At 36.1% G+C, this 230,686-nt stretch carries 206 protein-coding genes, 3 tRNA genes, 2 pseudogenes, 1 riboswitch and 2 other annotated features (2 of these 214 cut by a window edge); of the genes and pseudogenes, 36 read left to right on the forward strand and 175 right to left on the reverse strand.

Annotated features, from left to right (window positions below; all coding sequences use genetic code 11):
* The 12 genes from hisS to C8269_RS05920 form a co-directional block, all read right to left on the reverse strand.
* Positions 1 to 606, reverse strand: partial view of a histidine--tRNA ligase gene (hisS, locus tag C8269_RS05865; protein ID WP_106460790.1) — the 5' end (the start) only. 684 nt of this gene lie to the left of the window's left edge; the window shows 606 of its 1,290 coding nt (coding positions 1–606); it begins with the start codon at positions 604 to 606; the stop codon falls past the left edge of the window.
* 57 nt (positions 607 to 663) lie between these two features.
* Positions 664 to 1,338, reverse strand: a complete 675-nt coding sequence (locus C8269_RS05870; RefSeq protein WP_106460791.1) for a DUF6873 family GME fold protein — start codon at positions 1,336 to 1,338, stop codon at positions 664 to 666.
* 43 nt (positions 1,339 to 1,381) lie between these two features.
* Positions 1,382 to 1,455 (reverse strand) — tRNA-Cys (locus C8269_RS05875).
* Between the two features lie 11 nt (positions 1,456 to 1,466).
* A tRNA-Gly gene (locus tag C8269_RS05880) sits at positions 1,467 to 1,541 on the reverse strand.
* 186 nt (positions 1,542 to 1,727) lie between these two features.
* The gene (locus C8269_RS05885; RefSeq protein WP_106460792.1) at positions 1,728 to 3,071 is read right to left on the reverse strand and encodes an MATE family efflux transporter; all 1,344 of its coding nucleotides are present in this window, start codon (positions 3,069 to 3,071) and stop codon (positions 1,728 to 1,730) included.
* Between the two features lie 106 nt (positions 3,072 to 3,177).
* Entirely contained in the window at positions 3,178 to 5,100 is a 1,923-nt protein-coding gene (locus C8269_RS05890; protein WP_106460793.1) for an FtsX-like permease family protein, read from the reverse strand.
* Complete coding sequence (locus C8269_RS05895) at positions 5,087 to 5,845, reverse strand: ABC transporter ATP-binding protein (protein WP_234025839.1); 759 nt, start codon at positions 5,843 to 5,845, stop codon at positions 5,087 to 5,089. Before C8269_RS05895 ends, C8269_RS05890 begins: the two co-directional genes overlap by 14 nt.
* 80 nt (positions 5,846 to 5,925) lie before the next feature.
* A complete protein-coding gene (locus tag C8269_RS05900; protein WP_106460795.1) occupies positions 5,926 to 6,873 on the reverse strand; it encodes a sensor histidine kinase in 948 nt (315 codons plus the stop codon).
* On the reverse strand, positions 6,866 to 7,534 hold the full coding sequence (locus C8269_RS05905) for a response regulator transcription factor (RefSeq protein ID WP_106460796.1): 669 nt from the start codon (positions 7,532 to 7,534) through the stop codon (positions 6,866 to 6,868). Before C8269_RS05905 ends, C8269_RS05900 begins: the two co-directional genes overlap by 8 nt.
* 63 nt (positions 7,535 to 7,597) lie before the next feature.
* Positions 7,598 to 9,466, reverse strand: coding sequence for an ABC transporter ATP-binding protein (locus C8269_RS05910; protein ID WP_106460797.1), 1,869 nt, complete (start codon positions 9,464 to 9,466; stop codon positions 7,598 to 7,600).
* Positions 9,459 to 11,222 carry an ABC transporter ATP-binding protein gene (locus C8269_RS05915; protein WP_106460798.1) on the reverse strand — a complete coding sequence of 588 codons (1,764 nt, stop codon included), beginning with the start codon at positions 11,220 to 11,222 and terminating at the stop codon, positions 9,459 to 9,461. The genes C8269_RS05910 and C8269_RS05915 overlap by 8 nt, the downstream gene beginning before the upstream one ends.
* A complete protein-coding gene (locus tag C8269_RS05920) occupies positions 11,222 to 11,662 on the reverse strand; it encodes a MarR family winged helix-turn-helix transcriptional regulator (RefSeq protein WP_106460799.1) in 441 nt (146 codons plus the stop codon). The genes C8269_RS05915 and C8269_RS05920 overlap by 1 nt, the downstream gene beginning before the upstream one ends.
* Before the next feature lie 130 nt (positions 11,663 to 11,792).
* Here C8269_RS05920 and C8269_RS05925 point away from each other — a divergent pair, with 130 nt between their 5' ends.
* Positions 11,793 to 12,698, forward strand: coding sequence for an AAA family ATPase (locus C8269_RS05925; protein ID WP_106460800.1), 906 nt, complete (start codon positions 11,793 to 11,795; stop codon positions 12,696 to 12,698).
* Positions 12,691 to 14,421, forward strand: coding sequence for a hypothetical protein (locus C8269_RS05930; protein WP_106460801.1), 1,731 nt, complete (start codon positions 12,691 to 12,693; stop codon positions 14,419 to 14,421). The genes C8269_RS05925 and C8269_RS05930 overlap by 8 nt, the downstream gene beginning before the upstream one ends.
* A gap of 62 nt (positions 14,422 to 14,483) precedes the next feature.
* Here the strand turns inward: C8269_RS05930 and murJ (C8269_RS05935) are convergent, their stop codons facing one another.
* The 13 genes from murJ (C8269_RS05935) to C8269_RS05995 all read right to left on the reverse strand — a co-directional run bounded on the left by murJ (C8269_RS05935) (position 14,484) and on the right by C8269_RS05995 (position 29,246).
* Positions 14,484 to 16,055 (reverse strand): murein biosynthesis integral membrane protein MurJ, encoded by a 1,572-nt coding sequence (gene murJ / locus C8269_RS05935; RefSeq protein ID WP_106460802.1) that lies wholly within the window; start codon positions 16,053 to 16,055, stop codon positions 14,484 to 14,486.
* Between the two features lie 64 nt (positions 16,056 to 16,119).
* Positions 16,120 to 17,778: an amino acid ABC transporter ATP-binding/permease protein gene (locus C8269_RS05940; protein ID WP_106460803.1), complete on the reverse strand. Its 1,659-nt coding sequence runs from the start codon at positions 17,776 to 17,778 to the stop codon at positions 16,120 to 16,122.
* The gene (locus tag C8269_RS05945; RefSeq protein ID WP_106460804.1) at positions 17,768 to 19,510 is read right to left on the reverse strand and encodes an ABC transporter ATP-binding protein/permease; all 1,743 of its coding nucleotides are present in this window, start codon (positions 19,508 to 19,510) and stop codon (positions 17,768 to 17,770) included. Before C8269_RS05945 ends, C8269_RS05940 begins: the two co-directional genes overlap by 11 nt.
* Positions 19,511 to 19,695: 185 nt before the next feature.
* Positions 19,696 to 21,234, reverse strand: a complete 1,539-nt coding sequence (locus C8269_RS05950; RefSeq protein WP_106460805.1) for a 4Fe-4S dicluster domain-containing protein — start codon at positions 21,232 to 21,234, stop codon at positions 19,696 to 19,698.
* Positions 21,235 to 21,256: 22 nt separating this feature from the next.
* Positions 21,257 to 21,565 carry a hypothetical protein gene (locus tag C8269_RS05955; protein WP_106460806.1) on the reverse strand — a complete coding sequence of 103 codons (309 nt, stop codon included), beginning with the start codon at positions 21,563 to 21,565 and terminating at the stop codon, positions 21,257 to 21,259.
* Between the two features lie 75 nt (positions 21,566 to 21,640).
* Positions 21,641 to 22,945 carry a sensor histidine kinase gene (locus tag C8269_RS05960; protein WP_106460807.1) on the reverse strand — a complete coding sequence of 435 codons (1,305 nt, stop codon included), beginning with the start codon at positions 22,943 to 22,945 and terminating at the stop codon, positions 21,641 to 21,643.
* Positions 22,942 to 23,601, reverse strand: coding sequence for a response regulator transcription factor (locus C8269_RS05965; protein ID WP_106460808.1), 660 nt, complete (start codon positions 23,599 to 23,601; stop codon positions 22,942 to 22,944). Before C8269_RS05965 ends, C8269_RS05960 begins: the two co-directional genes overlap by 4 nt.
* Positions 23,602 to 24,219, reverse strand: a complete 618-nt coding sequence (locus tag C8269_RS05970) for a PhoU domain-containing protein (RefSeq protein WP_106461137.1) — start codon at positions 24,217 to 24,219, stop codon at positions 23,602 to 23,604. It abuts the gene before it with no gap.
* Positions 24,220 to 24,223: 4 nt separating this feature from the next.
* On the reverse strand, positions 24,224 to 24,979 hold the full coding sequence (gene pstB / locus C8269_RS05975) for a phosphate ABC transporter ATP-binding protein PstB (RefSeq protein ID WP_234025861.1): 756 nt from the start codon (positions 24,977 to 24,979) through the stop codon (positions 24,224 to 24,226).
* Between the two features lie 113 nt (positions 24,980 to 25,092).
* A complete protein-coding gene (gene pstA / locus C8269_RS05980) occupies positions 25,093 to 25,908 on the reverse strand; it encodes a phosphate ABC transporter permease PstA (RefSeq protein WP_106460810.1) in 816 nt (271 codons plus the stop codon).
* Between the two features lie 8 nt (positions 25,909 to 25,916).
* Positions 25,917 to 26,780 carry a phosphate ABC transporter permease subunit PstC gene (gene pstC, locus C8269_RS05985; protein ID WP_106460811.1) on the reverse strand — a complete coding sequence of 288 codons (864 nt, stop codon included), beginning with the start codon at positions 26,778 to 26,780 and terminating at the stop codon, positions 25,917 to 25,919.
* Between the two features lies 1 nt (position 26,781).
* Positions 26,782 to 27,720 (reverse strand): substrate-binding domain-containing protein, encoded by a 939-nt coding sequence (locus tag C8269_RS05990; protein ID WP_106460812.1) that lies wholly within the window; start codon positions 27,718 to 27,720, stop codon positions 26,782 to 26,784.
* Between the two features lie 140 nt (positions 27,721 to 27,860).
* Positions 27,861 to 29,246 carry a uracil-xanthine permease family protein gene (locus C8269_RS05995; protein ID WP_106460813.1) on the reverse strand — a complete coding sequence of 462 codons (1,386 nt, stop codon included), beginning with the start codon at positions 29,244 to 29,246 and terminating at the stop codon, positions 27,861 to 27,863.
* Between the two features lie 295 nt (positions 29,247 to 29,541).
* On the opposite strand from C8269_RS05995, the gene asnA reads away from it, so the two are divergent.
* The gene (gene asnA, locus C8269_RS06000; protein WP_158698386.1) at positions 29,542 to 30,549 is read left to right on the forward strand and encodes an aspartate--ammonia ligase; all 1,008 of its coding nucleotides are present in this window, start codon (positions 29,542 to 29,544) and stop codon (positions 30,547 to 30,549) included.
* A 38-nt stretch (positions 30,550 to 30,587) separates the two neighbouring features.
* Here asnA and recQ read toward each other — a convergent pair whose 3' ends face one another.
* The 11 genes from recQ to C8269_RS06055 all read right to left on the reverse strand — a co-directional run bounded on the left by recQ (position 30,588) and on the right by C8269_RS06055 (position 42,015).
* Positions 30,588 to 32,390: a DNA helicase RecQ gene (gene recQ, locus C8269_RS06005; RefSeq protein WP_106460815.1), complete on the reverse strand. Its 1,803-nt coding sequence runs from the start codon at positions 32,388 to 32,390 to the stop codon at positions 30,588 to 30,590.
* Positions 32,391 to 32,424: 34 nt separating this feature from the next.
* A complete protein-coding gene (locus C8269_RS06010) occupies positions 32,425 to 33,615 on the reverse strand; it encodes a DUF4097 family beta strand repeat-containing protein (protein ID WP_106460816.1) in 1,191 nt (396 codons plus the stop codon).
* Complete coding sequence (locus C8269_RS06015; protein ID WP_106460817.1) at positions 33,605 to 33,997, reverse strand: hypothetical protein; 393 nt, start codon at positions 33,995 to 33,997, stop codon at positions 33,605 to 33,607. The genes C8269_RS06010 and C8269_RS06015 overlap by 11 nt, the downstream gene beginning before the upstream one ends.
* On the reverse strand, positions 33,994 to 34,734 hold the full coding sequence (truA, locus tag C8269_RS06020; RefSeq protein ID WP_106460818.1) for a tRNA pseudouridine(38-40) synthase TruA: 741 nt from the start codon (positions 34,732 to 34,734) through the stop codon (positions 33,994 to 33,996). The genes C8269_RS06015 and truA overlap by 4 nt, the downstream gene beginning before the upstream one ends.
* Positions 34,728 to 35,525 (reverse strand): energy-coupling factor transporter transmembrane component T family protein, encoded by a 798-nt coding sequence (locus C8269_RS06025; RefSeq protein WP_106460819.1) that lies wholly within the window; start codon positions 35,523 to 35,525, stop codon positions 34,728 to 34,730. The genes truA and C8269_RS06025 overlap by 7 nt, the downstream gene beginning before the upstream one ends.
* Positions 35,518 to 36,375, reverse strand: a complete 858-nt coding sequence (locus C8269_RS06030; protein ID WP_106460820.1) for an energy-coupling factor transporter ATPase — start codon at positions 36,373 to 36,375, stop codon at positions 35,518 to 35,520. Before C8269_RS06030 ends, C8269_RS06025 begins: the two co-directional genes overlap by 8 nt.
* Positions 36,372 to 37,193 carry an energy-coupling factor transporter ATPase gene (locus tag C8269_RS06035; protein WP_106460821.1) on the reverse strand — a complete coding sequence of 274 codons (822 nt, stop codon included), beginning with the start codon at positions 37,191 to 37,193 and terminating at the stop codon, positions 36,372 to 36,374. Before C8269_RS06035 ends, C8269_RS06030 begins: the two co-directional genes overlap by 4 nt.
* Positions 37,194 to 37,201: 8 nt before the next feature.
* On the reverse strand, positions 37,202 to 38,617 hold the full coding sequence (locus C8269_RS06040; RefSeq protein ID WP_234025840.1) for a L,D-transpeptidase family protein: 1,416 nt from the start codon (positions 38,615 to 38,617) through the stop codon (positions 37,202 to 37,204).
* Complete coding sequence (locus C8269_RS06045; protein ID WP_106460822.1) at positions 38,614 to 39,747, reverse strand: THUMP domain-containing class I SAM-dependent RNA methyltransferase; 1,134 nt, start codon at positions 39,745 to 39,747, stop codon at positions 38,614 to 38,616. The genes C8269_RS06040 and C8269_RS06045 overlap by 4 nt, the downstream gene beginning before the upstream one ends.
* Before the next feature lie 73 nt (positions 39,748 to 39,820).
* On the reverse strand, positions 39,821 to 40,645 hold the full coding sequence (locus C8269_RS06050; protein ID WP_106460823.1) for an alpha/beta hydrolase: 825 nt from the start codon (positions 40,643 to 40,645) through the stop codon (positions 39,821 to 39,823).
* A complete protein-coding gene (locus tag C8269_RS06055) occupies positions 40,645 to 42,015 on the reverse strand; it encodes an NAD(P)/FAD-dependent oxidoreductase (protein WP_106460824.1) in 1,371 nt (456 codons plus the stop codon). Before C8269_RS06055 ends, C8269_RS06050 begins: the two co-directional genes overlap by 1 nt.
* A gap of 200 nt (positions 42,016 to 42,215) precedes the next feature.
* Between C8269_RS06055 and C8269_RS06060 the strand changes: the two genes are divergently transcribed.
* The 3 genes from C8269_RS06060 to C8269_RS06070 are packed head-to-tail and all read left to right on the forward strand — an operon-like array spanning position 42,216 to position 45,000.
* The gene (locus C8269_RS06060; RefSeq protein ID WP_106460825.1) at positions 42,216 to 42,899 is read left to right on the forward strand and encodes an AzlC family ABC transporter permease; all 684 of its coding nucleotides are present in this window, start codon (positions 42,216 to 42,218) and stop codon (positions 42,897 to 42,899) included.
* Positions 42,892 to 43,212 carry a branched-chain amino acid transporter permease gene (locus C8269_RS06065; protein WP_106460826.1) on the forward strand — a complete coding sequence of 107 codons (321 nt, stop codon included), beginning with the start codon at positions 42,892 to 42,894 and terminating at the stop codon, positions 43,210 to 43,212. Before C8269_RS06060 ends, C8269_RS06065 begins: the two co-directional genes overlap by 8 nt.
* 51 nt (positions 43,213 to 43,263) lie before the next feature.
* Positions 43,264 to 45,000, forward strand: coding sequence for a phosphoenolpyruvate carboxykinase (locus tag C8269_RS06070; protein ID WP_106460827.1), 1,737 nt, complete (start codon positions 43,264 to 43,266; stop codon positions 44,998 to 45,000).
* A gap of 127 nt (positions 45,001 to 45,127) precedes the next feature.
* On the opposite strand, the gene C8269_RS06075 is transcribed toward C8269_RS06070, so the two are convergent.
* On the reverse strand, positions 45,128 to 46,033 hold the full coding sequence (locus tag C8269_RS06075; protein WP_106460828.1) for a DNA-3-methyladenine glycosylase family protein: 906 nt from the start codon (positions 46,031 to 46,033) through the stop codon (positions 45,128 to 45,130).
* Positions 46,030 to 46,812 (reverse strand): class B sortase, encoded by a 783-nt coding sequence (gene srtB, locus C8269_RS06080; protein WP_106460829.1) that lies wholly within the window; start codon positions 46,810 to 46,812, stop codon positions 46,030 to 46,032. Before srtB ends, C8269_RS06075 begins: the two co-directional genes overlap by 4 nt.
* Positions 46,813 to 46,899: 87 nt before the next feature.
* On the opposite strand from srtB, the gene C8269_RS06085 reads away from it, so the two are divergent.
* Both C8269_RS06085 and C8269_RS06090 read left to right on the forward strand, forming a co-directional pair.
* Positions 46,900 to 47,139 (forward strand): glutaredoxin family protein, encoded by a 240-nt coding sequence (locus C8269_RS06085; RefSeq protein ID WP_106460830.1) that lies wholly within the window; start codon positions 46,900 to 46,902, stop codon positions 47,137 to 47,139.
* 4 nt (positions 47,140 to 47,143) lie between these two features.
* Complete coding sequence (locus C8269_RS06090; protein WP_106461139.1) at positions 47,144 to 47,950, forward strand: Cof-type HAD-IIB family hydrolase; 807 nt, start codon at positions 47,144 to 47,146, stop codon at positions 47,948 to 47,950.
* Between the two features lie 46 nt (positions 47,951 to 47,996).
* Here C8269_RS06090 and C8269_RS06095 read toward each other — a convergent pair whose 3' ends face one another.
* The 14 genes from C8269_RS06095 to C8269_RS06160 form a co-directional block, all read right to left on the reverse strand.
* On the reverse strand, positions 47,997 to 48,227 hold the full coding sequence (locus C8269_RS06095) for a hypothetical protein (protein ID WP_106460831.1): 231 nt from the start codon (positions 48,225 to 48,227) through the stop codon (positions 47,997 to 47,999).
* Between the two features lie 117 nt (positions 48,228 to 48,344).
* Entirely contained in the window at positions 48,345 to 48,824 is a 480-nt protein-coding gene (locus C8269_RS06100) for a ferritin (RefSeq protein WP_106460832.1), read from the reverse strand.
* A complete protein-coding gene (locus C8269_RS06105; protein WP_106460833.1) occupies positions 48,817 to 49,122 on the reverse strand; it encodes a hypothetical protein in 306 nt (101 codons plus the stop codon). Before C8269_RS06105 ends, C8269_RS06100 begins: the two co-directional genes overlap by 8 nt.
* A 40-nt stretch (positions 49,123 to 49,162) precedes the next feature.
* On the reverse strand, positions 49,163 to 49,792 hold the full coding sequence (locus C8269_RS06110) for an epoxyqueuosine reductase QueH (RefSeq protein ID WP_106460834.1): 630 nt from the start codon (positions 49,790 to 49,792) through the stop codon (positions 49,163 to 49,165).
* A 112-nt stretch (positions 49,793 to 49,904) separates the two neighbouring features.
* Complete coding sequence (gene rpsI / locus C8269_RS06115) at positions 49,905 to 50,297, reverse strand: 30S ribosomal protein S9 (RefSeq protein ID WP_106460835.1); 393 nt, start codon at positions 50,295 to 50,297, stop codon at positions 49,905 to 49,907.
* Positions 50,298 to 50,307: 10 nt separating this feature from the next.
* Positions 50,308 to 50,748, reverse strand: a complete 441-nt coding sequence (gene rplM / locus C8269_RS06120; protein WP_106460836.1) for a 50S ribosomal protein L13 — start codon at positions 50,746 to 50,748, stop codon at positions 50,308 to 50,310.
* Positions 50,749 to 50,925: 177 nt separating this feature from the next.
* Positions 50,926 to 52,386 carry a TrkH family potassium uptake protein gene (locus tag C8269_RS06125; RefSeq protein WP_106460837.1) on the reverse strand — a complete coding sequence of 487 codons (1,461 nt, stop codon included), beginning with the start codon at positions 52,384 to 52,386 and terminating at the stop codon, positions 50,926 to 50,928.
* Positions 52,383 to 53,756 carry a Trk system potassium transporter TrkA gene (trkA, locus tag C8269_RS06130; protein WP_106460838.1) on the reverse strand — a complete coding sequence of 458 codons (1,374 nt, stop codon included), beginning with the start codon at positions 53,754 to 53,756 and terminating at the stop codon, positions 52,383 to 52,385. Before trkA ends, C8269_RS06125 begins: the two co-directional genes overlap by 4 nt.
* Positions 53,757 to 53,837: 81 nt before the next feature.
* Positions 53,838 to 55,031, reverse strand: coding sequence for a M20 metallopeptidase family protein (locus C8269_RS06135; protein ID WP_106460839.1), 1,194 nt, complete (start codon positions 55,029 to 55,031; stop codon positions 53,838 to 53,840).
* Between the two features lie 77 nt (positions 55,032 to 55,108).
* Positions 55,109 to 56,188, reverse strand: coding sequence for an ABC transporter substrate-binding protein (locus tag C8269_RS06140; protein WP_106460840.1), 1,080 nt, complete (start codon positions 56,186 to 56,188; stop codon positions 55,109 to 55,111).
* Complete coding sequence (locus C8269_RS06145; protein ID WP_106460841.1) at positions 56,181 to 56,981, reverse strand: ABC transporter permease; 801 nt, start codon at positions 56,979 to 56,981, stop codon at positions 56,181 to 56,183. The genes C8269_RS06140 and C8269_RS06145 overlap by 8 nt, the downstream gene beginning before the upstream one ends.
* On the reverse strand, positions 56,971 to 57,768 hold the full coding sequence (locus C8269_RS06150; protein WP_106460842.1) for an ABC transporter permease: 798 nt from the start codon (positions 57,766 to 57,768) through the stop codon (positions 56,971 to 56,973). The genes C8269_RS06145 and C8269_RS06150 overlap by 11 nt, the downstream gene beginning before the upstream one ends.
* Positions 57,761 to 58,873 (reverse strand): ABC transporter ATP-binding protein, encoded by a 1,113-nt coding sequence (locus tag C8269_RS06155; RefSeq protein ID WP_106460843.1) that lies wholly within the window; start codon positions 58,871 to 58,873, stop codon positions 57,761 to 57,763. The genes C8269_RS06150 and C8269_RS06155 overlap by 8 nt, the downstream gene beginning before the upstream one ends.
* A 94-nt stretch (positions 58,874 to 58,967) precedes the next feature.
* Positions 58,968 to 59,705, reverse strand: a complete 738-nt coding sequence (locus C8269_RS06160; protein WP_106460844.1) for a hypothetical protein — start codon at positions 59,703 to 59,705, stop codon at positions 58,968 to 58,970.
* A gap of 108 nt (positions 59,706 to 59,813) precedes the next feature.
* On the opposite strand from C8269_RS06160, the gene C8269_RS06165 reads away from it, so the two are divergent.
* Entirely contained in the window at positions 59,814 to 60,098 is a 285-nt protein-coding gene (locus C8269_RS06165) for a GNAT family N-acetyltransferase (RefSeq protein ID WP_234025841.1), read from the forward strand.
* 103 nt (positions 60,099 to 60,201) lie between these two features.
* Positions 60,202 to 61,356 carry an MFS transporter gene (locus tag C8269_RS06170; RefSeq protein ID WP_106460845.1) on the forward strand — a complete coding sequence of 385 codons (1,155 nt, stop codon included), beginning with the start codon at positions 60,202 to 60,204 and terminating at the stop codon, positions 61,354 to 61,356.
* Positions 61,357 to 61,486: 130 nt separating this feature from the next.
* On the opposite strand, the gene C8269_RS06175 is transcribed toward C8269_RS06170, so the two are convergent.
* The 13 genes and pseudogenes from C8269_RS06175 to glsA all read right to left on the reverse strand — a co-directional run bounded on the left by C8269_RS06175 (position 61,487) and on the right by glsA (position 73,920).
* Positions 61,487 to 61,777 carry a hypothetical protein gene (locus C8269_RS06175; RefSeq protein WP_106460846.1) on the reverse strand — a complete coding sequence of 97 codons (291 nt, stop codon included), beginning with the start codon at positions 61,775 to 61,777 and terminating at the stop codon, positions 61,487 to 61,489.
* A 2-nt stretch (positions 61,778 to 61,779) separates the two neighbouring features.
* Positions 61,780 to 62,403 carry a hypothetical protein gene (locus C8269_RS06180; RefSeq protein ID WP_106460847.1) on the reverse strand — a complete coding sequence of 208 codons (624 nt, stop codon included), beginning with the start codon at positions 62,401 to 62,403 and terminating at the stop codon, positions 61,780 to 61,782.
* Between the two features lie 703 nt (positions 62,404 to 63,106).
* Entirely contained in the window at positions 63,107 to 63,994 is an 888-nt protein-coding gene (locus C8269_RS06185) for a helix-turn-helix domain-containing protein (RefSeq protein WP_106460848.1), read from the reverse strand.
* A 93-nt stretch (positions 63,995 to 64,087) separates the two neighbouring features.
* Positions 64,088 to 64,438: a hypothetical protein gene (locus C8269_RS06190; protein ID WP_106460849.1), complete on the reverse strand. Its 351-nt coding sequence runs from the start codon at positions 64,436 to 64,438 to the stop codon at positions 64,088 to 64,090.
* Between the two features lie 9 nt (positions 64,439 to 64,447).
* Complete coding sequence (locus C8269_RS06195) at positions 64,448 to 64,660, reverse strand: glutaminase (RefSeq protein WP_106460850.1); 213 nt, start codon at positions 64,658 to 64,660, stop codon at positions 64,448 to 64,450.
* 52 nt (positions 64,661 to 64,712) lie between these two features.
* A pseudogene (locus C8269_RS06200) lies at positions 64,713 to 65,582 on the reverse strand (IS3 family transposase); the annotation flags it as partial.
* Positions 65,570 to 66,109 (reverse strand): helix-turn-helix domain-containing protein, encoded by a 540-nt coding sequence (locus C8269_RS06205; protein WP_106460852.1) that lies wholly within the window; start codon positions 66,107 to 66,109, stop codon positions 65,570 to 65,572. The gene C8269_RS06205 and the pseudogene C8269_RS06200, both read right to left, overlap by 13 nt.
* 265 nt (positions 66,110 to 66,374) lie before the next feature.
* On the reverse strand, positions 66,375 to 68,132 hold the full coding sequence (locus C8269_RS06210; protein WP_106460853.1) for a YcaO-like family protein: 1,758 nt from the start codon (positions 68,130 to 68,132) through the stop codon (positions 66,375 to 66,377).
* Positions 68,125 to 69,714: an ATP-binding cassette domain-containing protein gene (locus C8269_RS06215; RefSeq protein ID WP_106460854.1), complete on the reverse strand. Its 1,590-nt coding sequence runs from the start codon at positions 69,712 to 69,714 to the stop codon at positions 68,125 to 68,127. The genes C8269_RS06210 and C8269_RS06215 overlap by 8 nt, the downstream gene beginning before the upstream one ends.
* Positions 69,715 to 69,729: 15 nt before the next feature.
* Positions 69,730 to 70,791, reverse strand: coding sequence for a radical SAM protein (locus C8269_RS06220; RefSeq protein ID WP_106460855.1), 1,062 nt, complete (start codon positions 70,789 to 70,791; stop codon positions 69,730 to 69,732).
* Between the two features lie 861 nt (positions 70,792 to 71,652).
* Entirely contained in the window at positions 71,653 to 72,537 is an 885-nt protein-coding gene (locus tag C8269_RS06225; protein ID WP_106460856.1) for a helix-turn-helix domain-containing protein, read from the reverse strand.
* 99 nt (positions 72,538 to 72,636) lie between these two features.
* Positions 72,637 to 72,978 (reverse strand): hypothetical protein, encoded by a 342-nt coding sequence (locus tag C8269_RS06230; protein ID WP_106460857.1) that lies wholly within the window; start codon positions 72,976 to 72,978, stop codon positions 72,637 to 72,639.
* A gap of 9 nt (positions 72,979 to 72,987) precedes the next feature.
* A complete protein-coding gene (glsA, locus tag C8269_RS06235) occupies positions 72,988 to 73,920 on the reverse strand; it encodes a glutaminase A (protein WP_106461141.1) in 933 nt (310 codons plus the stop codon).
* A gap of 148 nt (positions 73,921 to 74,068) precedes the next feature.
* Here glsA and C8269_RS06240 point away from each other — a divergent pair, with 148 nt between their 5' ends.
* Positions 74,069 to 74,668: a hypothetical protein gene (locus tag C8269_RS06240; protein ID WP_106460858.1), complete on the forward strand. Its 600-nt coding sequence runs from the start codon at positions 74,069 to 74,071 to the stop codon at positions 74,666 to 74,668.
* A gap of 46 nt (positions 74,669 to 74,714) precedes the next feature.
* Positions 74,715 to 75,881 (forward strand): C40 family peptidase, encoded by a 1,167-nt coding sequence (locus C8269_RS06245; RefSeq protein ID WP_234025842.1) that lies wholly within the window; start codon positions 74,715 to 74,717, stop codon positions 75,879 to 75,881.
* 47 nt (positions 75,882 to 75,928) lie between these two features.
* Here C8269_RS06245 and C8269_RS06250 read toward each other — a convergent pair whose 3' ends face one another.
* Positions 75,929 to 76,930, reverse strand: a complete 1,002-nt coding sequence (locus tag C8269_RS06250; protein ID WP_106460859.1) for a DUF1002 domain-containing protein — start codon at positions 76,928 to 76,930, stop codon at positions 75,929 to 75,931.
* Between the two features lie 2 nt (positions 76,931 to 76,932).
* Positions 76,933 to 77,721, reverse strand: a complete 789-nt coding sequence (locus C8269_RS06255) for an Mrp/NBP35 family ATP-binding protein (protein ID WP_106460860.1) — start codon at positions 77,719 to 77,721, stop codon at positions 76,933 to 76,935.
* Between the two features lie 137 nt (positions 77,722 to 77,858).
* Positions 77,859 to 78,086: a binding site (T-box leader), on the forward strand.
* 62 nt (positions 78,087 to 78,148) lie between these two features.
* On the opposite strand from C8269_RS06255, the gene C8269_RS06260 reads away from it, so the two are divergent.
* From C8269_RS06260 to murJ (C8269_RS06270), 3 genes are all read left to right on the forward strand, one after another.
* Positions 78,149 to 79,723: an ABC transporter substrate-binding protein/permease gene (locus C8269_RS06260; RefSeq protein ID WP_106461143.1), complete on the forward strand. Its 1,575-nt coding sequence runs from the start codon at positions 78,149 to 78,151 to the stop codon at positions 79,721 to 79,723.
* A complete protein-coding gene (locus C8269_RS06265) occupies positions 79,701 to 80,435 on the forward strand; it encodes an amino acid ABC transporter ATP-binding protein (RefSeq protein WP_106460861.1) in 735 nt (244 codons plus the stop codon). The genes C8269_RS06260 and C8269_RS06265 overlap by 23 nt, the downstream gene beginning before the upstream one ends.
* A 79-nt stretch (positions 80,436 to 80,514) precedes the next feature.
* Positions 80,515 to 82,020, forward strand: coding sequence for a murein biosynthesis integral membrane protein MurJ (murJ, locus tag C8269_RS06270; RefSeq protein ID WP_106460862.1), 1,506 nt, complete (start codon positions 80,515 to 80,517; stop codon positions 82,018 to 82,020).
* A 694-nt stretch (positions 82,021 to 82,714) separates the two neighbouring features.
* On the opposite strand, the gene C8269_RS06275 is transcribed toward murJ (C8269_RS06270), so the two are convergent.
* From C8269_RS06275 to C8269_RS06385, 22 genes are all read right to left on the reverse strand, one after another.
* On the reverse strand, positions 82,715 to 82,999 hold the full coding sequence (locus tag C8269_RS06275) for a GIY-YIG nuclease family protein (protein WP_106460863.1): 285 nt from the start codon (positions 82,997 to 82,999) through the stop codon (positions 82,715 to 82,717).
* A 432-nt stretch (positions 83,000 to 83,431) separates the two neighbouring features.
* On the reverse strand, positions 83,432 to 98,269 hold the full coding sequence (locus C8269_RS06280) for a SpaA isopeptide-forming pilin-related protein (protein WP_234025843.1): 14,838 nt from the start codon (positions 98,267 to 98,269) through the stop codon (positions 83,432 to 83,434).
* A gap of 528 nt (positions 98,270 to 98,797) precedes the next feature.
* Complete coding sequence (locus C8269_RS06285; protein ID WP_106460864.1) at positions 98,798 to 99,496, reverse strand: N-acetylmannosamine-6-phosphate 2-epimerase; 699 nt, start codon at positions 99,494 to 99,496, stop codon at positions 98,798 to 98,800.
* Positions 99,486 to 100,319 (reverse strand): MurR/RpiR family transcriptional regulator, encoded by an 834-nt coding sequence (locus C8269_RS06290; protein WP_106460865.1) that lies wholly within the window; start codon positions 100,317 to 100,319, stop codon positions 99,486 to 99,488. The genes C8269_RS06285 and C8269_RS06290 overlap by 11 nt, the downstream gene beginning before the upstream one ends.
* Entirely contained in the window at positions 100,312 to 101,187 is an 876-nt protein-coding gene (locus C8269_RS06295) for an ROK family protein (RefSeq protein ID WP_106460866.1), read from the reverse strand. The genes C8269_RS06290 and C8269_RS06295 overlap by 8 nt, the downstream gene beginning before the upstream one ends.
* A gap of 1 nt (position 101,188) precedes the next feature.
* Positions 101,189 to 102,130: a dihydrodipicolinate synthase family protein gene (locus C8269_RS06300; RefSeq protein WP_106460867.1), complete on the reverse strand. Its 942-nt coding sequence runs from the start codon at positions 102,128 to 102,130 to the stop codon at positions 101,189 to 101,191.
* A gap of 11 nt (positions 102,131 to 102,141) precedes the next feature.
* Complete coding sequence (locus tag C8269_RS06305) at positions 102,142 to 103,194, reverse strand: ABC transporter ATP-binding protein (protein WP_106460868.1); 1,053 nt, start codon at positions 103,192 to 103,194, stop codon at positions 102,142 to 102,144.
* Positions 103,181 to 104,197: an ABC transporter ATP-binding protein gene (locus C8269_RS06310; protein ID WP_106460869.1), complete on the reverse strand. Its 1,017-nt coding sequence runs from the start codon at positions 104,195 to 104,197 to the stop codon at positions 103,181 to 103,183. The genes C8269_RS06305 and C8269_RS06310 overlap by 14 nt, the downstream gene beginning before the upstream one ends.
* A 7-nt stretch (positions 104,198 to 104,204) precedes the next feature.
* The gene (locus tag C8269_RS06315; RefSeq protein ID WP_106460870.1) at positions 104,205 to 105,083 is read right to left on the reverse strand and encodes an ABC transporter permease; all 879 of its coding nucleotides are present in this window, start codon (positions 105,081 to 105,083) and stop codon (positions 104,205 to 104,207) included.
* Between the two features lie 8 nt (positions 105,084 to 105,091).
* Positions 105,092 to 106,057, reverse strand: a complete 966-nt coding sequence (locus tag C8269_RS06320; protein ID WP_199792162.1) for an ABC transporter permease — start codon at positions 106,055 to 106,057, stop codon at positions 105,092 to 105,094.
* Positions 106,058 to 106,125: 68 nt separating this feature from the next.
* Positions 106,126 to 107,805, reverse strand: a complete 1,680-nt coding sequence (locus C8269_RS06325; protein ID WP_106460871.1) for an ABC transporter substrate-binding protein — start codon at positions 107,803 to 107,805, stop codon at positions 106,126 to 106,128.
* A 202-nt stretch (positions 107,806 to 108,007) separates the two neighbouring features.
* Positions 108,008 to 109,387 (reverse strand): sialidase family protein, encoded by a 1,380-nt coding sequence (locus C8269_RS06330; RefSeq protein ID WP_158698387.1) that lies wholly within the window; start codon positions 109,385 to 109,387, stop codon positions 108,008 to 108,010.
* Positions 109,388 to 109,537: 150 nt separating this feature from the next.
* The gene (gene pepT / locus C8269_RS06335; RefSeq protein ID WP_106460873.1) at positions 109,538 to 110,773 is read right to left on the reverse strand and encodes a peptidase T; all 1,236 of its coding nucleotides are present in this window, start codon (positions 110,771 to 110,773) and stop codon (positions 109,538 to 109,540) included.
* 68 nt (positions 110,774 to 110,841) lie between these two features.
* Positions 110,842 to 111,897 (reverse strand): hypothetical protein, encoded by a 1,056-nt coding sequence (locus C8269_RS06340; protein WP_106460874.1) that lies wholly within the window; start codon positions 111,895 to 111,897, stop codon positions 110,842 to 110,844.
* Positions 111,897 to 113,264 carry an ABC transporter permease gene (locus tag C8269_RS06345; RefSeq protein ID WP_106460875.1) on the reverse strand — a complete coding sequence of 456 codons (1,368 nt, stop codon included), beginning with the start codon at positions 113,262 to 113,264 and terminating at the stop codon, positions 111,897 to 111,899. The genes C8269_RS06340 and C8269_RS06345 overlap by 1 nt, the downstream gene beginning before the upstream one ends.
* Positions 113,254 to 114,231, reverse strand: coding sequence for a COG1361 S-layer family protein (locus tag C8269_RS06350; protein WP_106460876.1), 978 nt, complete (start codon positions 114,229 to 114,231; stop codon positions 113,254 to 113,256). Before C8269_RS06350 ends, C8269_RS06345 begins: the two co-directional genes overlap by 11 nt.
* On the reverse strand, positions 114,224 to 114,937 hold the full coding sequence (locus C8269_RS06355; protein WP_106460877.1) for an ABC transporter ATP-binding protein: 714 nt from the start codon (positions 114,935 to 114,937) through the stop codon (positions 114,224 to 114,226). Before C8269_RS06355 ends, C8269_RS06350 begins: the two co-directional genes overlap by 8 nt.
* Positions 114,909 to 115,949 (reverse strand): lipid II:glycine glycyltransferase FemX, encoded by a 1,041-nt coding sequence (locus C8269_RS06360; protein WP_106460878.1) that lies wholly within the window; start codon positions 115,947 to 115,949, stop codon positions 114,909 to 114,911. Before C8269_RS06360 ends, C8269_RS06355 begins: the two co-directional genes overlap by 29 nt.
* Before the next feature lie 157 nt (positions 115,950 to 116,106).
* Positions 116,107 to 116,556 (reverse strand): 8-oxo-dGTP diphosphatase, encoded by a 450-nt coding sequence (locus tag C8269_RS06365; protein WP_106460879.1) that lies wholly within the window; start codon positions 116,554 to 116,556, stop codon positions 116,107 to 116,109.
* 67 nt (positions 116,557 to 116,623) lie between these two features.
* Positions 116,624 to 119,743 (reverse strand): isoleucine--tRNA ligase, encoded by a 3,120-nt coding sequence (gene ileS / locus C8269_RS06370; RefSeq protein ID WP_106460880.1) that lies wholly within the window; start codon positions 119,741 to 119,743, stop codon positions 116,624 to 116,626.
* Positions 119,744 to 120,010: 267 nt separating this feature from the next.
* On the reverse strand, positions 120,011 to 120,502 hold the full coding sequence (locus tag C8269_RS06380; RefSeq protein ID WP_106460882.1) for an AMMECR1 domain-containing protein: 492 nt from the start codon (positions 120,500 to 120,502) through the stop codon (positions 120,011 to 120,013).
* Positions 120,495 to 120,977 carry a glutathione peroxidase gene (locus C8269_RS06385; RefSeq protein ID WP_106460883.1) on the reverse strand — a complete coding sequence of 161 codons (483 nt, stop codon included), beginning with the start codon at positions 120,975 to 120,977 and terminating at the stop codon, positions 120,495 to 120,497. The genes C8269_RS06380 and C8269_RS06385 overlap by 8 nt, the downstream gene beginning before the upstream one ends.
* A gap of 396 nt (positions 120,978 to 121,373) precedes the next feature.
* On the opposite strand from C8269_RS06385, the gene C8269_RS06390 reads away from it, so the two are divergent.
* Positions 121,374 to 122,666: an O-acetylhomoserine aminocarboxypropyltransferase/cysteine synthase family protein gene (locus C8269_RS06390; RefSeq protein WP_106461146.1), complete on the forward strand. Its 1,293-nt coding sequence runs from the start codon at positions 121,374 to 121,376 to the stop codon at positions 122,664 to 122,666.
* Between the two features lie 41 nt (positions 122,667 to 122,707).
* Here the strand turns inward: C8269_RS06390 and C8269_RS06395 are convergent, their stop codons facing one another.
* From C8269_RS06395 to C8269_RS06435, 9 genes are all read right to left on the reverse strand, one after another.
* Entirely contained in the window at positions 122,708 to 125,683 is a 2,976-nt protein-coding gene (locus C8269_RS06395) for a hypothetical protein (RefSeq protein ID WP_106460884.1), read from the reverse strand.
* 167 nt (positions 125,684 to 125,850) lie between these two features.
* Positions 125,851 to 126,720: a MetQ/NlpA family ABC transporter substrate-binding protein gene (locus C8269_RS06400; protein ID WP_106460885.1), complete on the reverse strand. Its 870-nt coding sequence runs from the start codon at positions 126,718 to 126,720 to the stop codon at positions 125,851 to 125,853.
* 67 nt (positions 126,721 to 126,787) lie between these two features.
* Positions 126,788 to 127,453, reverse strand: a complete 666-nt coding sequence (locus C8269_RS06405) for a methionine ABC transporter permease (protein ID WP_106460886.1) — start codon at positions 127,451 to 127,453, stop codon at positions 126,788 to 126,790.
* Positions 127,440 to 128,471, reverse strand: coding sequence for a methionine ABC transporter ATP-binding protein (locus C8269_RS06410; protein WP_106460887.1), 1,032 nt, complete (start codon positions 128,469 to 128,471; stop codon positions 127,440 to 127,442). The genes C8269_RS06405 and C8269_RS06410 overlap by 14 nt, the downstream gene beginning before the upstream one ends.
* A 62-nt stretch (positions 128,472 to 128,533) precedes the next feature.
* Positions 128,534 to 128,765: a binding site (T-box leader), on the reverse strand.
* A 77-nt stretch (positions 128,766 to 128,842) separates the two neighbouring features.
* Positions 128,843 to 129,994 carry a [FeFe] hydrogenase H-cluster maturation GTPase HydF gene (hydF, locus tag C8269_RS06415; protein WP_106460888.1) on the reverse strand — a complete coding sequence of 384 codons (1,152 nt, stop codon included), beginning with the start codon at positions 129,992 to 129,994 and terminating at the stop codon, positions 128,843 to 128,845.
* A complete protein-coding gene (gene hydG / locus C8269_RS06420; protein WP_106460889.1) occupies positions 129,978 to 131,396 on the reverse strand; it encodes a [FeFe] hydrogenase H-cluster radical SAM maturase HydG in 1,419 nt (472 codons plus the stop codon). Before hydG ends, hydF begins: the two co-directional genes overlap by 17 nt.
* Positions 131,397 to 131,560: 164 nt before the next feature.
* Positions 131,561 to 131,881, reverse strand: coding sequence for a type II toxin-antitoxin system RelE family toxin (locus tag C8269_RS06425; protein ID WP_106460890.1), 321 nt, complete (start codon positions 131,879 to 131,881; stop codon positions 131,561 to 131,563).
* Positions 131,878 to 132,201: a type II toxin-antitoxin system Phd/YefM family antitoxin gene (locus tag C8269_RS06430; protein WP_106460891.1), complete on the reverse strand. Its 324-nt coding sequence runs from the start codon at positions 132,199 to 132,201 to the stop codon at positions 131,878 to 131,880. The genes C8269_RS06425 and C8269_RS06430 overlap by 4 nt, the downstream gene beginning before the upstream one ends.
* A 102-nt stretch (positions 132,202 to 132,303) precedes the next feature.
* Complete coding sequence (locus tag C8269_RS06435) at positions 132,304 to 132,531, reverse strand: glutaredoxin family protein (RefSeq protein WP_106460892.1); 228 nt, start codon at positions 132,529 to 132,531, stop codon at positions 132,304 to 132,306.
* A 127-nt stretch (positions 132,532 to 132,658) separates the two neighbouring features.
* On the opposite strand from C8269_RS06435, the gene C8269_RS06440 reads away from it, so the two are divergent.
* Entirely contained in the window at positions 132,659 to 132,946 is a 288-nt protein-coding gene (locus tag C8269_RS06440) for a hypothetical protein (protein ID WP_106460893.1), read from the forward strand.
* On the opposite strand, the gene rsmA is transcribed toward C8269_RS06440, so the two are convergent.
* From rsmA to C8269_RS06465, 5 genes are all read right to left on the reverse strand, one after another.
* The gene (gene rsmA / locus C8269_RS06445) at positions 132,932 to 133,774 is read right to left on the reverse strand and encodes a 16S rRNA (adenine(1518)-N(6)/adenine(1519)-N(6))-dimethyltransferase RsmA (RefSeq protein WP_106460894.1); all 843 of its coding nucleotides are present in this window, start codon (positions 133,772 to 133,774) and stop codon (positions 132,932 to 132,934) included. The genes C8269_RS06440 and rsmA overlap by 15 nt on opposite strands.
* Complete coding sequence (gene rnmV, locus C8269_RS06450) at positions 133,771 to 134,301, reverse strand: ribonuclease M5 (RefSeq protein ID WP_106460895.1); 531 nt, start codon at positions 134,299 to 134,301, stop codon at positions 133,771 to 133,773. Before rnmV ends, rsmA begins: the two co-directional genes overlap by 4 nt.
* Positions 134,298 to 135,056, reverse strand: coding sequence for a TatD family hydrolase (locus tag C8269_RS06455; protein WP_106460896.1), 759 nt, complete (start codon positions 135,054 to 135,056; stop codon positions 134,298 to 134,300). The genes rnmV and C8269_RS06455 overlap by 4 nt, the downstream gene beginning before the upstream one ends.
* On the reverse strand, positions 135,056 to 137,002 hold the full coding sequence (metG, locus tag C8269_RS06460) for a methionine--tRNA ligase (protein ID WP_106460897.1): 1,947 nt from the start codon (positions 137,000 to 137,002) through the stop codon (positions 135,056 to 135,058). Before metG ends, C8269_RS06455 begins: the two co-directional genes overlap by 1 nt.
* A 249-nt stretch (positions 137,003 to 137,251) precedes the next feature.
* On the reverse strand, positions 137,252 to 138,283 hold the full coding sequence (locus C8269_RS06465; RefSeq protein WP_106460898.1) for a hypothetical protein: 1,032 nt from the start codon (positions 138,281 to 138,283) through the stop codon (positions 137,252 to 137,254).
* Positions 138,284 to 138,551: 268 nt separating this feature from the next.
* On the opposite strand from C8269_RS06465, the gene C8269_RS06470 reads away from it, so the two are divergent.
* A complete protein-coding gene (locus C8269_RS06470; protein WP_106460899.1) occupies positions 138,552 to 139,442 on the forward strand; it encodes a helix-turn-helix domain-containing protein in 891 nt (296 codons plus the stop codon).
* 67 nt (positions 139,443 to 139,509) lie between these two features.
* On the opposite strand, the gene C8269_RS06475 is transcribed toward C8269_RS06470, so the two are convergent.
* The 9 genes from C8269_RS06475 to C8269_RS06515 all read right to left on the reverse strand — a co-directional run bounded on the left by C8269_RS06475 (position 139,510) and on the right by C8269_RS06515 (position 146,783).
* On the reverse strand, positions 139,510 to 140,391 hold the full coding sequence (locus tag C8269_RS06475) for an N-acetylglucosamine kinase (RefSeq protein ID WP_158698388.1): 882 nt from the start codon (positions 140,389 to 140,391) through the stop codon (positions 139,510 to 139,512).
* A 2-nt stretch (positions 140,392 to 140,393) separates the two neighbouring features.
* The gene (locus tag C8269_RS06480; protein WP_106460901.1) at positions 140,394 to 141,488 is read right to left on the reverse strand and encodes a DUF871 domain-containing protein; all 1,095 of its coding nucleotides are present in this window, start codon (positions 141,486 to 141,488) and stop codon (positions 140,394 to 140,396) included.
* A gap of 44 nt (positions 141,489 to 141,532) precedes the next feature.
* On the reverse strand, positions 141,533 to 142,879 hold the full coding sequence (locus C8269_RS06485) for a PTS sugar transporter subunit IIC (protein WP_199792163.1): 1,347 nt from the start codon (positions 142,877 to 142,879) through the stop codon (positions 141,533 to 141,535).
* 16 nt (positions 142,880 to 142,895) lie between these two features.
* Positions 142,896 to 143,210, reverse strand: coding sequence for a PTS sugar transporter subunit IIB (locus tag C8269_RS06490; RefSeq protein ID WP_106460903.1), 315 nt, complete (start codon positions 143,208 to 143,210; stop codon positions 142,896 to 142,898).
* A 13-nt stretch (positions 143,211 to 143,223) separates the two neighbouring features.
* Positions 143,224 to 143,511 (reverse strand): hypothetical protein, encoded by a 288-nt coding sequence (locus tag C8269_RS06495; RefSeq protein ID WP_106460904.1) that lies wholly within the window; start codon positions 143,509 to 143,511, stop codon positions 143,224 to 143,226.
* Positions 143,498 to 143,815, reverse strand: a complete 318-nt coding sequence (locus C8269_RS06500; RefSeq protein ID WP_106460905.1) for a PTS lactose/cellobiose transporter subunit IIA — start codon at positions 143,813 to 143,815, stop codon at positions 143,498 to 143,500. The genes C8269_RS06495 and C8269_RS06500 overlap by 14 nt, the downstream gene beginning before the upstream one ends.
* A 1-nt stretch (position 143,816) precedes the next feature.
* Positions 143,817 to 144,725 carry an N-acetylmuramic acid 6-phosphate etherase gene (gene murQ / locus C8269_RS06505; protein WP_106460906.1) on the reverse strand — a complete coding sequence of 303 codons (909 nt, stop codon included), beginning with the start codon at positions 144,723 to 144,725 and terminating at the stop codon, positions 143,817 to 143,819.
* The gene (locus C8269_RS06510) at positions 144,706 to 145,569 is read right to left on the reverse strand and encodes a MurR/RpiR family transcriptional regulator (protein ID WP_106460907.1); all 864 of its coding nucleotides are present in this window, start codon (positions 145,567 to 145,569) and stop codon (positions 144,706 to 144,708) included. The genes murQ and C8269_RS06510 overlap by 20 nt, the downstream gene beginning before the upstream one ends.
* 170 nt (positions 145,570 to 145,739) lie before the next feature.
* Positions 145,740 to 146,783 (reverse strand): hypothetical protein, encoded by a 1,044-nt coding sequence (locus tag C8269_RS06515; RefSeq protein ID WP_106460908.1) that lies wholly within the window; start codon positions 146,781 to 146,783, stop codon positions 145,740 to 145,742.
* A gap of 314 nt (positions 146,784 to 147,097) precedes the next feature.
* Here C8269_RS06515 and tyrS point away from each other — a divergent pair, with 314 nt between their 5' ends.
* The 3 genes from tyrS (at position 147,098) to C8269_RS06530 (ending at position 149,580) form a co-directional block, all read left to right on the forward strand.
* Positions 147,098 to 148,348 carry a tyrosine--tRNA ligase gene (gene tyrS / locus C8269_RS06520; protein ID WP_106460909.1) on the forward strand — a complete coding sequence of 417 codons (1,251 nt, stop codon included), beginning with the start codon at positions 147,098 to 147,100 and terminating at the stop codon, positions 148,346 to 148,348.
* A 67-nt stretch (positions 148,349 to 148,415) separates the two neighbouring features.
* On the forward strand, positions 148,416 to 148,997 hold the full coding sequence (fic, locus tag C8269_RS06525) for a protein adenylyltransferase Fic (protein WP_106460910.1): 582 nt from the start codon (positions 148,416 to 148,418) through the stop codon (positions 148,995 to 148,997).
* A complete protein-coding gene (locus tag C8269_RS06530) occupies positions 148,990 to 149,580 on the forward strand; it encodes a sugar O-acetyltransferase (protein WP_106460911.1) in 591 nt (196 codons plus the stop codon). The genes fic and C8269_RS06530 overlap by 8 nt, the downstream gene beginning before the upstream one ends.
* Before the next feature lie 89 nt (positions 149,581 to 149,669).
* Here C8269_RS06530 and cytX read toward each other — a convergent pair whose 3' ends face one another.
* Positions 149,670 to 150,830, reverse strand: coding sequence for a putative hydroxymethylpyrimidine transporter CytX (cytX, locus tag C8269_RS06535; protein ID WP_106460912.1), 1,161 nt, complete (start codon positions 150,828 to 150,830; stop codon positions 149,670 to 149,672).
* Complete coding sequence (gene thiD / locus C8269_RS06540; RefSeq protein ID WP_106461147.1) at positions 150,814 to 151,632, reverse strand: bifunctional hydroxymethylpyrimidine kinase/phosphomethylpyrimidine kinase; 819 nt, start codon at positions 151,630 to 151,632, stop codon at positions 150,814 to 150,816. The genes cytX and thiD overlap by 17 nt, the downstream gene beginning before the upstream one ends.
* Before the next feature lie 183 nt (positions 151,633 to 151,815).
* Positions 151,816 to 151,920: riboswitch (TPP riboswitch) on the reverse strand.
* Positions 151,921 to 152,089: 169 nt separating this feature from the next.
* Between thiD and C8269_RS06545 the strand changes: the two genes are divergently transcribed.
* The 3 genes from C8269_RS06545 to C8269_RS06555 are packed head-to-tail and all read left to right on the forward strand — an operon-like array spanning position 152,090 to position 156,897.
* Positions 152,090 to 153,289 carry an ArsR/SmtB family transcription factor gene (locus C8269_RS06545; protein ID WP_106460913.1) on the forward strand — a complete coding sequence of 400 codons (1,200 nt, stop codon included), beginning with the start codon at positions 152,090 to 152,092 and terminating at the stop codon, positions 153,287 to 153,289.
* On the forward strand, positions 153,273 to 155,141 hold the full coding sequence (locus tag C8269_RS06550) for an ABC transporter ATP-binding protein (protein WP_106460914.1): 1,869 nt from the start codon (positions 153,273 to 153,275) through the stop codon (positions 155,139 to 155,141). Before C8269_RS06545 ends, C8269_RS06550 begins: the two co-directional genes overlap by 17 nt.
* Complete coding sequence (locus tag C8269_RS06555) at positions 155,131 to 156,897, forward strand: ABC transporter ATP-binding protein (protein WP_106460915.1); 1,767 nt, start codon at positions 155,131 to 155,133, stop codon at positions 156,895 to 156,897. Before C8269_RS06550 ends, C8269_RS06555 begins: the two co-directional genes overlap by 11 nt.
* 76 nt (positions 156,898 to 156,973) lie before the next feature.
* Here C8269_RS06555 and C8269_RS06560 read toward each other — a convergent pair whose 3' ends face one another.
* The 6 genes from C8269_RS06560 to C8269_RS06585 all read right to left on the reverse strand — a co-directional run bounded on the left by C8269_RS06560 (position 156,974) and on the right by C8269_RS06585 (position 161,314).
* Positions 156,974 to 157,519 carry a DUF3793 family protein gene (locus tag C8269_RS06560; protein WP_106460916.1) on the reverse strand — a complete coding sequence of 182 codons (546 nt, stop codon included), beginning with the start codon at positions 157,517 to 157,519 and terminating at the stop codon, positions 156,974 to 156,976.
* Positions 157,520 to 157,522: 3 nt separating this feature from the next.
* On the reverse strand, positions 157,523 to 157,954 hold the full coding sequence (locus C8269_RS06565; RefSeq protein ID WP_106460917.1) for a flavodoxin: 432 nt from the start codon (positions 157,952 to 157,954) through the stop codon (positions 157,523 to 157,525).
* Between the two features lie 480 nt (positions 157,955 to 158,434).
* Positions 158,435 to 158,599: a FeoB-associated Cys-rich membrane protein gene (locus tag C8269_RS06570; RefSeq protein ID WP_234025844.1), complete on the reverse strand. Its 165-nt coding sequence runs from the start codon at positions 158,597 to 158,599 to the stop codon at positions 158,435 to 158,437.
* 113 nt (positions 158,600 to 158,712) lie between these two features.
* Positions 158,713 to 160,866 carry a ferrous iron transport protein B gene (gene feoB, locus C8269_RS06575; RefSeq protein WP_106460919.1) on the reverse strand — a complete coding sequence of 718 codons (2,154 nt, stop codon included), beginning with the start codon at positions 160,864 to 160,866 and terminating at the stop codon, positions 158,713 to 158,715.
* Positions 160,863 to 161,090 (reverse strand): FeoA family protein, encoded by a 228-nt coding sequence (locus tag C8269_RS06580; protein WP_106460920.1) that lies wholly within the window; start codon positions 161,088 to 161,090, stop codon positions 160,863 to 160,865. The genes feoB and C8269_RS06580 overlap by 4 nt, the downstream gene beginning before the upstream one ends.
* On the reverse strand, positions 161,090 to 161,314 hold the full coding sequence (locus C8269_RS06585; protein ID WP_106460921.1) for a FeoA family protein: 225 nt from the start codon (positions 161,312 to 161,314) through the stop codon (positions 161,090 to 161,092). Before C8269_RS06585 ends, C8269_RS06580 begins: the two co-directional genes overlap by 1 nt.
* A 250-nt stretch (positions 161,315 to 161,564) precedes the next feature.
* Between C8269_RS06585 and C8269_RS06590 the strand changes: the two genes are divergently transcribed.
* Complete coding sequence (locus C8269_RS06590; RefSeq protein ID WP_106460922.1) at positions 161,565 to 162,578, forward strand: threonine aldolase family protein; 1,014 nt, start codon at positions 161,565 to 161,567, stop codon at positions 162,576 to 162,578.
* A 53-nt stretch (positions 162,579 to 162,631) separates the two neighbouring features.
* Here the strand turns inward: C8269_RS06590 and hydE are convergent, their stop codons facing one another.
* The 14 genes from hydE to C8269_RS06660 all read right to left on the reverse strand — a co-directional run bounded on the left by hydE (position 162,632) and on the right by C8269_RS06660 (position 179,499).
* Positions 162,632 to 163,654 (reverse strand): [FeFe] hydrogenase H-cluster radical SAM maturase HydE, encoded by a 1,023-nt coding sequence (hydE, locus tag C8269_RS06595; RefSeq protein WP_106460923.1) that lies wholly within the window; start codon positions 163,652 to 163,654, stop codon positions 162,632 to 162,634.
* A 97-nt stretch (positions 163,655 to 163,751) separates the two neighbouring features.
* The gene (locus C8269_RS06600; protein ID WP_106460924.1) at positions 163,752 to 164,375 is read right to left on the reverse strand and encodes a phosphohydrolase; all 624 of its coding nucleotides are present in this window, start codon (positions 164,373 to 164,375) and stop codon (positions 163,752 to 163,754) included.
* Positions 164,368 to 165,057 (reverse strand): acyl-[acyl-carrier-protein] thioesterase, encoded by a 690-nt coding sequence (locus C8269_RS06605; protein WP_106460925.1) that lies wholly within the window; start codon positions 165,055 to 165,057, stop codon positions 164,368 to 164,370. Before C8269_RS06605 ends, C8269_RS06600 begins: the two co-directional genes overlap by 8 nt.
* Before the next feature lie 34 nt (positions 165,058 to 165,091).
* A complete protein-coding gene (locus C8269_RS06610; RefSeq protein ID WP_106460926.1) occupies positions 165,092 to 166,303 on the reverse strand; it encodes a S41 family peptidase in 1,212 nt (403 codons plus the stop codon).
* 120 nt (positions 166,304 to 166,423) lie between these two features.
* Positions 166,424 to 167,836 carry an alanine/glycine:cation symporter family protein gene (locus tag C8269_RS06615; protein WP_199792164.1) on the reverse strand — a complete coding sequence of 471 codons (1,413 nt, stop codon included), beginning with the start codon at positions 167,834 to 167,836 and terminating at the stop codon, positions 166,424 to 166,426.
* 293 nt (positions 167,837 to 168,129) lie between these two features.
* Positions 168,130 to 169,011 carry a class C sortase gene (locus C8269_RS06620; protein WP_106460927.1) on the reverse strand — a complete coding sequence of 294 codons (882 nt, stop codon included), beginning with the start codon at positions 169,009 to 169,011 and terminating at the stop codon, positions 168,130 to 168,132.
* A complete protein-coding gene (locus C8269_RS06625; protein WP_106460928.1) occupies positions 168,986 to 169,864 on the reverse strand; it encodes a class C sortase in 879 nt (292 codons plus the stop codon). Before C8269_RS06625 ends, C8269_RS06620 begins: the two co-directional genes overlap by 26 nt.
* Positions 169,857 to 170,837 carry a class C sortase gene (locus C8269_RS06630; protein ID WP_106460929.1) on the reverse strand — a complete coding sequence of 327 codons (981 nt, stop codon included), beginning with the start codon at positions 170,835 to 170,837 and terminating at the stop codon, positions 169,857 to 169,859. The genes C8269_RS06625 and C8269_RS06630 overlap by 8 nt, the downstream gene beginning before the upstream one ends.
* A gap of 90 nt (positions 170,838 to 170,927) precedes the next feature.
* Entirely contained in the window at positions 170,928 to 172,727 is a 1,800-nt protein-coding gene (locus C8269_RS06635; protein ID WP_106460930.1) for an MSCRAMM family protein, read from the reverse strand.
* 284 nt (positions 172,728 to 173,011) lie between these two features.
* On the reverse strand, positions 173,012 to 173,806 hold the full coding sequence (locus C8269_RS06640) for a ZIP family metal transporter (protein ID WP_106460931.1): 795 nt from the start codon (positions 173,804 to 173,806) through the stop codon (positions 173,012 to 173,014).
* Between the two features lie 4 nt (positions 173,807 to 173,810).
* On the reverse strand, positions 173,811 to 176,186 hold the full coding sequence (locus tag C8269_RS06645) for a glycogen/starch/alpha-glucan phosphorylase (RefSeq protein ID WP_106460932.1): 2,376 nt from the start codon (positions 176,184 to 176,186) through the stop codon (positions 173,811 to 173,813).
* Positions 176,186 to 177,700, reverse strand: coding sequence for a 4-alpha-glucanotransferase (gene malQ, locus C8269_RS06650; RefSeq protein ID WP_106460933.1), 1,515 nt, complete (start codon positions 177,698 to 177,700; stop codon positions 176,186 to 176,188). Before malQ ends, C8269_RS06645 begins: the two co-directional genes overlap by 1 nt.
* Entirely contained in the window at positions 177,693 to 178,301 is a 609-nt protein-coding gene (locus C8269_RS06655) for a hypothetical protein (RefSeq protein WP_106460934.1), read from the reverse strand. Before C8269_RS06655 ends, malQ begins: the two co-directional genes overlap by 8 nt.
* A complete protein-coding gene (locus tag C8269_RS06660; protein ID WP_106460935.1) occupies positions 178,291 to 179,499 on the reverse strand; it encodes an AI-2E family transporter in 1,209 nt (402 codons plus the stop codon). Before C8269_RS06660 ends, C8269_RS06655 begins: the two co-directional genes overlap by 11 nt.
* Positions 179,500 to 179,592: 93 nt before the next feature.
* Here C8269_RS06660 and C8269_RS06665 point away from each other — a divergent pair, with 93 nt between their 5' ends.
* Complete coding sequence (locus C8269_RS06665) at positions 179,593 to 180,207, forward strand: thiamine diphosphokinase (RefSeq protein ID WP_106460936.1); 615 nt, start codon at positions 179,593 to 179,595, stop codon at positions 180,205 to 180,207.
* A gap of 32 nt (positions 180,208 to 180,239) precedes the next feature.
* Here C8269_RS06665 and C8269_RS06670 read toward each other — a convergent pair whose 3' ends face one another.
* From C8269_RS06670 to C8269_RS06710, 9 genes are all read right to left on the reverse strand, one after another.
* Positions 180,240 to 181,463, reverse strand: coding sequence for an AI-2E family transporter (locus C8269_RS06670; protein ID WP_106460937.1), 1,224 nt, complete (start codon positions 181,461 to 181,463; stop codon positions 180,240 to 180,242).
* Positions 181,464 to 181,506: 43 nt separating this feature from the next.
* On the reverse strand, positions 181,507 to 181,962 hold the full coding sequence (locus C8269_RS06675) for an Asp23/Gls24 family envelope stress response protein (RefSeq protein WP_106460938.1): 456 nt from the start codon (positions 181,960 to 181,962) through the stop codon (positions 181,507 to 181,509).
* A gap of 9 nt (positions 181,963 to 181,971) precedes the next feature.
* Positions 181,972 to 182,256: a DUF2273 domain-containing protein gene (locus C8269_RS06680; protein WP_106460939.1), complete on the reverse strand. Its 285-nt coding sequence runs from the start codon at positions 182,254 to 182,256 to the stop codon at positions 181,972 to 181,974.
* The gene (gene amaP / locus C8269_RS06685) at positions 182,243 to 182,812 is read right to left on the reverse strand and encodes an alkaline shock response membrane anchor protein AmaP (RefSeq protein ID WP_106460940.1); all 570 of its coding nucleotides are present in this window, start codon (positions 182,810 to 182,812) and stop codon (positions 182,243 to 182,245) included. Before amaP ends, C8269_RS06680 begins: the two co-directional genes overlap by 14 nt.
* 41 nt (positions 182,813 to 182,853) lie before the next feature.
* Complete coding sequence (gene abc-f, locus C8269_RS06690) at positions 182,854 to 184,782, reverse strand: ribosomal protection-like ABC-F family protein (RefSeq protein ID WP_106460941.1); 1,929 nt, start codon at positions 184,780 to 184,782, stop codon at positions 182,854 to 182,856.
* Positions 184,783 to 185,412 carry a redox-sensing transcriptional repressor Rex gene (locus C8269_RS06695; RefSeq protein ID WP_106460942.1) on the reverse strand — a complete coding sequence of 210 codons (630 nt, stop codon included), beginning with the start codon at positions 185,410 to 185,412 and terminating at the stop codon, positions 184,783 to 184,785.
* The gene (locus C8269_RS06700) at positions 185,409 to 186,014 is read right to left on the reverse strand and encodes a hypothetical protein (RefSeq protein WP_106460943.1); all 606 of its coding nucleotides are present in this window, start codon (positions 186,012 to 186,014) and stop codon (positions 185,409 to 185,411) included. The genes C8269_RS06695 and C8269_RS06700 overlap by 4 nt, the downstream gene beginning before the upstream one ends.
* Before the next feature lie 10 nt (positions 186,015 to 186,024).
* Entirely contained in the window at positions 186,025 to 187,842 is a 1,818-nt protein-coding gene (gene typA / locus C8269_RS06705) for a translational GTPase TypA (protein ID WP_106460944.1), read from the reverse strand.
* 111 nt (positions 187,843 to 187,953) lie between these two features.
* Complete coding sequence (locus C8269_RS06710) at positions 187,954 to 188,328, reverse strand: ATP-binding protein (RefSeq protein WP_106460945.1); 375 nt, start codon at positions 188,326 to 188,328, stop codon at positions 187,954 to 187,956.
* Between the two features lie 161 nt (positions 188,329 to 188,489).
* Between C8269_RS06710 and rd the strand changes: the two genes are divergently transcribed.
* Positions 188,490 to 188,648 carry a rubredoxin gene (rd, locus tag C8269_RS06715; RefSeq protein ID WP_004833839.1) on the forward strand — a complete coding sequence of 53 codons (159 nt, stop codon included), beginning with the start codon at positions 188,490 to 188,492 and terminating at the stop codon, positions 188,646 to 188,648.
* A 34-nt stretch (positions 188,649 to 188,682) separates the two neighbouring features.
* Here the strand turns inward: rd and C8269_RS10890 are convergent, their stop codons facing one another.
* The 5 genes from C8269_RS10890 to C8269_RS06740 form a co-directional block, all read right to left on the reverse strand.
* Positions 188,683 to 189,558: a hypothetical protein gene (locus C8269_RS10890; protein WP_106460946.1), complete on the reverse strand. Its 876-nt coding sequence runs from the start codon at positions 189,556 to 189,558 to the stop codon at positions 188,683 to 188,685.
* A 22-nt stretch (positions 189,559 to 189,580) separates the two neighbouring features.
* On the reverse strand, positions 189,581 to 190,516 hold the full coding sequence (locus C8269_RS06725; RefSeq protein ID WP_399525096.1) for a YitT family protein: 936 nt from the start codon (positions 190,514 to 190,516) through the stop codon (positions 189,581 to 189,583).
* A gap of 118 nt (positions 190,517 to 190,634) precedes the next feature.
* The gene (locus C8269_RS06730) at positions 190,635 to 191,807 is read right to left on the reverse strand and encodes a coenzyme F420-0:L-glutamate ligase (protein WP_106460947.1); all 1,173 of its coding nucleotides are present in this window, start codon (positions 191,805 to 191,807) and stop codon (positions 190,635 to 190,637) included.
* Between the two features lie 115 nt (positions 191,808 to 191,922).
* A complete protein-coding gene (locus C8269_RS06735) occupies positions 191,923 to 192,288 on the reverse strand; it encodes a hypothetical protein (RefSeq protein WP_106460948.1) in 366 nt (121 codons plus the stop codon).
* Positions 192,289 to 193,020 (reverse strand): NAD-dependent protein deacylase, encoded by a 732-nt coding sequence (locus C8269_RS06740; RefSeq protein ID WP_106460949.1) that lies wholly within the window; start codon positions 193,018 to 193,020, stop codon positions 192,289 to 192,291.
* A 208-nt stretch (positions 193,021 to 193,228) separates the two neighbouring features.
* Between C8269_RS06740 and C8269_RS06745 the strand changes: the two genes are divergently transcribed.
* Both C8269_RS06745 and C8269_RS06750 read left to right on the forward strand, forming a co-directional pair.
* Positions 193,229 to 193,305: transfer RNA gene (locus C8269_RS06745), tRNA-Pro, on the forward strand.
* A 354-nt stretch (positions 193,306 to 193,659) separates the two neighbouring features.
* Positions 193,660 to 194,025, forward strand: a complete 366-nt coding sequence (locus C8269_RS06750; protein WP_106460950.1) for a membrane lipoprotein lipid attachment site-containing protein — start codon at positions 193,660 to 193,662, stop codon at positions 194,023 to 194,025.
* A gap of 80 nt (positions 194,026 to 194,105) precedes the next feature.
* Here C8269_RS06750 and C8269_RS06755 read toward each other — a convergent pair whose 3' ends face one another.
* Entirely contained in the window at positions 194,106 to 195,437 is a 1,332-nt protein-coding gene (locus C8269_RS06755) for an alpha-amylase family glycosyl hydrolase (protein WP_106460951.1), read from the reverse strand.
* A gap of 64 nt (positions 195,438 to 195,501) precedes the next feature.
* Positions 195,502 to 197,730: a zinc ribbon domain-containing protein gene (locus C8269_RS06760; protein WP_106460952.1), complete on the reverse strand. Its 2,229-nt coding sequence runs from the start codon at positions 197,728 to 197,730 to the stop codon at positions 195,502 to 195,504.
* A gap of 131 nt (positions 197,731 to 197,861) precedes the next feature.
* On the opposite strand from C8269_RS06760, the gene C8269_RS06765 reads away from it, so the two are divergent.
* Positions 197,862 to 198,179 (forward strand): putative quinol monooxygenase, encoded by a 318-nt coding sequence (locus tag C8269_RS06765; protein WP_106460953.1) that lies wholly within the window; start codon positions 197,862 to 197,864, stop codon positions 198,177 to 198,179.
* A gap of 162 nt (positions 198,180 to 198,341) precedes the next feature.
* A complete protein-coding gene (locus C8269_RS06770) occupies positions 198,342 to 199,814 on the forward strand; it encodes an NAD(P)/FAD-dependent oxidoreductase (protein WP_106460954.1) in 1,473 nt (490 codons plus the stop codon).
* Positions 199,815 to 199,905: 91 nt separating this feature from the next.
* On the opposite strand, the gene C8269_RS06775 is transcribed toward C8269_RS06770, so the two are convergent.
* From C8269_RS06775 to C8269_RS06810, 9 genes are all read right to left on the reverse strand, one after another.
* Positions 199,906 to 200,262 carry a DUF1667 domain-containing protein gene (locus C8269_RS06775; RefSeq protein ID WP_106460955.1) on the reverse strand — a complete coding sequence of 119 codons (357 nt, stop codon included), beginning with the start codon at positions 200,260 to 200,262 and terminating at the stop codon, positions 199,906 to 199,908.
* Positions 200,259 to 201,518 (reverse strand): NAD(P)/FAD-dependent oxidoreductase, encoded by a 1,260-nt coding sequence (locus tag C8269_RS06780; RefSeq protein ID WP_106460956.1) that lies wholly within the window; start codon positions 201,516 to 201,518, stop codon positions 200,259 to 200,261. The genes C8269_RS06775 and C8269_RS06780 overlap by 4 nt, the downstream gene beginning before the upstream one ends.
* A gap of 9 nt (positions 201,519 to 201,527) precedes the next feature.
* Complete coding sequence (locus C8269_RS06785) at positions 201,528 to 202,949, reverse strand: NAD(P)/FAD-dependent oxidoreductase (RefSeq protein WP_106460957.1); 1,422 nt, start codon at positions 202,947 to 202,949, stop codon at positions 201,528 to 201,530.
* Positions 202,950 to 203,067: 118 nt separating this feature from the next.
* Complete coding sequence (gene glpK, locus C8269_RS06790; RefSeq protein ID WP_199792166.1) at positions 203,068 to 204,573, reverse strand: glycerol kinase GlpK; 1,506 nt, start codon at positions 204,571 to 204,573, stop codon at positions 203,068 to 203,070.
* Positions 204,574 to 204,582: 9 nt separating this feature from the next.
* Entirely contained in the window at positions 204,583 to 205,155 is a 573-nt protein-coding gene (locus C8269_RS10895) for a glycerol-3-phosphate responsive antiterminator (protein WP_199792167.1), read from the reverse strand.
* Positions 205,156 to 205,282: 127 nt separating this feature from the next.
* Entirely contained in the window at positions 205,283 to 205,978 is a 696-nt protein-coding gene (locus C8269_RS06795) for a 16S rRNA pseudouridine(516) synthase (protein WP_106460958.1), read from the reverse strand.
* Positions 205,975 to 206,301 carry a PadR family transcriptional regulator gene (locus C8269_RS06800; protein WP_199792168.1) on the reverse strand — a complete coding sequence of 109 codons (327 nt, stop codon included), beginning with the start codon at positions 206,299 to 206,301 and terminating at the stop codon, positions 205,975 to 205,977. Before C8269_RS06800 ends, C8269_RS06795 begins: the two co-directional genes overlap by 4 nt.
* A 40-nt stretch (positions 206,302 to 206,341) precedes the next feature.
* On the reverse strand, positions 206,342 to 208,903 hold the full coding sequence (locus tag C8269_RS06805) for an ATP-dependent DNA helicase (RefSeq protein WP_106460959.1): 2,562 nt from the start codon (positions 208,901 to 208,903) through the stop codon (positions 206,342 to 206,344).
* The gene (locus C8269_RS06810; RefSeq protein WP_106460960.1) at positions 208,900 to 209,400 is read right to left on the reverse strand and encodes a GNAT family N-acetyltransferase; all 501 of its coding nucleotides are present in this window, start codon (positions 209,398 to 209,400) and stop codon (positions 208,900 to 208,902) included. Before C8269_RS06810 ends, C8269_RS06805 begins: the two co-directional genes overlap by 4 nt.
* Positions 209,401 to 209,494: 94 nt before the next feature.
* Between C8269_RS06810 and C8269_RS06815 the strand changes: the two genes are divergently transcribed.
* Positions 209,495 to 210,676: an NAD(P)/FAD-dependent oxidoreductase gene (locus C8269_RS06815; protein ID WP_106460961.1), complete on the forward strand. Its 1,182-nt coding sequence runs from the start codon at positions 209,495 to 209,497 to the stop codon at positions 210,674 to 210,676.
* Between the two features lie 55 nt (positions 210,677 to 210,731).
* On the opposite strand, the gene uraA is transcribed toward C8269_RS06815, so the two are convergent.
* The 13 genes from uraA to C8269_RS06880 all read right to left on the reverse strand — a co-directional run bounded on the left by uraA (position 210,732) and on the right by C8269_RS06880 (position 222,810).
* Positions 210,732 to 211,997, reverse strand: coding sequence for a uracil permease (gene uraA / locus C8269_RS06820; RefSeq protein ID WP_106460962.1), 1,266 nt, complete (start codon positions 211,995 to 211,997; stop codon positions 210,732 to 210,734).
* A gap of 463 nt (positions 211,998 to 212,460) precedes the next feature.
* Positions 212,461 to 212,772, reverse strand: a complete 312-nt coding sequence (locus C8269_RS06825) for a hypothetical protein (RefSeq protein ID WP_106460963.1) — start codon at positions 212,770 to 212,772, stop codon at positions 212,461 to 212,463.
* 56 nt (positions 212,773 to 212,828) lie between these two features.
* On the reverse strand, positions 212,829 to 214,040 hold the full coding sequence (locus tag C8269_RS06830; protein ID WP_106460964.1) for an arginine deiminase: 1,212 nt from the start codon (positions 214,038 to 214,040) through the stop codon (positions 212,829 to 212,831).
* A gap of 198 nt (positions 214,041 to 214,238) precedes the next feature.
* Entirely contained in the window at positions 214,239 to 215,546 is a 1,308-nt protein-coding gene (locus C8269_RS06835; protein WP_106460965.1) for an ABC transporter substrate-binding protein, read from the reverse strand.
* Between the two features lie 99 nt (positions 215,547 to 215,645).
* Positions 215,646 to 216,464 carry a carbohydrate ABC transporter permease gene (locus C8269_RS06840; protein WP_106460966.1) on the reverse strand — a complete coding sequence of 273 codons (819 nt, stop codon included), beginning with the start codon at positions 216,462 to 216,464 and terminating at the stop codon, positions 215,646 to 215,648.
* A gap of 6 nt (positions 216,465 to 216,470) precedes the next feature.
* A complete protein-coding gene (locus C8269_RS06845) occupies positions 216,471 to 217,355 on the reverse strand; it encodes a carbohydrate ABC transporter permease (RefSeq protein ID WP_106460967.1) in 885 nt (294 codons plus the stop codon).
* On the reverse strand, positions 217,355 to 218,425 hold the full coding sequence (locus C8269_RS06850) for an ABC transporter ATP-binding protein (protein ID WP_106460968.1): 1,071 nt from the start codon (positions 218,423 to 218,425) through the stop codon (positions 217,355 to 217,357). The genes C8269_RS06845 and C8269_RS06850 overlap by 1 nt, the downstream gene beginning before the upstream one ends.
* A gap of 11 nt (positions 218,426 to 218,436) precedes the next feature.
* Entirely contained in the window at positions 218,437 to 218,760 is a 324-nt protein-coding gene (locus tag C8269_RS06855; protein WP_234025845.1) for a hypothetical protein, read from the reverse strand.
* Between the two features lie 183 nt (positions 218,761 to 218,943).
* A complete protein-coding gene (locus C8269_RS06860; RefSeq protein ID WP_106460969.1) occupies positions 218,944 to 219,336 on the reverse strand; it encodes an SH3 domain-containing protein in 393 nt (130 codons plus the stop codon).
* A complete protein-coding gene (locus C8269_RS06865; RefSeq protein ID WP_106460970.1) occupies positions 219,336 to 219,992 on the reverse strand; it encodes a protein tyrosine kinase in 657 nt (218 codons plus the stop codon). The genes C8269_RS06860 and C8269_RS06865 overlap by 1 nt, the downstream gene beginning before the upstream one ends.
* Positions 219,985 to 220,881: a chain-length determining protein gene (locus C8269_RS06870; RefSeq protein WP_106460971.1), complete on the reverse strand. Its 897-nt coding sequence runs from the start codon at positions 220,879 to 220,881 to the stop codon at positions 219,985 to 219,987. Before C8269_RS06870 ends, C8269_RS06865 begins: the two co-directional genes overlap by 8 nt.
* Positions 220,871 to 221,662 (reverse strand): glycosyltransferase, encoded by a 792-nt coding sequence (locus C8269_RS06875; RefSeq protein WP_106460972.1) that lies wholly within the window; start codon positions 221,660 to 221,662, stop codon positions 220,871 to 220,873. Before C8269_RS06875 ends, C8269_RS06870 begins: the two co-directional genes overlap by 11 nt.
* Positions 221,662 to 222,810, reverse strand: coding sequence for a glycosyltransferase (locus C8269_RS06880; RefSeq protein ID WP_106460973.1), 1,149 nt, complete (start codon positions 222,808 to 222,810; stop codon positions 221,662 to 221,664). The genes C8269_RS06875 and C8269_RS06880 overlap by 1 nt, the downstream gene beginning before the upstream one ends.
* A 309-nt stretch (positions 222,811 to 223,119) precedes the next feature.
* Between C8269_RS06880 and gltS the strand changes: the two genes are divergently transcribed.
* Positions 223,120 to 224,298, forward strand: a complete 1,179-nt coding sequence (gene gltS / locus C8269_RS06885; RefSeq protein WP_106460974.1) for a sodium/glutamate symporter — start codon at positions 223,120 to 223,122, stop codon at positions 224,296 to 224,298.
* An 823-nt stretch (positions 224,299 to 225,121) separates the two neighbouring features.
* On the opposite strand, the gene C8269_RS06895 is transcribed toward gltS, so the two are convergent.
* A complete protein-coding gene (locus tag C8269_RS06895; RefSeq protein WP_106460976.1) occupies positions 225,122 to 226,363 on the reverse strand; it encodes a DNA polymerase Y family protein in 1,242 nt (413 codons plus the stop codon).
* A 141-nt stretch (positions 226,364 to 226,504) separates the two neighbouring features.
* Here C8269_RS06895 and C8269_RS06900 point away from each other — a divergent pair, with 141 nt between their 5' ends.
* Genes C8269_RS06900 through C8269_RS06910 form a run of 3 tightly spaced genes read left to right on the forward strand, consistent with a single transcriptional unit; the run spans position 226,505 to position 228,002 of the window.
* Positions 226,505 to 226,906 (forward strand): helix-turn-helix domain-containing protein, encoded by a 402-nt coding sequence (locus tag C8269_RS06900; RefSeq protein WP_106460977.1) that lies wholly within the window; start codon positions 226,505 to 226,507, stop codon positions 226,904 to 226,906.
* Positions 226,906 to 227,457, forward strand: coding sequence for an ImmA/IrrE family metallo-endopeptidase (locus C8269_RS06905; protein ID WP_106460978.1), 552 nt, complete (start codon positions 226,906 to 226,908; stop codon positions 227,455 to 227,457). Before C8269_RS06900 ends, C8269_RS06905 begins: the two co-directional genes overlap by 1 nt.
* On the forward strand, positions 227,457 to 228,002 hold the full coding sequence (locus C8269_RS06910) for a tRNA (mnm(5)s(2)U34)-methyltransferase (RefSeq protein WP_106460979.1): 546 nt from the start codon (positions 227,457 to 227,459) through the stop codon (positions 228,000 to 228,002). Before C8269_RS06905 ends, C8269_RS06910 begins: the two co-directional genes overlap by 1 nt.
* A gap of 677 nt (positions 228,003 to 228,679) precedes the next feature.
* Here C8269_RS06910 and C8269_RS06915 read toward each other — a convergent pair.
* Positions 228,680 to 229,809 (reverse strand): IS3 family transposase gene (locus tag C8269_RS06915; protein WP_199792160.1). Its coding sequence is split into 2 segments (ribosomal slippage): positions 228,680 to 229,542 and positions 229,542 to 229,809, totalling 1,131 coding nucleotides; the frame shifts between segments, so codons are not numbered across the junction.
* 738 nt (positions 229,810 to 230,547) lie between these two features.
* Positions 230,548 to 230,686, reverse strand: a pseudogene (locus C8269_RS06920) (FIVAR domain-containing protein) (its annotated part continues 1,037 nt past the right edge of the window); the annotation flags it as partial.

Below are 230,686 nucleotides of genomic sequence, written 5' to 3' on the forward strand. Positions count from 1 at the left end.
GTCTTCTTTCATATTTTCAAGACCCATCTTATCTTTCTTATCTATCAGCCTTAAAACTTCTGTTGTATCCTCAATTCCTAAAGATTCAAAAAATCCATTCAATAACTTCCTATTATTGATCCTAAAGCTAACATCAGGTGTATCAAGCTTTTTAAAAATTTCATAGATTACCCTTGGTGGGATGGCGTCATTTTCTATGGCGAGCTTGTTGTGGCCAATTATATCTATATCGCATTGGTAAAATTCTCTATAGCGGCCCTTTTGGTTACGCTCTCCCCTATAAACTTTGCCTATGTGGTAACGCTTGAATGGGAAATTTAAGTCCGAAAAGTGCTCTGCCACATATCTAGCAAGGGGTACTGTAAGGTCGAACCTAAGGCTCATATCACGTGTATCTGAGGCTATTTCATAGATTTGCTTTTCAGTTTCTCCTCCACCTTTGGCAAATAAAATTTCATTTTTTTCTATGACAGGTGTATCTATTGGTAAAAATTGATATTTTTTGTAAGTTTCTTCGATAATATTTTTCATCTTGTCAAAAACTAACTGGTCTTCTGGCAAAAGCTCCATAACACCAGCTATGGTAGATGGTCTAACTATATTCATAAATCCCTCTCTTTGTCTTGTTACTACAATACATTATACGATTAATAAGATTTTCTGCTATAGGCAAATTAATGACCCATAGTCTATCAAATCAAGCTTTGGATAGATGATCTTTATATTTTGATTTTCACAAATAGATTCTAGTTTAGAAAAAGCCTTATGCTTACTAATATCTCCTGTAAAAATCAAATTATCTCTTACAAGGCCACAGCATCCTCCCAAAAATCCTTGATCAAATCCATCTAAGGCAATTTCATCCCGTTCTACCAGGTCAATCTTTATTTTATCCTTTAAGGCCTTATAAATCCCAAAATCAGCTGTGATTAGAAAATCCTTTAGAGGAATGATTGAACATCTACTATAGCCTTGCTTTACTTTTAGATGCTTTATCTTATTATCTTTGAAATATTTCTGAATGTGGCCTTCCGTAAAATCATTGTGAATATAAAAATCTTTAAAGCTAACAACATTATAAATTGCGTCATAAGGAAATTTTTCTGATGGATCCACTCCTTTGATTATCTCATATCCCTTAAGCTTATCCTTATAATAATCATAAACCGCTTCTGCTGCTACGATTATATTATCATCTAGCTTAAATAGGGATAGGTCTGGGTGATCATCTATCCTTGGATCTAATTTAGGATTTGGAGTGGTTAAAATAAATTCTATCTCATTTTCTTTTAAAAATCTCTTAAATTCTTCGCTTGCCTTATAGGAAATAATTAACATAATAATCCTTTCAATAAAAAAATCCCCATTGCTGGGGATGATTTGGAGGCGCCACCCAGATTTGAACTGGGGGTAAAGGTGTTGCAGACCTCTGCCTTACCACTTGGCTATGGCGCCATAATAAAAAATGGAGCGGATGACGAGATTCGAACTCGCGACCCTCGCCTTGGCAAGGCGATGCTCTACCACTGAGCCACATCCGCATACAAATATTATAACATAAATTTTTAATTTGTAAAGAATTTTTTAAAAAAAATCTTTATTTTTCAACTAATCGCTTCTAATCTTCAGCGACTACTCTTATATTATAAGATAATTTTTGTTCCTTGTCAAGTAATAATAAAAATTTTTTTGCTGCAAGTTTCCAAGAGAAAAGACTAGGAGAATTCCTATTTTAGTCTCCTAGCCTTTTCGCTTAATTTTTTTAATTCTTTTAACTCAAGCCTTGTCAAGAAATACCCGATAATTAATGTTAGAAAATCAGAAATTGTTATGGTTGACCAGATGTATTCTTTTGGCATGAAGTTAGTTATTATAAAGCTAACAGCCAAAACTAGGGCGTATCCCCTTAAGATTGTAATAATAAATTCAAATCTTGGCTTAGCTACAGCTGTGAGATAGCCACCATTTGTTATATTAAATCCTAGGATTAAGAAAGATATAGAAAATATCCTAAGAGCCCTGCTGGCAAAGGCCATAAATTCGCTTGTTACATCTGTCAAAAATACATTTACAAAAAATTCCGGCCAAATTTCGATTGCTAAAACCATAATAAGTGACAAACTCGCCACAGATATTAATATATATTTCCTAAGTACAGGTATTTTTTCAAATTCCCTTGCCCCATAGTAGTATCCGATAAGTGGTTGGCTTGATTGGTTTATGGCAAGCATGGTATTTACTACAAAAATCATAACATAGGCAATTACTGAAAAGGCTGCAAGACCTTCTTCCCCGTAGAGCCTTCCTACAGCTAGATTTAATACTAGGGTGCAAAAACCTGACGAGAGCTCTGACAAAGATGCTGGAAAACCATAAGAAAAAATCTCCTTGACCATGAAGGCCTTTAATTTAAACTTTTTAAATTTAAGATATGACATAGGTGATAAAAAGTAAATCAAATAGCCAATAGTAGGGATAGTTTGGGCAAGACCTGTCGCTACAGCAGCTCCCATAAGTCCCCAATGAAATTTAAAAATAAATATATAATCAAGGCTGATATTGGTTAAGGCTGACATAAGCATAAGAATCGTGGTAATTGATGGTCTGCCATCAGCCTTTACCATTATCTCAAAGACATAGGAAGTCAGATAAAAGGGCAAGAAATAAATGATAATTGATAGATATTCCTTGACCATATAAACCATATGACCGCTTGCTCCTAGGGCCCTTACCAGTGGATTTATAAAAATAAGACCTACTAGAGATAAGGAAATGGCAAATATTACAGAAATTGCCATACCAAGGCTAAAAAATTCATCAGCCCCCTTTTTATTGTTCCTGCCCTTTTCATGGGCGATCAAATTTAAAGATCCGATTGATATTAAAATTGCAAAGGCAAAGGCCAAGGTCACAAAGGGCATGGCAATATTTACAGCTGCCAAGCCCTCGCTTCCAACACCCCTACCAACAAAAATACCATCCACCATAGTGTAGGTTGAAAACAAGGTCATGGTCGTGATGGTCGGGATTAAATATTTTAAATAACTCTTTAATAACGATTTTTCTTTCATTTATACTCCTTAAGATACATATAATATAACTCTAAGCTCCTCTTTGGTCAAGAAAACACTTAAAATAAAGATTCAAATAAAAAATCGACTCGAAAGAGCCGAAATTTTATGAGATTAACTTGTAGTATTCCCTGCTGCTGAATTTGTAATAAATGAGATACAAAAAAGCAAATATTACAAAACCTATTATAAAGGAAGTAATTTTTATAGATTCATTGACAGATCCTAGCATGACAAATATTTTTGAAATCATCCTAAAGGCAAAAGCTACATGGACGCCTGCTACTATTAGCGGTAGGAAGAAAAATACCAGAACTTGCTTATCTATAGTTTTCTTAATTTTTCCTTCGCCAATGCCAAGTTTTCTTAGGCTTTGATATTTATTCTTGTCAGCAAAGCCCTCTTGGATTTGTTTGTAGTAAATTATAAGGCCAGTTGCAACCATAAAAATCAATCCCAAAAATATACCTACAAAAAATATTGCCCCGTAGAGTTTGTAGCCTTCCAAGACAAAATCATCATGAAAGCCTATGCCAAATTCATTTTGGACATCCTTAGTTTTTTTCTTAAAAATCGCCATATCCTCATCGCTTAGGTCAAAATTATAGACATGGACTATTTTATTTTCATCTATGCTTAAATTTTTGTCTAAATTTTTAACTATTAAATAATAAAAATCAAACATATAGGACACTATTGAAGTATTTCCAGAATTTTTATATGGGAAATCTTTAATATCTGACTTTTTCCTTAATTTTTGGCCATTTATATCAAGTTTTGAAAGATTAGCCAACTTAGGAGCTTTATAGAGTAAAAACTCTCCATCTTTTAAAGAAGATGCTTCTGGTATTGATTCGTCTAAGACTTCTACCAGTATTCCCATAGCCTTATCATCCATTGCATTTGGGTTTGCAAAGGCATAGCCTTCTCTCCTGGCCTTAAAGGTATCTCCATCTTTTTCAAAGGTAAGAGGCATATTTTTGTAATCTTGAATATTTCTTGCCTCTAGATTATTGTCTCTGATAATTTTTTTAACCTGGTCTATAGAATACTCATCTACAGAAGCAAGTCCCACATCTCTAGGATATTGCCTAGATCCCACATCCTCAACACTCCTATAAAGAGCTATGGCTGAGGATAATAAAATAATAGCAGCTGTGGACATGATTGTAATTGATCCAAGGCCCTTGGCATTTGACCTTAATCTAAAAATAAGGCTTGAAACTGAGATGAATTTTTCAGTCTTGTAATAAGATTTGGAAGCCTTCATCAATTTTAATATCACTATAGAAAGTGAAGAAAAAAGGAAAAATGTTCCTATCATTACAAGGACAACTGCCAAGAAAAAGTAGGCAAGAGCCTTTAAAGGATTATTTATAGTTTGGGCTATAAAATATCCCGAACCAAGCAAAACCATTGCGACAATTGCACTTAGGACCATACCCCTTGGTCTCTTGAAGGTCTTTTCTTCCTTAAATAAGTCTAGGATTGATTTTCTTTTTATTTTTATAATCCTGGTCAATAAAATTAGTAGGGAGATCCCTGCAAAAACCAAAAAACTAATTATATAGGCATCTTTTGCAAAACTTAGGTAGAAATTCCCTTCCATTAGCATAAGCTTCAAAAAAATTGTTTCTAGCAATTTATATATGACTGTAGCAGATATTATACCAATTAAATATCCCAAGGCTGATATGATCAAGGATTCTAAAGCCAAAATTTTTGAAAGATGTTTTTTATCAAGGCCTAAAATCGCATAGAGGGAGATTTCCTTAAGTCTTTTATTTAATAAAAATCCATCTGAATAATATAAAAATATCAGAGAAAAAATCCCCATTACATAAATAGCAATTTTCAATATATAATAAATGCTAGACATGGCGTAAAAATCTTTTAAAGTATCGGCATTCATTAAAAGCAAAATCGAAGTCATTGAAAACACCATAAAGGCATAAATCAAAATATATGGAAGATAGACTTCTCTATTTTTTCTAATCCCATCTAGGGCAAGGCGCTTAGTGAGTTTCATTTTTGGCCGCCCTTAAAAAGTTTAATGAATCTGAAATCCTCTTATAAAACTTATCTCTGCTGTCATCTGCATTATAAATTTCATTAAAAATCTTCCCATCCCTTATAAATAAAACTCTTTTGGCAAAGGATGCCGCAATATTTGAGTGGGTCACCATGAGAATTGTATTTCCCTCAGCATTTATTTTTTCAAAATATTTGAGCAAGTCTTCGCTAGAAGATGAATCTAATTGACCAGTAGGCTCATCTGCTAGAATTATCTTAGGATTGATAATTAAGGCCCTCGCCACAGCCACCCTTTGCTTTTGTCCGCCAGATATTTCTGCTGGATACTTATTTAAAAGGTCAGCAATTCCCAGCTTACTTACAATAGGCTTAAGCTTATGATCAAAATTATCTGGATTTTCTTCCCTTAACACAAGGGGCAAGAGGATATTTTCCCTCACATCAAAATTATCTAAAAGATTAAAATCTTGAAAGATATAGCCAAAATTATCCCTCCTAAAATCAGACTTTTCTTTATCAGATAAGGATAGAATTTCCTTGTCATCAAGGAAAATTTGTCCGCTCGTTTCCTTATCAATAAGGGAAATGATATTTAAAAGTGTGGTCTTACCTGATCCAGACTCGCCCATGATGGCTAGGAAGTCACCATCTTCGACTTTCAAATTCACATCCTTTAGGGCAGTCACTGCATTTGCTGAATTTTCCTTATAAATTTTTCTTAAGTTTTTTATTTCTAACATATTTTCACCTCTCATAATATAATTATAAAGGCTAGATAAAAATAAGTCCCTTTGTTTATCTTACAAAGAGACCTTTTATCTTACAATTTTGTAAGCTTATCAAATTTTATGGCAATTTTTGTATAAGAGCCCTCCTTGGAATCTATACTTACGGATAGGTTTAAATCCTTGCCAATTGATTTTACTAGATAAAGGCCAAGGCCAGTTGACGAACCAAAGGCCCTGCCATTTTCGCCAGTATAACCCATTTCAAAGACCCTTGCCAAGTCGCTCTTCTTGATGCCAATCCCATTGTCCTCTATGATTAAGCTATCATCTTCAAAATATATTTTAATCTTACCAGCATCCCTGGAGTATTTGAGGGAATTATTTATAAGCTGGCTTATGATAAAACTAAGCCACTTGCCATCTGTAATGGTCTTATAGGATAAATCTCCCAAGTCAAGGCTAATATTTTTGCTGATAAAGTAATAAGACTTATCCTTTATAATATTTTTAACCAAGGGTTCGATAAGAACTTCCTTAAAGATATAGTCATTTGTCTTTGAAGAAAATCTCACAAATCCCAAAAGTATATCAAGATAGGCTTCCATCCTCTTATTATTTTTAATAAGCAGGTCAATATCAGGATTATCCTCGGCTAGGATTAACCTATTCTCAGCCAGGGGTGTTTTTATTTCATGAATCCAAAGGGAGTAGAAATTTTTAGTTGCTTCTTCCATATCCTTATAATCGATTAAGAGGTCCTTGTATTTTTCATCCAGAAATCTGTACTCATCTGCAATTAGCTGGACCTTGTGATCCAAATTTTTAGACTTTAGAATTTTTCCAAAATTATTTTCCTTTTCTCTTTGACTATCATATAAAAGAAAAAGCAAAAGGATGAAAATATTTATTATTAACCCATAAATAATTACAAATCTTTCTAAGCCAAAGGCTAAAAATATTAGGCTGTAGATGAAAGTTATAATTGCAAAAAATATCAAAAGCCTTTTATTTTCTCTAATCGCACACTTAAAATTAAACATAATAACCCTTACCAACCTTGGTTTTTATAAAATCTTTGACCCCCAGGCTTTCTAAGGATTTTCTAAGCCTTGAGATATTTACCGTTAGGGTGTTGTCATCTATAAATATATCTGTAGACCAAAGGGCTGTCATTAGCTTATCCCTGGATATGACCTTGCCATCATTTACCATGAGGGTCTCGAGGATTTTGAATTCATTTTTGGATAGGTCGATAGACTTGCCTTCAAAGCTTGCCTGCATGGATTTTATATCTAAGATAAGGCCGTCTTTTTCAGATTTATCAGATTCTTGCTTATAATCATAGGTCCTTCTTAAGAGGGCCTTGACCTTGGCTGTCAAAAGTTCTACTTCAAAGGGTTTGGTCACAAAATCATCTGCCCCCATCTCCATTGCCATAATTTTATTCATGGTATCTTCCTTTGAGGATAAGAAAATTATTGGGACATTGGATATATCTCTGATTTTCCTGGTCCAATGGTAGCCATCAAAATATGGCAAGCCTATGTCCATGACTACAAGGGAAGGATTCTCTTCCTTAAAAAGATCAAAGACCCTTTCAAAATCTTCTACCAAGACCACCTCATAGCCCCATTTTTCAAAGTCTTTTTTTAAAGAGCTTGCTATTATCTGGCTGTCATCTACTATTAATATCTTAAACATAGGCCCTCCTTTATTTTATTATAACACAAAACCTCCCAATCTGAGATTGAGAGGCCTATATTTTTAGTCAAGTTCTAGCCTACCTGTGTATAATTGCCAGTAGGTTCCCTTTTCTTTTATTAACTTGTCGTGGTTGCCACGTTCTATTATCCTACCTGAATCCATTACCATGATTACATCAGAGTTTTGGATGGTGGATAGCCTGTGGGCTATGACTATGGAGGTTGATCCTGTCATAAGATTATCCATGGCTTCTGTTACATCCCTTTCTGTGGATGTATCAATTGATGAGGTCGCCTCATCTAAAATTAGCATTGGTGGTTCTGCAAGGGCTGCCCTTGAGATTGATATTAATTGGTTTTGACCATCTGAAAGTGATGAACCGTCGCCATTTATCTCTGCCTGGTACCTATCAGGAAGTCTCTTGATGAAGGAATCTGCACCTGAAAGCTTGGCTGATAATTTTATGTCACTTTCACTTGCATCTAGCCTTCCATATCTGATATTTTTCTCAATTGTATCTGTAAAGAGGTTTACATCTTGAAGAACCATTCCAAAGGCACGCCTTAAGTGGTCTTTTTTGATATCTCTAGTATCTATCCCATCTACTTCTATAGAGCCATTGTCTATTTCATAAAATCTGGTGATGACATTGGTTATGGTTGTCTTACCAGCACCGGTTGAGCCTACAAAGGCAATTTTTTCACCTGGATCTGCGTAGAAGGAAATGTCCTTTAGGATTTGGTTTTTACCATCATAGGAGAAGTCTACATTTTTAAATTCTAGCCTACCCTCAAGCATCTTGTAGTGTTTCTTCTCTCCATCATCCCACATCCAGGCATAGCGACCTGTTAGCTTATCAGATTCTTCTATTGAACCATCTGCCTTTTGATAGGCATTGACTAGCTCTATAAAGCCAGTGTCTTTTTCTATTGGCATGTCAATTATTTCAAAAATTCTATCAGCACCTGCCATGGCTTGGAAGACCATGTTGGCCTGTTGGCTGACATTTACTATTGGGTTTTGGATTTGTCTGATATTTGATAAAAATGCTGCAAGAACACCTACTGTGAGGTCTCCCTGAATAGTGAAATATACACCCAGAACAGTAATTGCCGCATAGAGGATATTTACCATATTTATCAAAAATGGCATCATCCTACCTGCATAGGTATTGGCCCTGGCAAAGGCTGACCTTACATTTTCACTTTTATCATAAAAATCATCAAAGGCCTTCTCTTCCCTAGAAAATACCTTTACTACCTTTTGACCAGATAGGGTTTCTTCTGAAAAACCGTGTAAAGTAGACACATTCGCCTGGCCCTCGCCGAAGCTTTTGGCTGACTTAAGAACTATCTTTGATAGGATTGGTATCATTACCAAAAGGCCTAAAAATAGGGTAAAGGTCAAGCCAAAGCTTAGTTTAAACATGACAAGTATTGTACCTGTAAACATGATTGTAGCCCTAACTATGGTTGGAACTGTATTTGCAAGTGCCTGGCTTAGAACATCTGTGTCGTTGGTAAATCTTGACATAATCTCGCCGTGTTGGTTGGAGTCAAAGAAATTTATTGGCATTTTTTGAATTTTTTCAAATAATTCTTCCCTTATATTTCTTATTGACCTTTCCCCTATCCTTACCATAAGTCGTGAATAGATAAAGGATGTGGCTGCTGATACAAAATAAATTGCACCCATTTGTAGGCAGGCTATCTTTAGCCCATCTAAATCTGCCTTTAAGATGTAAGAGTCAATGATTGGCTGGAGCATATTTACTCCCCAAATTTGAGTAAGGGCTGATACTATTACGCAGACTACTATCAAAAACATCTGCCACTTGTATTCAAAAAGGTAGGATAAAAGTCTAGCTATTGATGAAAACGAAATATTTCTTCTATATGATTTGCCATTCATCTTGTGACTATTATTCATTAGCTCCACCTCCTTGTTGTTGGATATCATAGGTATCCCTATAGGTCTTGTTATTTGCGTAAAGCTCTTCGTGGCTGCCTATAGCTTCAATCTTTCCTTCATTCATCACTATAATCCTATCAACATATTTAAAGGAAGATACCCTTTGAGATATGATAAGCTTTGTAAGATCCTTGTTAAACTTGTTGATCCCATCGATGATCGCTGACTCTGTCTTGGTATCTACTGCTGATGTAGAGTTATCAAGGATTAGAATCTTAGGATTTTTAAGAAGGGCTCTGGCTATGGTTAGCCTTTGTCTTTGGCCACCAGATACACCGACTCCTCCTTGGCCTAGAACCGAATCATAGCCATCGTGACGTTCTTTGACAAAGCCATCAGCCTGGGCAATCTTGCTTGCCTCAATAATCTCTCCTAGGTTTGCTGACTCATCTCCCCATCTTAGGTTATCTGCAATAGTTCCTGAAAATAGGGTGTTTTTCTGGAGAACTATTGCTACATCATCCCTTAAGGTTTTGAGGTCATAATCTTTAACATCATGGCCACCTACCTTAAGCGATCCGCAAGAAATATCATAAAGCCTAGGTATAAGCTGAACTAGGGTTGATTTTGATGAACCGGTTGATCCCAAAATCCCTACAGACTCACCACTTTTTATGTGAAGATTTACATCTTCTAATTGGTATTGGTCTGAATCTTTTTCATATTTAAAGCATACATCTGTAAAGTCAATTGACCCATCTTCTAGTTTTAGGCCTTCGATTTTTTGACTATTATCCATTGAAGGCTTCCTGTCAATAACTTCTACAACCCTAGTAATGCCAGGAGAAGCTCCCATGAAGGTAGTAAGAACCATGGACATGCCTATAAAGGCGCCTAGAAGCATTGTCGCATACATATTAAAGGAAACCAAGTCGCCTACCCCAAGTCTGCCTTCTATAATCTCAATTCCTCCAAAGTAGGTAATGGCTACGAAGGTTGCAAATAAGATTACATTGGCAATTGGAAATAGATATGACATTGGTCCTTGAGATCCATCTGCGTATTCAAACATCTTTTCATTTTGGATCATGAACTTGTCAATTTCGTATCTTTTCCTCACAAAGGCCTTGATAACCCTAGAGTTGTTAAGATTTTCTTCTATGACTAAGTTTAATTTATCATATTGGAATCTTGCCTTCCTAAACTTAGGTATAGCAAAGCTTGCAAGGCCCATAAGCATGGCAAATAAAATTGGCACAGCCACTAAAAATATCAAAGATAATTTAAGCGATGCATTTAGGGCCAAAACAAAAGAAACTACCGCCATTGCCACAGTCTTAATGACAAATCTTGTCGACATAAACATGGACATGGCTATTTGTTGAACATCTGATGATAGTCTTGTAAGTAGGGATGGGACCCCAAAATAATCTATATCCTCAAAAGAAAATCTTTGGATATTTTCAAATTGAGCCAGACGGGCATTGTGACCCATGCCTGATGATGAAATTCCGGCGTTTTTTGTAGCCTTCATACCAAAAAACATTGTCAAAAGAGCTGCTATGACCATCAAGATTCCATACTTAATAGCCATTCCCAAGTCCTTGCCCTGAACAGCATTATTAAGGGTAAGGGCCATAAGGTATGGAATAAGTAGCTCAAGTATAGTCTCTAAAATTGTAAAAATCCTAGAAAGATTTCGATTTTTCTTGTACTCTCCCAGGTATTTCTTGATATAAGAAAAGGACCTGTTAAATTCTTTTATAGATTCCATTAATCCTCCTTTTTAAAATCTTCCTTGATTGTGCTAATCAAAAGCTTAAGAGCATCTTTTATCTCTCTAACCTTCTCATCGCCCAATCTCTGTTTCATTCTAACATTTGATTCATTGATCGGTTTTAATCTCTCATCCCTATTTTTCTTGCCCTTTTCAGTAAGCCTTAGGATTCTGATTCTCTTGTCAACTTCATCCGGGATTAGGTCTATTAGACCGTCCTCCCTTAGATTTTTGATGATATTGTTGACTGTTTGCTTGGGAGCACTCAGCCTTTCAGATATATCCTTTTGGGTAGGATTTTCCATAAAGCCTATGTGGATTAGGACGATAGTCTCAAGGTCATTTAAGCCATAGACCTTTGCCCTCTCCTTATTTAGGCCATTGGCACATCTTAGCAAAGAAAAAATATAGAATATGGGTTCTTTTTCAAAATTCATACTCCCTCTTTCTCTAAAGTAAATAAACAATTTTAATTTATCTATATTTATTATAGTACTATTTGGGACTAAGTCAAGAAGATAAGTCGAAAATTAAATTTTTTTATGTATAATATTTTAGAGGTGTAAAATGATAGATTATTTAAAAGACCAGGGCATAAATGATAACTTAATTGCCCAATTAGAAAAATATAGAAAAGAAAATGGCCTTGATGATTCTGATAGGGTCATTAAGCCAGAATATAAATATTATGGAAAAGAAGTCTTAGAAGAGGCAATTGCAGCCCTTCTTGCAGGCAAAAATATCCTCCTTACAGGAGCTAAGGCTACAGGAAAAAATGTCCTTGCGGCCAACCTTTCCTATTTATTTAAAAGGCCAGCCTATGATATTTCCTTCCACGTCAATACAGACTTTGCTTCCCTTATCGGGGCTGATACCTTTAAGGATGGTGAGGTCAAATTTAGGAAGGGTCCTATCTTTGAGGCAGCCCTAAATGGTGGTTTTGCAATATTAGATGAGATTAATATGGCTAAAAACGAGGCCATTTCAGTCCTCCACGCAAGTCTTGACCACAGGAGGATTATCGAAATTTCTGGTTTTGATAAGATAAAGCTTGATCCAAATACCAGATTTATAGGGACAATGAACTACGGCTATGTAGGCACTCGTGAATTAAATGAAGCCCTTGCTTCTAGGTTTATGATTATAAATGTGCCAAACATCAGCGAGTCTAACCTTGATAAGCTCCTTACAGATAATTTCCCAAAATTAAAAGAAAAATACCGCAAGGCCTTTATTGATGTCTTTATATCTTTACAAACAAAGAGCGAAAATAACGAGATATCAACCAAGCCAGTCGACCTAAGAGGACTAATCGGAGCAATCGAGATAATGAGAGTGGGACTCAATCCATATAAGGCGATCATGATGGGTCTTGTAAATAAGTCCTTTGATGCCTTTGAAAGGGAGATAGTCCTTGATGCTATCAAAACAAAAATACCTGAATCAATAGATGAGAGTGTCTTTGATGAATGAAAATTATGAAAAAATAAGAGAGTACAACATAATATGGGACTTTGCGGATGATTACAAATTCATCCCCAAAAAATCCTATCCTATGGATCAAGTCTATAAAAATATGACAACAGGCTTTATCATAAAGACCTTTGATTTTGATATGCTTGATTCTTTCTTTGCTTATTTAAGAGATGAAAATCCCTTCTATGAGGAATTTTCCTATATAACAAATCTCTTACTTGAGGATATAGCCTTTAAAAGTCTTAAAGATTCTAATTTAGTAATAGAAAAGTTCAGAAAAACCTACGCAAGTAAAATCCTACGCAAATACCGCTACCATGAGGCAGATGACCTAAAAGAACAAATTGAAAAGGCCTACTATGGCAAGGTCCTAGGCAAGCCAATCACAGAAGGATCCCTTTTTAGAAATATTTACAATGAGATTTTTAAAATCTATACACTAGATACGGCAGACCTTATTGATAAATTAAATAAGGTCTTTAAGACATATTTTGCCTTTGAAAGATCAGAAGAAAACCAGGCCCTCCTTAATGAAATGATCAAGGATAAGGAGCCTAAGGATTTTAAATCTTCTAAAAAGGATGAAGAAAAGGCAGATTTTTCTGATGAATTTATCAAGGATCAATTTAACATAGGTTCTGCAGAATTTACAGGCAATATCTACCTGGAAGATAAGAAAAAGGACAATGACAGGCACCTTATCCTCTTAAATGCTGATAAGGAAGGCTACCACACAAGTGATGAATTTATAGAAGACTTCTACGGCAAAAGCATCTACCCAGAAGCTAAGGTCAGAGCCCTAGAAGAAAAAGTAGCCAAGGGAGTCCATGCTGGCAAGAGCCTTTATTTTACAAAAGGAATCTACAAGGATAGCCCAAATGCCAGGTTTTATAAGAAAAATAGGGATGAAGTTTACGAAAAAAACAAGGCATATATAGAAAAAAACCTAGCAATTAACAACCGTTCGATTAAGGAACTTGCCCAGACTATAAAAAATTCTATAGCTAATTATGAAGATTTTTCAGAAATTTCTAAATCCTACGGCATGGTTGATTCTACCAAGGCCTGGAGGGCATCCGTCCTAAAGGATTTTAATATCTTTGACAATATGGAAAATGACGATGTATCCAGTTTTAAGGTGGATTTGCTCCTAGATTCATCGGCCAGTCAAAATAAAAGACAAGAGATAATAGCCAACCAAGCCTACATCATAGAAAATGCCATGGATGAGGTAGGAATTCCAATTAGGGTCATGTCTTATTCGACCCTAAGAGATCACACAGTCTTTAATATTTTTAGGGACTATAATGAAAAACACAAAAACAATGAGATTTATAAATACTTTGCCTCAGGATCAAATAGGGATGGCCTAGCCTTTAAGCTTTTAAATGAGCTAATAGATAAGACTAAGGACAATGAAAAGCACATCCTAATAATCCTTTCAGATGGCAAACCAAACGATGAAAAGGCAAATATAAATACAGTTAAGCTCCTTCAAAAAAACCAATATGTGGGAGAACTTGCCGTAAATGACACAGCCAAGGAGATTAGAAATATCAAAAACGATGAAGTATCAGTCCTTGGAGTCTTTACCGGCGAAGATGAAGATTTAGAAAATGCCAAGCTAATCTATGGGGCAGATTTTTGCAAGATAAGTAGCCTAGAAAACTTCTCTAAGGTCGTATCAATCTTTATAAAAAATACAATAATGAAAATGTAAAAAGAGCTAGGGCCTAGCTTTCCAAGAGTTAATCTCAGGAAAGCTAAGGCTTTAGCTCTTTTTTAATATCTTTGTTTTCTTTTTTTCTTTGCTACTCTTTTTTCTTTTTCCCTTCTTCCAAATATCTTATGATAAATGTGATTTACAAGGTCCATAACTTCAGGAATCCTAGCAAGTAATATAAGCAAAACATAAACAAATCCTGCCACAATAATTGCCCCAAAAAGAGCTATTATATGGCTTATTTTGCCTGCAAGTCCTGAATAGGTAAGCATGGCAAGAGATGCCATTATGCATGTAGCAAGGATAATCTTACCTAAAGATATGGCAGCCTGTCTAAAGTTAAAGGCCCCAAAATTGTCCCTAAACTTATAAAGCATAAAGGCTGATCCTATGGCAGTTGATAAAACTGTGGCATAGGCAAGTCCCTCTAGATCAAAAAACTTAATTAGTATAAAGTTTAGGATAATATTTAAAAATTGTTGCATAACTACAATTATAACCGGTGTCTTACTATCGCCAACCGCATAAAATCCTCTATCCACCACATCTGACAAAGATTGGAAAATTATATAAGGTGAGTAGGCTGTAAGCAAACTTGCAACTATGGCTGTATCATCGCTTGTAAAGGCATTTCTTTCAAAAACAAGCTCTATTATTGGTCTAGATAGAACCATCATCCCGATTGTAGCAGGTATTACTAGACTCATAGTAGTGACAACTGCAGATGATATTTCCCCCTTCATCTGCTCAAACTCACCAGCTTGGCCAAGGCTTGCAATCTTTGGAAAGATAGCTGTAGTTACAGAAACTGTAATTACACCTGTAATTAGGGTAAGCATGGTCTTTGAGTAAAATAGCTTTGATATGGCAGCCTTGCCAAAAAAGGCTGAAGCCATTGAGTTATCTGCAATTATAGAAAGCTCGCCTGCCGCAGATGATATTATAATCGGAATTGATATGAGCATTAAGCTTCTTACATATTTATTATGAATATCAAATGTTCTCTTATGCTCATAACCTGCATCTTTCGCAGCCTTTGGAAATAGGATATACTGGAGGACATTTCCCAAAAGCGCCCCTATAATCAAAAGGTAAGGATTGCCAGTAATACCGGTTAGGATGGTGAAAATTATTATAATCACATTCATCAATATACCGGTTATGGCTGGGTCAAAGAAATTACCCTTTAGGTTCAGATATCCCCTAAAGACTGCTGAATAAAGGTAAGCAAAGACTGCAAACATCATTATCCTGGTGTAATTTGTGGCAAGATCTAGCCACTCTCCCTCTAGGGATGGGCTTAAAATTTTTGAAAATGGTCTTGCAAAAATTATACCAAGGACTACTGCAACAAGGCCAAATCTCATCAAAATATTGAAAATATTTGATGTAAATTCCTCAGCGGCCGCTTCGCCCTCCTCATTTTTTGCCTTGTTATATATTGGTATGAAACCTGAAATAATACCGACTGCCACAAAGTTTGCTGCAACTACTGGCAGGGTATTGGCTGTTGTGTAAATGCTTTTTAGATCACTGGCTCCGATAAAGGATGCCATTACAGCCTCTCTAACAAAGCCAAAGACTTTGGAGACTATAGTTATGATCATAAGCATGAGTGTTGTTTGTCCCATAAGAACCTCTCTTTATATCATATGTGTTATTATATCATTTAAGCTTATAAAGGACAAATATATGCTAAGATTTCCTCATTGACTCTATTTTTATTTTTTCATCTGCAATTGATAAGCTAGATAGGTTATGGCTTACCAGAAGGATGGTCTTATTCTTACTAGCCTTTTTGATTGACTTAAGTATTGTCGCCTCGTTTAAGATATCAAGATTAGATGTCGGTTCGTCAAAGAGCATAAGGTCTGCATCATGGAGAAAGGCCCTAGCTATGCCAATTCTTTGCCTTTCTCCAGCTGAAAAGCTATCTCCAAGCTCTCCTGCCAAACTGTCATAGCCATCAGGGAGAGATTCTATAAATTCATGGATTGAGGCTTTTTTAGCAGCTTGTATAATCTCTTCATCACTTGCCCCAATTTTTCCAATTCTTATATTATCTTTAAGGCTGATATTGAATATATAAGTATCTTGACCCAAGAGAGCTTGCATTTGCCTTAAGTTTTTGCTTGGGATATTTTGTATATTTTCTTCATTTATTTCTATCTTTCCAGAATCAACATCCCAAAATCTCATCAATAACCTAAGTAGAGTTGACTTACCTGAGCCGCTTTTACCATATATAGCCAAAATTTTATTTTTAGGTATATCCAAAGATAAGCCTTCTATAATTTTTTCATCCTTGTAAGCAAAGGAAATATCAGAAATACTTGCGCTTTCAAATTTTTCCATGTCTAAATATCCTTCGACTTCTTTTACAAGGGGCTCTTCTTCTAAGAGGTCTAAAATCCTATCACCACTAGCAAGGGTGTGGGATAAGATATTGCCTAGATTTGATAGGGCTACAAAAGGTCCAAAGCTTGAAAACATAGCAAGGACTGGAATAACAACTCCCTTTATGTCTATGATTTTATTTTGAAATAGGTAGACTGATAAAATTAACATCAAAAAGCTAAAAACTAAGATCAAAGCCCCTATCATAGCTTCTGATTTTGATTTTAATATATCGAGTTTGTTGGCAGTTTTTCTTAGAGACCTGGATTTATTTCTTAGGGTCTTTAGCTTAGAATCCCTAAGGTCAAATTGCTTTACTTCGTCTATATTTCTAATTGTTTCAAGAACAAAGGAATTTAAGTCTCCATTTTTATTTCTTAGATTAAGCCCTAGTTCAGAATTTTTTCTACTAATAAAATATGGACAAAGAACGCCAAGACTTAGGTAGGCCATTAAGGCAAGGAGGGCTTGGTAGATTGAAAAGCTCCCTATAAATATTTCCATAAATATCATATACAAAATCGCTATGGCTATTGGGGAAATGGTGTGGGCATAGAATACCTCCAAAAGCTCTATATCTGATGTAATTAGGCTTATAAGATTGCCCCTATCCTTGCCTGATAGTTTTGCAGGCGCCAGGCTTCTCATTTTCTTAAAAACTAAGTGCCTTATCTTTGCCAAAATTTTAAAGGCCAGGTAATGGTTGGCGTATTGCTCTATATAGTGGAAAATCCCCCTTAAGATTGCTATGGCAAACATTAGCTTGATAAAGAAAATATTCCTACCATCATTATTTATATTAGCTAAAAGACCGTAGCCTGCAAAAATCGTGATAAAACTTGCACACAAATGACCAAGCGTTCCAATAAAGGCTGCTATAAGCATATATATTTTTAGGTCCCCTACAAGGCCAATCATATTTTTCATGACCACAAGGCCGTTTCTTCTATTTTTCATTTCCTACCCCCATAGCGTAAGAGCAAAGCTCTTCTTGCTTATCAAAGATATTTTTATAAGGCTCACAAGACCTATAAAGACTTTCATGGTCACCACTTGCCTTAATTTCTCCATCTTCGAGAAAATAAATTATATCGCTATCTACAAGATTTATAAGCTTGTGTGAGATGATAAGGACTGATTTTTCCTCGGCAAGCTTTCTTATCACTTTCATTATCTCTCTTTCATTTTCCCCATCTATATTGCTTGTTGCCTCATCAAAGATATATAACTTAGCCTTAAAAAGTAGAGCCCTAGCAAGGGCTAGTCTTTGCCTTTGACCTCCTGATAGGTTTGAAGCTTCTTCTAAAATAGGAGTATCAAGACCTGAAAGGCCTTCAAAAAATTCATACAGGTTTACTTTTTTAAGAGCACCTATCATATCTTCATCACTTAAAGCAGAATTCGCTATAGATAAATTTTCCCTGACACTTCCCTTAAAAAGTCTTGCATTAAAGTCTATATTTACAATGTTTTTATTGAGATCTCCAGGAAAATAGGAAGTTTTTTCTATATCATTTAGTAGAATTTCCCCACTATAAGTAAGCTTTGAATCTTTTATTAGCCTAGCTATGGTAGATTTTCCAGAACCACTTACTCCAACTAGACTTGTTAGCTGATTTGGCCTTATATCAAAACTTACATCATCCAAAATTCTCCTCTTATCATCATAAGAAAAACTCACATTTTTAAAAGATATACCAAGCTTTTCTTCCTTTATTATTTCTTTGCCAACTTCCTCGCTATCGCTATCTATAAGGGCCATCAGCTTATTAGAAGCTGCTATACCATTCATAGCTATATGGAAAAATGACCCTAACAACCTAAGAGGTAGGAAAAATTCTGCCGCTAGTAGGATTATAAAAGTAAGACCAAATATATTTATAGAATTTTTTGAAAATTCCAAGATAGCAATGCCAATGCCTGCAGCTGTCCCACCATATGCTATTATATCCATTATGGATGTGGAATTAAGCTGCATGAGTAGGACTTTCATGGTAGCCTTCCTAAATTTTTCTGCAAAGTCATCCATCAAATTTTGTCTAGACTCATCTGCATCATAGATTTTTAATTCGGTAAGGCCTTCTAGGTTTTCTAGAAAAATATCGGCTAAGTTGGTATAAGATGTCCAGTAAGAACCTAATAATTTTTTGGCTATCTTTTGTACCAGAATTATTGATACGGGAATAAGTGGCAGGCACAAAATCATGCAAATAGCTGCATCTATGCTTATGTATCCTATAAATATAAAGATAATAAAAGCAGCTAGGAAGCTATAATAAAGTTGAGGTAAGTAGGATGTAAAATATATTTCTAGCTGGTCTACTCCCTCTACAGATAATTGTAAAAGCGATGATGTTGATAGTTTATCCCTATAATTTATCCTATCATACATCATTTTCTCAAAAATTATCTTTCTCATCTTCTCTTTTATGGCCTTAGTAGAAATAAAGGCTATGCGGCTTGCCATATATTGACTAAAAAGTTTTATAGATATGAGCAAAAATCCAAATAAAACTATTTGCCAAAGAGATATTTCTTCTAGACTGTTTCTTAAAAGACAGGAAAGAGTCTGGCTAAAGATTGAGACTATTCCGATTTGCATAAGCAAGGACAAGATTCTAAAAAATAAATTCCAATAGAGGTATTTTTTTGATCCTTGCAAGATTTTCATAAGTTTTTTATTGATCATATGCTTTCCTTTATATATTGAATTACAAGGTTCTTTAAATATCGAACATTGTTCATTTTTATTTTATCATATTTTTTGAAAGCCTGCAATTGATTTTCACTATCAGATTTTTTAACGAATTTTAAATCTTACCAATAAAAAAGACAAGCAAAGTTAATGTCTTTGCCTGTCATTTATAATAATTTTTAGTCTTCTTTTGTTACTTGTAGTTTGCTATCATCTGGCCTATCTTCAGCTGGGATATTGGTATTGTCTGCTGGAGATTTGAAGATTGATTCTTTAGAGAAGGCTAAAACTGCCTTGCCGCTCTTTCTATCGTCAACTACTGTACCAGGACCGCCTACACAGCCTCCCATACAAGCCATTCCTTCGATTAGCTTGCCATTCATCTTGCCAAGTTTAGCCATTCTTGCCAGTTTGACACAGTCAGCCAGACCTTCTGCATTTTCCATTTCTACTTTTACATCAGGATCTATTTCGTGGATTCTTTTTTCAACTGCCTTAGCTACTCCACCGCTTACTGCGTAGTATCTACCTGTTTCTGAAGCATCCATGATTTCATCTTCTACTTCTATCTCAGCTGGCTCAATACCTTTAGCAAGGAGCATTCCTAGAAGCTCTTCGTAGGTTATTACAAAGTCTATTACCTCAGCTACTTCTGGTTCTAGGGCTTCAAGCTTTTTAGAAATACATGGTCCTATGAATACTACTTCACAGTTTGGATCACGTTTTTTCATTTGCTTACCTGAGTAGATCATTGGTGTTGATGATTCTGAAATCTTGTCGTTAATGTCTGGGAAGTTCTTCCTTACCATAAGTTTCCAAGAGAAGCAGCATGATGTACCCATAAATGGAATCTTGCCTGTTGGTACAGATTCTAAGAATTCGTGTGCTTCGTTCATGGTTGTAAGGTCAGCACCAAGTCCTACTTCTATCATATCATCAAAGCCTAGCATTTTAACAGCTTCTCTAATTTGTTTTGGGCTTACATTTGCTCCAAATTGGCCAACAAAGGAAGGAGCTACTATAGCATATACTTTTCTATCTGATTGGAGAGATTTTATTAATTGGTAAATTTCTCCCTTATCTGAGATGGCACCAAATGGGCAGGTTATGATACATCTACCACAAGCTACACACTTATCTTCATCTATTGATGCACGGCCTAGTTCGTCTGATTTGATTGCCTTAACACCACAAGATTCTGCACAAGGTCTCTTTTGGTGGTTGATTGCATTATATGGACAAGCATCCACGCACTTGCCGCATTTGATACACTTATCTTGGTCAATTACAGCACCCTTTGCTGAATAGCTGACTGCGTTTTTAGGGCAGACATTTACACATGGGTGGCCTATACAAGCGTGGCATTGGTCTGTAACTGTTACCTTATTTTCTGGACAAGCTTCGCAGGCGATTTTGATAACTTGTACTAAAGGTGGGTGGTAGATTCTTCTGTCGACATCCATTCCATCTAGGCCTGCTGTTATGGCTTCTGTCTTGTCAGCTGTTCTTGCATCAAGACCTATACACATCCTTAGTCTCTCGCCCATTACAGCTCTTTCTCTAAAGATATTTTCCCTGTAAGATGCTTCCTCACCTGGAAGTATGTTATAAACTTCTAGTCCAATATCTGTTAATGGCCTATTTTCGTAGGCAATTTTTGCAACTGCCTCAAAAGCCATCCTTCTTATGTTTAATATATCTATGTACGATTCTTTCATTATTACCTCAACTACTTATTTTTTACTTATTCTTTGCTTTTTTCTTAGCCTGCCTATCAACATTGATAGTGCTATACATCTTATCCATCAATACTTCTGGTTTTGCTTTTGTTATGTATTCGTCATCAATTTTGACAATTGGTGATAGTCTTTTTGAATCTTCAACTTCATCCATTATGTTTGCGTAGATTATTTCAATCTCTGGAGCATTACCTAGATCATCTACTTCGTAAGCAACTTCCACATCCCTTTTTACTATTTCAGCTGAATCATGTAAATATTCATTGCCGTGGGCAGTACACCTAGCACATGAGCATATAGTTACCTTCATTTTATTCTCCTTTTTTATATAGTCCTACTATGATTGTAACAAATTTAACATAATATTTCAATATGGATTTGCATTTTATTCTAAATTTATATTGATGATAAAGATAGAACCCTCTCCCAGAGTGCTTTCTAGACTTATATCCATTTCTAAATAATCTGCTATATGTTTGACTATAGATAGGCCAAGGCCAGTTGATTTTACCTTCCTATCCCTAGACTTATCTACCACATAAAATCTTTCAAAGACTCTTTTGATGTCAGAATTTGCAATCCCTATTCCTGTGTCCCTTATACAAAGCTTTATAGAGCTTGCTTCAAGAAGAGAATATATTTCTATTTCTCCGCCTTCCTTATTATATTTGATGGCATTTTCGTAAATATTTGATAAAAGGTCGACAAATAGAGATTTCTGGCTATAAATTTTAAAATTATCTAGGCGGTTTATTACTTTTATGCCCTTTTTATCAGATGCATGGGCAAATTTTTTGATTATTGTATCCATTTCATCTTTTAAATCTATCGGACTCTTGCTTAGTTCAAAATCTCTCTCATCTAGCCTTGATATTTTTAGGATATCATCAATTATTTCTAAGAGTCTATTGCCTTCTTCATAAATAATCTGAGCAAATTCTCTTATGTCTTTATCCTTGGCTAGGCCTGTAGCAATTAGCTCTGCGTAGCCATTTATTGATGTAAGTGGGCTTTTTAGTTCGTGGGTGACATTGCCAGAAAATTCCCTTCTCATTAGCTCTGCCTTCCTAGTTTCCGAATAATCTATGACTATTACTACAAAGCCCATCTTCCAGTCCTCGTTTATCGGGTCTATAAATAATTTTAGATGGTAATTATTTACGTCTATAGATAGGGATCTGGACTTAGATGTAAGCTTTACTTCCCTTACGGCAAGGAGGTATTCTTTTTTGTTGATTAGATTTTCTAGATGGACACTCTCATCCTTATTTAGGAAGGTTTTGGCAGATTCATTCATCATATCTACCTTGCCCTTGCTATCAAAAATGATAAATCCTTCTTCCATGTTTGATGTCATAGCCTTAAGCTGGTCAATCTTTCTTTCTAGCATGGAAACTCTTTTTTCTAGTCTAACATTTTTATTTAATAAATTTCTATAAATCTTGCCCACATCTTCAAAATCATCGCCTATGTCTTTGAAATCGTAATATTTATTGAAATCACTGACCTTGCTTGCATAGCTATCAAGTTTTTTATCTATAAAGAGGTGCGAACTAATTAAAATTGCAAGACTTCCTAGATAAAATATTAAGATATTTATGTAATCTTTGCTATATAAAGCTACAACCACAGCTAGGATGCTAGCTATGGTTGCTGATGTGATTAGGGATTTTTTAGTTAACTTTTTCATATTTCTCCAAATTTATAACCGAGATTTCTTACTGTCTTTATATATTTTCCCGCATCCTTTAGCTTGCTTCTTAAGCTTGCTATATGGACATCTACGGTTCTTGTTTCTCCTTGATAGTCATAGCCCCAGATTTTTATTAGAAAATCATCCCTGGTTATGACATTACTTAAGTTGTTCATAAATAAATTTAGCATTTCAAATTCTTTGTAGGTTAGGTCAATTTTTTCCCCATCGACCTTGACCGTACGTTTTTTTGTGTTAATGCTTATGTTTTTGTAGTTGATATGGTCGGTATCTTTCTTGTTTGACCTTCTTAGGACTGCCTTGACCCTACTTAAAAGTTCTAGGATTGAAAAAGGCTTACTTATATAGTCATCTGCCCCACTTTCTAGGCCTAGGACCTTGTCAAATTCATCGGTCTTGGCTGTAAGGATTATTACTGGCAGGTCAGAAAATTCTCTTATTTCCTTTAAAATTTCTATCCCGTCCTTGCCTGGCAGCATTAGGTCAAGAAGTAATAAATCGCAAGGCTTATCCCTTATGATATCTACTATATCGATTCCATCCTCAAAGGTCTTTAGCTCATAGCCCTTCTCGCCCAGGGCGTAGGCTACTAAATTTCTTATTGCCTTGTCATCTTCAACTACATATATCATTTATAACCTCGTTGCTAATTCTGCTACTCTTCTTAGCCTATCTCCTAATCTTTCAAAGTATTTGAATAAGAGGATTTTATTTGATAATTCCACCGCTCCTATCTTATCGTCTTTGTTTAGTTTTGCTGTATAATTTATAGCATCTACAAATAATTTGTTGTTTATTTGGTCTTTTTCTATGGTTTTATGGGCTAGGTCCTTATCATCATTTACAAAAGCATTCATAGAATCAAGAGCCATTTTCTTTTCATTGGCTATGAATTCTTTTAAAAAGTTTGCCTCTTGATCTGTTAGGTCGTATTCTTTCAGGATGGTAGCTGCCGATGTGAGATGGCTTGCTATTCTTTTTTGACTTGAGGCAAGTTTTATCTCCATTTGCAAAAACCTTAAATCGCTTGCTACCGGTTGCTGGAGGGCAAGGAGCTCAAAGCAGAAATTTTCTACCCCGCTTGCTCCCCTTCTAATATCATCGTAAAGCTCTATTACATGGTCTAAATTTTCTTTATTCTTGCTTTCCAAATATAGGTCAAATCTATCATAGGATATTAATATTAGCTGGTTGACCTTGCTTGACATTTCCTTGATTGAGTCTAGGTCATTTATAAATCTGCTTCTCATCATATCATCCAAACCTTCCTGTGATATAATCTTCGGTCCTCTTATCAGATGGGTTTTCAAAGATTTTTTTGGTATCATCCATCTCTATGACTTCTCCTGTTAGGAAGAAGGCTGTTTGGTCAGAAATCCTTGCTGCCTGCTGCATGTTGTGAGTTACTATTACTATAGTGTACTTTTCTTTTAGCTGATCCATCAGCTCTTCTATAGCTGCTGTTGATATAGGATCTAGGGCACTTGTTGGCTCATCCATTAGGATTATTTCAGGATTTACTGATAGGGTTCTTGCTATACATATCCTTTGCTGTTGTCCACCTGACAGTGATAGGGCATTTTGCTTAAGCTTATCCTTTACCTCATCCCAAATTGCTGCAGACTTTAGAGATTTTTCTACGATTTCATCAAGACTGTCCTTATCCCTGATTCCACTTATTTTTGGCCCGTATGTTATATTGTCATAGATTGATTTTGAAAAAGGGTTTGGTGATTGGAAGACCATTCCTACATTTCTACGAAGGGAGACAACATCCACATCTTTTTTGTAAATATCCTGCCCCTCTATTTCTATTAAACCTTCTATTTTACACGAATCAACAAGGTCATTCATCCTATTAAAGCATTTTAGGGTTGTAGACTTGCCACAGCCAGAGGGGCCTATAAAGGCTGTTACCTTGCCTTTTTTGATATCCATATTTATATTTTTTAAGGCCATGAAGTCGTCATACCATAGCTTTAGGTCCTTTACAAGGATTGATGTGCTCATGTCCTCGACTACTCTTTCCTTAAAGATTTTTTTGTTTGATTTTTTTATATCTTTTAGCTCTTGGTCTATATTTTTTTCAAGAGACTTTTCTTTTTTATTCTCCATTTTTTCTCCTAAGCTTTGACTATTTTCTTGCTTATTTTTGCAGATAGGAAGTTTATTATCACTACAAAAACAAGTAGTAGGACCGCTGTGGCATAGGCTTCTTTTACATGAAATCCCTCACTTGATAGGACATACATGTGCACTGCCATAGTTCTTGCTGAGTCAAATAAACTTTTTGGTATTTCTGGGTGGGTTCCCATGGTATAGATTAGGGCTGCAGATTCTCCTACTATTCTTCCTGTGGATAGGAAGATTCCCCCTAGGATTCCGTCCATGGCATCTGGAAGTGTTACCTTAAAGATGGTCTGAATTTTTGTCGCTCCTAGAGCTAGGGATGCGTGGGCCTTTTGAGGGTTTACTGTAAGAATTGCCTCTTCTGTGGTCCTTATGATTGTAGGTAGGACCATGATGGCTACTGTCAAACATCCTGCAAGGAGAGAATATTTCATTCCAAGTCCAAGTCCTGTTCTTGTTACAAAAAATAGGTAGCCAAACAAGCCATAGACTATAGATGGGATTGATGATAGGATTTCTGTTGAAAACCTAACTGCCTTTATTAAAAATTTGTTTTTTGCGTAATTTGATAGGTAGATGGCTGTAAAAATTCCTACTGGTAGGGATACGATTAGGGTTAGAAGGATTGTCATCAGGGTTGCTATCAAGGAAGGCATGATTGAGACATTTTCTGATGTGTATTTCAGAGAGAAAAGTCCCGGCGATATATTAGGTATGCCTTCAAATAGGATATAGGCGATGATGATTCCCGATACAGCATAGCCTATGGTTGTTAGGGTCATGATTAGACCTTTAAATAATTTACTCATCTTAGCTCCTAAAATTTGCTTTCTGTTTTATTTCTTATGATATTAAAAAGTATGTTTATGATCAGGATAAAGCAGAAGAGGACCATTCCTGTAGCTATTAGGGCCTGCCTATGCATTCCTGATGCATAACCCATCTCTAGTACTATGTTTGTTGTTAGAGTTCTTGCTCCCTTTAGGAGAGATGTTGGCATCATCGGTTGGTTGCCTATGACTAGGTAGACTGCCATGGTTTCCCCTATAGCCCTGCCTATGGCAAGGATTATGGATGAAAATATTCCTGATTTGGCATATGGCACTAGGACCTTGGCAATGGTCTCTTCCTTGCTTGCTCCAAGGGCAAGGGATCCTGTCATAAAGGTCTTTGGCACCTGCCTTAGAGAGTTTTCTGAGATATTTACCATAGTCGGTAAGACCATGATGGCAAGGAGGAGGGATGCTGTGAGCATGTTCATACCACTTTTTACTCCAAATATATCCTTAACTAAAGGCACTAGGACCATCATTGCAAAGAAACCATATACTACTGATGGGATTGCTGCCATGAGGTTGATGAGTGACTTGAGCGAGCCGTATGATTTTTTGGCATAATAGGCCATAAAGATTGATATGGCTAGGCCAAAGGGTACTGCTATTAATGTTGATACTAAGGTTACGATAAGAGATCCTACTATCATTGGTTTTATACCAAATTTTGGATTGCCTGCAGTTGGTTTCCAAGTTGAGCCTGTGATGAATTTTAAAAGTCCGTATTCATTTACAAACTTCATACCCTCAGAAAATATGAAGAATATGATAAGTAAGATAAGAAATACGGACATTACTGCAGACAAGAGGAAAATTATCTCGCCGATTTTTTCCCTTATCTTTTCCATTTTACTTTCCTAATTCGCTTGTATTTGTGATTTCGCCCTTAAAGATTTGCTTTAATTGGTCTATGGTCAAATCTTCAAGCTTACTGTCTTTATTTACTATTACGGCTATACCATCTGTGGCTATTACCTCCACGGCTAGCTTGTCTTTTTCTTCATCTTTTAGTTCACGAGATGCCATTGCTATGTCAGCTGCCCCATCTATTACTGCTTCGATTCCTGCAGATGATCCAGTTGATTGGATTTCGATGTTGGCTTCTGGATTTAGTTCCTTATATTTTTCTACCATTTTTTCCATAAGTGGGGTTACTGAGGTAGAACCTGCTACTGTGAGTGTTCCCTTAGAACCACTTGCCTGGTATTTTTCAGAATCCTTAAGTGGGACATAGCCTTCTTCTAGGCTTAGGGCTTGGGCATCTTCGCTTATTACAAATTTAAGGAAGTCTTTGGCAAGGTCTGATAATTCAGCTTCTTTGTAGGCAAGGTTAAATGGTCTAGAAATCTTATATTCGCCAGAAGCTATGTTTTCTTCTGTAGCCTCGACTCCTTCTACCATAACAGCCTTAACTGTATCATTTAGAGAACCTAATGAGATATAGCCAATTGCTCCTTCATCGCCAGCTACTGTTTGCATAACAGCATTGGTAGAGTTTTGAACTACTGCGGCTTGGGTTGTCATGTCTTCTTTCTCGCCGTCTACTTCTTCTTCAAGGCCGACTAGCTCTATGAAGGCACCCCTTGTACCTGAACCATCTTCTCTAGAAACTACAGTAAATTCATAATCAGCTGCATCTGTCTTGCTTGCTGCTTCTTCCTTTGCTGGTTTCTCTGTAGCTGTTTCTGTTTTTGTTTCTTCTTTTGCCTGATCACCATTTCCGCATCCTGCAAGGATAAGACCTAGTGAAAGTGTTGCTGCTAAAATTTTTTTATTTGTAATTTTCATTTTTAACTCCTTAAAAGTTTTTCTTTCGATATCTATAATACTAGGCCAATACTAAATCCGTTTTAAGGTTATGTAAAATCTATGTAAAATCTAAAAATCCCCACAAAAAAAGACCATTTTACTGGTCTCTTTTAAAAAATTTAGCCTTCTAAGACTTCTTCAAGAGTTGATCCTTGCTTCTTATCTTCTTCCTTTTCTGGAATCATTACATTCATCAAAATAGCAGTAAGGGCTGCAAGGACAACTGGTGATACCCCTATGGCATTTTTAAGGGCTTCTGGCATGAAGCTTACACCTGCCTGGTCAGCTGTTGTAACTATAGTTGTAAAACCAAATCCAATTGCAATTGCAATACCTACTATAGAAGTATTTCTAACTGTAAGTGGTTGTTCAGTTATCATCCTGATACCATTCATAGTAATGGCAGCAAAGACTGAAAGTGTTGCACCGCCTACTACTGGGGCTGGAATTGTTGTAAGTAGGGATGATATTTTTGGCATAAAGCCTGCTATAAGTATTATTAGGCCTGCTTGGAAAAATACCTTCCTATTTATAACCTTGTTTACTGAAACAATACCAGCATTTTGTGAAAATGTAGCTGTTGGAAGACATCCTATAAAGGCACCTATAACATTTGCCACACCAAAACCTACAATTCCTCCCCTAAGCTCATCATCTGTTGGGTTTCTATCCATTCCTCCGATGGTGGTTGATGACATATCTCCAATTCCTTCTATACATGTAACCATAAAGATGATTACAAAGGAAATTATGGCTGATGGTTCAAATTTTATGCCAAAGTGAAGTGGTGCTGCTACTGATAACCAACCTGCTTCCCTAACTGGTGATAGGTCTACCATATCAAAGAAAAATGCTATGATATAGCCAACAACCATGGCAAATAGTACTGAAGCAAGTTTAGTAATGCCCTTGCCAAAGTGGTTAAGACCAACATTTACAAGAAGGGTGATTATACCAACAAGCCAATATTGCCATGCTCCCCAACCTGGGGCCATAACTGATCCTGCTCCACCCATATTTGTAATAGCAACTGGATATAGGGTAAGGCCTATAGCCAAAACTACAGTTCCTGATACAAGAGGTGGGAAAAATGGTGTTATATATTTGAGGGCAAGACCGAACACTATAGAAACAATAGCTCCTATTAATTGACTTCCTAAAACTACGGCCACAATTCCTTCTGGACCTAGTGATTCAAATTGACCACAAAGGGCAATCATGGTTGGTACATATGGGAAGGCTACACCATAAATCATAGGTAATTTACTACCCAAAATCCCTATTGGATAAAGCATCAAAAATGAAGTGAGGGCTGATCCTATAAGGGCCATCTGTACAAGTATAATGCTATCAGCGTGACTTAGGCCTGCTGCATCAGCAAAGATCAAAGCAGGTGCTACACAACCTGCAATCATTGCGATTACGTGTTGTAAAGCTAGTGGGAAGGCTTCTTTGAAAGAAACTTTGCCTTCAAATTGAAACAATTCTTTAAATTTACTTTCCATTTTCTCTCCTATTTTATTTTGGACAAAGAAAAAGCCACCTACAGGTGACAAGCTTATTCATTTATCCTAGTTCTTTTTTTGAAATGGCTAGTATAAGTATGTATAAATCAAAAAATTTATTTCTACCATTTCTAGATAAGTTATACAGTTAAAATCCCTTAAGTCAAGTTATTTATAAACCTTATTTTTTATAGTAATTTCGAAAGAAAATTTTAGTTTTGTACAATTTTTATTTTCCTATAAAAGAAGTAAAATAGAAGAATAATAGCGAAAAATAGAAGATGGAGAATTAATAATGAAATTAGTAATACCAGAAGCCTACAAGTCAAACGAGGACCTTTACAGGACTCAAGTTTTAATAAAGGAAATAAAAGATTATTTTCAAATCAACCTAGCCAATAACCTAAATTTAAAAAGGGTATCGGCTCCCCTATTTGTATCAAGCAAATCAGGCCTAAATGACAACCTAAATGGCGTAGAAAAACCAGTATCATTTAACTTGCCAGAGGCTGATAACGAAGAAATGGAAATTGTCCATTCCCTAGCCAAATGGAAAAGATACGCCCTCATGGAATATAAATTTAAAACCCACGAAGGCCTCTACACAGACATGAACGCCATTAGAGCATGCGAAGAGCCTGATAATACCCATTCCTTTTATGTAGACCAATGGGATTGGGAAAAAATAATTAATAAAGAAGATAGGAATGAAGAATATTTAAAACAAACAGTAGAAATCATTTACAGGACCATGAAAAGTCTAGATGAATACCTATGCGGTCTTCTTCCAACAAGGCAAAAACTTCTTAAAGATCAAATAAGATTTTTAACAAGCCAGGAACTTCTAGCCATGTATCCAGATAAGGATAGCAAGGAAAGAGAAAGGCTTGCTGCCAAGGAATTTGGGGCAATATTCCTATCACAAATTGGTACAATTTTAACAAATGGAGAAAAGCATGACAACCGTGCCCCAGACTATGATGATTGGCTCCTAAATGGAGATATAATCGTCTATAACCCAGTCCTTGACGATGCCCTAGAGCTATCATCCATGGGAATCAGGGTAGATAGCCACAGACTAAATGAACAGCTAAAACAATCAGGAAACCTTGATAGGCTCAAATACGACTATCACAGACTCCTACTTGATGATAAGCTTCCACAAACAATCGGTGGAGGTATCGGTCAATCAAGGCTATGTATGTTCTTCTTACAAAAGGCCCACATAGGAGAAGTCCAAGTATCCTACTGGCCAGACAGTCAAAGAAGGACACTCGCCAACAAGGGAATACAATTATTATAAAAAAATCGCTTAAAAGGCTCTTGCCTTCTAAGCGATTTTTAATTGTCTCGCAAATATTCTTTAATTTCTGTTATAAAAAGGTCGCCGTATTGGATTAGTTTTTTCTCCCCAACTCCCTTTATCCTTAAAAATTCTTCTTCTGTTTTTGGCTTATTTATTGCCATGTCCTTTAGGGATTGGTCGGAAAATATTATAAATGGTGGGATTTTTCTTTGTTTTGAAAGCTCTAATCTTAGGCTTCTGAGCCTTTCAAATAGGTCTTCTTGGTCGACATTTGCCAAATCCATCGACTTGTGCTTTTTGCTGGTGGATTTTTCTTCTTCTCTTTTTCTGATAAAAAACTTATCTTTGGAAAATAAGATATCCTTTGATTTTTCTGTCAGGGCAAGGATTGGATAATCAAGACCATTGACCTTGATGTAGCCATCTGCTAAAAGGGCTGCGATCATATCCTTGATTTCCTTTTGGCTGGTCTTGGCCATGATGCCAAAGGTTGAAATATTTTCTAAATTTTTCTCCCTTGAGTTTTTATTCTTAGACCCCCTAAGGCAATCGACGACTGTATTTATCCCATATCTCTGGTCAAGCCTGTAAATACAGGATAGGATCTTCTGGGCGTCAACCGTCTTATCGATTTTCTCGCTGGTCTCCAGGCAATTTGAGCAAAATCCACAGTCATTAATCGCATCTTGGCCAAAATATTCAAGTATATAAGATCTTAGGCACTTACTCGTATTTACATAATTTATGATGGTTTGGAGTTTTTCAAGCTGGATCCTCCTATAAGCCATATTATCAGTTTGGTTTATTAGGTGCTTATTTATGATTATATCTTGGGCTGAGTAAAGGAGGATACAGTCAGAGTTTTCCCCATCACGACCTGCCCTACCTGCCTCTTGGTAGTAGGATTCCATATCCTTTGGCATATTGTAATGAATTACAAAACGGACATTGGACTTATCTATCCCCATGCCAAAGGCATTTGTCGCTACGATTATATCTTTTTTATCAAAGAGGAAGTCTTCCTGAGCCTTTTTTCTATCAAGCTCAGTCAGTCCTGCATGGTATTTGGTGGATTTTATGCCAAGGGCCTTTAAGTTCCTATCTATATCATCAACTCTTTTTCTGGTAGATGCGTAGATTATGCTCGATTCATTTTCGTGATCTTTGAGATAGTCTCTCAAAAATTTGAGCTTTTCCTTGGGTTTTTTGATTTCAAACTTAAGGTTGGGCCTATCAAAACCTGTAATTTTGACAAAGGGATCCTTAAGCCTTAGATTTGCTATTATATCTTCCCTTACCTCTCTTGTAGCTGTTGCTGTGAAGGCTAGGATTTGTAGGTCATCACCTAGAATTTCGTAAAGCTCTGGTATTAACTTATAAGAAGGCCTAAAGTCATGGCCCCATTGGGATATGCAGTGGGCTTCATCAACTGCCACAAAACTTATGTCAATATCTTTTAAAAAATCTCTAAAAAACTCATTTTCTAGCCTTTCTGGCGACACATATAATAGCTTTATTTCCCCATTTCTTACTTCTTTTAGTGTGTTAACATAAGTCTCATAGTCCTGGCTTGAGTTTATAAAACACGCCCTTATCCCATCTTCCCTCAGGGCATCAACTTGGTCTTTCATTAAAGAAATTAAGGGAGAGATAACAATAGCTGTCCCATTCTTTATTAGTGCTGGCAACTGGTAGCAAATTGATTTACCTCCACCGGTAGGTAGGACTCCGAGCACATCCCTTCCTTCTAGGATATTATTTATCAAATCCTCCTGGCCTGCCCTAAAGGAGTCATAGCCAAAGTATTTTTTTAGTTTGTTTAATATTTTTCCTGTCATATTTATCCTTAAAAAAATAATTAAGCCCTAGGACTTAATTATTTTCTTCATCACTATTTTCAATATTTGTATCATTTTGGTCTTCTGAGTCTGTTTGATCAGAATCTTCTTCAGATTCTTCTCTTTCTTTGTTTTCTCTTTCAGTCCTGTCGATGTTTTTTTCTAAGGCGTTGTCTTTTGTTTTTTTAATCTTAGATTCATTTGTTAGGTACTCTTCATGTTCTAGCTTGGCTCCCTCGCCCCTATTAAAGACGATGTCACCAATTTTTGTTCTAAGGGTTACCTTATTTTTGCCCTTATTTTCTGACTGGTAGCCATCTTTTATATTTCTATATGAAATATTGCCAAGAACGAAGTTACCCACTTCAAGATTTGCTGTAAGATCGTAGTTATCAATCTTATCCCTAGCATCTACTAAGATATCTCCTGTTTGAGTTTCAAAGTCTAGTCTGTTACCTAACTTGCTGTCAGTTATCTTTATATCACCTGTAGTAGTCTTAAGGATTGTGTTTGATATTTCGCTCTTATCTAGGGAAATAGATCCTGACTCATTTGTGATAGATCCTTGGAAAAAGCCATTGTTTAAGCTAATATTTCCACTTCTTATCTTTAGGTCAAAGTTTTTAACTTCTAGGTCATCAATCTTTACATCACCTGCTCCAATTGAGCCCTTAATCTCTTCGATACCGCCTTCTGATGGCAAGAAAATCCTTACTATTGGAATTTTATCCTTCATGTAAAGATTTTTGCCCTCGATTTTGGACTTAAGTTTTAAAACTCCGCCCTCAAAGCTTACATCAAGCTTATAGGCATCATCTTCTCCCCTATATAATTGGGTGTATTCTATATAAGGATTTGTTGGTGACCTTTGGATTCTAACATCTGATGAACCAAGGTCAAAATCTATAGATTTGATTTGGTTTAAGTCAACCCTCATAATTCTTGATTGGTTGTAGGAATTTTCATCTATTTGACTGCTTGTAGAAGCATTTTTGATAGATGCATTCTTCCTTGAACTAATCATAAATATTACAAGGCCTATAAGGATTACTGCAATTATCCCAAAAACTAAAGACCTCTTGTTAAGCTCTTTTATACTCTTTAGAGGGTTAGGCAATTGAAATTCTGTATTGAATCTATTTTCCTTGTCTTTTTTACTTTCGAACTCTACTTTTTTCTTATCTTCTATTAAATCTTCATCTATCTTTATCTTCTTATCGTCCACTGTCACCACCGCCTATATTTTGATTTACTAATATGCCAAAAGTCATTACAAATAGCCATCCCACGTAATAAAGGCTATTTGCTTTAACCATAAAATTTGCAAAAACTAATTCTAGTAGTTTTGAATTTATTTCTCCTCTTAGTAAATATTGTATCACAAAAACAAGAGAAAATACATTTATTAATGATATAAAAATCAAAAAAAATTGCTTTGTAACTACTAATTCATTTATTTTTATATAAAAATTTAAGATTAGGGTGAATATACTTATGAGGATTAGGTAGGCAAGAAATAATTCTTCCCTTACAAAAAATATAGAAGAGCCTATAAATATAAGGATTAGAAGAGCTTTTAACTCTTTAAATACATCTATTTTTATCAATATCTTACCTCCCATAAATAAAGCCCTGCTGGAGAAAGGGCTGGATTTGCTCTTTTTTTATTTTCTTTGTCAAAAAAGGCCCTAAATTCATCAAGACTTAACTTGCCTCTGGCAAGTTCTACTAGGCTACCTGACATTATCCTAACTTGGTTATGAAGAAATGAATTTGCCCTAAAAAATAAATTTAGCCTAGGACCATCTTGACTAAAATAACAATCATCGATTGTCCTTATAGTATTTATCTTAAGGTCTGTATCTTCCTTCATAAAGAGCCTAAAATCATGGGTTCCTTTTAGGACATCAAGCCCCTCTTTTAACTTATCTAAATCAAGCCTATATGTTATATTTTCCATATAAAACCTGTATACTGGATGCATAAGCCTATCTTGATAGATTACATACTTGTAGGTCTTATCTAGGCAAGAAAATCTAGCGTGGAAATTAAGGTCTACTTCCTTTGAAGAAAGGGCTAAAATATCATCAGGCAGATGAGCTTGGATATGGTAGGAAAAGGCCTTGGGATTTATATCAGATGCAGTTAGGAAATTAAAATAAAAACTCCTAGCATGTACTCCCCTATCTGTCCTTCCGCAAGCTATTATCCTGTTTTCTTCCCCACTTACCTTATTGACTGCCTTTTTTATTTCTTCTTCGATGGTTCTTACATCCTTTTGGTATTGAACTCCAGAAAAGCCTGACCCATCAAAGGCTACTTCCATCAGTACATTTTTTACCATACAAAATACATTACTATTATGATTATACAAAAGATTGTAAAGCCAATTAGGCTTATCCAATCGATCTTTTTCATATGAATTTCATTTAATCTTGTGCGCTCTTCGCCTATCCTATAAAGCCTAGCTTCCATAGCTGTTGCAAGATCTCCTGATCTTTTTAGGGCATTTATAAACAAAGGCACAAGTAGTGGAACCATTGACACGGCCCTATCTATGATATTTCCACTTTCAAAGTCAGCTCCTCTTGCCATCTGGGCCATCTTTATCTTATTTGCTTCATCAAAGAGTGTTGGGATAAACCTTAGTGATATTGATATCATCATAGCAAGCTCTCCTGCTGGAAAACCAATCTTTTTAAGTGGTGAAAATAGCTTTTCTAGACCATAGGTTAATTCCATTGGACTTGTTGTGTAAGTTAGGACTGATGTTGATAAGATTATTAGGATTAGCCTTAAAATTGTAAAGGCAGTCCTATAGAGTCCTTCTTCAGTAAATTTAAGAGGTCCGACTGTAAAGATTACCTTGCCTGGTGTGGTTACAAGGTTAATTAGACCTGTTAGTACTATTATGAAAATTAAGGGCTTAAGGGACCTAAGGATTGACTTAAATGGTATCTTTGCAACTGCAAGCATAGCTATTAAAAGAATTACAAAGGGAATATAAGTGTAAAAGTCCTTAACAAAAAATATTGTAATTATATATAAAAATACCCCCACAATCTTAACTCTTGGGTCAAGCCTGTGGATGAAGGTATCAAAAGGTAGGTATTGTCCTATTGTAATATTAGCCATTCTTAGCTCCTAAGTGCTTGTAAAGTTCTTCTATCGCCTTATCAACTGTGTAAATTTTATCATCTACATCTGGATTTTTCTTCTTGTAGGCCCTCATAAATTTTGTAATTTGAGGTACATCAAGTCCGATTGATTCTAGGTCTACTTGGGTGAAGGTCTCAAAAGTTGACTTATCTGAGTAAACTTCTCCCTTGTTCATAACAATTACCCTATCAACATATTCTGCCACATCTTCCATAGAATGGCTAACTAATACTATCGAAAGCTCATCGTCATTATTGTATATATCTAGGATTTCAGAAAATATCTCATCTCGTCCTATAGGGTCAAGTCCTGCTGTAAGCTCATCTAAAACCAAAACCTTTGGATTCATCGAAAGGATTCCTGCAACGGCAACCCTTCTTTGCTGACCACCTGATATTTCAAAAGGTGATACATCCTTATAGGTCTCATAATCAAGGCCTACCTTGGCCATGGCAGATCTAACTCTCTTGTCAATCTCATCTTCCTTAAGGCCCATATTTTTAGGACCAAAGGCAATATCTTTGGCTATGGTTTCTTCAAATAGCTGGTTTTCTGGATATTGGAAGACTAGGCCAACCTTAAATCTGGCAGCCTTTCTCTTTGCCTTTTCCTTAGAATTTATTCCATCTATTATGACATCTCCATGACTTGGGATCAAAAGACCATTTAAAAGTTGGACTAGGGTTGACTTACCTGAGCCCGTTTGGCCTATAAGGCCTATTATTTCTTTGCTATTTATCTCTAGGTTGATATCTTTTAGGGCATATACCTCATTTGGCAGGCCCTCGTTGTAGATATAATCAACATCCTTTATTTCTATTTTCATATGCTTTCCAAAAACTCCTCAGCTGTAAGGGGTAGTCTATCAAATTCGACCCCTTTTTTTGAAAGTCCGTAAGCTACTTCTGTCACTTGTGGCACTGCTAGGCCTAGCTCTTTCATCTTATCTACTTGGGAGAAGACTTCTCTGCTTGTGCCCTCTAGGGCCTTTTTGCCCGAATCTAGGACTACTATCTTATCGGCAAGGACAGCCTCTTCCATGTAGTGGGTAACGTAGATTATTGTTTTCTTGTAATCTTTATTTAAGCTTTGGATTAACTCAATTACATCCTTACGACCTTGGGGATCAAGCATGGCTGTTGGTTCATCAAAGATTATATAATCTGATAGCATGGCAATAACACCCGCAATTGATACCCTCTGCTTTTGGCCACCTGAGAGGTTAGATGGGTTTCTTTTCTTAAAGGCACTCATACCAACTAGGTCGATGGCCTTATCTACCCTTTCCCTAAGTTCAGGATGCTCTACCCTTAGATTTTCTGGCCCAAAGGCAACTTCTTCTTCGACAGTTGTGGCAACCATTTGGTTATCAGGATTTTGAAATACCATTGAGCATTTTTTTCTTATCTCCCACTGGTTTTCTTCATTACTGACTATCCCATCTATACTTATTGTGCCTGCACTTGGCGAAATTTGAGCATTCAAGAGCTTGCCAAGGGTGGACTTGCCTGAGCCGTTGTGGCCCAAAATTGCTACAAAGTCCCCCTTTTCTATATCAATGGATATATTATCCAAAGCTGTCTTTCCTTCTGTTTCTTCGTCTATACCTGGGTAGGTATAGGTCACATTTTCAATTTTTATCATCTTTCTTCCTAATAAGACATAGCTGGACTGTTGCTTGTGCTTGATTCATATACAACTACCGGTAGGCCAAATGGTACCATTTCAAATAGCTTGGCTGCCATTGCTGGTGGCATATTTAGACAACCGTGGCTACCGTTTGAGAAATATATTCCTCCGCCAAAGCCGCCTCTCCATGGAGCATCGTGGAAGCCTTCTCCATCCCATCCTATTGGCATCCAATAAGATACTGGGGTTGCATACCTTCCACCATTCATATCTGCACCCTTGAGGGTTGTATTTCTTTGTTTAGATTGGATTGAGCCTACACCTACGTTGCTTGCCCAGGTAGTGGATGTAGGTAGACCTGATACTATTGATGTTTCTAAAACTATGTTTCCATCTTGATAATACCACATATATTGTCTTGATAGGTCTACTTCTATATAGCTATCACCTAAATCCCCACCATCTTCATATCTAGCATAACCAGCCCTTTGATAAACTGGTTCTATATCTCCGGATTTTCTAGTGTTGATTAGTTCATATACCTTATCTATTGTTGCTGCTTGGTCTAAGATAAAACCGTAAACTCCTGGATTTACAGTAATCTTTCCTATGCCAGTTGCAGAAAATGTTCTGTTTTTGCCATAGGTATTGGTTTTATCAGCTACTTCTTCAATAAATTTAGCAAGTCTATCATAGTTTAATTCAAAGCTTGTTCCATTTGTATCAAACATATCGACAAGTTCTTGTCCTTCAAGCTTTATGTCAAATCCATTGAAGTTGAATTTTACTTTTAAACCCTCTATTGTCTTTCCATCTGCTAATAATTTTTCTAATTCTTTTGAATTATTTTTAACTTGAGGATTGATATAATCACTATCATCTAGGACTATTTCTTCCTTGTGAGAATAAATAGCATCCTTTATTTTTGCATCAAGTTTGTTAGGGTCGATCATATTTCCCATTACTTCTGGTATTATTGTAAAGGCCCCGTCGTTGTATTTTAAACTTGCATTTTCTGGCTTTGTAACATTTATCATAAGGGCAGATGTACTTACGAGTTTTTCTAATTTTTTCTCATCATATTTTATATTATAATCAAAAGTAAATTCATCATTCGCCACATTTGCAAAGGCTAGTGGCCATTTGAATGGGTTTTGGTCAATAGATGCTGATTCTGGGATTGATGCCTTATAATCTACATCTTTAAGGTTGATTGTTGTAGCTCTTTCATCCCTGCCTTTGATATTTATAGAAAAGCTTTCAGCTGGCTTCTTAAATGCCTCTTCTTTAGATGCATATGATATGTCCTTACCATTTACAAAGGTATTTGGAAGGGCTATAAAAGCAAAGACCACTGTTACTATTAAATATAATCCTATTATTACAAGTAAGCCTATTAAAAGTCCTCTAGACTTCTTGTTGTTTCTTTCGTCTGTCAAAAGTCCTCCTTGCTTGGTTTTTTGCCATAATATTGGTAGAAATCTACCTTTTGGCCACCATTATATAACTTTCTTTTTCTAGATAATTTCCTCTTAAATTTCCTATCAAACTTATCATCTGCGCTTATAAAATATAAAGACCAGGTGTCAAGCCTTGCTAGCTTGTTGTTTATCTTTTTATAAATTTCGTCCATATTTATGTCAGATAGCCTAAGTCCGTAGGGTGGATTGGATATAAATATACCGTAATCATCCTTAAGTGCCACAGATGAAATATCTCTTGTTATAAAAGATATATCTTCTTCTACACCGGCATTTATGGCATTTTGCTTGGCAAGACTTATGGCCCTGCCTGATATGTCTGAGCCTAAGATATTTAGCTTTTTAGAATAATCTATCCTTGCTAAGGCTTCTTTTTTAGCATCTTGATAAACTTCAGGCCCTATAAATTTAAATTTATTAAAGTCAAAGTCCCTATCTATGCCAGGGGCTATATTTCTAGCTATCCTTGCAGCTTCTATAAGGATTGTCCCCGACCCACAAAAGCCATCGAATAAAAATCTTTCTGGCTTATAAAAAGATAGGTCTACAAGGGCTGCCGCAATATTTTCCCTGAGGGGTGCCTTTACAGAATCCTCCCTATAGCCTCTCTTATGAAGACCCTCTCCAGATGTATCAAGGCAGATACTTGCCCTATCCCTATCTAGCATTATCTCGATTTTGACTCTTTCGGCTGATTTTTCAAAATGTTTGACCTTATAAAAGGCCCTTAACTTATCTATTATGGCCTTTTCGCTTATAGATTGGATTGACCTTAAAGAAAATAGCATAGACTTGTAGGTCCTTGCATTTACTATAAAATTGCTGTCCTTATTTAAGATATTTTGCCAAGAAATTTTATTTACTCCCTCAAAGAGTTCCTCAAAATCTCTTGCCATAAAAGATCCTATTTCTAGGAAGATCCTATCTGCATGCCTTAAATTTATATTTAATTTTCCTAAGTCGCTAATCTTGCCATTTAAGACAATCATCCCATCACTTACTTCAAAATCTTCATAGCCTAAATCTCTTAGTTGAAATTTGACTAGGCTTTCAAGGCCGAAGCTTGTGGTAATTAGTATTTTTTCCATAGTTTTATTATAACAGTTTTTTAAAGCTTTTCATCTTTTTTGGCACAAGAAAAGCCACAAAAGTGGCTGATTTCTAAATTAAATTTTTCAAAAACTCATAAGTCTTGGAAAAGACGATGTTTCTCACATCTTCATTGGTAAAGGAGTGGTCTGCTTGGTCGATTTCTTCATAGGTCGCATATTTGAAAGCTTTTTGCAATTTCTCATTTGCATCCCTAAATACCAAGGCATCCTTATTTCCTCTTAGGATTTGTACCTTGCCTTCATATTCTTTGGCCTTGCCATAGATATCCTTTAGTATAAAGTCCAAGAGGAAATTGATATGGAGTCTCTTTCCTCCAATATCAGCATCCCTAATGCTTGCTACAAGCTCATCGAAAGATTGGCCAGCCTTTATCTTGCTCTGACTTAGGGCTTCTCCCTCAAACACTGTCTTTGCCATGACCTTTAGATAGTCCTTATCGTTCATATCGCTTGCTGGAGCTAAAAGTACTATGGCCTTAGGCTTTAGTTTATAGGCTAGAAGTGTTGATATTACTCCACCTAGGGAATGACCTATCCAGAAAATCTTATCCTTGTCAACGAAATATTTAAGCCTTGCAAAGTCATTTATCATTTCTGCTTCTTCAAGCTCTCTTGATACGGTCATATCATAAAAGCTTCCGTCTGATTCACCAGAACCTGAAAAATCAAATCTGATTGTGACAAAGCCTCTATCTGTAAGATATTTTGAATGTTGGATTCTAAAATCTGTTGACCCATTCCTATCACCCCCAAAACCGTGAAAGAAGATGGCTGTTGGGTATTTCTTGTTGGCATCAAAATCATCAGGGGTGTTTATCACACCCCTTAAAATTATGCCATCTGCTTTTCTTATCTCTTGGTAGATGTATTTCATTAGGCTAAAACTCTTGCAACTTCTATTCCACAAGCTGATGCTTGGGATAGAGAGTGGGTTGCTCCTGAACCATCACCTATACAATATAGGCCTTTTTGGGTTGATTCAAATTTATCATCTACTTCTACTTCTGAGTTGTAGAATTTAACTTCGATTCCATATAATAAGGTATCATCATTTGCCATACCTGGTGCTATCTTATCTAGCTGGTAGATCATCTCGATTATATCATCAAGCTGTCTCTTTGGCATTACTAGAGATAAATCTCCTGGTGTTGCCTGCATGGTTGGCTTGGTAAAGGACTTGGCCATTCTTCTTTCTGATGAACGACGACCCTTGATTAGGTCTCCAAATCTTTGCATCAAAACTCCCCCACCTAGCATATTTGAAAGCCTAGCTATTGATTCACCATATTCATTTGAGTCTTCAAATGGCTCTGTAAACCTATTTGTAACCAGAAGGGCAAAGTTTGTGTTTGCTGATTGTAACTTAGAATCTGTAAAGGAGTGGCCATTTACAGTTAGGATTCCATTAGTGTTTTCTGTTACAACATGACCGTAAGGGTTCATACAAAATGTCCTTACAACGTCATTATATTGCTTGGTTTGATACATTATCTTTGCTTCATAAACATCATCTGTTATATGCTTAAAGACTTCTGCTGGCACTTCTATCCTAAGGCCTATATCAACCCTATTTCTCTTAGATTTGATATTGAATTTATCACAAACCTCACCTATCCACTTAGATCCAGACCTACCTGCAGCAAGAACTATATCATCAGCCCTGAAAGTTTCTCCCTTATTAGTTTTAACTATATATTTTTCATCTTCATAGTCTACATCGGTGACCATGGTTGAAAATTCAAAGTCTATCTTATCTTTTACATAGTCAAAGATTCTTTGAAGGATTAGCTTGTTTCTATCCGTACCAAAGTGGCGAACCTTGGCATCTAATAAGTGAAGGTCATGTCTTAGGCATATTGTCTTAAGGTTGTTTTTGTCTGTGGAATATAACTCAAGGTCATCTCCTCCGTCAAAATCCATTAGGACACTATCTACATATTCCATAAGCTCCATGGCCTTTTTTTCTCCAACATACCTATGTAAATCTCCACCAAAATTGGTTGTTATGTTGTATTTGCCGTCAGATAGGGTGCCTGCACCACCAAAACCATACATGATGTTACATGGCTTACATCCTATGCAGTGGTCAACCTTGCCATCTGTAATCGGACAAGACCTGTTTTCTACTTTTCTACCACCATCGATTATGAGGACCTTTTTCTTTGTATCAAGCTTAGTTAATTCATAAGCCAAAAAAGCTCCTGCTGCTCCTGCACCTACTACAATAATGTCATAGTCTTTCATGATTTCTCCTCTTCTTAGAATTCTACTTAACCTGCTATATTATACGATTTATAAGCTTTTTAGCAAACATTTTTATATTTTTTCGGATAAAGTGTTAAATTTTATGTAAACTATTGAGAATTTGTTAAGAATTAAGTAAAATACCTGTAATGATATTTATAATTTTTAGGTAATAAAGATTTTATTAGAAAGGAATTTTTATGAAAAAAGCTTTTGAAAGGGCCTTGCCCTATACAGTACCAGTTATAATCGGCTATATGTTTTTAGGTATAACCTTTGGTATTATGGTCAGTCAAGAGGGTTACAACCCACTTTTCGCACCATTTTTATCACTAACAATCTATGCTGGTAGCATGCAATTTATAATACTACCCCTCCTTAAGACTGATATTTCTATCATAGCAATTATTATCCTAACCCTATCAGTCAACATAAGGATGATGTTTTATGGGGTAAGCATGATCAAAGAATACAAGAGTTCAAGGAGCAAGTTTCTCTTTATATTAACACTTTCAGATGAAACCTTCGCCCTTGATACTTCTATTAAGCCACCAGCAGATGTCAAAAAAAGTGATTTTTTCTTGGCAATTGGCCTTATAAATTATTTGGTATGGGCTATCGCTACTTACATAGGCGCCCTACTTGGCAATCTAATTAGCTTTAATACCATGGGGATGGACTTTGTCCTAACCGCACTTTTCCTAGTGCTCTTGGTTGAGCAATATTTTGCAACTAAAAACCACAAGCCACTAAAGATTGGCCTAGCCCTATCTATAGTAGCACTTTTGATATTTAAGCCAGATAATTTTATGATACCAGCACTACTTTTAATTGTTTTAAGCCTATATGGCCTCAGGGAAAGAATCGAGGAAAAAAATGTCTAGAATACTAATGATAGTCTTTGCATCAGCCCTAACTACTTTTTTAATCAGGTCAACACCTTTTTTCTTCTTTTCAAAAAAAGACCTGCCTGATTTAATTAAATATTTTGGCAAGTACTTACCCTTTGCCCTTATGCCCCTACTTGTAGTTTTTGCCTTAAGAAATATAAATGTTTTGGCCTACCCTTATGGACTGCCTGAAATAATAGCATCAGCTACAGTAATTATTCTCCATGCTAAATTTAAAAAGCTCTTTATTTCAATATCTGTAGGCACTTTTGTCTATATGGTATTAATTCAATTAGTTTTTCTTTAAATTAGTAGTAAAATAAAGTCTAAGAAAAGAAATAAGTTTAGAGGAGAAACCATGAGAAAAGAAATAAATATATCTAACAACAAGGCCGTAATTAACTTTTCAAAGGCCTATTTCAACAACTCCGATGACTTGCTAAAAAGCGAGGGCTTCTTTGAAGTCATTTGCTCTTTTGTAAATCACCACAAAGAAAACAGGACAAGAATCTATACCTACCTAGAAAAATTTTTTAGGTCATCAGATATAGAGGCTCTTGCAAGCGAAATTAGGGACATAACAAAGATTCTTACAGTTATGAGCCTTGATGAAATCAGCGAAAAAATCAACAAGTACCACGACCTAAACAAGGAAAGAGAAGCCCTAACAAGAATCGTAGAAGATGTCTACGACTATTGGAGAAAGCTAGAAAGATACTCAATTATCGAACAATCTGACTATGATAGGGGCTTAGAAGTAGAAAACTTCCTATCTTCAAATATCAGATTTAAGGACCTTATCCTTGAAATCTACAGAAAGGTAGAAGTATCAGTTACAGGCAAAAGTCCAAAGGTATTTAGACAAGTACCAGCCGGTGCCAATGCTTCAATGATAGTCAAAAATTTTGAGATAGCCTATCCAAAAGATTATGCCTACCTAAATGAAATTCCTTTCATAACCAAGGTAATGATCGAAACCCCTTATATAACCTATACAAAATCAAATAAGAGGGACGGTTTCTTTGAAGAAGTAGAAAATAACCCTATCACCCATCTTGACATAGATACAGACGAATTTTTATGCTATCCAGCAAGAGTTGGAGATAATTTAATCTACATCTACTTCCACCAAAACCTCATCACCCATGGCATATCAGCATCAAACCTTTTTGACCTAGCCGATGAAGAGGAAATTCAAAATAACAGACCAGATGCTATCTATGTATTTGGCGGAGAAAATTCTAAAGACCAAAACGTCTTCTACGAAGATAAGTCAGGCCTTTTAATAGGTTATGTAAATTATTCAGACAAGAAAGATTACTTCGGTTATCTTAAGAAAATGTGTCTAACCCTATCAAATATCATCTCAATGAAAAAATCCTATCTCCCAATCCACGGTGCAGGTGTAAATGTAGTTTTACAAAATGGCAAGAGTGCCAATGTTGTAATCCTAGGCGATAGCGGAGCTGGAAAGAGCGAATCAATCGAAGCCTTCAGAACCCTTGCCAAGGACTATATAAAGGATATGACAGTAATCTTTGATGATATGGGCACATTCAGAATTAAAGATGACAAGGTCAAGGCCTACGGTACAGAAATCGGTGCCTTCGTAAGGCTAGATGACCTAGATTCTGGCTATGCCTTCAAGCAAATAGATAGGTCAATCTTCATGAACCCAGATAAGATAAATGCAAGACTAATCATGCCGGTAGCCGATTATTCACAAATCATGGCAGGCTATGAAGTAAACTTCTTCCTCTACGCAAATAACTATGACAAGATAAAAGAAGATGATAAGTCAATCGAATTTTTCGATAACAAAGAAGATGCAATCAAGGTATTTAAACGTGGAGCAAGGTTTGCTAAGGGAACAACTACAGAGACAGGACTTGTAGAATCCTACTTCGCAAACCCATTTGGCCCTTACCAAAAACAAAAAGTTTGCGACCAACTAATCGAAGGCTATTTCTCAAAGCTATTTATGGATAAGACAAAAGTTGGAGTCATAAGAACCCAACTAGGTGTAGAAGGCATGGAAACAGATGGTCCACTAAAATCAGCTAGAGAACTTTTTGAAATAATAAAGACTTTATAAATTATCAATAAAAAAGAGTTGAAATTCACCAAAGAATTCAACTCTTTTTTCATTTTCAATATTAAAGCCTTAGGATTTTTATAAAATCAAACAACTATAATTTTCCAAAATCACTTGAAGTTTATTTTCATTTGCCTATAGCATTTTCTCTGCCATAGTAAAATAAATATTGTTGGGCATAGCCTGCAAGATTTCCAAAGATTTCCCTAGCATAGTTATCGACTTGCTTTTTAGGCACTTCCTTGCCGATGTAAAGTGTTTCCATGACTCTTTTAATCCACACATCTACAGGGAAGGTCTCCCTCCTGTGGTAGGCAAAGAGCATTATACAATCAGCAACCTTTGGACCTATGCCTGGCAGCTCATTTAACCTCTTGTGAAGGTCTAAATCTGTAAGATTTTTCTCATCTTCAAAATTTAAAAAGCCATCCACAAAGGCCTTAGCTGTTTCAACTATCCTTACATCACGAAAGCCTACTCTAGCGTGTTCTCTAAGCTCTAGTGGATCAACCTTGGCCAAGACTTCTGGTCTTGGGAAGGAATAATAAGAAGATTCCATATAATCACCAAGATAGTCTCCATATCTTTCAGAAATTATCCTAACTGCCTTTTTAATCCTTGGTATTTGGTTATTAGCAGAAATTATAAAAGAAATTGTTGTTTCAAATAATTCTTGATTTAAAATCCTGATACCATAACCATAGTCGCACGCATCCCTTAGGGTATCATCTTTTGAAAGAAAATCCCTAATAGATCCATAATCTGTTCCAAAATCAAAGTAATCATAAAAAATATCATAAAATTCATCAAGGCTCACATTTCTTATAAGTGTGTAGCCATCACATTCTAGTAAATTTATGATTTTCCCTAAAAAAACAGCCGTATAAGACCCGTCTTCTTCAAGCTTGAAGTTAAAACATTGACCACACTCAAAAATATGGGTCGGATTAAAAGAATCTTCCCTAAGTTTTAAGCCCAGGGAAGTTTCTTCGATATTTAATTCTCTTTTATCTTTTGTTTCAAATCTCATTATCTAATCCTAAGCGCATGCAATGCTAGCCTTTGATCTGCATAATCATATTGGCATGTTGAAAGAGTAATAATTGTATCATCTTCCTTAAATGCTCTGGTATCAAGGCTTACCTCAGAGTTTGACCTTAATTTATTATAATATGGTACCTTATCCCCTGTATAGGTGAAATCTAAAGTCCTATAGTCATAATCTGATGGGATTCCATAGGCAGAAAATATCAAATATTCACGAAGACCATCTTCTGTTGTAAGATATATTGTCCTGTGCTTTTCTGCAAATTCTTGCTTTCTATATTGGTCAAGAGGTGTAAACATAGAGTCAATCTCAAGATGGTGACCATAGATAACAGAGTTATCATCTGTAATATCACTTGAATTATAAACATCCATAAAAATTGATCCAGCTATATCATACTCCTTATTTAGGCCCTTTCTTAGATAGAAATCATTGTCAGGTCCTTGAAGGATCGGATATTTTATGCCTGTACCAGGAATTTCTATAACAGCAATAACATCTGAATTTTGCTCTTTTAATTTCTTAAGTAGGCTTAGGTGAACTTTTTCAAGTCTAGCAAGAGGGTCACTTTCTTTGCCATCTTTGCTGCTTTGTCCTTCATCTCTAGCTACGTCTTCTTCTGCTTCTTTAGATAAGTTTTCTATATATCTATTATTTTTCATATTAGTCCAGTAATCTAGACCTCTTTTTCCTAAAATTGCTATGCAGGCTAATATTATCAAAATTAGGATAAACCTAATAAGCGCCATTATTTTTGATTTCATTTTACCACCTTTAAAACGTTCTTTTTACTAGTATAATATACCATAAGAGATGATAATTAAAAGTTTTTTATCAAAAAAGGAGTAAACATGAAAGATTATAAATTATATGTAGGAACTGTGTGCAGATATTGCAAAAAAGTTGAAGATTTCATGAAAGAAAATAATATAGAAATTCCCCTAGTGAATATAAATGAAGATGGAGATGCCATGATCAAGCTAATAGACGAAGGTGGAAAAAGACAAGTACCTTGCCTCTATCACGATGGCAAATATCTCTATGAATCTGACGACATAATAACCTATCTTAAGGAAAAATTTCTTGGATAAAACTATGATTAAGTTAATAGCATCTGATATTGATGAAACAATAATAGATCATAACCGCCTCGTACCAAAAAGAAACAAAAAGGCTATCAAAGCTGCCCAAGATAAGGGAGTAATAGTCATGCTTGCAACTGGAAGGGGCCCTTATGAAATATTTGATATACCAGACCAAGCCGGAGTAATAGCAGATGACCGCTTTGTCATATGCTGTAACGGCGCTGTAATCATGAATGTGAAGACCAAAGAAATTATAGATGTCCTAGCTATGGACTTCTCCTACGCTAAAAAGATTTTTGAATACGCTTATAAAAATAAGCTAACCTTCTATCTTTATACCCTAGATAAAAAATATGGTATAAACCTAAGTGATGAAACACTCATTGCTGAAAGCCACATAAACCTTATAGAGGGTGATAATATAGACTTTCTAGAAGGCCAAACAGTTCTAAAAACAATAATAAAGAATTCAAATATGAACCAGCTACAAGCCTTAGAGGTTGACATAGCAAGGATAACAGACTATGACCTTGAGATAAGCTATTCATCAAATATGTATATGGAGATAAATGCTAAGGGTGTAAATAAGGCAATAGCTCTTAAAAAAATCGCTGACCATTATGGTATAGATATGAAAAATGTAATGGCAATCGGTGATAATTACAACGACGTAGCCATGCTAGAAGAGGCTGGAACTGCTATAGCAGTAAGAAATGCAAGATTACAAGTAAAACAAAGCGCAGACTATGTAACCCAGGCAGATAATAGCAAGGGAGCTGTAGGCGAAGCAATTGAAAACTTTGTATTAAATTTATAAAATTAAGTAATTTAAAAGAGTTTGGAAATAAATCCAAACTCTTTTCTTATTCGTAAATTGATCTTTTTTCCATATACACTCTATACAAGTATACCAAGCCTCCTATAAGCAGGATAGGCAAAATCAATGACAAGACTTCTGCAAAGATCTTTATTATTAAAATAAATATTCCAATAACAAGACCTATCAATAAAATAGGTAGGCCTAGGAATAATCCTATTGTACAAAATGCAAGAGTTAATATTATACTTAAAATTATTAAAGTTGCGCTTAACATACATTTCTCCTTTTGAATATATTATACACAATCTTAATTTTAATTTCAAGATTCTTAAATTTAAAATTTCCTAAATAAAAACAGGACAAGCTAATCTTGCCCTGCTTATAATTACTATTAACCTCTAGCAAACATTTGACCATCAAGGATGTATAGAGCTCCCCAATTGTCTTTTGCTCTTTCAAGTTTTGTAACGATCTTAGAAACAGAATCTTCTTCTTCAACTTGTTCATCGATGAAGGCTTGGATGAAAGAGAATACTCTTAGATCTTCTTCTTTACTTACTTCAGCTATTTCATGAATTCTTCTTGTAACTTCTTTTTCGTGAGCTAGAGCTGCTTTAAATACGTCAAGTAAGCTTTCATAATCATATTGTGGTTCTGGTATAGCTTTGTATCTAACATCGTAACCTACTTCTTGTAGGAAGTGTTTCATTTTTTCACCGTGTTCGATTTCTTCAGCTACTTGGTGATCAAACCAATGTGTGAATCCATCCATTTCAAGTCTATCTGTATATGCAGCCATTGCCTTATATACATATGCTGACTCATACTCAAAGTTCATTTGTTCATTTAATAATTCTAGTGCTTTACTCATTTATTCTTCCTTTCTCTAGATAATCTTCATAAGATATATATACCCCATATATCTTAAAATCCTTATCTAAAATCTCCTTTATTACTTTTGTTGTGTCTTTGGAGTAAATTTCAACTGTGAAGGTCTTATCTTTAACCATAAATTCATCGCTTGGTAAAATTCCTTTATTTTTAAGCGCACTTAAAATATCCATCGCATCCTTCCTGGTAAATAGCTCATCAAGTTGGAAACTATATGGATAAATCGTATCTGTATCAGTATTTGGATTTATTTTTTTGATTAATAATAAGTCATCCATAGCTTTCTCCTATTTTATATTTACCCCAAATACTATAAAGTTAACAAGAGTTTAATTTTTCTTCTGCTTCCCTTTTAGAAAATATACAACCACAATATTCTTGCCTATAAATATCATATTCTTTTGAAAGCTCTATAGACTTCTTATAGCCATCTTTCTTCTTAAAATCAGCATAGAGATATTTAATGCCAAGATCTTCTTCAAGCCTTGCCCCAATCTCATTAAGCCACTGGGCATTCTTATAAGGAGAAATAGAAAGGCTAGTTGTAAAATACTCATAGCCCATATCCTTTGCATAGCGGGCAGTCTTATCAAGCCTAAGTTCATAACAATCATAGCAAGCATTTCCAAACTCTCTATCACCCTTTCTCTTTTCTGCCACAAACTTAAAGTCTTCCATATCATTAGCAGGGATAATAACTTGTCCATCAAAGTGAGATTTCTCAGCCACCTTCTCCAAATTCTCCGCCCTCTTATCAAGCTCAGCCCTTGGATAGATCATTGGATTATAAAAATAAAGATCCATATCAAAATGATCCCTAAGCCTTTCAATAACTTGGGTAGAACAAGGCCCACAACAAACCTGAAGCAAAAGCCTAGGCCTTCTTCCTTCTTCATCAATTTTTTTAATTATATCCTCCATGACCCTGTCATAGTTTATTTTGTTCATAAATTACACCTCTATTTTTAAGTAAAAATTTTATTACTCATTAATTAATTGTACTAAATTTTGGGCAAATAAAAAGCCCAAGAAAAATTTCTTGAGCTTGTATATAAAATTCTTATCTCTTTGAGAATTGTGAAGATTTTCTTGCCTTTTTAAGACCAGCTTTCTTTCTTTCTTTCTTACGTGAATCACGTGTTAAGAAGCCTGCTCTTTTTAGGGCTATTCTATAGTCAGGATTTGCTTCAAGAAGTGCTCTTGCTATAGCATGTCTTATAGCTCCTGCTTGACCATTGTATCCACCACCATTTACATTAACTCTTATATCATAGCTTGTAAGATTTTCTGTTAATGCAAGTGGAGATCTTGCTATAATTCTTAGAGATTCAAAGTTGAAATATTCGTCTAAGTCTCTGCCGTTTACTAGGATGTTACCAGAACCTGGTACCATTGTTACTCTTGCAACAGAGGTTTTTCTTCTACCTGTTGATTGAATTATATTTTCTGCCATATTTTACTCCTTACTTTAGATCCAAAGTTTCTGGGAATTGTGCTTCGTGACCATGTTCGCTTCCTGCATATACTCTTAGTTTCTTAGCCATTGCACGACCAAGTTTGTTGTGTGGAAGCATGCCTACGATTGCGTGTTCTACAATTCTTTCTGGGTAAGTATTCTTCATGTCTTTGAATTTTGTAATTTTAAGACCTGATGAATATCCAGAATATCTCTTGTATTCTTTTTGATCTTCTTTGTTTCCTGTAAGAACTACCTTGTCTGCGTTTATTACGATTACGTAATCTCCAGTATCAAAGTGTGGAGTAAAGGTTGGTTTGTTCTTTCCTCTTAGTATTGCTGCAACTTGGCTAGCTAATCTACCTAGCACCATGCCTTCAGCATCAACAACATACCATTTTCTTTCGATGTTTGATGGGCTTGCAGTCCATGTCTTTTGATATTTCATTCATTCCTCCTGTGTATTTTTCGGCTACTTGCATTTAGACACCGCCCAAATAGCTAGCGGCTGTACTCGTCCTGGCATTTGTCTATCGCTTCCAGGATAAGCGACTTACTCGAACTTCAAAGAGGTCTGAGTCGACTGATATATAATACTCTTTTACTGCTATTTTGTCAACATCTTTTACTTGTTTCTGATATTTTTATAGGTAAAAGGTGAAAATATTATTAGCATTGGATAAATCTCAAGCCTTCCAAATAGCATGGCAATGGTTAGGGTTATCTTTGATAAATCGCTCATTGCCGCAAAAGATGTGATTGGTCCAAAGTCCCTAAGACCTGGGCCTACGTTGTTAAAGGTTGTAGCTACCGCAGCAAAGGCTGCTTCAAAATCTTCTATTTCTATACTTATTATAAACATAAAAAGGACAAACAAAAGAATATAGATTACCAAATACTTATTTATAGATTCCTCTAGGTCCTCATCAATTTTCTTGCCATCCATCTTATTCACTATGACCCTCCTAGGGTTGATTACCTTTCTTACTTGGTTGATGGATGATTTTACAAGGATTACAAGTCTTGATACCTTAAAGCCACCAGCAGTTGATCCTGCAGATGCTCCTATTAGCATTAATAAGACTATCAAGTTTCTTGAAAAAAATGGCCAGGACCCATAGTCTACCGACACATAACCTGTCGTTGTTATTATCGACGATACGGTAAAGATGGATTGGACGCCAGAATAAACTGGGTCACCGTAAAGGTCTTTTATATTTATAAATATAAGTCCTGTAGCCACTGCAATTATTCCCAAATACCAGTAGAGCTCTTCTGATTTGAAACTATCTCTTGCTGACCTTATCAAGGCGAAATAATATAAGTTGAAATTCACCCCAAACAAAATCATAGCAATGGTTAGGACAATTTCTATATATCTTGAATCATAGTAGCCTATTGATAGGCCCTTATTGCCAAAGCCACCAGTTCCAGCAGCTCCCATGGCATAGATTAAAGAATCAAATAAATTCATACCACCAAAGAGCAAAAATATTACTGTCACACCTGTCATGGCCAAATAAATTATATAGAGGACCCTAGCTGTTTGGCTTAGCTTAGGTGTAATCTTACCAAAGGATGGTCCTGGCATCTCTTGCCTTAAAAGTGATGCTGATTCTGTATTAGTCTTAGGTAAAATCGCAAGAGTAAAGACAAGTATTCCCATACCTCCAATAAGATGGGATAGGCTTCGCCAAAATATTATAGAATGGGGAAGTCTTTCTACATCTAGGGCTACGGATGCCCCGCAGGTTGTAAAACCACTTGCCATTTCAAAGATGGCATCTATTATTGAATGATAATTTGTAGGTGTGAGATAAAGAGGAATTGATCCGATTACCGAAAATATTATCCAACAAAAGGCTGTTATAAACATGGCCTCTCTTGTATAGATATGGCCCTTATCATCTCCTAATTTTACAAGGATAGATCCTGTTAGTAAGGAAAATATAATAGGTATTATGAAATTAAGTTTATCTCTTAGGCTCTCGTTGTAGATAAAGGCTACTAATAAGGGAACGGCCATCAAAAAGGCCAAGACCTGGAGGAGCCTGCCTAGAAGGTGGTTTATTATCTTAAGATTCATTTCTCCTCCAATATATCATCTAAGACCTTGAAATCATGGCTGGTTGTTGCCACAAGGACTGAATCTCCCAGGCTTATCTTAGAAGAACCATTTGGTACTTCTATTTCCCCATCTCTTTCCCTATGCTCTATAGCAAGAACTAGGCTGTCATCTCTGATTTTTAAATCCTTAAGACTTACATCAAGGATTTTGGAATGCTCAATAGCCTTAAATTCTATAACTTCAACTTTTTCATCTTCTAGCCTATAAAGAGAAGAAATAGATTGACCTCTGGCATTACCCTTACTTCTTACAAACCTATTTATAACATCACTTGCAGCCATCTTTGGAGCAAAGGTAGTGTCTATATCAAGGATTCCTGTCATCTTTAAAAGCTTGGTCCTATTGACCTTGGCAATTACCTTATCAAGACCATATCTTTGGGCTAAAAGTGAAATCAATATATTTTCCTCATCTATTCCAGTTAGGGCAATGAGGGCATCGTAGTCATTTATCCTTAGCTCTTCAAGAAGCTCTGGCGATGATCCGTCGGCATTTATTACTACAGCACCTGAATGCATCTGGCTAATCTCTTCAGCCTTTTTCCTATCAATTTCAACTACACTTACCTTAAAACCTCTTTGTAGCAAAAGGCCAACTAGATATTTTGAAACATTTCCAGCACCTATGACCATAACATTTTTTATATCGTAGGCTCCCTTTTGTTCGTGCCTATAAAAGCTATCTACCGCCTGCTTTTCGCCAATTACATAAATCTTGTCATTGGCCTTTAGAATGTCATCACCGTGAGGTATTCTTACATCCCCATCTGAATTTATTATTCCTATCAGGGTGTGGTAATTTTCCGAATAGGATATAAGGTCTGATATTTTTCTCCCATCAAGGTCTGAACCCTCATCTATAACTAGCTCCATCATTAAGGCCCTGTCTTTAAAGAAGCCTTCAACGTTTAGGGCGTGGGAATATTTAAGGGTTCTTTGTATATCCTTAGCTGCTATGTATTCAGGATTTATGATTGATTTGGCATCTGTCATCTGGGCAATCATCTTTTTATGCTTAACATATTGGGTTTCTCTTAGCCTTATTATTATGTTTTTGGCGCCAAGCTTTTTGGCAAGGGTTGAAGCAATTAAGTTTACATCATCAGATAGGGTTATGGCTATAAAGAGGTCACAATCCTTAACGCCTGCCTCAATTAAGATATCAACATCCCTACCATCTCCTAAAAGACCCATAACATCATTTGTTGCCAAAAGGTCATCCAGGACAGCCTTGTCATTATCTATTACTACTATATCATGGCCTTCGCTTGAAAGGTCACTGGTTACAAAAGAGCCGACTTTGCCGGCTCCTAATATTACAATCTTCATCATTTCTCCTTAGAAATCGCAAAATAAATCAAATTCTTATCTTTTACTTATTATTTTAACATTTCTAATATATAAAATCTATTATTTATTTAAATATTCATAGGCATATCTTGCTAAAAGCTCTGCCCCATATTTCATGGCCCTTTCATCCGGATTGAAATCTTGGGCGTGGTTTTGTGGGTGGGTTTTTGAATTTTCTGGGTCCCTTCCCCCTATAAACATATAAGTTCCGTCAACTCCCGGCACATCCTTATAGCCTGATAGGTAAAAACCAAAGTCTTCGCTACCTGATAATTTTAGGTCGGTTGAAACATTGTCTTCGCCAAAGATATCTTTTGCAATCTCTACAGAAAGGTCTGTGGATTTTTCTTCATTTATGACTGCTCCTGCTCCCATATTATAAGAAAATTCAGCACTTCCATCATAAAGCTCTGCTGATAGCCTTGCTGCCTTTTCTAATTCTTTAACCATAAAATCTACTGCCTTATTAGAAAATGACCTAAAGGATCCCTCGACTCTTATGTCAGCAGGAACTGCATTTGCTGCAGATCCTCCTTCAACTACTCCTAGGTTTAGGACAACTGGGTCAAAGACATTATCAATCTTTCTTGCAGAGATTCCATAGGCTGCGTTTATGAAATTTGCAAGCATCATCATGGCATCATTGCCTTGGTGAGGGGTTGATGAATGGGCGGACTTGCCCTTAAATTCGACATTAAAGAAGGTGTTATTGGCCATGACTTCCCCATAGCCTGTTGCTGCCTTGCCCAAATCCCAGCCAGTGTGGATATGGATTGCAAAGGCAGAATCTACATCTTTTGTAAGGCCCTGGCTTACTACAGCCCTGCCGCCCTCTCCAGTTTCTTCGCCTGGTTGGAAAATTATCCTTACCCTGCCCTTTAGGTCATCTTTCACCTTAACTAGGGCTTTTAGAGCATTTAAAAGCATGGCTGCGTGGATATCGTGACCACAGGCATGGCTTACACCTGGGTTTTGACTCTTATATTCAAAGTCATTGGTTTCTGCAATAGGAAGAGCATCTATATCAGCCCTTAAAAGGACAGTTTTACCAGTGCTTTCTGGATTTATCTCTACCATAAGTCCTGTAGGTTCGATTGCCACAGGGTCAAAACCAAGAGCCTCAAGTTCTTTTCTAATAAACTTAGTTGTCTCTGTCTCCTTCATTGATAATTCAGGATGAGCGTGCATATATCTTCTATCTTCAATCATTTTTTCTTCATTAGTTAAGATTTCATCTCTAATTATATTTGTCATTTCAAATCCTTTCTTATTTCTCTAACATTATACCCAAAAGCCACTTATAAATAGCAAAACTCCCGCAAAGGGAGTTTCTAATCTGCTTGTGGAGCTATTTTTAAGTCTAAATATAGGTCATTATAAAGAATGGTCATCTCCTTGCCTAGATCCTTAAAGATTTCAAGCTTTTCTATGTCTTCATCGCTTGGATAGAGAGTTGTATTTGCCCTTAATTCAGAATCGAGTAAGTCTAAGGCTTTTTTATTTGGTGTAGCATAAGAAACATATTCAGCATTTCTTGCCGCAACATCCGGCCTTAAAAGATAGGAAATCAAGGCGTAGGCACCTTCAGTATTTTTGCTTGTCTTTGGTATAACAATAGTATCAAACCATATGTTAGAGCCTTCTTTTGGGATTATATAAGATAGGTTTGGGTTTGCCTCTTGGGCAATTTCAGCCTCTCCAGAGAAAGTAATGCCTATATCAGCCTCTTCTAGGGCCAAGTACATCCTTATCTCATCAGCAAGGATAGCCTTAACATTAGCCATAAAATCTACTAGTTCATTCTTGGTTTTTCTTAAGACTGTTTCATCAGTGGTATTGGCTGAAAGTCCATCTTTCCAAAGGCCAATTCCAAGAGTCTCCCTTGCTCCATCAAAGGATAGGATTTCTCCTTCAAACTTAGGGTCAAATAGCTTGGCCCAAGAGTCGACATCCTCTGCCTGGTATTTTTTATTATTATAAACTATACCAAAAGATCCCCAAAAATATGGTATAGAATACTCATTATTTGGGTCATAATCTAAGTTTAAAAATCTCTCATCTATATTATCAAGACCCTTAATTTTGCTATGATCAAGCTTTTTTAAAAGGCCCTTGGCCTTCATCATCTCCACAGTGTATTCTGATGGAAAGGCCAGGTCGTAAGAAGTCTTGCCCTGTTCAATTTTCGCCATCATAGCCTCATTTGAGTCAAAAGTTTCATAGATTATGCGATAGCCTGTTTCTTCTTCAAAATCTCTTAGGACTTGTGGGTCTACATAACCACCCCAGTTGTAAAAATATATATTTTTAGAATCTGAACCGTGGCTATTGGCATTTAGCCTTTTTTGTCCGATAAATAAGGCCAGGCACATGGCAAGGACTGCCAATATCAATCTATATACCTTATTCATAAGCACCCGCCTTTCTTTCTCTACTTTGTATTACATAGTAGCCTATGACCATTAAAAGTGATATGACAAAGATAAGGGCTGATAGAGCATTAATCTCAAGCGAAATACCAGTCCTTACCCTAGAATAGATCTCTACAGAAAGAGTCGTAAAGCCAGATCCAGTCACGAAAAATGTCACTGCAAAGTCATCCAGCGAATAGGTAAGGGCCATAAAAAACCCTGCAAATACACCACTTGCTATATTTGGTAGAATTATCTTATTTAAGATAATCATATCATTTGCCCCCAAGTCTTCTGCAGCCCTCATCATGTCGGCATTTAGGTTATATAGCCTTGGCAAAACCATAAGGACTACGATTGGTATAGAAAAGGCAATGTGGGATAGAAGCACCGAATAAAAACCCATAGGGATTTTTAAAAGAAAGCTAAATAGGATTAGGAAACTTGCCCCCATCATTACATCAGGAAAAACCATGAGTACTGAGTTAAGGCCCAAAACCCTCTGCTTAAGCTTCTTGCTTCTCATATAATAAATAGAAATAGCTCCCAAGGTTCCAATCACAGTTGCAATAACAGATGATAGGAGGGCAAGGATTATGGTATTTAAGACAATATTTATAAGTCTCTTATCCTCAAAAACCGCCAGGTAATGCTCTATTGTAAAACCCTCAAAGCTATTCATATTTCCCCCACTATTGAAGGAATAAAAAATTAAATAGGCTAGGGGCAGATACATTATTATGAAAATAAATATCAAATAAATATTTGCCAAAGAAAACTTCTTATTTTTCATAATCTCCCCCCTTCTTATTTAGAAAGCTAATTACTAAAAACATCATAACAATCAAGACCAGGCCAATGGTAGAACCCATCCCCCAGTTTTGGGTAACTAGGTAGTGTTGTTCGACAGCCGTACCTAGGGTTATAATCTTATTTCCTCCAATTATCCTTGTTATCAAAAATAGGGATAAAGATGGGATAAAAACTGCTTGGACACCTGATAAGACCCCATCCATTGATAGGGGTAAGATTATCCTCCTAAAGGTTTGAAACTTGCTGGCCCCCAAATCTTCGCTAGCAATGACATATTCTTTTGGAATAGAGTCAATTGACCTAAAGATAGGAAGAATCATAAAAGGAAGCTCTACGTATGATGCAACCAAGATAAAGGCAGGATTTGTAAATAAAATACCCTCGCTTGCAAGCCCCAAAAATCCTGCTATAGCCCCATTTTTGTTAAAAAGACCTATAAAGGCATAGGCCTTTAGGACTAGGTTAATCCAGGTTGGTAGGATTACCAAAAGCAGAATTAAATCCTTATGCTTGGCCTTTGATAAAAAATATGAAAAAGGATAGGCCCACAAAAGTGTGAAGGCTGTTATCAAAAAGGCCGTCAAAAAGGAATTTAGGGTCATTATTATATAATTTTTGTTAGAAAAATAAGCTATATAGTTATCAAAGGTAAAATTGCCATATATATCAAAAAATGATTGGTAAAAAAGCAATAGGATTGGCGCAATGATAAAAATCAAAATCCACAAATAGTAGATAAAGCTTAGCTTTTGGTATTTTTTAGCCATCTACATCTCCTATCGAAAATTCTTCCATCCTCTTATCAAAGTCATCCTCGCTCTCGTTATAACGCATAACATGGATATTTTCTGGATCAATCGCTATTCCGATATCATCGCCCTCTTCAAAGACCTTGGTTGAGTGGATTTTCCACCTAAACTCATCCTTATCAAAGCAGATAAGCTCGTTGAAAACACCCCTAAAGAGGATATTATCAATATTTACCCTTATATCAGCTTCATCGATATCAACCACCCTTATATCTTCAGGCCTAATAACTACTTCAACAGCCTCTCCTTTAGGGATTCCGGCATCAGAACAATCAAAAACCTTGCCAGCAAATTCCACCTTATAATCATCGATCATCTTAGCTTTAAGGATATTTGATTCTCCGATAAATTGGGCTACATAGCGGTTGATTGGCTCATCATATATGTCTGTAGGAGGGCCTTGTTGGACAATTTTGCCCTTATCCATGACAAAAATCCAATCGCTCATAGCTAGGGCCTCTTCCTGGTCGTGGGTTACAAAAACAAAGGTAATACCCAGCTCCCACTGGATATCACGAAGAAGGACCTGCATAGATTTTCTAAGCTTCATATCAAGGGCTGATAAGGGCTCATCTAACAAGAGCACATCAGGCTTATTGACAAGGGCACGAGCAATAGCCACCCTCTGCTTTTGACCACCAGACATCTGGCTTACCTCACGTTTTTCAAAACCAGCAAGCTCAACCATCTCGAGTGCCTTTTTTACCTCTTCTTTGATTACATTCTTATCAGTCTTTTTAATCTCAAGGCCAAAGGCCACATTGTCAAAAACATTCATATGAGGAAAGAGAGAATAATTTTGAAAAACTGTATTAACAGTCCTCTTGCTTGCAGGCACATCGCCCACATCCTGGCCATTGATATATACCTTGCCCGAATTAGGCTCAATAAATCCAGCTATCAAATTTAAAATAGTAGTCTTGCCGCAACCAGATGGGCCAAGCAGGGTATAGAACTTGCCCTTTTTAAGCTCAAGGTCGACAGACTTTAAAATCTCTTCATCATTATAAAACTTACTGACCCCATCCAAAACGACAGAGTACTTATCAAAATTATTTTCCATCATTCACCTCACAATTTCCTTTATAAAAAGTATACCACAAATAGCCTTGAATTTGGAATATAAAAAAAGCTGCTACAAAAGTAACAGCCAAAATTTAATTAATTTCATCTTTATAATCCAAATAAGCATCTGAAAATCTCACATCGCATAAAATCATAGCTATTACCATCCAAATGATAAATATAACAAGACCGATGCCAAAAATTACGATTGAACCACTAAGACCCAGAGATGCAAAGGTAAATGCTGTAAATAAAACAGAAGGACCTATTATAAAAATTGCATAAATTACTAGGGACCTAGCCATGAGTTTCTTGCCAATGACAAAAATATTTTTAATCGATGTAAAGACTGACTCATCTAAATCATAATTATCAGCCAGATAAAGATTTGAATAGGCTGTCAAAAGTCCAAGAATTGCAATAATTACTATGACAACAAAGGGTAATAGGAAGGCCCCTATGGTAAATACAGCATTATTTGATGGATTCACCAAGGCTTGTCCTATAAGAGTTCCACCAGTGTATTGGATCAAAAAATTTAAAATACTACTTGCCAGCGCAATAATAAAGGCAACAGTTATCACCCTGAAATTTATGTAATTTATCTGATTTAGATAATCACCCACCTTGCCCATCCTATTTCTAAGAAGGCCACCTGCTATGGCAAAGCTAAAGGCAAAGCCAAAAATAGACATGATTATGTTCATTAATAAAGCTAAAACTGGTTTATCAGCAAGGATTGTGCCAAAAATAGCCGCAATTGGGCCCAAAGCTAGCACGGATATAAGTCTAACTAAAAATATAGACGAAAATTTATATTCTCTCTTCATAAAATCTCCAATCTGCAAAATAAATCTGCTTACTAATAATTTACCACTTTTAACAATAATTTACCATAATATAATGACAAATGGGTATAAGTAAAGCGAGGTGATGATATGGATAAAATAAAATACACATTAAACGAAAAAGAATCTAGGTCAGAAGTCTATGATGGAGATAAGCTAATTGGCAAATGCGATTACAAGATAGAAGCAAATAAGCTTGATATCTACCACACCGAAGTGGATGCAGCCTATGGCGGTCGTGGTCTTGCCGGCAAATTAGTCGACCTTGTAGTAGCTTATGCCAGAGATGAAAATTTAAAAATAATTCCAACCTGTCCTTATGTGGCAAAGAAATTTGATAAAGACCAGTCATATAAGGATGTGGATGCTAGATAAAAATTTGAGGGCCTTGCCCTCTTTTTTTAGCTAATGTATTAGCCTTTACCTTTTTTAAAATACTTGGTATGATTAAGATGATTTCTTATCTTTGAGGTGAATGATGAATACAAATAGAAAAGATATTTTTAGGAAGACTGGGATTTTATCATTAGCCCTTTTTATATCTGTAAATAGCGTAATAAGCGGCTCGCTCATCAAATTATCTGATGATCTAGCCATCCCCCTTACATCTGCAGAGTTTCTAGTAACTCTAGCATCCTTTTCTACAATAATACTAATTTTATTAAATGAAAAAATAACAAGGAAAATCGGGATGAAAAGAGCCGTCCAAGTCGGCCTTTTCTTTGTGAGTATATCTGGCCTAATTCCCCTATTTTTCAAATCCTATGCTGGAGTCTTTGCCTCAAGGCTAATCCTAGGAATGGGAGTGGGCTTTTATAATGGCCACTCACCCAACCTCATCAATGCCTTTTATGAAGGAGATGAAGCAGCTAGCCTTCACGGCATCAGAAACTCCTTTGAATACATAGGCCAGATGATCCTAGTCTTTATAGCGGGAATTTGGGGAGCTAAGTCTTGGACCTATGCCTTTTTAACCTACAGCTTGGCCTTTCTTATTCTAGGATTTTTCTCCCAAACAGTAGAAGAAGTGGACCTAGAAGAATCAGATGAAAAACTCCATATCAATGCCCAGATGATTTTTTATATAATCTTTGCAGGCATCATGATAATGAATACAACAGCAGTATCAATTAGATTTGCCAAGGTGGCAAGCCTAAGCCTAAGTCCTGATGCAAACCTAAATATGTATATGCTAATCTTACCCATAGCAGGCATGATCTCAGGCTTTCTCTTTGGCTATATAAATAGAAAACTCAGGTCCAAAACCCTGCTTCTAGGCCTAGTAATCTACATCCTAACTAACATAAGCCTAGGCTCTTTTGGAGAAAATCTCCTAGTCTACCTAGCAGGCATGGCCCTCTTAGCCTTCTGCCAAAGCCTCTGCACCCCATATATCCTAGCAGAAGTATCAAGATTTGTAAGAGGCTCATCAGCAAGGCTTATAAATAATTTCATCTTTGTAGGAGTAAACCTAGGAGGATTTTTATCAAGTATCTACCTAAACCTAATCACAAAGATATTTGGCTTAAAAAGCCCCACCAGCCCCTTCCTATCCTTCATAGGATTTTATATAATCTTATTTGCAATATTTTTCTATGAATACCTAAGTGTAAGGTCTTTTAGGAGAGTATAAATAAAAATCTCGGAATTTAAATTTTCCGAGATTTTTTTATCTATGCTCTTTTTCGAATTTTTAAGATATTCTTTGTATAATTTTTTATAAACTTCTGAATCTTTTAAAAGTATAGATTGGTTTTGTAATATTATTTTATTATATAAAGAATGAACAAAATAATACCACCTAATACTAAAGTTATACCTACAGATAAAATAACAGTTTCCAAGCCATCTTCATATGTTATTGGTTTAAAGCTATTATTACCCTTTTTATAAAAGATTATAGTATCAATAGCAGATATTACCAACACTATCGCAAGAATATACCAAATATTTAAAGAGGCCTGTAGTATATTTATTGAGATGGCAAAACCAATAAATAATATAAAGTTGTAGATATAAAGTTGTGATATTGATATATTTTTTGGCTTTTTCATAATTATTTACCACACTGTTCACTTACCCAAGTCCAGCCTACACTATTTACGCCAGCTACTATAGCGAATGCAACAGGACCGCCTACCATTCCGGCAATTGCCGTGTATAAACTACCTATACTAGTTCCTATTAAACCCATTACATAAGGACACCAAGCGGCGGGACCCGTTTTATAAGTACTTATATCTGGAGATACATATAAAATTTTATTAAATTCACCGTTATTATCTTTGCCTACAATCATTTTAGAACCGTTTTCTTTAATAAATTCCATAGTTTCTGGATTATTATTTATTGAATGCACTCTAATCTCAGAATTAAGATCTTTATTTACTTGAATTAATCCTGTAGTAGATTCATCTTTACTATGATAATAAATGAAATCTAAATCTTTAAATGATCTTACATTTGGATCTATAATAAATCCATTTTTCTCCAACTCTTTAATTTTATTATTTAAAAAATCACTTTCATTTGTTAATTCTGATAAGTAAGTTTCTTTATGTAATACTACTTCATTTTTAAACTCTTTAGCTTTAGATGCATAAGCTATGTTTGAAAAAATTGGCAAGCATAATGCGAGTGATAAAAATATTGATACCATCTTCTTTGAAGTCTTGTTCATATAAATCTCCTTTTCTTTTATAAATTTTTATTTGATTTTTTATATTCCATTACACAATATTGACAAACTATTAGGTTAATATATTATCACACAATTTTCATTATTTCAATATTCTGTTACATCAGTCAATTCAATAATGCTGTGTAAAATTTACTAGCACAATATTTACTATTTAGAAGATGTATTGTACTAGTTAGGGTTTCAAATGACCTTTTTTATACAATTATACAAGCTCTATCTAAAAATCCCCTCTAGATCTAAAAAATAATTTTAATAAAACTAACGAGAGATCTCTAGTAATGACTTATATGGTTACATAATTGATAATGGCCAACTATCAGATGAACCACAACCCGTATAATTACAAGATAACTCTATTTTGTTACCTGCAAAAATTGACTTTAACTTTTTGATTAATCAATGGGTTAAACATAATATTCCCTACTTACGTAACAAAGTAAGCATTAAATCGATTTATATCTATATTATAAAGTTTAGATGTAAATTTGTACAGGACACATGTGTCCTGTACAAATCATCTATAAAATTATATAATTTTAATAAAATATTAAGAAAGGTTTTAACTATGACTAAAAAACTCAAATTTTTAAGCATTATAATATTGTCAGTTGCATTGATTTTACCATATAGCTCACCAGATGGCAGGGAAGATGATATTATAGATTTCTATTCAATTAATGATTTATTTTAGTATTAAGCTATTGTGTTTTCGTTCAATAGTTTCATTTAATCTTACAAGTCCAGATAATTTAGCACACATTTTAGAATAGTTTATTGACTTACTATAAGTTTCATATCCTAAGTCAAGTTCACATATGAATTTATCATAATATAACATAGATAGAGCTTCTAGATCTTTATTTGTAGTCGCTTCATTTATAGCTTTTGTAATTAATTTTATAGCGTCTTTGCTTCTAGAGTCTATATAGAGTCTATTTATAATGGAATTGTATATCAGCATCTTTACAACACTATTATTACACTTTTGGGATAATTTATCTAGTATTTCATAATTGTTAAATGATTTATATTCTTTAAAATCATTACATATATTTACTAATATCCTCATTTCTATGGTGGAATACTTCCTATCAATAATATTAGAATTATTGTATATTGTTGATGTAATCTCTTCATATCTTTCTTTAAAATCGAATTTATCAAATTTCTTATTCAGTATCCTATCCATAAATAGTCTTAAAAGTTTTATGTTTTTTTCTTTTCCCATCATTAACTTATTATCATTTTCAACTGTAGAAAGTTTCTTTGATAGGATTTCTGCTTCGTTTTTTTCGATAAAGATGCTTGCTACTCCCAATTTATTTAATATTTCTTCATAAAGGTAGTCTGTTTCAAAAAGATTTTTATAATATATATCAAGTAAATCTTCTTCATAAGCTTGTGAAAGTAGGATAAGGGAATCTGCTCCTAGGCTCTTTATATTACTATTTTCAAGTCTAGATAGGCTTCTTACGCTTATGCCTGTAAGATATTCTACATCCTCTTGCCTTAATCTTTTTCCTATCCTGATATCTTTTAAAATCTTTCCAAAGTCTTGGCTTTTAGTCATAACTTGCTCCTTGGATATAATTATACTTTAGATTTTAATTTTAAAGGAAAAAATCCCGGAATTATCCCGAGATTCTTATTTTTTATTAACAAATTATTTGAGATATTCATTAGTAAGCTTCCTTGCTTCTAGGAAGTTTACTATAGAATAGATACCTATACCGTTGTAGATTATCTTTATTAGGCTACTTATATCGGCGTTTGGATCTACTATATTTAGCTTAGTTCTTATGAAGTATAAGATTAATATTGTCACTCCATAGATTGCTGCTCCTATTAGGGTTAATTTTAAATCTAGGGCCTTGGCCTTGGCCTTTCTTTCTGGCTTAACTAGGGTTAGGCCAAAAACTGCTATGGCAAGTATTATTAATACATAAGCTGGAATTTTTACAAAATATAGGGCGATGAGTCCTATTAAATAAAGTGCTAGTGAAAGTATTGGCATTTTTTCCTCCTATTTTACAAATATATTTAAATTTAGTTCGTAGGATAAGATTTTTAATAATTCCTTATCAGCCTCTCCATAGTAGTAGGTATCTCCAGTTGTAGATGTGATAGCAAGGACAAAGGTCTCAGAATCTACATTTAATAATTCTGGTATGTATGAAGCAACCTCTCCCTTTCCTATAAATCTTTCACTTTTTACTATCGATTTTATTTCTATCAAAAAACATAATGTCTGACCTGAACCCGTAAACACGGAATAATTTAATAATATTTTAAGCGGAATGTAATCTGTACATAACAGGGGACATTCCGTTTAATTTTGTTTTAATCCTATCCTCATTGTACCATTTTATATATTTTTCAATCTCATTTCTTAAATGATCATAGCTTTTAAAATCTTCTCCATAATACATTTCCTGTTTCAATATTCCAAAGAAGTTCTCCATTGGAGAATTGTCTAGACAATTCCCTTTTCTTGACATACTTTGCCTTATATCCATCTTTTCTAGTTTTTTAGTCCAAGTACTATGTTGGTAATGAAATCCTTGGTCTGAGTGTATAATTAAATCTTTAATGTCTTTATTTTCTTCTAATGCTTTTTCTAGCATAGTATTAGTTAATTCTATTGTTGGGTGATTACTTAGTGTATAGCTGATTATTTCACTGTTGTATAGGTCTAATATTGGTGATAGGTATAGTTTCTTTTCTTGTCCTTTAATTCTAAATTCTGTTACATCTGTTAGCCATAATTGATTTGGTTTAGTAGCTTTAAACTGTCTTTTTACAACATTATCTGCTACTTTACCTATTTGTCCCTTGTATGATGAGTATTTTCTTGATCTAGTTTTAAATTTAGAGCATAGCAAGGATTCTTCTCTCATTATTCTTAAGACTTTTTTATGATTAATATTAAAGCCTTTATTTTTTAATACCATAGTTACTCTTCTATAGCCATATCTACCTTTTGATGCTTCTACTATGGTTGTTATTTCTTTTCTAATTTCTTTATCTTTATCTACTGGACTTTCTAATTTTATCTTCCATTCATAGTATGATGATTTTGGTAATTTAGCTATTTCTAGCCATTTACTTACTTTACTTTGTGGATATATTTTTAGAAGTTTGAGGATTATCTGTGTCTTTTCCTTGCTTCTGCTTCCTCTTCCAGTAGCAAGGCTTGTAGCTTTTTTTCGTAGATTATCTTCATTTTTAGAAGTCTATTTTCTTCTCTTAATCTTATTAACTCTTCTCTTTCACTTTCATTTATTGGAGTATTAAGTTTAGACTTTTTATTTGATTTGGTCATATTTTTTCTAGGCCTTCCTCTGTTATCCTCTAGTCCAGATAAACCACGCTGTCTATATGCTCTCTCCCGATTACATATTATTGATTTATTGCTTATATTAAAGTGCTCTGCGGTTTGTCTGAATGAGATATTATTGATTTGCCTATATTGTATTACAGATAGCTTAAATTCACTAGTGAATTTATCTTTATTTTGCTTTTTTGATAAGTTATCAAATCCACCTGATTGATATTTGATTATCCAGTTTTGTAATGTACCTTCGGGTATATCATATTTTTTAGCAACCATCGGACTGCCTCCAGATTCCCCTGATAAATATTCCGTTACTAGTTTGATTTTAAATTCTTTTGTGTATTTTGGCATACAAAAACCCCTCCATCCGTATTCCGGATTTTGGGGTTCAGGTCAGTCACTCTCCTGTTTTTTTATCTAATACTATTAATGTACTTTATTAGGATAGGAGCTACATTTTTTATTTTATATTGTTTTATTAATTACAATGCCTACATATAGAATTGTCTTATAATTCTAAATAATATTTCTATATATAGTTTTACAAATTAATTATGCTATCATTGTAAGACTGATAAACAGCAGATAAAATATATTTTTCGAGAATAAACATTTATCAATAAGAATTAATTTTTACATACACATCTATATAATTTTTAATATTGCATTCTTCATATAAATGACACCCGGTATCACAAGTATATAAAGATATACATGGAATATAAGGTATATTTAAAAACAATTTATCCTTACTTAAATCATTAATTACTTCCTTAATTTCTTCTATAGTATAAAAATTTTTCAAAATATTTGTAATTTCAATATCATTATAACTCTGGCTTCGAAGATTGTATATATTAATAGCTATATCATAATAATTTAGTATATGCATATCATAACAATATTTTTTAATTTCCTCATAATATAATTTTAAAAAATCTCTAGCTTTTACATAGTTTTCTTTATATGAATAACAAATTGATAATAATAAATCAATATTTATCCCATCAAGGCTTGTCATTCTACTATTTTCTATAGGTAATATAATAAATTCGCTTAACACATAATCTTTCTTAAATTTATATTTTGTAAAATAGGATATTAAAATTTCGACCTGATTATCATCTATTTTATTTTTATTTTTACATAAAAGTTTTTTCACTTTTATAGTATCATTAAAGTCTTTTATAAATTCATAGTTCGTATAATGAGTAACTTCGCTCATTTTCGGTACAATTATTTGATAAGTAAAAAATCCTGTTTTAGAATGATTAGCTACCATAATTTCATATCCTCGTTTATATAGGATATTACTAATAAATTCCCATATACATTTATTAGATCTTAAATTAGACAATTCATCCCATACAACCCCAGGATAAGTATTCATTGACTCAAAATCAAATAAAATATGAGGGTATGCTCCTTCACCATTTATAAATATAGAATTATAATTTTCTTCGAATTTATCATTTACACTAGCATTTAAATTTGTCATAGTTGATTTTAAATCATCTATCGTCCTACCTTGAAAAATTTCAGTAACTGATCTTTCTATTGCAATTTTTAAATTTGCGTGACATCCACAACTTGCAAAGTATCTTTTTTTATGCTTGTCTATTAATAGAACAATTATTGTTGGTAAGCCATATTCAAAACTAGTATCTATGATTTTAATGCTTAAACCATATTCTTCTAAGTCTGAAATTTTAAAACTTAAATCATTATAATTATCTCTTATAAATTCAGTAATATCTGAAAATTTTGTTATTTCACGATTCAATATTTTTTTGATAGTATATCTTTCGATCATTTCGAAAATAGCTTGGTTTAGGCATTCGTATTTTGTATTTCCTGCAGCTATACCATTAGATCCATAAAATGTATCAACAAATAGTCCTGGTAATTCTATATTCCTTCCTTCAAAAGTTTTGTAGCTTATAATTTCTTGTACAGGCATTTGATATATTAGTTTCATAAAATCGTTTAAAAATATTTCTATTTCTGATTCAGATAAAATATCATAATTATATAAATAACTTGATATATAATCTTGAATTACTTTTTCATCATCTATTATCGCTGTATTAACATTTACTTTTTTAAATATGTTAAAACTATCTAGGAGTCTAAAAGGTATACCCTCTTGAACTCTCTCAAGCATTTCAGCATAAGCACTAGCCTGTGCTAAATCTGGATTTATACCTTTACCATTAGAAACTAAATTTGTACCTATAACCCTAAGATTTAATGAATACACACCATCAATAGGATTCAACCAATTTTCTTCAAGTTCAATATTTAACTTTTTGAATATCATATTAATATCTTTAATGGTATCAATAGGATTCTTATCTTTTAAATTCTCATACATCACACAATCCTTTGTTCATGTCTATAACTAAATCAAATCTGTCAATATAATCGTCTATATCGTGGCTTACATAGATAAAAGTCAAATTTTTATCATTTAGTAATACCTCCAATATTTCATTTCTTAATTCTTTCTGCACTTGATTAAGCCCTTCATCTACAATCAAAACATCTTTATTCCTTATAATCGCTCTTAATAATGCTATTCTTTGTTTTTCTCCTCCTGAAAGAGATTGAGAAGTTGGATCTTTTTTTGATATTTTATCATATTGAAATAAATCAAATACATTTCTAAAATCATTAAAATCTATTGACGAATAAAGAGCTATGTTATTATCTACACTAGTATTAAATATATACTGAAATTGAGGTATAATTGAAAAATATTGATTTATATAAGTATTATCTAATTCTTTTAAATTATGTCCGTTTATATATATATCCCCATTATAATTTTTGATTTTCCCAGTAATAATTCTTAAAATCGTTGATTTTCCAGAACCACTATTTCCTTTAATCAATATTTTATCGGATTTATTAATTATAATATTACTTAAATTTACATTTAAACTATCATAATATGAAAACTTAAGATTATTTATTTCAATATTATTGAAATCATGGTCGTGATATGATTTTTTTAAAATTGGTTCTTTTATTGCTTTTTCACAATATCTTTTTTCTAAAGTTTTATATGATGCTCTACCTGAACTAAGTATATTTATAGAGGTAATTAATCTAATTAAAGGGGAAATTATTATATCCGAAAATTGTATTGCTGCTATAAATGCACCTAAAGTCATACTCCTATAATATATAGATACGGAGCCATAGCAAATTAGTACAAATAGACCTAAATAAGAGATACACCCAATCAATATCTCCAAGCTACCTTCTAAATATCCAAATTTACTTTCAGCATATAAATTGTCGTGCATATTCTTGTTTACCACTTTTTTAAATTCAAAAGTAGCTAGCATATTTCTAATTACATTTATCCCCAAAATATAATCTAAAATAATACTATTAAAAAGTTTATTTTTTTCTATATTATCATTTTTGTATAGTTCAACTCTAGACTTAAAGATATAAGGTATACTCAAAGTTAATATATTTGGGATTAATATAAGCACTATTAGTATAAAGTCTAAATTTATTATTGCAAAGCTATAGATAAGCATATTAAATAAAAGAATTATTATATCTAACTTAGTAATATAATAATCTTGAATAAAATCTTCAACATTATTATTAATATCCACATTTATATCGGCGACATAATCATTATTTTTAAATAGAGTTTCGTCCTGTTCTACAAAGCCAATAATTTGTAATATCATAATTCTTTTCATGTTAACTGTTAATTTTATCAATAATATCTTTGTAATATATTCAAATATAATAATTCCTAATATAGACACGCCATATTTTAAAATGTTAATTTTAGTTATAGATATATTTCTATAATTATCTATTATATTTTTTAGTATATATGGTTGTACAGAAATTAAAATAGCTAGTAATATAGATATGAATATATATATAAGCGAGATAATTTTAATATTTTTATTTTTATATTTCATAATTTCCCCAGTGAATTAATTTAAAATTGCATAAGGATTATTTTCTAGACCCTTACAAAATATATTCTCAAAATAGACATTATCTAAATAATTAAATATATTATTTTCAAAAAAGTTATCATAATCTAAAATATTTAAGCTACTCTTTCGGTTACTTAGAATACAAGGATAAATAAACCCGTTGGAATCTATATCTAACTTTGATATTCCCGCACCACAGTATACTGAAATAGAGTTCGTGAAGCACCCTTCATCATATATAATATTTATATAATTTCTATATTTAGACTTTAAATTAAATATAACTCTAGGTTCTAATTTTTTAAAGCATAATTTATTTTCATTGATTTTTGCTCTACCCATCTTAAATAATTCACCAAATTGTATTTTCTTTACACCATTATCAATAGCCAATTTTACTATATCTTCTAATTTATCAGGATCGTTATTCATACTTGAAATCGTTATATTAGCATTTGTAGACGATAACTTTTTTATATTTTTCCAGACTCGATCAAACGCCCCAACATTTTTAGTAAAATAATCATGAGATAACCTGTCATTTCCATATATAGATATCTGTATTTCATTAAAATTTTCTAATGATTTTACAATATCTTTATTTGACACATTAAGAGACGTAACTACTGATTTATAATCGAAACCATTTATACTATCTACAATCTTTAAAAAATCTTTATGTATTAAAGGCTCACCACCAGTTAAAGTAATTTGTGGTGTTTTCATATTTATCATATTGATTATTCTTATAACATCTTCATATTCCATCTCATTAGAATTCATGTTAGAATCATTAAAACAATGAATGCAATTTTGAGGGCATTTATTAGTAATAAATAGATTTACTAATTCAGGATAGAAAAATCCCTGTTTTCCACTTACTTCAATATTCTCTGTAATTAATATTGACTTACCGTTAGCGTTTATATTTTCTCTATTCAATGATCTATATTTTTTTATTTTATTATTAATAGCGTTTAACTCATTTTTACTGACATATATCTTTTTATTATTGTCAAATAAAAGAGCGCCTTCTCCAAAATAGTGTATATGCATATTTTCTTACAGAGAATTGACATTATTTATTAATTTCTTATTGTATATGATTATACATTTCTATTTTAATAATATGTCAATTCTCTATTTTTTTACATTAAAGTTGTTTTAGTTTGCTGTGTTCTTTTAGTACCGCAACTTTTAATAGTTATAGTACCTTGTCTTAGACCTTTAAATAAAATCTTCATGTAAAATTTTCCTTTCTTTAAATTAAAACTTCAATTTTAGATATTGTATTATTCATTACAATATTCTGTTACATCAGTCAATTCAATAATGTTGTGTAAAATTTACTAGTACAATATTTACTATTTAGAAGATGTATTGTACTAGTTAGGGTTTCAAATGACCTTTTTTATACAATTATACAAGCTCTATCTAAAAATCCCCTCTAGATCTAAAAAATAATTTTAATAAAACTAACGAAAGAGCTCTAGTAATGACTTATATGGTTACATAATTGATAATGGCCAACTATCAGATGAACCACAACCCGTATAATTACAAGATAACTCTATTTTTTTACCTACAAAAATTGACTTTAACTTTTTGATTAATCAATGTGTTAAACATAATATTCCCTACTTACGTAACAAAGTAAGTAATAAATCGATTTATAAATAGATAATAACTGTAAATTAAAAATTTGTACAGGACACATGTGTCCTGTACAAAAATAACATCTAGATATATACTTTATATGAAATAATAAATAAAAAGAAAGATAAAATGAAAAAAATAATAATTTTAATTATAACATCAATGTTTATAATCCACTCAATTAATTACACTTATGCTAATGAAGACGAAGAGAATTATACAATATATCCTCTCACTGATATTAAAAATTTAGATTCATAATTAATTATTAGTAATAAATGTTTGTAAATATGAATCAATATATATACTAAAGTTCTTTCTCCTACTCAATTTTGATAATTGTAAAGAAATTATTCCATACATTCGGTCATTTCCACCTGAGATAAAATATTCACATAAAAACATCAGATAATAGAGTAGTGAGAGGTTTTCCACTGTCTTCATACTATTAGAACTATATAGTAATTCAATTAGACCTTGTTTTGATTCTTCATATCTTTTTTGGTCAAATAATTTATTTACATAGTAATACTTGCTCATAAATTTAACAATTTCAGACTTGGTTGTCTTATTTAGTAAATTAAAAAAATCTAAAACTTCATAATTCTTATATCCATTGAAATCATTACAAATATGGGCAAGTATCCTAGCTTCTATATTATTTATATCATCAAAATTTATATCTTTTTTTATTATTAAGGTTGTAATATCCTCATATCTATCCCTATATTCGTTTTTATCTATAGCTCGATTGTTCAACCTATCAACAAATAATCTAAGTAATTTTATATTTTTTTCGTTCTTTTTAGGATTATTATAATTTTCTATGTACTCTAATTTTTTTGATATAAGATAAAGTTCGTGATGATCCATAAACATAGATGAAATATCTAAAGAGTTTATTATTTCGTGATAAATATTATCAAATTCATAAAAAATCCTATAATAAATATCAAATAAATCTTCATCATAAACCTGCGAAAGTAGGATAAGGGAATCTGCTCCTAGGCTCTTTATATTACCATTTTCAAGTCTAGATAGGCTTCTTACGCTTATGCCTGTAAGATATTCTACATCCTCTTGCCTTAATCTTTTTCCTATCCTGATATCTTTTAAAAGCTTTCCAAAGTCTTGGTTTTTAGTCATAACTTGCTCCTTGGATATAATTATACTTTAGATTTTAATTTTAAAGGAAAGAATCCCGGAATTAACCCGAGATTCTTAATTTTTATTATCTAAATTATTCTATTTTTCAAAAAGCTTCCTAGCTTCAAGGAAATTTACTATAGAATAGATACCTATACCGTTAAAGATTATCTTTATTAGGCTACTTATGTCTGCGTTTGGGTCTACTATATTTAGCTTAGTTCTAACAAAATATAAGATTAATATTGTCACTCCATAGATTGCTGCTCCTATTAGGGTTAATTTTAAATCTAGGACCTTACCCTTGGCCTTTCTTTCTGGCTTAACTAGGGTTAGGGCGAAGACTGCTATGGCAAGTATTATTAATACATAGGCTGGCAATTTTACAAAATATAGGGCGATGAGTCCTATTAGATAAAGTGCTAGTGAAAGTGTTGGCATTTTTTCCTCCTATTTTACAAAAATATTTAAGTTTAGTTCGTAGGACAAGATTTTTAATAATTCCTTACCCCTTACTGAATTGCCTGTCTTATCAAGTCTTGGTGAGTAGACTGCTATGCCGCAAACTCCTGGGACTATGCCAAGGATTGCCCCACTTACACCTGATTTTGATGGAATGCCTACATTCATAAGGTAGGATCCAGAATTTTCATACATACCGCAGGATGCCATTTGGCTTACAATGATTGATACTATTGATTCTGGAATTAGGTCTTGGATTTTATCTATCCCATAGCCCCTATTGGCAAGAACTGCCCCAAAGTGGGAGAGGCTTTCTATGTCTGTACCTATGGAGCAAGACCTGATATAAAGGTCTAGGACCTCACTTGGGTCAGCATCAAAAATTCCCTTACTCTTTAGGTAGTAGCTTATGGCCTTGTTCCTGTCAGATGTTTCCATTTCTGATTCATAGACATCCTTTAAAAATACCGATGTATCTGAGCCTGCTATCATATTATAAAAGTCCATCAATCTTTTAAATCTCTCATCTATATTATTTCCCATTATCATGGATGTAGTTGTGATGGCCCCTGCATTTATGAAGGGGTTGGCTGGTTTGTCTGTAATTGGCACTAGGGAATTAAATTCATACCTGGTTGGCTCGCTGCCTACCTTATTATAAACATCTTCTAATTTATTGTCATGAAGAGCTACCAAAAGGTCCAGGATTTTGGATATAGATTGGAGGGAAAATATCTTATCAACCTCTCCATAAAGGAAGGTATCTCCTGTTATGGATGTGATGGCTAGGGCGAAGCTATCAGGGTCAACATTTGCTAGCTCTGGTATGTATGTTGCAACCTCTCCTTGGCCTATAAATCTCTCGCTTTTTATGATTGCTCTTCTGATTCTTACATCTATTTCATTTCTATCAAAAAACATAAGACCTCCTACAAATCTTATTGTAATTTTCCTTACTCTTATATTTATACCCCTTTCAAACTTTTTATAAAATCCACCCATATTTCGCCTTAAAAGACGTAAAATTGGGTATAAAGATATAACAGAATATAAAATAAAGGAGCCTCTTATGCGAATTATAGATATATTAGAAAATGAAGAATGGATTAGAGCCTATGATTTCTATGATGATTTCATAAATTCTTCTTATTTTGACATGCTTAAAGATAGCTATGACAGGTTAAATTACGATATACTTTTTAAATCCCACATCCACGGCAGAGACCACATCGAAAGGGTAATACTCTTTGTCCATATTTTGGGCTTCCACTATGGACTTGATTCTGCTGATATGGATGTTTTAAGAAATGCAGCCAGCCTTCACGATACAAAGAGAGTAAACGACGGTTGGGATACTGAACATGGCGATAGGGCCGCCAAGGATTCTATAAAATATTCATATGCAGATCCAAAAGATGAAAGAATCCTCCAAGCTGTAATTGCAGCCCATGCCAAGGATGACAAGATAATAGATGAAGTCATAGAAAGCTTCATAAATGAGGATGATGACTTTGATAGGGCCCTTAAACTTGCCAAATTATTTAAAGATTCTGATGGCCTAGACAGGGTTAGGATCAACCACCTAGATCCAGCTTATCTTAGAAATGATTATTCTAAATACCTGGTAGACTTTGCCTACGAGCTTTTTGACCGCTTTAAGCTTGACTAATTCCTAAATATTATATAAAATTATAGTAGATTAGACTGGAGTAAAAATGATTAGAAATAAAAAGTTTACTCTCCTAGGCCTAGGAATCCTAGCTTCTATCGCCTTTATAAGGCCAGCCTATGCAGATAGTGTCATGCTTAACAAAGAAGTAGGCTCATCTGCATCATTTTATGAAGATAAAAATGGAAGTCTCAGCCCGACTGAGACAATCGAAGCTACAGATATCCACAACATGCTTAGCGAGGATGATAATTACTATAAAATAGAATATAAGGGCAAGACAGGTTTTGTAAATAAAAATAATTTTTATAAACTAAACCACACTTCCCTAATAAATGATGCTGAGATTAAAAAAGACCCTAAGGATGATTCAGAAAACCTCACATCCTACACCCTAAAAGCAGGAAGCAAGGTTACAATCCTTGAATTTGTAAATATTGGAGACTATGTAAAAGTCTCTTATGAGCAAGGCCGCTTTGACAATGAATTCCTAAATGTAGAAAGGAAAAATGACAAGGACCTGCTTTATAGGATGCTTACAGGATCAGCCAATAATATCGATGTACCTGTCGAAACAATCGGCAAGAACGCAAGCCCAGAGCTTGTCACAGTCGGTGATGGCGAGGCAAATGCTGGCGAGAAAATCGGCTACATGCACTTTAAAGACCTAGCCCTATCCTTTAGGAGCCAGGAGATAATAGATGAGCTTTATAATTATTATTACAAGCTCAACCACTCCAAAACCTACACCGAAGCCCCAATCTTTAGCCAAGGCCCTGTTTATAGCCTAGCTAATAACGAAAGCTACCAGGCTACAGAAAACCTTCCTCAGGTTACAGTCCATATGCAAGGAAGCCAAACAGGTATAGACCTATATTCATACGGAGTCAAATTCTTAGGCAACCCTTATGTATTTGGAGGAAGTGACCTCAACAATGGTATAGACTGCTCAGGTTTTACAAAGAGAATCTATGAAACAATAGGTATTAGCCTACCACACTTTGCCCAAAGCCAGCAAAGATACGGTGTGGAAATACCATTTGGAGAAGAAAAGGCAGGAGATTTGGTCTTCTTTGGAACAAGCCTAAATAATATCACCCACGTGGGTATTGCAGATGGCTACGGCAACATGGTCCATGCCTCATCTCCAAAATACGGCATAATCATAAGCCCAATAAGAAACCCAATTTCTATCAGAAGAATAGTAGAATAAAGATAAAAACAGACTTTTGAATTAACAAAAGTCTGTTTTTTAAGTGCTTAATTATTTGATTGTTCTTGTGAATCTCCGCCCATGATTGAATTTATAATATCCCTAATAAAGGCTATTATCTTATCAAGGAGGCCTGAGTCTTTGGCGTCTTTGGCGATTTTTTCTATGTTTTCTTTATTGTCTTTTGCAAACTTATCTATGGTGTCTTTGTTATCAGTGTAGAATTTGCTTGCCTTAGATCCTAAGTCCTTGCCTAGTTTTAGAAGATTATCCCTTACTTCCTTACTATCTATGGCAGAAGTAGATTGGTAGTTATTAAAATAATTTACCAAAAGATTGATATTATTATTTGATAATATATCTCCCATATTTACATTATTTAGGGCATCCTTGATAAAGATTGCAATCTGATCATTTGAAGCTGTCTCGCCATTTTTTTCCTTATAGTCGGCTAGCCTTTGTTTTACTTCAATTACTGCCTTATCTAGGTCCTTGGAATCAAAGCCATCCTTGCCCTCATTTTCCTTGGCCACTTCTATTACAGTCGCTAGCTCTTCTTGGGCAGTCTTTGTTCTTTCCACATCAATTTCTTGACCGTGATATTCTTCGGACTTATAGACCCCAACTAGGGCTGATTCTCCTGTGACAGGCTTTGGGCTTGCCACGTTTATTTCTGCATCTGTTATGCCTGCTGTGATGGCAGCATTGGTGTATTGGGCCTCTGTGATTTGAGAAATATTGCCTGGAGTTTTGATATTTACCTTAATACCTGATCCTTTAGGAAGTCTTTTGACTGTAACTGATGAAATCATGTTTGAATCTGCCGTCCCATAACCTAGGTATTTTTTAAGGTCAGCTCCATTTACAGTTCCCACATTGTAATCATCTGTATTTATTCCGATAGCATTGTCTACGATTTTTCTTTGTTGGTCATTTAGGGCCACACCGTAGATGATGTCGTCATTTGACTTATTAAAACTTGTCGCAAAGGCAGTGCTTGTCAAAAATATAGAACAGGCTGCCACAAGGCTTAAAATTTTCTTTTTCATAATTAAAGCGCCTCGATTTTTTCTATAATTGGGTTAAGAAGGGTATTTTCAATCTCTGTTGCCATACCTTGGTCAATTTTTTCTGCAATAGATGGGTCAATTGGTAGCTTGACTAGGGTGTCTATGTCATATTTTTGGGCTACTTCTTCGATATTTGACTTGCCAAAGATGGCATGGTTGCTTCCGCAATCAGGGCATTTGAAATAGGACATATTTTCTACGATTCCTAGGATATTTTTACCCATCATCTTTGCCATCTTAATTGATTTTTCAACAACCATTTCCACAAGACCCTGAGGAGTTGCAACAGCTACTACCCCATCAATTGGCAAGGATTGGAAGACTGTAAGTGGGACATCGCCTGTTCCTGGTGGCATATCTACTATTAGATAGTCAATCTCTCCCCAATTTACATCAGTATAAAATTGTTTCAAAACATTTGTTAAAATTGAAGAGCGCCACACAACTGGGTCTGTCTTATTTGCCAAGATCATGTTGGTAGAAATGAGCTTAATCCCATTATCTGCCTTGGCAGGACTCATAATCCCTTCCTTAGTTCCTCTAGCTGGCTCATTTATACCAAAGGCCTCTGCTATGGATGGGCCTGTGATATCGGCATCAAGGATGCCTACCTTATGGCCCTTGTTTTGTAAAAGTGTGGCTAATTGGCTAGAAATAGATGATTTACCTACTCCTCCCTTACCACTCATAACAGCAATTATCTTTTTAATCTCAGTACCTGGCTGAGTTTGTATTCTAAACTTATCAAAGTTCATTTTTCTATTTGTCATAAAATTTCCTTTCTTAAACGCAAAAAGCTTATAGCTTCACAAGTAATTATATTATATCCTCCATTAATTTCCATTAAAATTTTTGTAAGTCTTTATAAAGTGTCCTTGACATTTATATGGATTTAATGTAATATAGTGTAAAGACTTTGAAAAGACGAGTAGTAAGAGAGGAAGATTTAAGAGAGCCCTGCAAGCTGGGAAGGGGTATCGGATGCTTTTATGAATAAAAACTTGGAGTCTTCTTGGGGATTGTGATCCAGGAACGAGTTTTGCACGTTATAGCAAAGGAGTATGTTTGTACTTTCAGAGGTGTATTTTGTGAAAAATACATAAATTAAGGTGGTAACGCGATTTTCGCCCTTATTATCCAAGACGGATAATAGGGGCTTTTTTGATGGTACAAAAAATTATTATGAAAGGATTTATTATGAAGAGATTTTTCTTATCCTTGCTAGCTGCCATCCTACTTATACCTGTAGGAAATGCTCATGCAAGTGAAGATGTGCTAAGAGTTGGCATGGAGGTAAACTATGCCCCATACAACTTTTCAGAAACTAATGACGAAAATGGCGGCTATCCAGTAGCAAATTCGCCTGGAGAATACGCCAACGGCTACGATGTGAGATTTGCAGAAAAAATTGCAGAACACTTGGGCAAGAAGCTTGAGATTTACAAAATCGAATGGGACGGTCTAATTCCAGCCCTAACCAGCGGTAAAATCGACGCAATCCTTGCTGGTATGAGCCCAACAGATGAAAGACGCAAGCAAATCGACTTCTCTCTACCTTACTATAGGGCTAAGATGGTAGTCGTAGTGCCAAAAGATTCAAAATACAAGGATGCTAAGTCTATAAATGACTTTAAAGGAGCTAAGATTACAGGCCAGCTTGGCACCTTCCATGCCGACGTAGTCGACCAGATGGAGGGAGTTGATAAGCAAGAGCCAATGGATTCCTTCCCTACAATGATAGCTGCAACCAATGCCGGCACCCTTGATGGCTATGTATCAGAAGAAGCCGGTGCCCAATCAGCTATTTCATCCAATCCAAAGCTTACCTATATCAAATTTGACGATGATAAAAACTTCAAGACATCAGATGATGACACAACAGTTGCAGTAGGCCTTGCCAAGGGCTCTCCAATGACAGAAGAAGTCAATGCCTACCTCAAGGACCTAGATATAGACAAGGTCCAAGATGAAATCATGACCGAAATGGTAAAAATTACAACAGCAGAAGAAGTCCACAAGACCTTCTTTGAGGAAGTGAAGGATATTTGGAACCAATATAAGGACCTCTTCCTAAAGGGTGTTGTAAATACCCTCCTAATCGCTATAATTTCAACAATACTTGGCTTTATCATAGGCTTAGTAGTGGCTGTAATAAGAAGAATAGATGTAAATAAAAAGACAAATCCAATCGGCTATTATTTCCACAAATTCATCAATGCCCTACTTTCAATCTATGTAGAAGTCTTTAGAGGCACACCAATGATGGTTCAATCTGTAATCATCTTCTACGGTCTAAAACAATATTTTGATATAGACCTATCGACCATGTTTGCAGCCATCCTCATAGTATCAATCAATACAGGGGCCTACCTATCAGAGGTAGTTCGTGGTGGAATAAATGCGGTAAATGCTGGCCAATTTGAAGCCTGCAAGGCAATAGGCATGAGCAATTCTCAGGCCATGGTCCACATAATCTTGCCACAGACAATCAAGACAATCTTGCCATCTCTTGGTAATGAATTTGTTATTAACATCAAGGATACTTCAGTCCTAAATGTAATATCAGTGACAGAATTATTCTTCATGTCAAAATCTGTAGCTGGATCAACCTACCAATACTTCCCAACCTACCTCATAACAGCGGTAATTTACCTAGTACTAACCTTTACAATCACAAGAATCCTCCTTCTAATAGAAAGAAGATTTAACGATAGGGACTTTATCCTAGAATCATCAACAGGAGCAACAAATGTCAATAATTCAAGTAAATAATTTAGAGAAAAAATTTGGTGACAACCTAGTCCTAAAGGATATCAACCTAGAAGTCAAAAAGGGCGAGGTTGTGACAATAATCGGCTCATCAGGATCTGGTAAGTCCACCCTCCTAAGGTGCTTAAACCTCCTAGAAGAGCCTACAAGCGGAGAGATTATCTATGAAGGTTCTAACATCCTCGACCACTCCTTTGACAGGAGAAAGTACAGAAGCCAGGTGGGTATGGTATTTCAAAACTTCAACCTCTTTGCCAACAAAAATATCCTAGAAAATTGCATGATAGGCCAGGAAAAGGTCCTAAAAATCGACAAAGACCAGGCAAGGGCAACAGCCATGAAATACCTAGCATCTGTAGGCATGGATAAGTATATAAATGCCAAACCAAGCCAGATATCAGGTGGCCAGCAGCAAAGAGTAGCCATAGCCCGTGCCCTCTGTATGAATCCAGAAATCCTACTCTTCGATGAGCCAACCAGTGCTCTAGACCCAGAAACTGTAGGAGAAGTATTAGATGTAATGACAAGTCTTGCAAAAAGTGGTATGACTATGGTAGTAGTAACTCACGAGATGGATTTTGCAAGAGATGTATCAGACAGGGTTCTCTTTATGGATAAGGGAATCATCCTAGAAGAAGCAAGTGCAAAAGAAATCTTCGAAAATCCTAAAAACGAAAGGACAAAGGAATTCTTGAAGAGATTCTTGGATAATTAGATGAAAAAAATAAGACAAAGATTGATAGATAAGCAGGGATTTGCTTATCTATCTTTTACTAAAAAAAGAAGGGGGAAATATGAATAATACACTAATACTTATGGTCCTAAACCTAGTGGGCAAGCTATTTTCCTTCGTCAGGGAAATGATCTTCTCCTTCTTTTATGGGACAAGCGCCATAACAGATGCCTTCAATACATCAACAACGGCAGCAACCCTCATATTTTCAGTCATAACCTACGCCCTATCCAAAACCTATATCCCGACCTATTCCAGGGTCAGCAAGGAAAGAGGAGATTCGGCTGGAGATGAATTTACCAATGACCTATTAAATTTCTCCCTATTTTTGTGCACAGTCATCACCATCCTTGGCCTAGTCTTTGCACCCTACGTGGTCAAAATCTTTGCCATAGGCTATGATGGGGACAAATTAAAGATAGCAAGCCTTTTTATGAGGGCAGTAATACTTACCATGTACCCAAATATCTATGCAGCCATCTTCTCATCATATTTACAAGTCAAGGGAGACTTCATAACCCCAGCCCTCCCCCTCCTCATCCTCAATGTGATCCTAGCCATCACAGTGGCTCTGTCAAAGGGAAATATTTATATAATGGCAGTAGGCATATTTTTAGCCTACTTCCTCCAATTTATAATCTTTCCAGCAAGGATAAAGGCGGTAGGCTTTAAAAGAACCAGGGTGAAATTTGAAATATCAGAAGATGTAAAAAGGCTCATAGTTCTATCCATACCTACGATTTTTTCAATGGCAGCAGTCTACATCTCAACCATAGTAGACCAGTCCTTTGCATCTATCGTAGCAAACGACGGTGGTGTGTCAGTTATAAACTACGCTCTTAAAATCCTAAGGATAGTCTCATCGACCTTCATCGTACCCTTCCAAATCACAGCTTATCCAATTGTGGGAAGACTGGCTGCAAATAAGGACCTGGATGGCATGAAAGATATAACATCAAAGACCATGGTCAAAATTATGATCCTTTTCATCCCATCCTTGGTAGGCCTTATGGTCTTATCTAGGCCAATAATCTCCTTCGTCTACATGAGAGGGGCTTTCTCCTATGGGGATATGATAAGAACAGCAGACGTCCTCTTTGCCTACACGATTTACCTGATAGGACCAGCCATAGCAGATCTCTTGTACCTATCATTTTTCTCCATGCAAAACACCAAAATCCCAACCATAATCTCCTTCTGCCAGCTAATCTGCAATGTAATCCTAGATTATGTCCTAGGAATGAGATATGGCCTAATGGGACTAGCAATGGCCACAACCTTCAGCCAATTTGTCCTAGTAGGCCTGGCAAGTCTCATGTATGTCAAATACTTTGGCAGGCTTGATATGAGATATATAATGAAAAATATAGGCAAGATATCTATCGCAGGAGTAGTGCTTGGAATATTTGCTAATTTCTTCTACAAAATAAGACCAGACAATCTCTGGCTCATGGTTACTATAGCCCTAGCAGGAGCTATTTACCTAGCCATAATACTCGCCCTAAGAGTCGATGGAGTAGATGAAATAAAGGAAAAATTTTTGAAGAAAGTAAAGAAAAATAAATAGAAATTTAAAAGCCGCCAGGAAGCGTAATTGATCCTGGCGGCTTTTTTGTGTTTGTAAAGTAATTAAGGATAAAGATGGCCCGATGTATTGACTAATCCCTATATATACAAATCCATGAGACCCCTCGTCACAAGCTCTGCCGGGGTGGGGAGAAATGTAGTTCGTAGTTATACTCCAGTTCCTAGTATTCCTTATACATAAACTAAATTAATATCTATTCTAAGAAAAAGTAAGTGACCAGCACCAACTCCCATTTCGAACGTATGTGAGAAATCTCATGGTTCTTTTTATTGGGTAGTTATGTAAGTACATCGGTGATCCGTTTATACTTAATGAAGTACTTACATGGCCCGATGTAAATGCTAATCCCTATATTAACTTTACTGATGAGACCCCTCCTCACTATGTTCGTTCGGGGTGGGGAGTTCCTTGGGTCCGTAGGGGTTTATGGTCCGTGGTTGGCTAAATTCCTAATAGTTTTGTGAGGGTAGCGTTATACTTAAGAAATTAAAATCACCTGTGGCGCCAGCACCCCTTCCATTTCGAGTGTAACGAGAAATCTCATGGTTTTCTTTATTAAGGGTTCTGTGATTACATCGATGATTGGTCTATACTTAATAAAGTACTTACATGGCACGATGTATTGACAAATTCCTATATATACAAATCCACGAGACCCATCCCCTTTTAAAACTCAAAACAAATCATAATATAATTCCCTAAAATAAGGATTCTTGGATTCTATAAGGGCAAATTTCTTCTTACGTCCGTAGCCTTTTATCTGATCTTCCCTAGTCCTTGTGGCATAAAAGTCTTCTCCGTATTCGTAATATACTAATTTTGTAATATTATATCTCGCTGTATAAGAATTTGGATCTACGTGATTTTTATGTTCCCATACTCTTTTTGCTAGGTCGTGGGTATGGCCGACATAGGTTCTGTAATTATCTTTGTTTATTAGGATATAGACGTAGTACATGATATTTAAACTCCTTTTCTTTTATTATATTATATTTATCTGATAAGGGGAAGTTTTTTATTTAGATTAAGTACTTACATGGCCCGGTGTAGGTACTAATCCCTATATATAATAAACTATGGAGACCCCTCGTCGCAAGCTCTATCGGGGTGGGGTAACTGTTTAGCCCGAAAGAATTTTTGTATAATGCTAGGCTTAGATTCTTAAGGATTTTTAAAGGAAAATATCATACCATGGAATTAAAATAAAATTAGGAAACAGCACCCCTCCCATTTCGAACGTATGTGAGAAATCTCTTGGTTCTTTTTATCATAGGTTATATGCTTACATCGATGATAGCTGTATCCATTGATCAAATCCCCAACAAAAAACTGACCCCTTCTGGCAGGCACCAGACTGGGGTCAGTAAAAATATTTTTTTATTTCAGACTATCAATTGTTTCCAATTTCTAATCCTTTGTTTTTCTTCCTAGAGTAGTAATAGCCTCCAAGAACCATGAAGAACAATCCGATAGCTGTGAAAATTGCTGTTCCCACACTCTTTGTGAATGGGTATTCTGCTTTTTTATTTTCTACTTGGATTGGATTTTTTGTATCATGGTCTGCATAAATTGGTTTATTCTCAGCTAGAGCTTTGACATCTAGCTTATCATTAACACTATCATCTGTAGATGAGTCAAAGACTAATTCAAATAGCTGATCTGCTATGCCTGTTTCATTATTGTCATCAAGCTTACCAGTAAATTCCATTACAATAGCATCTGTTGTTGTAATAGCTTTATCTGTCGTATCTGTTGTACCAAGCATATCCTTTAGTCCATACCTTGAACCTGTGATATTGCCTGCAGTTGTAAAGGAAATTGCATCGACTTTCTTGTAGTCATTTTCTTCTAAGTTAGCAAGAGTTTTATTTCCGCCTTTCTTAAGAATAGCTACATTGACTAATCCACCTATACCAACTTGCTTATTTAGAGCGTCTTTGTATTTAGGTGTTATCTTCCAGTCATTTTCCTTAATACGGATATAAGAGTTATAAGATGGGATAGTCATTGATTCATGTTTAGGGTTAATGATTATCCTTTGCTTGAATGTCTTCTTATCCTTTTCTACTGATAAAATTTCACTTGTAAATTGTCCCTTAGTAGATGTCTTATGACTTGCCTTTATTGGGTCTTTTTCAAGAGTTTGAACCTTGCCATTTTCAAGCCTAAATTCCCTAATATTGCCTGGTATCTTAGAATAACCATCTGGTGCCTTTGTTTCTACTAATGCATAGTAACCATCTTTGGATATTGGAAGTTTGAACTTACCATCTTTTCCAGATGTTACATTGATTGGTTTATCAACTTCTTTTCCTTCTTCTGTTACTTTCTTAGTAAGGGCAGCGTACTTGCCATCCTTCTTATCCTTGTAATGGATTTCGAAAGTTGCACCTTCAAGCTTCTTAGACTTATCATTGGCATCAACCTTTTCGAACTCAATTTCCTTGTAGTTGATTACATTTATTGGCTCTTTACTTACAGGTTCTATCACTGTTTCAGTATTCGCATCTCCTGTTATAGCACTTGCTACCGAGCCTACCATTACTCCTATTGATGCTACTAATGATTGTGGCTTTTCTACTGGCTTTTCCTTGACAACTTGTCTTGTGATTACACCATCTTCGCCTACAGTAAATTCTTGGATATGTCCTTCTATCTTAGCGTAGCCTTCAGGGGCTTCGGTTTCTATTAGGGCATATTTACCTGGTTCTAATTTTTCATAATGAACTAGACCTTTATCGTCAGAAGCATTTTCTGAACCAGTAACTTCAATCCATTTATTTTGCTTTTCATAGAACTTAGTTAACTTGAACTTAGCTCCTGGTAGAATCTTACCTTCTTGGTCAATCTTCTTGAAGATTATTTCATTCTTAGGGTTGATTGCTTCTATTTCAAGCTTAGCACTCGCTGTGGTCTTATTTTCAAATATACGAACTCCGTTTGTTCTTTCTACAAATGGTTGCTCATACACATTTGTAACATTGCCATAGTAGTCACGAATGTAAACTTTATTAAATAGTTTTGCATAGGTATCGTAAGATGAAATATCTTTCTTATCTACCTGGCCTGTCACCTTGAGTATCAAGGAATCATATTGTTTATATGGTCCTAGGGTTATATCGACATTTTCATCAGCTTTTGGTTGGTAATAACCGTACCAGCTGTGCCAGTTAAGATTGTCACCTGATTCATTTACTCCAAATGATTCTGGCATATCTCGATTTACAAAATCATTAATTGTTTCTCTCTGACGAGAATTGTAATCGTAGTAGTTATAACCATTTTGTTTTAGGTTTATAACATCTACCCTTAGGTTTTTCACATCTTCACTTGGCTTGTACCTAAATGTTACAGGGTCAGATGATTGATTCATCTTCCTATTGATATAGAAGTATTGAACAAATTCTCCACTTTCCCTATCAAAGCTTACTATCTTTGATGTCATATTTAGGCCATAAATCTCTGCCATATTTAGTTCATAGTCTACTGCAATTTTATTTTTAGTAAATTCTGTATCCTTTATTCCCATGCCAACTTGTACATTAGCTGTTGAGTTTTGTACCTTATATAGGTTGATATGGGCTGTTATGGTGTTTGCAAAATCTGTCTTATTATACTGGTCGGCATAAGATGTGAAGACATATGTTAGTGTGCCCGCTTCTTTATCATACTTAGCCTTGGCTATTGTACCTACTCCATCTGCGAATAAGTCGAGGTTTTGTGATTTTTCTCTCATTATTCCTTCAAGGTCGATGTTGTCAGTTAACTTAATTGTAAAGTAGTCACCAGCTTTTATTGATGTGTCATCTTTTATCTTGAAAGAATTTTTAAATTCAAGTGCGTGTCCCTTGTGTGGGTGAATCTTTGAATTTCCTTCATTTTCTGTTCCATCATTTCCATCTGGTCTTAGGACTGACATATCAGATTTCATTTCAATACTATTAGAAATATCTCTAAGACCAACGTCACTGTCATTGATGTATGGGTCTAGTCCCACACCACCGACTGTGAATCTCCATTTTTTACCCTTGTTTTGGTAGCCTGATGGAGCCTTGGTCTCTTCTAGTTCGTATTGACCGATTGGAAGTTGGTCAAAGACTATTTTTCCATCTTTACCAGAAGTTTTTGTTTGACTTCCGTCATTTTGATTTGGATCTTCGTCTTTTTTAATATCTCTACTAATTCTAGTTAACTTGAACTCTGCACCTTCAAGGGCTTGGTTATTACCGTCTTTCTTGATAAGAGTTACCTCACCTTTTCCTGGGACTTCGTTGATAATCTTACCCATGTTCTTGGCGGTAGCACTTGTTACATAGTCGACTAGCTTACCTTCTTCTGGAGTAATTGGCTTTCCATCAGGACCTTTTTTATCAGGTGCATATTGGAAGATACCATTACCTTCGTTGTACTCAAGAGTTACTACACCTCTACCTGGTGTTATCTGACCAGTTTTTCCATCAACGATTTTACCTTGATAGGCAACTGTGAAGTGAAGTACAGGGTCTTTGATTGGTTTGTAGCCTTCTGGAGCCTTTACTTCCATTAGTCTGTAACGACCTGGCTTTAGTCCCCTAAATCCGAAGTAACCATTGAAGGCTGATGCTACAGTTGTGCCTGGTATATCTTCATAGGTACCACCTGGTCCACGAACTTGGAGCTTAAAGACTGCCCCTTCTAGCCTATTATTTGTTACCTTTTCGCTGTTTATGTCGTCATTTGAATCCTTACGACCGTGCTTAGAGAAGGTAATATTGAAGGTTTCTTCTTCATTTATAAACTCAAGACCTTCCCTTGGTATTTCTTTGTGGCTCTTGGAGTTATAAAGTGGATTCAAGTCAACTCTTGTGTCTGCATGAACTTTTTGTGTTCCAAGATCTGGATCTATAATACCAGTCTTGTACTTAGTACCCTTTAATTCGACTTCTTTGCCAACAAAGTTAGCATATTTTTTTCCTTCTGGATGCTCTCCAGCCCAAGCATCTGCAATTTTCTTAGCATCTTCTTTTGAGTAACCAGCTGCGACGAGTTTATCTTCATATCTTTGTCTTAGAGCTTCGGCACCACCTTGGTAGGAAGCACCCTTAAAGGCTTTGTAGACAAACTTATTTTGATCTTTATCAAATACTAATTGCTTAAAGTGTCTTTCTCCCTCATAGAAATCTACGTGAAGGTCAAGCTTACCTAAGTCTTCTTGTGGGATATTATACTTATCATCCTTATCAGACTTGCCTGTAATTATAACATCATCATAGAATCCTTCTACGTCTACTATATAGACACCTTTTTCTAGGTTTAGTTGATCTTCGTCAAATCCCCAGTCAAATGGTCTCCACCTAGCTGTCTTTATCATAGATAAGTCTGGATTTGAAAGGTCGTAAGTTCTTAAAATCTTATCAAGAGCAGGGTCATTCATACTATTGAAATCACTTGGATTTGATAATTTATAAGCTGTGAAATAAGCTGTCTTTACACCATCTTTTATAGTTTCTGGGTGTTGTCCTGCAGCATCTTTTTCTTCTCTCTTATACTTCGGTGTGATTTGAAGATTTAGAGGAGTTGTTCCAGAGTATGCCCTTGTATCTATATAGATTCTTTGGATATAGGTCTTAGCTTCTGTATCTATAAAGGTTAGCCTTGACTTATACTTGATACCAGCATTATCAGCAGAATATCCTGCATTGGACTTATCATTATCATTTATAAAGCTTGATGGACTTGCTTCTGGTCCTTGGTATTCGGCATACATTCTGCCGCCATCATCCTTGACCTCAATCTTCCAATCAGCTGTACTTTTCTTATAGCCTGTTGGGGCCTCGGTTTCTTTTAGAACGTAGTAGCCTTTTTGAAGCTTAACTTCATTACCAGCTTGGTCTTTGAAAGTTACATCACCCTTTTCATCAGATGTTGCTGTTAGGACTCCAAAGCCTGTATCTTCTTTCTGATAGGTACTATCAGTCATCTTATGAAGTGTGAAAGTCGCACCTTTAAGTTTGTCACCACCTGGAGATCTTTTTAAAATCTTAGGAATAATACCAGCTTTTTTGTTGGTAATCTTAACAAGCTCTTGAGCTTTATCAGGTTCTTTGATTAGCTTATCATTTGGACCTGGTTCAAACTTGTCTATTGGATCATCTGACTTACCAACACGGACTATTTCTGTAGTTGGCTCTGTTTTTGAAACTTCTGTTTTAGTGTAAGCAGTGATTCTTTCGCCTTGTTGTCTACCTGCCTTTAAAGCTTGTAGAACATCTGCTGGCCAATCTGTTGGGTCAGCTGCATCTGAAGTTTGTCCACCAGTTTTTATTTTTTCAAAAGTTATTGTGTAATTATAAGTTACGCTTCCATCTTTACCTGGTTTGTCTACCACTCTGTCCCCAGGGTTAAGACTTTCATCAACTGTTACATCAGAAGTGTATTTAAGAGTTTCTGTTTTTTCTTGACTAGCTGTTCTTTCGTTCGCTTCTTCATATTGACCACGAACTGTTACAGCTATGTCCGGCATTGTGAATGATCCCATGCCAGTATTAGGGTCGAAGTTTACATCAGTTAATACAACACTATTGCTTTGTCTTACTTCAACGCCTGTTACCTTATAGCCATCATTGGCTTTTACGTTAAAGTTAACTGTTTCTCCCTTTTCAGCATATCTAGTCCCTGCCTTAGTAGGACTTATAGTAACAACTCCACTAGTTGAGGTTTCTGTACCCACAAAGTAAGTCTTTGTCTTATAGATTACGCTAACTGTAACATTTGATTCTGGCATTAGGAAAGAGTAGTTTGTTGGGTTTAAATATACTGTCTCCCCGCTATCAGCAGTGATTACTATCTTATCAAATTCATACTTTGTATCAGTTGGTTTGATATCAAGGTAAACTCTATCGCCTTTTTTAAGGCCAGTAGTTTTGCCGCCCCTTACACTAATACTACCATTTTGACTTTGACCGTATTTTACTTCATAAGTCTTTTGCCTAAATGTTGCAGATACGTTTTTATCTTTATCAATATTAGCAATGGTATAGGTATTATTTGAAACCTGTGAAGTTACATCGGTGCCATCAACAAACAATTTATCTAGTTCATACCCAGTGTTAGGATTTACTGTTAATGTAACAGACTTCCCTTGAGGTATTGGATTAGTTTTATCAGCTGATACGCTACCATTTACCATCCTATTAAAGCTGATGTTAAATTCTTTTTTAACATCAATATTTACATACTTAGCATCTGTAAATCTTTGTGATGCATATATTAGAGACTTAGATGAATAAGGTCTAAATTCCATACCCATACCAGCCTGGCCAGTTTGAGGATAAGTGTATTCTACTTCTATACGAACTTTACCATCTTGGTAGCCATCTAGTTTGATTTGGTAGCCTGTAAGGGTCTTGCCACCATTATTATAGTCAAAGAACTTGGCATCTTTCCAAGTTGTATTAACTCCACCGACTGTTACACTATTAACTTTAAAGTCAAAAGTTTTATTTGTGTTTCGAGTACCACCAACTATAGTTCCTTCATAAGGCTCTGTACGGAAGAAAAACACTGGTGAGGATGTACCTGTATTTACTTCAAATATTTGCCTAAACTTACTTTGAGATTTATTTACTTCACTTATCCAAGTATTAACCCAATAAGGATCACCAGTTCTTGTGTAGTACTGACCCCTTGATTTATTTAGGTCAACTGGCTCCCAACCATCTTCTGCTCCTACTCGGTCTCCTATTATTTCATCACCAATTTCTAAGCCATCTTCTGAAGATATTGGCATTGAATTAACTGTTATAGCATTTCTTAGGTCAGAAGCCCTTGTGTCTGGACTTGCTAGTCTATTAAAGGCTAGGGCTCTTTCCATTAGTCCTCTATTTGAATATAGGACTGGTTTTGATGTAGGATTTGCATACATTACTGTTTGTCTTCCTGAGGCATCTGTATTTCCTACATAGGTTCTGGTGTTTTTGTCTGTAGAGCTTGATGTTGGATTTTCTAGCTTAATAGCGTCTAAGGAATCATACCACTCTGCTCCCCAATAACCGTTATTAGCTCCATTGTACTTATTAAAGAAGTCCATACCTGTTCCTACTCCACCAGAGTTTGGGATATTGGATTCTATGGTCACTGCGTAAGTTTTATTTTGACCATATGGAATTTCAGGTGTTATCTTTAACCTCTTGTAGCCATTTTTCTCAATTACTTCAGGATTATATTTTATAGGATTACCATTTGTTGGTAGCTTATCTATATTTGATTTATATGGCACTTCTGTAATGGATAGGATTTTAGTGTTATCTAAGTCAAGATTTCTATTTTCTGGTTGGGCGTGGATTTCTATGTGTGACCCACCTAGGTATTCAGGTTGGTTATTAACTAAGAAAGTTTGCCTAAACCTGCCTGTTGCCTTATTGACTTCAGTAATCCTGCTTGCTACTTTGCTAGGATTATTGCTAGAGTTTCTATTAGGCTGGTCTGCTGATAGTTTTTGCCACTTAGCTCCTTGGTCAGGAACTGTTGATCCTGGGTTATTATCCCTGATATAGATTTTTCCATCTTTGGTTACTGTTACTGTCCAATCGGTGTTGGATTTCTCATAACCTTGTGGGGCTCCTGATTCTGTTAGTTTGTAGATACCTGGTACTAGGTTGTCAAATTTGACTGTACCGTCTGTGCCAGACTTCTTCCAAACTTCCTTGCCTGGGTCATCATCTGACTTCTTAGGTCCCTTTAGACTAAAGGTTGCACCTGTTATAGCATCTGTTTGGTTTCCACCGTCGTCTACCTTTGTGAAGGAGAATTCTTGAACAATCTTTTCGTTATTAACATCAAGTGAACCTTCTGAAACATAAGCTCCCTTGATGTTTCCACCTTCACCTTTTGTTACGACAGGGTCTCCTTCTACAATTTGGTTTGCCATATCGTAGTAGTCAGATTTCCAATATGAACCCTTATTTGTATATAGGTCCATTCCTGTACCTACACCACCCTCTTCTGATGTGTATGGTATTTTTACATCTATTACTATAGGTTTTGTTGTCTGTCTTTTATTGAAATCTAGGTATAGTCTGTCATCGCCTGATATGACTGCTTTTCTAGCTGAAACACTATTTGTGATATCTTGTAGGTTGTAATTTTCAAGTCTGATATCTTCTACATTTCCATCAACTGCCTTATCAAGTTCGAAAATCTTGTAAGATTCATTTCCCTTGTACCATTCCATGTTTGAAAACCATGGTTTTTCTCTGTGGATGGATGCGTTATTTAAAGTTACTGTATCTGCTTCTGGGTTTATTACATATCTTTGGATAACATATTTATCTTTGGTATTTTTACCAACAATTCTTGTACCAAGTTTGAATGGTTGTGGCCAGTTGTTGTAGTAACCTGTTTGTCTGTTATCTCCTAAGACCCAACCTGTAAGAGGTCTTTTTGCAACTTCTACCCATTTAGTTCCTTCTACTCCTAGGATAGACTTATTTACATTTGCATCAGTTCCTGTTTCAGGTCCCTCTATATAGTTATAAACTCTTGCTTTGTTATCAGAACCTATTTCTATTACCCACTTCTTGTCAAGTTTCTTGAAACCAGCTGGGGCAGCTTCTTCTTCTAATAGATAAGTTCCTTTTTCAAGTTTTTTACCAAATGAAACTAGACCGTTTTTATCAGATGTACCTGTGGTCACTTCTTTGCCATCAGTTGTGGTAATCTTAAACTTAGCTCCTTGGAGTGGAACATTTTCATTGTCTTTCTTATAGACTGTAAATTTTGTAGCTACTGGTTTGTTTGTAACTGGTAATTCTATAGTGTCTTTTCCAACTAGGGTATCTCCTGTTGAGCCTAGACCTATTTCTATTATTGTTACATAACCGTCGTTACCTACGTTTACTCTCCAAGTCTTGTCAGATTTGATATGTTCAGCTGGCGCTTTTTCTTCTCTTAGTGTGTAGATGCCTGGTTTTAGGTTGTTAAAGTTTACAATACCGTCAACGTCTGATGACCTGTAGATTGTATTCTTGTTTTTATCTGTCAAGCTAAAGGTTGCGCCTTGTAGAGTCTTGGTCCTATCAGATTCATCAAGTTTTTTGATCTTAAATGATCCTGGCACATACTTTTTATTTATAAGTGCTACCTTTTGACTATAGAATTTTGGTATCTCGCCACCTGCCTGGTCACCTGTTGCCTTGTTGTAGTTGGCTCTGGTGATGAAAGATGACTTAAAGTCATTATTTGTCATACAGAAGACTCTCCATAGGTTGTTGAACTTATGAAGGTCATCAATCTTGAAAGTCTGCTCTATGATATAACCATCCTTGCTCTTATCGTCAATTGCTGGCATCTTGATTTTTAGTGGAGCATTTTTTGTGATTACTCCCCATTCTTGGATTTGGCCTGGGTCGTAGTTTAGGGTGATTGATCCTTGTCTATCATTATTTACAGCATATCTTGGGTCAATTGCCTTTGAATATACCAAGTTGTACTTGGCAGGGTCTTGACTTGGCCTTACACCGTAGGATAGAGGCATATTTAGGTTGACTTTTTTATCAAAATTACCTGCCTTTATGGTCGTCATATATGGTGATGTACGATAAATCTTAACATCTCTTAGGGAGAAGGCTGGTTTGTTACCATTACCTTCCCATGTAAAGAAGTTCTTAGTTGCTCCCTGGTAGTTGGTTGATAGCCAGTTAAATTTAAGCTCTTTTTGGCCTGTTGTTCTAACATGAACTGGGTTGTAGTAGGCGAGTACTGCTACATACCAGTCTCCCTTATCATCTTGGTATACATCCCTAAAGTAGTAGGATTGTGGTACTTGGGCATTTTTACCATCGTAGTCGTATTGCTCGTAGTCTGCTGGTATATCCACTTTTATTTTTTGTTGACCAGTAATTCCTGTTTGACCTGGTGCTACAGTTACTGTAAATGGATAGGTTCCATCATTTTGAGCATAGTATTTAGATGGGATAATACCCTTAAGTTCAATTTTTGCCTGTGTCTTTCCTCCTATTGACTTATCGTTAAATACATAGGTCAATTTGTTGGTTGTGTAGTCAAAGTATGGATCTGCTACATCGACTCCACCTATATTTAGTTTTGGAAATTCTCCAAAGTATTGGGTAAAGTCTAAGTTTTTATCAAATTGGATAGAAAATCTTTGGCCTGGTGATGACTGTTCAAGGTCTATTGTAGCATTATACTTAAGAGACTCTAGCCTATAGGCTTCCCATACTTGTGGCCTAACACCTATATCTCCTGAGTCACCTTCGTTTATAACTAAAGATTGTTTTACAACATTTATCTTAGCAGTAGCTTCTTCTTGGGCTTGCTCTTCGTCTGTTATCAAGTAGTCTTCACCATTTACTGGAGAGCCTTGTCCGTCTTTAAATTTAGGCTTGTAGGTTACTTGCTTAGAATCATCTACTGTCACTTCAAATATAACGTCAGATTTGACATAGCCATCTGGTGCAGAAATTTCTTCTATGGTGTATTTTCCTTCTGGAAGTTTTCCAAAGGATGCGAGACCTGCGTTTTGGCCTTTCTCATCAGCAGCTTGTGATGTTACTGTAGAAATCACTTCGCCGTTTTCATCTTTTATTTCAAAGGTTGCTCCGACAATTGGATTATCTTTTTTGTCAATTTTTCTGATTTCTACTGGACGAGTTTCAAAGGCTTCATTTTTTACTGTAATAGTTGTACCCTTTGATGCTTGTGCTGTTGATGTTGGCATAACAGTTTGGTTTTGTAGCTTAGCGTTGTTTCCAGTCTCTTTACTAGTTAGCCAGTCATAGGTTAGGGTATTTGCACCGCCACCTAAAGGTTTTGATTTTGCTACAACCAAGAATCCCCAATCATTTGCAAATCTTTCCTTAGGTAAGGTAATCTCGTAACCAATTTGTCCTGTATAAGGATCTTTAATATTTTGGGTGCCCCTGATTACTCTATTGTTATTAGGTGCGTTTAAGACACTTGATCCAAGCTGATTTATAAAGTTTTGATCAACTGTCTGTTGGGTCATAGCTGTTCTTAAAGGATCCCTATAATAGTCAGGGATTACGTCATAGACCTTTACATCATCAAGATTTTGTATTTCTCCGCCGTTTACCCTTAGGCTAAGTCTGGTGTCCTTATTTGTTCCCTCTCCAGATCTAGCAGGATTTGCCTTTAGGAAGATGTAGGTTGTAACATTGCCATCAGCATCTTTAGTAGCATATTGCATGGCATTCATATAGTCAGGCCAATTTGGATCTGCTACTGTTACCGTTGGATTATTTCCTACTGACAATTCGGCATTGGAACCGCTTGTAGATATCCTTCCATCATTATCTACGCTTACAGTAGTTCTTTCTTGATTAAGTTTGTAGCCTTTTGGAGCCTTGGTTTCCATAAGGGTGTAGGTTCCAGGGGAAATGTTCGAAAATTGTGCCTTACCATCCTTATCTGTCACAACTTCTGCCTCACCTTGACCTAGAAGCTTAAAGGATGCTCCTGGTAGTGGCTCTCCTTTTTCATCCTTTTTTATAAGGGTGAAGTTTGCAAATTTTGGTATTTTTTGAACTGTCGCCTTGTTGTGGATGTAATATCCTTTTTTGTTAAAGTCATAAAAATTATTATTTTCATAATAATTTATTGTGTCTCCGTTATAAGTATTTCCAGTTGGAAATTCTTGTTTGATTTTTATATCATTTTTAGAAAACTTACCACCATTCTCAATATTCCATACTTTTACATCTGGAATTATTACATTTCTAGTAGCTGGGTCTGGGTTAGCTTTTTCAGATTCTCCAACTGTAGTTTTTCCGATTTCATCCCCTGATCCGTTCACTGCCTTTAATGTCATTCCTGGCATTTTTAGACCATTATCAAGGTTCCAGTTTTGTTCTACGTTTACATCTTGATATTTTGAAATGGCAACTCCAGATAGGCTTATAGTTTTGTCTTTTGATTCATTTGTAGATGTATTAAACTCATAGACTGCTATGGTTCCGACAGGTTGGTTGTTTTCTGGTCTTGTCTTTGCATCAGGTATGCTGTTAGTTTCTGATTCTCGTATCCTCTCAACCATCATACCTTCATCATTTATTTTATAGACTGCCATGTTACCTGAAGTGAATTCTTGATTAGCGCTTAATTTCCTTATTTCAAGAGGTAGGCCTTGACTTTCATCACCAGTTGATAATGCATCTGTCACAGTCCATTTTGCAGAATTTTCTGAAGAAAACTCGCCTAGGATGGTTGTTCTGTTGTTGATACCAGCTCTTGTTGGTGTTGCTTCTTTGACCTTGTTGTGTGGCCAGCCGTCTTCTATAACAATTCTCTTGGCACCAACTTTATTTTGTTTAGTAAGCACGATGGAAATATCCATCATGTACTTTTCTTGCTTGTTTGTTGTTGGTGTGTAGAGATTATAAATGATATCTTTTAGACCAGAGCTTGGTGTATGGTTTTTAGAATCAACAATGCCGAGTTTTCCTTTTATAGGGTTATCTGTTAAACCCTTAGATTGATCAGCAGTTTCTCCATTGATTTTTATATTTTGAACTTCTCCAAGACCTGATCCTTTGACTGTTGTAAAGTTGGCCTTGTAGCCAAGTTTGTCTAGGTCTGTGTCTGATGACACTCTGATTGTCCAATTGTAACCTATCAGTTCGCCATCCTTTATTACAGGATTTGCTACAGCATCTGTTGATATCTTGTAGTTTGCATCATCTGGCTCTATGATTTGGGTTACATCATTTCTACCTGGTTCTATGATTGAACCAGCTGGATTTCCATTTGCATCTACCTTTTGTGGCACGAGGTCTTTTGGTGGATTTGTAATTCCTAGGCCTGATACCTTGTTTATAACTGTAAAGGTCCCATCATCATCGAGCTTTATCTTTGATGGGTTGTAGTCAACTGGGATATCTAGTGGAATCTTTAAATCATCGACAATATCATTTATAATTTCATACTTGATAGTATTGTTAGTCCTATCATATTTAGGTCTTGCTATCACAGTAGAGCCATTGTAGATTGGCTTTAATTCATTTTCGTTATTAACCATTAATTCATCATCAAGATGGATATTAAAAAATTGTCCTTTTCTAATAGGTCCATTTTTATTTGATGTATCAAATCGAGTTAATATATGGTATTTTTTGCCATCTAGGTTTAGATTTTGACCATTAACCATAAATATATGAGGTCTGAAGTTGTTGTTTCTATCTTTTTCTACTAGGGCTTCTATGGCGGCGTTGTTCTTTTCCATCAATCTTGCTTGGTCGGCTCTTGAGAGTTTGTATTTTTTCTCAAAGCTATTTAGGAGATTTTGGATTTCTTCTATGCCATTTTTATCATCGGCGAGTGCCGCCTTTAATTCCTTGTCTGCCTTGGCTAGGTCACTTTGGCCGAATAGGCCCTTGATGCCTTCGATTAGGCTGGCTTTTGTCTCTTCATTTTTGACAGCTTCTTTTAGCTTGGCTAGGTCTTTTTTGTAGGCCTTTAGTGCTTGGTCTTTGTTTGTTGTTTCTTTTGATGGTTTAGAAGATGTATTGTCTGTAGGTACTTGTTTTGGTGTTTCTTTTGTTTGATCCTTAGCATCTTTTTTAGGCTCTACTTTTTGGTTTTCTAGCTTATTTTCTACTGGGGCCTTTTGTTTTGTTGCTTTATCTACTGACTCTTTTTTACTTGCTTCTTTATTTTCTGGATAGGCATAGGTGATTATTTCATCGTAGTTTAGGTTGGCTGCCTTATTTTTTTCTTTGTTTACTCCAGATAGGATTGATTCAAGGTAAATTCTTAGGTCAGATTTTTCGATATTATATTTTTCTGCTAGGGCCTTGGTGTAGTCTTTTAGCTCTCTGTCTGTAATCTTTCCATCATTGTATAAGTCAAGATCACTAGCAAGTTTTTCTATTGCAGTTTCTAATTCTTGTGTGAGTTTGCCTTGGCCAGATAGTCTAGTGATTAGGCTGTCTTTGTTTAGGGCTAGGGCTGAAATTTTCTTCTCGTCTTTTTTGTCTTTTTCTATCACTTGGATATCATTACCAGATGAATCCTTAGCTGTGATTTGTGTTTGAGTTTTATTTTCTTCTTTTTTCTCTACTTGTTTTTTATTGTCGTCTTCATTTTTTGTTGTGACCTTTGCATCTTTGTTGGTGTGGTCATCTAACTTATCTTCCCCGCCTTCTTCATCATCGTCGTTAGAAGTTTCTTTATTTCCTTCTATATATATAGGGTTTTTGACTTGTCTATTATTTAGGCTGTAATATTTTGTTTTTGTGTTTTTCTTGTCCACCCTTGTTGTTAGGCTTAGCTTGGCTATGTAGCCAGCTGGAATTTCAAATTCTATCTTATTTGAATAGTCTATTGCCTGTGAGAATTCCTTTTTTAAGATGAATCCATCTTTGCTATTTTCAAAGTAGTCTAGGGTGATTTTGGTATTTTTAGTATCTTGCTTGTCATCTAGCTTTAGGTCATAGGCAATCTTTTCAGATTCTCTCTTGCTATTTACTAGATAGTCTGTCCAGACAATGGCATCTGTACTTTGCAAGAAACTTAAGAATTCGCCAGATTTGATTTCTCCCCTTAGGTTCCCGCTAGGGTCTTTGTTTAAATCTAGGCTTATGACTTCTTTGTCTTGATTTTCTTCTCTTACAGTCTCTTTGTTTGTGATGAGTCTGTAGTTTAAGTCTAGCTTATTTTCTCCATCATCTAGGCCGATTAAGGTCTCATAGGTCCTGGCATCTTTTGCCTTTCTAACATTTGCTTCCACTTCCATGATTATTTCGTCATAGGCTTTAGTGTCCACTATTAGGCTTGATATCTCGCCTTTGTTAGACCTTTCTTTGATGTCAATATCAGCTAGCTTATTTTCAATCTTGGCCTTGACTGATTTGACTCTAATATCTGTGATATTTGAGTTTGGATTTGGGGTAAATTTTAGGCTTAGGTCCTTATCACTTGTATCTTTGTGCTTGTTTGAGATTGTAACCTGATAGGATATCTTTTCTAAGTCATCAGCTAAGCTTGCTCTAGCTTGCAATATGTAAGCATCAGTTTCTAGCTTGTCCGTGTTGTCTGACTGTCCTGTCTGGTGTATTTCTTCATTAGGTTTTTCATTTAGGCCCATTATTGACGTGGCCTTGTCGTAGGTCTTCGTTTCTTCGCCTGCTGCTATAACCCCTGTCGGAAATGACATGGATATGGCTATGACTAGGGCGAAGGTTTTTCTAGCAAATGTGCTAAGCTTTCCTTTCATAAAACCCTCCCTTCCTTGATAAGACTTCTTGTCTATAAAAATAATTTCTAATAAATTGTTCTTTGAGTTTTATCACAAAACACTCCTTTTACATCTATATATATTCCTTATATTTAAAATCATATTATCTTACACTTATTATATAATTTTTAGGCTCTTTAATCAAGGGAAAAGCGTTTATTTCAACATCTTTCACATGCCTTATTAGTTTGGTATCAGCCTAAATTTTATTGACTTTTATCTAAGTGTTTTTTACAAGACAAAGCTAGGGATCCTCGTAAGCTACTTACTTACGAACATCCCTAGGCATAAATCTAGCTAAATTTATTTAAAAACCTGCTTGATAGAATCCATGTCTTCTTCATTTTTAAATATTTCTTAACTTATATTTTATCACATCTTAGGTGTAAAACAAAACGTATTTTATTATTATTTATTAAATAACCAATAAACATAAATTTATTTTATCATTTTTTTACAATTGACAAAGAAAAAACGGCCTTCATTTTTGAAAACCGTTTTTAAATCTTATTTATCTTTTAGGGAGTGTATGCAGTCGACAAATTTTTTGGCTATATTTTGTGGCCTGGTTATGGCTCCACCTACCACTACTGTGAGGGCTCCTAATTCTAAAACTCTCTTGGCCTTTTCCGGTGTGTCGATGTTACCTTCTGCTATTACCGGATGGTCGCAAGCCTTGATGATTTCCCTTAGGATCTTAAAGTCATCTGCTTCTATCTTATGGCCCTTTGATTGTGGGGTGTAGCCTACCATGGTGGTGCCTATATAGTCAAAACCAAGTGAATCTGCGTGGATTGCTTCTTCGATGGTTGAGCAGTCTGCCATTAGCCTTATATTTGGGTATTTGGCTCTTATTTCCTTATAGAAAGCATCTAAGCCATCGTGGTTTGGTCTTTTGGCATTGCTGGCATCTGTAGCTATAATTTCTACACCAGAAGCCACAAGCTTGTCTATTTCATCCATGGTTGGTGTTATATAAATCTCGCTGTTGTCATAATCTTTTTTGATTATACCAATTATTGGTAGGTCGACATTTTTCCTGATTTCTGCTATGTCTTCTACAGTATTGGCCCTTATACCACAGGCTCCTGCCATTTTTGCTGCTAGGGCCATCCTGCCCATTATAAATGAAGAGTGGAGGGGTTCATCTTCTAGGGCCTGGCAGGATACTATTAGACCATTTTTTAATCTATCATTAATTTCCATCGTCCTTCTCCTTTATTAGTTTTAACATTTCATTAACTGATTGCATGTAGACCTCTCCTGAGGTGAGACGTCTGTCGTAGAGTTTTTTAAAGAGTATATCTAGCATGATCATGGTAGGAAATTGGGGTGAGATTATGTTTGAATATTCTAGGTTTTGTTTGTGGGCTACTAGGATTACAAAATCAAAATACTGGTCCCATTTTTCACTATCATTTGCTACAAAAAGTACTGTTTTGCACCCTTTCTCTCCCGCCTTTTTAAGGCCATCTATTACCTCTATGGACTTGCCTGAATAGGAGATGCCCATGACTAGAGAGTCTCTTTTTAGCCTTACTGAATTTAATAAGAGCATATGGGTATCTGTGATAGCTTCTGCATCTAGACCCAACCTTATGAGTCTTTGGGCAAATTCTGTGGCCAAATAGCCTGATGAGCCTACACCGTAGATGTAGATTCTGTCGACATTTAGCATGGCTTCGGCTAGCTTTTCGTAGTCTTTGTAATTGTAGAGGTTGTAGGATTTAAGCAAGATTTCCCTGTAGGAATCAAATACAGGAAGACCTATGTCCTTTTTCCTCTTAAAATTGCTCTGTCTAGATGACTGATACTTATAGACAAACTCCCTATAGCCAGAAAGGTTGAGCTTTTTGGCAAAACGGGTGAGGGCTGCCTCAGAGATAAAAAGCTTGTTTGAGACTGTCTTGCTTGTTAAGTCTGTGTCTTCTGTTTCTAGGAAATATTCTGCTATTATCTTTTCTACTTCAGTTAATTCTTCATACTTTGATTCAATTAGAGGGAGTATTGATTCATAATTTTCATTCATTTGATTTTTCAAATAGGCTGTAGGCCCCGTAAAGTCCTGACTTATTGCCTAGGGCTGTAGCCTTTATTTCTGTGGAAGCGGAGATATTTTCTGGCACAAGGGCCCTTATCTTTTCAATAATTGGGTCGAGGAATTTCTCTTTTTGCTCGCTTATTCCTCCTCCAATTATAATCACTTCTGGGTTTACTATGAGCATGATATTTGCAATACCCCTTGCGAGTATTTTTGTCATGTCATCGACTAATTTTATTGCATCAGGGTCAGACTTATCTAAGGCATGAAATATTTCCTTACCATTGTTTAGGTTTTTGTCTGGGTAAAGGGTCTTTGCCTTTTTAACTAGGGCGCTAGTTGATGCTAGGGCTTCGAACTTGTCAGTTTCAAATGGCATGTAGCCAATTTCTCCTGCATGACCACTTGCACCCCTGTGGATTTTTCCATCTAGGATTAGGGCGCCTCCTATGCCTGTTCCTACTGTAAGAACGAAAGCTGAATTATAGCCCTTGCCAGCTCCATAGGATAGCTCGCCCATAGCTGCTGCCTTTACATCATTTTCTACTACAGCCGGGATGTTTAGAGCATCTCTTAGCTCCTTTTTCCAATCAAAACCTTTGTAGTTTTTGAAGGTTGGGCCGTGGCCTGCTATGATTCCTGTCTTGTAGTCAACCATGCCTGCTGTAGAAATGGCAACCCCTTCTACCTTGTATTCTGGATTTAGGTCTTTAATGAGTTTTAGGACATCTTCTTTGATATCAGGGGCATTTGTGCCTGCCTTTGATGGGAAATTTGGAAGGTCTTTTTCAAAACCTTCCCCCTTAAGCATGGCCTTGATCTCTGTGCCCCCTATGTCTAGGCAAAGTACTGGCATCTTAATATTTCTCTCTTAGCTTATCTATTACATAGATATCTTTCATCTCGTATTTGTTAGCCAATTCTACTAGACCCTTGGCAAGTTTTACCTGGTCATCCCCGTAGAAGTTAATGAATGGTCTTCTAGCATATCCTGCATTTATACCTGCTTCTCTTAGGACAGCCTTGATACCTGCTACCATGTTACCACCTGCTACTAGGTAGTTTATTATCCTTACGGCATTTTTCTGAAGGTCGTAAGCCTTTTTGACTTCGTTATTAGCTATAGCCTCATTTATTTGGATGAATAAATCTGGGATTAGGTTATAAAATGATCCTACTATACCATCTACACCTATTAGTAGGTTTGAGCTTGCTAGCTCATCTGCTCCACCATAGACCATGAAGTCTTCTCCACAAGCTTCCTTGATAGCTGGGATTTGGTAAATGTCTGAATTTGTGTATTTTACACCCTTGATATTTTCTATTTGGGATAGGTCTTTGATCATGTCTGCACTCATCATGCCTGCTAGTGGGACATTGTAGATTACCATTGGAATATCAACAGCTTCTGCTATATCCTTGTAGTAGTTATAGATTTGCTCGCTATTAAATCTCCAATAAAATGGTGGGACTGATGAAACGGCTGTAGCTCCAGCTTCTTCGGCTGCTTTTGCTAGGTCGATTGATTTTTTAGTTCCTATATCGCCTATATGAACTACAACTGGCACCTTTCCTTTTGCTACTTCTATTACAGCTTGAGATGATTTTTCCCTTTCTTCAGCACTCATCAAGAAGCCTTCTCCGGTTGATCCTGTTAAATATAGGCCGCCTATGTCAAATTTTAAAAGAAATTCTGTAAATTCTTTTGTAGCTTCTAGGTCTAGGTTTTCATTTTCATCAAATATTGATAGGGAAGCTGGTATTACTCCCCTGAAGTCTTTTAGTGTAAATTCGCTCATAATTTTCTCCTCTAATTTTTCTTGCTATAAAGGTGGCAAGCTACCTCGTGGTCTTCGTCTATTAGGACTCTTTCTGGGATTTCACTCTTACAAATATCCATGCACTTGCTGCATCTATTGTGGAATGGGCAGCCAGCTGGCTTATGGATTGGACTTGGCACATCCCCTTCTAGGACAATCCTTTTTGAATCAGCTCCCACTACTGGTATTGGGACAGCTGATAGGAGGGCCTGGGTATAAGGATGGGCTGGGTTTTTGTTAATCTTCTCGCTGGTAGATATTTCCATGATATTGCCTAGGTACATTACTATTATTCTATCAGAAATATATTCTACTACCGAAAGGTCATGGGCTATGAAAATATAGGTTAGGTCAAGCTCTTTTTGGATGCCTTGGAGTAGGTTTATTACCTGGGCCTGGATTGATACGTCTAGGGCTGATACCGGCTCATCCAGGATTACTACTTCTGGGGACACGCAGAGGGCCCTGGCTATACATAGCCTTTGCCTTTGACCACCTGAAAACTCGTGTGGATAGCGGTACATATAATCAGGTCTTAGGTTTACTCTCTTTAGCCTATCTTCTATGACCATGTCTATGTCCTTTTTCTGGTTGACCCCGTGGGCAACTAGGGGTGCCTTGAAGGAATCATAGATTTTTTTCATTGGGTTAAGGGCTGAATATGGGTCTTGGAAGACCATTTGTACTTCTTTTCTAAAATCAAAGAGCTCTTCTTTATTAAATTTGGTTACATCTGTCATCCTGCCGTGAAGATTGTATAAGACTTCTCCACCGGTTGGATTTTCTAGTCTCATTATAGACTTGCCTAGGGTTGTCTTTCCGCAACCAGACTCACCTACAACACCGACTGTCTCTCCACGTCTGACTTTAAATGATACCCCATCAACCGCCTTGACAGCTCCTGTTTGCTTTTTGAAAAAAGTGCCTTCATAGATTGGAAAATGGGTCTGTAGGTTTTTGACATCAAAGACAATTGTATCTTTTATTTCGTTTCTTACTAATAGGTCGTCATTTTTTTCTATAACTTTCTCATCTACCTTCATCTACGACCTCCTTTTCTCCCTCTAAGAGGAGACATCTAGCTGTGTGGTTACCTTCTACTCTGAAAAGTGGAATGTCTCTTTTTAGACATTCTTCTGTAGCATAGGCACACCTATTTGCAAACTCGCAACCCTTTACATAATTGGCTGGGTCTGGGGTTTCGCCTGGAATGGTTGATAGCTTCTTATTCCTATCCATCCCTGGTACTGGAACAGATTTTAATAAAAGCTTGGTGTAAGGATGGGTAGGGCTATTAAAAACATCTGCCACTTCCCCATATTCTATAACTCTTCCCATATACATGACTGCAACCTGGTTGGCAACTTCTGCTACAAGGCCCATGTTGTGGGTTATAAGGATTACTGACTTGCCTTCCTTATCTCTTAAGTCCTTCATAAGATCCATAATTTGGGCTTGGATTGTAACATCAAGGGCTGTGGTTGGTTCATCGGCTATTAAAAGATTTGGGTTATTTACCATGGCTATCGCAATCATTACCCTTTGTTTCATACCACCAGAAAATTGGTGAGGGTAATTATCAAATCTTGATTCTGCTTCAGGTATGCCAAGCTTTTTAAGCATTTCTATGCCGATTTGTCTAGCTTCTTTTTTGGAAATCTTCCTATGTTCTAGGATATTTTCTAGGATTTGGTCGCCTACCGTGTAGACTGGGTTTAGGGATTGCATTGGGTCTTGAAAAATCATTCCGATTTCCTTACCCCTAAGCTCTCTCATCTTTTTGCCGTAGGCTTTTTCCTTTAATATATCGACAGTCTTACCATCTTCCTTAAAAAATTCTGAGCTTCCTGAGCTTATCCTTGCCGTCTTTGGCAAGAGTTTGACCATGGAATTGACTGTGACTGATTTGCCGCAGCCAGATTCGCCTACTATTGATAAAATCTGACCCTTTTTAACATCTAGGCTTACGTTTTTTACTATTCTGTTGTATCTCTTTCCTACCTTAAATTCTGTGGATAGGTTTCTTAATTTGATTATATTGTCCATATTTCACCTAATTTCTTGGGTCTAGAGCATCTCTTAGGCCATCGCCCAAAAAGTTGATACTCATTACAAATAGGGATATAAAGAGGCCTGGTATTATCCATTGCCACTTATACATTTGGATGACTGTTATTGACTTGGCCGCATTTATTATCGTTCCCCAAGTTGGTACATTGGTTGGAACACCTAGTCCTAGGAAGGATAGGCCTGTTTCTTGGAGAATAAAATAGGCTATATTTATTGTTGTTGCTACAATTATTGGGCTTAGGGTGTTTGGTAAGATATCCTTAAACATTATAGCAAAGTCTGATATACCAAAGGCCTTGTTTACATCTACATAGGTTTCTTCTCTTAGCCTTAAAACTTCATTTCTTACTATCCTAAAGACTGTCATCCAGCCTATTAGGGTGAAAACTAAGATCATATTTGATACTGAAGGGCCAAGGATAGTTACAAGGACCATGACAAGGATTATCATAGGAAATGATTGTAAGACTTCTGATATTCTTATGAGGATGACATCTATTAGACCGCCAAAATATCCGGCTATTAGGCCAAATATTGTGCCAATGATGGATGTGGTAAGGGCTGATGATATACCAATTAGGATTGAAATCCTTCCCCCATAAAGAAGCCTTGAATATAGGTCACGACCTGTTGAGTCTGTTCCAAATAAGTGGCCGTTGCCTGGGGCTTGGTTTAGTTTTCCCATGTCTATTTGATTTGGATCATGGCTTGCAAGTAGGGGTGCAAAGATTGCTGATAGAATCATTAGCAAAACTATTACAAGTCCTACTATTGCCAATTTATTTGATAAAAACTTTTGCAAAGACCTCTTTGCCAAAGATGACTTTTTTTCTTTTTTCTCTACTAGATTTATTTCCGTCATAATTTCACCTACAATCTTATTCTTGGGTCAAGAATCGCACTTAGGACATCTACCATGAAGGAGATTACAAGCATAACTGTGGCTATGAGTAAGGTTGTGACCATTATTATCGGATAGTCACCGCTCGTTACAGCTCCCATGAGGGTTGAGCCTATGCCTGGCCAGTTAAATACTGATTCTATTACTACAGAACCTCCTATAAGACCTGGAATCCTGAGCATGATTGTGACTAGGATTGGTCCCATTGAGTTTCTGAAGGCGTGTTTCAAATAAACCTTCCATTCAGGTATGCCCTTGCTTCTGGCTGTTTTAATATATTCTTGATTCATTACTCCAAGCATGGAGTTTCTAGTGTACCTTAATACTGTTGCAATCATGGCTATGGATAGGGCTAGGGCTGGTAGGACTAAGTTTTTGCTCTTATCCCAAAAGCTTGTCATACCAAATATATTTCTTCCCCCAACTGGGAACCATCCGAGTGATAGGGCAAAGACAGATATGAGAACTATACCAAATAAAAATTCTGGTATGGATTGGCCGATTACACCTATAACCCTTGCTATATAGTCAATTGGGCCATTTTGGTTGACTGCTGATAGGATTCCTAAAACTATACCTAGGATTGATGATATGATTAGGGCTGCTAGGGCAAGCTCTACTGTCGCTGGTAGTTTTTGGGCTAGTATATCTTTTATTGGTTGTCCATTTATTATAGAATAGCCAAAGTCCCCCTTAACTACCTGGCCAATCCACCTGCCATATTGGATTAGGATTGGATCATCTAGGCCATATCTTGCTCTTAGTTCTGCTATCATCTGTGGGTCTCTAGCTGAGCCTGGTGGCAAGAGGTAGTTGATTGGGTCTATTGGCATAGCCTGGAGGGCAACAAATATTAGAAAAGAAATTACTACAAGCATTGGTATCATTTGTATTAATTTCTTTAGTATGTATTTAAAAATATTGCCATTTTTCATTTATTTTCTCCTTAAAGCGCAATTTTTCAAAATTTTAGGGGCAACAGTTGTCGCCCCTAATTGAATAACTATTTAAGCTCCCAATTTTCAAATCCGATGTCTGCTGCAAACCATGGATTTGTAAACTTAGCTCCGTTAGTATTTACATTGTCTGTATTTACTAATATTTCATTTTTAAGCATGAAGACTACTTCTTTTGATAGGTCTTCTGATTCGATTTTTTGAAGTTCTTTTAGGATTTCCGCTCTCTTTGTCTTGTCAGTTTCTTGAAGGAGGTCAGAATATAGACCTTCGTATTTTTTACCAACTTCTTCGCCAAATACTCTTACTAGGTTGTTATTGGCTGGAACATATTCTCCATACCATTCTTCATAGCCAAATGCTGATAGGCCTTTGAGGGCTATGTCATAGTTTCTTAGTTCCATAAGTTCTTGAGTAGCATCGCCTGCAAATTTTTGTACGTTTACTGGGATTCCAACATCTTGTAGGTTTTGAGCTATAGAGTTATAGAGGTCTACTGATGATTGGTCAGCCATGTAGTATCTAAATTCTAGTGGTTGATCTGCTTTGTAGCCGATTTCTTTTAGAAGCTCTTTAGCTTTTTCTGGATTGTAAGCGTATTTTTCAGCTTCTTCGTTTTTGTTATCAGCATCTTTTGCTGGTACACCGAAGGTTGATACTTCTGCAAGACCTGGGAAGAGGCTCTTGGTTAGGTTTTCTCTATCTATAGCGTAATATATTGCTTGTCTAAACTTAGGATTTTTGATCCATTCGCTAGCTGGTCTTTGGTCATTGCCTGTTTGGTTAAATACTAGGTAGTAGTAGAAAAGTGTGTCTACAGTTTGGCCTTCCCAGTTTTCTTTTTCAGAAACCGCTTGGATTTCTGTAGGTACCTTAGAATTAAATACGTCTGCTTGATCACCTAATACTGCATTTAATTTAGCATCAGATGGTACTATATTTACTACTACTGATTTGATTTTTGGTGCTTGACCTTCGTAATTTTCGTTTGGCTCAAGGGCTAGGTAAGAATCTGTTGCAACTTCTTTAACCTTGTACATACCATTTGTGATTGGGTTTTTCCAGAAGTCTGCTGTGTGATATTCTGTCATATCTACGCCTTCAAAGCCTGCCTTTGGAAGGATTGCAAATTGTGATAGGATTGGAATCATGTTACCAACAGATTTGTCCATTTCCATTGTTAGCTTGTTGCCTTCTACCTTTAGACCAGCAACTTCTTCTGCCTTGCCTTCTTTGTAGTCTTCTGCTCCCTTGATTGATGAGAAGGCTGATTTGTAAATTGAGTTAACCTTAGCTGCCTTTAGGGCACCTTCGATTGAGAATTTTACATCTTCTGCTGTAAGATCAGAGCCGTCTGACCATTTTAGGCCATCTTTAATGTTGAATTCATAGCTCATGCCATCTTCTGCCATTGTGTAAGAATCTAGAAGATCTTCTTTAAATTCTGTTAGTTCTGGATTTGCCTTAAATAGAGATCTGAAGGTTATAACCTTGTAGATATCTCCACGGTTCCACCAAGGTGTATCGAAGTTTGTACCTTCACCTTGTTTGTCAAATAGCATCCTTAGAGATTTTTCGCTAGACTCGTCTGTCTTTGCTGTCTCTTCTACCTTTGTTTCTTGCTTAGCATCTCCTGCTTCCTTGTTTTCTGGTGCCTTTGCGCCACCACAAGATGTTAGTAGCATGATAGCTGATAGGGCTAGGCCTAAAACGTAATTCTTTTTCATGTTCCCTCCTTGAAATTCGATTTCGTGATAAGGTTTTTTAAGTATATATGTAAGATTGAAGTTATAAGCTTATATACCTAAAAAACATTTTCCTAACTATCTACATTATAGGACATATTAAAAATAATTTCAAATTTTTTATTAATTTTGAAAGTACTTTTAGATGCTCTCTTATTTTTTATATTTTTTGCTAAAGATTCTTCTAATTCATCAGATATTCAAAGTCAAATTCTATATATTTTAAAAACTCTTTCTCTTCTAAACCATCCTTTTGTCTTTGTTCAAAAAGAAGGGCGAAGATATCGTCTTTTCCTGTATATTCTAGGCAGGAATAGGTGAAGTTTGTATCTGTGATTTGCTTTTGTCTAATGGTTCTTAGTTTATTTCCCTCGCCTACTTCCATGACCCTGATATAGCCATTGTTTCTTCCTGGCCCTTTGGGATTTGCCACTAGGATATATTCCTTGCCATCCTTGTCATATTTTAGGACTGATACCATGCAGAAGGCTTCTGAATCAAAATCTGTCTGACAAAGGGCTTTTTCAAAAGTCTCTCCATCATCGTATGAATATGAATACAGAATCCTATCCGATGTTGTCCTCGAAAATAGGATTAGTGTCCCATCATTTAGGCTTACTAGCTGGCTTTCACTTGTATTTGTGAGAGTTTTTCCATCTAGGGCAGAGTAGCCCTCTCCATCATTTACAGATTTTGACCTTGACCAGGTCTTGCCAAAGTCATCTGAATAAATAAGACAGGCATGTTCCCTTAAGTCATAGATATCATCCTTATTTTCTGTTGTGTAATAAAGAGGGATTAGGAGCCTGCCGCTTGGTAATTGGAGGCCTCTTCCCGGGCAGACTCCCATAAAGATCATCCTATCATCTGCTACAAAGTGGGATATATCAACAGGACTTGCCCATGTCTTGCCCCCATCTTCTGATTGGGTAAACCATAGGTAGGGTGTTTGGTGGACTCTAAGGATGGATGTCTCTGAATAAATATTTCCTACTAGCTTGTCACCCTCATAAATATTGCCCAGCTTATCAAAGGGATAGGAATCCTCCATACAAACCCTGTATGGACTTGGGGTATGGTCCATCCCATAGACTTTGCCATTTTTTATGTAGAACCTAGACTGGGCCTTTTCAAAAAGGAGGGTATTTCCGCTGTTATAGAATAAAATCGGATATTTTTCACCGCCAAATTCTACATAGCCTGTGCCTTTTTTGGATGTAAGGTAGTTGCCGCTTGACCTAAACTTATCAATTACCATGTAGACCTTATTGCCTGGTTCATAATAGGCTGGAGTTAGGTTGGTGTCTATGGTGTAGGTGGGATTGGCGTCTTTAAATCTTGGCTCCATAAAGGCTTTGAAGAGGCCTGAAAAATCATCATCACCCTTCTTTTTGATCCTTAGGGCTGGCTCTATCAGACCTCCCCAGTCGCTTTCACTTTCTAATCTTTGATCAGCTGCAGCCAAGAGGTCACCATTTTTAAGGAGAGCAAGGCTTGGTATCCTATAATATGGCGATTCCTCAAGGCCTGGATAAAATAAATCTATTGTCTGGCTTTTATACATAATACCTCCTTGGTAAAACATTTTCCTAATTTAATTATAGACTCTTGCAATTTATTTTCAATGACTAAAGGGTTTTTGAAAATACTTTTGCTTTCTTTAAAGACTTTGAAGAAAATCTCAAAGAAAAAAGCCCGCCTTGGGCTTTTGTTTTTAAAAATCATCTTGCATTAAATTTAAGGTTACTAGGAAGGACTTGTAGAAGCTGTCTATTGGCAAGAATTCCTTGTTTGAGTGGAAGTTGTGGGCTCCTGTGAAATAATTTGGGGTAAAGATTCCCTTTCTTGATAGGAAGGACCCGTCAGTTCCTCCTCGCATTGGGATTATTTTTTCTTCTATCTCTAGGCTTTTAAAGACCTCCCTAAGCCTTTCTACAGCGATTTTGTTTTCATCATTCATAGAGTCAGCTATATTGTCATAAACATCTGAAATTTCAATCTCTATCTGAGCTTTCTTGTATCTTTCTTTTAATAGGTCAGCTATTTTATAGAGATAAGCCTTGCTAGCCTCAAATTTTTCCCTATCGTGGTTTCTTATATTAAAGTCAAGCCTTAGATTAAGGACATCTGACTTTATATCTGTCATCCAAATATATCCTTCCCTATTTTCGGTATTTTCAGGCATCTTGGCTCTATCTAGCATAGAAATAAAATCGTGGGCTATCATGATTGGGTTTACTAGATTGTCCTTGGCTGACATTGGGTGGGCTGATACTCCTTTTATTTTGAGGGTCCCGCTTGCTGCATTGAAGGTCTCATAGACAAGTTCTCCAAGGGCGCAACAATCTATGGTGTAGGCATAGTCGACATTGAACTTATCAAAATCAATTTTTCTTGATCCCCTAAGTCCTATCTCCTCATCTGGGACAAAGGCTATGAAAATCTCACAGTGGTCAATCTCTGGATTTTCTTTTAAAAACCATAGGGCTGTCATAATATTGGCAATAGCCGCCTTGTTATCTGCCCCTAGGACTGACCTTCCATCTGTGAAAATTATATCATCACCAATATAATCTAGGATTTCGGGATTGTCCTTGACATAAAAGGTGATTTCTTCGTTTAATTTTATATCCTTGCCATCATAAGCTTTGATAAGCTGAGGGTGAATCTTATCTGATAAGCCCACATCGACCGTATCAAGATGGGCAACCCAGCCAATAGACCTGGATCTATCTCCCCTCCTAGGAAGCCTTGCCTGAACGACTCCAAAATCATTTACCTTTATATCTACTAGGCCCACGTCCTCTAAATCAGCCGCTAAGACCTTGGCCATCTCCCACTGACCAGGGCTTGATGGGACTTCTTCATTTTTATCATCAGACTGGCTAGGGATTGCCAGGTATTTTAGGAAATTTTCTACTAATTTATCTTTTATTATCTTTTCATTCATTATCTTCTCTTTTCTTTATTAGAGAAAAAACCACAGGCTGGCTGTGATTTCCTCTAAAGCCTAAAATCTTACTTGTTAAGGTCTAGGTTCTTTATATTTTTGTCATGGTCAATATAGTAAAGCTTGCCATCATGGGCTCTGTAGCCGTAGGATTCTAGGTCTTTTTCTATGGTCTCTCCTGTGAGATAATTTATTATATCCATCTTGAATAAATAAGCAGATTCATCTGAATTTACTGGATTTTGGATGATCATGTATTTGCCTATGAAATTGAGGGTTGATGAGTCTTCCAAGCTGTATTTTTCATCTTTTATGGTAAATTCATTTCCTTCTGATTTGAATATCTCATAGATAGGCTTACCCTTATCAAGGTATTTAGCCCCCATTACATATTGGACCTGGGTATCTTTTTCGATTAAATCTGGTTCTTGGTCAAAAGCCTTTTCTAGGTCAATCCTATAAAGATTTACAGTCGAATCCTTTTCAAGTTTTGAAAAAACTGCTTCCTTATCAGTGACTCCTAGGCCTATTATACTTTCCCAACCTATTGATCTTGTTCCTGTGTAGAGGTTTATCTTTCCACTGGCTAGGTTTACTTGGGCAAGACCTGACTTTTCGCTATTAAGCTTGTTATAATCATCACCGTCGTAGTAAGAATACATGCCATAGATCTTATCACCTATCATTGCCTTTGGCAAAAAGGCCTCGTTTTCCTTAAATTGATAAAGGGTGGTAATGTCCTTGCCGGCTATCTTTCTTATGGAAAAATCATGCTTAGGATAAGATCCTAGGACAAAGAGGTCACCTGAATAAGGAATATAGCTTGCTGAGTATTCCTTTTCGTAAGAAAGATCTTTTGTATTAAAGCCTAAATCCTTGAGGACATCTATCACCTGACCATCCTTGATGCTTACTAAGTCGTAGTAGGAGAAGAAATAATCATCCTCTCCTAGGGCCTTAGCATCTTGATTCTCATTTGAATTTTCTAAAGATCCTTCTGGCTTATTTTCAACTTGGTTTTCTATTTTTTCTTCAGACTTATTAGCTTGGTTGACACTCTGGTCTTTTTGGCCGCATGCTACTAGGCCTAGGGCAAGAATTGTAATAAGAATTTGCTTTTTCATCAGTTACTCCTTAAGGCTTCTATAGCTGATAATTTGGTAGCACGTCTAGCTGGAATATAGCCTGCCATGACCCCTACTAGGGCAGAAAATCCTACTCCCACTAGGGCAAGACCTGGGCTTATGGAGATGATTTCTCCCCCATCACCACCGAAGAATCCTCCCCCTTGGGTTAGATTATTTATGACCGATCCTGCTCCAAAGGAGATCATAAGGCCAATCACTCCTCCAAAAAATCCTATAAAGCCTGATTCTATCAGAAACATGGACCTTATGTCAGCTATTGATGCTCCGATTACCTTCATGACGCCGATTTCTTTTTGTCTTTCATAGATTGACATGAGCATGGTGTTTATGATGCCTATGGCTGACACTATGAAGGCCACAGATCCGATTCCACCTAGGATTAGGGTGACTTGCATGGTTTGCTTTTTGATCTCTTCTGCAGAGCCTGCCTCTGATTGGGTCTTAAAGCCTGCCTTTTTTATGTTATTTTCAATTGTTTCTAGATTATCTACATCATCTACTATGACCCTTAGCTTTTCATAGGTTACCTTATCTGACTTATCGATTATGGTTTGGCCGGTTTTTTCATCAAATGATCCCATCTGTGGGGATTCTAGCTTGGCATCTTCTTTTTTAAGCTTTTTATAAAGGCTTTCGTTGATGTAGGATGTCCATCCCTTGAGCAGGGAGGCATTATTTAGCTTGCCAGCAATTTTTACCGGCACATCTACATAGGTTGGCTTTGAGCTTTCCTGATTTTCTTCATCATTGCCAAAGTGGACCCCATCATCTTCTTGGTCCATATAGCCAAGTCTAATGCTAAATTTGTGGTCATTGAAATTAAAATCATCTGCACTTCCGGTAGATGACCAGCCCCCACCAGGCATTACTTCTATTTTATCAACCCTGGCCTGCTGGCTAAGTATTAGCTTGTCAGAATCTGATGGACTTAGGCTCTTACCCCATTCAAACATATCAGGGCTAAGCATGGCAAAGATTTCATCAGGTATGACTTCAAAACCGCTTGATAGGGCGTAGGACTTGCCATCATCTATGACTAGGTCTGACCAAAATTCTTTGGATGGGACTACAGCCCTTACTCCCTTGATTTTTTTAAGTTTATTAATATCTGCTTCCTTGACTTCGATCCTGTCATCTTGCTGGTCATTTACTATAGATATGCTAGTTAGACCGCCAAATGATTCTATCATCTGCTTTTGAGAATTTGAAATGCCGCTGGCGAAGGCTAGCATGAGTATGATTGATGTTGCCCCTATGACTACTGAAAGGACTGTAAGGATTGTCCTTGACTTTCTCCTGGAGAGATTTCTTAGAGCCATTAGGAGCCTGTCACTAATCTTCATCGTCTATTAGAAGCTCCTCATCTTCTTTTTTGTGTTTTCTCTTCCTATAAAGTACTACTGATAATACTATTATGGCTATGAGGCCTATCCATATAAATGGGGATGTAAGTAAAGATCCTCCGCCTTGATCCATACCCTGGTCCATGGATGGGTCATAGGCTCCCATTTCTCCATTTTCTCCTGGCATAGCCTCTTCTCCCATGCCAGCTCCTACTTCTTTGTTGAAGTCTAGGGTTTGAGTGTGGAGCTTGCCTGTGGAGTCCTCGTAGGAGAGCATGATTTGGCCTTCTATTTCGCCCTCCCTAAGAGGGGTGGCTGTGAAAGAAAATGTCTCTTGGGTTCCTGTCTTAAAATTACCTATGAATTTCCTGTCATTGTCTATCTTTATACCCTTGCCTATGACATCGCACATGAAGGTGGATAGGTTATCCTTGCCGGTGTTATAGATATTTACAGACATTTCTGTAGGTTGGCCGACAGCTAGGTCTTCTGATTTAACATTGCCCATGGTCACCCCAGCCCTTTGGACAACTGGAATTCCTATTGCTTCAGTACTCTTGTATTGGTTGCCGTCAGCATCTTCATATTCTATGGTCATATTTATGACGTAATTTCCTGCTACAGCATTTGGAAGGACATTCATCCTTATCTGCCTGTGGGCGGTATTCCATGGATAGAGGGCTGCTACATAGAATGAATTTGATTGGTTAACTGGCGAAAATACAGACCCATCTGAGACCATGGAGGAATTTTCACCTGTGTTTTGAGGTTGAGCTCCTAGGTTTTGCTCAATGGTGGCCTTTAGGTTGTAGATGGTGTTTTTGGAATTGGTATTGTATAGGTCAAAATATAGGTCAAAGGACTTGCCAGCCTCGGCTATTTTTGGCTCTAGCCTATAGGCTGATATCATTATCTTTGGTTGGTTTTTGACATTTACGGTCATTTGTTCATTTGTATTTTCACTCATTTGTAAGTACCTCATCAATTGTTAGTTTTTCGTGAATTTTATCTAGCTTGCCATCTCTCATGAAAAGGGTCTTGTCGGCAAATTCTGTCATTTCATCATCATGGGTTACCATAATAAAGGTTTGTTTGTTTTTCCTTGTGATATCTTTTATAAGCTGCATTATCTCAAAGCTTGTCTTGGTGTCAAGGTTGCCTGTAGGCTCATCGGCAAATATTATAGGAGGTGCTCCTACAAAGGCTCGGGCAATGGATACCCTCTGCTGCTGGCCGCCTGAAAGCTCATTTGGCTTATTATAAATCCTGTGCTCAAGGCCTACTGCCTTTAAGATTTTAATAGCTTCTTTTTTCCTCTCCTTAGCATCTAGGCCCTTAAAGGTAAGGGGCAAGGCCACATTTTCCCAGGCTGACAAATAAGGAAGTAGGTTGTAGGATTGGAAGACAAAGCCTATGTTTAGGTTTCTAAATTTGGTTATTTGGTCTTCTGTCAGTTTTGTAAGGTCAATCTTACCATATTCAATAGAGCCTTTTGTCGGCCTTTCAAGACCTGCCAACATGTTTAAAAGAGTGGATTTTCCTGATCCAGATGTACCAAGAAGGGCAACAAATTCTCCCTTTTCTATGTCTAGGTTTATCCCGTCCAGGGCCTTTATAATAGACCCTCCGACCTTATAATATTTTTTAAGATTTCTTATCTTTATTAAGCTCATCATCTTTCCTTTGGTAGTGGGGATTTAGGTCTGTCATGTAAAGGTCGTAGGCTGGCTTATCTATGATAATATCAATCTCCCCAATGGATTTTCTTACATTATCTTCGGTGAATTTCTTCTTAAAATCATAGAGTCCATCGGTCCCATCAGTCTCAAAAATCCCACCCATGTCGTAGTAATTTACACCATTTTCTATGCAATATTTAATCTCTTCAAAATTTATCTGATAATTTTGGCTCATGTCCTTATGCTTATCAGATGATCCCCCATAAAGGGAAGTAGCCCAAGTGCCATATTTTATCAGAAGAGATGAGCAAACCGGCTCATCTTCATAAAAGCAAACAGAAAGCCTTGATTCATCTTCATAGAGGTCGTAGAGGTCTTTCATATAATCAAGAGGCCTATGGCCAATCCCTGCCCTTTCTGACGTTTCTACAATTTGTTCATAGAGGATATTTATCTCTTCTTTTGGCAGAATTTTCGTAACAATTCCATCCCTATATGATTTTCTGATATGTTTTCTAGTATTTTTGGAAAAGGTCGCCATTATTTCATCTTCACTTCTTCCCTTTACGTCTAGGACCATATTTAGAAGGGGTTGGCTTGATTTTTCCTTATCAAAACGGACCTTTAAGCCATTTTCCTCATATAGCTTTACTAGATTTTCATCATAGACATAATATGGGTCTAGCCTTAGCAAAAACCCGTCATTGGCCTTTGCAAAATCGCTCGCCTCACCTATTAGACTTTTGATAGATTCTATATCATAAGGATCACAAACAGGACCCCTTGGACCATAGAAGAAATTCTTGCCTGTTTTTTTATCCCTTATATATATGACAGATAAGGCTGCCTTTATCTTACAGTCTTCTTCTATATAAAAATATACACTCTCCCAAGTCTTTTTAAGCCTTGCCCAACGCATATCTTGTTGGAAATGGCCATAGGGAGATGTTTTTATAAAGTTGTTATATTTTGTAATTTTATCTTTATCTTTTAAATCAAGTATCATTTTTTACCTCAATTCTTAATGTTTGGTCTATAGTAATACACTTACGATAATTGTATCACAGTAAAGGTACATAGGCAAGGACTTAATCTAAATAATATTGATATTTATATGCAATAACCCTTAAATTTTTTGTAAGAAAAAAGTCCTATCTCTAGGACTAAAAATAATTTATCTCTTCTTTTCCAGCTCTAAAATCCCAAAAGACCTCCCTGCATTCTCCCTCATAGATTTTTAGGATATGGTTCATGGACATGGATTTGGGATTGATCTTTTTGAAGTCTTCATAATCTTGCCAAAAAAGCTTGCCTTCCCTATTATCTGTGATAAGGTCTCCTTCAAAATCGCTTGTTTCATAAAGAAGGCCCACATCCTTTCTCTCATCAGTGATCCAAGTGATGATGCCGACAAGCTTTGGATTTTTGATATCTAGGTTGGTTTCTTCTTTGGCCTCCCTTATGGCTGCATCTTCAAAGGATTCTCCCTCTTCAACCTTGCCTCCAGGAAAAGTGAGTCCCTCCCAGCCATATTTTTTGACCTTGTCTAATACCAGGACCTCGCCTGTGTCTTTATTATAAATTTTTATCATGTTCATTAGTAATACTTGCATTTTTATACCTCTCTTAGAGATTATACAGACTTAAAAAGAGGCTAGCAAATGCCAGCCCCTCATTAGTCTATAATCTTTCTAGACTTATTTTAACTTTCTTATCGTTTAATTCTAGATCTTCACCATCAAGTTCTGCTTTTGATAGATTTTCTGCTAGGGTTTCTTTTTTGATTACTTCCGCAAACTTTTCAAGAGAGCCTGCAAGGTCAGGATCAGCATCAAAAGCAATATTTATCCTATCTGTAACCTCAAAACCAGAGTCTTTTCTTAGGTTTTGAATTTTTGAGATAAATTCTCTAGCATAACCTTCATCTCTTAAATCTTCTGTGATTTCTGTATCTAGGATTACAAAGACATTGCCATCTATTTCCACATCAAAGCCTTCCTTGGCTGAGATTCTGATGTCTAGATAGTCCTTACTTACTTCGAATTCTTCACCGCCTAGTTCTACCTTTACTGGGCCTTCTTCGACCTTTTCTATAAAATCTTTGGCATTTGTTGTTGCAAGGTATTTAGCAAAGTCGTTTACCTTGGATTGGAAAATCCTACCCACTACCCTAAAATCTGGTTTTAGGAAGTAGTTCATAAATTCTGATAGGTCATCTTCAAAGTCGACTTCCTTGATATTTAGCTCTTCTTTTATAAGTGGAAGGAGATTGTCTAATCTTTCCTTATAAGATCCATCTACTACAATCTTTGATAGAGGTTGACGAACCTTGATTGCTTCTTTTTCTCTTGAAGCACGGCCTAGGTTTACAATCTTTCTTACAAGGTCCATGTCAGCTTCGATTTTTTCATCGATTAGGCTTTCGTTTGCTTCTGGCAAGATTTGGGTATGAACTGTTTCTTCGCCTGTTAGCTTCTTAAAGACTTCCTCTGCTAAGAATGGTGTGATTGGCGCTATTAGCTTGGCTAGGGTCACTAGGACATCGTAAGTTGTCTTATAAACTGCCTTTTTAGAATCAGTCATATCTTGAGACCAGAATCTCTTCCTATTTCGTCTGATATACCAATTTGATAAATCTTCTACTACAAAGTCATTTATCTCGTGAACTACCTTATTGAAATCAAAGCTATCCATATAAGAATCGTAGTCTTTGATTAGGCTGTTAAGTCTTGAATATAGCCATTTGTCTATATTGTCAAGTTTTACATCAGAAAATCCTTTGATATCCTCTAGGCTTAGGCCATCTGTTCCTGCATAAAGGGCAAAGAAATTGTAGACATTTTCAAAAGTTCTGAAGAAGTTGTTTTTAACTTCTACTAGGCCTTTTTCGTCAAATTTGGTTTGCATCCAAGCTGGTGATACGTATAGGGAGTAGAATCTTACCGCATCTGCCCCATATTTATCAAAGAGGGCGAATGGGTCTAGGGTGTTGCCCAAAGATTTTGACATCTTTCTGCCGTTTTTATCTACTACTAGGTCATTTACAAGGACATTTTTAAATGGAGCCTTGCCAGTGGTTATTGTTGAAATAGCCATTAGTGAGTAGAACCAGCCCCTTGTTTGGTCGATTCCCTCGCAGATAAAGTCTGCTGGGTAGTAGTCATTCTCAAATAATTCTTTGTTTTCAAATGGGTAGTGGAGTTGGGCAAATGGCATGGATCCTGAGTCAAACCAAACATCCATTACGTCTGGAACCCTAGACATGGTGCCCCCGCACTTGTCACACTTGATATGGACATCATCTACATATGGTCTGTGTAGCTCTATATCTTCTGAAATATCCTCTATTGCACGCTCTTTTAGCTCAGCACGACTGCCTACTGTATCTGTGTGGCCGCACTCACATCTCCAGATATTAAGTGGTGTACCCCAATATCTAGACCTAGATATTGCCCAATCCTTGACATTGGCTAGCCAATTGCCAAATCTCTTCTCACCTATTGTTTGTGGGAACCAGTTTACTCCATCATTATTTTCTACCATCTTATCTGAGAACTTGCTCATTTCGATATACCAAGATGGTCTTGCATAATAGATTAGTGGTGTGTGGCATCTCCAGCAGTGTGGATAGTTATGCTCCATTGTTTCCTTGGCAAATACTTTGCCTTCTTCTTGTAAATGTCTCCAGATTTTCTCGTTGGTATCGAAAACAAATTCACCCTTCCAAGGGGTTGTGGTAAATTTACCTTCTAAATCAACTGGTTGGACGAAGTCTAGGTCATATTTTCTACAAGCTTGGTAGTCGTCCTCACCAAAGGCTGGTGCTATGTGGACAATACCAGTACCATCTTCTGCTGATACATAGTCAGCTAGGATGACCTTAAAGGCCTTGCCTGGTTGGGTCTTAACATATGGCATCAATTGCTCATATTCTAAAAGCTCAAGGTCAGTACCTTTCATTTCCTCGACAAGTTCATAATCTCTCTTATCCATAAGTTTTCCCATCAGAGATTTGGCCATGTAATAATAGCAATCATCTTCTTTATCAAAAACTTTTACATAAGTTAATTCAGGATTTACAGCAAGGGCAAGGTTTGATGGCAAGGTCCATGGAGTTGTGGTCCATGCTAAGAAATATTCATTGTCAGCATCTTTCTTTTTGAACCTAACTGTAAGGGTGATGGTCTTTTCAAATTCATAGCCTTGGGCTACCTCGTGGCTGGCAAGACCTGTACCACATCTTGGACAATAAGGCATAACCTTGGCACCTTCATAGATTAAACCTTCCTTGAAGGCCTTATCTAGAAGCCACCACTCACTTTCAATGTAGTCATTGTTCATGGTTACATATGGGTGGTCCATGTCGTAAAGATATCCCATCCTATCTGACATGTCTCTCCACATATCAGAATATTTCCAAACAGATTCCTTACATAATTTGTTAAATTTCTCTATGCCGTATTCTTCTATGTCGTTTTTATCATGAAAGCCAAGTTGCTTTTCTACTTCGATTTCAACCGGAAGACCGTGTGTATCCCAGCCGGCCTTTTTAAGGACTCTGTAGCCTCTCATGTTCTTATAGCGGCTTGTCATATCCTTTAGGGTTCTGGCTATAACGTGGTGGATGCCTGGCTTACCATTTGCTGTTGGAGGGCCGTCATAGATTACATAATCTTTCCCGTCTTTTCTTGTTTCAAACGTCTTATCAAGAAGGTCAATATCTTCCCAAAACTTTTGGATATGGGCTTCTCTTTCTCTGACATTTTTACTGTTAATTTCTTCAAAATGATGATTGCACATATGATTTCCTTTCTAATAAAAAAGGACCGTCCATACAGACGGTCCACTTATTTCCTGATTTGCTCTTAAGGATTGGCATTCCTACTAGGCTACTTATTTCACCTAATAAACAATAAAGATGATCTTCACTCATATCTCCCCTAGCATTCTCACCAACCATGCCTCTCTGAAGCTTTGATATAAGTTACTCTTCTTTATATAGTCTAATCTATATACTTTCTCAAATAGTGTACTATTTTACTTGCTTTTGTCAAATTTTAAAGCGACCTAGATATGTCTTTTTATTTTAAATTTCTCCATGCTAAATATGTCGTAGGCATCGACATTGGCCCTTTTCTTGGCATCTTCAAACATCTGAAAGTCTGTCTCATAATCTTCCCTAAAGACTAGGGCTGGATTATTTGAGTAATTTAAAAGTAGGCCTGAGTAAACGCCAAAGTCTTCAAGCTTTTCCATTGCTTTTACCTTTGTTACCTCCAAAACTTGGATATAGATATCGTCTAATTCATCAAGTCTTAGGGCAAAGGCATTGTCAAATACGCCTAGATTTACTGCTTCATAGATTATATCTAAGGCTATATTTGACCTGGTTGGGTAGATTGAGCCAGACCTTTCTGTCCTATCACCCTTGGTAATTTGGATTAGGACACCGTTGTGGTTGTTTTTTAATTCCTCGTCATATTTTTCTAAATACTTGCCATTTTCAAGATAATATCTTATAGATTCGAAGGCAAGTTCTACTAGCTTATCCTTATGCATTTAATTCTTCCTCTATGTCCTTTGCTATATTTTTTGGCTTTTTGGCTGAGCCGTATCTTTTAACAACATTTCCATTTTTATCTATCAAAAACTTGGTGAAATTCCACTTTATGGCAGGGCCTGCTAGTCCGCTCTTTTGGCTTTTTAGGAAGGTGTAGAGTGGGTCTTCATTGTCTCCATTTACATCTATCTTATCAAACCTATCAAAGCTTGTTCCAAAATTAAGCTCGCAAAAGCCATTAATTTCTTCTATATCTCCAGGTGCCTGAGCTCCAAATTGATTTGATGGGAAGTCTAGAATTTCAAATCCCCTATCCTTGTATTTTTCATAAAGTTCTTCTAAGCCTTCATATTGTGGGGTAAAACCACATTTTGTAGCAGTATTTACTATAAGTAGGACCTTGCCCTTATATTTTTCAAGAGAAACCATTTCTCCTTGATCATTTTTTACCTTAAAATCATAAACTGTAGTCATTTTAATCTCCTTATCACGATTAACTTATCTCCTATATTATACGACTTTTCCAGATAAATTCAGTTGACAAAAGATTTAAGTAGCATATATTATAAGCATATCATAAACTTTATATGAGAAAGAGTAGTGCAGATAATCAAGCAAAGAGAGCTTCGTTGTGGTGAAAGAAGTGGAGAGAGTTTGTATGAAGATGGTTCTCATTTAGGATTTCCCGATATTAGGGATTTACGTCAGCTTACGTTACAGAGCGAGAGTATGTTAGTACTCGGTGAGATTATATGAGTGATTATATAATAATTTAAGGTGGTACCGCGATTTTACGCCCTTGTTATTCCTATAGGAATAATGAGGGCTTTTTTTAAGCTTATGATAAATATTATAAAAGAGGTAAGAAAAATGACAGATAAAAGAAAAGAAAACATCGACACCCTTTGCCTAAGAGCAGGCTATGAAATTGAAAATGGTGGAGCGAACATCCCACCAATCTCCCAATCTACAACCTTTAAATACAATTCTACCAAGGAAGTTGCAGACCTATTTGACCTAAAAGAAGCAGGATTTTTCTATACCAGGCTGGGCAATCCTACAGTAGATGCCCTAGAAAAAAGACTAGCCGCCCTTGATGGAGGCGTAGCAGCAGTAGCCACAGGCAGCGGCCAGGCTGCAAATCTTCTTGCAATAACAAATATAGCAGGAGCAGGAGACCATGTCATAGCCCTAAATAACATCTATGGAGGAACCTACAACCTCATAGGCACCACCCTTAAAAATTTTGGCATAGAAGCTACTTTTGTTCCTTGTAATGACATAGATGCCCTAAAGGCAGCCATCAAGGATAATACCAAGCTAATTTTTGGAGAATCCCTCACAAATCCAAAGGCAGATGTCCTAGACATTGAAAAATACGCAAAAGTAGCCCACGAGAATAATATCCCACTAATCTTAGACAACACTCTAGCAACCCCAGCTCTCCTCCGTCCAATAGAGCACGGTTGTGATATAGTAACCTACTCATCAAGCAAATACCTAGATGGTCATGCAGCAGCCATGGGTGGAATCATAGTAGATAGCGGAAATTTCGACTGGAAAAAGGGAGATTTCAAAGTCCTCACAGAAAAGGATGAATCCTACCACGGCCTAGTCTTTGCAGACCATTTCGGAAAGGCAGCCTATGCAGCAAGACTCCGTACAGTAGGCCTACGTGACCTAGGCACAATCCAATCACCATTTAACGCCTACCTCACCCTCCTAGGCCTAGACACCCTAGCCCTAAGAATGGAAAGACACAGCCAAAACGCCCTAGCCGTAGCAGAATTCTTAGAAGATAACCCATATGTAGATAGGGTATCCTACCCATTTTTAAAATCATCTGCCTCTTACGACCTAGCCCAAAAATACCTAAGCGGAGGAGCAGGGGTCCTATCCTTTGAGATAAAAGGCGGAAAAGATGCAGCAGTCAAATTCATAGACTCCCTAAAATTAGTAAGACTAGCAGTCCACGTAGCAGATGTCAGAAGCCTAGCCCTCCACCCAGCAAGCTCCACCCACAGACAATTATCAGATAAAGAGCTTGAAAGTGTAGGAATCAGCCCAAGCCTTATTAGATTATCAATAGGAATAGAACATATCGACGATATAATCGCAGACTTAGGCCAAGCTCTTGAGAAAGCTTGCTTAAAGCAAAATTAACATTTAATTTTAGGGGGCTTTGCCCCCTAATTTTTTAAGTCCTATTTATTTTTATCGAGCTTTCCCAAATATTTCATAACTGTAAGGCTATCTTTGTATAGGTCGTTTAAATCTCTTTTTTCTACGTTAAAGGCTAGAGTAGTGTTGAAATTCTCATTTTTAAAGTTACTTATATTATTTAAGGCTTCGCAGACTGTGAAGAAATCTATTCCTTCATTGTATAAGCCTAAGCTTTTTGATATAAGTATCCTATTTTTCTTTGATTTGATGGTATCATCGTCAAAACAGGAATATATCATATTAAATACTCTTTCAGCATCACTTATATTAATTTCCCTCAAATTAACTAGTCTATTTGCTTCCTTTACAGCATTTCCTGCACCGACTGAGTTTGCAAATATCTGTGTCCCTATAACTTTCATATAAGCATCATTTATCTTCATTGTATCAGGATTAACTTTGCTAGTAGCCTTTAAAAGGTCGAGTCCTTTTATAAGGTTGCCATCTTCATCAGATATATATCCATCGAAATTCACTGCCATTCCCACCGATATCATATCATAATGAAAGATATACTTTTTATCAGCAAACTTTATAGTTTTATCAACTGATTCATCTTTGATAGAAGATATGATTTCTTTGGCTAGAGAAATATCTCTTAAATGCGAAGATAGGCGGCTTAAGCTCTTAAAATCACTTTTTGTATACTTGCTAGATTCTGCCACCTTTATATTTTCTAGAAATTTTAAATAGGTCATTGTCTCAGCGTAGTCAAACCACTTATCTCTTAATTCTATAGTAGCTTTATCGTATTTACCTGGCTTATATATGTCTTGTATAAAGGCATATTTATCTCTTGATTTTGTATTTATATCTTTGATCTGGCCCATATATGATCTAAACTTTGTCTCTCTTAAATAATCTCCAGAGGAAATTTTCTTCATATTATTATTAAAGACCGGGTTTAAACAATATGTGTATTTTTCAGATTTATTTTCTCCATCTACAATTTGAATAGAAAGAGAAATGGTCCTATCCTTGCCCCAATCAAAAAGCAACCACTGCTTAACTTCTATATCAATTGGTTTTTCACTAATCAAGTAGCCATCCTTATCTTCTTTAATAAATTCCATAGCCTTTACTATTATTCTAGCTGTTGGAGGATAGTCCTTATAATTTAGGACTCTTAATGATATATTTCTTACATAATCTAGGCCATCCTCTGCCCCAACTATGGAGATGATGGGTTTTACATCTTTAACATTTGCCCTTAATTTAGGATTAATTTTATCATTCGCTTCAATCTCAACCTGTTTTTCTTCATCAATTTTCTTATTATCTGCTTTTTCTTCTATTTTTTCTTCAGCTATTTTTTGTTCAGAATTTTCCTCTTCATTTTCTAGATTAATAGGTTCTTCAATAGTTGAATTTTCATCACTTTTCTCATTTAGGTCAATTTCTTCTGAAGCATTGGCAGAATTTTTTTCAAATTGCCTATCGACTTGATAATATTTATAATATTCTATTCCTTCTTGCAATGATCCGCCCATTTCTGTGTATTCATGGTAATAATATTTGTTAGCGTAGGTGTCCACATCTTTATAAAAGGTCGCCACCTTTGTAGAAATATCAGGCTCATAGACCTTGTTATTTGCAACAGAATATATATAGCAATCTGAATTACTTGAGCCGTAATTTTCTTCTATGGCGAGGTATTGGTCATCCCCTGCATCAAAGGCCCCTTCATTTAAGATTTTGTAATAACCACCACTATCAGCATAAGGCTTCATATCTATCAAATCTTTGACCTTGCTTATATTTAAGTCTTCATCTACAAAGACAAGTTCAGGCTTATAATCTTTATTCATAGCTACTACAAAGGCAGCAAGCTTGCCATTATTATCGTAATCTGCTATATAGACTTCTTCCTTGCCTTCTTGCTGAGATATATTGAGATTTTCCCTTATAAAATTAAGCATTTTAGCATAGGCATCTTTATCTTCGATGCTAGAGCTCCTTGTTTTAGGGCCTACTGCTATGTTTTTATTATTGGCGAAGTTTTCCTTGGCAACTTCGTTATATTTTTCTATGCTAAGGTCAAAAAGTTCTACAGGTCTTAATTTTTCTCTGAAGTCGTTTAATTCCTCCAGGCTGAAATCTTCTTTTGTATCATCAAAAATCATTAGCCTATCAAAGTTATCAACCCCGTTTGGATAATTTTCGTCAATTTTTTCTATTGGTGGTTCTGAATAATAGTCTGCGTAAAGCTTGGTGGCTTTTCCCTTGCTATCAGCTGTGTATAGAAAATTTGCCATAAGCCTATCATCTACCTTGTTTATGCCATATATTTCATCTTGATAATAAGAAGAATCCGCATAAAGATTACCTTCTTCATCAAAGTATAAATTTTCTGGCTGAAAGCTTATCTCTGATCCACCTAGATAGCCCATGGTGTTGTATTTTCCATCTCCTAAATATTGGACAATCACTATTGATGAAAACATCTTGGATTTTTCTTTTAAGACTAAGAGAGGGTATTTAAAATCCTTATGGTCTATGAGGTTAAAATAATAGGACCCGTGTTGGTATGAAGTTTTAAAATACTTTCCATCAACATAGGTATCATCATTTAGATAAGTAATTATGTGAGAATTATCCTCTGTCGAAATATAATCCCTAAGGGGTAGGTCAGAATTTAATATGTCCCTATAGCAATCTATAAAAGATAGGTCATCATAGGTCTTCTCCTCATTTTCCACAATATTTTCATTTTGTACCTTGCTTTCTACATTTTCTTCTTTTGGATAATCTTCCTCAATATTAGGATTTTCATTACTTGATTGATAATTTTGATTCTCCTGGTCATTTCCCTTATCTTGATCAACAACCTCATCCACCTTATCCTTCACAACTTGGCCTAATTGCGACAAATCATCAGTAACTTCATCAACTTTTGTTTGATAATCACAAGATGTAAAAACAAAAACCATACAAGCAATTAAGAGTATTTTTTTCATAGACAACCTTCCTTATTTATCTCTTTAGCTAATTATATCACATAATTTAGGTTAAATGAATAAGATCTCTTGCAAACATTGTGTAAGTGGCCTTAATGAAATGAAATAATACTTTTACCTTGGATAAAAAAAAGGTCTTAGGGAAGGTACCCTAAAACCTTATTTTTTTACCAAGCTGGTATCCAAGATCCTTTTGTTATTCTCTCGTAATCAGCTTTTGTTTCGTCTGTTTGGTAGTATTTTACGAATTCTTTGTATCTTTCATTGTTTTCGTCTTCTTTTCTTGCTGCGATTATATTGATATATTGTTTTACTGATTCGCTTTTTGGATTTTCTTCATAGATTATTGTCTTTCTATCTAGGCCTGCATCTAGGGCGAAGGTGTCGTTTACTGCTGCTGCGTCTACATCATCTAGGCTTCTTGATGTTTGTGATGCGTCCATTTCGATTATTTCTAGGTTCTTTGGATTTTCTTTTATCTTATCTAGGCCTACAATCTCGCCTGGTTCACCTTCTACTTTGATAAGTCCTGCATCTTGAAGGAGGAATAGGGCTCTTGAGCCATTTGATGGGTCATTTGGTATTGCTATTCTTGCTCCTTCTTCTAAGTCATCTAGGCTTTTTACCTTATTTGAGAATAGGGCAATTGGTGCTAGCATTGTATCGCCGATTGATACTAAATCACTTCCCCTGTCTGCGTTAAATTCGTCTAAGAATTTGTAGTGTTGGTAGGCGTTTAGGTCTATATCTCCTGCTAGAAGGGCTTCGTTTGGTTGGTTGTAGTCTGCAAATTTGACTAGCTCTATCTTATCACCTGTTCCTTCTTCATATCTTTTTATAACTTCTTCTAGGACTTCGTTGTATTCTCCTACTACACCGATTTTGATTGGGCCTTTGTCATCTTTTTTTTCTGCTTTTTCTGCTGTCTCTGTCTTTGGTGCCTCTGCTGCCTTTTCTTCTGTCTTGCTGTTAGATCCGCAAGCTGTTAGTGTTGCCACTAGACCTAGGGCTAGGGCGATTTTTGCTGTTAATTTCATTATTTTCTCCTTTATATTTTTATGAATTTGAGTAACGTTCCAACAATATATATTAAAATCTTTTAGATTAGTGACTTGTTTTTCTTATTAGGTAGTTTGCTATAGCCTGGATGATATAGACTATTACAAGTATTAGTACTACTGCTACCACTACCACATCATCTTTGTATCTTTGATAACCTAGGGCTATGGCCAAATCTCCTATACCTCCTGCACCGACTATGCCTGCCATTGCTGTAAGGCCTAATAGGGAGATTAGGGTTATGGATGATGCCCTGATTAGGCTTGGTAGGCCTTCTCTTAGGTATACTCTTATTATTATCTCAAAGGGGCTTAGCCCCATGGCATCTGCCGCCTCTATCTTGCCCGGTTCTACTTCTGCTAGGGCTTGTTCTACTTGCCTTGCAAAAAATGGAGCTGTTGAAAATACTAGGGGTACTATGGCTGCTGTTGGCCCTATCCTGGTATTTACAATTGCCTTGGTTATTGGGACTACTAGGGCTATCATGATTACAAAGGGTATGGCCCTAAAGAGGTTGGTTAGCTTATCTAAAATGCTATAGATTGTTTTATTTTCTAAGATCCTTCCCTTATCTGTAACTACCATTATCACCCCAAGGATTAGTCCAAGGATGCCTGCAAATATAGCAGATACGATTAGCATGTAGAGGGTTATCCCAAAGTCACTTATTATCCTATCTTTAATCGATAGAGAATAATCAAAGAATCCCATCCTTACCTCCTAAAATTTCTATGTTTGTCTTCTTATCCTTTAGGTAGGCCCTTACCTGGCTTAGGTTTTTGTCATCGCCCTTTATGGTTACGATGAGGTTGCCTACTGGTGTTCCATTTATAAATTCGATGTTGCCTGCAAGGATATTGGTTTTTATACCAAATTTCTCATTTAGCTCATTTATGATTGGCTCTGTTGTGGCATCTCCCAAGTAGTCTAGCTTGGCTAGTTGCTCATCTGCCTTTAAAATTCCAAGGTTAGCCTTTACTTCCTCTATTGTCTCCCTGGTGTTGGTACTGGTTTCAACAAATTCTTTGGTTAGGTCATTTTGAGGATTGGCGAATATTTCTAGGGTTGTGCCCATTTCAATGATTTCTCCACCCTGCATGACTGCACATTTGTTGCAAAGGTCCTTTACCACTTCCATCTGGTGGGTTATTATTACTATGGTTAGCTTAAGCTCTTGGTTGAGCTCTTTTAAGAGCTTTAGGATTTGCTTGGTTGTCTTTGGGTCTAGGGCGCTTGTGGCCTCATCACAAAGGAGGATTTCAGGGTCTGATGCTAGGGCCCTTGCTATGGCACATCTTTGCTGCTGGCCTCCTGATAATTCCCTCGGATAGTTATCTGCCTTATCACCAATTCCAACCTTTTCCAAAAGCCTTTGGGCCTTGTCTCTTTTTTCTTCAGGGCTTAGGCTCTTATCTTTTTTGATTGGAAATATTACATTGTCAATTACTGTCAGGTTGTTTAGGAGATTGAAGTGTTGGAAGATCATTCCAATTTTTTTCCTCCTTGCCCTTAGGTCTTTTTGGCTTAAATCTAGGAGGTTTTCCCCATCGATTAGGACCTCTCCCTCACTTGGTCTTTGGAGGAGATTGATTGTCCTAACTAGGGTCGACTTGCCTGCCCCAGAAAAGCCTACAATACCGAAGGCATCCTGCTCTTCTATTTCTAGACTCACATCCTTGACAGCCTTAAAGCCGTCAAAGTCTACGCTTATATTTTTTAATTCTATCATCTTTCTCTCTTTTCTCTTCTTATAGATTATAAAAAAAACGTCCTTACATTTCCAAAAGGAAACATAAGGACGTTTTGACGCGTTACCACCTTATTTTATACCTGGGTCACCCCAAATATACACTCATCAAGTACAAACATACTCTTCTTCTATAACGGGAATTCCCGTATGGGTCTCATATCGACTCATCCCATCCGAGGCCATCTTCATCTAAGCTTTAATTCACCCCTTTGCACCAACCGGGGCTCTCTGTAGAAAATCCACTTAAACTACTCTTCTCTTCAAATGGTTTGTAAATCTATTATCGAATTGATAGTCATATAATACCATCTTTAATTTTTTATGTCAAATTTATAAGGCATAATTTTTATTTATTTATCTGGAAGGGTGATTTTATCAAGGATACCGCTAAGTTTGGCTATTGCCATGCCATAATTTGTCATAGGAACATCAGCTTCTTTTGATTTTGCTAGCCTATTTAGGACATGGGTCCTATTAAACATACATGATCCACAAGTGATGATTAGGTCGTATTTTGAATAATCTATAGGGTCATTGCCCCTTACAAAATCTATATTTACATCAGGGTGGGTCTTTCTTATAAGCTTTGGAATCTTGACTGTACCTATGTCTTCTTCTATAGGAGGATGGGTGCAGGCTTCTGCTATTAGGATATTTTTGATATCATCATCAAGCCTTGCAGCTGACTTTACAAAATAATTTATATCCCCCTTAAAAGCAGAAAATAGGACTGAAAAGCTTGTAAGCAAAACTCCTTCTGGCTTTTTCTGATAGACTTCCTTAAAGACCTGGCTATCTGTGATTATCAAATCTATTTTATTAAGAGATTTAATAGTCGCCTCAAAATTTTCCAGATTTGTACAAATAGCTGTGGCATTTTTATCTATTATTTCCCTTATGGTCATGACTTGCGGCTTTATGAGCCTATCCTTAGGACTTGCTGCATCTATCGGCATGACAAGGACTACCGTATCGTGAGATTTGACTAGGTTTTTGGTGATAGATAGGTCTTCTTTTTTGTAAATCTTTCTAATCCTAGCAAAAATCTCATCCCTTGCCTGGGTATTTCTAATATCAACAGGGATTGGGGCCTTATCCTTAAATTCTTCAAGGATTTTCTCTCCCCTATCCTTATCCATGTGCATGGCAAGGAAAATCACAGGTTTATTGATTTTCTCTAAGATTTTTAGGTCATCATCTTCAGATAGGCAATAGAGAAATATGTCAATCTTATCTATCTCTGCCAGGGATTTTTCTATTCTTTTTTCTGATAGGTCACTCCTATCTGCAAAACCTGCCGTATCAACAAGGACAACCGGCCCAAAGTCTGTTATCTCCATGGCCTTTCTGATTGGATCTGTTGTAGTCCCTTCCTTTTCAGAGACTATGGCATGGTCAAGACCTGTCAGATAGTTTAGAAGGGTTGATTTACCAGCATTAGTCCTACCAAAAATCCCTATATGACATCTTTCACTAAAGCCTGTCTTAGATATAGAGGTCACGGATGCCTTCCTCAACGTTTTTGATATTTTCTCTTGTGGACTCCCTTATCCCTTCATTTTCAATGTTTGGAAGTTCTCTTTCGATTAGCTTGTCAATATCAGTCTTAGTTTGTGGGCTTGCGTAGTCTACTCCATATTCTTTTAGGGTAACTAGGGCGTTTGGATGGCAGATATTGCCTATACCGTGCTCTTTGACCATGCCCATGAAGACTTCACCAGTCCTGCCCTTTCTGTAGCAGGCTGTGCAGAAGGATGGGACGTGGTTTTTGGATATAAGCCAGTCAACAACCTCATCCAAGCTCCTATTGTCAGATAGCTCAAATTGGTCAGAGCCTACTGTTTCATCATCTGTATAGCCACCTACTGATGTCTTAGAACCACCAGAAATTTGGCTTATGCCAAGCTCAAGCAATCTATCACGCATAGCCTCAGATTCACGGGTTGATACAATCATGCCTGTGTATGGGGCTGCAATTCTTATGCAGGCTACAACTTTTGCAAACATATCATCTGATAAAGAATTGTCAAAATCATCAGGGTCTATATCATCTGCAGGCTGGATTCTTGGGACAGAAATTGTATGAGGGCCTACGTTAAATCTGGCTTCAAGGTGCTCAGCATGCATCAATTGGCCGACAAATTCATATTCGTAGGAATCAAGTCCATATAAAACTCCCATGCCCACATCATCGATTCCACCTTCCATGGCCCTATCCATGGCTTCTGTGTGGTATTCATAATTTGATTTTGGACCGAACTTGTGAAGTTCTTCGTATTGTTTTTTGTTATAGGTTTCTTGGAAGAGGATATAGGTACCAATCTCAGCTTCCTTAAGCTTCCTATAATTTTCTACAGTTGTAGCGGCAATATTTACATTGACCCTTCTTATTGCACCGTTTTTGTGCTTGATTCCATAAATTGTCTTGATAGATTCAAGGATGTATTCGATTGGGTTATTGATTGGGTCTTCGCCAGCCTCTAGGGCAAGTCTCTTGTGGCCTAGGTCTTGGAGGGCAATAACCTGTTCTTTAATCTCTTCTTGGCTAAGTTTTCTTCTTGGAATAGTCCTATTTTGTCCATGGTATGGGCAATATACACAACCATTTACACAATAATTTGATAGGTAAAGGGGTGCAAATAAGACAATCCTATTGGCGTAAAACTTGTGCTTAAGATCTTTGGCAAGGTTGAAAATCTCTTCATTAAGGTCATCTTCCTTGGATGATAAAAGCACAAAGGCCTCCCTATGGGATAGGCCCTTGGCCTTTTTTGCCTTTTCTAAGATAGCTTTGATAAGGTCCCTATTGTGGGCATTTGCCCTACCATAATCTAGAGTTTCAAGTATCTCTTCGTGATTTATAAATTCAGCTGCCTTAGTAGAGGCAGGATCGTATTTAGTCATATTTCCTTCTTTCTTTTCTATGTAAATTTTACTTATATTTATTAACCTACCTATAATTATAATACTTTTGGACAATTTTTTAAAATAATTTTTTATATAACAAAATAAATTAGCCGATAAAGGAAAATCCTCACACAAAAAGAGCCAGTAACCTAGCCCTTTGCTTACTTATTTATTCTTCTATAGGCTTCTTTATAAACATCCAAATCAGACCTAGCTCCAATTATTATTACTAGCATCTGTCCGTCAACTTCAACTAATTTATAAACAATCCTAAGACCTGAAGACCTAAGTTTGATTTTTAGAAAATCTGACAAATCAAGACCATTTTTATTCCTTAAAGGCTTTCCATAGCCTCCCTGGCTTGCAGGAAGTGGGTTTTCTAGGACTCTTTTTAAAATCTTATCCACTTGTTTTCTCATAGACCCATCAAGGCTCATGTAGTCCTTATAAGCATCCTTAGTTAAAACTAATTTGTATTTCATAGGATTTCATCTAAATCAATTGCTTGGGTATCTTCCAAACTAATACCTGCAAGTTTTTCAAATTCTTCCTGGCTGATTAAATCTTCTTCTTTTAAGGACTTCATCCTCTTTTCTGCTAAGATTAAGTCTTTTAAGTCTTCTATCTCATCTAATAACTTGCTATAGTCATCTACTGATATTAGGACACATTCTGGAGAATTATTTTTGAAAACAAGTTTAGGGCCCTTTTTATTGACCTCATCAAAAATTTTTCCAGCTTGACCCTTGTTAAAATCAGAAATAGCTACAGTTTTTTCTTTAATATTTCTTACAAAATCCATAAGACCCTCCTATATAATAACTATATATTTATCTATAAAAATATCAATGCTTTAATCGATAAATCCCCACACAAAAAAGAGCCAGTCTCCTGGCCCTTCTTACTATTTTAATTTTTCTTCGATAACTTCCTTATCAAAGCCTACGATGTCTTCGCCATCGATGTTTATGACAGGTACTCCCCTGTAGCCTTTTTCTATAAGGTAGTTAACTGCTTCCTTGTCCTTGTCGATGTTTTTTTCTGTGTATTCAATGCCTTTTTCATTGAAATATTGTTTTGCTGCCTTGCAAAATACGCAAGTATTTGATGTGTAAATTGTAATATCGTGCATATACTCCCTCTTTCTTTTTCTCTATTTTATATATACCCAAAAAATAAAATTAGTATAAAATAAAAATAAGACCGAAGTCTCAATTAGAAATATACCCACAAATTTTTATCTTAAACAAGGAGTAGTCATGAGTAAGCAAAATTTTTCCTACAAGGACCTTAAAAACCTATTAGAAATAGGCCATGAAATCGAATTTATTTTTGATAATGTCCCTTATTCGATAAATAATCTGGGCGATGAAAATCATGAACATGCCTGGGTCTTATCAAGTCCTGATGCTAATGTTTATTTGGCTGACTTTGATGACAGGGATGGGCTTTTTGCCGCCCTCGATAAAATTATTATCAAAGAAAAAAGCCTAGAAGAGATCATATATAAAGTACTCTACGACCCCTCTAGCCTAACAATTTTCTAAGCTATTTGCTATATTTATAAAATCATCTAGGGAGAGATTTTCTGCCCTTAGATTTTCTTTTAGGCCTAAATTGGCAAAGGCCTCCTTCAAATCTTTTTTATCTGCAACTGCTGATAGGGAATTTAGGATGGTCTTGCGTCTTTTAGCAAAACCTGCCCTCACTAGGCTAAAAAGCCTATCCCTGTCCACATCCTTGTCATAGGCCCTTAAATCTAACCTTAGGACTGCCGAGTCTATTTTTGGAGCTGGCATGAAGACTGATTTTGGCACATTGGTTAGCCTTTTGGCATCTGCATAATATTTTACAAAGACTGATAGAGATGAGTAGTCCTTGTTTTTTTCATCAGCTAACATCCTATCTGCCACTTCCTTTTGGACCATGACAGTCATAGACGAACAATTTATCTCATCTTCAAAGATTTTTTCTATAATTGGAGTTGTTATATAATAGGGAAGATTTGATACAAAGGCAAAGGGATCTCCTGCGAAATATTTTTCCTGGATTTCTACAAGGTCTGTCTTTAAAATATCGGCATTTATAATCTCTACATTGTCAAATCCTTCCATATTTTCTTCAAGGATTGGAATCAAGGTCGAATCAATTTCTATCAAGACTAGTTTTTTGCAAGTTTTTGCCATTTCATAGGAAATTGTCCCGATGCCTGGGCCTACTTCTATGACATTTTTCCCTGCTACATCTGCCCCATCTACAATTTTATCGACGAAATTCTTGTCTATGAGGAAGTTTTGGCCAAGGGATTTTGAAAATCTAAAGCCATAAAGGTCTATTATATCTTTTACAACTTTTGGTGAATATAGTTTTTTCATAAAGCTTCAACTCCCCTTTCAAATTCTTCTCGGCTGATTCCAAAGGAATTAAGTTTTGACAAAAGGCCCTTAGCATTATAATAGCCGATGCCTAGAAAATCTCCAAGCTTAGCCCTTTTTTCTCTGGAATTTTCTCCAATGGCAAGACCATTATTAAATAAGTCTGCCATGGTAAATTCGCTTAGCTTATCAATCTTTGTTGCCTTGGCCTTTTTTAGGGCTTCAATAATTACTTCTGGCTCAGCATTTTCAACACCCAAGTCGCCCTTTTTAATGGCCTTGTTTCTGTCAATATAGGCGTGCTTGGCTGTTGGGATTTCTCTTCCAATCTTAGCCCTGATTTTCTTACCAGCATAGTCTGGGTCAGTTAAAATTATTATCCCGCACCTGTCGTTGATGGCCTTAAGCCTATCAATGAGGTCCTTGTCAAAGGCTAGACCATTTGTAGCTATAATTTCACAGTCTACCGCCCTTTTGACATTGGCTATATCATCTTTTCCTTCTACTACTAGGCATTCTTTTATCATAAATTGAAAAACTCCTTGGCATTTTTGCTGGTCCACTTGGCAATGGTTGATAGCTTTTGGCCCCTGATTTCTGCAATTTTCTGGGCAACCTCTATTATCCTACGTGGGTCATTCCTAAGGCCCCTAAAGGTCTTTGGAGTAAGGTAGGGGCTATCTGTTTCAAGCATGAGCCTATCAAGTGGGACAAGGGCTGCTGCTTGCTTTTCATTTAGGCCATCCTTGTAGGTTACAACTCCGCCAAGAGAGATGTAAAAGCCCCAATCCATGTAGGTTTTTAGAGTCTTTTCATCTGTCGAAAAACAGTGAATTTGGACCTTTAAGTCTGTATAGTCTTTTAAAATTTCCATTATATCTTCTGTGGCATCCCTATTGTGGATTACAACTGGCAGGTCAAGTCTTCTGGCCATTTCTAATTGCTTGATAAAAACTTCCTTTTGGAGGGCCTTAGTTTCTGTGGTCCAATAGTAATCAAGGCCGATTTCTCCTATGGCTACTGCCCCATCTTTGGCTAATTTTTCAATTTCCTCTAAATCATTTTCTCCCATTTGATCCACATCTGATGGGTGGATGCCTACCTGGGCATAGAAATTGTCAAAGTCCTTGGCAAGGGCAATATTTGCCCTTGAATTTGCGAGATTTGTTCCTGGATTTACCACTGCTTCTACAAAGAAATTAGACAGGTCTCTTAGGATAAAGAGCCTGTCCTGGTCAAATTCTTCGCTTGTTAAGTGGGCGTGAGAATCTATTAGTTTCATTAAGATACCTTGCTTCCTGGCTTGATGTCAGCTAGGGTTGAAAGAAGGGTCAAATCATCTTCAAAGTCTGCTGCAAGGAGCATGCCTTGAGATTCAATTCCACGCATCTTTCTTGGGGCTAGGTTTTTGACAACAATTACATTTTTGCCAAGCAAATCTTCTGGCTTGTACCATTTTTTGATGCCTGATACGATTGTCCTAGTCTCTGTACCTATATCGACTTTAAAGACCAAAAGCTTGTCAGCATCTGGATGGAAGTCTGCTTCTACAATTTTTCCTACAACTAGGTCAAGCTTGGTGAAGTCTTCGTAGGCAATTTCAGCCTTTTCATCTTCCTTCTTATCATCTACCTTGCTATCAACAAGTCTTTCCTGGATAAGGGCGTTGTTTTTATCGTGAAGTTTTGCAAGCTCTTCATCAACATCAAGTCTATCAAATAAGTTCTTACCCTTTGATACTTTGCTTCCCTCTTCTAGAAGGCCAAAGGTCTTGGCAGATTCGATTCCCTTATTGCTTGTGCCTAATTTTTCAAGGATTATTTTTGTGGTATCCTTCATGGTTGGCTCAATTAATTGGGCAACAATTCTTAAGGTCTCAGCAAGGTTATATAAAACTCTGTTTAGTCTTGGAAGATTTGCCTCATCACGACCAAGAATCCAAGGCTCAGTCTCATCTACATATTTATTGGCACGACGGATTAGCTTCCAAACTGTCTCAAGAGCCTCGTTGAATTTAAAGTCATCCATGAGTCTTACAAATTCTTCGTAGGTCTTTCCAGCTAGAGCAATTAATTCATCATCATATTTATCAGTTTCTGTACCCTTTTCGATTATGCCGCCATTGTATTTAGAAATCATTGAAGTAGTTCTAGAAACAAGATTGCCAAGGTCGTTTACAAGGTCTGAATTGTATCTTTCCATAAATTTCTTAGCAGAAAAGTCCCCATCAGATCCAAAGTTAAATTCTCTTAGCATGAAATACTTAAGGGCATCATTACCATAAAGGTCTACTAGTGGCTCTGGATACATGATATTGCCCTTAGACTTACTCATCTTGTCATTTTCGAATAAAATCCAACCGTGGGCAAAAACTTTTTCTGGAAGTGGAAGGTCAAGAGCCATCAAAAGCGCTGGCCAAATAATAGTATGGAATCTTACTATATCCTTACCTATTAAATGAACACTTGCTGGCCAATATTTCTCAAATTTCTCCTTGTCTGTGCCGAAACCTATTGCTGATAGATAGCAAGATAGGGCATCAATCCATACATAAACAACGTGTTTATTATCAAATGGGACATCCACTCCCCAATCAAAGGAAGTCCTTGTCACAGATAGGTCAGAAAGGCCCTTGTCTATGAAGTTATTAAGCATTTCTTTTTGCCTAAACTTAGGCTCCAAAAATTCTGGATGATCTTTGAATAATTCTTTAAGCTTGTCTGTATATTTTGATAATCTAAAGAAATATGTCTCTTCTTCTTGGTACTCTACATCACGACCACAATCTGGGCACTTACCATCTTCTAGCTGGCTTTCAGTCCAAAAAGTCTCACAAGGTGTACAATAATAACCCTTGTACTCGCCCTTGTAGATGTCACCTTGTTCATAAAGTTTATTAAAAATATCCACTACATCCTTTTCGTGGTCCTTGCCAGTAGAACGGATAAAGGTGTCGTAATTAATATCTAGCTTTTCCCATAATTTGATGGTCTCTGCCGCAATCTTATCTACAAATTCTTGTGGCTCTTTGCCATGGGCATGGGCAGATTCCATAATCTTTTGTCCATGCTCATCAGTACCTGTAACAAGATAAGCATCATAACCCATCAAATTTTTATATCTTTTTAAAACATCCGCAATTATTGATGTATAGGTATTTCCTATATGTAAATTGGAGTTTGGATAATATATTGGTGTTGTAATATAATAAGGTTTCTTATTAGTCATCTAGTCATCTCCTATAAATAATTCTTATTTTATCATACTTCAAAAGCCCTAAAAATCGAAATTTGACTTTAAAACAAATTTATCATTTAATAAAGATAGAAAACACCTTAAATTAATGCCTGTGATATATAATCTATAATTTTATTAATTCAAAGATATAGTTTATCCTATTTACAAAAATATAGCCTGGAAAGCTTAGCTTTTCCAGGCTGATTTTTAATTCAGTTTTCCCATCCTAAAACGGAGCTCTCATTTTTTATACTTATTAAGTGTAAGCACAAATCTAGAATCATTTCCAATCAAATCAAATGTTTCTTTTTCTATAAAATCAGAATCATCTAGACCTAGTCTATAGAAATAGTACTTGGTATTAGATAGGACTTTTATGGATTTATTATAGTAATATACCCATTTTTCTTTAGTAAAACTTCCAAATACAGGGTCTGTCATGTTATTGACTTTCTTCCACTTATCAATATTTTTTTCTCCGTACCTATAGAGTTTTACTGTTGTCCTATAACATCTGTTATATATTTTAATTAACTTTTTAACTTGTTTTTTATTAAGAATTTTCTTTTTTTCTATATCAGAAATTTTACCTACCATACTTTTACCATAAGGATTAATAGCCTCTCCGTTTTTGAAATGGTATTTGCCGGAAACTGACATATCTGGTAGATACATGCCCTCAGCATAAGAAGAATCTCCTTTAAAATCATCTTGGACTAACGATTCTAAAGAAGCATCTCCCCTTGGTAAATTATATAGGATATTTGTTATCACTTTTTCAACAATTTTAGCAAAGTCACTTTCGCTAGTTCCTCTAATAGTAAGTATATAATATATCCCATCAAATTTAAAATCAGCAGAATAAACAGAATCCTTGCCTCCATTAAATTCACCTGCCCTAGAAATTAAGGCATCTAATCCCTTAATCTTACTTTTTTTGAAGGATGCTGCTGCCTTTTCGTAATCCTTGCTATATGGTCCATACCTAAAGGAAATATCAAGCCCATCCTTAGTCACAAGGCTATCTTCTGTATATAGATAGGTCTTTTCTCCTGTATTTTTTCTTAATTCATAAGATTGATCTAGGTCAAAATCAAAATCAAAAATCCCCTTCAAGTATTCTTTCTCTTTTTTAAAATCATTTTCAAGAGTATTACCATCAGGATAAGTCTCGGTATTTACATAATCATTTACAAAAACACCCTCACTAGCATTTACACTTACAGTCAAAAAAGAAAAAGCTAGTAAACTTGTCAAAATAATTTTTTTCATAATATCCTCCTATTAGTTTTCTTGCTTATAATCAATGTAAAGCTATAATATCTCCATTTTTATACCTCATTGGATTTAACTTTTTCATTTGTCGCTCCATTTTTACCTACTATATAAGCAAGAGCTATTATTTTTTAAGCTTTAACTAAAATATATTTCCTGTAATCATTCTTAGTATGATTGTATCACGATAAGATATAATATTAATGTTTTATTTTTCTATAGACTTTCCTATTATAATGTGATATGATGAGATAATGGTGGTTTTATGAATCTAATTAATTATAAATTGGGGAAAGTTTTAAAAAAAATAAGAAAAAACAATAATATTAGCCAAGAAAAACTTGCTGAACTTTCTTTTATCAATGTCAAAACCATTTCTAATATGGAAAATGGCAAGGTTGATATAGATTTGGATAAGCTTGAAATTCTTTCTGAAATCTTCAATGTAGATCTTGTAGAAGAGTATCTTTATCTTTTATTAGATGACTCTCAGCAAATTGATAAGCTTATAGATAAATTAAATTCTAGGGATAGGTATGCTGGAAGCAGTCAGACTGATGAAATCAAGATTTTAACAGAAATTGAAAATACTTCTACTAGAAAAATCATAAGAGATAAGGCTAGAAAGCTAAGATTATTATTTCAAAGTATAGAGTTGAAAAATAAGAATGATAAAAAATCTATAATTATTAAAGCATTAAATATAGCTAAGACCTTCGATTTTATTGATCTTAGCTCAAATGCCTATGATATAATAGACTATAGATTGCTGATAAATTACGCTATATGTCTTAGCAATAAAGATGATAGGCTGGCCTATCTAAAATTTATTGAAAATTCAAAAATAGATAATAATAGTCTAAACTCAATCTTATACCATAATATATCAAATACATATTATACTTTAGACAAGTCTTACCTGGCCCTATACTATATAAATAAATCAATTTCAGCAAACAATAAGAATCCCATTTCCCCAATCATGCTTTACCAAAAATCCATTATTTTATATGACCTTAATATGGCTTATGAAAAATATGTGAAACTAACACTAGAAACATCTAAGAAAATGAGCGATAAGCTGTACCATCTTATTTTAGATAGGTATAGAAAAAAGGCCCAAAATGACAAAAATTTTATAATAACTTACAAATAAAATTTTCTTAAAAATAAAAGTGATAATTCAAATTAACTAAATCTTGAATTATCACTTTTTAATTAGGCTAAGAAAATACGACCCCGCTAAGTTTATAGCCACCTTCTAGGGCGTCATTTTTAGCTACAACTAGGTCTATGTCTTCCCTTAATTTATTTTTTATTAATTTATCAAATCCAATGTCTGATTTTGTTAGACCTCCAAAAAGGGCAACTTTCTTTACCTTCTCGGAGTCAAGGGCCCCTATTAGCTCTACAATTTCCAAAACCATAAAATCTATTATTTCCTTAGCTTTATTATTGTTTTTTTTGTACAAATCAAAAACAAGACCAGATAAAGACGCTATTTGGGTTCTATTCATATTCTGAACCTTAAGTATCAAGTCATAGTCATTTTCCAAAGAAAAATACTCTCTCACACATTTATAAAGGTCAGTTTTTTCTCTTCTCTTGTCTGCTTCCTTAGTGAATTCTTTGATAAGTTTCATGCCAAGGTCATAACCACTTGCCTCATCTCCAATCCTATAGCCCCAACCTCCAGCTCTTATAAACTTCTTGCTTTCATACTTATAGGCAATAGAGCCAGTTCCTAAGATGATTAAAATTCCAGTTTCTCTCTCAAACTCAGAGTAATAGGCAAGCTCTATATCATTTGTAAGATAATAATCATATGAAGAAAACTTATCCTCTATAGCATCCTTTATTTCATACCTAATCTTTTGATCAGAGCCAAAACCTGCCAGACCGAATACTATTTTAAAATCCCTATCAAGTTTTATTTCTTCTATGCCTTGGAATAAGATTTCTGTCATTTTTTTACTTCCAACCTGAAGTATGTGACTTGATGGTAATTTACTTTTATTAATTAACTTACCATCCCTAAATATTCCAAACTTACTCGATGTACCGCCTGCATCTACAACTATAATATCAGGCTCGTTTTTACTCATCTTCATTTTAGTTTAAAGGCAAATTTTTGCCAAGGTTTTAAATAATCGATAAGGAAAACTTCATCTTCAGAAATTCTTCCCACTACATTGCTAAGTCCTGAATTTTCCATATCTTTTTTTGATATTTGAAGCTCACCTGTGTAGTGTCCATAGCCGTCAGCTTCAATAATTATATCTCCCTTTCTAATCTTAGCAGGAGCGTTTATAACTGGGAAGCTTTCGCCCTTGTATTTGACCCTACTTTGTGTAGATCTAATAAGATAATCAGAATGATCTCCCCTATAGAAATGTTTTTCTTCTAAAACTATTTTTTTCATAAGATCAGTGATTTCATCTACTAATTCCACATCAAAAGTTAGCTTATCTAAAGAAAGTTTGCTAATTTTTTCTAATTCTTCATCACTTGGATAGCAGTTTGAAATAATTATATCATCTATATTATCAATAACAACAAAATGTTTGATTTGTACATCAATCGGTAAATTCCTGTGGATTTCAAGGGTTGGTAGGCCCTCAGCTACTGGCCAAGGTCCGAAAGTATCCTTATTTTGACTTGTGACAAAGGCTGCTGTCCTTAACTTATATTTATTGTATTTTTCTGTAGTCCTCATAAAAAAGTCAACATCAAGAGCAGAATACCTGTGTGGATAAAAATTATGGCAACCAATTAAATTGTATTTGTTTGGCTGGTAGTCCATAATATTATCTATCATGTGGGTATCCATAGACATGTTTATTTCAATCTTAAGCCCTTCTTCATTAAAGGTCATCAAACTTTCTTCTAGGCCGCTAAAGCCCAAATCAAGCCTAATCCCGTCAGCATGAAGCGATTTAAAAAATTTCAAATCATCATAATTTATTCCAAGAGCTTTCATCACCCTAGGATTTACGTCAACTATAATCTCATAACCAAGTTTTTTGGCAAATAAATTTACCTCTTCAAACTTAGTTTTTATTTCTTCAGCATTTTCATTATCAGCAAACAAAAATGAAGAAAAAATCCTCCTAAAACCGCAATCGTGGGCTTTTTGTATATAATTTTTTAGTTCATCTATGTCAGATTTCTCAGGATAAATTGAAATTCCAAGTTTTCTCATATTTCCTCCTATATAAAAGGGCTGAAAACTCAGCCCCTTTTTTGTTATTTATCTTCTTCTAAACCTTCGTGTTCTTCTTTGTATAATTTATTATCATACATCTTGAAGAATGGATAATACATAATTACAGAAAGTATTATCAAAATTACACTTAATATTGATGCTCTGATATCGCCTGTTGCAAAGAAGGCACCTATAGGTCCAGGCAAGGTCCATGGAGCTATTGTTATAACCCTACCTACAAGTCCAAGTTGGGTTGCTATCCATGCAATTATAGCTAAAATCATTGGTATAACAACAAATGGTATCATTAAGATTGGATTTAATACAATTGGAGCACCAAAGATCATTGGTTCATTAATATTAAATATAGCTGGGATTATAGCTGTTTTTCCTAATGTTTTGCCGTAGGTTGATTTTGACCTAAATAGTAATAAAATTGCAAGTCCTAATGTTGCTCCTGCACCACCTATATAGATAAACCATTGGTAGAATGGTTCTGCTGCTACATTTGGTATTGCTTCTCCCGCTGCAAAGGCTTGGGCGTTTTGGTCGATTAGCATCAGCCATAGTGGTCTTGCTACTGTACCTACAATTGAAGCTCCGTGGATACCAAATATCCAGAAGAATGATTGTAAGAATACTAGGATTAGTACTGATGTTAGTGTATCAGATGCTGACACTAATGGTGTGATTAGTTTACCAATTATCCCATGAAGGTCTATTTTTAACCACATAGATATGGTTGCAAATAATAGCATTACAACCGCAGTTGGAATTAGTGATTCAAATGATCTGGCTACTGATTCTGGTACTTGTGGTGGCATTTTGATTGTAAGACCTTTTTTCATAAATAGTCTATAGATTTCTACTGCAACTATTGCAGAAATAATACCAACGAACATACCTGCAGATCCAAGATTTGCCATTGGAAGCAGCCAACCTTGTGGAACTTGCTCTAAATATTCAGCCAATTCTACATTTGAGCTTGCAAGATTTGTGACAGCCTCGCTTGCTGCAGGACCTACTTGTGGAACTATTGTTAATAGATAAGCAAGTTCTGCTATAATCGCTCCTGATAGGCCGTCTAAATCATAAGATTTTGCAAGAGAATATCCTATCCCAAATACTGCGTATAGGGTCATAATAAACATTGAAACCCTGTGTGGCAATAGTATATCTCCAGCGTGTTCTTTTATCCAGATTGCAACGCCCCAATCTTGTGGCAATTGGTTTGGCAAGAATCCTATAACCAAAAACATTGACGCAACAATTATTAAAGGAAGTGTTGCTATAATACCGTCTCTTACGGCTCTTAGGTGTCTTTGCTCAGCAAGTCTTGCCATAGGACTTGCTAATTTTTCATCAATCATATTTGCAAATTTATCCATAATTTACCCCTTTAAATTATTTGTTTTTCTCATACAAATCTAGAACTTGTTTAAGAAGCTTCTTGCTTCCTATTGGTGAATAGGCCATTGGCTCGATTAGCTCAATTGGGACATTAGCTGCACTTGCTGCTTGTTCTAGCTCCTTAAATCTATGCCTGATTTGTGGTGCAACCATTGCTACATCGTAGCCTTTTGCAAGTTCATCAATAGCTTGGGTTGAGCCAACTGAATTAACCTCGATATCAATACCTTGCTTTTCCGCCTCATCTTTCATAGCATTAACTGTAATAGATGAGCTCATTCCTAAGGAACAAATAAATAAAACTTTCATAAGACCTCCTATCTTACATTTGATACATAACTATAAATAAAATGAAACTTATTAATAAAAAGCTTGCCAATAATTTTATAAAAAACCACTTGATAAATATCTTTTCCCCACTAGATAATTTATAAGCGCTTAATACAAAGCTTAGGCTCATAATGCCTGCTGCAAGCAATACATAGACAAGTCTACTATCTACGAATCTCGGTAGGTAGGTTAGGGTTAAAAAATTAACCAAAATGATAATTACCGCTCTTAGAAATCCTATTTGTGGGACGTCAGTTTTATAGATACTATTTTTGTTCATAGATTTTTTCATACATTTTTATCAAAGATTTTATCAAATCCCTACTTTCAAGAGCTGTCATCAGCTGATCTTGGGCGTGAACCATAAGTAGGGATACATATTTAGAATCCTCATTCATTTCATCTTGCATAAGTCTAGTTTGAATATTGTGGGCCTTGTTAAAATATTCGTCTGCCTTTTTATAGGTTTCCCCTATATTTTCAAATTTGCCCTCTTCAGCTTCTGCCAAAGCCTCGTAAACATAGGCTTTGCCCTGTCCAGCATTTACTATTATTTCAAATATATCTTTTTCTAATTGATCCATACTAATTATCAACCTCCTCTAGCGCTTTTCTTAAAAATCCATCCGATTTTTCTAAATCTAATCTCGCTTGTTCAAAACTTTTCCCTGTAAGGATACTATAAATTGACAATTTCACATCCCAATCGAAAGATTTTAGTGCATCTTCCGCTTCTTTCCTACTCACACCAGTGACATCAATCACAATATTTTCTGCCCTTAATTTTAGCTTATTGTTAGATGCCTTAAGATCTACCATATAGTTTTTATAAACTTTACCCGATAGGACCATGCTTGCAGTGGTAATCATATTTAGAACCATTTTAGTGGCTGTTCCTGCCTTAAGCCTAGTAGATCCTGTTAAAACCTCGGGCCCCACTTCTACTTCTATTGGATAATCTGCTATTTCACTTACCCTTGCCTTTGTATTACAGGAAATACTTCCGGTTTTAACCCCTATTGACTTTGCGTATTTAATACCTGCCACCACATAAGGGGTCCTGCCGCTTGCTGTTATACCAACCAGGATATCATTTGAATTTAAGTCGATTTCTTTTAGGTCTTCTATAACATCAAGTTCGCTATCTTCAGAATTTTCTACAGCCTTAAACATGGCTGAATTACCTCCTGCTATAAGGCCTAGAACTTTTTCACAATCTACGCTAAAGGTTGGTGGGCACTCTGAAGCATCCAAGACTCCAAGCCTGCCGCTTGTGCCTGCTCCGATATAGATAAGTCTTCCTGAATTTTTATAGGCTTTTGCTACTTCTTCTATTAATTTTGCTATATCTGTAAGAGAATTTTCTATGCAATATGCTATAAACTTATCTTCTTCATTCATTAGCCTAACTATTTCCAAAGATGTCATATTGTCTAGGTTGACCGAATTTGTATTTCTACTTTCTGTCTTCGATTCAAAAAAGTTTTCCATCATTTTCGTCCTCCTTTCCTATAAAGTTGTCGCTTAATTTTTCCATATATTTATCATAGTGCCTATGAATGTAAATATTGTATAAAATATCAATTATATGCAGCTGTGAAATCCTAGAGCTGAAAGCTCCTGGCCTTGGTATATTCTCACTTGGAGCAACCTGCAATATAATATCAGAATTTTTCGCAACATAAGAATTAAGAAAACCAGTTATGGCTACAATCTTCGAAGAGTTTTGCTTCAAAACCTTAACACAGTCAATAATTTCTTTGGTATTACCCGAATAGGAAAAAATAATTGCTAGTGTAGTCGGATCAGAATTTTTTGCAAATAAATACTGTATATGCCAATCATCATCAATGTTTAAAACCTTACCAACCCTCAAAAACTTTTGTTTCATATCTCTGGCTGCAAGCAAGGAAGATCCCATTCCGAAAAGGTTGATATTTTCAGAATTTTCAATCAAGTCAAGCACCTGGAGTATGTCTTCTTCGTTTTGAAGTTTCGAGGTATTAGTCAAAGAAGTTTGAGTTTTTTCTAAAATCATTTCAATTGTGTCAGAAACATTATGAGTATCACCAACATTTTTATTAAGCTGCTTTTTGTTTGATTCAGTAAGAGCAACCTCATAAATAAGTTCGTTTTTCATATCAGCAAAACCAGTATAGCCTAATTTTTTACACATCCTAACAATTGTAGATGCAGATGAGAACGTTTTTTCAGCAAGTGTTCTTACATCTTCCCTGATTACCTCTCTATAATTGTTAAGAATGTAATTTATAATCTCTTTCTCACTAGGTGTCGCTGATTGTATATATGAATTTAATTTTATGAAAACATTCGCCATAACTAACTCCTAATTAAATAATATGCTTATAAAACAAATAAGTCAATAATTTGTACCATTTTCGCAAAATTGTTTCACTTTTTGATTTTTTTTCTAAATTAATGAAACTAAAAAGGCTCTAATGTCAAATTAGAGCCCTATGTTTACTATTTTATTTCTCTGCTACCTTTTTAGAATTCTAATTTCATAGATGATAAAGCTGAGGTATTTCTAATATTGGCTATAAAGGACCTTAAAATCACCAAAAATTCGTCTTCAGAAATACCAGAGGATTCTACCAAATATTCATTATCCAAATCTTTAAACTCTGCCCTATATAAACCTCCCTCTTTATAGGAAGAAAGAACCATTTCTTGGCCATAAACGTTGGATATTTTTTTATCTTTCAAGGAATAATCGCTCCAGATTTCTTCATCCTTGCCTGCCATTTGGAAGAGAATTTGTGAATCATCCCTAGTTAAGTAAATTTGTAGGTAAAGTCTCTTGTCATAAGCTCCTGCTTTAGACTTACCTAAGACTTCTGTTGGCTTTCCAATCTTATAGCCATCAAAATTTTCTACAAGTTTTTTTACTAAATTTCCGCCATCAGAATCAGCAAGGTCCTTAGACTGGGCATCTAGTTTAGCACTTGTTATTCCTTGATTAAAAACAAGTGTATCTTCTGCCCCACAAGATTTGATTTTTTCAAAACTAAGCTCTGACCTATCGATCATTTTAAGTGTCTCTTGATATGTGTAGTCGCTTTCTACTAGGCCCATATAATCAAAATAGTCACGTACTTTTTGGAGAGTAATAGCCCCAGTGGTATAAATCTTTAAAAACTGTTCCTTATTTAATTTACCAAAAACTGGATCTGTCATATTTTTGACTTCTTTCCACCTATCGATTCTCTTATCGCCATATTTATACCATTTTATGATGGTTTGGTAAAAAGAATTGTAGGCCTTGATCAAGTTTTTAACCTTTGGTCTTGCCAAAATTTCTAGCTTTTCTTCTTTAGAAATCTTTCCAACCTTACTTTCCCCAAATGGATGAACTTGCCTACCTTTTTTTACCCCAAAATAATGAAGAGCTGGCAAATACATCCCATCTTCATAAGAATAATCTCCCTTACCAAAGCCCTCGCCTGTGTAATTGTTAGAATCAGCAAAGGCCGCACCTGTTGGCATAAGCATGGCGACCATTAATCCGCATGCTATAAGTTTCTTTTTCATGGTAGCTCCTTTCTTTTTTTCTCGTATCTACTTATTATAAATATACCCCGATTTTGTTATTTCAATAATAAATTATCAGGCTAAATTGTCAATATTTGACAAAAGACATTTACAGGCGTTAAGTAGATGTAAGAATAAAACTTACAATGAATTCCAGTAGGATGGTTTGAAATAACTTATCTGAACTTACACTTTCATTTTGTTTAAGGCGAATATGGGCGCCTGTCCCATATGCAGAGTATAAAAAAAGCTGGTACCGCATTTATTGCGCTTTTATGCTCTTTTTTTGTGCTTATTTTAAGAAAGGAAAAAAGATGAAATTTACTTACGAAAAAGAATACGATAATGTTTTTGATGAACTAGTAGATCGTGGCTACTATGAACAAGCCACCAACGAAGAAGAACTAAAAAAAATCCTTGCAAATGATTCTGTGAAATTCTACTGTGGCTTTGATGCTACAGCAGATTCACTTACAGTTGGTCACCTTATCCAAATTATGGTTATGATGCGCATGCAAAACTACGGCCACAAGCCAGTTGCCCTTCTTGGTGGAGGTACAACCCTAATCGGTGACCCATCTGGAAGAAGCGATATGCGCCAAGTTATGACAGTTGAAAGAATCGACCACAATGCTGACTGCTTCTACAAGCAATTCCAAAGATTCTTGGACTTTTCTGACGGCAAGGCAACCATGCTTAACAACAAGGATTGGCTCCTTGACCTTAAATTCCTTGAATTTTTAAGGGATGTAGGAAGCGAATTCTTGGTAGGTGAAATGCTTAAAAAAGATGCCTACAAAAATAGACTTGCAGCAGGCGGCCTAACCTTCTTTGAATTTTCTTATATGCTATTGCAATCTTACGACTTCTTAAAGATGTATAGGGACAATGGTGTAACCCTTGAAATGGGTGGATCTGACCAATGGTCAAACATCATCGGAGGAGTAGACCTAATCAAAAAACATGAAGACGGCAAGGCTTATGGTATGACCTTCTCCCTACTTACAACAGCAGATGGGGTAAAGATGGGCAAGAGCCAAAAAGGAGCTGTATGGATAGATGAAGAGAAGACTTCACCATATGAAATGTTCCAATACATGAGAAATGTCGATGACAGGGACTTGGAGAAATTCCTCCTTCAACTAACCTTCCTACCAACAGCAGAATGTAAGAAATTAGGATCAGCAACAGATGCAGCAGAAATCAACAAGGCCAAAGAAACCCTAGCCTACGAAGTAGTAAAACTAGTTCATGGCAAGGATAAGGCAGATGAAGCCCTATCCGCAGCAAGAGCTCTATTTTCAGGCAAAGGCGATGAAAGCGCCATGCCAACCACACAAATTTCTGCATCTGACCTACCAAAAGGCCTTCTAGCCCTAATGACAGAAGTAGGCCTAACCAAATCAAACGGTGAAGCAAGAAGAATAGTGAAGCAAGGCGGCGTATCAATCAACGACGAAAAAATCACAGACCCAGCCTTTGAAGTAACAGAAGAAATCTTTGAAGATAATAGAATAATAATCAAAAAAGGCAAGAAAAACTTCCACAAGGTGGAATTAGCCTAAGATTAGCAGACCCTAGGGTCTGCTTTTTTGATTTCCTAAGAGTATAATTTATAAAAAAGGAGGGCCTATGAACAAGAATGAAGAATATTTGAGCAAAAAAAGAGCCATAGAGCTTTGGGATACTGGCCTTATAGATCATTTTGAAGTGGGCACTTTCAAATCCCTAGCAGATATCCACGCCTATCTCTTTCAAGATGTCTTTGATTTTGCTGGCAAAATCAGGACTGTAAATATATCTAAGGGTAACTTCCGCTTTGCCCCCCTTCTTTTTCTAGAGTCCAATCTATCTATCATTGAAAAAATGCCAGAAAATAGTTTTGATGAGATTATTGATAAGTATGTAGAAATGAACGTGGCACACCCATTTCGTGAGGGAAACGGAAGAGCGACTAGGATTTGGCTTGACCTTATCTTAAAGAAAAACCTAGGTAAATGCATCGATTGGGACAAGATTGATAAGTTTGTCTATCTTTCCGCTATGGAGAGATCTGTTGTAAATACACTTGAAATAAAACATCTTTTAAAATCTGCCCTCACAGATAAAATAGACGATAGAGAAGTTTTCATGAAAGGAATAGACAAATCCTACCTCTACGAAGACCTCTATGACATATCTATAAGAGAAATTGACAAGGAAAAGCATGACTGAAAAAGAAAAAATGCTTAAGGGCATCCTTTATGATGCTAATTACGATGAGGAATTAAAAATAGACAGGCTAAGGGCCAAGGACCTTTGCTTTAAATACAATACAAGCCTTCCATCAGATGAGAAAGCCCTAAGAGAAATTATTCATGAACTAGGGATAAAGACTAAGGAGAATTTCTTCTTTACAGGGCCTTTTTATTGCGATTATGGTTACAATATTTCTATCGGAGAAAATTTTTATGCCAACCACAATCTCATAATCCTTGACGGAGCAAAGGTTAGTTTTGGAGATAATGTCTTTATCGCCCCAAATTGTACCTTTTCAACAGCTGGCCACCCTATTGATAAGGATAGGAGAAATAAGGGGCTTGAATATGCCCACCCAATTACAGTTGGCGATGATGTCTGGTTTGGGGCAAATGTCGCTGTCATGCCAGGGGTCAATATAGGTTCAAATGTAGTAATAGGAGCAGGCAGCCTTGTAAATAATGACATACCTGATAATAGCCTGGCCTTCGGCAACCCTTGCAAGGTCTATAGGCAAATCACCGAAGAAGATAAGAAAACTTCTTGGGATTTTAAATAAAATACCCACTTAAAAACTGACCTTTTAAGGTCAGCCAGACTTTTTACAATCTGACTGAACTTTTGGGGTCAGTTTTTGCTTATAATTATTTAGTCTTTTATTAATTTTTCTACGATTACTTTTAGGATTAGAACAATTACTATGCAGGCTATGGTTGAGCCTATAAAGATATCCATCTTTAAGAGTATCCTATAGATGATAAAGCCAATTAGCCAAATTATCATATTTTTGACATAGATGTCGCGGCTTGTGACATCTTTTTTTAGTATAAAATAATCTGCTATTTGGACTGCAATCATTGGAGCAAATACAGAACCTATTAGGTAAAGGAAGTCTGTTATATCATCCATTGGGAAAATTATCGCCCCGATTGTGCCTATGATTGTGACAATTATGCCTATCTTTTGGCCGTTCACTTTTTTTGATAGGGATTCGGCTGAGATACCTGCAGAGTAAGCATCTAGGAAGGTGGTTGTAACTGTAGATAGGATAATTATCAGCATGGCAGCAAGGCCTAGGCCTGATTTAACCATAATCATAGCTATGTCGCTTTCCTCTGTAAGAAGGGCCATGCCCATTCCTATCACATACATCCAAATTGATACAAGGCTGTATGTTAGAGTTGATGTGAGCGTTGCAGCCTTTGGGTCTTCTGCCTCTCTAGTGTAGTCAGAAATAAGTGGCATCCAAGACATTGGCATAGCTATGGCAAGCTCAATAGCAAGGCCAAAGCTCATAGCATCTGCTGTTGCTTCTGACATAAAGTCAACTCCCTTTAGGATTTTAAAGGAAAGGACAATAGTTAGGATAAATAGAAGTGACATGGAAACTGTATTTAGCTTGCCAAGATTTGATATCCCAATTTTTATCCAAACTAGGATCAAAAGTCCAATAACAAGAGCCCAAAGAATATGGCCTGTAGTAAAGACGTGGGATGTTGAAATTGCCCCGTCATATATCATAATAGCAGTCCATCCTACAAGCTGGAGGACATTTAGAAAGGCGAAAAATAGGCCGCCCTTTTGGCCAAAGGACATCTTAACTGTCTCCATGGCTGATTTTTCGCTCATACCTCCGATTATCCCTGCCAAATATAGGAGAACTGCCCCTATCAAATGGCCGATGAGGATAGCCATAAGTCCGTTTTTAAAGCCAAGTGGTGCAAAATAGGTACCTGTGATAATTTCCGCTATGGAAACCCCAGCTCCAAACCAGATGAGGCCGTTTTCAAAATTAGAAGTCTTTTTCATCATAGACCTCCTTATATTCTTCTTTTATATCAAAGGCGTGGTTCATTGGACCTGAGCCTTTGCCTAAATTAAGGCCTGCTGCAAGAGCTTTTGATATATAGTCCTTGGCTTTTTTGACTGCTGCTTCCATTGGAAATCCCTTTGCAAGGTTAGAGGCGATTGCTGATGATAAAGTGCAGCCTGTGCCGTGGGTGTTATTTGTGTCAATTCTCTTACCATCAAACCACTTGCCTTCCCCTTTTGCATAGAGGTAGTCATTGGCATCATTTAAGGCATGGCCGCCCTTTAAGAGAGTTGCGCACTTATATTTGGATGAAATCTCCTTGGCGGCCTCTTCCATATCTTCTACAGAAGTAATTTTCCTACCGATTAGGATTTCTGCTTCTGGGATATTTGGTGTTAGGACATCTGCAAGTGGAAAGAGCTTATCTTCAAGGGTTTTGATGGCATCATCTTGTAATAATTTTGCCCCGCTTGTTGCAACCATGACTGGGTCTACAACAATATTTTTGGCCTTATAATAGATAAGTCTTTCTGCAATTATCTCAATTAGGCCACTTGATGAAACCATGCCAATCTTAACTGCATCTGGAAAAATATCCGTAAAAACCGAATCCAATTGTTCTTTCAAAAATTCTGGACTTGCTTCTAAAATATCACTTACGCCGGTTGTGTTTTGTGCAGTTAGGGCTGTGATAGCACTCATGGCAAAAACCCCATTTACAGTCATAGTCTTGATGTCTGCTTGTATACCGGCGCCTCCACTGGAGTCTGAACCCGCAATGGTCAATGCTTTTTTCATTTCTGTCATAAAAATCTCCTTACATTGTTTTCTATAGCGATAGAAGGTGGTGCCCCCAATCTAACGCTTATTATTTTTACTTGCCTAGCAAGCTTGCCGATTTTCGGCAAGAATCTTCCTTTCTTAAAAATTTACAAAAAAATAAGACAAGCAAGGCCTGTCTTAATAAGCTCTCATAAGAGTGAGTAAAATTTGTACACATCCCTACGTTGGCATTACCCAAATCAGGTAAGGTCGAGGTTTATAACCTCCTCTCAGATCTTAGAAAGAACTCCCTTGTATACATCAATTTTAAAACTTATAGGAAATAATGTCAAGGAAAATTTTCCTAAATTCTATCTTAGATTAATATCAAATATAGACCTATTGAAGTTAGATGGAATTTGTCTTATAATTAAGTTAATAGAAATCTAAGATAAAATTAAATATTAGATATAAATCTAAGAAAGGATATACAATGAAAACTAATTTCTATAATTTTAAGCTCATAGAACAGCCCTTACTTGTAAATGAAGCTGGTCTTATGGTTTACCTTTATACAGACTACCTAGCTGCAAAGAACAAAAACTTTATCTCTTTTGAGGAGTCTTATCCAGGTTTTAATTACTCCCAGGATATGAATTTAACCTCAATAGATACTGCTTTTTACAACAACAAGGCCTATACAGACTTTGTTAGAAGTGTAAAAAAGGAGTCCCTTCCCTATCTAGAAGAGTTTTTTCATGATCAGAATGAGGATATCTTAAATCTTTTTTACATATTTATAGAAAACGCTGGAAATTATTTGCCTTTTATGGCAGGAGTTTTCCAAAATATCAATGTTACATCTATTAAAGAATTTTCCTATGAGATCTTTGACCTAGTCTTCAACCTATCTTTTTTAAGATGTATAGGTGTTGACATAGATGATCCAGAATTAAAGTCTACAACTATAAAAGAATGGTCAAAAAAAGCCTTAAAATCAGACTTTCTAAGCTTAATAGCTAGTCTACCCTACGAAGATAAGCTTTCTATGGCACTTTTAAGGTCTTTTTCCAATAAGAAATCAATCTACGATAGGCTTTATTCACTTTTAGAAAAAATTACTAATATTTTAGAAAATAATTTTCCAAAAATTCAAGACGAATTCATGGACCATTTTGAAAAGATAAAAAAAGATGACTACAAAAAGGTAAAAGAAGTAATCGACCAGGTTGGCTTAGGAAGTTTCTTAGAAAAAAAAGAAGAGCCTTTTAACATCTACGGTCTTATCCTTGCACCAAACATGACTATGATTCAGTTTATTTCAGAAGATTACGATGATGCTTTCATCAAGTTTGGAATTTATTCAAATAAGGACTTTGTCAAAAAAGAAAATAAGTTAAAGCACCTGAGCCAATACCTCAAAATCCTAGGAGACCCAACAAGGATTGATATTCTAGATTTACTTAAGGAAAAAAACTACTATGCCAAAGAGCTTTCTGATAAGCTTTATATAACACCTGCCACCTTATCTTATCACATAAGTCAGCTTCACGTATGCGGCTTTATTGGAGCATACATTGAGGGCAGGAAGACCTATTATTATTTAAGACGTCCCGGTTTTGAAAAAGTAATAGAAGAACTTACCGAATTTTCTAAGGACATAAGGGAGGAAAGAAATGCAAAGGAATCTTAAAAACCTAAAAGAAAACCTAGCCCAAAATTTAAATGACGAAGAAGTTATAAAATCATATCTAAGAGCTGATAAATTATCAAATATCGACCTATTAAAGATGGCCTACCAGCCTTTTAAGGATAATATTAAAATCAAATTATCTCTTTTAATCTATCCCCTTACAGCAGGCCTTATTCCAATTATCCAGGCCTTTATCATGTATTACTTGGTTGATATCATAGAAAAAAACACCGACCTTAGGACAATGATTGTCACAATTACAGCCTACGCCCTAATAATTTTCATCTGCTCCATGGTTTCAAATCAAATAGAGCGTAGAACTTACCCAACTTATATGGGTACAAGGCTATCCACCTTCATCAAGGCTTCTGGTCCTATCATGGAAATGGACTACGGTCTTGGGGAAAATTCTCTCTTCATGGCCGAATTTTCCAGAGGTTTTGAACCTTTTTCTAACAATGTCCAGGGTCTAGAAGGAATTTACCACGATATGTATAAGCTTTTAGCAAATCTTATCTCCTTTGTGATAATATCAGTGATTATGGCAAAATTATCTCCCCTAATTTTTATCCTTGCCATAATTTCAATCCTAATCCAAATTGCGATTAGAACCTATACTGACAAATATAGGCATGCCCACATGGGAGAGCTTAACAAGGTTAGGAGAAAAACTGACGCCTATTACAAGGAAGCATCCGACTTTCGCTTTGCCAAGGATATTAGGGTATTTTCCTTCAAGGACAGGTTTATAGCAGGTTTTAGACCCCTTGTGGCTGATGTAGTTAAGATTTCAAGGACCTTTATCAAGCATGAAATGTATTTATCCCCTGTCCTTGCAGTCCTCCTCGTGGGAATCGAAGCTCTTTGCTTTTATTTCCTAACAGGGAAAATTTTGACAGATCAAATAACCCTTAAAAACCTAACTTTAATCATCACTTCCGTGGCTATCTATAGCACCGTTATCTCAAATCTAGTGATGAATATAGCCCAAACCAGGTCAAATCTCCTCTATGTAAGCGATGGTTTTGATATGCTAAGGGCAGACCTTAAATCAGATGCAGGCAAGAAAAAAATAACAGGACCTATGTCAATAGAATTTAGAAACGTATCTTTTTCCTATCCCCTATCTAATGTGAATGTTTTGGAAAATCTATCATTTACAATTCGTGAAAAAGAAAAAGTCGCTATAGTCGGTGTAAATGGCGCTGGCAAATCTACCATAGTTTCCCTAATTCTTGGTCTTTATAAGCCAACAGCAGGCGAAATTTTTATAAATGGTATAAATGCCAATGACCTTGACCTTAAGGAAAGATATGCCACCTTTGCAACAGTCCTACAAAATGTAGAACCCCTTGCAGTTTCTATTGCAGAAAATGTAGCGGCTACTGATGAAAAAATCGACAGAGAAAGAGTTATCGATTCTCTAAAAAAGGCAGGTTTAGGATATAAGCTCGACCAATTACCAAAGGGAATCAACACCCAAATAACCCGAAATATCCACGACGATGGAACACTTTTTTCTGGAGGAGAAAATCAGAAACTTGCCATAGCCAGAGCCCTTTATAAGAAGGAGGCTGGAGCATTAATAATGGATGAGCCAACAGCAGCCCTCGATGCCCTAGCAGAAGAGAAAATTTATAGGGACCTCGATGAAATCAGCAAAGACAAGACTCTAATTTTTATCTCCCACAGACTAGCATCTACCAGATTTTGTGACAAAATCATGCTCCTTGATGGCGGCAAAATCACAGAATACGGTACTCACGATGAGCTTTTAAGGCAAGATGGCCTCTATAAGGAAATGTACGAATCCCAAAGAAAATACTATTTGGAGGAAAATAATGAAAAATAAATTAAAGGCCCTATGGCTTTTTGCAAAAATCACAGCAAAAAACGATCCTCTTTATATACTGGTAATTATCCTAAATGCCTTGGCCCCTGCGGCTGCAACTATGATCAATGTCTTTGTTCCAATGATTTTTATCAATCAAATCACTGACCCAAGGCCAGCAGTCGACTTTATAAAAATTGTAATATTTTTAGTCGTTGGAAAAATTCTCATAAAAAGTCTAGAAAGACTCCTAAGCCGAGAAGAATTTGTAAGACGCCAAGGGATTAATGATTACCTGACCTTTGAACTTGCAAAAAAAGCCATGGATTTGACTTACCAAAACATAGAAAATCCCCACACCCTAGACCTAAAGGAAAAGGCTAATGCTGCCATAAATATGGGAGCTATCCATAACTTGCTGTCATGCCTTAAGGATATAATAACAAGTGTGGCAACCATCATAGGAACTGCCCTTGTAATCATATCTTTCTCCCCTTACTTGGTCGCATTTTCAATATTTATTTCCCTCTTAATAATTTTTGTAAATGGAAAAGAAGCTGCCTACACCAGCAAATTTGACCTGGAGATTGTAAATGTAAACAGGAGATTCTCTTATTATTTCTCCCTCATGGCAAGTCCCCACTACCAAAAGGAAATTAGGGTTTTTGACCTAGGACCTCTTATGAAATCAAAAACCAAGGGATATCTAGATGAGATGATGGCTGGCTTTGAAGATAAATTTGCCTATGAAGCTAATATGGGCGCTCTAAAAATCTTTTTAGAATCAATTCTAAGGCTAATATCCTACACCTATGTAGCAATGAGGACCCTATCAGCAGCCTACGGGCCACAGATAAGTTTTGGTTCATTTTCTGCTATAATAGCTGCAAATGAAAACTTCATGACAGCCTTTCAGACCATGTTTTCTGAGCTAGCAGCCTTTATAATGAGCCTTGTCAACCTCGAGCCCCTCTATGATTTTTATATCCTAGATTCTGACAAGGAAGAAAATTTAAAAGAAGCTGGAGAATTTGAAAGCCTAGAATTTATTAATGTATCCTTCACTTATCCAGGATCTGATAGAAAGATTATTGATGATATATCTTTTAAAATCAATAAGGGCGAGAAAATCTCTATTGTAGGTGTAAATAACGCAGGAAAGACAACTATTGTTAAGCTTCTCCTAAGATTTTTTGATATCGATGCTGGAGAAATTTTATACAATGGAGTCAATATCAAAAATATCTCAAAGGCCTCCCTCTATGAGAAGATGAGCGGAGTTTTCCAAGATTTTTCAATCATGCCTTTTACAATAAAAGAAAATATTATTGGAAATATGGATTATGATGAGGAAAATGTTAGCGAAATTTTAAAGGAATTAGACCTGGACGAGAGGGTTAGAGCGCTTGAAAATGGCCTTGATACCTATCTAAACAAGGATATCTACGAAAATGCCACAGACCTATCCCTTGGCCAAAAGCAAAAACTTGCCATAGCCAGGGCCATCTACCACAAGCCAGAATTTATAATCCTAGATGAGCCAACAGCAAGCCTAGACCCATTAGCAGAAGCCCAGGTCTATGAACATTTTAACGAAATGACAAAAGATAAGACCGCAATTTTCATCTCCCATAGGATGAGCTCAACCAAGTTTACAGACAAAATCCTCCTTTTAGATGAGGGAAAAATCGCAGCCTACGACAGCCACGATAATCTCATGAAATACAAAAATAAATACTCCGACCTCTACAAGGCCCAGGCTAAGTATTTTGTATAAATTTACCCAAGCAAAAAGACCTAAATTCTAATTCTTAGGTCTTTTTTACATTCAATGATATTACGTTTTTAGGATTTTATACAATTACTAGTTTATCTATATCTTGGCCTTTAATGTAGGTGTCCATATAGGCCTTTCTTGTTTTATCGTAAAGGGCGAAGAGTTTTTCTTTTTCTTCTTTTTGGCTGTAGACCTTCCAGTATCCACAGCAGAGGTAGTTTTGGCCCTTGTTTGCGATAAAACCTTCCACATCTTCGTATGGGTAGCCTAAAAAGCATCCAATCTCATGGGGGAAATATCCTAATGATAGCTTTTTGATAACGCATGATAAGCATTTATCAAGAGATTCAACTTCATAGTCTAGGCTCTTTAGGAATATTTTTATCTGATCTTCAGCTAGGTAGGCTTGTAACTTATCTTTTCTATATACAAATATCAGTGAGCCCTTGTCATTTTTTGCTACCTGTCTAAAATATATATCAAATTTATTAAATCTCTTATTCCATTCCTTTAACAAGTCTATGATATATTCCCTGCTCTTGCCTGCAATTCTGAAGAGATTGGCAGGCTTGATGTTGGCTAGGACTTGGGTGCAGTGGCTAAGTAGATAGGACTCACCCATGACTTAAAGTGCTTTTGCTAGGCTTTCAGCAAGATTTCTGCAAGCTTCAAGATCTTCATCTTGTGGAGTATCATAAGCTATTAGACCATCTGCTACTAGGTTGATATTGTCATCTTGGCATCTAGATGTCCAGTTTTGCATCCATTCGCCATCTGCCCATTCGTATGAACCAAATAGGACTACTGGTTTATCAGCAAGTTTGTCTTCTACTGATTCAAACATTGGTTCAAATGAACCATCTTCTAGCTCTTCTGAACCCATAGCTGGGCAACCAAAGGCAAAGCCATCATAATTTGCTACATCATCAGCTGAGAAATTATCTGAAAAGATTTTTTCTGCTTCATGACCTAGGTCATTTAGTTTGGCTGTGATTTCATCTGCCATCATGTCTGTGTTACCTGTTCCTGACCAATATACTACTGCTACTTTACTCATTGTTTTTTCCTCCAAATTTTTAATATTTTTTAGTTACATTCTAACTATGTGTACCCTTTTTCTTTCGGGTAAGATTTATATTTGATATCATAATGATAATGATAACCTATATCATACTTTATTTAAAAAAATAAAGTTTAATCTGGATCATCACCTCGACATATTTATATACTATTTAAGTCTATCTTTATCGGATTCTTCCTGACTTAGTCTATCAGAATGAAATAGAAATTTGATTGTCAAGGGATGAGCCTTGTGAAGGCTTATGTGATATTGATAATTTTTATCAAAAGCCTTCCAAAAAAAATTAAGTATCCAGCCTAGACATCAGAAATTTAGCATAAGACTATTTATTAATTCCTTTAAGATTTGACTTTTCTTTTCTAGTCAATTTTAAAATTAACTATTATAGGCTTATATATTTTTCTTTATGCCTGGCATCTTTGTTGTATTTTCGTTTTTAATATTTTTAGCCTAGTCCTAGTGGCAACATGATTTGTGATCATTGTTGCTAGAACATCCTGAACAGCCTCCACAATCACCTGATGTTTTCTTGATAAATCTTGAGTAGATTATATAAGAACATGCTGCAAGTACTAAGATTAGGATAATCCATGATGGTAAATTCATTTTTCTTCCTTTCATTTATAAGCCCGCCCCCCTTAAAGGGGGCTGACTTAAATTTAAGCTTTTACTTGATTTATGATTTTAAACTTGAAAGTTTAGTTTAAGGACTTACTTTCAAGCTTCCCTTTAATCTAAGCTTTGGCTAATGATTCGTTGTAGGCTAAGTTTTTTCTAGAGCTTCCTTTTCTTACTACCATGTAGATGAAGAAGATTAGGGCTACTAGTCCAAGTACTGTTCCTATGCCAAATTTACCATAAGCTAAGAAGCTTGCTAGTTGATAGAAGATGAAGCTTACTATATAAGCAAAGCCCATTTGATAGCCTATAGTTATGGCTGTCCACTTATTATCATCCATTTCTGTCTTGATAGCACCTACTGCTGCAAAACATGGCATGCAGAGCATGTTAAATAGTAAGAATGAATAACCTGCTACAGGTGTTCCTATTGCGGCACCGAAGGCTTGGAGTAACTCAGGTGTATCTGATGAAACATCACTACCTAGACCTAAAACAACTCCCATTGTAGAAACTACGTTCTCTTTTGCTACGAAACCTGATATTGTTGCAACTGTTGATTGCCAGCTTCCAAAGCCTATTGGTCTAAAGATTACGCCGATTATGGAACCTAATACAGCTATGATTGATCCTTCTGAGTTTTCTTCAATTAAGTGTAATCTGAAGTCAAAGTGTGTTAAGAACCAAATTATAACAGCTGATATAAAGATTATTGTTCCAGCTCTCTTAACATAGGCCTTAGACTTATTATAAACATCAGTTAAAACTGATTTTACTCTTGGTGCGTGGTATGGAGGTAATTCCATAATAAATGGTGCTGGTTCATCTGCTAGTGCCTTAAATTTCTTTAGGATAATTCCTGAAAAGACAATTGAAGCTATACCAATCATATAGAACGAGAATGATACCAAGGCTTTGTTTTCTGGGAAAAATGCTCCTGCTATAAGGGCAATTACTGGTAATTTTGCTGAACAAGGCATGAAAGTAGATGTCATGATTGTAATCTTTCTATCTCTTTCATTTTCGATTGTTCTTGATGCTTGGACACCAGGTACACCACATCCTGTTGCAACCATGGCTGGGATAAATGATTTACCAGATAGACCAAATCTTCTAAAGAGTCTGTCCATGATGAAGGCTACCCTTGCCATATATCCTATATCTTCTAGGATTGATAATAGGGCAAATAGAACCATCATTTGTGGTAAGAATCCAAGTACTGCTCCCACACCTGCAAGAGCTCCATCTGTTATCAATGATTGAATAACTGGGTTTACATTAGAGCCTTCCATCCAAGCTCCAACTGCTGGTATTAGGTTATCTTCAAAGAAACCATTTACTAAATCTGTGCCCATGGTTCCTGGTGAATGTTCATAAACTGCACCGAAAAATACCAAAAACATTACTAGGGCAAAGATTGGTAGACCTAAGATTCTATTGGTTACAATCTTATCAACCTTATCTGTTAGGCTTACCTTTGGTGGAGCCTTTACTAGGACATCGCTTGAAAGATTAGCTAAGCTTTCATATCTAGCTGTGGTGATGATTGATTCAGCATCATCTTCTAGTTCTTTTTCCAGCTTATTTCTAGCCTCTTCTACCTTAGTTTTTAGCTCTTCTGTCAATTTGATATGGCCAAGTGATTCTTCGTCATTTTCGAAGGCCTTGATTGAATAATATCTAGATAAATCTTCGCCAACTATTGGCTTTAAGTCAGCTTCAATTGGTTTAAGGGCTTCTTCTAGGTCAGAATCAAAGAGCATTTCTTTTGGTTTTTGACCATCTTTTGCAACTTCTAGTATTTTTGCTATTAATTTATCAACACCCTTTTCCCTAGCTGCTATAGTTTCAACTATTGGAATGTTTAATTTTTCTTCTAGGGCCTTGATGTCAATCTTATCTCCCTTTGATTTAACTATATCCATCATGTTTAGGGATATAACCATTGGGATTTCAAGCTCTGCTAGTTGGCTTGTAAGGTAGAGGTTTCTAACTAGGTTTGAACCATCTACTAGATTTACTATTAGGTCAGGTCTTTCATTTATAAGATATTCTCTTGAAACAACTTCTTCCATTGTATATGGAGAAAGTGAATAAATACCTGGCAAGTCTTCTATTATTACGTCTTTGTGGCCTTTTAATACGCCTTCTTTTTTATCAACAGTAACCCCTGGCCAGTTACCTACCCTTTGATTTGAGCCTGTTAGGGCATTAAATAGGGTGGTCTTACCTGAGTTTGGGTTACCAGCAAGTGCTATTCTTATACTCATATCTTTTCCACTCTTATATTCTTTGCATCTTCTTTTCTAATACTTAGTTCATAACCTCTAAGGTTAATTTGTATAGGATCTCCTAGTGGAGCAAGTTTTCTTACAAAAATTTCTGTGTTTTTTGTAATTCCCATATCCATGATTCTTCTTTTTGTAGGGCCATCGCCCTCAAGTTTTACAACTTTTACAGTATCCCCTACTGGCACTTCGTTTAAAAATGGCATTAGGCTGCTACCTCCTTAACAATTATCTTACTAGCTAATTCTTTATTAAGGGCAAATCTATTATCATCAATAGTAAATATGTAGTTGACCCCATCAAAATTCAAAAGCTTAATTATTCTACCTTTAGCAAAACCTAGGTTATTTAGGTGTTTTATGATCTTTTCATCGCCCTTAAGTTTGATTACTTCGACAGTATCACCTATGCTATAAAATGTAATAGGCATAATCTCTCCTCTATAATTTTAGTTTTATTGCAATATCTTTAAATTCAGGATGTCATATCCTTGTACTATTAATATATCATAGCCGATAATGAATATCAATACTACTTACTAGAAATGTTTGATATAAATTATCAATCTCATTCACACAGCTAAGAGGAAAACCTTATTTATTAAATTTTATCTAATTTTTTTTTAAAAAATGTTATAATAGAAGAAATAAAACTAAGTGAAATTTATAGAAAGAGGTTATATGTATTTTTTTGTTAATGATTATAATTCTATCTGCTATCCAGAAATCTTGGATGCTTTAAAAGATTCTATAGATGAGAAAAATCCTGGCTATGGCTTTGATTCTCACTCCGAAAAGGCCAAAAGTCTTATAAAAGAAGCTCTTGGCGATAGAGATATCGATATTTACTTTCTTCCAGGAGGTACACCTGCCAATATCATTGGAGCGACTGCTGGCATGCGACAACAAGATTCTATTCTTTCTGCCACTACCGGCCATATAGAGGGCCATGAAGCAGGGTCAATTGAGGCTACAGGTCTTAAAATCGAGCTTATAGAGTCAGTAGTTGGGAAAATTAATCTTGAAAATCTAAAAAAGGCCTACGCATCTTTTAATACAGAATATGTTACAGTTCCTAAAAAGGTCTATATTTCAAATACTACAGAGCTTGGAACAGTCTATAAGAAAAAGGAAATAGAAGAAATCTATGATTTTTGTAAGGAAAATGGTCTTTATCTCTTTATAGATGGGGCTAGGATGGCGGCAGCCCTTGCAAGTGATCATTGCGACTACAGCCTAAAAGACTTGACTAGAATGTGTGATATCTTTTATCTAGGAGGAACCAAGGCTGGTCTTCTCTTTGGTGAGGCCTTGATTGTAAAAAATAAAGACCTTAAAAAAGATTTGATCAACCTTATCAAGCAAAAGGGAAGTCTCTTAGCCAAGGGCTTTGTTCAAGGAATTATGTGGGAGAGGGTCTTTTCTGAAGATGACTTTTACCTAAAAGGCAGCAAGGTCGCCTTTGAGATGGCAAAACTTCTCGCATCTGGCCTTGTAGAAAAAGGCTATGACCTTGCCTATCCATTTGAGTCCAACCAAGTTTTCCTTAGGGTATCTGCTAACCAGTATGAAAAAATGGCAAAGTTTGCTTACTTTGAAATTATGTCTGAAGAAGATAATGAAAAAGTAATCAGACTTGTAACTACCTTTAGGACCAGCAAGGAAGATGTGGAAGGTTTCCTGGAAAAATTATAAAATTCATAAAAAAATCCATGACTTTTGGTTTTATTCCAAAAATCATGGATTTTTTAATTCTTATCTCTAACATCGCCCCTATCAGTTACTATCTGATAGCCAAAGCTAGCTATTTCCTTTTCGAGGGCCTTTTTGGCTTCCGCTGCTTCAAGGCCTGTATTTAATTTATTGTCATAAAGATTGTAAGACTTTTTGGCCTTTGCTGGAGATAGGTTTGGCATGAGGACATTGGCCCCTGCCTTAAGACCTAGCTCTCTGCCCTTTGGATTTATGGTGCCTAGGGCTGTAGTTGCTGGTATTAGGGCGTAGGGGAAAACTATCCTTAGGATTGCTACCATTCTCAATGTTTTTGTAAAAGACCCATCCTTAAAGTCCTTAAAGGGTGTATCATGACTTACCAAAAATGGTCCAATTCCTACCATATCCGGCTCTAAATCTTCTAAAAATCTGATATCTCTTATCAAATCATCTGTAGTCTGGTATGGACTATCAACCATGAATCCTCCCCCAACTTGATAGCCTATTTTTTTAAGATTATGAAGGCATTCTTGCCTATGCGCTAAGCTCATCTCTTTAGGGTGGATTTTGGCATAGTGGTCTGGGTTTGATGTTTCCTGTCTTAGAAGATACCTATCAGCTCCCGCATCGTAAAAGGCCTTGTAGTCTTCATAGGATCTTTCGCCTAGGGATAGTGTTATGGCTGTATCTGGATATTTATTTTTAATTTCTCTTATAGCATCCACAACGAAATCTCTGCTAAAGCTAGGGTCTTCTCCCCCTTGCATGACAAAGGTCCTAAAACCAAGCCCATAGCCAAAATCAGCCGATCTTAGGATTTCGTCTTTGGCAAGCCTGTAGCGGTTGACATGATCATTTGATCTTCTTATCCCGCAATAATAACAATTATTTTTGCAGATGTTTGACACCTCAATAAGGCCTCTGATATAGACCTTGTCGCCGTAATTTACCCTTCTGATCTCATCAGCCCTTTCCATCAGGCTTTCAGTCATGGATTCATCTTCTATATATTTTTTTAGTTTGTCATATGGAATATGGTTGATTTTTCTTTTTGTCATAAGTCCTCATAAAAAAAATTGAGGAGGTCATGCGACCTCCCTGGGTTGATAAAATAAATTCATTTATAATATACTCAAATATACATATTTTGCAATATTATTTTTGATCTTTGAATAAATTATAGGGAAATTTGTAAGACCTTCTCCTAGGCACATAGGATCCTATTTCCTTGCTAAGGATTTTTGCCAAATCTTTCTGCCAATTATCTATTCTATTGCTAATTTCTGAATTCCTAGATTCTACTTCGACTTCATTTTTCTCAGCAAGGCTTGAATATTCATTTTTAATATAATGATCCACAACAATTACAAGCTTTTCATAGAGAGTCTCCTCTCTTTTCTCAAGAAATTTGCCTATAAAATCTAAGTCAAATTCAGATACATTTTTCTCTCCATTATAAGAATCAATGCTATCTGTGACAAAGCCATAGCCTAGGGCTATACGGGCGGGTAAAAAGTATGATTCACTTCTTAAAAACCTGTATCCTTGCAATAAATGAGCCATATCGTTATAGCCAAGGCCCTTACCAATATTATAAAGACTCCCACAAGCAAGTGCTATATCTGGGTCAAGGCCAAGCTCTTTTGCAATTTTTTCGCAAGTTTTGCCAACTAAGTGGGAATAGATTATCCATTTTGTAGGATTTGTGGCAAAGGCCTCATCCATTATGGACCTTATCTTATCCTTATTTGGAATATTTCCGTAATTTTCCTTATACATATCTAATCACTCCGTAGCTATGGTTAGTATTATCTGAATCTATAGAAAATTCTACTTCATTTTCAGTATTTCTATAGGATAGGCTGATTTCTTTTTGGTCTTTTATTTCATTTTTGTAAATTATTTTTATATAAGAAATCCTATCTTCCCTAATATTTTCAATCTCTTTTAGAAAGTCAAAATAAATACCATTATTGACATGGCTATTTTCATCAAAATCTGCTTTCCTGATTATAATTTGTTTTGAATTATCAAAATCACTTGACCTTTTAAAATCTTTGCCAGCATAGATTAGCTTTTCTTCTCCGTAAGCTTTTTGGATATTTTCATCTATCGGGATTAGTTTTCCTTTAAGCCTGTCAAATAGGATAAGTTTGGCACAGGCCCTTGCTATTTCTTTTCCATCTTTTTTGACAAGGAAATTTCTATAGGCATAAAATCTTTTTATCTTGGTGGGAATTGAGGTGATTTCTATAACATCACCTGCTTTTATATGCTCATCAATTTCTATATCCCAAGAATAAACCAGCCAGGCCTTGCCTTTCATATCTAGATCTTTCTCAACCTTAGCAGATTGGATAAAGGATACATCAAACATAAGGCCTGTCAAATTTTTAAAACTTAGAAAAGCTTCTTTGTTGCAAAGCATGGATCCTATCCTATAGGTCATTGTCTCTTTCATACTTACCCCTTTAAAAAAAGGACAGATAACTGCCCTATTTTTTGTTTCCTATTTCTTTTACAAGTTCTGTTAGAGCCTTTAGGAATTGATTATCTTTGGTAAAATCATTTTCGTTTAGGTCTAAATCTTGGTTTTTATTTTCTACTTCTACATCAGGTTTAACACCAATTTTGTTGATTTTTTCGCCATTTGGTGTCTTGTATTCGCTAATTGTAATCTTTGCACCAGCGCCATTATCTAGTGGGAATATCTTTTGAACTACTCCCTTACCAAATGATTTTTCTCCAACTATCTTAGCCCTTCCCCTATCTTTAAAGGCACCTGCTAGGATTTCTGAAGCTGAAGCTGAGTTTTCGTTTATTAGGGTAACCATTGGAATATCGTCAAATTCTTTATCTGACTTCTCGCTTACGACATTGCCATCCTTATCTTCTGTGGTTACTACTACTCCCTCATCAAGGAAGGTATCTGCTATATTTAGGCAAACATCTAGGGCACCGCCCGGATTATTTCTTAAATCTAAGATAAGACCTTGGATTCCTTCATTTTTAAGCTTGGCATATTGGTCTTTGAAATCATCCCAAGTTACATCGTCAAAGGCAGTTAATCTTAAGTAGCCAATCTTTGTTCCCTTTAAATCTAGGGTTTGAGACTTGACTGTATCTACTTTCACATCACGTCTTTCAACTTCCACATCAATTTCTTCGCCCTTTGGATTTTCTTCACTTACTCTTAAAAGCTTAAGCTTCACCTTTGAGCCAGCTTCACCTCTAATTAGGGCAACAGCCTCTTCAAGTTCACTACCTGCGAAGTCTTTGCCTTCGACAGCTTTTATAAAATCACCTGATTTTAGGCCAGCTTCTTGGGCAGGAGAACCTTCAAATACTTGGATAACCTTGATAAGGCCTTCTTTAGAATTAGAGACACTTATGCCGATACCCTTATATCTGCCATCAAGATTTTCCATAAGCTTAGCAAATTCTTCCTTTGGATAATAAGCTGTATAAGGATCACCAAGGTTTGCAAACATCCCCTTTAGGCTGCCTTCATAAAGCTTATTCTCATCATAATCAAAAAGGAAATTTCTATCAAGCAATTCCTTAAGAGAAGCCATCTCACTTGTCAATTGCCTTGACTTAATATTTCCCTTAGCGCCCATATCCATATTTGTTCCTAGCATAAATCCTGCAAAGCCAATGCCAGCTATTAGGCACAGACTTAAGATAAATTTACCTATTTTTTTCATATTTTTTCCTTTCTAATAGGACCTTCCTATTCACTAATACTAATATTATATCACAAAAGCCTTAGCTAGCACTAATAATTTGCTAAGAAAAAAGCCAGAGCTGGCCTGGCGCATTATTTTCTATTTCCAATAATCTAGTTTGCTTTCATCTAGGCCTATATTTTTTGCCATAAATACCGGCTCTTGGCCTTTGCTTCTTTGATCTATATAATCATTTAAGGCTTTTATAGATATACCACCCAAAAGCAAAATTGAGGATATATTGATTATTGTCATAATTCCCATAAGTAGGTCTGCAAAGTTCCAAACAAATTTCATTTCCATACCTGCACCTACAAAAATAACAAGGCTTGCTATAAGTCTAAAGCAAATCATGACATATTTATTCGGAGTCTTCTTAAATAAATATGAAAGACAAGAATCACAATAGTAAAGATTGCCCAAAAGGGTTGTAAAGGCAAAAAGGGCAAGGGATACAGTTATAAAAATATTGCCGTAAGATCCAAATACAGTTGCTAAGGATTTTTGCACTAGAGGCGAACCAGCAAGTTCTTCTGTTGGAACAACACCTGATACAAGAGACATAAAGGCTGTAGCTGTACATATTACAAGGGTATCAAGAAAGACAGAAATCATCTGTACAAGGCCTTGCTTTACAGGATGGCTTACTACAGCACTTGCTGCAGCATTTGGCGCTGATCCCATACCAGCTTCGTTTGAATAAAGACCTCTCTTAATTCCCTCTACAAGAGCAGAACCTGCCACACCACCAAAGATCGCCTCAAAATTGAAAGCATCTTCTATAATTAGCCTAAACATGGCTGGGATATTTGAAAAATTAATAACAATCATTACAAGTGACATTAATACATAAATTAAGCCCATAAAAGGAACAATAAATGATGTAAACTTTATAATCCTCTTACCACCACCAAGTATGCAATAAGCTGCAACTAGGGCTAATATTCCTCCAATAAGCCAAGGAGTAGTATTTTTGTCATAAAAACCATAGGCCCTGAAGGATTGTTGGAGGTTAAAGGATGCAAGCATATTAAAGCCCAAGGCATAGGTCATAATCAAGGCAATAGCAAAGATTACGCCAAGTTTTCTAGAGCCAAGTCCCTTTTCAATATAATAAGAAGGTCCACCATAAGAAGTGCCATCATCAGACCTTCTCTTATAAATTTGGGCAAGGGTTGATTCGATAAAGGCTGAAGCTCCACCAATTATGGCAATAATCCACATCCAAAATACAGCACCAGGCCCTCCAAAGCAGATGGCATTGGCCACCCCTACGATATTTCCCGTACCAACACGAGAAGCAGTTGAAACCATAAGGGCCTGAAAGCTTGAAATATCCCCATCATGCTCAGGTTTTTCTACAATTACCTTAAAGGCATCGCCAAGCAGTCTAAATTGAATAAAGCCACTTCTAAAGGTAAAATAAAGGCCAGTTGCTAATAAAATTACAATTAAGATTGGATAATACAAATATCCGTTGATTGTCGATATAAGGTTATCTATAAAACTCATAAAATTCCTTTCAAATTCAAACCAATTTACAATTGATCTTTAGGTCGTTCATTCACTAATCTACTATAGTGAAGCAACTCCTTTTTATTTTACTTTTATATGAATAATAAGTCAAGATTACTAATAGATGTGCTTACTACAAATTAGAATAAGTCTGAATAATAGATATTTATAGCAAATAAAATAACAAAATAATTAATATATATGAAAATATTTGAATAATAAAAACAGGATGGCTTATATTATTATAAAGCTATCCTGCCTTTTAAATTTATTTAAAATTTTTAAGAATTTTACAAAGTTGCCCTTATTCTCTTTGCAAATCTTCTTAGGGTGTAGATGAAGCCTATACTTCCTAGTATCGCTCCAATAAGTGTAGCTATTTTGCTGATTTTTACGAGCTTGTCGCCTTTTTCATCTTGGTTTTGGCTTGCTTTTAGGCTGCCATCTGAAAGTTTAAATTCTTCTGCTGGCCCTGATTCATCTCTAATAGCATTTACAAGGAGCCTGTCAGGTCTTGGTGGTAAAAATGGTGAACATGTCAAAAGTGTTATCATGTCCATATCTTCTCTTGGGGCAAGCTTATCCCAATCATATGGTCCTATAACTTCCTTATCGCTAACCACATATCTCATGGTTTGATTGGCTCTTTCGATGTAGATGTAGTCGCCTTGTTCTAGCTCATCTACATATAAAAACATAGTATCGCCCCACCAGCCCCTGTGGCCTGCTATGGCGCATCTTGTGCCCTTGCCACCTAACGGTATGGCTGTGCCTGCTACCTGGGCTACTCCCCTTGAAATATGCTCTTTTGTGGCATCTAAATATAGGGGAAGGTATTTATCAAGTTTTGGTATAGATAGGTAGGCAAAAGGTGTGTTTGTTTTTGTGAACATATCATAGCCATTTTCATAATCATCTGTTGTAAAAGGGTCTTGGACGCTCATATCAGAGTTCTTGATTATTTCGTTATAGGCTAGGGCCTTTTTGTTTTCTTCATCGATTTTCTCCTGACTCTTTTCTGCCTCTTGTTTTTCGAAAGTCTTTTTGGCAGAAGAAGCGCTAATATCGTGGTATGACCTGAGTATTAGGGGACTAGTCAAGAGGGCCAGCCCAACTAAAATAAAGATATATCCTAAAAATGATTTCTTAGTTAGTTTTATTTCTTTCTTCAATTTCTCTAAGCTCCTTACTTAAGTGGTCTGTTTTCTTCTTTTCTCTAAAGAGAGTTAGGGTTAGGAGAAGTATTATAGGTATCATTACTAAAACCATCCTAAAGAAATCAATCCTAGCCCTAGGTGTATTGGCTATACCATCATCAATAGCTGCCTGATAAGGAATCCTCTCCCCTCTGACTAAAAGCCTGTGGGAGTTGATCATATAGGGTGTACAAGTTAGAAGTGTAGCATAATCATGGCCTTCCACTACTAGAACCGGCTCAAAATTAGATGGTTCTACAACTTGGATTTTGTCTACCTTATATACAATGGTTTCTTTGATATTTGTAATATAAAAAACATCTCCATAGGACATCTGATCAAGGTTTCTAAAAAGCTTGGCATTGGGTAAGCCCCTGTGAGCGGTGATGACTGTATGGGTAGACTTACCACCGATTGGAAGAGAAGTCCCCTCCAAGTGGCCTGCACCTTTTTGCAAAACATCTTCAGCAGATCCTGCACGAATAGGTATATCTACGCCGATCTTTGGAATATTGACATGGCCTACCATCTCTTCTACCTCAAGCATCCTGGCATATTCTACCCTAGCTGCCTTTTCTATGTCAGTATAAGGGTCTGCAAGCCTAGATGGGTCTAGGGTCCTGTTATAGGCTTCTGCAAGGGCCATCCTCTTATCCAGATTTTCTGGTGGGAGGGCCTTGGCCGCCTTAACGAAGGTTATAACCTCATCTTCCTTTTGAATTTCATAATATTTTTGACTTATCAAAGGATAGGAGAAAATCAAAAGACCTAAAAGAAAGATGCCTACAAACATTAGCCTGTTAGGCTTTTTCTTTTTTGGATTAGTCATAGTCATCTCCATCATCTGCCGCTAGATTATCAAAGAGGTCTCCCTGACTTTTTGCCTTTGGTTTTACAATTGTAAAGCCCTTCTTAGAAATCTCTGCAATCTTCTTAAAGTACTTCTTATTATCCCTTCTTAGCTTAAAGATTAGGATTATAAGGATAAGGATAAGGATAAGTGAAGCAAAGAAGAGGATTCTAAATATCCAGTTATTTCTGCTTTCTCTGATTAATTCCTCATCAACTGCTGGTACATAAGGCACCCTGTGGCCCCTTACAATAAGCCTGTGAGTGTTAATCATTATCGGCGTACATGTTAAAAGTGTCGCATAATCATGGCCTGGACTTATAAGAAGGTCATCAAAGTTTGATGGCTCTATGACCTTAATTTGGTCTACCTGGTAGGCAATGATTCCCTCGATATTTTCTATATAGAATTTATCTCCTATCTCAAGCTGGTTAAGATGGGTAAAGAGGGTCGCTTCTGGAAGGCCTGAGTGGGCTGTGAGGACTGTGTGGGTGGAATTACCACCGATTGGAAGGGAAGTACCTTCCAAATGGCCCACGCCCTTTTGAAGGATATCCTCGCTAGTACCTGCATAGATAGGGAGTTTTTGGTTAATCTTTGGTATATCAACAGTACCAATCATCTCCTCTACTTCTAGCATCCTAGCATATTCCTTGCGGCCTTCTTCTTGTTTCTTACGGCTATAAGGGTCTGATGCAATCTTTCCTGACAAGGACTCGTTGAAGGCCTTGGCAAGGTTGATACGCCTGTCTATTTCCTTAGTATCAAGCTTTTTGGCACCTTCAGAGAAGCTTGTAACCTGCTCATTAGATTCTATACGATAATAGAGTCTAGAAATAAGCGGATACATCATAACCATAAAGCCTAATAAGAAGATAAGCCTAAATATCCATTTACCTTTCTTGGATTTTTTCTTATTTACTTTTTTTGCTTTTTTGTCTTTTTTCGCCATTGTTTTTCCATTCATAAAAGAGGGGCGTAAGCCATCTGACTTAGAGCCCCTCTAATAGATTATAAAGAAGATTACTCTTAAGTAAATCTACTATGCTATTCTAGGTTTTTCTGCTGACCTGACTAATTTTACACCAGTTATTAAGAGTATTAGGCCAATAACAGCCATAATTAAAATTCTAATATCACCAGTCTTGACAATAGGTCCTCTTATAATCTTATTCACACCTGTAGGTGTGTAATCTGTTGTAACTGTGTTTCTTGTTATTTTTGTGGTTGGTTTTTCAGTTGTGATTGTAACATTTGGATAGTTCTTTATGAAAATTGCCGCTTGTGAATCACTTCCAGCCTTAATTGTAAATTTGATAGGTTGACTTTCTGGATTAAATCCTGTAGGAGCTTTTACCTCTCTTAGGGCATAGTCTCCATATTCAAGGTCGCTTACAGAAAATTCTCCCTTATCATTTGAAGTTACCTGATAATTTTTGCCATCTCTTTGAACTGTCACATATTCTCCATTTACAATCTTTTGTACTTGGAAAACAGCTCCGCCAAGTCTTTTGGCCTTGTCGGTATTATCAGTTTTGACAAATTTATAGCCACCTTTTGTAACTACGACATCTGAGTGTATCTTAGCATTAGGTACAGTTAAATAAGGTTGATTATCTTTCGTAATCATCTTACCTTCTTTATAAGTAAACTCGTACTTTTTGTCTGTATCAGGCTTATAACCTTCAGGAGCCTTTGTCTCTTTGAAATAATATTCGCCATCTGGCAAACCTTCTACAAAGATAGAACCTTGTCCAGCTGTGCTTACTAATTCTAAATCGCCCTTTTCATCATAGGCATATTCACCCTTAGCATTTAATTTGAATTTTACAGGGTTATTATCCTTTTTAAACAATTTAAATTCAGCAGCATTTAAGTATTCGCCTGACTTATCATCTACTTTTTTAAGAAGTGGGTATCTTTTGTTTTTAACTTTCACTTCTCCTGAACCAGGTTTAAATGGATCGGTTACTTTTCCAATATTATCTTTATTTTCATAACCTGCAGGAGCAGTTACTTCTTCAAATATAAATTCACCTTCAGGTAAATTTTCAACAGTCAAACTTCCATTGTCCCAAGTTGTTAAAATACTTTCAAGATTAGAAGTAGGATCATAAGTATAAGATCCTTTTGCTATTTCCTTAACTGCAACAGGAGTTTTTTTATCTCCTTCTTTTTTATAAAGTTTAAATTCTGCCTTGTTTAGCTTCTTGTTGGGATTATCTTGGTCAACCTTGATTAAAGTTATTGAAGTTTCCGGGTTTTTGACAGTTTTCTTCATATTAACTATCATAAGCCCATCTTCGACAGTCTTTGCTGAAACTTCTTCAATAGTTGTTATCAATTTTTGATCATATTTATCTTTTGACTCATCTGTTTCTTTTATAAGATAGAAACCAGGCTCTAGATTTTCTAATACAATTTTTTCAAAGGTTCTTTCCTTATCAAACTTATCTTTGCTTAAAGTTTCGGTAAGTTTGCCATCATCATAAATTAGAGACTTATTTGATATAGTTCCCTTTCCAAGTTCTTTTTCAACCTCTGCCATAGGTAAGGCATGAAGTCTCTTTGCTACTTCCAAGTGATCTCTTTTTTCATAATCTTTTGGCAATTTAAAATATTTAACTTGCCTAGCATTTGCTTTTATGTCTTCTGTGTCGGATTTTCTATCATCAACATGGCTTATATTTAACTCAACCCTGTACTTTTTGTCGGTATTGGGTGGATTTGGCTTAGCTTCAGTTGATTTAGCAAAACTTTTTATACTAGGAATAAATATGCTAAGTACCATAATCAAAGGCAAAACTAGTCCTAGAATTTTATCTTTTACTATCTTTTTCATTCTTCCTCCTAGAATATAATCAGGCCTTTACTTCTTAATTCTTGCAATATATACTTACTTGGCCTTTTTAAGGAAATCTATATAAGTGTTTCTTATATATAATTCATATATAAATTTTTTCTCTTCTAATTACTCTTATTATATCACATTTATTTCAATAATACTATTGAATTCAAGCAATTGTGACTTAATATAAAATTTTCTAAATATATTACAAATTTTATTAGTAAAATCTACAAATTTCCTAACAAAAAAAGAAACCCATCACTGAGTTTCCTTATATTTTATCCGAGCATTACATCTAAGATCATCATTACTACAAAGCCTGCCGAAAAACCAAGGGTTCCTATGTTGGTGTGGCCTTCGCCCTCACCTGTTGCTTCTGGGACTAGTTCTTCTACTACTACATACATCATGGCTCCTGCTGCGAAGGCTAGAAGATAAGGTAGGATTGGAACTAGGTAGTGGGATAGGATTATTGTTAGAATTGCTGCGATTGGCTCTACTGCACCTGAAAATATTCCCATTCCAAATGCCTTGTGTTTATTTACTCCTACTGCCCTTAGAGGCATTGATATGATGGCTCCTTCTGGGAAGTTTTGGATGGCTATTCCTATGGATAGGACTATGGCTCCTGCCATTGTCATGTGGGTATTGCCATAGAGGACTCCTGCAAATGATACTCCTACTGCCATTCCCTCTGGTATATTATGTATGATTACTGCTAAAACCATCATAGTTGTTTTTCTGAGGCTTTCTGCCTTCATTCCTTCTGGATGGTCGCTATCTATATGCTGGTGAGGGATTACGCTGTCTAAAAATAGGAGGAAGAAGATTCCTACAAGAAATCCTACTGCTGCTGGTATCCAGCTCATTTTTCCCATTTTATCTTCTACCATGTCCATAGCTGGCATTATTAATGACCAGATTGAAGCTGCTACCATTACACCTGCGGCAAAGCCAGAAAGGCCCTTTTGGACCTTTTCTTTTAGCTCACCTTTCATGATGTAAACACAGGCAGCCCCTAAGCTTGTTCCTATGAAAGGGATCATTATCCCTAATATTACATCTTTATTCATAGTCTTAGTCTATTTTCCAAATATCATCTGCATATTCTAGGATTGTTCTATCTGATGAGAAGAATCCAGCGTTTGCGATATTCTTTAGGCACTTTCTTGCCCATTCTTTTCTATTTCTAAATTCTTTGTTTAATTTAGCCTGTGTTTCTTTATAAGATGCGAAATCTTTTAATAGGTAGTATTGGTCAGCTCTACCGCCATTTTGTGGCTTGATTAGCTCGTTATAGATGTCTAGGAAGTAGTAAGAATCTTGGTCTTTGAATTCTCCACTTACTAGGGAATCTACTACATCTTTGATGTCTTCATCCTTGCTATAGTATTCAAAAGCATTGTAAGAATCTGCTATTTCTGCTAATTCTTCTACTGTTGCTCCGAATCTGTAGTTGTTTTCTTCGCCTGCTTCTTCAAAGATTTCTACGTTAGCTCCATCTAGGGTTCCTAGGGTTAGGGCACCGTTTAGCATGAATTTCATGTTACCTGTACCACTTGCTTCCTTACCAGCTGTTGAGATTTGTTCACTTACATCTGCTGCTGGGAAGAGTTTTTCAGCGTAGGTTACTCTGTAGTTTTCTACGAATACAACCTTTAGCTTGTCATTTACATCCTTATCGTTGTTTACTACTCTTGCTACTTCGTTTGCAAGTTTAATCATTCCCTTTGCTCTAAAGTATCCTGGAGCTGCCTTACCACCAAAGATAAAGGTTGTTGGTGTGAAGTCTAGGTCTGGGTTTTTCTTTAGTTTGTGATATAGGTGGATGATGTGAAGGATGTTAAGGTGTTGTCTCTTGTATTCGTGGATTCTCTTGATTTGGATATCATAGATTGAATGTGAGTCAATTTTTATTCCTTCATTTTCTAGGATGTATTTAGCTAGTTGGTCTTTCTTTGTTTGTTTGATTGATAAGAACTCATCTAGGACTTTTTCATCATCTAGGAATTTCTCTAGACCCTTTAGCATTGCTAGGTCTTTTTTCCAAGCGTCTGTGCCTAGTTTTTCTGTGATGAAGTTTGTTAGTTCTCTATTAGCGTATACTAACCATCTTCTTGGTGTGATTCCGTTTGTCTTGTTGTTGAATTTCTCTGGGCTTTCCTTATACCATTCTTTGAAGGTATCATCTTTTAAGATTTGTGAGTGGATTTCAGCTACACCATTTACAGAAAATCCTACATAGATTGCAAGGTTTGCCATGTGTACTAGATCGCCTGTTACGATTCTGTATGGATCTATTGCCTTGTCGCTGAAGCCTCTATCTTTGAATTCTTTTACAAGTTTCTTATCGATTTGTTCTACGATTTCTAGACATCTTGGGCTTACTTCTTCCATTAGGTCAAATGACCATTTTTCTAGGGCTTCTTGAAGTACTGTGTGGTTTGTAAAAGCAAATACCTTGTTTGCTATTGCTAGTGCATCTTCAAAGTATATACCATTTTCATCTACTAATACCCTTACTAACTCTGGAATTGCCATGATTGGGTGGGTATCGTTTAGTTGGATTACGTGATATCTTGCGAAGTTTTCGAATTTGAGGTCTTCTGGGAAGTCTCTCTTGTATTTTTCTACCATATCTTGGATTGATGCTGAACAGAAGAAGTATTGTTGTTTTAATCTTAATAGCTTTCCTGCTCTTTGCATATCATTTGGATATAGGACTCTTGTGATGTCTTCTGCCCTGTTTTTCTCAGCTACTGCATCGTCATATTCGAAGTTGTTGAATTTAGCAAAGTCAAATTCTCTAAATGGTTCTGATTGCCACAATCTAAGTGTGTTTACTACACCATTTTCAAAACCAACTACTGGCATATCATATGGTACTGCCTTTACTTGTTGGTCTCTAAATTTAACTATTTTCGCATCAGAGTCTACTCTGATTGACCAGCCGTCACCATCTTTTATCCAGCTATCGCCGTATTCTACTTGGAAGCCATTTTCGATTGCTTGTTTAAAGATACCTTCACGATATCTAACACCGTAACCATATAGGCTTAGTTTTTGGCTGGCAGCTGAATCCATGAAGCATGCTGCTAGTCTTCCTAGACCACCATTACCAAGGGCTGCATCATCTTCATAGTCTTCTATTTCTTCAAAGTCTATGCCCATTTCATTTAAAAGTTCTTTTACTTCATCATAGATTCCTAGGTTGATAAGGTTATTTCCTAGAGATCTACCAATTAAGAATTCTGCTGATAGATAGTAAGCTTTTCTTTCTTTTCTAACTTTTTGCTTACTTCTTCTCCAATCTTGGTTGATTAGTCCCATGATTGTATCGCAAAGGGCATCATATCTGTCCTTATCTGATGTATCTTCAAAGCTTTTTAGAGTAATTCTTTGAAGATTTTCCATGTACTGATCAGCAAATTTTTCCTTAACTAACTTATTCATTAAATCCTCCCGTAAGTTTTTGCCATCTTTTCATATTTTTCAGCGATTTTCTTATCGAAGTCGCTTTCTACCGCTCTCCAATCCCAGTTTCCACCTACGATACCCGGACAGTTTATCCTTGCCTCATTGCCAAGGCCGAATAGGTCTTGGATTTCAAACATACATACGTCTGATACTGATCCCATAAGATTTCTTGCTATTATCTCTCTTATGTTCTCATCTTTTTCATCTTCACCGATTCCAAAATATGTCCTTATAAGTTCTAATAAATGTTCGTCAGCATTATCTAAGAATCCTTGAAGAGTGTCAGAGTCGTGGGTTGATGCGTATACCATTGAGTTTCTCTCGTAATTGTGTGGTAAATATTCGCTATCAAAATTATCACCGAAGGCAAATTGTATTACCTTCATGCCTGGGAAGGCATAGTGGTTTATCAAATCTTCTACTTCTTTTGTTATAAAGCCTAAGTCTTCTGCTATATATTTTGCATCTGGATAGCTTTCTTTGATTGCATCGAAGAAGTCATAAGGTAATCCCTTTTCCCATTTTCCGTATCTTGCTGTATCGTCTGTTGCTGGTATGACATAGTAAGCTTCAAATCCTCTAAAGTGATCTAGTCTTAGTATATCATAAAGTTTGAGGCAGGCTCCAATCCTTCTTTTCCAAAAGTCGAATCCTTCAACATCCCTCATGTATTCCCAGCGGTAAACAGGGTTGCCCCAGAGTTGTCCATCTTCTGAATAATCATCTGGAGGCGCTCCACCAACTACTATAGGTCGTTTTGTTTCTTTATCAAGTTTAAGTATCTCATAATTAACCCAAGCATCTGCAGAATCGTAGGCTACATAAATTGGAAGATCGCCTATTATCTCGATTTCATGCCTATTTGCAAATTCTTTTAATTTATTCCATTGTTTAAAAAATTCGTATTGAAGATAGACATAAAAATCTATTAATTCTTTATTTTCTTTTTTAAATTCATCTAGGGCAGATTTTTTTCTATTTCTAAGATCTTCATCCCAAAATTCCCAAGACTTATCAAGGTTATCTTTCTTAATAGCCATAAATAGGGCGTAATCTTCTAGCCAATTAGCTTCCGCTTTTCTAAATTCTTTGATTTCCTTGGCGTATTTTTCTTTAGCATTTTTATAAGCTATTTCTAAGACCCTATATCTTACATTGTAGAGTTTGGCATAGTCTATTTCTCTTTCGTTCCCACCAAAATCTATATTTTCTAGGTCTTCTTTTTCTAAAAGTCCATCTTCTATTAACATATCTAAGTCTATGAAGTATGGATTGCCTGCAAAGGATGAGAATGATTGGTAAGGGCTATCTCCGTAGGAGGTTTGGCCTAGAGGTAGGATTTGCCAATATTTGGCTCCACAATCATTTAGATAATCTACAAAGTCATAGGCTGCCTTTCCAAAGGTGCCGATACCATAATTTGATGGCAGTGAAAATATTGGCATGATTATGCCATATGATCTGTCTAATCTTTTTTGTTGTTTATTCATAAATATTCCTTTCAAAATATATTAGGCCTGTATAGGTCCTTAGACTCTTATCAAAATCTTCTAGGTAGAAGGAATGTCTTCTGCCCCAGCTTGATACGACTAGTTCACGCTTATCATTTTTCTTATTCATCTCTGTTATAACTAGGCCGTGGTGGCTCATTATATCTATGTCCCTGCTTAGCCAATTTATAAAGATAACAGGAGAGTCTTTAGCCAAGGCTTCTTCTATGAAAGCAATCTTTTTTTCTAAAGATACCTTCTTAAGGAGGTTTTCCTCAAGAATCCTGTAAGATAAACCTAGGTTCATCTGATGATTTAAAATTCTTATCCTCCTAAGAAGAGAACTGGCTGTGGGAACCCCATTTGCTTTGGGTCTTAGCCTTCTATAAAATTTATATTGCATATCATTGTAGGTTTTAAAATCTACAAGTCCCCTTTCAAACATGTAAAAATACACATTGGTAAAGGCTGTCACCACACAGGCCCTATCCCTAAAAAACTTGGATAAACCAAGTTCTTTAAGCCATTCCTGATGGCCACCATAGTAGGTCGCACCTTCCTTTAGGACGGGGACAAAATAATTACTCTCTTTAAGCTTCATCTCCGATATCAATCTCCTCTATAGTATAACTTTTATCTTCCTTCTCTTTAATCTTGGCATCATCAAAGTTCTTTTCCTTAAGCTTGTTATTAATCTTTTCTAGATAGAGGGTGTAAAATACTGATACAACTGGTATTGATATCAGCATGCCCCAAATTCCAAACAAGGACCCACCTATAGTTACAGATGCCATTACCCAAACAGCAGGAAGGCCTATTGCATCGCCTGCTATATAAGGGAAGATTAGGTTCTCTTGGATTTGTTGAATGATAACATTGTAGGCCAAAAATATAAGGGCCTTAAATGGTGATTCAACAAAAATCAATATAGCTGAAAATCCAGTACCAAAGATTGGACCAAAGATAGGTATAAGGTCTGATATACCGACCACTATCGAAATAATTGGCGCATTTGGTATCTTAAATATCTTCATACCTATAAAGGTGAGGACAGATAGGCAAAGTACTGATATCATCCTTGAAAATACATAATCCTTGAAGGTGTTATAGGAAAGTGATAGGACCTTGTTGATATAGTCAGCCCTTTCCTCGCTAAGCAAAGCATAGATAAGTCTTGTGCCATTTGTCTTAAGCATTTTCTTATAAATTAACACAAAGATAGAGAAAACTATCATTGTAAAAATCCCAATTACACCGCTGGATACTGAGTTTAAAAATCCTGTAGCCTTTGAGAAAAGGTCAACATCATTGCCATCTATAAATGAAAAGATAGCATTTCTAACATTGTACCAACCCACACCGCTAAAGGCATTCATGAATTTATTAGCGTAAGGCTCTGTCAATTCATGTTTTTTTAGAAAATGATAGGTTGAATTTACAAAGTCTGGCCACCTGATAGAGAAGGTATAAACAATCTTGACCATAGATGGAATCAAGATATTTATAAGTATGACTAGAAAAGCTATAAGCAAGGCCCAAGATATGAGGATAGAGCATATTGATATAAGCTTTCCATACTTAGATTTTTTATCAAGGCTGTTTAACTTCCTCTCAAAAAAATTGGTCGGAATACTCATCATAAAGGCCAAGGCCCCACCCACAATAAAGGGTGAAATGACCGCATAGAGGGTGGAAAAAGCCTTAGACACTTCTCCTATATAAAATAACCCAAAATACAATAAAATTCCGATAACTACTACCTTAAGTAGATTTTTAGTTTGTCTATCTAATTCTTTCATCCTAACACCCTTCTTTTTTCATAATTTATATTCATTTTACCATTAATTGTGATAATAGTTAAGAAAATGTTATAATAAAATAAAGGAGTAAGAATGAAAAGGTGTTTTATAATAGCTGGCGGAGATTTTGACGGCTTTTTTGATGAAATATGTGAAAATGATTTGGTGATTACAGCTGATAAAGGCTTTCGTTATGGTGAGAGAGAAAAAATAAAAATTGACTACGCAATTGGAGATTTCGACTCTACAGATAGGCCTGATTTTAAAAATATAATAGCCCTAAATCCTATAAAAGACTTCACTGACACAGTTGCAGCTATTAGGCTTGCAATAGATAAGGGCTATAGGGAAATTATAATCTATGGTGGCCTAGGAGGACGAGAATCTCACACGATTTCAAATATAAAAACCCTCCTCCATTTTAAGAAAAAGGGTGTAAATATTTCTCTAAAGGCAAGGGGCAAGGAAATTTTTGTCATAGATTCTGACTTTTCTTATAAATTCAATGATAAAGATTTTTATGTATCAATTTTTGCCCTAGATGAAGAGTCCATCCTTTCGATAGACGGTCTTGCCTATGAGCTTGACTCTTATAAAATGAGTCTTGATGATAGCCTGGGAGTTTCTAATCAGACTAAGGGATGCGATTTTAAAATCAGCCTAGAAGCGGGCTACTTGCTAATAATTTTTGAAGATTTTTCCATATAAAAAGCTAGCAGTTTTTTGCCGCTAGCTTTTTTCTATATATCTTTTAAATTTTCCGCTCTTATTTCTTCGTAAGTCTTTTTCCTTAAATTTTCTATTTCTTCTTCACTGATATTTTTATTTTTAAGTTTCTTTTTGGTATTATCTGTCACAAGTGTGTAGATTACAGTTGCAAGCGGTATGAATGCGACCATACCAAATACTCCGAAGAGTCCCCCGCCTATTACTACTGAAACAAAGATCCAAATAGCAGGTAGGCCTTGGTGCTTACCTATTACAAGTGGATAAAATATCTGTTGTTGGACTTGTTGTAATATTAGGATAAATATCAAAAATATAAGAGCTTTAGCTGGCGAATAGATAAATATCAAAATCATACCTATGGCTGTTGCTGAAAATGCTCCAATATATGGAATAATATCAAAAGCTCCCATAAGAATTGAAATCATGCCAGCTGATGGCAACCTTAGGATGAGCATTCCTATAAAGCAAGCCACACCTAGGGCAATGCATGATAAGATTTTAGTTTCAAGAAACCTTGAAAATGATGCATAGGATAGTTTTGATACATAGATTATATTTTTGGCTACATCTATTGGAAGGTGGGCAAAGATAAATCCTGTTATCCCATCTGCTAGTCCATTTCTATTTAGGCTAACATATATTGAAAAAATAAAGCCAATACCAAGGGCTAGGATTCCTTGTGATACGGTATTTATAATTGATCCAGTCTTATTTAGTATATTTGATTCTGAATTTAAAAAGTCTTGCAAGAAACCTGTCACAGTCCTGCTTATCCCATCTAAATCTAGACTTTGAATCTTAGTTTCTAAAATATGGCTGGCCTTTTCTAAAAACTTGTAATCATCCAAAAAATCTACAAGCGAATCAAAAAATACGGGTATATTTTCGCTAAGCTTGGTAATTGCCCTGGTAAGCTCTGGTATTAAAACTGTTAGGACTATTGTCACCATTGCAAAAAATATAATCCATGAAATTGCCAAAGATAGGGTCAGGCTTAGGTTTTTATTTTTCTTAAAAGCATCAAATCTTGATAAAAGGTCATTGTGAAAAAAATTGACCGGAAGATTTATTATAAAGGCTATAACCAATCCGTAAACTAGAGGCCTAAAAACCTGATAAGCCCTTGATAAAAATTCTCCAATCTTATCTATATAAAAAAATCCAAAATATATAGCTATCAGACAAAATCCTACAAATATGTAACGTCTTGTCTTGCTATCGAGTAAATCTCTCATATTCTATCTCCATACTAAGAGGCCCGCTTAGCAGGCCTTATTTTTAGTAATTATTTTGCTTTTTGTCAGCGTCAGAATTTGCTTGTTGTTTTTCTTGGTATTCTTTTCTTGTTAGAACATCCACAACATCCACATTTATTGTCACTACTTCGAGACCAGTCATCTCTCTAACATTAGAACTTACTACTCTTTGAATGTTGTTAAAGATTTCCCTAGCATTTTTGCCATATTCGATAATTACATCTAGGTTAATCTTTGCTTCTCTTTCTCCAACTTCTACATTAACACCAGCAGTTCTCCTATCGCTGGAGCCAAAAAATGATCCGATAGAATCAGCAATATTACCCTTCATTTCAAGGATACCATCCACTTGATTAATGGCAATTCTAGCAATCTTAGCAACTACCTTATCTTCTATGATAAGCTTGCTTTCTTCATATTCCAATTCTCTACCATCATTTAGGTCTTTTTTGATTTCTTTATTTAGATTATCTGTCATGTCTACTCCTTAATTTACAATTTTCCTAATTATTTGAAGCACTCTTACATCTTTATCAAAATAAGCTCCGATCAAATAGCCTATTACCATCACTACCCAGATTCCCAAGGTCTTGAAAAAACCAAAGTTAAATAGGCAAATAAGGGTGATGAGGCTAAGGATTGTAGAGTTTATTTTCCCTTTGTTTAATCGATAGAAAGCAAGAAGAAATTTTTTATTGTTTTCTCTATTATCAAGCTTTCTCATCTCTACATCATATATAGTATGATTTGTATCCTTGTTAATTTCTTCCATATTCTCTCTTCTCTTTTTGCTTTTCCTTCTTTTCAATCTTTAGGTCGATTTTTATTTCATCAAGTCCTGTAAGATTGTTTAAGCCCTTTTTTATCTCTTCTCTTACTCTTTCGGCAAGCTTGTCGATTGCTTGATCTGAATAGTCATCTGCCAAGATTTTTGCTTCAAGCTTGTTATTGTCAATAATTTTAGCCCTTGCCTTTATGGTTTCAAGTCCTAAAAACTTATTAACTGAGGATTTTATCGAAGATTCTAGAGATCTTTGGGCTATAAGCACACTTCCCTTTTCATCTTCAATCAAGACGTCAAATCCCTTGTTGGAATTTTGTCTAAGTACAATAAGCAAAACTATTGCAAAACCTATGAGTAAGATGCCTACAGCCATGAAAAAGAATTGAACAAAGGCTTCATTAGATACTAGTCTATAAAGATATTCATTGTAGACAAAGGCTTCAAAAACAGCCTGGCCATCAATTCCAAAGGCCAAAAATAAGGCTCCTAAGAGGATTAAAACTATTAACATCAAAGAATAGAGAAATTTCATTAATTTTCCCATATTTTTCTCCTTAGGGTATAAATACCCTTGTTTTTTTCCTTTTAATCATCTTCTTCTAATTCTAAATTAAGGTCTAGCCATACTTCATCAAGGTCATCTCTTTTTTCCTCAAGATCTTTGATTTCTTTAAAAACTTGGGCGACCCTATCTTGATCGTTATAAAAGCCCTCAGCAAGGCTTTCTATTGTGAGGTCTTTGATAAGGAGGTCGGTTTCCTTCATCTCCTTTTCTATGTCTCTAATCTTGTTCTTTTTGGCCTTAATTTCGCTTTTCTTTAGTTTTTCCTTTTTTCTTTCCTTTTTGATTTGGGTCTTGCTTACTACTTGTCTTTCTTCATCTGTCAGGCTTGCTTCCCTTAGCTTTTCCCTATAATAATCGTAGTTGCCTAAGTAAAGATCAATCTGGTCATTTTTCATATCTAGGATTTTGCTTGCGATTTTATTTAAGAAATACCTATCGTGGGAAATTATCAAAAGAGTACCCTCAAAATCTAGGATGGCATCTTCTAGAATTTCCTTTGAGTCAATATCTAGGTGGTTGGTTGGCTCATCCATGAGGATGAAGTTACAATCTGATATCATTAGCTTAAGGAGAGATATCCTAGCCCTTTCCCCACCGGATAGTTCGCTAATCTCTCTGAAGACATCATCATCGTAGAACATAAATTTGGCAAGGTAGGACCTTATTTCAAAGTTTGTAAGCCTTGGGTAAGCCTCTCTTATCTCATCAAAGATGGTGTTTTCTAAGTTTAGAGATTTTTGCTCTTGGTCAAAGTAGCCTATGTTTACAGATTGGCCAAGCTTGACTGTGCCTTGATCTGGCATCTCTTCCTTGAGGATTATTTTAAAAAGCGTGGTCTTACCTACCCCATTATCTCCGATTATGGCTGCCCTTTCATTTCTATAAATATCAAAGGAAATATTTTTGAAAATCTCCCTATAGTCAAAGGATTTGGCTAATTTATCTACCTTTAGGACATCCATGCCCGATTGGATTCTTGGGCTAAATTTAAGGCTCATGGTGTCTTGTAGTTCGATTGGCTTTTCCATTTTTTCCATCTTATCTAGGAGTTTTTGCCTAGACCTTGATTGGGATATACCTCTTTTTCTCTTAGAGCCTCCCAGGTTTTTGAGTCTGTCGATGATTTCTTCTTGGCGTTCGATTTCTTTTTGCTGGCTCTTATATTGGTGGAGGTAGACGTCCCTGTCTTTTTTCCTCTGGGTCATGAAGCTGGTGTAGTTGCCATTATAGGATGTAAGCCTTCCATATTCTAGGACCATCATCTTATTTACTGTGGCATCTAAAAAATACCTATCGTGGGATATTATTATTACTGTGCCCTGGTAGTTTTTGATGAAGGTTTCTAGGAAGTTGATTGCCTTTATATCTAGGTGGTTGGTTGGCTCATCTAAAAGGAGAAGGTCTGGCTTTTCTAATAAAAGGCCTGCTAGCTCTACCCTTGCCTTTTGTCCACCTGATAAAACAGATATTTCCTTATCGAAGTCCTCCCTATCAAAGCCCATGGCTGTTAGGGTTCCTTCTAGCTCACTTTTGATAGCATAGCCATTTTTCTGGTGAAAAAGGTCAGATTTTTTTGTGTACTCATCCATTATCTGAGCAAGTTTTTCATCATCCTTTTCCTGGCTCATCTTTTTTTCAAGCTCTCTTATCTCTTCCTCAAGCCTTATCATATCATCAAAGATGGCTAGACAATATTCATAGATTGTCATATGGCTATCTATGCTTAAAATCTGCTCCAGATAGCCTACTTTAACTTCTTGGGGGATAAAGACTTTCCCCTCATCTGCTCTTAAGTTTCCTGTTAATATATTAAAAAGGGTAGACTTGCCAGCCCCGTTGATTCCAACTAGTCCTGCCTTGTCCCCCTTTTCTAAATTAAAACTTAGGCCAGAAAATATTTCCTTACCGGGATATTCTTTGGCCAAGTTTGATACGCTTATTACATTCATCTAAAATATAAAATCCTCTGGTGAATTCATAAAATATGTTAGGGTAAATAGAGATTCATCTAGGTGAACTGATTCTATTACCACTCCATTTTTTACCTTTAGGTCTACTGGTGAGAAGTTCCAAATACCTTTGATTCCGCTTTCGCAAAGTATATCTGCTATTTCTTGGGCTACTGTTTTTGGTGTTGCTATTATACCTATATCTACCTTGTTATTTTTTAGGAAGTCTCCTAGGTCATCGATTTTTTGCACCTTTAATTCTTCGTGTGTGAATTCTTCCTTATCAAAGACTGCTTCAAATTCATAGCCTAGATCTCTAAAGGACTTGTATTGGTAGAGGGCATGTCCTATATTACCATAACCTATTAGGACTATCTTATAACTTTTATCTACTCCAATTATCTTTGATAATTCACCAATTAATTCCTTTACATTATAGCCATAGCCTTGTTGGCCGAAGCAACCGAAGTGGTTTAAATCTTGTCTTATTTGGCTGGCTGTAAGGCCTGTTATCTCGGATAATTCTTTAGAAGATACTCTGATTATTCCTTTTTCGTTGATGCTTTCCAAATACCTGTAGTATTTTGGAAGTCTCTTGATTACTGACAATGATATGTTTTGCTTGCTCATAAATTATCCTCCGCTTCCTTGTTCTTAGCCTCTTCTAAAAGATGAGTATTTAATATTTCCCTATCTTCATCTGTAAGCTTATCTGAATTCTTCTGACTATCGATCTCAGCTATTATTGCATTTAGCTTATCATCTCTTCTCTGCCTAAGCTCTTCCTCGCTAGCTTCTTTTATTTCTTCCTTAGGCTCTTGGTCCTTCCTTCTATGTAGGAGAGCGTTTATCATGTGGAAAAAGTAAACCACTATCAAGCATGAATAAAATATCAGCTGATTATTAGCTATGAAAAACTCGTTGTTTACGGCTAGGTTTGTGGGCAAGACCCTGACAAATCTTGCCAGGGCTGACAAACCGTGGATTGATAATAGCCCAAAGGCTAGGCTTGTGACTATGGCTGTAAGTATTGAATATCCTCTAGCATTTTTATCTAGGAGGACTGAAAAACTAAAAACTAGCATCAATATCCAGCTTAGGATAAAGACGATATACCAGCTTAAGTTAAAAAACCATGAATCCACAAACCTTTGAGAGATAGTTAGAAGAAATAAGATGACTACCAAGAAGACAAGCTCAATGCTAAGTCTTCTTTCAAACTTATTTACCATCTATATCCTCCTATTTTTTTGATTTATATCTCTTTGTTGCGTCTAATATTTTCTTTCTTATTCTTAGATTATGTGGTGTAACCTCGATTAGTTCATCTTCTTCTACAAATTCCATCATTTCTTCTACACTCATCTTTTTAGCTGGTGTAAGGACGATGGCATCGTCATTTCCGCTTGCCCTTGTGTTGGTCATCTTTTTCTTTCTACAAATATTCACATCTATGTCAAGGCCCTTGGCATTTGATCCTACTATTAGGCCCTCATAGATTTCTTCACCTGGCTCTATGAATAATTGACCCCTAGATTGGGCTGCATTTAGACCGTAGGCTGTTGCTATTCCTTTTTCTGTGGCTATTAGGGAGCCTAGCTGCCTCTTATCAAGGTCGCCCTTGTATCTATCATAACCTTCAAATTCGGTATTTAGGATGCCTGTTCCCTTGGTGTCGGTCATAAATTCTGTCCTGTAGCCTATAAGGCCTCTGGCTGGTATTCTAAATACAAGTCTGGTGTAGCCAGATGATGATGGGTGCATATCAATCATTTCACCCTTCCTACGGCCAAGCTTATCTATAATTGATCCTGTGTATACCTCATCTACATCTACTGTTGCAATTTCAATTGGCTCTAGCTTTTTGCCATTTTCATCGCTCTTAAACATTACTTCAGGTTTTGATACTTGGAATTCATAGCCTTCACGTCTTAGATTTTCAATTAGTACTGATAGGTGAAGTTCACCCCTACCTGATACCTTAAAGGCTTCTGTTGTATCTGTTGGTTCTACTCTTAGGGAAACATCTGTTTCTGCTTCCTTAAGCAGCCTATCCCTAAGGTGTCTTGAAGTAACATATTTACCATCACGACCTGCAAATGGTGAATCATTTACCGAAAAGGTCATAGCTAGGGTTGGTTCAGATATTTTGGTAAATTCAATTGGTTCATGGTCTCCTTCTGTACCGATTGTATCACCTACATTTATATCTTCCATACCTGATAGGGCTACTATTGAACCAAATTTTGCTTCTTCTACTTCTACCCTGCTTAAGCCGTCAAATTCATAAATTGTGACTACCTTGGCCTTTACAAGCCTGTCTGGCTCATTGTAATTTGTGATTACCGCTTGGGCATTTTTCTTAATTATTCCGCATTCAACCTTACCTATAGCTATGGTTCCTAGGTATTCATTATAATCTGTTGTTGAAACTAAGACCTTAAAACCTGTATCTTCTTCCGCTTCAAAAGCTGGTGTGTATTCTATAATTGTATCTAAGAGGTCAGTCATATCTTCCTTGACTACACCCTTTTCAAGTGATGCCCATCCATTTTTGGCTGATGCATAAACAATAGGACTTTCAAGGTAGGATTCATCTGCATCTAAAGATATGAATAGATCTAGGATTTCATCTTCTACCTCATCAATTCTTTCATCTGGCCTATCAACCTTGTTTATACAAATGATGGCAGGTAGACCTAATTCTATAGCCTTTTTAAGTACAAACTTAGTTTGTGGCATTGGGCCTTCGTGGCTATCTACTACAAGTACAACAGATTCAGCCATGTTTAAAACCCTCTCAACCTCTCCACCAAAGTCGGCGTGGCCTGGTGTATCTATAATATTTATTTTCATATCCTTATAGGATACTGCTGTATTTTTGGCAAGAATTGTAATACCACGTTCTTTTTCGATTGTATCAGAGTCCATGACTCTCTCTTTTACTTCTTCATTATCTCTGAATAAACCTGATGTTTTTAAAAGACCATCTACTAGGGTTGTCTTACCGTGGTCTACGTGGGCAATAATTGCTACATTTCTAACATCTTCTCTTAACATATTTCCTTCTTTCTTACTAACAAATTCTATCAATATATTATACCTAACGTTAATTAATTATCAATAATTATCAACAAAAAAAGTGCTTTTAATTTATTATATCAAAGCACTTCATATGTATATTAGACAAGCTATTGCATTTTCACAAACTACTATCCTGTCCGACAAAGATTCAACAAGTCTGATTCCCCTGCCATTTTCTGCAAATAAATCGACAGTCTGTTTCCTACAAATTCCACTACCCTCGTCTTTTACCTTTATATATGAATAGGTATCTGTAAGTTTGACACATATTTCTATAAGTTTAAGCCTATCTTTCATATTGCCATGCTTATAAGAATTGCTCGTCAATTCATCTAATATCAGCCTAAGCTTGAAGATATAATCCTGATCATAGTCCCTATCTTCTAACAAAGCTAAAAGCTTATCTCTAAATTTTTTTATATCTTTAAGGTCAGAATTTATGACCGTCCTAATTATCTCCATAGCCTCTCCTAACTACTTCATACCCGATTTTTATTTTTAATATCATATTTTTAAAATTTACAGAAAAAATAACAAATTTTAATCAGAATTGAAATTTTCTGTTACATTATAGAATTTACGGGTATAATGTAATTACAAGAAAAAATGAAAGGAGACATTCAATGAAATACGTTTGTACAGCATGCGGATATATTTACGATCCAGCAGAAGGTGATGTTGATAACGGAATTGAAGCAGGTACAGAATTTGATCAACTTCCAGAAGATTGGGTTTGCCCAGTATGTGGAGTTGGCAAAGACATGTTCGAAGCTCAAGAATAATAATACTAAAATAGAGGCCACAGGGCCTCTTTTTTTAGTAAGAATCTATATCATTTTTTTCTTTATTTCTAATTACTATTCCAATTGATATAAGTATGCTTATAACTAAAATTACAGCTACTATTACTACAGGCTTTTTAAGAAAACCTAGATAATCTATTTCTTCTTCCTCTGCTGGTGCTAGGGCATAAATCTTACTTATATCGTCATTATGGTTGGCCTTTACCTCTTTGGTGAGTCTTTTCTTAGGCTCTTCACTTTCTTTTTCTGGCAATTGAGCATTAGCTTTATTATCTTCACTTACATCTATACTTATTGACTTAATCATATTTGCCGCTTCATTTTCAAGCTGTCTTTTCTGGCTAGGTGTCTTGGCCTCTTGTATCTTTTGGCTATAGTCCTTTATCACTTTCTCAGTCTTTTTATTGACTTGACTTGAACTAATGCTTGTATTTGAATTATTAGCCTTGATTGTAACTTTGACTTCTTCTAATGCCTTGGCAAGATTTGAATTCTTATCTAGCTTTTCAACCAAATCATCTACAGCCTTTTGGACCTTTTCGTAGTCAGCATTTTCTTTTTTACTAGCATCACTTGCAGACACCGCCTCTTTTTCTTTCTTTGGATTTGCATCTTTTGGGCTTTGCCCCTCTTTAGTTTCACTTTCAGGACTATTTGCTTCACCCTGCTTTTTAACTTCTTCTTTGACGGGCTCTTTTAAGGGTTGAACCTTTTCTTCTTCGAGGGTTTTAGTATCTTCTTTTATTTTTATCTTATCAGCTGGCTTTTGAACTTCTGCTTCCTTTACTGGCTGTGTTTCTTCCTTAGACTCAGCATCCTGGGCGTAGGATTTGCCTACAAAAGATAGGCTTAAGGTAGCAATTAAGAATATTTGTAAGATTTTTTTCATAGCCTTAAGCCTCCTTTCTAAATCAGTCGCTATCTAGCTGATCATCTGATGAATACCAGCCTTTTCCAATAATTGATGAAGTATTTAATATAGTTATAAAGCAATATGGGTCAACCTTTTTGATAAAGGACCTAAATCTTGCCTGTTCAAATTTGCTTGTCACACACAAGAATACAGAAATATCACTTCCTGCATATAGGCCCTTGGCACTTATCACAGTTGCCGACCTATTTAAGTCTACTTTTATAAACTTGCCAAGCTCTTCTGTCTTTGAGCTTATGATTATAAATAATTTGGCCTCATTCATTGACCCTATCATTACATCTACGCAAATCCCCTTCATGAGCAAGCCTAGGATTGAAAATAATCCAATCTCAACTCCGAATATCTTGATGGCTGCTATGGTGAAAAGCGAATCTACCACTAGAAGGGCTTTTCCTACCTGAAGAGAGGAGTATTTTTTAATTATCATCGCTATTATATCAGTACCCCCACTTGATGCAGCTAGATTAAATAAAATAGCTGATCCAACTGATGACATGAGGAGGGTAAAGATTAATTCTAGCATCTTATTGCCAGTTAGGGATTGATGAATGGGAACAATTCTTGCTAAAAGCAAGGCTGTTAGGGAATTAAGTATGGCCACATATCCTGTTCTTATGGTAAATTTCTTGCCAATTACAAAAAATCCAATTACCAATAGAACTAAGTTATAGAATAGGGTAATCTGTGGCCTTGTAAAGGGAACAAACATGGATGTGATGATACTCATACCCTCTACCCCACCTATTACAAAGGAGTTTGGATATTTGAAAAAATGAGTACCACAGGCCATTAGTATTGATGCAAAACTCATCCAGAAAAATCTGTATTCCTTTGATAGAGTATTTCTCTCATCTACATTTTTGGCTTGCATCTGTTTGCTTTCTTGATTGTCAAAAGATTGGTTGTCTTTCAATTTTCTTCTCCATCATTAAATATTTACAAGTCTAGTATATGTTACAATTATACAATGAACCAACTTTTATGCTAGGTATCTTAAGCAAAGTTGGCTCATTTATAATTTTTATATTCTATTAGTCGTTTGAATAGTTATCAAAGTAGCCTTGGATTAGGACTACTGGTGTTCCCTTATCCCCTGAACCTGAGATTAGGTCTGATAGAGAACCTAATAGGTCAGTAATTTGTCTAGGTGTAGTACCTAGGGTCTTATTCTTATCTGTGTTTTGGTCCTTTTCTTTGACCATCTTCTTAAATCTCTCTGCAGCTTCTTCGCTAGATAAACCAGTTAATTCATTGTCAGCTACATATTTTAATTTAAGCTCATTTGGTGTACCCTTTAGACCTTCTGTAAAGCCTGGTGATACAACAGGATCTGCTAACTCCCAAATATGGCCTACTGGATCTTTGAAAGCTCCATCGCCATAAACCATTACCTCAATATTTTTGCCGACTACTTCAATAATGTTTTTTTGAAGTCTTTCAACAAAATCTTGAGCATCTCTAGGAAATAGCTTAACAACTTCACCTGTAGATAGGTTTGAACCTAGAAGTCCATAAGAAGGATTGTATCCTGAACCATCTACTGGTCCATCAAGTATCTCATCAAGCTTAAGGATAGTCTTACCACCTGCTTCTACAAGTTGTCTTTTAACTAATTCTCTATTATGAATAGAGCTTACTAAAACATTGTCTGTAAATTTAAGAGCATCTACCGGATTGTTTAAAAAGTGAATTTCAGAATTTGGTGCAAGTTCCTTGTAAAATTCTGGATAATCCATACCAGTAAATAAGTGCTTATAATCTCCAGCAACCTCTCTAAATTCCTCAAGAGAAAGAACATCCTTGTAAGGATTTATATTAGAATTAAATAAATCCATCTCATCCATAAGTAGGTTACCTACTTCATCTGATGGATAGGATAGACAAATGTGAAGCTTTTTGCCAGATTTAGCAAAAGATTTAAGCAAAATAGAAAATCTATTTCTACTAATGATAGGAAATAGAATCGCAACCTCATCAGCCTCAAACTTATTAGCAAAATCCTTAGCTATTTGATCAGAATTTGCATAGTTTCCTTGGCTTCTAGCCAAAAGAGACTCAGTAACCGCAATTACATCCCTATCGTGAAACTTAACTTCTTTAGATACTTCTTTAACCATGTTGGTGACAATTTCTACTAAATCATCGCCTGTTTTAATGATTGGTGCCCTAAGGCCCATCGCTGTTGTTCCAATTATTCTTGACATTATTAATCCCCTTTCATGGAAATTATACATCCGTTTTAAATAAATTTAAATAGTCTATAAAGCTAAATTTTAAATTAATTTATATTTCTAAAAAAACTAAAAATTTCTAAAAAATCTAGCTCTTAGCATCAAACTTTTCCTTGCATTTTGGGCACCTAACCTTAATCTTGCCCTTGTTTTTAGGAATCCTAAGTTTCTGTCCGCAGGATGGACAGCTTACATACTTATAAGCTCCATCCTTTTTATTTCCCCTATTAAAAACACCCTTGATAGGATTTATAACACTATCTAAAAACATCCTATTTTCCTTGCTCCTCTTTATAGAATTAGCGCTCATTGACCTAAATATAGCGTAAATTACAATAAGAGAAGATATGATATTAATAATAGATGAATTGGTAAAATAAGCCAAGATAAGAAGTCCTATAGCCAGGCAAATTAAAAATATACCATATTCATCAATTCCATTTCTTTTTTCCACCTAATCACCCACAATCTCTTCCATAACTTTGGCAATATCACCATTTATAACATAATCTGCACGGCTATCCCTACTAGTAGGGTCCTTATTTATAAGAATAAGCTTATGGCCCCTATAAAAATCAATAAGGCCAGCTGCTGGATAAACCACCAAGCTAGTCCCGCCGATAATCAAAACATCAGCATTAGCAATAAGATTAATAGCGTAAGAAATATTATTTTGATCAAGACCTTCACCATAAAGAACAATATCAGGTCTAACAAGGCCACCACACTCATCGCAGTGAGCCTCTTTTTCAAAAGATTTGACATAGGCGAGGTCAAAATTCTTCCCACACTTAGTACAATAATAATCTCTCAAATTTCCATGAAGCTCGATAACATTTTGACTACCTGCCTCTTGGTGAAGACTATCCACATTTTGAGTAATCACAGCCTTAAGCTTGCCCATCTTCTCAAGCTTAGCTAAGGCGTAGTGAGCAGGATTTGGCTTAATCCCTTCAAGCATGAGATTATCCTTGCAATAAGTCATAAACTGGTCAGGATGATCAACCAAAAACTCATGGCTAAGCATATATTCAGGTGAATAACCAGAGTTATTCTCCCTATTATAAAGGCCAGTAGCAGATCTAAAGTCAGGCACACCTGATGCAGTAGAAACCCCAGCCCCTCCAAAAAATACTATATTGTTAGAATCATCTATAATTTTTTTAACTTCCTTAATTGTATCCATGATAATCCTTTCTATATAATCATTATAATCTTAATAAGCCATCTTACAAGAAAATAGCCTTAAGATTTTACAAAATAGAAAATATATGGTATCATAATTCTAGACCCGAAAGGCAAGTAGAGTCTTATTTATAAAAATAATAAAAAAATCGATGAAAATATTTGACAAATTAGTTTATACATCGTATACTATAATAGTCAGTGGTCACCGGGGTGTGGCGCAGCTTGGTAGCGCGCGTGTTTTGGGAACATGAGGTCGAAGGTTCGAATCCTTTCACCCCGACCAAATATGAGTAAGCAACAATTAGTAGTTGCTTATTTTTTTATGTCAAAACTAAACAACATATGAAAGGATGGAATCCTTTTACCCATAAAGGCCCCTTGATTTGGGGACTTTATGCCGAAAACTAGTGCACTTAAACATCCATTGAGTTTGGATGTTTAAGGAGAAAAATCAGTGCGATAGCAAGAAAAGCTTACGAAGTAAGCGGTTTTCTCAGCACGGAAGAGTTTGCGTAGCAAACGAGTTTTCGTACGAACAGATAAAGGCAATCAGTGATGGTTGCTTTTTTATCTTTTAAAATATAATATTTTTACAAATTTGGTATCGTTTGCATTGTGGTGTTTAAGGAGTGACCATATGAAAAAACTTGTATTTTTTCTTATTACAATTTTCGCCCTAACAGCATGTTCTAATAACAAAATTAATGATGAAGCTAATATGAATTCTAATGAGAATGTAAAGTGGGTTATGATTCCTATGATCGTTATTAATGATAAGCTATATTTATATTCAGGAGAAAAGAAAGTCTACGATGAGCTGACAGATTTTGATGGAGAGATTGATTCTGCAGTTGAAGACACTTCTAAACCTACTAAAAACAACCAATCAAATTTCGGCACAGGTTTCAAATACAAAATCCTAGATGAAGGAAAAGTCATCAATCTCTACCTAAATGATGATAATAGGATGATAATTTTTAAGACGGAAGAAGACAGGAATTAGCCAATTCTATCCCAAAATATTTTCAAATTTAAAACACAAGCTAGGCAAAATTCCTTGGCTTGTGTTTTTTTCATGAGTTTTTATAATTTTATTAATAGGGCCTGGTAGGCATCTAGGATTTCTGGCTCGTAATCTTGGTTGTTATTTAGGATGACTTCCCCTTCTGCCATCAGCTCTGAGATTTTTTCATCTAATTCGTAAAAATCATCTGTTAGATTTATTAAAATTAGATAAGTTGTATCTTTGTAGGATTTTTTGTATACATATACTGAATCATCTAGGAAGATTTTTTCGTAATCTCCTAGACCAAAGGCTGATTCTCTTTTTCTCAGCATGATTAATTCGTTTAGGTAGAAGATAAAGGAATCGGCATCTTTTAGGTAGTCTTTATAATTATTGTCTAGATTTATCATGTCTCCATAATAATTTTCCACCTTTGAAAATCCACCCAGGGCTGTAGGGTCCCATCTCATGGCAAGCTTGCTTGAGAAGTTTGTTTCTCTTTTGATTTTCTCAAGAGCCTGGTCTTTGTCAAGGCCACTTTCTATGAATTTTTCATAGGCTTCTTTGATTTTTGAATCTTTTATCTTTTCTATATCTAGCTCATACTCTGCCTTGGCTTCTATTTCTTCGCCTTGGTAGAAGATTGGAACTATGCCCATTGTTATCATCATTATGGCAAGGGCCTTTGATAGGGCTAGGGTGTCGCCTGTCTCTCCTAGGATTTTATCCATTATTCTTGCGTGAGAAGTATTTGTAAGGTCTATACCATAGTGGATGTCCTTATCCTTTATATTGTTTTGTAAGCTATCTAATAGCCTATAAAATTTGCCATAGGAGTTTTTTTCTATGAGATCACTTGCCTTTGAATAGTAGACCATATCTAGGATATTGTCATCTTTTATTAAATCTATATCGGCAATTTCTCCTACAAATAGGATTTCTTGGTCAATACAGATTTGCCTTAGATTTTTTAGGATTTCTTCAAACTTATCTTTGTATATTTCTTTTAGATAATCTGTTTCTAAGATCCTTATGCCTCTTATGCCTAATTCATGGTATTTTTTTATTATTTTTTCAAATTCACCTAGGAAATCATCTTGGCCAAAACTATCTATTAAGTCCCTGCTTTCAAAGTCTAGGATTACTTTGATCCTATTTTTCTTTGCCTTCCAATAGAGATTTACTATAGCCTTATCATCCCCTAAAATTGGATTTTTTTGATTAAAGTCAGTTTTCCCGTCTTTTTCGCCAAAAATATCGCTTACAAAGACGTAGTTAAAGCCTACTTGGCCTAGGATTGACATTTTACTTGCTAGACCATTTATATCCCCGATTCCATCGTTATTTGAGTCTAGGAAACTTTCTAGATAAACTTGATAATAAGTTGATTTTAGTTCTTTATTTTGCATTTATTCCCTCTTTTTATTTTGCATTTTAAAAGGAAATACAGCTTGACCATATTTCCTTTTAAGATTAAAAGTTTTCTATTTTTTGGAAGCTTGTTTGTCTAAATTCTCCTTGTTCGTCAGCTTTTAGGCTTCCATTATCATAGGTTAATGTTATTGGTGTATCAACATTTACTCCCTTTATGCTTGCTGATACTGTATTTCCATCTACACTGTAGGAGCCTGTGTGAACTGCCTTATCTATTTGATATACCAAGCTTCCATCATCTCTTAGGGATAGCCTTTGGTTATCAGCTTGATATTCCCCGATGACTCCATCGCCTGTTGCAAAGTGCTTGTTCATTTCTGTCTTATTATCTTGGGTCACACTTAAGCCTTCTAGAGCACTTCCCACATGTTCTAGGACCTTGTCAATGAAGCCAAAGCCTTGATATTCAATTTGATAATACTTATATTCACTTTCTACGAAGAATTTATGGAATATTTGGTTATCTGTTGTAAGTGGTCCTCCGGTGAAGAATTTACCATCTCCATCAGCTTTTTTGCTTACGTTTTGGAATTCTACGAAAGTGTAATATTTAAAGTTTCCTTGATAATTAATATCGGCTAGTCTTTCTGATGTGCTTACTTCATAAATTAGGTAGACCCTATTTTTAATCTCTGCATTTTGGTCATCGCTATAGCCAGTAACTGAGCCTAGGTATTCGACATTATCTACGTTTATTATATTTTTATAGAGGATTGTCTGTTTTATAAGCTCTCCAGCCTTGTTCTTTAATTCTCCCAGGAGATTTTCATCAAGGTTGCTGGTAGATTTTATGAAGTTTGAATCGCTATCATCACTTGTATCGTTGCTTGGACTAGCTGTGAAGGTCTTCTTTGTTGGATTAAGACTTACACCATAGTTATTTGTCATCTGATCTGGACTATAATTTAGTGTAATCTCAATTTCTTCCCCTTCGCTGATTCCACTTGTCTTCGATGGAGATATTTCTACTGTGTGCATGTATTCTGGAGCTCCGTCCTTTAAGCTTGTTATTAGGCTTATATCCGGGCTTTGTCCTTCAAATTTTACATCTATAAATTCAAAAGGATCGACACTACCATCTTCATTTGCTCCATTACTTGCCACTCCCCCTGCTCCTTCGACTATCACAGGTTTTGAGGCTGATGTTATCTGTACATTGTACTTATCTGATAATTTTATATTATCTAGATTTGCCATAATAGTTATCTCATCACCATTTGATAGGCCAGAATCTTTTGAATATTGGAAGATGACATTATTGGTCAAATCTTCAGCAAATTCATGGGCTGGACTTGGGTAAGAATCCTTATTATTATTCCTTGAGATATATTTGATCTTATCCTGATAATCTGAAATCAGCTTATCTTTATCAATGCCTGCCTTTGGAATAGCCTGGCCGTCCTCACCCTCGTAGGAAATTGTAATATAATCACTTAGATTTAATACAACATCTTCTACCTTATTGAGCTTCATATATAAAAGACTTCCTAAGAGTGCAACTAATAAGGCTATTACAACTAGGATAATATTCCTATTTGTGAAATATTTCTTTGGATTAAAAGATTCTGAATCTTTTTTGATTTCATCAACTTTATGGTCTGCATCACTTATCTCTTCAACAGGAACAAGGCTTTTTTCCTTAAGTGGTCTAGCCCCTGCAGTCCTATCCTTTAAGTCTCCAAGAGATTTTTCCCTATCAAACTTCCTATTCCTATCTTGAATCCTTCTTATACCGGCAGAAACGGTTATATTTGATAGCTTAACAGATTCATCTCCTATTAGCCTATCAAGCTTTTCCTCAAGACCTTGTTTGGCCATGTTATTATTTTCGTCAATATAAAGGTGTGAATCATCTTTTTTTGCTTCATTATTAAAAGATACCTTTTCTTGGATTTCTTCTATAAGAGATCTTTGGTTGGCTTTTTGCTTAGACTCTCCTAAATTTTCAAACCTTCTGCTTGACTTATCCATCCTATTTATAGGCTCTTTTTGAGGGCTTGCTTCTGCCTTATTAGCTTTTAAAGGCTCATCCTTCCTAGGGCCCTTATCATTTAAATCCGAAGCCTTAGGAGCTTTCTCCTCAAGCTTTAGCTTAGGATTAGCCATTTCTTTAATTTTTTTAAACTTTTCTGCAAATATATTAGATTTTTTAACTTTCTCTTTAGACGAGTCAGCACCAGACTTGTCTTCTTTTTCTAGCTTATTGCCGCAAACAGGACAAAATAAGCTATCATCTTCAATATTTGCACCACAGTGGTCACATTTCATATCATTTCTCCTATTTTCCTACATATAATATACTTTTAAAAGTTAAAATATAAACCAAATTAGCTATTAAAAAGCCTTTTAAATGTAAAAATATTTGATAACTCAAATTTGGGTAAAAATTTACTAGAACTATGACATTAACGATTAATATTTTATATAAGGGCAAGGACAGCAAAAAATTCGCCAAGGAAATGACAGAAAAAGGAATAGTAGAAAGAATTAGGGCACAAAAAGGAAATATAAGATACGAATACTATCAAAGCCTTGAAAGAGATGATGAGATTCTTCTTCTAGACATCTGGGAAAACCAAGAAGCCCTAGATATCCACCACCAATCACCAATGATGGACGAAATAATGAAATTAAGAGAAAAATATGATGTCAAAATGGAAGTCCACAAATACCAAGAAATAAAAGGATCAAATGATGATAAATACATAAGAAAGTAGATTTATACCCATCTTGAATTTATTATTATTTATGATATAATATAGAAAAGGTTTACATAGAATTTGAAGAAGAGAGCGATTTATTTTTTATCGCTCTCTTTTTGTCTAAAAAATAAGTTACAAGAGCCCAGCGTGCTCTTTTTGATAGAGAGGTTTAAAAAGATGTATGATGTAATAATTATAGGAGCTGGTGTCACAGGAGCTAGTATCGCCAGAAGATTATCTGCCTACAAACTTGATATCCTAGTCCTAGAAAAGGAAAATGATGTTTCTATGGGCGCTTCAAAGGCAAATTCTGCTATAATTCACGGAGGCTATGCCGAGCCCCATCATGAGCTTAGGGGCCGAATCTGCTATGAGGGCAGGAAAGAATTTAAGAAGCTTGATGAAGAATTAAATTTCGGATTTTTGGAAAATGGATCCCTCGTCCTTGCCTTTGATGAGGAAGATGAAAAGGAACTTGAAAGTCTCATGGCTATGGGTCTTGAAAATGACCTAGATGATATAGAAATTATTAATCAGAAAAAACTTCGCGAAATCGAGCCAAATGTATCCGAAAACGCTAGGTCCGCCCTATATTGCAAGGGGGCTGGCCTTTGCTCACCTTACGAATATGTCATTGCTCTAATGGAAAATGCAATTTCAAACGGTGTAGACCTTAGGCTTGAAGAAAGAGTAGCAGATATTAGCAAGGATGAGGACATTTTCACTGTAAGGACTGAAGCAGGAAATTCATTTGAAGGGCGATTTGTAATAAATGCCTCAGGTCTTGAGGGGGCTAGAATCTCAAAGATGATTACAGAAACAGACTTTACCATCCATCCAAGGTCTGGCGAATACCTAATCATGCAAAAAGGCACTGGTTCTAGGATAAAGCAAGTCCTTTTCCAAACCCCAAACCCAAAATCCAAGGGAATCCTTGTTACAAGGACCTACCACAACAACCTTCTCCTAGGCCCAGATGCTATAGATGAAGAAGAAATAGATAAAAGCACCCACATAGAAAGGCTAGCTGAAATTTATAAACTAGCTCAAAAATCTGTAAAAGATGATGTAATCAACCTAAAAGAATTCATCAGGTCCTTTACTGGCCTAAGGCCAGCCTCATCTACAGGGGACTTCATAATCGAAAATACTAAGACAAGCGGCTTCATAAATGCAGTAGGCATCCAATCTCCAGGCATCACCGCCTCCCCTGCCGTGGCAAGAATTATTGAAAATATCCTAAGAGATTTAGGACTTAGCTTTGAAAAAGCCCCTGATTTTAACCCTCACAGGAAGGCAATTATTGAGTATAAAGAACTAGAGGACTTTAACAAAGTCATAAAAAAAGTAGATCTTCCTCTAGGAAATCCAGAAAGGCTTGTCTGCAGGTGCGAACAGGTAAGTGAAGCGACAATAAGAGATGCCATGAATCGAGGCATCCCTTGCAATAGCTTTGATTCAATCAAAAGAAGAACCAGGGCCGGTATGGGCTTTTGTCAGGGATCATTTTGCAGATCCAGAGTAATTGAAGTTATGGAAGATGAAGAGGGCAAAAAAATAGAATCTGACCGCTTTGACTCAGAACATTCTGGGATTACAAGAGTCAACAAGGCTGATATAAACAAATTTATAAAAGAGACATCCAAATAAAAAAATACCGGCAAGAAATTTTGTCGGTATTTTTTACTGAAATTTCAATCTATATTATAGTTATTTTTTGAAAAACTAAATTGTTTAAATATTAACTAGCTTTTGAAGTGGCTACTACCCTTATTCCTGTTCCTGCTACGTTTTCTATTACCGTATCACCAATGGCTACAGGGGCTTTTATGTGGGCCTTATTTATTTCTTTCATTACTTCCATGATTTTTGCTTTTGGAACTGCCTCTTCAGTTTTGACTGATACAAGGTATTCTTTTGCTCCGTCTACCCTTGCTGTAGAAGTTACTGTTCTTACTGGGTTTGTTAGTTCATTTCTAGCATATACTTCGCCTCTCTTGCAAGTATTGCCTGTGATATTTGTGATTTGTCCATCTTCTACAGTGACGCTGACTGTGCAGCCTAGAGGACAATTTATGCAGGTTAATTCTTTGATCATAAGCTCTCCAATCTTACTTCGATTTTTTCGCTGTTTTCATTTAGGTCGCTTTTCTTTATGACTAGATTTTCCATTTCACCTGGTGCAAATACTAGTTTTCTCTTTTGGGCTACTTCTTTTCCGTCTACTTCAAGTACTAGGCGTGATTTTTGGTAGATGTTATTTACCCTAAATCTGATTACTACTTCATCTCTCATTGAGCTTGGAGCTATATATTGAGGCACTGTATAAGTTACTCCATTGCCTGGCCTAAGGTGAATTTTCTTTTCACCTTCTCCTTTAAATTCATCTTTTATGTAGGCTGCTGCGTTTTCTCCAGCTAGTTCACTTTCTTCTGTTACATAATCTACTAGGTCGTGGACGTGGAGGACGTTGCCTGCTGCAAAGACCCCATCTATTGATGTCATCATCCTATCGGATACTTCTGCTCCCTTGGTTCTTGGGTCCATAGTAATTTCTGCATCCCTACTTAATTCATTTTCTGGTATTAGGCCTACAGAAAGTAAGATGGCATCGCATTCTACATATCTTTCTGTGCCTGGGATGACTTTCATATGGTCATCTACCTTTGATAGGTAAACACCTTCTACCCTGTCATCTCCTACTATATCTGATATTGTTGTTGAAAAATATAGGGGAATATCAAAGTCATCTAGACATTGGACAATATTTCTCTTAAGACCTCCTGAATATGGCATAATTTCTGCCACACACTGGACTTTTGCTCCTTCTAGGGTCATACGTCTGGCCATAATTAGGCCTATATCGCCTGAACCTAAGATCACTACTTTTTTACCTGGCATGAAGCCATCTAGGTTTACTAATTTTTGAGCTGTACCTGCTGAATATACCCCTGCTGGACGGCTTCCTGGTATGTTTAGGGCTCCTCTTGGTCTTTCCCTACAACCCATGGCTAGGATTACTGCCTTTGGCCTTATTTGAAACATGCCATTTTCTTCATTCATTAGGGTTAGGGTTTTATCATGGCTAAAGTCCATTACGATTGTATTTAGCATTACATCTATATCACGCTTAGCCACTTCATCTTCAAATCTTCCAGCATATTCTGGACCTGTTAATTCTTCTTTAAACCTATGAAGGCCGAAACCATTGTGGATACATTGGTTAAGGATTCCACCAAGCCTATTATCTCTTTCTACAATTAAGATCTTTTCTATACCACAATCATAGGCCTTGGCTGCTGCTGCAAGGCCTGCAGGTCCTCCGCCTACTACTACTAAATCATAATTTTTCATATAAGTCACCTACTTTACTCTTCCGTCTACATAGTAAGATTCTTTTGAGTTTTTAACTACATCTGACATATCCTCGCCTAGTTCGCGGGCTAAGATTTCCATTAGATGTGGAAGGCAAAATCCTCCTTGGCACCTACCAGCACTTGCTCTTACACGTCTTTTAATGCCATCTACAGTTCTTGCACCTAGAGGCCTATTTATTGCATCTACTATTTCACCTTCTGTTACAGATTCACACCTGCAGATGATTTTGCCGTAGAGTTTGTTTTTCTTAATTAGCTCTGAGTGTTCTTCAAGGCTCATCTCACATGTCTTTGGTATTGGTTTTCTGTCATAGGTAAAGTCTTCGTTTTCTTCAAATCCGTATTTATCTCCTACAAGATCTGCCATGTATTTGCCTATGGCTGGAGATGAAGTTAGGCCTGGAGATTCTATACCCACGCAGTCAAAGAAGCCTTCTTCACTTTCCCCAATTATAAAGTCACCGCCTATTTCGTGGGCCCTATTTCCTGAGAAGGATGTGATTACCATTCTTACTGGTACATCCTTTACTGTGTGATTTGATTTTTCTATAACTTCCTCAAGTCTTTCTCTCGTTGACCTTCTGTCGCCTTTATCATCTACAAAGTCTGATGTAGGTCCTACAAGGGTGTTGTTATCAATTGTTGGTGTAACAAGGATTCCCTTGCCTTTTTCTGTTGGAAGGTTAAACATTACTTGCTTTACAAAACCTGATGTTTCCTTATCTAGAAGAAGATATTCACCTCGTCTGGCCTTGATCTCGTATTTTGTATCAGAAATTTGGTTATGTAGGTCATCTGCATAGAGGCCTGCACAGTTTATCACAGCCTTTGCTTCAAAATCACCCTTGTTGGTATGTAGAATCCAGTGGTCTTGGATTTTCTCGATTTTTTCTACCTTTGTGTTGAATTTATAATCTACCCCATTTATATTTGATACTTCTGCATAGGATATGTTCATTAAAAATGGATCTAGGATGCCTGCTTCTTCACAATATAGGGAAGCTACCACATCTTCGGTGATGTTTTTCTCAAGCTCTAGGGTCTGATCTCTATTTAGGATTTTCATGCCTTTTACACCATTTTCTAAACCTTGCTGGTATAGGGCTTCTAGCTTGTCTAAGTCCTTTTCATCGTGGCATAAAACTAGACTTCCAATTTTTTTATATGGGAAGGCAAAAAGCTTGCTTTCTTCATCCATCATTTGATTTCCTAAAATATTGAATTTTGCCTTTAGGCTGCCTGGTTCTGCATCATAGCCGCCATGGCAGATGCCTGAATTAGCCTTAGTTGTTTCGGTACATACATCTTCATTTTTTTCTAGTAATAAAAATTCACCTTTTTTCTTTGATAGGTGGGCTGCTACTGACGCTCCAACAACTCCTCCACCTATAATTATTACATCAAACATCTTTGCTCCTTAAAAATCCTATAAAAAAAAGCAAGCAAAAGTAGCTATACTTTTACTCGCTTATCTCTGTTTTATTAACTTACTTTGATTATATCACAATTTTAATTTTCAATCAAATTTATTCTTCATAGTGCTTAGCCCAGTCAAATGACCTGCCGATGGCTCTTTGCCAATTTCTATCCTTCTTATCTCTTTCTTCCTTGGAGATTTGTGGTTGAAATTCCTTATCTACAAGTCTAAACTCTCTGATTTCATCCTTATCCTTATAGAACCCTGTAGCAAGACCTGCTAGGTAAGATGCTCCTAGGGCTGTTGTTTCAAGTGTTTTTGGTCTTTCTACCTTTGATTGGATCATGTCTGCTTGAAATTGCATAAGGAAATTATTAGCACTTGCACCACCATCTACCTTTAGTTCGTGGAGGGCATGGCCTGCATCTCTTTGCATAGCCTCTAATACATCATTTGTAAGATAGGCAAGAGATTCTAGGGTCGCCCTTACTATGTGGTATTTATTTGTGCCACGACTTAGGCCAATTATTGTGCCCCTTGCATATGGATCCCAATATGGAGCACCAAGTCCTGTAAAGGCTGGCACTACATAGCAACCATTTGTATCATCTACTTTTGTGGCCATATATTCTGTATCATCAGCAGCATCAACTATCCTTAGTTGGTCTCTTAGCCACTGGATGGCAGAGCCTGCAACAAAGATTGACCCTTCAAGGGCATAGTCTACCTTGCCTTCTTCAAGGCCCCAGGCAATTGTTGTTACAAGGCCGTTGTCTGATTTTACAGCTTCATCTCCAGTATTCATTAGTAGGAAGGCACCTGTACCATAGGTATTTTTAGCATCTCCCTTTTCAAAACATGTTTGACCAAATAAGGCTGCTTGCTGGTCACCTGCTATACCTGCTATCTTGATTTCGCCATCAAAGTAGCCTGGGAAGGTTGTACCATATACATAAGAAGATGGTTTGACTTCTGGGAGCATGCATTTTGGAATATTAAGCATAGATAGAAGTTCATCATCCCATTCTAGGGTGTGGATGTTGAAGATCATTGTTCTTGAAGCATTTGAATAATCTGTAACGTGTACTTTGCCACGAGTTAGGTTATAAACTAGCCAAGTATCTACAGTACCAAAGAGTAATTCTCCATTTTCAGCTCTTTCTTGGCCGTTTTCTATGTGATCAAGAATCCATCTAATCTTTGTAGCTGAGAAATATGGGTCTACAACAAGGCCTGTTTTTTCTTGAATCATGCCCCTGTAGCCATCTTCAACCAGCTTATCAGCCATGTCTGCGGTTCTTCTACATTGCCAAACGATTGCATTATAAACAGATTTTCCAGTGTCCTTTTCCCAAACTATGGTTGTTTCTCTTTGGTTTGTAATTCCAATGGCCTCAATATCTTTCGCCTCAATTCCAAGTTTTGCCATAGCCTCAGTGCATACACCTATTTGAGTGGACCATATTTCTGTAGCATCGTGCTCTACCCAGCCTGGATGTGGGAAAAATTGTGTAAATTCTTTTTGGGCGACAGACATTATCTCGCCCTTTTTATTAAAAATTATCGCCCTATTGCTTGTTGTTCCGGCATCTAATGCCATAATATATTTTGTCATAACCAATCCTTACATTTTCCAAATTTTAGTATTTGATGATGATACTCCAATAGCCCCTGCCTTTAGGGCTGCCATAGCATCTTCCTTATCTCTGATGAGCCCTCCACCAATAAGTGGCACCTGGCTCCAGCCTGTAATTTCTTCGATGATTTTAGGCATTATACCTGGCAAAATTTCTAGAAGATCAGCAGAGGTGTTTTTGATTGTATCCTTGACACTTTCATAAGATAAGCTATCCAAGAGAAAAAATCTTAAGACAGACTTAAGGCCAATCTTCCTAGCTTCATAGGCATTTTGTGCCCTTGTTGTAATTATTCCGTCAGCTTCTGTGTATTTTTTGATAAAACTAGGTGAATAGCGAGATGATGACAATCCTTCTATTAGGCCTTCGTGAACAAAGACTATCTTATTCTTAGACTTTAATTTCTTGACTATGGTAGGAAGACTTTCTATATTGCCATATAATACAAAAACTAATTTATTATCTGAATATTCTTCCTTAAGACTCTCTCTTAAGTCTTTACCATCTTTGATAGCCATTATTATTGGATTTTCATATAATTCTTCTCTTATATCTAGCATATCTCTCCTCAAAACACACAAAACGAGCCTAATCTTAATCAAGCTCGTTTCTCTCATCTATTATAACATATTAATATATTATCACATTTACTAATTTTTTGCAAGTGTTTTCATAAAATTATCTTAGCTAAGAAAAAAGTTCTAACTCAGCTTCAGTAAGTTCTCTATAATCACCCTCACCTAAATATGGGTCAAGCTTTAAATCTCCTATAGCTATTCTTTTTAAGCTGGTAACTTCATTTCCTAGATTTGAAAAAAGCCTCTTAACAAGGTGAAACTTACCTTCTGTAACCTTAACAAGGGCCTTGTTTGGCTCTAGTATTTCAAGATCGGCAGGCCTTGCTGTGTAATCGTCTTCTTTTATATAGACTCCATTTTTAAATTCCTCAATGAAGCTTTTATCAATTGGATCTCTTGTGATGGCCTCATAGGTCTTTGTAATATTTGAATTTGGACTTGTTATCTTATGAATGAGTTTACCATCTGTCGATAGAATTAAAAGGCCAGTTGTATCCTTATCTAACCTACCTGCTATTGATAGGTCATAATCTAGGTAAAAATCATCTAAAAGGTCAATTACAGTCTCTTCCTCATCTTTTGTAGCTGATAAAACGCCTGCTGGCTTATTCATCATTAGATGGATATTTTCTATATATTCTACAAAATGGCCCATGTAGTAGACTTCATCTACATAAGGATCAACCTTTGTTGATGAATCCTTCACTATATTGCCATTTATTACTAGGGCTCCTTTTTTTGCATTTCTTTTTATATTTTTCCTGGTATCAAGGCCGGTATTGCCTATCATCTTGTCGACTCTCATTTTCTCCCCTTTTCTAGGATATTTGCCATGGCCTGGCTTAGACTATCATATGATTTGTAAAAATCCTCAAGATAGTCCCTACCCTGATCTGTTATATAGTAATATTTTCTCTTAGGACCTATGTCTGATTTCCTGTAGGTGCCTAGGATTAGGCCTTTTTTGATAAGCCTAGTCAATATCGGGTAGACAGTTCCTTCTGTCATATTGTAAAAACCATTTAGCTTGAGTTCTTCAATTATTTCATAGCCATAGGTTTCCTTATTTTTGATTATGTGCAGGATTATCCCATCGATCAATCCCTTTAACATTTGCGAATCTATCATTTTATCACCTAGCTATATTGTATTACATAGTAGACTTTTATCAATCTCTTTTGCAAAAATACTTCATCTGGCAGAATTTGCACTTATCCTCATCCTCAGTCCTTCTTAGGGTGAGGTTTTCATCGATTAGCTTTGCAATCTTATCAATCTCATTTATATCAAAATCTGTTGGGGCTACTTCTATGAGCCTATCTTCTTCTATAAAATAAAGATACATCTTGTTCACATCCTTGCCTGTGGCCTTGACTAGGTGCCTGTAGGTCATGAGCTGATTTTTGTAGGCTTCGATAAAACCTCCCTTATAAGATCCTGTTTTTATATCCAAAATCGACCCGTCTTTTAGGCCTATATCCACCTTTCCCTGGAGGATGTAAAAGTTTCTATCTAGCTTGTAATTTGCTTCCACAGAGCCTATTTCAAAGTCTCTTTTGGAAAAATTGTCCAAAGGCTCCTTATATTTTGGATTATCCTTAAGAAAAGCTTCAAATTTTTCCTTATCTTCTGGCCTTAAGGCCATGTATTCTGCAAGTTTATGGGTATTGGTACCAAAGGAGAGGGCTTCTGTCTTTAGGGCTTTAAAATCAAATTTTCTGATAAATCTGTAGGATAAAGGACAAGACTTGTAGACTTCTATGTCTGTTGTGTAGGCTAGGGTCTTCTTTTCCTTCTCTTCTTCGGTTCTTTTAAAATCAATTGTCTTTAAAATCGAGCTTGGAGGATATTTTTTTGCAAAATTTGCAAGCCTTACATCTTTATTATTATCAAGCAAAACCAGGAGGTTTTTGGCCCTGGTAAAGCCTGTATAGTATTTCCTATAAAAGTCTTTTACGAAAGTAAAGTCCTTTGGATCTCTCTTTGCTAGGAAATCATTGGTATTTGCCCTTGGCTTATCATAAAGACCAGATATAAAGACTGTATCAAACTCAAGGCCCTTGGCCTGGTGGATGGTCATGAAATTTACCGCATCCTTGTGACTTTCAAGGTCTTTTAATTCTTCAATGGCCTTTGATGAGTAGAGGTGTAAGATATAAGCTTCTACAAATTCTTTGTAATAATCTTCATCCCTGTCATTTCCATAAATCTCATCAAAATCCCTTGCAGCTCCTATGAAGGCAGAAATATTTGTAATCTCCCTTAAGGCTTCCATTTCCTTTTCATCTTTTATAAGAAAGGCCCTAAAATAATCAAGACCTAGAGCTTGGTAGAGGAGATTTGTGACAGGTATATCAGCGTCCTTTTTAGAATCGATAAAGTCCATGATTTCCTTATTTTGGACTAAAGAAAGATCATTATTAAGGTCAAAAAGATAATTCATGTAGGCAATTTTTTCCTTGGCATCTCTGCCATAAGCATTGGCCGGGTCTTCATAATATGGACTAAGACCTACTAGCTTCATTAGAATAAATACAAGGGCTCTTATCTCGCTTCTTTCAAAATATTTAGCAGATTTCTTATTTAATACCCTTAGACCATTTGCTTCAAAAAAAGCTTGGAGATTGTTTACATAATCATTTCCCAAGGATGGGAATAAAAAGGCGATTTGGCCAAGATTTATATAGGTAGATAAAATTTTTACAACCTTCAATAAATTGCCATATTCATAGGCCCTGGCCCTAACTATTGTATTTGGATTAGAATCCTTAACCTTGGCCCTGAGATTTTTATCTATTATATCCTTAGCACCCAAGCTTTTAAGCCAAGCACTCGCCCCATCTAGGATGTGTTGGTTGGACCTATAATTTATATCAAGCCTATAAATATTTGCCCTATAGCCCTTAGCCTTATAGAAATTGTCGCTAAAATTGGTTAAGTTTTTTGGATCTGCCCCCCTAAAGGCATATAGGGACTGGTCATCGTCACCAAAGACCATGATTTCCTTATCCCTGACTAGCTTAAAGGCAATCTCCTGCTGGATGTGGTTGGTGTCTTGGTATTCATCGACTATGACAAAATCAATGGCAGACCTGATTTCTTCTCCCCTTATAGGGTCATCTAAGAGCCTATAAAAATCCCTTAAAATCATCTGGAAGTTGACTAGATTTCTGTCTGTTAATATTTTTTCATGAGTAAGGAAAATTTTGCCAGCAAAGGCCTCTTTTGGGTCCTCGCTTGCTAGTAATTTTAGGGGGTCGTAGAGCTTGTTTGTTATTTCTTCGTAGATATTTTTTATGACAAAGACGTCGTTGTAGTCTATAAATATATCATAGTCTGGGATTTTTTTGTAAAGGTCCAGATTTTTTTCGATTATATAGGTCTCCATCACCGTATCTATGATGGTCTTATCAAGGAAATTCTCATCAAGGACTGGGTATTTTTCCATAAAATCAAGAGCCAAGGAGTGGAAATTTCCTATCATCATATCCTTAAGCTCAGCTCTTATTCCTTCGTTTTTAAATTCTGAAATTATCCTTGTAGAAAGCTCCTTGGCAGCCTTTTTGGTGAAGGTAGTAATTAGAATCCTATTTGCCTGATAGCCCTCGTTTTTTATAAGGCTTACTACCTTTTTGACTATAGTAAAGGTCTTGCCAGTGCCCGGGCCTGCAATTACTGCTGCAGGAGTTCTTGCCTTATTTATAATTATATCTTGCTTTTCATTAATCATAACATTAACTCATAGGCTATTCTTGGCTTTTTCTTACCTTCTTCATCAATTAAAATTTTCCCAATTTTTTTAAAGCCATATTTATTTAACAAAGACCTCATCCTAAAATTATCATGGTGGGTATCTATCCTTAGGCTATCAAGATTTAAATAAATTCCATACTTTAGTATCTCCATCATAAATCTTGAACCAAGTCCCTTTTCCCTAGATTCAATATCCACTGCAAAGGTATGAATGGTAATGTAATTTTCCCCATTAAAATCCTGGTCAAGGTCTTTATAAGGTGATTCCTTATCATCAGAAAGGTATGCATAGGCCTTAACCTCCCCCTTATCTTCGTAGACATAAGACTTGCCTTTAATAATTTGATTACAAAGAAAATCCCTATCCATAGACCCAATCTGCCATTGGTCTATACCATCTTCCTTTAGGGCTTTTTTAGCATTTTCTATTATGTATTCAATTTTGTTTATATCTTTAATTTCTGCTCTTCTCATAGAAATATTATACCATAAAAGCTTCTTATCGTTGTTATAATCTTATCAAAGTGATATAATTATAAGAGATAAGCAAAATATGAAAGGATAGTAAATGTACGATTATTTAATTATAGGAAATGGTATAGCTGGTCTATCAGCTGCAGAAGAAATTAGAAAACACGAAGATACAGCGACTATACTCATAGTATCTGATGAAAAGGGTCATACCTATTGGAGAACAAGGCTATCAGAGCTAATTGCCAAGGACTTTAACGATGATGAAATCCTTGTCAAGAAAGACCCTTGGTATAATGACAGACACATAGAGGAAAGATTTAATACAAAGGTTGTAAAAATAGATAAGGACAAGAAGCTTGCCTACCTTGAAGATGGAGAAGAGATAGAATATGGCAAGATTCTAATTGCAACAGGAGCTCATGCCTTTATCCCACCTATCAAAAACGCTGACAGCCAAGGTGTTTTTGCAATAAGAAGCTCAGAAGACCTAGTAGAATTTAAAAATTATGTCAAAGATAAGAAAAAATTAGTCATAATCGGCGGTGGCATCCTAGGACTAGAAGCTGCTGATTCAGCCCACAAGCTTGGCCTTGATATCCTTGTAATTGAAGCCTTTGATTACCTACTAGCTAGACAGCTTGACAGAGACCTTTCAGGCAAATTAGAAAAGGCCCTAAATGAGATGGGAATTGAAACCCTAACAGGCAAAAATACCAAGGAAATCCTAATCGAAGATGGCCACGTTGTTGGAGTAAAGCTATCAGATGATTCAGAAATCAAAGCTGATGCCATCATGATTCAAGCAGGTGTAAGATCTAATATAGAAATCGCCCAAAACTCAGATCTAGCCACAGACAGGGGCATCCTAGTAGGAGAAGACCTAAAAGTAGAAGGCTATGACATCTATGCAGCAGGAGATGTGGCTCAAATAGATAATTTCACAATCGGACTTTGGACAGCCAGCATGGAAATGGGCAAGATTGCCGGTGCCAACATGACTGGAGAACATAGAACTTATGAAAAACCAAAACCATTCTCAACTCTAATGATTGGTGATATCAAGCTATTTTCTGCAGGAATGAATTCTGGCGAAGGTATTGAAGAAGAAAAAATCGAAAAAGACGGAAAAATCTACAAACTCTTTAAAAATGGAGATAAGTTTGTAGGCGGCATCCTTTGGGGAGATATAAAATACCAAATGGATGTCAAAGCTATAGTCTTTGAAGGCAAAGACCCAGCTGAGACAAAACTAGGCGCAGAAATATTTGGTCTTTAATTTAAAAAATCCAAGATGATCATAAGGATCGCCTTGGATTTTTTATTTGCTAAATTTATTGATTTGTTAAGTTTAATTTTCTTAAAAGAGTCATAAAGGCTGATAGGACAACTGCTACAACAGATGCTAGAACCATGCCTGATAGGTTTATTGACCCAAACTTAATTGATAGGCCTGAAAGACCAGCTATAAATATTACTGATGTTAGAACTAGGTTTATAGATTTTGAATAATCGATCCTTTGATCTACCAAAAGCCTGATGCCGCTTGTACCAATCATTCCATAAAGTAGGAAGGTTACCCCGCCTATGACATTGCCTGGAATGGTTGAGATAAAGGCTGCAAGTGGTCCAAAGAAGGCCATAAGGATTGAAACTACAGCAGCTCCGCCTATAACTTGTACTGAATAAACTCCTGTAATAGCCATAACCCCGATGTTTTCACCATAAGTTGTAGTTGGTACACCACCTACAAGACCTGAAATGGCTGTAGAGAAGTTATCTGCAAAGATTGACCTGTGTAGGCCTGGATCTTTTAGAAGGTCCTTGCCGACGATATTTGAAGTAACGACCTGGTGGGAAATGTGCTCGCTTGTTATAACAAGTATTACCGGTAGCATAGCAAGGATTGATTCTACTGAAAACTTGGCCAAGTGAAAGTTTGGCATAGTAAATAGCTTTGCTTCAAGAACAGGTGTAAAGTCAACCATATCAAAAAATACAGCTGAAATATAACCTACAATTATAGCAATTAGGATAGGAATTGTTGAGAAAAATCCCTTAAAGGCTACAGAACCGATGATGGCTGTAAGTAGGGTTATGCCAAAAACTATAAAGTCCTTAGAGCTAGCTGTATCTGTCATAAGGTTAGCACCAATGGCACCTCCTGTGACAGTATTGCCTGCAAGCTCAAAACCAATTAGGGCTACAACAGCACCCATAGCAGCAGGTGGCAATACTACATCAATCCATTTTATGCCAAACTTATAGATAATATAGGCCATGATACAACCCAAAATTCCGACTACAACAAAGGCACCTTGCGCATATTCAAATCCTTGTTTTGCAATAATAGCTGTACCTGGTGCTAAAAATGCAAATGAGGAACCCAAATAAGCAGGTGCCTTGCCTTTAGTAATAAGTATAAATAATAATGTTCCAATACCATTCATAAGAAGAACGATTCCTGGGTTAATTTGAAATAAAATAGGAACTAAAACAGATGCCCCAAACATTGCAAAAGTATGTTGCAAAGATAGCGGCAATAGTAATTTAGCTGGAACCTTGTCATCAATATGATAGATTTTCTTTTCTTTAGACATAAATACCTCCATAAATTTTTCGGAATCTAGGACCCCAAACTTCCTATATAATACCCAAAGAAAGATACTTTGTCAATGAAGATAAAGAAAAGTTTTGCAACTTTTTTTATAAGAAATCAAACTTGGGAAAGTAAGGCTGTGAGCCTAGCTATAGATTTATTTTAGAAAAAAATGTGATATAATATATATGTTATCATCGGCCCACTAGGGTGGGAGGAGGTGATGTTATGCATTTTTTCATTGAGTTCATAATTGCTGTCGCAGCGGAGATAACTGGTTACTATCTATGCAAGTGGCTTGATAGCAAAAATAACGATGATAACTAAAGCACGAAAAAAGAGACGAGCTAGCGACTCGTCTCTTTTAATATGCCATGCATTTCATTGAGTTCATGGTTAGTATCATTATACCCAAAACATCTAATATTTCAATATCTCTGATAATTCTGGGTTCACTATATAATCTATTCTAATTCCTCACCATTAAAGGCATCTATGAAGTCGTCCTTGGCTCTGTTGGCTTTTTCTTTAGCCCTATCTACACCGCCTTTGACATTTTCAATACCTTCTTTAACTTCTTTTTTATTTTTCTTTAGTAGGTAGGCGCCTGCCCCTATTAGGAAGGCTCCCTTTGCTATTCTTGAAATAATATTTGGTTTATCTTTGTAATTGCTATCTTTAAACATTTTAGATCCTCTTTTCTTTTTATCATCTTTTAAAGCGTCGGTAATCTTATCTGCCGCCGCTATAGCTGCAAGTTTCTTAAATAATCCCATAAGATACTTCCTTTCTAAGATAATACTTATCTTAAATATTTTATACCCACTTTTTCCTAATCTCTAACAAGTGGCATAGACATACATCTTGGACCACCCCTACCGACTGTAAGGGTTGAAGAATCTAGCTTTATAACCTCTATATCATTTAATTCTAGCATCCTATTTGTGACATTGTTTCTCTTATAGACTATGACCTTGCCTGGAGCGATGGCTAGGGTGTTTGACCCGTCTGTCCACTGTTCACGAAGGGCTGCAATTGGGTCTCCTCCCCCACATGGCAAGAGATTAATCTTATCAAGACCAAGGGCATCCTTAAGTAGGTCATCTAGACTCTTATCCATCTGCTCGCTTACAAGTTCTCCATTTTTTGATGTAAAGCTTACGGCGTGGAAGCTTGAAATAATTCCAGGATGGTAGGTAAAGGTATCAAAATCTATCTGGGTGAAGACCGTATCAAGGTGCATGTAGGCCCTCTCATTTGGAATATTTACAGCAAGAACTTGCTTAACTTCGTTATTTTCATCAAAAATTAGATTTCTAGCAAGCTTTTCTATAGCGTCGATTTCAGTTCTCTGGCTAATACCAACCATGACTAGGTTTTCGTTGATATTTAGTATATCACCACCTTCTATGTGCTTATCTTCATGTCTGCCATAATAGTCTTTGATATCCTTATATTCTGGGTGGTATTTGAAGATATAATCAGCATAGATAGTCTCACGAGACCTGGTTACAGAATACATAGCATTTATTGAAACACCATTTGCTATTGATGAAAAAGGGTCTCTGGTGAAGTATAAGTTTGGCATAGGATTGATAGCTGTATATCTTTCATGGCTTACAACCCTATCTCTAAGATGGTTAAAGGAATCAATTTCTGCAAGGCTAATGCCTGCCATAGTTTTTTCTACAAACTCTTTATTATCCTTAATACTTTCTAAAAGATTCTTAGATTCCTTAAAAATATCAGCATTGACAATGCCTGCCTCATCTAAATATTCTTTTAAAAACTTCTCCCTAAGGCCATCATTTGCACTAAGAGTTTCAGCCATAAGGTCTTCAAGATAAACAACCTCTACCATATTATCTCTAAAAATCTTTGCAAAATCATCATGCTCTTCCTGGGCCTTTTCTAGATCAGGAATATCATCAAATAAAAGCTCATCTAGTAAGTTAGGAGTAAGATTTAAAAGCTCATCTCCAGGTCTGTGTAGCATAACCTTCTTAAGGGTCTTGATCTCGTTATTTACATTAATTATTGCCATATCTCCTCCAAAATATTTTTTAAAAAAGGGACTATTGTAGACAAAACTACAAAAGTCCCTATTATCAACCGGTATAAGCCGATATCTTTAATTTTCTTAAGCTTATTATATCACGATTTTTCATTTTCGGCTAATATTGTTATATTTTTAGCAATTACTGTCCAAAAAAGACCAGCTGGCCGCTGGTCTCTTGTTTTATTATTGGAAATCTGCTTCGAATTGACCTTTGAATGCTTCCATTTCTGCTTTTACGTCAGCATCTGGGTTTGATAGGATTTCTTCTAATTTTGTTGCTATGTCGTTGTAGGCTTGTTGGCTGCCTGGTACAAGAGGTCTTGAGAATAATTTCTCACTTGCTGGTGCTAGGATTGGAGCTATTTTTGACTCTGAATTTTTGTATTCATCGCTTTCTACAGCGCTCTTTCTAGCTGGCATGTAGCCTGTTGCTAGACCAAATTTAATTTGTGCTTCTTTGCTTGCTAGGTATTTTATAAATTTGAAGGCTGCATCTTTTTCTTCATCACTTGCACCTTCAAACATATATACGTTTGTACCTTGTTGAACAGCTTTATCAGCTGGATATGGCATTACATCGTAGGTGAATTTATCTTCTACACCTTCTTTTACATATACTTCACCAGCATTTGATCCAATATAGCCTGCTAGTTGTTCATTGGCAAATGGACCTGATAGGTATTGGTCTGTTCCTGCTATTCTGAAGTAGCCTTCTTTGATACCATCTAGGTAATAATTAACCGCTTCGATTGACTCAGGACTTGTTACATCTAAGTCTGGACCAAAGTCTATACCTTTGTTTTTAAGGTAGGTTACGTAGAAGTTTGATAGAGAGTCCCAACCGAAAGCTGGAATGCCTTTTTCTTCTTTGATTTTCTTTGCTACTTCTTTTAGCTCTTCAAAGTTTGTTGGGTTTTCTAGTTTTAGTTCGTCAAAGATATCTTTGTTGTACCAAAGAACTTCTGTTGATTTGTTAAATGGTAGTCCTATGATTTTGCCATCTTGTTCGATTTCGTTTCTAACACCTTCAAAGATGTCATCATAATCTTCAATTCCGCCTTCGCCTTTTACCCTATCTGTTAGGTCAGCTACCATGCCTGCATCGCTAAATTGTAGCATCCAGTCAGGATAAGCTTGAGTTATAGTTGGAAGGTCTTTAGGTGATTGCATTGTTGCAACTAGGATTTGGTTAAGATCACCATATCCACCTTGGTGTTGAAGTGTTACTTTTATATCTGGGTTTTCTTTTTCAAAGTCAGCTACGATTGCTTCTAGAGCTTCGCCTTGTCCGCCACCCATTGCATGCCAGAATTTGATTTCTGTTTGGCCTTCTTTGGCTGGTTCTGCCTTTTCTTCTTTAGAATCTTCTGCTTTTTTAGATTCTTCTACCTTAGTCTCTTCTTTAGGAGCTTCGTTTGATGTAGATCCACATGCTGAAAATACTCCTAGACTTAAGACTAGCGCTGCTAATAATGATAATTTCTTTTTCATTTTTACCCCTTATTTCTCCTTTTTAAAGGTGCTTCTCGGCTAATTATTTAGCTACGTTCTTACAATAAATATATACCCCTCTAGGGATTTTTTTCAAGATTAACCTTTTATACCTCCAAATGATACTCCTCTTAGGATTTGCTTCCTGAAGATAAAGTAAAGTATTAGGATTGGTAAGATTGTAATGGTTGATGCTGCCATTTGTAGGTGGATTAATTGACCTGCTTCTGTGGCAAATGATGATAGACCATTTGATATTAGCCTCATCTTTGTTGTGTTTGTAACAAGGATTGGCCATAAGAATGAGTTCCAACCTGTGATGAAGTTAAGCAGGCCTATGGTAAATAGGTTTTGCTTACACATCGGTATCATAACCCTTCTTATAAATTCAAAGTCGCTTGCCCCGTCTACCTTGGCTGCATTATAAAATTCCATTGGGACAGATTTTAAAAATTCTTTTAGGTAGAATATATAAAATACTGATGCCAAAAATGGGATTATTAGTGCTGTATAGGTATCTAGTAAACCTAGCTTGGCTATGGTTGAATAATTGGTGAAAATTATTATTTCAAAAGGAACCATTAATAAGGCTAGCATAAAATTTTGTAAGACTGTTTTCCCCTTAAAGTTTAGGAAATTTAGGGCAAAGGCTGCAAGTACTGTTGTTATCAGAGTTCCCATAGTATTTATTAGGGATACAAATACTGTGTTTACAAAATATCTTGCAAATGGAGCTGCCTTCATGGCCTCTACATAGTTTGCAAATTGTGGGGCCTTTGGTAAAAGCTTAGGCGGAATCTGTGTTACCTCTCCAAAACTCATTAATGATGATGATATCATGTACAAAAATGGGAAGAGGGTTACTGCTGCCATTATTATTATGAATATGAATGATAAAACTTTTAATACTTTTCTCATTTTAACCTACCTTGATATCATCTTTATTATTTTTCTTTGAGCAAAGGTTAGGACTAATAGGAAGAGAAAAAGTAGGACTGCTGCAGCCATGGCCTGGCCGTACCTATATTCCACATAAAACTTCCTATAAATATAAAACACTGCTGTTATCAGCCTATTTCCCACACCTGCCTTGCCATTAAAGAGGGCGAAAATCTGGTTATAAACCTTAAAGGCTGAAATAAAACTTGTCAAAAACAAAAATGTAATTATGCTTGTAAGCTGTGGGAGGGTTATCTTTTTAAATTGCTCCCAGCCGCTTGCCCCGAAGGTATCGGCTATCTTATAATAAGACTCATCTATTCCCCTAAGACCAGCTAAGATTACGATTATATTAAAGGCTAGGGCATTCCACACACCAAATATAATGGCTGCTAGCATGTTGTAGTCAGGATTGTTTAAAAAATCAATTGGACCTATACCCACAAAGGATAGCATGTGGTTGATAAAACCATATTTGCCATTAAATAAATACCTAAATACGATACCTACAGCTATTACACTTGTTAGGTAAGGTATAAAAAATATTGTCTCAAAAAACTTATCTCCCTTAATTTTCTCATTTAGGATTAGGGCTATAAACATGGAAATGATTATAGACAAAGGCACGACTGTGACCGAATAAATCAAGGTATTTTTCATAGCCAGCCTAAAGAGCTTGTCATTTAGGACAATAGGGAAATTTTGAAAGCCAACATAGGTTGGATTCATGATGTTATTGTTGTGAACACTCATGTAGAAGGTTCTAATAAGTGGATATACATTAAATACCAGTATAAAGAATAAGGCAGGAAGCAAGTATAACCAAGCCTTGTTGGTCCTTTCTGCCCTGTAGGAGGACTTTTTCTTCATTAGTAGACTCTCTTTCCATCTTCTTCAAATATATAGATTGCCTTATGATCAATTGAAACTCTAATCTTTTCCCCATCTTTTATATCAAGGGCTGAATCGACAACCATCCTTGATGCCTGGCCTAGGATATTAAAATGCAAGATCATATAACGACCTATCATTTCCCTAGTTTCTACTTCTATTTCTAGATCCCCATTTGGATCAAGCTTGAAATGCTCTGGCCTAATCCCTACTAGGTAGGTATCCTTATCAAGACTTGCCTTTTTTCTATCTTCGATAAGCTTTGATTTATCTAAGAATAGATTGTCCCTGCTTATAGAATCTTTTGTATTATCAAGCTCGTAAATATTTATTATAGGATTGCCTATAAATTTAGCTACAAAGAGATTTGCAGGCTCTAGATATAGGTTTTGTGGCTTATCAAATTGTTGGATGACTCCCTTATCCATTAGGGCTATGTAGTCACTAATTGATAGGGCTTCTTCTTGGTCGTGGGTTACAAATACAGTGGTAACACCTACAGATTTTACTATATTTCTAATCTCTTCTCTGATAGATAACCTTAGCCTAGCATCCAGGTTACTTAAAGGCTCATCTAGAAGTAGGGTCTTAGGATTTTTAACTAAGGCTCTAGCTATAGCCACCCTTTGTTGCTGACCACCAGATATTTGGCTAGGCTTCTTATCCTTTATATCTGTAATATAGGTAAGGTCCATATATTTTTGAGCTCTTTTAATAGCTTCTTCCTTTTTAATCTTATGCTCTCCTACAGTTAGGGGAAAGATTATATTTTCAAGGACTGTCATATGTGGATATAGGGCATAATTTTGAAATACCATACCTATATCACGATCTTTTGGGTGAAGATTTACAATCGAATCATTATCAAATAGGATATCTCCCTCAGTTGGGTCAAGTATACCAGCTATAATATTTAGGATTGTAGACTTACCACAACCAGAAGGACCAAGAAGGGTCACAAGGGCTCCTTCTTCTATATCCAGATTGACAGATTTTAAGGCTTCATAGCCATTTTCATAAACTTTTCTTAAATTTTTGATATTAATCATTTAATCCTCTTTCATACCAATGGGAATTTTAGTAATAGATACAACATCACAACCATCAAAATTATACCAATCAGGGTAAAAGCATCGATTTGCTTTTTTAAAGCCATGATGACTAGGGATATTGATAATAAAAATAACAATAAATATAATTGCACAAACAAATCACTAGCCGGGCTTATAATCGATATAAATAGGGCTATTGCGGCAAGTAAAGCTGTCACAATGCTGACATAGGCATATACCCTTTTGCCATCTATTATGAAGTTAATTAAGCTAATTACAGCTGTCACCGCAAAGATTGGCATAAAGATATTTTTTAAAAATATAATTATCATTTAAACCTCTCTATTTTAATTATAACATATCTTTTAAATTTTTTTACAAAAATAAGGGCCTAAAGCTAAAAGAATATTTTTTATATTTGCCTTATGAATTATAAAACCTTCTCTGAGCCAGTAAGGAGACGCCTTATAGCCTATTTAAGATTTATTCTTTTGCTTAGTACCCTTCTTTGTTATTTATTTTTTAATGAGTAGGTCACTTCTTATATAACCTGTTTTGCCATTTACTGTTACCCTTGTCCAGCCTTCAGTTTCGCCTAGGTTTAGGATCTCATCATTTGGTCCTACTTCGGCTACTATGGATGAGTTTTCTGATGGAGCAAGTCTCATATTTACGCTATCTTTCACCATGACTTCTACCCCTTCTTCTAGGTCTCTGCCAAGGTCTTTTTCTTCTTCTACCTCTTTTTGCAAATCAGCTTCTTCTTGCTTTTTATCTTCTGTATTTGCTTCTTCTGCTACTTGGCCTTCTTCTCCTTGGGGATGTCTTACTGATACATAAGAATCATTTTGGCAAGAAGCTAAGAAAATTACAAGACCTAAGATCAAAAGTGTTTTGATTTTTTTCATTAATTGCCTCCAAATAAGTCGTCTAGTTCATCGCTTTGGTATTCATAATCTGTAACTACCACGCCAAGGATTTTAGCCCCTGTGCTTTCTAGTTGGTCAACAGATTCTTCAAGGAGATAGGTTCTTGTTGCTTCTTCATTGGTTAGGATTACTGTCTTATCAGCTAGGCCACAAAATACATTTGCCTCTGCTATGTCAATATTTTCCTTTGTGTTTACAAAGATATAGTCGTATTTTACCATAGCCTCATCAAAAAAACTTTTGATTGCTGATGGCTCTAGATACATATCTTCATAATCAGCTACCCTACCTGTCATAAGAAGGTGGAGATTATCATTTTCCTTTACCAAAACTTCATCAAGGGCATAATCTCCAAGCAGGCAATCTACAAAGCCCCTCTTGTTATAATAGCCCTTCATCTCCTCAAGCTCATCGGCCCTGAGATTGGCATCTATTACTAGAATTCTTTCGTTTTCTTCTGCCAGGTGACCTCCCATTACTAAGATTGTATTTATCTTATTTGTCTTATCATCTGTCGCAGTGAAGGCTACTATAGCATCTGCTGGATCAAGCTTGCTTGTTAGCTTATCTTCTAGATTGTAGAAGGCTTGGAGAAGTATCTCTCTTCTCTCGTCTACTTTTTTTCTTCTAAACATCTAAATCTCCAATCTTATACTTAGGAAGCTTGCCTAGGATTTCTAGCTTGCTTGAAGCCTTGCTTGCTTCTTCTTTTAGAGGTGAAGCAAAAACTATTTCTTCTCCCTCATCTTCCTGCTCATCTACCGCTTCCTTGGCCAAGTCTATAGCACTTCTGTCGATTTTTCTAGTTTCACCAAAGTCTTCTTCCCTATCTTCTATCTTCTCGATAGGTTGGGTGAAGGTTTCTTCCTTAATTTCTTCCTTGATTTCTTCTTGTTTTTTGATTTCTTTTTTGTTTTTTTCTACTTGCTTTTTAACTTTTTTTTCTTTTTGCCTGTAGTCTTTCTTTTCTTGTTTTTTAAGCTTGTTATTATATCTTTTAACTGATACAAAAGATCCTAATAGGTAAAGTAAGAATCCTAGGCCACCAGCAATCCCTGCATAAGTTAGGCTATTGTCAATAGCCTTGGCATTTTCATAAGAATATTCCATTACATTTGCACCAGTATTGTAAATATTGTTAATAACTGTTGCAGAAAGGTCTGCATATTCATCTGCCAAATCTTCTGCCCTAAGCTTGTTTGTGTCTGTGACTGATATGTCAACGACTGCAGAGTTATCCAGAGCCTTTATCTTCATCTTGCTATCTAGTTTTGATAGGGACCAATCTATCTTTAGATTATCCAAGGTCCTTTGTTTAATAGCATTAGAATTGATTACATTTGCAAAGTCATTTGCAGAATTTGCCTCATCTAAATTTTCTACTGAACTTGTCACAAGCTTTGTACTTGCCCTGTATTCCTTAAAGCCTGCAAAATTCAGACCAAAGTAAACAAGCATGGCCACAATTATTCCGGCTATAATTGATGACAAGGTAGCTTGAAACATCGATTTTTTATTTTCCATCTTCTCCTCCATATTGACTAGCACCTTCAAGCATGAGCTTGCGTGCTGCACTTTTTTCTACTTTTCTTAACATCTCAGGATGCCTTATTAAAAATTGTTCTATATAAAGCCTATAGGCCTTTGGAAATAAGGCCCTGGCAAGCTTTCCCTTATCTAGGAAAAACTTCTCATTAAAACCCTCAAACCAGGTCGACTCATCGTTGTAGACTCTTGCTATAAGGTCGGTATTAGTCCTTGCCTTTAGGCCGCTTCTAATGCAATCTAGGATAAATATTGAGTCTTCCCCAGAACCATTTTCTGTTCCTGCTCCAAAATTAGTATTGAGGTAGATATTTTTCCTAGCTACAGCCTTTCTATCAAAGGCAAAGTGTACAGAACCATAGGTCAGGCAATTATAAAAGCCAAGCTTCTTATTTTCCTTAACCTTTATAATCTCTCGACCATCCTGATAAATTATTGTCTTAAATACGAAAAAATCAACGTCAGGATAGGAAATAAATCCATCCTTGACCCTGGCTAGGTAGCCTTCTTCAAAGACCTCATCATCATCGGCAAATATTACTATATCAGCATCTGAATTAAGTAGGGCTAGGTTTCTGCTTCTGGCAAGACCCCTAGTATCTGTCGATATCATCCTCACCTTAAAATCATCTGTAACAATTTCTTCATAGCCATTGTGATCAGTCTGATTTATGATTAGGGCGTCACTTTCCAGATTAAACTTCTTATAAAAATCAATACTCTCCACATTCATAGCAGAGATTAATACTTCAACATTCATTATTTTCTAGTAGTCTCCGCCTTTTCCCAAGTTGGCTTAGAATAGCCTCTTAGCTCCCTATAAGCCCCTATTATTTGGGCAAGCATCATGGCGCAATAATATCTTGGGAAGTAGAATATCTTGCTCTTTGCTCCTGAAAATTGGCCAATTATTGCTAGGGCATAAAAACCTATTTGCATCAAGAAAAATGACCCGTAGAATACTCCCTCTCCTAGTAGAAAGAAGTTAGTAACTAATAAAACTATATGAAAAAAGGCCTGCAAATATCTTAGAGTCTTGTGGTTGAAGGTAAAAAATGAAAACCATCCATACTCAAATATATTTAGCCTTTTGAGGTTGGTAAATATATTGGTAAGGATTCTTCTTTGCATCCTGACCTTTCTTTTAAATTCATCTGCTGTAGTCTGACCGGCCTTCTCAAAGGCCACAGCCTTTGGATTATAAAGGGCTCTCTTGTGATTTAGGGCTGCATATAAAGGAAGCTCATAGTCGTGGCTATTGACTAGGTCAATGTGCCTGTAGTCTTCTTTCCTAACAGCATAGATTGCCCCGTTGCCGTTGGTTATTGTCTTGATATTTGATTCGATTTTTCTCATCTTAAGCTCAAAATTCCAATAGGTATTTTCAGCTACAACAGATGAAATCTCATCATCTTCGTGATAGATCAAAGAGCCGCACACATATTCTATATCATCGTCTACAAAATAAGATACAAGCTCACTTATGGCATTTGACTTAAACATAGAATTGGCATCAGAAAAGACAATAATCTCGCCCTTAGCCACTTCCACCGCCTCGTTTTGGGCATTGGTCTTGCCAAGATGGTTTTTGACAGTGTTTACCCTGATATCATAGTCAGGATTATTTCTAATAAATTCTTCACAAATTTCAACTGTCCTATCTGTAGAAGAGTCATTTGCAATAATAACTTCATATGTTGGGTAGTCAGTTTGAATTATGTTTTCAAGCTTTTTTTCTATTACATCCTCTTCGTTGTAGGCAGAAATAATAACCGACACGCTAGGTTTGATAGAATAATCTTGTTTGTTTTCTCTTTTGATAAGCTTATCCAAAATCAAAAGAGTAAGAGGATAGCCTATCATCGCATAAAATAAGGCAAATCCTGCTAAGTAAAATAAAATTTTCATACACTTCTCCTATTATCTAATTATATTATAAAGGACCATACTATTTCAAGGAGAAGGGGCTTTTTTATTGAAATTTTACTCAAATTCCTATTAAATAAAAAACCTGCTAAAAAAGCAGGCTAAATTAAAAAGTTAAAAACTCTATTTTTTTCAAATTAGGCATGCATAGGCACACCTTTATTCACCCTTAACTAATAAGGCTTATATATATTATACTTTTTTACACAAATCGCTTCATATAGTAAAAAATCTATTGCTTCTTTGGAAAATAAAAGGATAATATCTTAATAAAATAAGAATGGAGTCATTATGAATATAAAATTAGACATCTTACAAAGCCTGGGCCTTGCTATCATAGCCCTTATCCTAGGCATGGGTCTAAAGAAGAAGTTTTCCTTCCTTAGGACCTTTTTCATCCCAGCCCCTGTAATAGGCGGCCTTCTTATAAGCCTTGTGGTTTTTATCCTAGGCCAAGCTGGTCTTGCCTATTTTGAATTTGATAAAATCCTCCAAGACTTCTTTATGAATATATTTTTCACAGCCATTGGCCTTTCAGCATCCTTTGCCATGCTTAAAAGGTCTGGATCTCTTGGACTAAGGCTAGCACTGGCTATAATAATCCTTTTGCCCCTCCAAAATGTAATTGGAGTCGCCCTTGCAAAAATCCTTGCCATAAATCCCCTCCACGGTATAGCCATGGGCTCTACATCCATGACTGGTGGCATCGGATCTGCGATAAGCTTTGGCAAAATCATGGAAGATTTGGGAGCGAATGGGTCTACTTCAATAGGAGTAGCTGCTGCAACCTTCGGCCTTCTTGCTGGATCTCTTGTGGGTGGCCCTACAGCCAAAAGACTGATAAATAAATACGACCTTAAGACAAAGGGATCTCAGTCAGGTCTTGATAAGAAGAAAATATCTGCCCTTATCAATCAAGAATCCCTAACCCAAGCCATAATCATAATCGGCCTAGCTGCCCTTTTAGGGACTTTTATCAATAAAATCCTTGCCCTAACCGGCCTCAATTTCCCTTATTATGTAGGCTGCCAATTTGGAGGCCTAATCGTAAGAAATATCTACGATGGCCTAAAAAAACCGATAAATATGACAAATATAGACACTGTGGGCAATATTTCCTTAAGCCTATTTTTATCCCTAGCCCTAATCAACCTCAACCTAAAAGCCATAATGAGCCTAGCTGGTCCTATGGTCATAATAATGATAGCCCAAGCTATCTTCATCAGCCTATACACAAGCCTAGTCACCTTCAACATCCTAGGCAGGGACTATGATGCAGCAGTCATGGTAGCTGGTCACTGCGGTGTAGGCCTTGGCCAAACCCCAAATGCCATGGCCAATATGGAAGCTATAATCGAAGAAAAGGGCCCAGCCGATGTGGCCATGTTTATCTTTCCAATAGTATTAGCTATTGCTGTTAACCTCACCAATCCAATATTTATTACATTTTTTATAAATATCTTCTCATAAAAAAACTGGCCCCTAGAGGTCAGTTTTTTCTCGCTTCGCTGCGAACCACTCCGTGGAGGGCCCTGTGCGCCGGGCAGGCGTGTCCCCTTGTCTCGAGCGTAGTCGAGAGACCTATTACGCAAACCCAAATCCCAAGACAAAACCAAGCACGGTATGTTACTATATTTGAAGGCTAGGGAAATAAACCTATGCTTGGTCCATAGTAAATAATAATATCAAACAAATCCTTTAGGCTTCTCCACTACGGTCGAAGCAAGGGAAACGGTAGCTTTTTTATAAAAAGCCTCAACCCCTTGTCTCGACCTCCCTTTCCCTTGTCTCGAGCGCTCCTTCCCTTGTATCGACCGTAGTGGAGATACCTATTACGTAAACTCAAATTCCAAGAGAACCTAAGTACGACAATTCACTGCATTCGAAGGCTTTGAAAATAAACTAGTGCTCTGTGCGTAGTAAATAAAAACATCAAAGCATTTCTAATAGACTTGTCCTCTCCGAGCCACATAAACATGCCTTGATTTGGACGCTCTCGGCCGCTAGGGCAAATTGTTTATGCCGAATGATAGCGCGGGAGCGCGGAGAGCTTCGAAGAAGCGGTATTCGTACGAGCTTGCCACGAAAGTCGAAGCAAGGGAAATAGTAGGAAGCTTTACAAACTTCCATCATTATCCTCTGTGCGCCGGGCAGGCTTTCGAGCTTCGCTCGACCATTCTGCACAGGTCCTCCATGTGCCACATAAACATGCCTTGATTTGGCATGTTTATGCCGAATGATAGCGCGGGAGCGCGGAGAGCTTCGAAGAAGCGGCATTCGTACGGGCGGGCTTCTAACTATTAAAATGCCTAGCTGGCAAAGTTATTATCTCATTTATCTCTTTTGGAAGTTTAATGTCTCTTGTGAGGGCTGCAAAGCTTACGGCATCTTTGCCATATTTTTTCCTAATTTCATAAAGGGCCTTATCGCAGGATTCGCTTTTAAAATACTTCTCATGGTCTAGAAACATATCAAGCTGGCTGCCAGATCCCTCTTTCATCAGCCTTATGGCCCTGATTCCCACAGCCCTGACTGGCGTATCCCAGTCGTATTTTTCCATAAAAAGCTCGTGAGCCTCTTTGGCAAGGATTATGGAAGATTGGGTGTTTAGGGGCAATTCTTTCTGGAAGGTCTGGGAAAATAAGTCCTTATTTCTGACAAAGACTTCCACCCCACCAGCCTCAAGACCGGCTTGCCTTAGCCTTCTTGATACCGAAAAGCTTAGCTCTTGGAGGACATTTTTAACCTCGCCGTTATTGACCAGATCGCTCCTGCAGGTAGAGGAATTGCCAATAGTTTTAATAATATCCCTGTGGTTGATGTCTACTACAGGGCGACTGTCCTTGCCATTGGCATAGGTCCAAAGATAGACCCCATTTACCCCAAGTAGGTTTTCTAAAAGGCTTACAGGAGCCTTTGCAAGCTCTCCTAAGGTGTAAATGCCTATGTGATTAAGCTTAGCCTTAGTCGCCCTGCCTATGCCGACCATCTCCTCGACAGCCAGTGGCCAAACAAGGTCTCTCCAATTATCCTGGTCAATACTAGTGATGGCATCAGGCTTTTTCATATCCGAGCCAAGCTTGGCAAAAATCTTGCAAAAAGAAACGCCAATGCTTACAGTAAGGCCCACCTCCTCCTTCATCCTCCTAGAAATCTCTCTAGCTATATCAAGGCCTGTCCCAAAAAGCTTGGTAGATCCAGACACATCTATAAAACACTCATCCAGGCCAAAAGACTCCACCTGATTTGTATAATCATAATAGATCTTCTTGGCCATCTTTGAATGCTTAAGATACTGGTCATATTGAGGAGGAACCAGGATTAGGTCCCTGCATTTGCTAAGGGCCTGCCAAATAGGCTCGCCAGTCTGAACCCCCATCTCCTTAGCCTTTTGACTTTTGGCAAGGATGATGCCATTTCTATTTTTAGGATTGCCAGCCACAGCCATAGCCTTGCCCTTAAGGGCAGGATTAAGCTTAGCCTCTATAGAAGCATAGCAGGCATTCATATCTGAATGTAGGATAATTCTTTTCATAACAACTCCTCTTGAATTTCATAGACTATTAATGTATAATTAAGACAATAAATGACTTAAGATAATTATAGGACAATAAGAGTCCTTTGTCAAGCATAGAATAAAAACATTAGACTCTAAGAGTCTAGAAGGAGAGAGAAAATGAGTTTCGCCACCAAATTAAAAAAGCTAAGAGAAGAAAAAAGACTAACCCAACAAGAGCTAGCAGACATGGTAGATGTCTCCCTAAAGACCATCTCCAGATATGAACTAGGCTTGTCCAAGCCTAGATATAGAAAGACCTACGACCTACTAGCAAAGTCCCTAGACACTAGCCACGACTACCTAGTCACCGATGAAGAGGACTTCGTCCTCACAGCCCGTGAAAACTACGGCCTAAAGGCTGGCGTCGAAGCAAGAGAGCTGGTAGACGGAGTAGTAGGACTCATGGCAGGAGGAGAAATCCCAGAAGAAGACAAAAAAGCCATCCTAGATGCAATCTCAGAAGCCTACTATATAGCTAGACAAGAAAACAAAAAGCACGGTAGACTAAAGGATAAATAATGACCTACTCATACGATCAAATCTATGAGGATACCCTTGACCTAATCAAAAAACATGACAGCAGAAATCCAAAAGAAATCCTAAAAGAGCGTGGAGTCCACCTCATAGCCTTCAAAAGTGACACCAAACTTCTAGGCATGTACAAAATCATCAAAAACTCCCGCTTCGTCTTCTACAACCCAAACGTAGACTACAGGATCTTAAACATGGTCTTTGCTCACGAGCTAGGCCATGACATCTACCACCAGGCCTACGCAGCAGAAGGCATGGTAGAATACCAAATCTTTGACATAAACAACGAAATGGAGCTAGAAGCAAATATCTTCGCAGCCCATCTTCTCCTAGATGAGAAAAGCCTCCTAGAAGATGTCAAAGAAGGCTACACCTACAACGAGCTAGCAAGCATGTACGATGTCAACGTCAACCTCATGATTTTCAAACTCAACGAAATGCACAGGATGGGTATGCCCATCAGAAAAGAAAACCCAAGCAGTGCCGACTTTTTCAGAAATATAGACGGCAAAGACCTAAAAAACATGGAGTGCTACTAATGGCCAAAAGAATAGTCGACCTAGTCAAAGACCTAATCCTAGATAAAAAAGACATAAAAACAGCCATCGACATGACAGCAGGCACAGGCAAAGATAGCAAATTCATCCTAGAAAACACACAAGTAGAAAACCTCACAGCCTTCGACATCCAAAAACAAGCCGAAACAAAAACAAAGGCCCTAATAGGAGAAGATAAAAGATTCACCTTCATCCTAAAAAGCCATGACCAAATAGATAAATATATAAAAGACCCAGTAGACCTTATAATCTACAACCTAGGCTATTTGCCAGGAGCAGACAAAACCATAACCACCCAGGCAGAATCTACCCTAAAAAGCCTAAAAAAGGCCCTAAAGCTTATAAAAAAAGGCGGCCGCATAATACTAACAATCTACCCAGGTCACCCAGCCGGAAAGAAAGAAAGTCAAAGCCTAGAAAGCTACCTAGAAAGCCTAGACAATAAGACCTACTCCATCCTAAAAATAACCTACACCAACAGACCCAACAACCCACCCTACATCCTAGTAATAGAAAAAGAAAAATAGCCAAAAGCAGTAAAATACTGACTATTGGCTATTTTTTTGTGGGAAAATAAAACAAAGAAAACACCAGTCGAGGTGGGGGTATTGTGAGTCCGTAGTTTTTCGTTAGTTACATATAATTATTTAAAGGAGATACTATAATAAAGAATGTTAATAAAACCAGAAACCGAGTCCCCTTCCATTTCGACCTATGCGAGGGCAAGCTCGTACGAATGCCGCTTCTTCGAAGCTCTCCGCGCTCCCGCGCTATCATTCGGCGATAACATGCCAAATCAAGGCATGTTATCGTGGCTCTAGGAGGACCTCATGGTTTTGTATATCAAGGGTTCTGTATTTACATCGGTGATTGGTCTATATAGCCTTCGAATATAGTAAATTGTCGCTCTTAGTCTGTCTTAGGATTTAAGTTTGCGTAATAGGTCTCTCGACTTACGCTCGAGACAAGAGGCAAGCCCCCGCGGCTCATGTCTATGCTTATCCCAAATTACGAAGTGATTTGATGGAAAGCTTGATGCCGTAGCTGAGCGGCCTCCATTCGAAGTCCTAACCCCATTCATGAAATGAATGGCGGTAGGTCTGGTACAGAGGCAGAGTGGTCGAGCGAAGCGAGATTTGAAGGAAGCTGGATTGTCAACACCTATTTGTACAATCTAAAATCGAACGTACTAATTTAAGATTAACTAATAATATCTATTTAATCTTAAATGTCTATATTTAACTGGTGGCAAGTAACCTAAGGATCCATGGATCCTTAGGTTGTTGTACCAGTAAACATACTCTGATAGTTCTAATTTTAGTTGATTTAAACTTCTAAATTCTTTCTGATAAACAAATTCTGTTTTCATTACCTTATTAAATGCTTCAGCTACAGCATTATCATAAGGACTTCCTTTTTTGCTTAAGGATCTTTCTATTCCAAATACATCTAGGATTTTATCTATGCTCTTATTATCAAATTCTCGTCCTCTATCTGTATGGAATATTTTTATTTTATTTAATGGATATCTTATTGAGTAAATTGCTTCTTTTACTAATTCAGCACTTTTATTTTTACCTGCTGCATAGCCTATTATTTCCCTGTTGTGTAAATCTATTATTGCACATATATAGTTCCAGCTATTTCCTACTCTTACATAGGTTAAGTCACTTACACATGCTTCTAAAGATTCTCTATTATCAAAGTGTCTGTCTACTTTATTTTTTATTTGTTTATTGTTACATGTAGTTTTTTCTACCTTGTATTGTTTTACTGTATAGCTTGAGATTAAGGCGTGTTTTTTCATTACTTTACATATTTTTCTTCTTGATGCTATTATGCCTTGATTTTCTAGTTCTACTTTGATTTTTCTAGATCCATACGCGTTTTTACTTTTTCTGAATATTTCTTTGATTTTCTCTTCTAAAAGCTCTTCTGTTTTTAGGTTGTTTTTAGATTCTTCTTTGTTTATATGATAGTATATTAAGCTTCTTGTTATTCCTAAAAACTTACACATTGCACTAATACTGTATTTATCTCTATTTGAGATTATGAGCTTTACTTTTTGCCTAGTAGTAGTGCAGCTTGCTTTAAAATATCATTTTCCATTTCAAGCTGTTTTAGTTTTTTTCTTAGTCTGATTAGTTCCTTTTCTTCTTCTGTTCTATTATCATCTATGTCGAAGGAGTTTGAGTTGTTGTACCTATTTACCCATCCTCTTATTGTTGATGGTGCTATGTCGTATTCTTCACCTAGTTTTTTATATGTGTAGTTTCCTTGGTTAAAGATTTCTACTATTTGCCTTTTGAAGTCGTCTTCGTAGTGTCTAGCCAATTTAAAATCCTCCTATGATTTCTTATTATTTATTGTATCATATATTCGATTTTAAATTGTACTATTTATTGTATCCATACCAAGCTTATAAAACTTCCCACTCCTCCCTTTCTTCGAGCTTGTCGAGAAGTCTATTAGAACCGATAAGTAGTTACTATTTACTATGCACGTAGCACAAGTTTATTTTCACAAGCCTTCGAATATAGCAGCATGTCGTGCTTAGTTTATCTTGTAATTTGGGTTTTCGTAATAGGTCTCTCGGCTACGCTCGAGACAAGGGGCCTTGTGTTTTTCTAGATTTTCTCATATTTCTTCAATGTTTTTTATATAGAATCAATTCATATCTATCCTAAAGATAAGTTTATAGATCATATCCTCCCATTTCGAATGTAATGAGAAATCTCATGGTTTTGTATATCGTGGGTTCTGTATTTACATCGGTGATTTGTTTATATAGACTTCGAATATAGTAAATTGTCTCTCTTAGTCTGTCTTAGGATTTCAGTTTTCGTAATAGCTATCTCCGCTTCGCTCGATAAAAGGGATAATGAAGGAAGCTTATAAAAGCTTTCCACCCCCTTGCTTCGACCAACGTGGAGAAGCCTAAAGAAATTGTTAGGTGTTATTATTTACTATGCACGGACCACAGGTTTATTTCCAACCCCTAACAACCGTCACAATTAAGCCCAAAAAAACAAGACCCAATTAAGAGTCTTGTTTTTTAAGTTTCAGATAAGTTTACTTATCTTCTTCTTCTTTTTTTCTGCTTGCAAGTAGTCCTGCTATAGAAATTCCTGCTAATCCTACTAGTCCGCTTACAGAGCCTACGCCTGTCTTGACGTTTTTGCCTGCTTTATTAGCTTTAGCATTAGGCATC

Origin of the sequence: Anaerococcus sp. Marseille-P3915 (assembly GCF_900258475.1) — a bacterium.
Classification (GTDB): Bacteria; Bacillota; Clostridia; order Tissierellales; family Peptoniphilaceae; genus Anaerococcus; species Anaerococcus kampingae.

Bases quoted from the DNA above. Each gene is read 5' to 3' on its own strand.
- C8269_RS05870 (WP_106460791.1), bottom strand. From the start codon at position 1,338: ATGTTAATTATTTCCTATAAGGCAAGCGAAGAATTTAAGAGATTTTTA.
- C8269_RS05885 (WP_106460792.1), bottom strand. From the start codon at position 3,071: ATGAAAGAAAAATCGTTATTAAAGAGTTATTTAAAATATTTAATCCCG.
- C8269_RS05890 (WP_106460793.1), bottom strand. From the start codon at position 5,100: ATGAAACTCACTAAGCGCCTTGCCCTAGATGGGATTAGAAAAAATAGA.
- C8269_RS05895 (WP_234025839.1), bottom strand. From the start codon at position 5,845: ATGTTAGAAATAAAAAACTTAAGAAAAATTTATAAGGAAAATTCAGCA.
- C8269_RS05900 (WP_106460795.1), bottom strand. From the start codon at position 6,873: ATGTTTAATTTTAAGTGTGCGATTAGAGAAAATAAAAGGCTTTTGATA.
- C8269_RS05905 (WP_106460796.1), bottom strand. From the start codon at position 7,534: ATGTTTAAGATATTAATAGTAGATGACAGCCAGATAATAGCAAGCTCT.
- C8269_RS05910 (WP_106460797.1), bottom strand. From the start codon at position 9,466: ATGAATAATAGTCACAAGATGAATGGCAAATCATATAGAAGAAATATT.
- C8269_RS05915 (WP_106460798.1), bottom strand. From the start codon at position 11,222: ATGGAATCTATAAAAGAATTTAACAGGTCCTTTTCTTATATCAAGAAA.
- C8269_RS05920 (WP_106460799.1), bottom strand. From the start codon at position 11,662: ATGAATTTTGAAAAAGAACCCATATTCTATATTTTTTCTTTGCTAAGA.
- C8269_RS05925 (WP_106460800.1), top strand. From the start codon at position 11,793: ATGATAGATTATTTAAAAGACCAGGGCATAAATGATAACTTAATTGCC.
- C8269_RS05930 (WP_106460801.1), top strand. From the start codon at position 12,691: ATGAATGAAAATTATGAAAAAATAAGAGAGTACAACATAATATGGGAC.
- murJ (WP_106460802.1), bottom strand. From the start codon at position 16,055: ATGGGACAAACAACACTCATGCTTATGATCATAACTATAGTCTCCAAA.
- C8269_RS05940 (WP_106460803.1), bottom strand. From the start codon at position 17,778: ATGAAAAATAGAAGAAACGGCCTTGTGGTCATGAAAAATATGATTGGC.
- C8269_RS05945 (WP_106460804.1), bottom strand. From the start codon at position 19,510: ATGATCAATAAAAAACTTATGAAAATCTTGCAAGGATCAAAAAAATAC.
- C8269_RS05950 (WP_106460805.1), bottom strand. From the start codon at position 21,234: ATGAAAGAATCGTACATAGATATATTAAACATAAGAAGGATGGCTTTT.
- C8269_RS05955 (WP_106460806.1), bottom strand. From the start codon at position 21,565: ATGAAGGTAACTATATGCTCATGTGCTAGGTGTACTGCCCACGGCAAT.
- C8269_RS05960 (WP_106460807.1), bottom strand. From the start codon at position 22,945: ATGAAAAAGTTAACTAAAAAATCCCTAATCACATCAGCAACCATAGCT.
- C8269_RS05965 (WP_106460808.1), bottom strand. From the start codon at position 23,601: ATGATATATGTAGTTGAAGATGACAAGGCAATAAGAAATTTAGTAGCC.
- C8269_RS05970 (WP_106461137.1), bottom strand. From the start codon at position 24,219: ATGAGAAGCAGATTTATAAATGACCTAGACTCAATCAAGGAAATGTCA.
- pstB (WP_234025861.1), bottom strand. From the start codon at position 24,979: ATGAGCACATCAATCCTTGTAAAGGACCTAAAGCTATGGTATGACGAC.
- pstA (WP_106460810.1), bottom strand. From the start codon at position 25,908: ATGAGTAAATTATTTAAAGGTCTAATCATGACCCTAACAACCATAGGC.
- pstC (WP_106460811.1), bottom strand. From the start codon at position 26,780: ATGGAAAAGATAAGGGAAAAAATCGGCGAGATAATTTTCCTCTTGTCT.
- C8269_RS05990 (WP_106460812.1), bottom strand. From the start codon at position 27,720: ATGAAAATTACAAATAAAAAAATTTTAGCAGCAACACTTTCACTAGGT.
- C8269_RS05995 (WP_106460813.1), bottom strand. From the start codon at position 29,246: ATGGAAAGTAAATTTAAAGAATTGTTTCAATTTGAAGGCAAAGTTTCT.
- asnA (WP_158698386.1), top strand. From the start codon at position 29,542: ATGAAATTAGTAATACCAGAAGCCTACAAGTCAAACGAGGACCTTTAC.
- recQ (WP_106460815.1), bottom strand. From the start codon at position 32,390: ATGACAGGAAAAATATTAAACAAACTAAAAAAATACTTTGGCTATGAC.
- truA (WP_106460818.1), bottom strand. From the start codon at position 34,734: ATGGTAAAAAATGTACTGATGGAAGTAGCCTTTGATGGGTCAGGCTTT.
- C8269_RS06025 (WP_106460819.1), bottom strand. From the start codon at position 35,525: ATGGCTAATATTACAATAGGACAATACCTACCTTTTGATACCTTCATC.
- C8269_RS06030 (WP_106460820.1), bottom strand. From the start codon at position 36,375: ATGAAAATAGAAATAAAGGATGTTGATTATATCTACAACGAGGGCCTG.
- C8269_RS06035 (WP_106460821.1), bottom strand. From the start codon at position 37,193: ATGATAAAAATTGAAAATGTGACCTATACCTACCCAGGTATAGACGAA.
- C8269_RS06045 (WP_106460822.1), bottom strand. From the start codon at position 39,747: ATGGAAAAAATACTAATTACCACAAGCTTCGGCCTTGAAAGCCTAGTC.
- C8269_RS06050 (WP_106460823.1), bottom strand. From the start codon at position 40,645: ATGAAATACATCTACCAAGAGATAAGAAAAGCAGATGGCATAATTTTA.
- C8269_RS06055 (WP_106460824.1), bottom strand. From the start codon at position 42,015: ATGAAAGACTATGACATTATTGTAGTAGGTGCAGGAGCAGCAGGAGCT.
- C8269_RS06060 (WP_106460825.1), top strand. From the start codon at position 42,216: ATGAAAAAAGCTTTTGAAAGGGCCTTGCCCTATACAGTACCAGTTATA.
- C8269_RS06065 (WP_106460826.1), top strand. From the start codon at position 42,892: ATGTCTAGAATACTAATGATAGTCTTTGCATCAGCCCTAACTACTTTT.
- C8269_RS06070 (WP_106460827.1), top strand. From the start codon at position 43,264: ATGAGAAAAGAAATAAATATATCTAACAACAAGGCCGTAATTAACTTT.
- srtB (WP_106460829.1), bottom strand. From the start codon at position 46,812: ATGAAATCAAAAATAATGGCGCTTATTAGGTTTATCCTAATTTTGATA.
- C8269_RS06085 (WP_106460830.1), top strand. From the start codon at position 46,900: ATGAAAGATTATAAATTATATGTAGGAACTGTGTGCAGATATTGCAAA.
- C8269_RS06090 (WP_106461139.1), top strand. From the start codon at position 47,144: ATGATTAAGTTAATAGCATCTGATATTGATGAAACAATAATAGATCAT.
- C8269_RS06095 (WP_106460831.1), bottom strand. From the start codon at position 48,227: ATGTTAAGCGCAACTTTAATAATTTTAAGTATAATATTAACTCTTGCA.
- C8269_RS06100 (WP_106460832.1), bottom strand. From the start codon at position 48,824: ATGAGTAAAGCACTAGAATTATTAAATGAACAAATGAACTTTGAGTAT.
- C8269_RS06105 (WP_106460833.1), bottom strand. From the start codon at position 49,122: ATGGATGACTTATTATTAATCAAAAAAATAAATCCAAATACTGATACA.
- C8269_RS06110 (WP_106460834.1), bottom strand. From the start codon at position 49,792: ATGAACAAAATAAACTATGACAGGGTCATGGAGGATATAATTAAAAAA.
- rpsI (WP_106460835.1), bottom strand. From the start codon at position 50,297: ATGGCAGAAAATATAATTCAATCAACAGGTAGAAGAAAAACCTCTGTT.
- rplM (WP_106460836.1), bottom strand. From the start codon at position 50,748: ATGAAATATCAAAAGACATGGACTGCAAGCCCATCAAACATCGAAAGA.
- C8269_RS06125 (WP_106460837.1), bottom strand. From the start codon at position 52,386: ATGAATCTTAAGATAATAAACCACCTTCTAGGCAGGCTCCTCCAGGTC.
- trkA (WP_106460838.1), bottom strand. From the start codon at position 53,756: ATGAAGATTGTAATATTAGGAGCCGGCAAAGTCGGCTCTTTTGTAACC.
- C8269_RS06135 (WP_106460839.1), bottom strand. From the start codon at position 55,031: ATGACAAATATAATTAGAGATGAAATCTTAACTAATGAAGAAAAAATG.
- C8269_RS06140 (WP_106460840.1), bottom strand. From the start codon at position 56,188: ATGAATAAGGTATATAGATTGATATTGGCAGTCCTTGCCATGTGCCTG.
- C8269_RS06145 (WP_106460841.1), bottom strand. From the start codon at position 56,981: ATGAAAAATAAGAAGTTTTCTTTGGCAAATATTTATTTGATATTTATT.
- C8269_RS06150 (WP_106460842.1), bottom strand. From the start codon at position 57,768: ATGGCTAAAAAATACCAAAAGCTAAGCTTTATCTACTATTTGTGGATT.
- C8269_RS06155 (WP_106460843.1), bottom strand. From the start codon at position 58,873: ATGGAAAATAATTTTGATAAGTACTCTGTCGTTTTGGATGGGGTCAGT.
- C8269_RS06160 (WP_106460844.1), bottom strand. From the start codon at position 59,705: ATGAAGAGAGAATATAAATTTTCGTCTATATTTTTAGTTAGACTTATA.
- C8269_RS06165 (WP_234025841.1), top strand. From the start codon at position 59,814: ATGGATAAAATAAAATACACATTAAACGAAAAAGAATCTAGGTCAGAA.
- C8269_RS06170 (WP_106460845.1), top strand. From the start codon at position 60,202: ATGAATACAAATAGAAAAGATATTTTTAGGAAGACTGGGATTTTATCA.
- C8269_RS06175 (WP_106460846.1), bottom strand. From the start codon at position 61,777: ATGAAAAAGCCAAAAAATATATCAATATCACAACTTTATATCTACAAC.
- C8269_RS06180 (WP_106460847.1), bottom strand. From the start codon at position 62,403: ATGAACAAGACTTCAAAGAAGATGGTATCAATATTTTTATCACTCGCA.
- C8269_RS06185 (WP_106460848.1), bottom strand. From the start codon at position 63,994: ATGACTAAAAGCCAAGACTTTGGAAAGATTTTAAAAGATATCAGGATA.
- C8269_RS06190 (WP_106460849.1), bottom strand. From the start codon at position 64,438: ATGCCAATACTTTCACTAGCACTTTATTTAATAGGACTCATCGCCCTA.
- C8269_RS06205 (WP_106460852.1), bottom strand. From the start codon at position 66,109: ATGCCAAAATACACAAAAGAATTTAAAATCAAACTAGTAACGGAATAT.
- C8269_RS06210 (WP_106460853.1), bottom strand. From the start codon at position 68,132: ATGTATGAGAATTTAAAAGATAAGAATCCTATTGATACCATTAAAGAT.
- C8269_RS06215 (WP_106460854.1), bottom strand. From the start codon at position 69,714: ATGAAATATAAAAATAAAAATATTAAAATTATCTCGCTTATATATATA.
- C8269_RS06220 (WP_106460855.1), bottom strand. From the start codon at position 70,791: ATGCATATACACTATTTTGGAGAAGGCGCTCTTTTATTTGACAATAAT.
- C8269_RS06225 (WP_106460856.1), bottom strand. From the start codon at position 72,537: ATGACTAAAAACCAAGACTTTGGAAAGCTTTTAAAAGATATCAGGATA.
- C8269_RS06230 (WP_106460857.1), bottom strand. From the start codon at position 72,978: ATGCCAACACTTTCACTAGCACTTTATCTAATAGGACTCATCGCCCTA.
- glsA (WP_106461141.1), bottom strand. From the start codon at position 73,920: ATGTTTTTTGATAGAAATGAAATAGATGTAAGAATCAGAAGAGCAATC.
- C8269_RS06240 (WP_106460858.1), top strand. From the start codon at position 74,069: ATGCGAATTATAGATATATTAGAAAATGAAGAATGGATTAGAGCCTAT.
- C8269_RS06245 (WP_234025842.1), top strand. From the start codon at position 74,715: ATGATTAGAAATAAAAAGTTTACTCTCCTAGGCCTAGGAATCCTAGCT.
- C8269_RS06250 (WP_106460859.1), bottom strand. From the start codon at position 76,930: ATGAAAAAGAAAATTTTAAGCCTTGTGGCAGCCTGTTCTATATTTTTG.
- C8269_RS06255 (WP_106460860.1), bottom strand. From the start codon at position 77,721: ATGACAAATAGAAAAATGAACTTTGATAAGTTTAGAATACAAACTCAG.
- C8269_RS06260 (WP_106461143.1), top strand. From the start codon at position 78,149: ATGAAGAGATTTTTCTTATCCTTGCTAGCTGCCATCCTACTTATACCT.
- C8269_RS06265 (WP_106460861.1), top strand. From the start codon at position 79,701: ATGTCAATAATTCAAGTAAATAATTTAGAGAAAAAATTTGGTGACAAC.
- murJ (WP_106460862.1), top strand. From the start codon at position 80,515: ATGAATAATACACTAATACTTATGGTCCTAAACCTAGTGGGCAAGCTA.
- C8269_RS06275 (WP_106460863.1), bottom strand. From the start codon at position 82,999: ATGTACTACGTCTATATCCTAATAAACAAAGATAATTACAGAACCTAT.
- C8269_RS06280 (WP_234025843.1), bottom strand. From the start codon at position 98,269: ATGAAAGGAAAGCTTAGCACATTTGCTAGAAAAACCTTCGCCCTAGTC.
- C8269_RS06285 (WP_106460864.1), bottom strand. From the start codon at position 99,496: ATGGAAATTAATGATAGATTAAAAAATGGTCTAATAGTATCCTGCCAG.
- C8269_RS06290 (WP_106460865.1), bottom strand. From the start codon at position 100,319: ATGAATGAAAATTATGAATCAATACTCCCTCTAATTGAATCAAAGTAT.
- C8269_RS06295 (WP_106460866.1), bottom strand. From the start codon at position 101,187: ATGCCAGTACTTTGCCTAGACATAGGGGGCACAGAGATCAAGGCCATG.
- C8269_RS06300 (WP_106460867.1), bottom strand. From the start codon at position 102,130: ATGAGCGAATTTACACTAAAAGACTTCAGGGGAGTAATACCAGCTTCC.
- C8269_RS06305 (WP_106460868.1), bottom strand. From the start codon at position 103,194: ATGAAGGTAGATGAGAAAGTTATAGAAAAAAATGACGACCTATTAGTA.
- C8269_RS06310 (WP_106460869.1), bottom strand. From the start codon at position 104,197: ATGGACAATATAATCAAATTAAGAAACCTATCCACAGAATTTAAGGTA.
- C8269_RS06315 (WP_106460870.1), bottom strand. From the start codon at position 105,083: ATGACGGAAATAAATCTAGTAGAGAAAAAAGAAAAAAAGTCATCTTTG.
- C8269_RS06320 (WP_199792162.1), bottom strand. From the start codon at position 106,057: ATGAAAAATGGCAATATTTTTAAATACATACTAAAGAAATTAATACAA.
- C8269_RS06325 (WP_106460871.1), bottom strand. From the start codon at position 107,805: ATGAAAAAGAATTACGTTTTAGGCCTAGCCCTATCAGCTATCATGCTA.
- C8269_RS06330 (WP_158698387.1), bottom strand. From the start codon at position 109,387: ATGTATAAAAGCCAGACAATAGATTTATTTTATCCAGGCCTTGAGGAA.
- pepT (WP_106460873.1), bottom strand. From the start codon at position 110,773: ATGAATGAAAAGATAATAAAAGATAAATTAGTAGAAAATTTCCTAAAA.
- C8269_RS06340 (WP_106460874.1), bottom strand. From the start codon at position 111,897: ATGAAAAAGCAAATTCTTATTACAATTCTTGCCCTAGGCCTAGTAGCA.
- C8269_RS06345 (WP_106460875.1), bottom strand. From the start codon at position 113,264: ATGAAGATTAGTGACAGGCTCCTAATGGCTCTAAGAAATCTCTCCAGG.
- C8269_RS06350 (WP_106460876.1), bottom strand. From the start codon at position 114,231: ATGAGTGAAAATACAAATGAACAAATGACCGTAAATGTCAAAAACCAA.
- C8269_RS06355 (WP_106460877.1), bottom strand. From the start codon at position 114,937: ATGAGCTTAATAAAGATAAGAAATCTTAAAAAATATTATAAGGTCGGA.
- C8269_RS06360 (WP_106460878.1), bottom strand. From the start codon at position 115,949: ATGATACTTGATTTAAAAGATAAAGATAAAATTACAAAATATAACAAC.
- C8269_RS06365 (WP_106460879.1), bottom strand. From the start codon at position 116,556: ATGCAAGTATTACTAATGAACATGATAAAAATTTATAATAAAGACACA.
- ileS (WP_106460880.1), bottom strand. From the start codon at position 119,743: ATGTGCAATCATCATTTTGAAGAAATTAACAGTAAAAATGTCAGAGAA.
- C8269_RS06380 (WP_106460882.1), bottom strand. From the start codon at position 120,502: ATGCATAAGGATAAGCTAGTAGAACTTGCCTTCGAATCTATAAGATAT.
- C8269_RS06385 (WP_106460883.1), bottom strand. From the start codon at position 120,977: ATGACTACAGTTTATGATTTTAAGGTAAAAAATGATCAAGGAGAAATG.
- C8269_RS06390 (WP_106461146.1), top strand. From the start codon at position 121,374: ATGACAGATAAAAGAAAAGAAAACATCGACACCCTTTGCCTAAGAGCA.
- C8269_RS06395 (WP_106460884.1), bottom strand. From the start codon at position 125,683: ATGAAAAAAATACTCTTAATTGCTTGTATGGTTTTTGTTTTTACATCT.
- C8269_RS06400 (WP_106460885.1), bottom strand. From the start codon at position 126,720: ATGAAATTAACAGCAAAAATCGCCCTAGCCCTAGGTCTAGTGGCAACA.
- C8269_RS06405 (WP_106460886.1), bottom strand. From the start codon at position 127,453: ATGGGATTCTTTGATTATTCTCTATCGATTAAAGATAGGATAATAAGT.
- C8269_RS06410 (WP_106460887.1), bottom strand. From the start codon at position 128,471: ATGATAGAATTAAAAAATATAAGCGTAGACTTTGACGGCTTTAAGGCT.
- hydG (WP_106460889.1), bottom strand. From the start codon at position 131,396: ATGACTAAATACGATCCTGCCTCTACTAAGGCAGCTGAATTTATAAAT.
- C8269_RS06425 (WP_106460890.1), bottom strand. From the start codon at position 131,881: ATGAAATACAAATTAGTTTTAACTAAGGATGCTTATAAGGACTACATG.
- C8269_RS06430 (WP_106460891.1), bottom strand. From the start codon at position 132,201: ATGGATTTTGTAAGAAATATTAAAGAAAAAACTGTAGCTATTTCTGAT.
- C8269_RS06435 (WP_106460892.1), bottom strand. From the start codon at position 132,531: ATGCACGATATTACAATTTACACATCAAATACTTGCGTATTTTGCAAG.
- C8269_RS06440 (WP_106460893.1), top strand. From the start codon at position 132,659: ATGAGTAAGCAAAATTTTTCCTACAAGGACCTTAAAAACCTATTAGAA.
- rsmA (WP_106460894.1), bottom strand. From the start codon at position 133,774: ATGAAAAAACTATATTCACCAAAAGTTGTAAAAGATATAATAGACCTT.
- rnmV (WP_106460895.1), bottom strand. From the start codon at position 134,301: ATGATAAAAGAATGCCTAGTAGTAGAAGGAAAAGATGATATAGCCAAT.
- C8269_RS06455 (WP_106460896.1), bottom strand. From the start codon at position 135,056: ATGAAACTAATAGATTCTCACGCCCACTTAACAAGCGAAGAATTTGAC.
- metG (WP_106460897.1), bottom strand. From the start codon at position 137,002: ATGACTAATAAGAAACCTTATTATATTACAACACCAATATATTATCCA.
- C8269_RS06465 (WP_106460898.1), bottom strand. From the start codon at position 138,283: ATGAAAAAAATTATTTTGACAAGTTTACTAGCTTTTTCTTTTTTGACT.
- C8269_RS06470 (WP_106460899.1), top strand. From the start codon at position 138,552: ATGAATCTAATTAATTATAAATTGGGGAAAGTTTTAAAAAAAATAAGA.
- C8269_RS06475 (WP_158698388.1), bottom strand. From the start codon at position 140,391: ATGAGTAAAAACGAGCCTGATATTATAGTTGTAGATGCAGGCGGTACA.
- C8269_RS06480 (WP_106460901.1), bottom strand. From the start codon at position 141,488: ATGAGAAAACTTGGAATTTCAATTTATCCTGAGAAATCTGACATAGAT.
- C8269_RS06485 (WP_199792163.1), bottom strand. From the start codon at position 142,879: ATGGATAAATTTGCAAATATGATTGATGAAAAATTAGCAAGTCCTATG.
- C8269_RS06490 (WP_106460903.1), bottom strand. From the start codon at position 143,210: ATGAAAGTTTTATTTATTTGTTCCTTAGGAATGAGCTCATCTATTACA.
- C8269_RS06495 (WP_106460904.1), bottom strand. From the start codon at position 143,511: ATGAACAAAAATAGTATCTATAAAACTGACGTCCCACAAATAGGATTT.
- C8269_RS06500 (WP_106460905.1), bottom strand. From the start codon at position 143,815: ATGGATCAATTAGAAAAAGATATATTTGAAATAATAGTAAATGCTGGA.
- murQ (WP_106460906.1), bottom strand. From the start codon at position 144,725: ATGATGGAAAACTTTTTTGAATCGAAGACAGAAAGTAGAAATACAAAT.
- C8269_RS06510 (WP_106460907.1), bottom strand. From the start codon at position 145,569: ATGGCGAATGTTTTCATAAAATTAAATTCATATATACAATCAGCGACA.
- C8269_RS06515 (WP_106460908.1), bottom strand. From the start codon at position 146,783: ATGAAAAAGAAACTTATAGCATGCGGATTAATGGTCGCCATGCTTATG.
- tyrS (WP_106460909.1), top strand. From the start codon at position 147,098: ATGAAATTTACTTACGAAAAAGAATACGATAATGTTTTTGATGAACTA.
- fic (WP_106460910.1), top strand. From the start codon at position 148,416: ATGAACAAGAATGAAGAATATTTGAGCAAAAAAAGAGCCATAGAGCTT.
- C8269_RS06530 (WP_106460911.1), top strand. From the start codon at position 148,990: ATGACTGAAAAAGAAAAAATGCTTAAGGGCATCCTTTATGATGCTAAT.
- cytX (WP_106460912.1), bottom strand. From the start codon at position 150,830: ATGAAAAAGACTTCTAATTTTGAAAACGGCCTCATCTGGTTTGGAGCT.
- thiD (WP_106461147.1), bottom strand. From the start codon at position 151,632: ATGAAAAAAGCATTGACCATTGCGGGTTCAGACTCCAGTGGAGGCGCC.
- C8269_RS06545 (WP_106460913.1), top strand. From the start codon at position 152,090: ATGAAAACTAATTTCTATAATTTTAAGCTCATAGAACAGCCCTTACTT.
- C8269_RS06550 (WP_106460914.1), top strand. From the start codon at position 153,273: ATGCAAAGGAATCTTAAAAACCTAAAAGAAAACCTAGCCCAAAATTTA.
- C8269_RS06555 (WP_106460915.1), top strand. From the start codon at position 155,131: ATGAAAAATAAATTAAAGGCCCTATGGCTTTTTGCAAAAATCACAGCA.
- C8269_RS06560 (WP_106460916.1), bottom strand. From the start codon at position 157,519: ATGGGTGAGTCCTATCTACTTAGCCACTGCACCCAAGTCCTAGCCAAC.
- C8269_RS06565 (WP_106460917.1), bottom strand. From the start codon at position 157,954: ATGAGTAAAGTAGCAGTAGTATATTGGTCAGGAACAGGTAACACAGAC.
- C8269_RS06570 (WP_234025844.1), bottom strand. From the start codon at position 158,599: ATGAAAGGAAGAAAAATGAATTTACCATCATGGATTATCCTAATCTTA.
- feoB (WP_106460919.1), bottom strand. From the start codon at position 160,866: ATGAGTATAAGAATAGCACTTGCTGGTAACCCAAACTCAGGTAAGACC.
- C8269_RS06580 (WP_106460920.1), bottom strand. From the start codon at position 161,090: ATGCCATTTTTAAACGAAGTGCCAGTAGGGGATACTGTAAAAGTTGTA.
- C8269_RS06585 (WP_106460921.1), bottom strand. From the start codon at position 161,314: ATGCCTATTACATTTTATAGCATAGGTGATACTGTCGAAGTAATCAAA.
- C8269_RS06590 (WP_106460922.1), top strand. From the start codon at position 161,565: ATGTATTTTTTTGTTAATGATTATAATTCTATCTGCTATCCAGAAATC.
- hydE (WP_106460923.1), bottom strand. From the start codon at position 163,654: ATGACAAAAAGAAAAATCAACCATATTCCATATGACAAACTAAAAAAA.
- C8269_RS06600 (WP_106460924.1), bottom strand. From the start codon at position 164,375: ATGTATAAGGAAAATTACGGAAATATTCCAAATAAGGATAAGATAAGG.
- C8269_RS06605 (WP_106460925.1), bottom strand. From the start codon at position 165,057: ATGAAAGAGACAATGACCTATAGGATAGGATCCATGCTTTGCAACAAA.
- C8269_RS06610 (WP_106460926.1), bottom strand. From the start codon at position 166,303: ATGAAAAAAATAGGTAAATTTATCTTAAGTCTGTGCCTAATAGCTGGC.
- C8269_RS06615 (WP_199792164.1), bottom strand. From the start codon at position 167,836: ATGAGTTTTATAGATAACCTTATATCGACAATCAACGGATATTTGTAT.
- C8269_RS06625 (WP_106460928.1), bottom strand. From the start codon at position 169,864: ATGACTAATCCAAAAAAGAAAAAGCCTAACAGGCTAATGTTTGTAGGC.
- C8269_RS06630 (WP_106460929.1), bottom strand. From the start codon at position 170,837: ATGGCGAAAAAAGACAAAAAAGCAAAAAAAGTAAATAAGAAAAAATCC.
- C8269_RS06635 (WP_106460930.1), bottom strand. From the start codon at position 172,727: ATGAAAAAGATAGTAAAAGATAAAATTCTAGGACTAGTTTTGCCTTTG.
- C8269_RS06640 (WP_106460931.1), bottom strand. From the start codon at position 173,806: ATGAATAAAGATGTAATATTAGGGATAATGATCCCTTTCATAGGAACA.
- C8269_RS06645 (WP_106460932.1), bottom strand. From the start codon at position 176,186: ATGAATAAGTTAGTTAAGGAAAAATTTGCTGATCAGTACATGGAAAAT.
- malQ (WP_106460933.1), bottom strand. From the start codon at position 177,700: ATGAATAAACAACAAAAAAGATTAGACAGATCATATGGCATAATCATG.
- C8269_RS06655 (WP_106460934.1), bottom strand. From the start codon at position 178,301: ATGAAGCTTAAAGAGAGTAATTATTTTGTCCCCGTCCTAAAGGAAGGT.
- C8269_RS06660 (WP_106460935.1), bottom strand. From the start codon at position 179,499: ATGAAAGAATTAGATAGACAAACTAAAAATCTACTTAAGGTAGTAGTT.
- C8269_RS06665 (WP_106460936.1), top strand. From the start codon at position 179,593: ATGAAAAGGTGTTTTATAATAGCTGGCGGAGATTTTGACGGCTTTTTT.
- C8269_RS06670 (WP_106460937.1), bottom strand. From the start codon at position 181,463: ATGAGAGATTTACTCGATAGCAAGACAAGACGTTACATATTTGTAGGA.
- C8269_RS06675 (WP_106460938.1), bottom strand. From the start codon at position 181,962: ATGACAGATAATCTAAATAAAGAAATCAAAAAAGACCTAAATGATGGT.
- C8269_RS06680 (WP_106460939.1), bottom strand. From the start codon at position 182,256: ATGGAAGAAATTAACAAGGATACAAATCATACTATATATGATGTAGAG.
- amaP (WP_106460940.1), bottom strand. From the start codon at position 182,812: ATGGGAAAATTAATGAAATTTCTCTATTCTTTGATGTTAATAGTTTTA.
- abc-f (WP_106460941.1), bottom strand. From the start codon at position 184,782: ATGAATGTAATAAGCGTATCAAACTTGGCCAAAGAATATCCCGGTAAG.
- C8269_RS06695 (WP_106460942.1), bottom strand. From the start codon at position 185,412: ATGAGCAAGCAAAACATATCATTGTCAGTAATCAAGAGACTTCCAAAA.
- C8269_RS06700 (WP_106460943.1), bottom strand. From the start codon at position 186,014: ATGGTAAATAAGTTTGAAAGAAGACTTAGCATTGAGCTTGTCTTCTTG.
- typA (WP_106460944.1), bottom strand. From the start codon at position 187,842: ATGTTAAGAGAAGATGTTAGAAATGTAGCAATTATTGCCCACGTAGAC.
- C8269_RS06710 (WP_106460945.1), bottom strand. From the start codon at position 188,328: ATGGAGATAATTAGGACGGTCATAAATTCTGACCTTAAAGATATAAAA.
- rd (WP_004833839.1), top strand. From the start codon at position 188,490: ATGAAATACGTTTGTACAGCATGCGGATATATTTACGATCCAGCAGAA.
- C8269_RS10890 (WP_106460946.1), bottom strand. From the start codon at position 189,558: ATGAAAAAAATCTTACAAATATTCTTAATTGCTACCTTAAGCCTATCT.
- C8269_RS06730 (WP_106460947.1), bottom strand. From the start codon at position 191,807: ATGTCAAGAATAATTGGAACAACAGCGATGGGCCTTAGGGCACCAATC.
- C8269_RS06740 (WP_106460949.1), bottom strand. From the start codon at position 193,020: ATGGATACAATTAAGGAAGTTAAAAAAATTATAGATGATTCTAACAAT.
- C8269_RS06750 (WP_106460950.1), top strand. From the start codon at position 193,660: ATGAAAAAACTTGTATTTTTTCTTATTACAATTTTCGCCCTAACAGCA.
- C8269_RS06755 (WP_106460951.1), bottom strand. From the start codon at position 195,437: ATGCAAAATAAAGAACTAAAATCAACTTATTATCAAGTTTATCTAGAA.
- C8269_RS06760 (WP_106460952.1), bottom strand. From the start codon at position 197,730: ATGAAATGTGACCACTGTGGTGCAAATATTGAAGATGATAGCTTATTT.
- C8269_RS06765 (WP_106460953.1), top strand. From the start codon at position 197,862: ATGACATTAACGATTAATATTTTATATAAGGGCAAGGACAGCAAAAAA.
- C8269_RS06770 (WP_106460954.1), top strand. From the start codon at position 198,342: ATGTATGATGTAATAATTATAGGAGCTGGTGTCACAGGAGCTAGTATC.
- C8269_RS06775 (WP_106460955.1), bottom strand. From the start codon at position 200,262: ATGATCAAAGAATTAACCTGCATAAATTGTCCTCTAGGCTGCACAGTC.
- C8269_RS06780 (WP_106460956.1), bottom strand. From the start codon at position 201,518: ATGAAAAATTATGATTTAGTAGTAGTAGGCGGAGGACCTGCAGGCCTT.
- C8269_RS06785 (WP_106460957.1), bottom strand. From the start codon at position 202,949: ATGTTTGATGTAATAATTATAGGTGGAGGAGTTGTTGGAGCGTCAGTA.
- glpK (WP_199792166.1), bottom strand. From the start codon at position 204,573: ATGACAAAATATATTATGGCATTAGATGCCGGAACAACAAGCAATAGG.
- C8269_RS10895 (WP_199792167.1), bottom strand. From the start codon at position 205,155: ATGCTAGATATAAGAGAAGAATTATATGAAAATCCAATAATAATGGCT.
- C8269_RS06795 (WP_106460958.1), bottom strand. From the start codon at position 205,978: ATGAGAGTCGACAAGATGATAGGCAATACCGGCCTTGATACCAGGAAA.
- C8269_RS06800 (WP_199792168.1), bottom strand. From the start codon at position 206,301: ATGATAGATTCGCAAATGTTAAAGGGATTGATCGATGGGATAATCCTG.
- C8269_RS06805 (WP_106460959.1), bottom strand. From the start codon at position 208,903: ATGATTAATGAAAAGCAAGATATAATTATAAATAAGGCAAGAACTCCT.
- C8269_RS06810 (WP_106460960.1), bottom strand. From the start codon at position 209,400: ATGAGAAGAGCAGAAATTAAAGATATAAACAAAATTGAATACATAATA.
- C8269_RS06815 (WP_106460961.1), top strand. From the start codon at position 209,495: ATGTACGATTATTTAATTATAGGAAATGGTATAGCTGGTCTATCAGCT.
- uraA (WP_106460962.1), bottom strand. From the start codon at position 211,997: ATGTCTAAAGAAAAGAAAATCTATCATATTGATGACAAGGTTCCAGCT.
- C8269_RS06825 (WP_106460963.1), bottom strand. From the start codon at position 212,772: ATGGGATTATTTAAGAAACTTGCAGCTATAGCGGCGGCAGATAAGATT.
- C8269_RS06830 (WP_106460964.1), bottom strand. From the start codon at position 214,040: ATGGCAATAATTAATGTAAATAACGAGATCAAGACCCTTAAGAAGGTT.
- C8269_RS06835 (WP_106460965.1), bottom strand. From the start codon at position 215,546: ATGAAAAAGAAATTATCATTATTAGCAGCGCTAGTCTTAAGTCTAGGA.
- C8269_RS06840 (WP_106460966.1), bottom strand. From the start codon at position 216,464: ATGAGAAAAGTATTAAAAGTTTTATCATTCATATTCATAATAATAATG.
- C8269_RS06845 (WP_106460967.1), bottom strand. From the start codon at position 217,355: ATGAAGAAAAAGTCCTCCTACAGGGCAGAAAGGACCAACAAGGCTTGG.
- C8269_RS06850 (WP_106460968.1), bottom strand. From the start codon at position 218,425: ATGATTAATATCAAAAATTTAAGAAAAGTTTATGAAAATGGCTATGAA.
- C8269_RS06855 (WP_234025845.1), bottom strand. From the start codon at position 218,760: ATGATAATTATATTTTTAAAAAATATCTTTATGCCAATCTTTGCGGTG.
- C8269_RS06860 (WP_106460969.1), bottom strand. From the start codon at position 219,336: ATGAAAAAAATCAAAACACTTTTGATCTTAGGTCTTGTAATTTTCTTA.
- C8269_RS06865 (WP_106460970.1), bottom strand. From the start codon at position 219,992: ATGTTTAGAAGAAAAAAAGTAGACGAGAGAAGAGAGATACTTCTCCAA.
- C8269_RS06870 (WP_106460971.1), bottom strand. From the start codon at position 220,881: ATGGAAAATAAAAAATCGATGTTTCAAGCTACCTTGTCATCAATTATA.
- C8269_RS06875 (WP_106460972.1), bottom strand. From the start codon at position 221,662: ATGAATGTTGAAGTATTAATCTCTGCTATGAATGTGGAGAGTATTGAT.
- C8269_RS06880 (WP_106460973.1), bottom strand. From the start codon at position 222,810: ATGAAAATTTTATTTTACTTAGCAGGATTTGCCTTATTTTATGCGATG.
- gltS (WP_106460974.1), top strand. From the start codon at position 223,120: ATGAATATAAAATTAGACATCTTACAAAGCCTGGGCCTTGCTATCATA.
- C8269_RS06895 (WP_106460976.1), bottom strand. From the start codon at position 226,363: ATGAAAAGAATTATCCTACATTCAGATATGAATGCCTGCTATGCTTCT.
- C8269_RS06900 (WP_106460977.1), top strand. From the start codon at position 226,505: ATGAGTTTCGCCACCAAATTAAAAAAGCTAAGAGAAGAAAAAAGACTA.
- C8269_RS06905 (WP_106460978.1), top strand. From the start codon at position 226,906: ATGACCTACTCATACGATCAAATCTATGAGGATACCCTTGACCTAATC.
- C8269_RS06910 (WP_106460979.1), top strand. From the start codon at position 227,457: ATGGCCAAAAGAATAGTCGACCTAGTCAAAGACCTAATCCTAGATAAA.